We start from the raw sequence: 230,686 nt of genomic DNA on the forward strand, positions 1-230,686 counted from the left end.
CCCACAGGCCGCGCTCGTGCGGCCACAGGTGTTCGTAGACGACCAGGGACTCCTCGGTTTCGGAGTGGCGGGCGGTGCCCACATAGAGGTAGAGGCCGCCCTTGTAATGGCGGTGTGAGGCGAGAGCCAGTGCTTCGGATTCGGTCATGGACGGTAGCCGCAAATGGCGCGGCCCGGGCGGAATGGCTCCTGCCCGGGCCTGCGGGTTCAGATCAATACCGTCTTTATAGCGCATCGGGCCGGCAGCGCCGGCTCAGTAGCGCACGTATTGCCGCTCGGCCTGCGGTTGCAGCGGTCCATTGGCCGCCGGCCTAGCCCGCAGGGCTGGCGCCACGGGCCTGACCGCGGCGGTTGGCGGCGCGGTGCGCGCAGGCTCGCCGGCCCGCTGCGTGATGTCCTCGGTGACCTCGCCCAGCCGGGCGGACTGGGCCAGCGACACCTCCACCACCTCCGCCATGATTTCAGTCACGCGGCGCGACGACGCGACGATATCGTCCATGGTCGTGCCGGCCGACTGAACCTGGCGCGCCCCGCTCTCGACCTGCTGCACCGAGGACGTGATCAGGTCCTTGATTTCCTTGGCCGCTGCCGCGCTGTTCTGCGCCAGGCTGCGGACCTCCGACGCCACGACAGCGAAGCCTTTGCCGTGCGGGCCGGCGCGCGCGGCCTCGACCGCGGCGTTCAGCGCCAGGATATTGGTCTGGAACGCGATGCCGTCCATCACCCCGATGATTTCCGAGATGCGCCGCGAACTCTGGGTGATGCCGCCCATGGTCTGCACCACTTCCTGCACCGTATGGCCGCCCTGCTCGGCCACGCGACAGGCGTCCTGCGCCAGCGTATTGGCCTGGCCCGCGCGCTCGGCGTTTTCGGTCAGGCCCTGGACCGCGACGCGCAGGGTCTGGGCGGCGGTAAAGCGCCGCGTGATGTCGGTGGCGTACTTGACGACTTTCACCGGGCGGCCCTCGGCGTCGAAGATCGGGTTGTAGCTGGCTTCGATCCAGACCTGGCGTCCGCCCTTGCCGAGGCGCAGATACTGCCCGGTGTCGTGCTTGCCATTGCGCAGCCTGCGCCAGAATTCCTTGTACGCCTGACCGCGCGCCTCTTCCGGCGGGACGAACATGCTGTGGTGCCGCCCCTGGATCTCGTCCGCGCGATACCCCACGGCGTCCAGGAACAGGTCGTTGGCGCGGATGATGGTGCCGTCGAGTTCGAACTCGATGATGGCCTGCACCTTGGAGATCGCCGCCAACTGGCCTTCCACGTCCGCCTGCCGCTGCTGTTGCTCGGTGATGTCGACGGCGTACTTCACCACTTTGACCAGCCTGCCGTGGCGGTCGAGGATCGGGTTGTAGGAGGCTTGCAGCCAGACGTCGCTGCCGTCCTTGCGGATCCGGCGATAGCGCCCGGCATCGCGGCCGCCCTGCCGCAGGCGGCTCCAGAATTCCGCATAGCCGGCCGATGCGCCCTCTGCCGGATCGACGAACATGCGGTGGTGCCGCCCCTCGATCTCGTCCAGCGCGTAGCCCATGGTGTGCAGGAAGTTCGGGTTCGCCGCCAGGACGTGGCCGTCCAGGTCGAACTCGATGACGGCCTGGGCGTTGTGGATCGCAGCGATCTGCCCGAGCATGTCGGCCTTCTGCATGCCGCGGTCCATGCGCAGCAGTTGGCTGAGGGTAATCCATTTCATCGTGACGTCTCCTACCCGGAACCCGGGTGGTTTGATGCCGTTCGACCTATCTGCCGCGAGACAAATGGATATATTTATCTAACAATTTGCAAACATTTAATCTTAAAAATGAGTAGGTCTCAAGATTTTCAAGAGACTCCTCAAAAAAATCGGCATCCAGCAACACCAGGGTTTATCCCGACTCAAGCGGCGTCCAATTCGCGATATTGGCGAAAGATTCCTTCTCCGAAAGGCAAGCGCCTGCCGCTTTCGAAGTAAGGCTGCAATGCCGGCAGCGACGCCACGCGCGCATGCAGCGCCATGACGTTCGGATAGCGCACGGCCAGGGTGGCCATGCGCTTGGGGAAGGCGAAGAGCAGGCCATCGACCAGCTGGAACAAGGACAGGTCAGCATAGGTCCAGCGCCTGCCGCCCGCCAGCCATGCTTGCTCGCCGCCCAGCACGCGTTCGAAGTAACCCAGGAACTTGGGCATCCGTTCTTCCCGGAAGCTGCGTGCGCGGCGCGCGGCCTCGACCTTCTGGTCTTCGTAGTATTCGCTGGCGGATATTGGATGATGCGTATCGTGCGCTTCGGCCACCATGTCGGCGATGGTGAGCTGCAATTGGTTCACCCACAGCCGCCCTTCCAGCGAGTCCGGCGCCAAGCCGTGCTTTTCGCCCAGGAACAGCAGGATGTTGGCGGTCTGTGCCAGCGTCATCTTGCCCGCCACCAGATAGGGCGGCGCGAACGGCGGATGCTTGCGCTCCGCGCTCAGGTCCGCGACCAGCGTGCCTTCATCCGCGCCCGGCTGGCGCGCGCATTCGCGATAGGGGATGCCGCCAGCCTCCAGGGCCAAGCGCACGAACTCGCCGCGCCCGGGTATGCCGTCCCAATACCAAAGGTCATAGGTCATGTCGTCTCCTTCCGTTGATACGCCCAGGACCCGCCTGCTCCGGAACGAGCCGTGCACGGGCCCTAGGCGGGAAACACGCTGACGCCGCTGTCGCGATCCGCCGCCTGCTGATACTGGCGCGGCGACTGGCCGAAATGCGCGCGGAAGTCACGCGAGAAATGCGCGCCGTCGGCAAAGCCGCAATCCAGCGCGATCTGCGTGATGCTGCTGGGATTGTTCAAGAGCAGCCAACTGCCGTATTCCAGCCGCAACTGCCGCTGGAACGCCATGGGCGACATGCCCGTCGCCAGGCGGAAGGCGCGCTCCAGCTGCCTGCGCCCCACGCCGACGTAGCGCGCGATCGCGTCCAGCGGCGGCGGGTTGTCGATGCGCTGTTCGATGAAGTGCGCGGCCTGGCGCACGCGCAGGTCCTGGATGCCCGACAGATCCGTGCGGAAGTGCGCTTGCGGCACGCGCCCCGGGCGCACGCCTTGCAGCATCATGTGCCGCATCGCCTGCTGCGCCTTGTCGCGCCCGCAATGGCGGGCCACCAGGTACAGCGCCAGGTCGATTGCAGCCGTGGAGCCGGCGCAGGAAATCAGGTCGCCTTCGTCCACGAACAGTCGGTCCACCACCGCGCGGGCTTGCGGAAAGCGCTCGCGGAAGGTGTCCAGGACGTTCCAGTGCACGCAGACCGTGCGCGGCCCGATGACGTCCGCCTGCGCCAGCGCGAAGGTGCCAGTGCATATGCCCAGCAGCCGCACGCGCTGCGCCGCCGCCAGCCGCAGCCAGTCGCGCAAAGGTTCGGGCAGGCGGCCGTTGAAGTAGTCGTTGCCGCCGCAAACCGCCACATAGTCGAACTGGGTCGGGTCCTCGGGCAGGCCGTCGGCCACATCTATGGTCAGGCCCGCGCTGCAGCAGCGCGGCTTGCCATCCCAGCTCATGACGCGCCAGGCGGTATGGATCTGGCGGCTGCGTCCGCCGTGGTCGCCCGCCAGCCGCAACACGTCCACCAATCCGGCAAAGGCGGCCAGCGTGAACTGGTCCAGCAGCACGATGCCTACGGTCAGTGCGGGTTTCCCCTGAGGCAGGCCGCTGAACTCGTCGTCATAGGAGAAAGACGGCGCCGCGGCGGGTGTAGCGGTTTCCATGTCGCAATTATTCAAGTTTTTGTCCCAGGCCTTCAAGCTGGTTTTCCCGGGGATCGCCCAAGATGCATCTATGGCACCGTGCTGCCGCGCCCGCCGGCGCAGTCGCAACGGGCCGATAAATCGACAAGGGGAATCCGACATGGCAACACCTACCCGCAGCGCGATCCGCGCCGCCTTGCTGGGAACCGGCCTGCTGCTCGCAGGCCAGGCGCTGGCCCAGCAACAGAAGATCACGGTCGCCTGGTACGGCGGCAACTGGGGCGATGCGTTCCGCGCCTGCGTGGCCGAGCCCTACACCAAGGCGACCGGCGTGGCCGTGGTGCCGGAAGTCGGCACGTCCACCACCACGCTGGCCAAGCTGCAACAGCAGAAGGGCGCGCCCACCATAGACGTGGCCTGGATGGACGGCGGCATCAGCGAACTGGCCGCCGAAGCGGGCGTGCTGGACGCGCTGGATCCCGCCGGCATCCCCAACCTGAAGAACGTCATCGACCAGGGCGTGTACCGCAATGGCGCTGGCGCCTACGCCGTCAGCACCGGCTACTACTCGCTGGGCATCGCCTACAACACCAAGGAAGTGCCGCAACCGCCCACCAGCTGGAAGGACCTGTGGAAGCCCGAGTACGCGGGCGCCGTCGCCATTCCCTCGCCGGCGAACTCGTCGGGCGTGCCGTTCATCTTCTTCCTGGCGCGGGTGTTCTCCGTCGACCCGTCCAATCTGGCGCCGCTGTACGCCAAGCTGGCGTCGCTGGACACCGCGCTGTTCTTCGACAGTTCGGGCGCGGCCACCAACGCCTACCAGAGCGGCGAGGCCATCATCGGCGCGCACTTCAACGTGGGCGCCTGGGACTTGATCGACAAGGGCCTGCCCATCGGCTTCGCCGTGCCCAAGGAAGGCGCCTGGGCCACGGATGCGCGCCTGCATCTGGTGAAGAACGCGCCGAACAAGGCCGCCGCGCAGAAGTTCATCGACACCGCGCTCACGCCGGATGCCGCCGCCTGCCTGGCCACGCGCCTGTACCTGGGGCCCGCCGTCAAGGACGTGCAGGTGTCCAAGGACGTGGCCCGCAAGCTGCCCTGGGGCGCGGACGGCTCGGTCAAGAACCTGAGCCTGTTCGACTGGAACCTCATCAACAGCCGCCGCGCCGAGGTCACGGACGCCTGGAACCGCCAGGTTGCCCGCAAGCGCTAGGGATAGAACATGTCCGCTTTGCTCACCATCGAAGGCGTATCGATGCGCTTTGGCGCCTACCAGGCGCTGGACCGCATCGACCTGGAGATCCAGCAGGGAGAGTTCGTGGCCTTGCTCGGTCCCAGCGGCTGCGGCAAGACCACCCTGCTGCGCTCGATCGCCGGATTCCTTCGGCCCGAAGCCGGCCGCATCCTGATCGAAGGCCAGGACATCAGCCGCCTGGCCGCGCACCAGCGGCCGCTGAATACCGTGTTCCAGAACTACGCGCTGTTTCCCCACATGAGCGTGCTGGAAAACGTGGCCTATGGTCCGCGACGCCAGGGCGCGTCGAAGCAGGACGCGGCCGGGCGCGCGCGCGCCGCGCTGGACATGGTGGGGCTGGCGGACTTCGGCCCGCGCTATCCGCGCGAAATGTCCGGCGGCCAGCAGCAGCGCGTGGCGTTGGCGCGCGCCATCGTGAACCAGCCCAAGCTGCTGTTGCTGGACGAACCGCTGTCGGCGCTGGACCTGAAACTGCGCAAGCGCATGCAGCTGGAGCTCAAGCACCTGCAGGCCAAGCTGGGCATCGCCTTCATCTTCGTCACGCACGACCAGGAAGAAGCCATGACCATGGCCGACCGGGTGGTCGTCATGCATGCGGGCAAGATCGAACAGGTGGGCGGCGGGACGGAAATCTACCGGCATCCCGCCACGCGCTTCGTGGCGGAGTTCATCGGCGACGCCAACCTCATGCCGTTCACGGCCATCGACGGCGATGCACTGCAGATGGATGCCCAAGGCCTGCGCGTGCGGCTCCCGGGCAAGACCGCGCCCGCGCGTGGCGTCGCGGTTCTGCGGCCCGAGGACCTGCGCCTGGCCGATGCATCGGCGGCCACGGCCCTGAGCGGCACGGTCACCGACGTCATCAACGTGGGCAGCCATTGCATGATCCACGTGGACATCGGCGGACAGGTCCTGGTGGCGCGCCACGGCGGCATCGCGCCGTCCGGCCTGGGCCCGGGCGCAGCGGCGCGCCTGGCATTCGCGGCGGAACACCTGCACCTGATCGGTGAACAGCCATGAGCATGCGCGCCTGGCGTTCGCCCTGCGTGCTGCTGGCGGCTCCCGTGCTGTTCTTCGCGGCCTTCTTCCTGGCGCCGCTGGCGGTGGTGGCGCTGGCCAGCATCACCGGCGGGCCTGACGGCCTGAGCTTCACCCCGCAGCAATACTTGCGCGTGCTGGGCGACCAGTACCACTGGGACGTGATCCTGGTGACCTTCCGGCTGGCGCTCTTCACTACCGTCGCCTGCGTGCTCCTGGGCTATCCGCTGGCCTGGTATCTGGTGCGGGTGGTGCGCTGGCAGGCCTGGCGGCGCTTCTGCGTCATCCTGCTGGTGGTGCCGCTGTTCACCAGCAACATCGTGCGCGCCTTCGGCTGGATGGTGCTGCTGGGCCGCAACGGCCTGGTCAACCAGGCGCTGGTGGGCGTGGGCGCCGCCGATCGCCCGGTGCGCTTCATCGGCACCGAGCTGGGCATCCTGATCGGCATGGTCTACGTGCTGCTGCCCTTCGTGGTGCTGGCGGTGGGCAATGCGCTGGCGCGGGTCGATCCGGCCTGCGAGCAGGCCTCGGCCGACCTGGGCGCCAGCCCCGCGGCCACCTTCTTCCACATCACCTGGCCGCTGACCCTGCCCGGCGTGGTGTCCGGCGCCATCATGGTCTTCACCCTGGCCGTCAGCGCCTACGTCACGCCGGCCCTGCTGTCGGGCGGCCGCGTGTCGGTGCTGTCGATGCTGATCTTCCAGCAGTACAGCACGGTGTTCGACTTCCATTACGGCGGCGCGCTGAGCATGGTGCTGCTGGTGTTCACCTTGATATTGGTGGCGCTGGCCAACCGCGCCGCCGTCCTGCCGGGAGCCGCGCGATGATCGCCCGCAACCTGATCCGCCTGATCGCCCTGGGCGTGCTGGCCTACCTGGCCCTGCCGCTAGTGGTGATCCTGGGCTCCTCGTTCACGGCCACGCCTTATCTGGCGTTTCCGCCCAAGGGCTTCACGCTGGACTGGTACCGCACCCTGCTGATCGAAGCCGGCTATGTCGCCGCGTTCACGACCAGCACGGTGCTGGCCCTGGCCGCCACGGCCGCGGCCGTGCTGCTGACGGTGCCCGCCGCGCTGGCTGTGGCGCGCTACGAGTTCCCGGGCAAGGCCGCGCTGACCTCGGTGCTGATGTCGCCGCTGGTGCTGCCCCACATCGTGCTGGGCGCGGCGCTGTTGCAGTACGGCGCGTACTTCGGCCTGACGCGCAGCTTCCTGTCGCTGCTGATCGGGCACATCGTCATCATCGCGCCCTTCGTGCTGCGGTCCACGCTGACCTTGCTGACGCCGGAGCAGCGCGCCCTGGAGGAAGCTTCGGCGGACCTGGGTGCGAATCCCTGGACGACCTTCTTCCTGGTGGTGCTGCCGCAGATCCGGCCGGGCATCGTCACCGGTTCGATCTTCGCCTTCATCTCTTCGTGGATCAACGTGGAGTTGTCCATTTTCAACACCACGGCGGACCTCAACACCATCCCCGTGAAGCTCTTCAACTACGTGCAATACACGATAGATCCGACCATCGCAGCCGTATCGGGCGCCACGATCGTGGTTGCGGTGATCGCCATCGTCATCCTGGATTTGACCGTCGGGCTGGACATGCTGTCCGAACGCGGCAAATAACTTTTCCCTACCTTACTTGTCTGGAGCCACAGTCATGCGCAAGCAAGACGCGTTCGATGTCATCTATACCCATACCGAAGGCGAGCCCCTGTGCATCGTGCATAGCGGCATCCCCTACCCCGCCGGCTCCACCATCCTGGAGAAGCGCGCCTTCCTTGAACAGAACTACGACTGGCTGCGCAAGGCGCTGATGCGCGAGCCGCGCGGCCACAAGGACATGTTCGGCGTGTTCCTGACCCCGCCGTCCAGCCCGGAGTTCGACGCCGGCCTGATCTACATCGACGGCACCGAGTATTCGCACATGTGCGGCCACGGCACCATCGCGGTCAGCATGGCCATGGTGGCCCACGGCCTGGTGCCGCGCGGCAAGGACGGCATCACCAAGATCCGCTTTGAGACCACCGCCGGCCTGGTGGTGTCGGAAGTGGCGTCCGAAGGCGACAACGTGCTGTGGACCCGCTTCGAGAACGTGCCCGCCTATGTAGCCGCGCAGGACATCCCGGTGGAGCTGCCGGGCTACGGCAAGCTGTCCGCCGACATCGTCTGGGGCGGCAACTACTTCGGCATCGTCGACCTGTCCGGCTGCGACCTGCGCATTTCGCCGGACAACGGCACCGAGCTGTCGCGCATGGGCCTGATCGTGCGCGACCAGCTCAACGCCCGCCAACGCATCCAGCATCCGACCGAGGCCCACATCAACAACCTGAACTTCATCACCTTCTGGCACCAGCCGACCATCGAGGGCGCGTTCTACAAGAACGTGCACGTGTTCAGCGCCGGCCAGCTGGACCGCTCGCCCGGCGGCACCGGCACCAGCGCGATGATGGCCATGTTCGAGGCGCGCGGCAAGATGGGCCTGAACCAGCCGATCAAGTCGGAAGGCCTGCTGGGCAGCGGCGTGTTCGAGGGCTGCCTGCTGGGTGAAGTCGATCTGAACGGCACCCGCGCCGTGCGCCCAACGGTCAAGGGCACGGCCAGCATCCTGGGCACGGCGCGCTGGGTGATCGACAAGAACGACCCCGTTGGCGCCGGATTCCTCATCCGCTGAGGGGCAAAGGCGCACGGAGCCAATTGGTCCGTGCGCCTTTGTCCAAGCCAGGCGCGGCTACGCTCGCGCCGCATCCTCCAGGATCATCTCCGCGCCGCGCTCGGCCACCATCATGACGGCGGCCTGGGTGTTGCCGGAGACCATCTTCGGCATCACCGAGGCATCCACCACGCGCAGGCCCGACAAGCCGTTCACGCGCAGCCGCACGTCGGTGACGGCGGCGGGGTCCGAACCCATGCGGCAGGTGCCTATCGGGTGATAAATGGTCTGCCCATTGCGCCGCGCGAAGTCCAGCCATTCGTCGTAGCTGTCCACCGCCGCGCCTGGGCTGATCTCGGATTCCACGTAACGCCGCATGGCCGGCTGGCCGACGATGCGCCGGGCCACTTGCATGCCGCCCACCAGGCTGTCGCGGTCCACCTGGGCGGACAGAAAGTTGGGGCGGATCGCGGGCCCGGCCTGCGGGTCCGCCGACTTGATGTGGATGGATCCGACCGATTCGGGCCGCAGCTGCGCCACGCCTATCGTCATGCCCGGATGCCGGTCCAGGATGCGTTCGGCCGCGTTGGCGTAGCTGGCGTGCACGAAGAAGTACTGCACGTCGGGCGCGGGCAGGTCCGGCGCGCTTTTCACGAAGCCGTGCACCAGCCCCGTGCCCAGGGTCAGGATGCCCTTGTGGCTGGCGTAGTAGCGCGCCACCTGCTGCGCCAGGCGCCAGCCGCGCGACATCTCGTTCAACGTCACCGTGTCCTTCACCCGCCAGTTCATGCGCGTGGCAAAGTGGTCGATGTAGTTCTCCCCCACCTGCGGCTGCGCCAGCACCGGCGCAATGCCGAACGATTGCAGCAAGGCCGGGTTGCCGATGCCGGACAACTCCAGCAACTGCGGCGACTGCACCGCGCCCATGCACAGCAGCGTCTCTCGCCGCGCGCGCACGATGTGTTCCTGCCCGTTCTTGCGATAGGCCACGCCCACGCAGCGCTTGCCCTCGAACACCAGCCGGGTCACGTGCGCGCCGCATTCCACGCTGAGATTCTTGCGGCCGGCGGCCGGTTTCAGGTAGCCGTCCACCACGCTCCAGCGCCTGCCCCGGTGCTGCAGCACCTGGTAGTAGCCCACGCCTTCCTGGCTGCCACCGTTGTAATCGGGGTTCAAGGGCTGCCCGTCTTCCTGCGCCGCCCGCAAGAAGGCATCTGCGATGGGAAAGCGTTCGGCCACCTCTTCCAGGTGCATGGGGCCGTTCTTGCCGCGGCTGCCATCGCCGGGTTCATAGCATTCGATCTTGCGGAAGACGCGCTCGGCCTGGTTGTAGCCCCAGCCGGTGGCGCCGGCCGCCTCCCAGCCGTCGTAATCCTGCGGCTGGCCGCGGACGTAGATCATGCCGTTTATCAAGGTCGAACCGCCCACGCCCTTGCCGCGCGGCACGGCGATGGTGCGGCCATGGACGTTGTCTTCCGGCTCGGTGGCAAAACGCCAGTTGTATTCCGGATTCACCAGCAGCTTGGAAAAGCCCGCCGGAATGGAGATCCACATGCTGCGGGCTTCGTGGCCGGCCTCCAGCATCAGCACGCGATGCTTGCCGTCGGCGCTCAGGCGGTTGGCCAGGATGCAGCCCGCCGTGCCGCCCCCGGCGATGATGAAGTCGTAGTCGCTCATGCGGGTCAGCGTCCTGTGCCGGTCGGCAGGTCCGCTGCCACGCCCAGCATCTGCGCCATCAGCTCGATCTGGCAGGCCAGCATCGGCGCGCCGTAATGCACCTTGCAGCCGCGGGCCTGCGCCGCCAACAGCAAGGCGGTGTCCTTGGGCTGCATGATGACTTCGCAGACCAGTTGGTCCGGCGTCAGCCGGCTGGCGTCCAGCGGCAGCGCGTCCTCCGGCTTCATGCCCAGCGAGGTGCCGTTGACCACCAGGTCATGCCCCGACGGGTCGGCCGTCCCCACGTCGATCCGGGCATCGGGATGCAGCGACAGGATGCGCGCCTTCAGATCCTCGGCCTTGGCCGTGGTGCGGTTGGCGATGGTCAGCCGCGCCACGCCGGCCTGCACCAGTGCGAAGCCTATGGCATTGGCCGCGCCGCCCGCCCCCGCCAGGTAGGCGCTCTTGCCCTCGGGCGACACGCCCGCGCTCCGCAAGCCGCGCACGAAGCCTTCGCCATCCAGCATGTGCGCCACCAGCTTGCCGTCGGCCTCGCGCCGCACCACATTGGCCGCGCCGATCTTGCGCGCCACGGGAGTGGCGTCGTCCACCAGGTCCAGGATGGCGGTCTTGTGCGGAACGGTGACGATGACGCCGCCCAGGTTTTCCAGCCGCCGCAGGCCTGCCACCACCTCCGCCAGGTTGTCCGGCCGGGCGTGGAACGGCACGCACACGCCGTCGAAACCGATGGCGGCGAAATGCTCGTTCATGCGCTGCGGCGTCTTCACGTGGTGGATGGGATCGGCCAGGATGCCGAACAGGCGCGTGGTTCCGGTGATTTCCTTCATGCTTGTCTCCGTGTTTCAGGGCTGGAGCGTGGCGCGCGCGACCTCGGCGATGCCGGCGGCGTCCAGCTTGTAATGCGCATACAGGGTGGTGGGCGGCGCGATCAGGCTGTATTCATCGTAGATGCCGTGACGGCGCAGGCGCGTGCCCGTGCCCGCGTCCGCCAGGACCTCGGCCACGGCCGAACCCAGTCCGCCCAGCACGTTGTGCTCTTCCACCGTCATCAGCTGGCGGGACTTGCCCGCCGCGGCCAGCACGGCGTCGCGGTCCAGGGGCTTGATGGTGGGCATGTCGATCACGCCCACCGACAGGCCCTCGCCGCGCAGTTGTTCGGCCGCGGCCAGGGCCGCGTGCACGGTGATGCCGCAGGCGATGATGTTCAGGTCCGAGCCGTTGGAATGGACGATGGCGCGGCCGAATTCGAAAGGCGTGCCGTCTTCATAGACCTGCGGATCGCGGCCGCGGCCGATGCGGAAGTAGATCGGTTCGGGCCAATCCGCCGAAGCCTTGATGGCGGACGCCAGCTGCGGACCGTCGGCGGGCGAGACCACCGTCAGGCCGGCCAAAGCACGCATCGTCGAAATGTCTTCCGTGGCGTGGTGCGAGGTGCCGTAAAAGCCCAGGCTGATGCCGGTATGGTGGCCGATCAGGCGCACCGGCAGTTTGGTATAGGCCACGTCCATGCGGATCTGTTCGCAGCACAGGAGGCCCAGGAAGGACGCGAAGGTCGCGACGAAGGGCATCATGCCCGTGGTCGCCAGCCCAGCGGCCGCCGACACCATGTTCTGCTCGGAAATGCCGAACTGGACGTAGCGGTCGGGGTAGGCCTGCGCAAAACGATTCAGGCCGTTGGAATACTGCAGGTCGGCCGAGCCTGCCACCACGGGGTGTCCCGCCTGCGCCAATTCAATCAGCGCGTCGGAAAGATAGGACAGCCCGGGATTCACCGCGTTCAGGGCGCGGTACTGCCAGGAGTCGGGAGAGAGGACTTGTGCCTGTGCCATTCAAATCTCGCGGGAAAGGATTTCGTCGACAGCGCTTTGCGCGTCTTGCGGCGCAAGGTAGCCCAGGTGCCAGCCCGGCTCGGTTTCCATATAGGACACGCCTTTGCCCTTGATGGTCTTCGCGATCACGCAGGCCGGCTTGGCGCGCGCCTCGTCCGCGCGCAGGCGGCGCAGCAAGGCGGTCAACTCCGCCAGGTTATGGCCATCCACTTCGTGCACTTCCCAGCCGAAGGCCTGCCATTTTTCCTTCAGAGACTCCACGCCCATGACGTCGTCGACCTTGCCGTCCAGCTGGTAGCCGTTGCGGTCGATGATGGCGACCAGGCGCGACAGGCGGTTGTGCGCGGCGAACAGCGCGGCCTCCCAGACCTGGCCTTCCTGCATCTCGCCGTCCCCCAGCAGCACGAAGACGTTGAAGTCGCGTCCGCTCATGCGCCCGCCCACCGCCATGCCCACGCCATTGGACAGCGCGTGGCCGATGGAGCCCGAGCTGAAATCCACGCCCGGCACCTTGCTCATGTCGGGATGGTCGCCCAGCGGACTGCCCAGGCGGGTGTAGCCGTCCAGCAGTTCGCGGTCTATGAAGCCGTGGTCGGCCAGCACCGGAAAGAGGCCCACGGCGGCATGGCCCTTGCCCATCAGGAAGCGGTCGCGGTCGGGCCACTGCGGTTCGCCCGGCCGCAGGCGCATCACGTCGTAGTACAGCGCGGCGAAGATTTCCGCGCACGAGAACACCGAGCTGTAATGCCCGACCTTGGCGATTTCGATCAGCCTGATGGTCTCCAGCCGGATGTGGCGGGCCTTTTCCCGCAGCATCCCGACCTCCCCTTCGGTAGGGGCCTCCCTGTCACTGCTCATGGCGCTTCCTTTTCGCTGTTAGGATATATGATATATAATATACCCATCGCGCTCGAATTTGCCATGGCGGGATAGAATTCATCCCGAATCCACCCGCCCCCATCAATACAGCAAGCCTGAGCCCTGTCATGTCCAGCCTCAAACCGGTAAAGAAAGAGAACCTCTCCGTCAGGGTCTACAACGAAATCCGCAATGCCCTGATCAACGGGCAGTACGAACCCGGCGAACGCCTGATCATTGGCGAACTGGCCCAGGAAATGGGCGTCTCCATCACGCCCGTGCGCGAAGCGATCTTCCGGCTGATCAGCGAGCAGGGCCTGGAAATGCAGGCGGCCACCGCGGTCTACGTGCCTTACGTCAATTCGGAAAAACTGCGCGAAATCCAGCAGATCCGTTTCCACCTGGAAGGCATGGGCGCGGCCGAGGCCGCCCAGAACATCACGCGCAAGCAGCTGGACAACCTGATCGCGCTGCAACGGGATTTCATCTCCTGCACTTCCAGCGATCCCAAGCGCGCCAGCTATCTGAACCGCAAGTTCCACTTCGCCATCCTGGAAGCCAGCAACAAGCCCATCCTGCGCGCCACGGTGGAATCGTTCTGGGTGATCACCGGCCCCATCCTCAAGGTGTTCCACGTCAAGACCTCGGGGCTGGATTACTCGCAGAACGAGCACCGCCACGAGGCCGTGCTGGAAGCCCTGGAAGCGCGCGACTCCGAAGCGGCCAGGCAAGCCATCCAGGCCGACCTGGTCTGGGGCGGCAAGATCATGATCGACTGGCTGGTCGAGCGCGAAAAGGAACTCGACTACCGCCCTCCCGCTGCCCGCAAATAGGAACAACCCATGCTGAAGATTTTTGGCGCGCCCTACCGCTACATTCAGGGCGCCGGCGCCCTGGACACCCTGGGCGAGTACGCCGCCCTGTTCGGCCGCCGGGCCGCCCTGGTCATCGACAGCTACGTGCATGGCGTGCTGGGGCCAAGAATCGAAGCCTTGTGCGCGGCGCAAAACGTGTCGCTGATACCGCTGATCGTCGAAGGCGACCTGACGCCGGCCGTGATCACGCAGTTGCGCGCGCAGGCCGCGCCGGCCGGCATCGACATGGTGATCGCGGTGGGCGGCGGCAAGTCGCTGGACGCGGGCAAGGCGGTGGCCAAGTCCTCGCACTGCCATCTCATCACCGTGCCCACCGTTGCCTCCAACGACGCGCCTACCAGCAAGAACTACGTCCTGTACGACGCCCATCACAATCTCCTGGCGGTGGAGCACATGCTGTTCAACCCCACCATGGTGCTGGTGGACACGGCCGTCATCGCCACCGCGCCGGCGCACTTCTTCCGCGCCGGCCTGGGCGATGCGGTCTCGAAAAAGTTCGAGGCCGAGCAGTGCGCCCGCAATGGCGGCAAGAACATGTATGACGGCGCGCCGCCCCTCGCTGCCCAGTTCATCGCCGACGGCTGCCTGCGCACCCTGCTGGCCGACGGCGTGGACGCTGTTGTCGCGGCCGGTAGCGGCCAGCCCACGCCGGCCTTCGAACGCGTGGTGGAAGCGATGATCCTCATGAGCGGCCTCGGTTTCGAAAGCGGCGGCCTGTCCATCGCCCACGCGCTGACGCGCGGGCTGCCCAAGATCAGCGGCGTGGCGAGCGCGCCGCACGGCCTGCAGGTGGCCGTCGGCCTGCTGGTGCAGCTGGACCTGGAAAACCGGACGGACGGCATGCTGGCCGAACTGACCCGCTGGTATGAACAAGTGGGCTTGCCCACGACCTTGCGCGAACTGGGCGCGGCCGACATGCCGGACGACGCGGAACTGCACCTGGCCGCGGAGCTGAGCCTGAAGGCCCGCCACGCCGCCAACTTCGACCGCGCGCTCGACACCGATACCTTGGCCGCCGCGCTGCGCCGTTACGCCTGACAGGCAGGCGCCGGCCCCGCCGGCGCCCCACCGCATCAGAACGCGACGTTGTCCTTGCCCTTCAGATCCAGCTTGGCGCGCGCTTCTTCGGGCGTGGCGATTTCCAGGTTCAATGCTTCCAGGATGGTGCGGATGCGCTCCACCTGGACCTGATTGGACTGCGCCATTTCGCCCGGCCCGATCCACAACGAATCCTCCAGCCCCACCCGCACGTTCGACCCCATGGCGGCGCCGATGGTCGCCAGCGGGATCTGGCCGCGGCCAGCGCCCAGGATCGACCATTCATAGTCGTTGCCGAACAGCCGGTCGGCCGTGCGCTTCATGTGCATCAGGTCTTCGGGGTGCGGGCCGATGCCGCCCAGGATGCCGAACACCGACTGGATGAAGGGCGGCGACTTGACCAGGCCGCGGTCGACGAAATGCGCCAGGTTGTACAGATGGCTGATGTCGTAGCACTCGAACTCGAAACGGGTGCCGTTGGCGTTGCCCAGCGCCAGGATGGACTCGATGTCCTGGTAGGTATTGCGGAACACCAGCGAGCGGCTGTTCTCCAGATGCTCGCGCTCCCAGTCGTGCTTGAATTCCTTGAAGCGGCCCAGCATCGGGTACAGGCCGAAGTTCATGGACCCCATGTTCAGCGACGCCAGCTCCGGCTTGAAGGTGGTGGCCGGACGCATGCGCTCTTCCACCGTCATATGCGGGCTGCCGCCGGTGGTGATGTTGATGATGGCATCCGTTTCCCGCTTGATCCGTTCCAGGAAGGGCTTGAACAAGGCCGGATCCTGCGAAGGCTTGCCGGTCTGCGGATCGCGCGCATGCAGGTGCAGCACCGCCGCGCCGGCCTTGGCCGCGCCGATGGCCGCTTCCGCGATCTCGTCGGCCGTGACCGGCAGGTGCGGCGACATGCTGGGGGTGTGGATGGCGCCCGTCACGGCGCAAGTGATGATGACTTTCTGCTTGGGCTTAGCCATTGTTGTCTCCGTTGTCCTGTTTGTGGCGCATGAGGCGCATCAGTTTTTCGTCGCGCCAGAAGCGGCGCTTGGCAAGATCTTCCCGCGGCAGCAAACCGCGGCGCTCGTCCGACAAGGCATCGACCAGCGCGCCGTCCCAGGCGACGGGTTCGCCCTGGGTCCCGCCGATGGACTGGTACAGCCCGCCGTAGCGTGCGCAATAGTCGGCAATGCCGCCGGGCGCGTTGAGGTCTATGGTTTCGAACGGCCCCATGAACGACCAGCGCAGGCCCAGGCCGTCCTTCACCGTGGTGTCGATATCCTCGGCGCTGGCGATGCCGGCGCTGGCCAGGCGGAACGCCTCGTGCAGCAACGCGCCCTGCAGGCGGTTGAGAATGAAGCCTTCGATTTCGCGGCGCACCAGCACGGGCTTCTGGCCGATGCCCGTCATGATGGCGCGGGCAGCAGCCACGGCCTCGGGGCTGGTCCAGGGCGCGGGACACAGTTCCACCACCGGGATCAGGTAGGGCGGATTCACGGGATGCGCCACCAGGCAACGGTGCCGTCCGGGCAGGTGTCCGGTGAATTCGCTGGCGGGAATGCTGGATGTGGAACTGCCGATGATGGCGTCGGGTTCGGCCGCGGCGTCCAGTTGCGTGAACAACGCCCGCTTGATCTCGACGTTTTCCGGCGAGTTTTCCTGGATGTAGCGGGCGCCCTTCAAGGCATCCGCCAGGCTGTTTGCCACATGGACGCGGCCACCGATGGCCTCGGCGTCCTTGAGCAAACCCTGGGTTTCAAGTTCCCGCAGCTGCTGCAGGATCAGGCCTCGCGCCTCGGCCAGCATGGCGGCGTTGACGTCGTACAGGCGCACTTCCCAACCCATGCGGGCAAACACGATAGCCCAGCCCTGGCCTATCAATCCGGTGCCGACGATGGCGGCGCAGTGCGCATTGGACGCGGCGCCCATCAGTAAAGCTTCTGCGTGAAACCGTCCACCACGATGGCCTGCCCCGAGACGCTGCGGGCGGCCTCGCTGGCGTTGAACAGCACCATGTTGGCGATATCGCGAGCGGTGACCATGCGGCCCAGGGCCGCCTGGTTCTCGTACTGTGCGGCGATCTCCTCCACCGGCCGGCCCAGCGTATCCGCCTTGGCCGCGATGACGGCGCGGATGCGCGGCCCTTCGACCGCGCCCGGCAGGATCGCGTTGACGCGGATGCCATGCGGCCCCAGCTCGATGGCCAGGGACTTGGTGAAGCCTATCACCGCCCACTTCGATGCCGAATAGACCGAACGTCCGGCAAAACCCAGATGCCCGGCCGCGGACGACAGGTTGATCATGACGCCGGCCTTGGATTCCTTGAGCAAGGGGATGGCCTGGCGCGCGCACAGGAACTGTCCGGTGATGTTCACGGCCAGCGTGCGGTCCCAGTCGGCCTTGGACAGGGTTTCGACATAGCCGGTGGGACCGGCCACGCCCGCGTTGTTGACCAGGATGTCCAGGCCGCCCAACTGGGCGCGGACCTGGTTGAACAGCGCGCTGACGCTGTCTTCGTCCGAAACGTCGGCCAGGGCCGCATGCACGCCAGGCAATTCGGCCGGCAGCGCGGCCAGGCGCTCCTGGTTCACGTCGCATACGAATACGGAGGCGCCGGCATGGCGGAACACCTTCGCCATTTCCAGGCCCAGCCCGTCCGCGCCGGCGGTGATAAGCACCCTTTTCCCGGCGAAATCCACTTCCTCGAACATGCCTCTGTCTCCTAGATTCTTATGAAAAGCAGGCAATTGATGATATACGATATATGAAAAAAACAACTGTGGCCTGATGTTTTTGGCAACCGTTGCCTCAGCCAAAAAGAGTCATCCCAAAGCAGGATGAAAACCCGTATTTGCGCTGGATCAGCCCGCTAAGTCTTTATTCATGCGGCTTTAGGGAATTCCCCGATTCGGCCGGTTACGGCCCCCACTAGAATCCAAGGCGGGGTTTGCTACCCGGCCGGCAGATATATCATATATTCAAAAAAACGGACCAAACAAGAAAGTCCGCATCCCATACCGACAAAGGAGCGTAGACAGTGTTCAAGTTCAACAAAATTGCTTTGGCGCTGGGCGTGTGCGGCGCGCTGGCAAGCGGCACCGCAGCGGCCGACATGAAGGTAGGCGCCCTCTTCCCGTTCAGCGGCGCGCTCGCGCTCCTGGGACAAGAGAGCTATCGCGGCCTGGAACTGGCCGTCAATGAGATCAACGCCGCCGGCGGGGTCAACGGCGAAAAGATCGAAATCATCAAGGCCGACGCCGTCGACCCGACCCAGGCCGTGTCGGAAACCAAGCGCCTGATTTCCTCCAACGTGGTCGGCGTGTTCGGCAGCTACGCTTCGGGCATTTCCTACGCGGCCTCGCCCGTCACCGAGCTGGCCGGCGTGCCCTACTTCGAGCTGGGCGCCACCGCGCACAAGATCACCACGCGCGGCTACAAGTACCTGTTCCGCAGCAACCCCAACACCGCGCTGTATGGCGTGTCGGTGGTCAATGCGCTGCACGACACCATCGCGCCGGGCATGGGGCTGAACCCCAAGGACATCAAGATCGGCATCATCCACGAGGACGGCCCCTACGGCACCGACGTGGCCGCCACCGAGAAGAAGCGCGCGCAGGAGCTGGGCTATACGGTGGCGGAAGTGCTGCCGTATTCGGCCAAGACTGTGGACCTGTCCTCGCTCATCCTGCGCCTGAAGGGCGCCAAGGTCGACGTGGTGTTGCAGACGGCCTACCAGAACGACGCCATCCTGTTCTTCAGCCAGGCGCGCGCCGCGGGCTTCAAGCCCAAGGTCGTGATCGGCGCGGGCGGCGGCTATTCGCTGGCCGACACGGCCAAGGCCGTGGGCGCCGACATGAACGGCGTGTTCGACCTGGACTTCCCCCAGTCGTCCATCAATCCGGCGGGCGCGCCCGGCCTGGACAAGTTCCTGGAAGCCTACAAGGCCACCTACAAGAGCGATCCGCAGTCCGGCCACAGCCTGACCAACTATGTCGGCGCCAAGGCCTTCTTCGAAGCCATCGGCAACGCCAAGTCCACGGATAAGGACAAGATCCGCGCGGCGGTCCTGGCCTACAAGAAGCCGGCCGGCCAGACCGCCAACGGCTGGGCCTTCGACTTCGGCGAAGACGGCCAGAACAATGCATCCACGTTCTACGTGATGCAGTGGCAGGACGGCAAGCTCGTCACCATCGCGCCCAGCAACCTCGCACTCGGCAAGCCGGTCTTCAAGAAATAAGCGCCACGCCAGTGCTCAGGCGCTCGGGGGCGCCTGACGTATCCCGGGGTCCGCGCGCCCTGGTTCGGCCGACAGCTCGGCCGAACCAGGGCCGCTACCCGCTCTAAGAGGTTGCAACATGGAACTATTCATTCAACTGGTCATCAACGGCCTGTTGCTGGGCGGCGCGTATACCATCATCAGCCTGGGGCTGACGCTGATCTTCGGCGTGGTGCGCGTGGTGAACTTCGCGCATGGCGAATTCCTGATGATAGGCATGTACATGGTCTATCTGATCGCGGCGCAATTCGGCGTGCATCCCTATGCCGGCCTGGTGCCGGTGGCAGTCATCCTGTTCGCGCTGGGCGCGCTGACGCAGAAGGGCATCATCCAGCCGCTGCTCAACGCCGACCAGCACATCCAGATCTTCGCCACGGTGGGCGTATCCACCATTCTCCTGAACCTGGCCCTGGTGATCTTCGGCGCCAACGTCTACCGCGCGCCGGTGGAACTGGGCACCAACGCCATCGACATCGGCCCCTATTCGATGGTGACCGGACAGCTGATTACCTTCGTGATCGGCCTGAGCCTGGCGGTGCTGCTACACCTGTTCATGCACCGCACCTATCTGGGCCGCGCGCTGCGGGCGGTGGCGCAACACCGCTACGCCGCCACCCTGATGGGCGTGAACGTCAACAACGTCTACGCCATCGCCTTCGGCCTGGGCACGGCCTTCGTCGGCATCGCCGCCGGCCTGCTGGCGCCGCAGTATCCGGTGTTTCCCACCGTGGGTACGTACTTCGTGCTGACGGCGTTCGTGATCGTCGTCCTGGGCGGCCTGGGCAGCCTGTACGGCGCCGTGGCCGGCTCCATGATCATCGGCATCGTCGACACGCTGGCCGGCTTCTACATCGCCCCCGACCTGAAAGAGGTCGTGTATTTCGGGATCTTCCTCTTGATCCTGGTGCTGCGTCCGAACGGCCTGTTCGGCGTCGGCACAGAGTGATCAGAGCAACAAGGAGCGAGATGTGTTTCCCGATATTCGACACCCCAAGACCTACGTCAGCCTGATCCTGCTGATCTCGATGTTCCTGGTGCCCGTGGTCATGGGCACGCCTTTCTGGACCAATCTGTTCGTGCTGCTGTTCGTGTTCTCGGCCCTGTCGGTGGCCTGGAACATCGTCGGCGGCTACGCCGGCCAACTGTCCCTGGGCCACGCCGTGTTCTACGGCATCGGCGGCTATACCGCCACGCTGCTGACGCAGAACTTCGGCATTTCACCGTGGTTCGGCATGCTGGCGGGCGCGGTCATCTCGGGCGCGGTGGCCATCCTGATCAGCTACCCCACCCTGCGGCTGCGAGGCCCGTTCTTCGCGCTGGCCACCATCGCCATCCTGGAAGTGGTGCGCCTCCTGGTCATCCACGAAGAAAGCTGGACCGGCGGCTCCAGCGGCATCAGCCTGCCGTTGAACATAGGCTGGACCTGGATCGTGTTCCGCGAGAAGGTCAATTACGTGATCATCGCCTTCGGCCTGTTCCTGCTGGTGACCTGGGCATCCTGGTACATCCGCAAATCGCGCATCGGCCACTACCTGATCGCGATCCGCGAACGCGAGGACGCTGCGCTGGCGGTGGGCATCCATACCGTGCGCATGAAGATCATCGCCGCGGTCGTGTCCGCCATGCTGACCAGCATCATCGGCACCTTCCACATCACCTACCTGACCTTCGTCGATCCCAGTTCGGCGTTTTCGCTGGAATTGTCGATTCAGGTAGCCATGTTCGCCCTGATCGGCGGCCTGGGCACGGTGGCCGGCCCCATCGCCGGCACCTTCCTCGTGCTGCCCATCGCCGAACTGGCGCGCGGCTGGCTCAGCAGCGTGGGCAACGGCATGCACGGACTGATCTACGGCCTGATCCTGGTGGCGGTAGTGCTGACCATTCCGCGCGGCCTGGCCGGCGCCTTCGGTCCGACCATCGAGCGCTGGCTGTCGCGCCTGCCCTATCTGGGCACGCCGCGCGCCAAGCTCAAGCTGGCCGATGAACTGCGCCTGCGCAGCGCCGAACGCACCGATCAGCCGGTGCTGAAAGCCGAAAAACTGTTCAAGAGCTTCGGCGGCCTGCGCGCCACCAACGACGTGTCGCTGACGCTGAACCAGAACGAGATCCTGGGCATGATAGGCCCGAACGGCGCGGGCAAGACCACGGTGTTCAACCTGCTGTCGGGCTTCCTGTCGCCAGACAAGGGCGGCATCAGCATGCTGGACGCGCACGGCAAGTGGGTCACCTGCAAGACGCCCGACGAGTTCGCGCACCAGGGACTGGGCCGCACCTTCCAGATCGCCAAGCCCTTCACCGGCCTGACCGTACTCGAGAACATCATGCTGGGCGCCTTCATCCGGACCTCGAACCGCGATGAGGCCGAGCAGATCGCCATGAAGGTGGCCGAGCAGACCGACCTGGTGAAGTCCCTGGACATCGAGGCGCGCAACCTGACCGTGGGCGGCATGAAGCGCCTGGAGGTCGCCCGCGCGTTGGCGATCAAGCCGCGCATCCTGCTGCTGGACGAGGTGATGGCGGGCCTGAATCCGACCGACATCGAGAAGTCGATCCAGATGATCCGGCGCATCCGCGATTCGGGCGTGTCGGTACTGCTGATCGAACACATGATGCAGGCCACCATGGCGCTGTCCGACCGCATCATCGTGCTGAACGAAGGCGCGGTGCTGGTCAGCGGCGCGCCCAAGGACGTGGTCGAGAATCCGGCCGTCATCGAAGCCTATTTGGGCAAGGAGTACCAGGATGCTTAAGGTTTCGAATCTGTCCTCGGGCTACGGCAAGAGCCAGGTCCTGAACGGCCTGAACTTCGAGGTCCAAGCCGGCGAGATCGTCACGCTGATCGGCGCCAACGGCGCGGGCAAGACCACCACCTTGAAGACGCTTTGCGGCGTCATCGGCGCGATGGAAGGCAAGGTCGAATTCGAAGGCGTGGACCTGACCAACCGCAAGCCCTACGACATCGTGGACGCCGGCATCACCATGATTCCCGAAGGCCGCCAGCTGTTCCCGCACTTCACGGTGCGCGACAACCTGCTGATGGGTTCATACAAGCGCGCCGCCCGCCCCATCGTGCAGCGCAAGCTGGACGAAGTGCTGGGCATTTTTCCGCGGGTGAAGGAACGACTGAACCAATACGCCGGATCGCTCTCCGGCGGCGAACAGCAGATGGTGGCGATCGCGCGCGGCATGATGGCCGATCCCAAGCTGCTGGTGTTCGACGAGCCCTCGCTGGGCCTGTCGCCGCTGCTGGTGCAGCAGATGTTCGACATCATCCGCGGCGTCACCGCCCACGGCGTGACCGTGCTGCTGGTGGAGCAGAACGTGTTCCGCACGCTGCGGCTGGCGGACCGCGGCTACGTGCTGGAGAACGGCGCCATCGTGCGCACCGGCACCGGCGCGGAACTGCTGAGCGACCCGCATGTGAAGAAGGCCTATCTGGGCCACTGATACCAAGGATTCTCTTTTATGTCTTTACGCTGCACATACATCGACCACGGCCAGGGCGGCGCGCCCGATTGCATGCGCCTGGCCGAACGCGACATGGAAGCGCCCGCCGGTCGGCAGGTGCTGATCGAGGTCGCCTACGCCGGGGTCAATCGCCCCGACGTGCTGCAACGCTCCGGCTCCTACCCGCCGCCGCCGGGCGCCTCGCCCCATCTGGGGCTGGAGGTATCCGGCACCGTCATCGCCACCGGCCCCGAGGCCAGCCTCTGGAAGGTTGGCGACCAGGTCTGCGCGCTGACGCCGGGCGGAGGCTATGCCCAGTACTGCCTGGCTGACGAGCGCCATTGCCTGCCGGTGCCGCGCGGCCTGGACCTGCTGACGGCCGCCGCCATCCCCGAAAACTACTTCACGGTGTGGACCAATGTGTTCGACCGCGCCCGCCTGGCGGCCGGCGAGCGCTTCTTGGTGCACGGCGGATCCAGCGGCATCGGCCTGACCGCGATCCAGCTGGCCCGCGCCTTCGGCGCCGAGGTCTGGACCACCGTGGGCAACCAGGAAAAGGCCGAGGCCTGCCTGGCCGCCGGCGCGCATCACGCCGTGCTGTACCGCGAGGCCGACTTCGAGGCCGAGGTACGCCAGGGCAGCGGCGGTCCGGGGGTGGACGTGATCCTGGACATGGTGGGCGGCGCCTACATCAACAAGAACCTGCGGCTGCTGGCGGTCAACGGCCGGCTGGTGCAGATCGCCTTCCTGGAGGGCAGCAAGGCCGAGATCGATGCCATGCCCATCATGATCAAGCGGCTGCAGTTCACCGGATCCACCCTGCGCCCCCGCTCCGACGAAGACAAGGGCGCGATCGCCCAAGCGCTGGCGGATAAGGTGCTGCCGCTGATGGAGCAAGGGCAATGCCTGCCGCGCATCCACCAGGTGTTCCCGTTGGCCGAAGCGGCCCAGGCGCACGCGCTGATGGAAAGCAGCAAGCACATCGGCAAGATCATGCTGAAGGTGGGCGCATGAGCGGGCGCTTCCAGGATCAGGTCGCCATCGTCACCGGCGCCGTCGGCGGCATAGGCTCGGCCATCGTCGAGGGCTTCCTGGCCGAGGGCGGCCGCGTGGGGCTGATCGACTTCAATTCGCAGGGCGGCCAGGCCTACGAGAAGGAACTGCGCAAGCGCGGCCATGAAGTGTGCTTCGTGCACGCCGACGTGGCGCGTTTCGAGGAATGCCAGGCGGCCTATGAGCGCATCAGCCGCGAGCTGGGCGCCGCCACCATTCTGGTCAACAACGTCGGCATTTCGCCCAAGACGGACGGGCGCGCGCTGAAGGTCTGGGAGATGCCGCCGCGGGAATGGGAGAACGTGGTCGCCGTCAACCTGAACAGCGTGTTCTACATGACGCACCTGGCCACGCCGCACATGGTGCGCGAGCGCCAAGGGCGCGTGATCAACATGTCTTCGGTAGCCGGCCGGGCTTACTGCGACATCGTGGCGGCGCACTATGCGGCCACCAAGGCCGGCCTGATCGGCCTGACGCGCCACTGGGCCGCCGAACTGGGCGAACACGAGGTCACGGTCAATGCGCTGGCGCCCGGACGCATCAGCACGCCTCTGCTGAAATCCGTACCCAAGGAAATCAATGACGCCGTGGCTCAGGTGACCGCGCTGCGCCGCCTGGGCACGCCGGAGGAAGTGGCGGATGCCTGCCTGTTCTTCGCGTCGGACCAGGCCCGCTTCGTCACCGGTCAGGTGCTGGACGTAGCCGGCGGCTGGCTGATGACTTGATGTCGTGATGAAAAGCGCCCGCCTGAAAACTCAGGCGGGCGTCTCCTTCATTCCTGCGTGCCCAGGTGGTAGACCACCGTGTCCAGCCGGCTCACGCCGGCGGCCAGGAACTTGGGTTCCTTTTCCAGGATGTCGCGGCGGTCGATGATCCTGGCCGGCGACACGCCTGCAAAGATCGCCTGCACTTCGCTGTCCACCACCGAGAACGGCGGCCCCGACATTTCCTCTTGAGGATAGTCCAGCGTGATCAGCAGGCCCTGGCAGGCGGGCGACAGATTGCCGTAGACGTGGCGCACGTAGTCCGCGCGCATGGCTTCGGGCAACGCCACCAGCGCGGCGCGGTCATAGGCGCCGACGCAATGCGACAGCAGCTGCGCGTCCAGCTTGAAGATATCGCCGCAGATAATCTCGATGCTGCCCGCCACGTAATGCTTGCCATAGACGGACACGTGCGTCAGCGGCTTGAGTTCGTTCTCTTCGAAGAACTGCTCCACTGCGAGCTGCGACAGCTCGACGCCCAGCACGGAATGCCCCTGCGCCGCGATCCACACCATGTCCAGCGACTTGCCGCAAAGCGGCACCAGTACGCGGCCGTCCTTGGGCACGCCCAGCGTAGGCCAGTACTTCTGCAGCAGCGGGGTCACCCGCGATTGATGAAAATGCGTGCGCCCTTCGCGCCAGCGCTCAAGCCAGAATTCCGCGTCCATGCCTGCTCTGCCTCCTGTGTAGTCGTTGCGAGGCATTGTAGTGCTGGCTTATGCCGCGCCGGAATCGCTCAGCTGCTTGCGCCGGTACTCGCCCTGGCGCACGTGCATCCAGCCCGGATACTCCGGCGGCAAGGCGCTGACCTGATCCAGTTCGGCCAGTTCGTCGGCCGTCAGCCGGATGGCAGTCACCGCCAGATTGTCGTCCAGCTGCTCCACACGCTTGGCGCCGATGATGACGCTGGTCACGGCCTGCTGGTGCAGCAGCCAGGCCAGGGCCACTTGCGCCACGGACACGCCGCGCGCGCCGGCAATGCGACGCAGGACGTCGATGCTGTTGTAGGCGCGATCCTGGTTCACCGGCGGGAAGTCGAAGGCGGCGCGGCGGCTGCCGGCCTCAGCCTGGCCGTCGCGGCTGTACTTGCCGCTGAGCAGGCCGCCCGCCAGCGGACTCCACACCATCAGCCCGACGCCTTCGCTTTGCAGCATGGGCACGATCTCGCGCTCCAGGTCGCGGCCGGCGATCGTGTAGTAGGCCTGCAGCGACTCGAAGCGCGCCAGGCCCAGGCGTTCGGCGATGCCCAGCGCCTTCATGATCTGCCAGGCAGCCCAGTTGGACACGCCGACGTAGCGCACGTGGCCGTGCTGCACCAGATTGTCCAGCGCCCTGACCGTTTCCTCCACCGGCGTGGCGGGATCGAAGCCGTGGATCTGGTAGAGGTCGATATGGTCCAGCTGCAGGCGCGACAGGCTCTTCTTGACGCCGTCCATGATGTGCGAGCGCGAGTTGCCGCGCGCATTGACGCCGGCCCCCGTCTGGCCGAACACCTTGGTCGCGATGACGACGTCCTCGCGCGCCACTTTCAGGTCGCGTAGCGCCTGGCCGGTGATGACTTCGGAACGGCCCTCGGAATACACGTCGGCCGTGTCGATGAAGTTGACGCCGGCATCCAGCGCCCGGCCCACCAGCCGGTTGGCGTCTTCCTGCTGCAGGCTGCCGATCTTGCTCCAGAGCTCGCCTTCGCCGCCGAAGGTCATGGTGCCCAGACAGAGTTCCGACACGAACAGGCCAGTACTGCCGAATTTCTTGTACCGCATGGTTGCACTCCTTCAAGGGCTCGACGGGAGCCGGCACTCCAGGATGGAAGAGTCTCAGCCCGTCTGCCGGGATGGAGGCAGTATGCGTCCGGCGCCGGCCGCAGGCGCTGCTTGATCCTGCCCTTTTTTTGCCTGATTCTCCGGCAACGCCAGGCATCCAATCGGCGTGCGCTCATTCCTCCGGATTTCCTGCCCATTTCTCCGTGAAAGAGACGGCGCCCTGGAAGCAGCCCCGCTTGGGCATACACTGAAAGCCGCCCGATTCTCCGATTTTCCTCCGCCGCCCGCCTTCCCGGCGCGGTGCGCCACGGGAGCCCCCATGACCATGACAACCGCCATTACCGACCACCGCGCCGGCCCGACGCTGGACGCCGCCTACGAGCCGGCGCGGCGCGAGCTGCTCTGCACGCTGGAACGCATGACCGGCGATCTGGAGGGCTCGCTGGACACGCCCATCGAGGGCCTGTTCCTGCACCGCCTTTCGCAGCCCACCGGCGCCAAGCCCGGCCTGCAAAAGGCAGCGTTCGCGGTCATCGCGCAAGGGTCCAAGCGCCTGCTCATCGGCGACGAGGCCTACGAGTACGATCCCTTCCACTATCTGATTTCCTCGGTGGAACTGCCGGTCGTGGCCAAGGTCTCCGTCGCCAGCCCGACCCTGCCCTACCTGGGCTTGCGGCTGGACCTGAACGTGGAGGAAATCACCGCGCTGATCAGCGACGAAAACCTGCCCGCCCAGCCGCCTGCCGAGGCCGGACGCGCGCTTTGCGTCAATCCGCTGGGCAGCGTTTTGCTGGACGCGGTACTGCGCCTGCTGCGCCTGCTGGACACGCCGCGCGACATCCCCATCCTGGCGCCCCTGGTCAAGCGCGAACTGCTGTACCGCCTGCTGATGAACGGCCAGGGCACGGTGCTGCGCCAATCGGTGCTGCAAGACAGCCAACTCAACCGCGTAGCCAAGGCCATCCGCATCCTGCGCGACAACTATGCGCAGCCCCTGCGCGTGGAAGAGATCGCGCGCGACGTGCACATGAGCGTGTCGTCGCTGCACCATCATTTCAAGCAGGCCACCGCCATGAGCCCGCTGCAATACCAGAAGCACCTGCGCCTGCAGGAAGCGCGGCGGCTGATGCTGACCGATGACGCCGGCGTGGCGCTGGCGGCCCATGCCGTGGGCTATGAAAGCTCTTCGCAGTTCAGCCGCGAATACAGCCGCCTGTTCGGCTCGCCGCCCTTGCGCGACAAGCAGCGCTGGAAGGACGAAACCGCGCTGGCGCCGGCTTGAAACGCCGGTTTTCGCTTTCCTAGGGATTGCCCTAATCCTAATTTGACAACGTTACCATTAGACTGCCGCCATCAAATGATAACGTTGTCATATCCCTGAATCCTTCTTCGGCGGCCGCATGAATCCCTTCCTGGAAACCCTGCTCGATACTCCACTGGACGACACCTACCGGGGCATTCCTCCGGGCGAGCCAGCGGTTGCGCTGCGCGCCGTGGCGGCCCGCGGCTGGCAGCCCAGCAGCGGCAACATGGCCCTGCCCGTCCTGACGCTGGACGAGGCGGCCTTCGCCCACAACGTCGAACAGATCTTCCAGTACGCCCGCAGCCACGGCGCGGCGCTGGCGCCGCATGCCAAGACGCCGATGTCGCCGCAGATCGTGCAGCGGTTGCTGGATGCCGGCGCCTGGGGCGCCACCGTCGCCAACCTGCAGCAAGCCGCGGTGCTGCTGCGCGCCGGCGTCTCCCGCCTGATGCTGGGCAACGAGATCGGCGGCGCGGCCAGCGGCGCCCGCCTGGGCAAGCTGCTGGCGGCCTACCCCGATGCGCGCCTGCTGGCCTTCGCGGATTCCGCCGCCACGGTGCGGTCGCTGGCCGCCGCGGCGGCTGAAGCCGGCCGGCCGGTGGAGGTGCTGGTGGAAGTCGGCGGCGGCCGCGCGGGCGCACGCGACGATGCCGCGGTCGCGGCCATCCTGGACGCGATCGGCGAACAGGGCGACAAACTGGCGCTGGCGGGCGTGGCCACCTATGAAGGCGCCGTCGCCTCGTCTGACGTTGCGCTCACCGCGCAGAACATCGCCGCACTGATGGCGCGCGCCGCCCGGGTGTTCCAACACGTGCGCGCCCTGGCGCCACAAGCGCCGCTGGTATTCACGGCAGGCGGCTCGGCCTTCTTCGACCATGTCACCCAAGCGGCCAAAAGCTGGCTCGCCGAGGACGGAAATGCCCAGCTGGTGCTGCGCAGCGGCGCCATCTTCTTCCATGACCACGGCACCTATCAGCGCGCGCTGCAAGCCATGGACGCCCGCGCGGGCTTCCAGGTCGACGGCCAGGCGCGCAGCGCCGCCACCGATTTCCGGCCGGCCCTGCGCCTGTGGGGCGAAGTCCTGTCGCGCCCGGAGCCGGGCCTGGCGATCTGCGGCTTCGGCATGCGCGACGTGTCCTACGACCAGGACCTGCCTGCGCCGCTGGCGGCCTTCCGCGGCGGCGCGGCCCTGCCCGGCTGGGATGCGCAGGCCCGCGTCACGCGGCTCAACGACCAGCACGCCTTCCTGGCCATCGCGCCGGACAGCGAGCTGGCGCCGGGCGATGTGATCGAGTTCGGCATTTCCCACCCCTGCACCTGTCTGGACCGCTGGCGCGTCTTCTTCGGCCTGGACGCCGACGGCCGCGTGCAGTCGGCGTATCGCACGTTCTTCGGGTAAGCCATGCAACAGCTGAACTTCCAACAGGTCTGGCGCTACCGCGAACAGCTCTGGGACGGCATCCAGGTGACGCTGGAGCTGACCATCATCGCCGTGGTCGCCGGACTGGCCATCGGACTGGCCGGCGCCGTGTTGACGCGCCACGGCCCCAAGCCGGTCAAGCTGGCGCTGCGCGCCTATGTCGAGGTGTTCCGCAACACGCCGTCGCTGATCCAGTTGTTCGTGGTGTTCTTCGTCCTGCCGGGACTGGGCCTGCGCATGCCGCCCTTCGTGGCCGCGGCGCTGGCGCTCAGCCTGTACTTCGGCGCCTATGCCATCGAGATCCTGCGGGCCGGCCTGGACTCCATTCCGCGCAGCCAGATCGAGGCCGGTCACTGCCTGGGCCTGAGCACCTGGCAGGTGTACCGCCACATCGTGCTGGCGCCCGCCCTGCGCAACGTCTATCCGGCCCTGGGCACGCAGCTGGTCATCCTGCTGCTGGGCACCTCGCTGGCCTCGCAGGTGTCGGCCGAAGACCTGTTCCATGCCGGCAGCTTCATCGAAAGCCGCACCTACCGCAGCTTCGAGGTCTATGCCGTGATCTGCGGCATCTATTTCACGCTGGTACTGATCACCAAGGCCCTGCTGGCCCTGGCCGGCCGCCTGACGTTCACTTGGCCCGTGCGCCGCTAGGAGCTGCAAGCATGCGTACGTTTACCCTGAGCGATTTCGCGTCCCTCATCAGCGCGCTGCAATGGACCGTGGCCCTGGTGCTGATCGCGCTGGCCATCGGCGCGCCGCTGGGCCTGGGGCTGGCGCTGTTGCGCGGCCACCGTTCGGCGCCGTTGCGCTGGCTGGCCGCGGCCCTGCAGCAGCTGGTCCAGGGCGTGCCGCTATTGGGCCTGCTGATGTTCTTCTACTTCGGCATGCCGGTGTTCCTGGGCATCGAAGTGCCCGCGCTGACCGCCGTCAGCGTCGCCTTCATCATCTACACCGCGGCCTTCCTGGGCCAGATCTGGTACGGCGGCATCCAGGCCGTGAAGCACGAGCAGTGGGAAGCGGCCGCCTGCCTGGGCCTGTCCAAATGGCACCAGTTCCGCCACGTGATCGCGCCGCAGGCCTTCCGCCTGTCGCTGCCGCCCACGGTGGGTTTCCTGGTCCAGCTCATCAAGGGCACTTCGCTGGCCTCGGTGGTGGGCTTCGTCGAACTGGCGCGCGCCGGGCAGATCGCCAGCGCCGCCACCTTCCAGCCCCTGCTGGTCTATTCCTGCGTCGCGTTGCTGTACTTCGCGGCGTGCCTGCCCCTGACGATGTGGGCCCGTAACCTGGAGGGCCGCTTCCATGGCGCTCGTTGAAGTCTCCAATATCCACAAACGCTTCGGCGCCAACGCGGTGCTCAACGGCGTCTCGCTCGAGGTCAACGAAGGCGAGATCGTCACCATCATCGGCCGCTCTGGTTCGGGCAAGTCGACCCTGCTGCGCTGCCTGAACGCGCTGGAAACGGTGGACGACGGCGACATCCGCATCGGCGGCGAACAGATCCATGCCGGCATGCCCGGACTGCGCCAGTTCCGCCAACGCGTGGGCATCGTGTTCCAGCAGTTCAATCTGTTCCCGCACCTGAACGTGGAACGCAACATCACGCTGGCGCCCACGCTCAACGGCAAGATCGCCAAGTCGCAGGGCCGCGCGCTGGCGCTGGACGTGCTGCGTCGCGTCGGCCTGGCCGAAAAGATCGACGCCTATCCGGCCCTGCTGTCGGGCGGCCAGCAGCAGCGCGTGGCGATCGCCCGCTGCCTGGCCATGGCGCCGCAGTTGATGCTGTTCGACGAAGTCACCTCGGCGCTGGACCCGGAGCTGGTGGGCGAGGTGCTGAAGGTCATGGAAGACATGGCGCGCCAGGGCATGACCATGGTGCTGGTGACGCACGAAATGGCCTTCGCCCGCAATGTCGCGTCCAAGGTGGTGTTCATGCACCAGGGCCGCGTCTGGGAACAAGGCCCGCCCGCCGAACTCTTCGCCAACCCCCAAACCCCCGAGCTGCGCCAGTTCATCGGCACGGCCGCGCCTTCCACTCACTGAAGCACCCGCCCCTGGAGTCATCGCATGAAACTGTACGCCAAGCTGGCCGCCGCCGCGGCCCTCTGTCTCTCCCTGGCCGCGCCCGCCTCGGCCGCCGACAAACTGCAGGACGTGCTGGGCGCGGGCAAGCTGCGCGTGGGCGTGCTGATGGATGCCGCGCCCTGGGGTTTCAAGGACGCCAAGGGCGAGGCCGCCGGCCTGGACATCGACCTGGCCAAACTGATGGCCGCCGACATGGGCGTGAAGCTGGAGCTGGTGCAGGTCACCGGCGCCAGCCGCATCCCCAGCCTGCTGGCCGGCAAGGTCGACGTGCTGATCGCAGCCGCCGGCGCCACCCCGGAGCGCGCCCAGCAGGTCATGTTCTCGCAGCCCTACGCCGCGGTGAACCTGGGCGTCTATGGCGGCGACGCTATGCCGCAGGCCAAGAGCGTCGACGAACTCAAGGGCCACAGCATCGCGGTCGCCAAGGGCTCCACGCTGGACATCTGGCTGACCGACAACGCGCCCGGCGCCAAGCTGGTGCGCTTCGAGGACACGCCGTCGGCGGTGGCCGCCTATCTGGCCGGCCAGTCGGAGTCGTTCGCCGAGAACAGCGCCATCGCGCTCAAGGTGACCGAAGACAATCCCGCCCGCGCACCCCAGCTCAAGTTCCTGATCCGCCAGTCGCCGGCCCACGCCGCCGTGCAGCAGGGCCAGCAGAACCTGCTGAACTGGATCAACACCTTCCTCTTCACCAACCGCCTGAACGGCAAGCTGCCGGCCCTGCAGCAGAAGTGGTTCAAGGAAGCCCAGACCCTGCCGCAGATGTAATCGGCCGAATCAAAAGGACTCGCATGATCAAACGCTACAAATCCGGCTCGCGCATGAGCCAGGCCGTCTCGTACAACGGCTTCGTGTTCATCGCCGGCCAGGTCGCCGACAACCGCCAGGGTTCGCTCGAATCGCAGACCCGCGAAGTGCTGGCCAAGATCGAGGCGCTGCTGGCCGAGGCCGGCAGCGACAAATCCCGCCTGCTGGCGGTGGACGTATTCCTGCCCGCCATCGGCGACTTCGACGCCATGAACCGCGTCTACGACGCCTGGATCGACCCCGCCAACCCGCCGGCCCGCGCCTGCGTCGAAGCGCGCCTGGCCGACCCCGACCTGCGGGTCGAGATGACCGCGGTCGCCGCGCTGCGCTAAGGCGCGTTGCCTAGGCCTTCCGATCCCTTTTTCGCGCCGCCTTGCGCGGCGCCGTTGTATCTCCCCATGCATACCGGCCTGTTTCACGAGATAGATTTCGACGCCGACGGCAAGGCGCTCAGCTTCCTGGGCACCCCCTATTCGGTCGACCGTTCGCCCTACTACCAGATCAAGACTCCCATCTGCCGCATCCGCAACGGCAGCGGCCCGCGCGTGCTGCTCATGGCCGGCAACCACGGCGACGAGTACGAAGGCGAGGTCGCCCTGGGCCGCCTGATCCGCCGCCTGGAACCCGCCCGCATGCGTGGCGAGGTCACGATCCTGCCGCTGGCCAACCTGCCCGCCGTCATGGCGGCGCGGCGGCGCTCGCCGCTGGACAACGGCAATCTCAACCGCGCCTTCCCCGGCGTGCCCGGCGGCACGCCGACCGAACGCCTGGCGCACTTCCTGGAACATGAACTGTTCCCGCGCCACGACGTGGTGTTCGACATCCATTCCGGCGGCACCTCGATGGCGCACCTGCCCACCGCCCTGATCGAGCGCCAGGACTCGCCCGAGCGCATGACGCGCGCGCTGGACCTGATGGGTTCGCTGGGCATGGGCCACGCCTTCGTCGCCGCCAACGGCCGCGATGCGCCTACCTCCATGGCGGCAGCCGCGCGCGCGGGCGCCATCGGCATCAGCGGCGAATTCGGCGGCGGCGGCACGCTGACCCCGGCCACGCTGGCCGCCACCCAGCGCGCCATCGACAATCTGCTGCAGAAGCTGGGCGTGACCGACGCGCCGCTGCTCGGCCCGCACGCGCCCGGCGCGCCCGCCATGCAGCTGCTCGAACTGGACAGCCACGAGCAGAACATCTTCGCCACCCGCCGCGGCTGGTTCGAGCCGGCGGTCGACATCGGCGCCACGGTCCGCGCAGGCGATGTCGCGGGCTACTACCATGACCTCAACCAGCTGGATGCGGAAGAGGAAATCCTGCGCTTCCGCCAGTCGGGCATCGTCATTTCCCGGCGCTTGCATACCGACTGCGAATCCGGCGACAGCCTGATCCAGGTTGCGCGTCCGGTCGGCCAGACTGATATCCTGACGGCTGCCGCCTGACCCCGGAACAATCAAAAGAAATCGCATGAGCCACCGGCCCGCGCCTCCTTCCGCCCCCACCTATGACGACGTGCTGCGCGTGCGTCCCGAGGGCGCAGCCGCGCCCGCGCGCGCCGCCGTCCCCGCCAAACCGCCGCGCATCGAGGAGGTGGCCAGGCTGGCGGGGGTGTCGCCCATCACCGTATCGCGGGCCTTGCGCCAGCCCGAGAAAGTGGCGCAGGAAAAGCGCGACCGCATCCTGCAGGTAGTGGCGCAGACCGGCTATGCCTCCAACCCGCATGCGCGGGCCCTGCGCTCCGGGCAGTCCAGCGTGGTGGCGGCCTTCGTCTCCAACATCCTCAGCCAGCAGTTCGCGCTGGCCGTGCAGGGCTGCGCCGAAGTGCTGGAGCCGCAGGGCTACCAGCTCATGGTGGGACAGACCTCGTATTCCTACGCCAAGGAAACCAGCATGATTGCGTCGCTGCGCGCCCTGCGGCCCGCGGCGGTGCTGTTCACCGGCGTCATCGAACTCGAGGAAAACCGCCAGTCGCTGCGCGAGCTGGGCATCCCCATCATGGAGACCTGGGCCTATCCGCGCGATCCCATCGACATGCTGGTGGGCTTTTCCAACTATGACGGCGGGGTCATGGCCGCGCGCCATCTGGCCGCGCGCGGCTACCGGCGCGTTGCCTTCGTCGCCCGCCAGGGCGGCCGCGGCGACTTGCGCCGCCAGGGCTTCAACGCCGCCGCCACCGAGCTAGGCCTGCAAGTGGTGGCCGAACTGGCCGTGGACAACGCGCAGACCATCGCCGACGGACGCGCGGCCTTCACCCGCCTGCTCGCCATGGGCCAGGCCTTCGACGCCGTGTTCTGCGCCAATGACCTGCTGGCGGTGGGCGCCTTGTTCGAGGCGCGCGACCGTCAGCTCGCCATTCCGCGCGACGTCGCCATCCTGGGCTTCGGCGATACCGACATCGCCAGCGAAATCGAACCGGGCCTGACCACCATAGGCGTGGACAGCCGCAAGCTCGGCGCGCGCGCCGGCGAACTGCTATTGCAGCGCCTGAATGGCGGCGCGCCCGCCGCGCGCCAGGAAGTGTTTCCGCTGACGCTCAACCAGCGCGCCAGCGCCTAGGCTCGCGGGCCGGCCGGCAACGGCCGGCGCAAGATCACTCGTCGAACACGATGCGCAAGCCCGGCAGGCCAATGCCGTCCAGCGCGGTGCTCCATGTTTCGCCCGGATGCACCGGCCAAGCCTTGGTCAGCGTGCCTGTCGTGACCAGTTCGCCCGCCTGGATCGCCTCGTCGGCCGGCCGTTCCGCCACCACCGCCAGCAGATGGGCCAGCGCCGCCAGCGGGCTGCCCAACACGTTGGCGCCGGTCCCGGTTTCGCGGTGGATGCCGTTGCAGGACAGGTCTATCCGGAAGTCCGCCAGCCGTTGGACCAGCCCCGGCCCGAGCTCGGCGGCCTCCACCAGCGGCCCGATGAATAGCGCGCCATGCAAGGCGTTGTCCGCCACCGTGTCGGCGGCCTGGAACTGCCAGGCGGGATAGTGTGATTGCACCAGCTCAAAGCCGTGGGCGATCCAGTCCACGCACTCCAGTATCGCGGCCGGGTCTCGCGTCCGCGGCGGCGCGGCATGGAAATGCAGCACGATCTCCGGCTCGATACGCGGTTCGACATAGCGGCCCAGGCGGCAATGGACTTCGCCGGTGTCGTCGTAGATCGCGCTATGCTCGTAGACCCGTCCCCATACCGGAAAGTCCACGCCCAGCGCCGCCCACATCGCGGCATTGGTGAACCCGATCTTGCGGCCGACGAGCAGCGCGCCTTCCGCCAGCCGCGCCTGATGGATCCGCGCCGCCACGTCGTAGGCGGCGTCCAGGTCGAAGCGCGGCCGCCTGGCCGTGGGCGGCGCGAGGTAAGCGGCATGATCCTGCGCCGCCTTGATTTCGCGCGCGAGCGACGCGGGGTCGGAAGCTGGCATGGAGGCTCCTGAGGGTAGGCTCAAATGTAAAAGAAAAGCTGCCCGCGCAATACCGCAGCCGTTATATGCTCCCCTCTGATGTCCTATTTTCAGAACAGTTGGGGGAAGCAATGCACGACTTGAATGACCTCTATTACTTCGTCCAGGTCGTCAAGAACGGCGGCTTCGCGCCTGCGGGACGGGCGCTCGGCATACCCAAGTCCCGCCTCAGCCGGCGCATCGCGCTGCTGGAAGACCGGCTGGGCGTGCGGCTCATTCAGCGTTCCACGCGCAGCTTCGCCGTGACCGAATTGGGTCAGGAATATTACGAACAATGCCTGTCGATGCTGGCGGGTGCGGAAGCAGCCCAGGAAGTCATCGACCGCACCCGGGCCGAACCGCAAGGCACGATACGCATGAGCGCCCCGCCCGCGCTGATCTACTACTTTCTGGGCGATCTGGTGGCCCGCTTCATGGTCCGCTGCCCCAAGGTCCACGTGTTCTTGAAGAGCTTCAGCCGGCCCGTGGACGTACTGCGCGAGGGCTTCGACATCGCCGTGCGCGTGCGCTTCGGGCCCATCGAGAGCAGCGACCTCATCATGAAGCCCTTGGGCATGAGCTGCCAATGCCTGGTGGCCAGTCCAGCGCTGGCGCGCAGCATCGCGCTGCCCGCCGATCCCCACGCCCTGAGCGAATTGCCGACGCTGGCTCTGGGCACCGAACAGCGCGAATCCCATTGGCGGCTGGACGGGCCGGACGGCGCGCGCATCGTCGTGCCGTTCACGCCGCGCCTGGTGACGGACGACATGCTGGCCCTCAAACAGGCCGCCTTGCGCGGCGTGGGCGTGGTCGCCCTGCCCCTGCTGATGATCCGCGACGAACTGGACGCAGGCACCCTGGTGGACGTGGGCGCTCCCTGGCAGCCGGAGGCCGGCAGCGTGCACGCCATCTTCCCGTCGCGCCGCGGCCTGCTGCCCGGTGTGCGGGAACTGCTGGACTTCCTCAGTTCCGAATACCAGGAGGTGGCCAAGCGCGAACACGACACGCAGGTGCGCCACAAGCTGCCCACCTTGAAGTAGCTCCGGGGCTGGGCCAGCGTTCGACGAGTGGGACGCAGAAACCCATTTTCCCCGCCTACCCAGCGGCCCGCGTTGCTCCTAGCATGGTTAGCCCCACCTCACCTGGAGCACACCATGAGCGTCCCCGCCAACTTCAACGGCCAGCGCCCCGTCATCGATCCCAACGATGCCGCCATGCTGCTGATCGATCATCAGAGCGGTCTGTTCCAGACGGTTGCCGACATGCCGATGACCGAGCTGCGCTCGCTGGCCGGCGCGCTGGCCTCCATGGCCACCCTGGCAAAGCTGCCTGTCATCACCACCGCCTCCGTGCCGCAAGGCCCCAACGGCCCCCTGATTCCGGAAATCCACGAGAACGCGCCGCATGCGAAATACGTCGCACGCAAAGGTGAAATCAATGCCTGGGACAATCCTGAATTCGTCGCGGCGGTCAAGGCGACCGGCCGCAAGACCCTGATCATCGCCGGCACCATTACCAGCGTCTGCATGGCCTTCCCTGCCATCAGCGCGGTGGCCGAGGGCTACAAGGTCTTCGTGGTGGTCGACGCCTCGGGCACCTACAGCAAGATGGCCCAGGAAATCACCCTGGCGCGCGTGGTGCAGGCCGGCGTCGTGCCCATGGACACAGGCGCCGTCGCGGCCGAGCTGCAAAAGACCTGGAACCGCGAAGACGCCGCCAAGTGGGCCGAGGTCTATACCAAGATCTTCCCGCCCTACCAGTTGCTGATCGAAAGCTACAACCGGGCCCAGGAAGTCATCAAGAAGGGCGAGCAGCTCGACTCCCAGCGTTGAGCCGGCCCTGATGTTCCCCGCACGCCGCAAGGCGCGCAATTCCCTCATGGAGTATGCAATGACCAAGCCCTATGTGAAACTCGACAAGACCCAGGCCGCGGTGCTGCTGGTCGACCACCAGGTGGGCCTGCTGTCCCTGGTCCGGGACTTCCAGCCCGACCAGTTCAAGAACAACGTCCTGGCGCTGGCCGACCTGGCCGAATATTTCAAGCTGCCCACCATCCTGACCACCAGTTTCGAAGACGGCCCCAACGGCCCGCTGGTGCAGGAACTGAAAGACAAATTCCCCAAGGCGCCCTATATCGCCCGTCCGGGCAACATCAACGCCTGGGACAACGAAGACTTCGTCAAGGCCGTCAAGGCCACCGGCAAGAAGCAGTTGATCATCGCCGGCGTGGTCACCGAAGTCTGCGTGGCGTTCCCGGCGCTGTCGGCCCTGGAGGAAGGCTTTGACGTGTTCGTCGTGACCGACGCGTCCGGCACCTTCAATGAAGTGACCCGCAACGCCGCCTGGAGCCGCATGGAGCAGGCCGGCGCGCAATTGTTGAGTTGGTTCGGTGTGGCGTGCGAGCTGCACCGCGACTGGCGCAACGACATCGAAGGCCTGGGGACCTTGTTCTCCAACCACATCCCCGACTACCGCAACCTGATGGCGGCCTACTCCACCGTCAAGGGCAACAGGTAATGTCCCGGCCGGCCGCGCCCAGGCGCTGAGCCGGCTGACGGCATCTTCGGCGGCGGCGCGCATCGGGCGCGCCGCCGTTTCATTTCTTGCGGGCGAACGGGTAGGCCTGCTGTGCCAGGAAGGTGCCCGGCATGTCGTTGTCCAGGATGCCGTAGTTCTCGGGCAGGCGCTTGCTCACGCCGCGCACCGCCGTGCCGAACGCGTAATCGATGAACGAGAAGTGCGCGGCATAGTTCCGGTCGATCGCCTCGGTGTCCGAGGAGTGGTGCCAGTGGTGAGAGTCCGGCGTCACGATGATGTAACGCAGCCAGCCCCAGGGCAGCCTCACATTGGAATGGATCAGCACCGCCTGGAAGCCGACGATGATGATGTAGGCGTCCAGCACCGGCTTGGAAAAGCCCAGCGCGAACAGCACGCCCAGCACCGCGACCCGGGTGATCAGCAATTCGACGATGTGCAGGCGCGAACCGGCCAGCCAGTCCAGCGTGCGGGTACTGTGGTGCACCGCGTGGATGCGCCACAGGAACGGCACTTCGTGATACGCGCGGTGCGCCGCGTACTGCACCAGATCCGCCACCAGCACGGCCAGGAACAACTCCGCCAGATAAGGCAGCGACACGATCGCCTGCTGCAGGGGCTCGTAGGCCGCCCAGGAAAACAGCCGGTGCACGAAGAAGTTGATGCACAGCAGCACCGCCCCCACCGACAGGTGGTTGAACAGAAAGTGCTTCATGTCCACCTGCCATTCGCCGCGGAACACCGGCTGGCCCGGGTACAGCGGGAACAATTTCTCGAAAATGATGAACACGGTGCTGGAAGCCAAGAGGTCCAGGATGAACCAGTCCAGCCCCAGATAGGGATGGTTGCCGGTATTGGACGAGGTCACCACCACATTGCTGCCGCCCGCGGCCACCGCCCCGCACACCAGCACGAAGGCCGCGATGTTCAGCCAGCGCTGACGGCCCAGCACGGTATTGGCCAGCGCGATCGTGCCCGACACCAGCAGCGCCCCGAACAGCAGGCCGCGCATCACGTCCACGTTGTAGAAGCTGCGCAGCTCCGGCGTGGTCAGGTAAGCGGGAAAGTGGAACGCCAGGACCCCCAGCACCGCCAGGATGGCCAGGAACAGCGCAATCACGCCGCTCATCATGCCCGTTCCCGGGTGGATTCTCCCGTCCTGCTTGAAAAGATCAAAGACCTGGCGAAGGATGGACGCGCGCTGATTCATTTCAAATTTATGGCAGACCACGGGGAAGCGAGTGTATCGCCGGGGACGGATCTGCATGTAAGCAAAGGTGATCAGCCGCGACAGAATCAGTGCCGGCCGGGCTTGCGCGGCATCAATCCGCCGGCTGGCCGCGGCCGCCCGGGCGGTTGACAACGGCGCGGGCTTGGCGTGTCATGGAATCGAAAGCTTTATGGATCATCAGGTTCCCCGGTTTCCCGCAGTGCCCATCAACCGGTTCTTTAAAGAGGCCCCTATGTTCCCTGAATACCGCCACCTCATTACCCAACTGAAATCCGAAAACGCGCATTTCTCAGCGCTGTTCCAGCGTCACAATGACTTGGACCAGGAAATCAAGAACATGGAGGCCGGCATCCAGCCGGCGTCGGGCAACGAGGTCGAAGTGCTGAAGAAGGAGAAACTGCACCTGAAGGACAAGCTGTACGGCATCCTGCGCGCTGCCGACCAGGGCGGCAGCTGAGTTCACCGCACCGCTACGGGCGGCATCGGACTACTCCGGTCCCGTGCCGCCATCGCCGGCCCCTTCCGACCGGCGGAATGCGCCGCGAAAATTAGCAGAACTGAATAAGGATTAGGATAATTAGTTTTCCTAATCTTTTGGCAAAGGCTAGTCTGTCGCCCTTCCCTGAAGGGTATCGATGACCACCGCCTACATTCCCGGATTCCTGCTCGGCCTGAGCCTCATCATGGCGATCGGCGCGCAGAACGCGTTCGTCCTGCGCCAAGGACTGCGCCAGGAACATGTCTTTGCCGTCTGCCTGGCCTGTGCCCTGTCGGACGCCATCCTGATCAGCGCCGGCGTGGCCGGTTTCGGCCTGGCGGTCGGCGCCCTGCCCTGGCTGGAACCCGCCCTGCGCTATGGCGGCGCCCTGTTCCTGTTTGCCTATGCCGCGCGCAGCCTGAGGTCGGCGTTGCGCGCCCGCCATGACAACCTGACGCCGTCCTCCACCCAGACGGCGGGACGCGCAGCCGCGCTGGCGACCTGCCTGGCCCTGACCTGGCTCAATCCCCACGTATACCTGGACACGGTGGTCCTGCTGGGATCGGTGTCCAGCCAGTACGACGGCCACAAGACCGCCTTCGCGCTGGGCGCGATTTCGGCCTCGTTCGCTTTCTTCTTTGCCCTGGGCTATGGCGCGCGCCTGCTGCGGCCCATCTTCGCCAATCCCGACGCGTGGCGGGTCCTGGACGGCTGCGTCGCCGCGGCCATGTTCGCCATCGGGCTGAAGCTGGTGCTCTGACCGCCCGGCCAGCAGTTCCTGTCCGGTTTACCGGCTCTTGCCTGACCCGGCCGACGCGTTCACGTAGTCCTTGACCGTGCGGTCCTTGTTGAAGATCACCGTCAAGGTCTGCTGGTTGTCCATCGCGCCGTAGGCGCTGTTGTCGAAATAGAACCAGGTGGCCGTGGTCAGTCCATCCCGATTAACGCTCTGGGAGCGGGGCGGGCCGTAGTCCCGGACCATCTCGTCGTAGGTCGTGACATTGAGCTTGATGGCCGCTACTTTCGATTCGCTCAGCAGGTCGCCGGAACTGGTGCTGGCGCAGCCCGTCACGATGGCAGCCACGAAAAGCAAGGATGTTCTCATTCTGTTTTCCCCGGTCTGGCGGGCCGCAAGCTGCGGCCGGCGTGTTGGCGCTAGCTTCATAGACCGCGATTAGAACGTAAATTTTCCTCGGCGGCGCGGCTATTCCACCTGCATCTTGCCGATGTCGGGCGCAAACCCCTCCGGAGGCTTGCTGGCGATGGAACGGCACAGCAGTTCGGACATGCCTTTGGCCAGCTGTTTATTGTTCCATTCCCCCGCGTCCGAATACCACTTCGGCACCCAATTCACGGCACCAAAAATGGAAAAGATGGCCAGCTTCGGATCGCACTGGATAATGCTGCCGTCCTCCATGCCCTCGCGCACGAAGGCGCGCAGCTTGGCTTCGAAGCGGTCGCGCTGCTTGACGATCTCGGCGCGGTCGTCCGGTTCGAGCGCATGCTCTTCTGTAATGATGACGCAGCGGCTCATTTCGCTGAGCGTCACCTCCAGGTACTCGCGCAACGCGAGCTGCAGCTTTTCCAGGCCGGTGCCGCCATGGCGTTCGGCCGCCTCGATGGCCTCGAACCCCACTCGCAACGCCTCGGCGAACGCCTCATACAGCAGGGCATGCTTGTTCGGGAAATAGTGATAGAGCGCGGCCTTGGTCACGCCCAGGCTGGTCGCGATATCTCCCAGCGAAGTAGCGTGGAACCCTTTCTGATTGAAGGCGGCAATCGCCTGGCGCAGCAGCGCTTCGCGCTTCAATTGGTGCATCGCCTTGTGCGTCGGCACCGAATTATTCCATGTTGCCACTGATCAAACCCTCCCGGTGAATTGCGTGGACCGGCCGCATACTTAACTTTTTTTCCCAGAGAGGAACAACTCGGTGAGCGTCCCCTCATAGGCCTCGGCGGCAAACGCCAGCGTCTCCGACAAGGTCGGGTGCGGGTGTATGGTAAGCGCGATGTCACCGGGCTCCGCGCCCATCTCGATGGCCAGCGCCGCTTCAGAGATCAGATCGCCCGCCTGCGGCCCCACCATGCCCACCCCCAGCAAGGCGCGAGTCCGTGGCTCGACCAGGATCTTGGTCAGTCCCTCTCCGCGTCCCAGGCTCAGCGCGCGGCCGCTGGCCGCCCAGGGGAAGCTGGCCGACTCGAACGCCACGCCGTCCCGGCGCGCGGCGGTCTCGGTCAAGCCCACCCACGCCACTTCCGGATCCGTGTAGGCGACTGCCGGAATTACCTTGGCATCGTTGCCTGCCTTCTTGCCCGCCGCTATCTCGGCCGCCACCTTGCCCTCGTAGGCCGCCTTGTGCGCCAGCATCGGTTCACCGACGACATCGCCTATGGCCAGAATATGCGGGACATTGGTGCGCTGGCGTTCATCCACCGCAATGAAACCGCGTTCGTCCACGAGGACTCCGGCGCGGTCTGCTCCGATCCGGGCCCCGTTGGGCCGGCGGCCAGCCGCGACCAAGACGGCATCATACACCTGGGGTCCGACGCCATGCGGCCCGCTGAACACGACGTGCACCCCGTCCTCCCGCGCGCTGGCCGAGACCACCCGAGTGCCAGTCAGAATGGCCTCGTATCGGCTGGCCACCCGCTGCTCCAGGGGCTTCACCAGATCGCGGTCGCATCCCGGCAGGAGGCCGTCGGTCAGTTCCACCACCGTCACCCTCGTGCCAAGCGCCGCGTACACCGTGGCAAGTTCCATGCCGATGATGCCGCCACCCACCACGAGCAGGCGCTGGGGCACACTCTCAAGCGCCAGGGCATCACTGGAATCCATGATGCGAGGATCGTCCGGCAAGCCCGCCAAGCGCACGGGATGCGAGCCCACGGCAATGATGGCCTGTTTGAAGCGCACGGTTTGGCCGCCGGCGACCTCCAGGGTGTTGGACCCAGTGAACTGCCCCAGGCCATGCACCACGCGAACCTTGCGCCGTTTTGCCAGCCCCGCCAGTCCGCCGTTCAGTTTGGCGACCAACGCCTCCTTCCACCGCCGCAACTTGTCGAGGCGAATGCGCGGCTCGCCAAACTCGATGCCCAGCTCGTGCAGGCCTCGCGTCTCTTCCAGAGCACGGGCTGCGTGCAGCAGCGCCTTGGAAGGGATGCAACCCACGTTCAGGCATACGCCTCCGAGGGCCGGCCGTTCCTCGACCAGCGTCACCGCCAGCCCCAGATCGGCGGCGCGGAAGGCCGCCGTATAACCGCCCGGCCCGCCGCCCAGTACCAGCAGTTCGGTATCGATGTTTTCGCCCACGGGCGGCCTGTCCTTGTTTTCGGTCTGCATGTCTGCCTATTCCGTTCTGCCTGCGCCCAGATAGGCGCTGGACAGCGCCGCCCCCGCGCCGCCCGTCAGCACTTCGCGTGTGCCCTCGAAGACCGTCGTACCGTGCTTGAGCACGTAGCCGAAATCGGCCACTCTGAGCGCCAGGCTGGCCATCTGCTCGCTGAGCAAAACCATACGGCCGCCCTGCGCGCAATACTGTTTGATGAAGTCGAATATCTGCGCGACGACGATGGGCGCCAGCCCCAGGGACGGCTCGTCCAGCAGCACGCAGCGCGGCTCATGCAACGTGGCCATCGACAGGATCAGCATCTGCTGCTGGCCGCCGCTCAGGGTCCCCGCCTTCGCTGCCCGGCGTTGCGCCAAAACCGGAAAATTGCCGTACACCTGTTCCAGCGCTGTCTTGAAATTGCCTCTGGGTTTGCGAAAGTGCCAAGCCGTAATAAGGTTTTCCTCTACCGTGTGTTGATGGAAGATGCGCCGTCCCTCCATGGCGTGCGCCAGCCCCCGCCGCGCGCGCTCGTGCGGAGGCAGGCGAGATATGTCCTCGCCATCCAGCAGAATCTGTCCGCCCTTGATCGGCGTCACTCCTGATATCGCTCGCATCAGCGACGATTTGCCGGCGCCGTTCGCGCCTATCAGAGCCGTGATGCCGTCAGGACGCGCCGTCAGGCTGACACCACGCACGGCATCGATCGCGCCGTAACTTACTTGCAGATTGCGGACTTCAAGCATGGGCCGGCTCCTCGACGCCAAGATAGGCCTGGATCACGGCCCGGTCGGCGCGCATGCCGTCCATGTCACCCCGGTAGATTTCCTCGCCGGCTTCGAACACCACCACTTCGTCGACCAGTTCGGCCAGGAAATCCATGTGGTGATCAATGATCATGATGGCCACGCCATGATCGCGCGCCAGGCGAACCAGCCTGACCAGGTGTTCGGACTCCACTTCGGACAGGCCGGCGGCGGGTTCGTCCAGCAGCAACAGCTCCGGATCGCTCGCCAGGGCGCGGGCAACCTCGGCCAGGCGCTGTATGCCGTAGGGCAATTCGCTCATGATGGCGTCCGCGTGCCCGGCCAACCCGGCCGCCTGCATCAAGGCTTCGACCTGGCGCAGCAGGGCGCCCTCCTCGCGCCTCGCACCGGGCGTATTGAAAGCTGCGGCAAGGGCGCCGTGCCGATAGCGGCGATGGGCCCCCATCAGGATGTTCTCGCGCACTGTAAAGCTGGGCACGTTGCGCGGATCCTGGAAGGTTCGGGTGATGCCAGCCTGCGCCACCCTGTGGGAGGGCCAGCCGGCGATGTCCTGGCCTTTGTAAAGAATGCGCCCCGAAGTCGGCGCATAGATGCCGCTGATGACGTTGACCAGCGTGCTCTTGCCCGAGCCATTGGGGCCGACCAGCGCGGTGATGCTGCCGGCGCTGAGCTCGAGCGACACTCCTGCCAGCGCGCGCAGGCCGGAAAACTCCATGACCACGCCCTCGACACGCACCAACGCTTGTCCTCCACCAATGCCTGCCGCGGGCTGCCGCCGCGACATTGGCGGCTCGGCCGCGCTGCCCGCTGCGGGGCGCAATTGGTCGAACTTGCTGTAGCGTGTCTGCGTGCGCAGCAAGCCAGCCAGGCCCTTGGGCAACAAGGAGAAGATGAACACCAGAATCAAGCCATAGACGATGTACTGATAGTCATTGAAAGCCTGCAGCTTCTGCGGCAGGTAGGTGAACAGCACCGCCCCGTATACCTGTCCCGCGAGCGAACCCAGGCCGCCCACGATGGACATCACCAGGATCTCGATGGACCGCATCAGGCCGAAGCTCTCCGGCGTCAGATAGCCGATCATGTGCGCATAGAAACCCCCTGCCAGGCCCGCGAGCCCGCCGCTGATGGCATAGGCGGCACGTTTGACGGCGGCCTGGGATATGCCCAGTGAACCGGCGGCGATTTCGCTGACGTGCACGGCGTAGAACGCCCTGCCGAAATGGCTTTTGACGAAGTTGCGCAACATCAGCATGACGACCAGCAACACCACCAGCAGAATGCGGAAGTACGCAACGGTGTCGATGCTCCAACCGAAGATCTGCAAGGTTCCTATCTGCGACGACGGAATGCCGCGCATGCCCATCACCCCTCCCGTCACGCCGCGCAACTCGCGCGCCAGTTCATAGACGATCAGGCCGAAGCCCAGCGACATCATCGCCAGATAGAACTCGCGCACTCGGCCCGCAGGGCCCGCCAGTAGCAAGCCGATCGCCGCAGCGCCAAAGGTGGCCAGTACCAGCGCCACGGGGAACGGCACCCCCCAGGATTTCATCGCGATGGCGCTGGCATAGGCGCCGATGGCGAAGAATCCGGCGTGGCCCAGCGAAATCTGCCCGCTGATGCCGGTCAGCAGATTGATGCCCTGTGCGAGCAGGATATTGATGATGACGAAGCTCCACATCTGGACCGTGCCGGTGGCGACATGGCCGGCGCCCACCGCCAGCGCCACGGCCAGCGCACCAAGCGTCCAGGAGTTCGACAGGATTTTTCCTAGCTGTTTCATCGTCCTCACACCTTCACCGTTTCGCGCTTGCCAAACAGGCCCTGCGGCCGGATCGTCAACACGCCTATCAAGAGCACGAAGGCCACGACCTCGGCCGCAGCGGGCGAGACATAGCCGCCCACCAGCTTTTCCAGGATGCCCAGGATCAACCCGCCCACCAGCGAGCCGAACGCACTGCCCATGCCGCCCATGACGGCCGCAACGAACGCCAGGATCAACAGATGCAGGCCGAAGTTCGGATCCACCGTGCCCGATACCTGCGACACCAGAATGCCGGCGATGCCCGCCAGCACGCCGCTCACGAGGAAGGAGAAGACGACCACGCGGTAGACCGGTATGCCCATCAGCGACGCCAGGTCGCGGTCATGGGCGACCGCGCGCACGCCGTAGCCCCAGATGGAATGGCGCAGGAACAGTTCCATCAGGCCGACGATCATCACACTGATGACGAAAACGGCGATGTATTGCAGGGAGATATAGGCGCCCATGAACTCCACCGTATCCGTGCTGCTGAAGAGCACGTCCGGAAACGCCACGGCCTGGGTGCCGAACAGCCAGCTCGCCACTCCTTGCAGGAATATGCCTATTCCAAGCGTGGATACCACCCATCCCATGCTGCCGGCGACGCGCCGCGTAGGCCGCACGCCGACGACCTCGACCACCCACAGGATGAAGGCCGTTGCCAGCAACGACACGCCCACGGCCAGGAACACGTTGACGCCGGCGCCGACCATGACGGCCGTCAGCATCGCGCCGGCCATCAGAACCGAACCCTGTCCGAAATTGAGCACGCGCGTGGTCCAGAACGTCAGGTTCAGGCCCAGACCGATCAGCGCATAGGCAGCGCCGACGCTCAGTCCCGACACGATCATTTGGATAAAGAAATCCATATCACCCTCATCCATGCAGGCGGGCGACCGTCCGGCGTCACCGCGCCGGACGGTCGCCGCACCGATTACTGGGCGACCGGCTGCAGCCGGACCTTGTCGTCCTTCTTGACGTACTCGAACACCTTGACGCCGTCCGTCTCGATGCCGTGATGGCGTTCCTTCGAGAAGTTGTAGGTGGTGTTGACGCCCTGGAAGTCCTTGATCGATTCGATCGCCGCGATGATGGCCTTGGGGTCGGTCGAGTTGGCCATCCTGATGCCTTCGAACAGCACGTTCGCGGCGTCGTAGCCGTTGGACACCGAGATCGCCATGAACAGCTGCGGATTCTCGGAATCGTTGCCCCACCAGCGGTCGGCGCCGTACTTCGCCTTATAGGCCTTGGCGAACTCCGCCGCTGCTGGACGCATGGGATTTCCAAACGCACCGATCATCGTGCCCAAGGTGCCCAGCGTCAGTTCACCCGCGCCTTCCTGGTAGGGCTGTCCCAAGGCGCCATTGGATGCCACCAGCGGCACATTCACGTTCAGCCTGGCCATGGTCCGGCGCAGCACGGCCAGGTCCTTGCCCAGACCGATGGCGGCGATCGCGTCGACGTTGGCGCGCTTCAGGCGCGCAACCTGCGCGGTCATGTCCTGAGCGCCCTGGTTGTAGGAATCGGTCGCGACAGGCTTGGCGCCACCGTTCTTGCCTATGGCGGCGGACAGGTAGTCAACGCCCGTCACGCCGTAGGCGGTGCTTTCATGCACGATGCCGATGCGCTTGAAACGCTTGGCCAGGTATTCGCCCATCGCCACGGCCTCGATGTCGTTCTGCAGCGCGAACGAGAACACGTTGGGCCGCGGCTTCTCCCCGGTCTTCTCGCCCGCGTAGGTCACGACAGGTGTCTGCGCGATCGGATTCATGTAGGGCCGGCCGTCGGCCTGGGCCATGTCGATCACGGCTAGCGTCGGACCGCTGCCCGCCGGGCCGATGATGCCGACGATTTCCTTGTTGTCCAGGATGGCGCGCATGTTCTGCACCGCGCGGTCCGGATTCAACTGATCGTCCAGCAGCATCGCGATCTCGATTTTCTTGCCGTTGATGCCGCCCTTCGCGTTCCATTGCTCGACCGCAAGCTCGACGGCGCGGCGGTTGCCCTCGCCGAACTCGCTATAGGGGCCGGTCAGGGCCGACGTCATGCCGATCTTGACCGTATCGGCCGCCAACGCGGTTCCCGAAACCAATGCCGCCACTGCGACCGCCAGCCACGCAGGCGTGGATTTCCTGTACCAGGACATGTTGTCTCCTCCTAGGTTCTTGCACGTTGTAGTGACGCGCTCCGAGGTCGCGGAGCGCCATCCGCCGGCCTCTCAGCGGGCCGTCTGGATCTCTTTGAAAGCGGCGAGGACATCGTCCAGGTCCGCATCCGGCAGCGCAGCCGCGAATCGTTCGATATGGTCATAGGCGCGCTGCGCCACGCCGGTTTCCTCGCCTATGCCGCGGATCAGCGCCGACACCCGCGTCCGGTCATAGCTGTATTCCGTGTGATCCGTGTCCATCCGCACCGCCAGCGGTTCGCCCTCGCCCTCCAGCTCCGCCTCGATACGGCAGGCCAGCAGGCCGAGTGATTCATCGGCGTGCAGCCGGATCCGCGGGATCAGGCCCGCGACGGCCGCATCGTCGAATTCAGCCATGCGCGCGATGGTCGGGGTCCCGTGCAGCAAGGTCGTGGCGACGCAGAACTGCGTGCTCATCAGCGTCCCCGAAATGCTTCGGAACGGCCCCTCCTTGTCCATGCCCGCATAGCCCACGACGGTGGGGTTCAGATACACGCGCAGGGCCTTGAGCGCGCCTGCGCGCGCACCCAGCAGGTCGCGCAGCCGCAGGCTGGCGCGCACCGGCGTCTGGTTGAGCGCGCAGACAGGGTATGGTTTGAAAGTCACCTTAAGCAGTGACCAATCCTTGCCCAAACGGCCGGCAATGGCGTCGACGTCGCACTCCGTCCTGACAAAGGCCCGGGCGAAGCCGGACGCACCCTCGAAGGCTCCGTCCGCGGATGTGGAACCATGGACCGCCAGCGCCGCCGCGGCCAGCCCGTTGCGCCCGGCCATTCCAACCTGATAGCGCCATTCATCGGTGCCGTCGCCGAAGGACTGCAGGATGCCGCCCGTGAACGAGGCCGCGTTGGACAGGGCCGCGGCGGTCCGATCCACGGACAGCCGCCACAGCCGGGCAACCGCGGCCGCGGCGGCGATCGTGCCGTACAGCGGCGAAGCGCGCAGGCCCACTGCCGTCGTGCGGGCCGAATAGGCCGACTCCAGCGCACCGCCGACCTCGTAGCCCGCCACCAGCGCCGGCAAGAAGTCCTCCATGGCGCCCTCGCCCTGCTCCACCAATGCGGTCAGGAGCGGCAGCAGGATGGCGCCGAAATGCGCCACACCGCAGGTGTCTTCCTGGGCCCGCCCGTGGAACAGCGCGGCATTGGCCAGCGCCGCTCCGGCGACGGTGCTGCGACGGCCGCTGCCCAGCAGCGTGGCGCCGCCGGGGCGCACGCCATCCATGGCCAGGACGGCCTGTTCGGCCACGCCAAAGAACGGCGTGGGGTGCGAGCCCAATGCAATGCCGTAGCCATTGAGTACGCAGGCGCGGGCCTTTTCAACCACTGGCTCCGGCAGGTTTCCGACGACAAGGCTCGTCGAGAACGTCGCGAATTTTCTGGCCAGATTCATTTTTTTCCCCTTGTGTTCCTGTGCTGTTCCCGCCGCGGCGGCATCAGGCGTTGTAGCGGTCCCGCAGTACCCGCTTGAGAACCTTTCCCGAAGGATTGCGCGGCAGTTCCTCCACCACTTTCAGCTCCCGCGGCACCTTGAAATTGGCCACGCGCTTGCGGCAGTAGCCGGCCAGTTCTTCCAACGTCAATGTCTGGCCCGGGTTGAGCACCACCACAGCCGTGATGCGTTCGCCCCATTGCTCGTCGTGCACGCCGATGACCGCCGCTTCGGCGATCTGGGGCATTTCGTAAAGCACTGCCTCGACTTCGCTGGAAGCCACGTTCTCCGCACCGGTCAGGATCATGTCCTTGGTCCGGTCGGTGACGAACAGGAATCCTTCCTCGTCCAGGTAGCCCACATCCCCGCTACGCAGCCAGTCGCCGAAGAAAGCTTCGGCGGTTTTCTCAGGCGCGTTCCAGTAGCCCTTGGTGACCTTGGGCCCGCGCACGCAGATCTCCCCCTTCTCGCCGGCGGGTAACCAGCGACCTTCGTCATCGGCGATACGGATCTCGACGTGCGGCAGCGCGCGCCCGGTGGAGCCGATCTTCTCGATTTCGCGGCCTGGCTCCATGAGGGTGTCGCCGCTGCACGTTTCCGTCATACCGAAGCCGTCGATGAAGCGGCCGCGCGTGAACACGCGAGTGAAGTCGCGTATGCGGGATTCGGGTGTTTTCTCGCCGCCAGCAATACACCAACCAAAGGTATCCAGGGCGTACCGTCCAGGGTTCTGTACGGCCAGCACGCGACTCAGCATGACGGGCGCCATCCAGCCGCAAGTCAGCCGGTGGCGTTCAATGGATGCAAGTACCGCTTCCGGATCGAATTCGCGGTGGACGCAGAGCGTGCCACCTACCCACAACACCGCGATGCCCGGCAGATCGAAGGCCCCGACGTGGTAGAGCGGTCCCACCACCAGCAGACGTTCCTGATGCGTCAGGCCCAGCGCGATCACGTGATCGATCGACTTCCAGTGGATGTTGCCGTAGGTGTGCATCACGCCCTTCGGCCGCGAGGTCGTGCCGGACGTGTACATCAGCCGCAGCAGATCATCCTGCGTCGTGGCGGCCGGCTCCGGAACGGCCAGCCCCGGTTTGCCGAGACGGCGCGAGTCGGCCTGCGCAGCGGCGTCGAGCACCACCTTGGGCACTTCGAGCGCCGCCACCTCCGCGAACTCCTCGTCCACGAACAGCAGCTTGGCGCGGGCGTCGCCAAGGATGTAGCCGGCCTCGGGCGCCGCCAACCGGTAGTTGACCGGCAGGAATATCGCGCCCAGATAGCTGGCGGCGAACGCCAGTTCCAAGAAGGCGGCGCTGTTCTTCATGAAGAGCGCGACCACATCGCCGCGGCCGACGCCATGTGACTGGAGCAGCGCCGCCGCCAGGCGGATGCGTTCATGGAAATCGGCGTAGCTGACCGCTACGTCGCGATAGATGATGGCGGCACGATCGGGCGCGCGCCGGGCGTGGAAGGCGATGGCTGCGCTCAGATTGAACATGGTGGGTCTCCCTTGGATGGCGGCTCGGCGCGGGTGACGACCTGAGCCGGTCCCGCGTCTCGATTCTGGCGCTTCAGTATGACTTCGGCATGCCGAGGTCGTGTATGGCGATGTAGTTCAGGATCATTTCTTCCGACACCGGCGCAAACTTGAACAGTCGCGCGTCGCGCCACAGGCGCTCAACATGGAATTCGCGCGCGTAGCCCATGCCTCCCATGGTCTGCATGCTGCGCTCGATGGCATGGCTGGCGGCTTGCGATCCTATCAGCTTGGCAATGTTCGCCTCGGTGCCATAGGGCAATCCCTGATCGCACAGCGAGGCCGCGTTCAGGTTCATGAGACGGGCGCACTGCAGTTCCGCATGCGATTGCGCCAGTGGAAACTGCAGGCCTTGGTATGCGCTGATGGGCTTGCCGCCAAACACCTTGCGATCGTTCGCATACTGCACCGCCAGACGTTCCGCCAGCCGACCCGCGCCCACCAGACTGGCGGTCGTGACGATACGTTCGGTGTTAAGCACATCCAGCAGTTCGCGAAAGCCCTTGTCGAGCGTGCCCACCAGTTCATGCGGTTCGATGCGCACATTGTCAAAGAACACCGAGCAGGCGCTGAGCGTCTGGGTTCCCACCTTCTCGATGGCCGAATAGGTCAGGCCCTCGCGTTCGACGTCGATGATGAACATGGAAATGCCATCGGTGGGGCGCGCCCCTTCGACCGGTTTGGCAGTGCGCGCCACGACCAGCATTTTTTGCGCCGCGTCGACGGCGGTGATCCAGATCTTGCGTCCGTCCAACCGCCAGCTGCCATCAGGCTGCGCCGCGGCGAAACTCTTCATCGCCAGCGTGTTGGTGCCGGCGTCGGGTTCGGTGAGCGCCATGCAGAAGTTGATCTTGCCGCTGGTCAGCCCGGGCAACAGCTCCCGCTTCATCTGCTCGCTGCCAAATTTGGAGATCGGCACGCCGCCGAAGATGGGATTGATCATGAACAGCTGGCCCAGCGTCGAACCACCGCCGCCTGCGGAAAGCTCCTCCACAATGAGCGCCAGCTCCACCATGCCCAGGCCCGATCCGCCATGCTCCTCGGGCAGGGCCGCGCCCGCCAGGCCGGCTTCGCAGATGGCCTGCCAGCACGCCTGGGGGAAGGCATTCTTGCGGTCCTGCTCATACCAGTAATCCACGCCATACGTTTCACCGATGCGGCGCGCGGTCTCGACGATCAGCTTCTGCTCGTCCGAAAGCGAAAAGTCCATTTGATCTATCCTTGAATAGGGGTGCGCAGCAGCCGGTACGGGTCCTGCAGCAACTCGATGACGTAGTTGAGGAATTTCAGCGCGCCGGCGCCATCGTGCAGCCGGTGGTCCGCCGCCAGCACGAGGCCCATTTCGCGCCGCAAGGCCGGCGCGCCTTGCGCGTCGGGCCGGAACACCTCGCGGATGCTGCCCACGCCCAAGATCGCCGACTGGGGCGGATTGATGATGGGCGTCATGTATGTGACGTTGAACATGCCGGCGTTGGAAATTGAAATGGCCCCGCCGCTCATGTCGTTGCGGGTGGCATTTCCCGATCGCACGCGCTCCAGCAAGGCGTCCGACTGCCGCGCGATGCCATCCAAGGTAGCGCCTGCCAGGCCATGCAACACCGGCGCCATCAGGCCGCGTTCGGTAGTGACCGCCACGCCTATGTCGATGTCCTGGAACTGCACGATGTGGTCGTCGTTCCAGATGCGGTTCTGTTGCGGCAAGGCCGCAAGCGCCCGCGCCACGGCGGCAATGACGAAGTGGTTCAGCGTCAGCCTGGGCGCATCGGGCTGGCCATTCAAGCGGCCGCGCAAGGCCAGCAGTTCGCTGACCTCGGCCTCGGCCGATAGATAGAAGTGCGGAACCTGCTTGGCCTGCGTCATGCGCCGGGCCATGGACTGCACCAGTCCGCTGGCGACGATGCGCTGTCCGCCGTCCATGACAGGAACAGCTTGTTCAGCGGCATTCTCGACCTGTGCGGCCTGCCCCGGTTCGCCCGCCTGACGCACGTCCGCAGCCTTGATGCGCCCGCCCGGCCCGGTACCGCCAACTTTCGCCAGATCCACGTCCAGTTCGCGGGCCAGGCGCCGGGCCAGCGGCGTGGCCACGATCCGACCGCCAGCGGCCGTAGCGGGTTGTACCGGCGTCTGCGCCGCCAGCATGGGCGCAGAAGCGGAGGTTGTCCCGTCCCCGCCTGCTGCATCTGACTCCAGGTCCGACTTCTGGCCCGGTCCGGTCCAACGCGCGACCACGGCGCCCACCGGTACCGTTACACCGGCCGGCACGAGGATCTCGCCGATCAAACCATCCGCCTCGGCCGCGATTTCGCTGGCGACCTTATCCGTTTCCACCACGAACAGCGGATCGCCGGCTTTTACCTGGTCGCCGGCGGCCACGCTCCATTCGATCAGCATGCCCTCGGTCATGGTCAGGCCGAGCTTAGGCATCAGAAGGTCATTCAGCGCGCCCATGGGCTATTGCCCCGCGAAGCGCGCTTCGCGCTTTTCAAGGAACGCGCCGACGCCTTCATGGGCATCGCGCGTGTCCAGCACCAGACCTATCATGGCCTGCTCGTGCGCCAGCGCATTGGCCAGCGGCATATCGGCGCCATCGCGCAGGGTGCGCTTGAGCAGCTTGAGCACCAGCGGCGACTTTCCTGCGATCTGTTCCGCCAGCGCCAGGACCTGCGCCATAAGTTGGTCCTTCGGCACCGCGCGATTGGCCAGGCCGATGCGCACCGCTTCGTCTGCGCTGATGCGCCCGCCGGTAAACATGAGTTCCTTCGCCAGGCAAGGCGCGACTTGCCGGATGATGCGCTGCGTGCCGCCCGCGCCGGGAAACAGGCCCAGGTTGATCTCCGTCAGCGCAATCATGGCGCTGTCGGCCAGGATGCGCAGGTCCATCGCCAGCAACAGTTCGGTGCCGCCGCCGAGCGCCCAGCCATTGACCGCGGCGATCGTGGGTTTGTCGCTGATTTCGATGCGCCGGAATACGCGATGGATATCTTCGGCAAACTCCTGGTAGTGCGCCAGGCCCTGGCGCGAGTTCAGGTCCGCCAGATCGCCCCCGGCCACGAACGATTTTTCCCCCGCGCCGGTAATGACGATGACGCGGCAATCTTCGCGGGCCTCCAATGCGGCGAATGCCCGTTCCAGTTCAATCAAAGTCGGAATATCCAGCGCGTTATGCACCGTGGGGCGGTTTATCGTGATGATGCCCACGCGGTTGCGGACGTCGGTAAGAATGCTGGGTTCGTTCATGCTGTCTCCAGGGATCAGGCGCAAAGCTTGCGCGCCGCGGCGATGACATCGGCCTCTTGGGGCTGATACTGTTCTTCGAGCGCCGGCGCGAAGGGCACCGGAACAAAGGGGGCCGCGACGCGGACGATAGGCGCGTCGAGCTCGTCGAAGCCAATATCGGCCATGCGCGCGGCAATCTCTGCGCCCACGCCGAATGCCTCGACCGCTTCGTGCACGATAAGCAGCCGATGGGTGGACTTGATCGAGGCCAACACCGCCTGCTCGTCCCAGGGTTGGATACTGCGCAAGTCCAGCACCTCGGCCTCGATTCCGTCGGCTGCCAGGACCTCGGCGGCCCGCAATGCCTTGTGCACGGTCGCGCCGTAACTGACTATGGTCAGGTCGCGGCCCGGGCGCGCCACACGCGCCTGGCCTAGCGGTATTGGCCCGGCGTTGTCCGCCACTTCGCCCTTGAGGGCGTACAAGGCCTTGTTCTCCACGAACACCACCGGGTCCGGGTCGCGGATCGCCGACTTCAGCAGGCCATAGGCGTCGGCGGGGTTGCTGGGGCACACCACCTTCAATCCAGGGATATGGGCGAACCACGCTTCCAGGCATTGGGAATGCTGCGGGCCGGCGCTGATGCCGCCGCCGTGCGGTGTGCGCACCACCAAGGGCACGCTGGCCTGTCCGCCGAACATGAAGCGGGCCTTGGCAGCCTGATTGACCAGCGCGTCCATGGTCAGTGTCATGAAATCCATGAACATGATTTCAAGCACCGGCTTCAAGCCGGACAATGCCGCCCCCACGGCCGCATTGGCCATGGTGGCTTCGGAGATCGGCGTGTCGCGGATGCGGTCCGGACCGAATCGGGCATGCAGCCCGCGGGTCACGCCGAACGGACCGCCGGCTTCGGCTATGTCTTCGCCGAACAGGAATACCGTGGGATCTTCCTCCATGCACTCGGCCAACGCGCGGTTGATGGCATGGGCAAAACGTAGTTCAGCCATCTCAGTTTGCCTCGATAGGGGTGTAGACATCGTTGCAGGCCGCGTGCCAGATCGGTTGGCGGCCCAGCCGCGCGCGCTCCACCGCTCGCTCGACCTGAGCCTGGACCTCGTCGAAAACCTGTTCACGCTGCGCCTTGGTCACCCCTTTCTTGTCCAGCGCCGCTTCGAAGCGCGCCACCGGATCGTGCTCGCCCAAGCCTTCGATCTCTTCCGAAGGGCGGTACTTCTGGGGATCGCCTTCGTAATGGCCACGCCAGCGGTGGGTGATGCATTCCAGTACCCGCGGGCCTTCGCCGGCGCGTATGCTGGCCACGGCAGCGCTTGCGGCCTCGGCGACCCGCAGCACGTCGTTGCCATCGATTTTTTCGTGCGGAATGGAAAACGCGGCCGACAGCTTGTCCAGCGGTGCGACGAACTGCTTATGGGTGGGGGAGAACTCGGCCCAGCCGTTGTTTTCGCAGAGAAACAGCAGCGGCAGACGCCACAGCGCGGCCAGGTTGAGGCTTTCGTGCAGCACGCCTTCAGCCATGGCGCCGTCACCGAAAAAGGCCACCGCCAGGGAGTCCTTTTTCCTGACCTGATGAGCCAACGCGCTGCCCAGAGCTATCGGTATGCTGGCGCCAACAATGGCATTGGCGCCCAGCATGCCGATGGACAAGTTGGCCACGTGCATGGAGCCGCCGCGGCCCTTGCAGATGCCTTCCTCGCGCGCCATCAGTTCCAGGAAGAACTCTTCGATGTCGATGCCCTTGGCTAACGCGTGCCCATGCCCGCGATGGGTCGAGGCGACGGTATCGTCTGGCCGCAGCACCATGCCCATCGCGGCAGCAACGGCTTCCTGGCCGATGCTCAGGTGGATGAAGCCGGGGACTTCCCCATCCGCGAACAAGCGTCCCAGCCTCAGTTCCGCCAATCGGATGCGCAACATGCGCCGGTACGCGTCCAGCAACTGCTCTTTGTTGGCGCTAGCCACCATTGCCTCCTCGTAACAACCGTTCTCTGGTTCGACGCGGCGTGCTGGCCGCCGTTTCGTTACATATAAGTTATCAGTCGGTTAATTTACTAACCGTACGGTTAGATGAATCATAAGCAAAGGTTCTCGCGAACGTCAATCAGGTTTTTCAGGGAGTCTTGGCCGCGCCCGGACGGACGGCAGCCGCCCTGCCCCTTGCGGTCAAGGAGCAGGGACTTATCGAGGGCAGAGATTCAGAGAATCAGGCGCGGCCGCCGGACAAGGCGCGCGTGATCAGCACGGCGCGGTCGCGCAAGTCCGCCCCCAGGCGTTCCAGGGCGTCGCCCGAAACCTGCGCGCTGAAACCGACCGCGCTGATGGCCATGGCCGGTTTGCCGAACTCGTCGAGCACGGCGGCGGAAACGGTGCTCACGCCCTTCACATAGTTGCCGGCGTCCACCGCATAACCCTTGTCGCGCGCTTCCCGAACGCCTTCCAGATATTCCTGGAAAGGGGGCTTGTCATCCCACCTCAGGTTATCGAAACGCTGCCGCAATTCCTGGTCGTCCAGGCCTGAATGGGCCGCCATGCAACGGCCCAACGCCGCGATGTACATGGGCAAACGTTGGCCCACGCTCATGTGCACTCGCACGGAACTGTCGGTGTCGGCGCGGTCCACGAGCACCACGCGTTCGTTCGAAGTGCGCTGCCAGAGCGTCGCCGTGACGCCGTGGCCGCGCGCGATGTCACGCAAATGCGGGTGGACCAGTCGCACGTAGGATCCCTGCTCCAGCACGCCCTTGGCCAGCTCGACCAGTCCCAGGGCGATGGAGTACGTCTTGGTGGCTTCATCGAAGGTCACCAGGCCTTCATACACCAACGTCTTGAGGAAGTTGTAGCAAGTGCTGGAATTGAGCTGAAGATCGCGCGCCACCCGGGTGACCCCGACGCCCGAGGGCGCGGCGCTCAGGTAACGCAGGACGCGCAATCCGCCCACGAGGGCGCCCACGAGTTTTTCCGGTTGTTCGGTCGTCATTCTGAAGACAGAGAATTTCTCTGGATAGAAAAGAGCAAAAATTGTGACACAGAGCCCCTGCCCACACAAACCAGACCGGCCCCTGTCAATCGGCGCACTTGGCGCGCATGCCGGCAAGATAGGCGCGTATTTTTTCCTGCACGCCCGGCCGGCTGAAGTTCTCGTGCATGAGCGGCTCCAGCGCCTCGATACGGTCGATGCCGGGATCGGGCGGCTCCAGCAGCAGGCGCGCATTGCGGGCTATCGACAAGGCTTCCCGGCGCGCCAGGTAGAACGCCAGGCGGTCAGCGGCAAGCCGCTCGAAATCCTCGGCCGGGAGCACATCGGTTACCAGTCCTAGCTCGCGCGCGGACGCCGCCTCCAGCAGCTGGCCGCTCAGACACAGCTGCCTGGCCCGCGCGGCGCTGATCTTGGTTTCCAGCGCGGCCTGGACCATGACGGGATACATGTTGAAGGCGATTTCCGGACACGCGAGCGTCAGATCGGCCGCGGCGATGACGATATCGGTCATCGCCAGCAGAATGACGCCAGCGCCAGCGGCCTTGCCCCGGGCTAGCGCCAGGATGGGCGCCGGGCAGCGCGCCATGGCTGCCATGAGTTCGCGCAAGCCCTGGCCCTGCGCCTCCAGCAACGCCGGACTGCGGACGAACTCCTCTATATCGCCGCCGGCGCAGAACAGGTAAGGCGAGGCGCTGCGCAGAACGATCAGGCCGATGCCGTCTTGCTGCGCGCTTTCGACCGCGCGCCGCAAGACGGCGAGCATCTCCACGTTCAAGGCGTTGGCCTTGGCGGCCCGGTTCAATATGAGCGTGCGTACGCCATCGGCATCGTGAACCTGGACAAAGTGCGCGGCGTCCGTCATTCGAATCTGCTTACCACGGCATCGAGCACCCAGGCCTGGCCACCGCTCACTGCCAGCGGATTGATCTCGATCTCGGCGAGGTCTGGCCGCATCAGGAATACCTCGCACAAGCACGCGATCTGTCGCGCCAGGGCGGGCAGGTCGACCGCGCCGCGGCCGCGGAATCCTTGCAGCAACCTGGCCGAACGCAAGCTCTCGATCATCTCCTGGATTCGCGACGGATCCAGAGGCAACAGGCGGCTGGCCACGTCGGGGTCCAGTTCCACCTCGACGCCGCCACGGCCCAAGGTCAGCATGGGGCCGAATCTGGCATCGCGGCGCAGCCCCAACAGCAATTCATGATCGAAACGCTGCATGGATTCGAGCAGGATGCCCATCGCCTTGATGCCCCGGTCGCGCGCGATTCCGCGCAGGCGCAGCAGCGCCTCGCGCAACTGCTCATCGTCGGAGATTCCCAGCACCACGCCGCCTATGTCGCTCTTGTGCAGCACCTCATTGGCCTGCAGCTTGGCGACGACCGGATAGGACAAAGGCGCGGGCAGCCCATTGGGCAGGTCGCCGTCCACCAGCACGCCGTCGGGAATGCCGACAACACCGAGTTCGCGCAACAGTCTCTTGCTATCGCACTCCGCCAGGAATATGGTCTGACCGGCCGGCGCCATGGCGCATGGGCGTTCCGGCAGCGCAGGCGCCGTCAGCGCCGCGTGGCGCAGCCCGTTCAGGCGCACCGCGGCGCCCAGGGCCGCGACCGCTGGCGGGATATCGCGGAACACGGGGATTCGCGCCTGCTCCAGCACAGTCACCGACTCTTCCTTGGCGCCGATCCAGATCACGAAGATGGGCCGATGGGTACGCTGGCGAGCCTGGGCGATGGCGTCGGTGAACGCCGTCGCGATGCTGTGCATCAGGCCAACGAACAGCACGATGGCGTCGTTGCCCGGATCGCGCGCCACGGCTTCCAGCGCCCGCGAAATACTGGCCGTGTCCTGCACGACATTACCCGTCAGATCCAGCGGATTGGCCGCCTTGACGAAGGAAGGCAGCACCGGCGCCAGCGCCTCAGCTGTCTGCGGTGCCAGGGCGGGCAGTTCGAGCCCCCAGCGTTCGGCTTCATCGGCGATGAGCACGCCCGCACCACCCGACACGGACATGACAGCCAGGCGCTTGCCTTGCGGCACGCTATCGAACAGGAACAGCCGGGCCACGTCCATCATCTGGCCCAGCGAATCCACGCGCAAGGCGCCGTGCTGGCGCAGGCAGGCGTCATACAGAGTGTCATCGCCGGCCAGTGCGCCTGTATGCGAAGCGGCCGCCGCAGCGCCCGCGCGCGAGCGGCCGGCCTTGATCGCTATGACAGGCTTGCCAGCGGCCGCGGCGCGCAGCAGGGCCCGCCGGAACGCCTCGGCATCCCTGATGTCTTCGACGTAGAGACCGATGACGCGCGTCAGCGGATCGTCGGCCAGATACGCAACGGCCGCGGCCGCATCCATATCGCACTCATTGCCGGTCGTGATCCATTTGCTGAATCCCAAGCCCGACCGCAGGCAGATATCCATCCAATATGCGCCCAGCGCCCCGCTCTGGCTGACGAAGGCGAAACCGCCCTGCTTGATCGGCGTCTCCTCCAGCGCGGTGGTAAAGGAAGCGATGAGTCCGGTGGCGCTATTGGCCACGCCCAGGCAGTTGGGGCCGAGCACCGTGACGCCTTTGGCGCGCGCAAGTTCGCCCAGCCGTCGCTGCAGCGCGGCGCCCTCCTCGCTCGTTTCGGAAAAGCCCGACGAGAACACCACGAACGCCTTGACGCCCGCTGCCACACCCTCGCGGATCACATCCTCGACCAGCGCCGCCGGCGTACCGACAATGGCCAGATCCACAGGCTCGCCTATCGCGGCCAGCGAGGGATAGCTCTTGAGGCCCTGCACCTGGTCGCGCGTGGGATTGACCGGAAACAGCTTGCCCACGAAGCCGCGCGACAACATGTAGGCCAAGGGGCGGCCCGCGATCTTGCCCGGGTCGGCGGAAGCCCCCACGATGGCCACGCTGCGCGCCTCCAACACGGCTGCCGCACGCGCGGCCCCCTCCGGCGCCAGCGGCATGGCGGTCGCGGCGCCGCCGGCGATAGTCACGTCGTCCGTCATTTCAGTTCGCATCGATGCCTGCCGTCTTGATGACCTGGGCCCAGCGCTTCATCTCGCTGTCCAGGAACTCGCTGAAAGCCTGCGGCGCAGAGGCGACCGGAATGACGCCCTGCCCGAGCAGGCGCTTGCGCACCACGGGATCTTCGAACTCCGCCCGCACCGCTCCCTGCAGCTTTTCGACGATACCCTTGGGCACGCCGGCCGGGGCAACCAGACCCAGCCAGGTGTTGCCGTTGAAACCCGGCAAGCCCGACTCATTCAGCGTGGGATAGTCTGGATAGGCCGGCGACCGCTCCAGGCCGGTAATGGCGATCAGCTTCAGCTTCCCCGACTTTACATAGGGTTCGGCCGACAGCGCGTCGACGAACATCACCGACAGCGAACCGCCGAGCAGGTCCGTCAGTGCCTGGGCGCTGCCCCGGTAGGGCACATGCACCAGCTTGATGCCAGCCGCCTGCTGCAGCAATTCGCCTGACAGATGGTTGGATTGCCCGACCCCTGCGGACCCGTAGGTCAGGGTACTCGGCTTGGCCTTCGCCAGCGCGATGAATTCCTTCAGATTGGACGCTGGAATCGACGGATTGGCGACCAGGAAGTTGGTCAGCTCCACCATCTGCGTAATGTTGCTGAAGCCGCGCGCCGTGTCGTACTGCAGCTTGGCGTACATGCTGGGGTTGATTGCGTGGCTGGTCGCCACCGCTCCCAGGGTGTAGCCGTCGCCCGGCGCGCGGGCCACCGCCTGCGTGCCGATGGTGCCGCCGCCGCCCGGCAGGTTCTTGACCACCGCGGGCTGGCCCAGGCGCTCGATTCCGTGCGCGGCAGTGCGCGCGATAGTGTCCAGAATGCCGCCGGCCGAAGAGGCCACGATCACCTCGATCGGCTTGGAGGGGTAAGCAGGCTCGGAGGCCGCCGCACCTGAGCCCAGGGCCATAAAGGCAGCCACGGCGGCGCTGGCCACCCGCGATGAGAATGAGGATTGAAGCAGAGGTCTTCCGGTCTTCATATTGTCTCCTTTATTCTTTATAGCGAATATTTATCTTTATAGCGAATAAAGTCTAGGATTGACCCTTTGGCTTGTCAAGAACAAAACCGAACACCCCAATGATTGACGCATCAACGAACGCTGGCTATTATATTTTTTCACGAGAATATTTTTCTCTATAACGAATATTTAGCCGCCCGAGATTGATGATAGCGGGCGTCATCCGCAGAGACAAAAGGAGCCTATCCGTGAGCTTGAGCTTTGCCTTTTCCACCGAGCACGAAGCCGTCCGCGACACCGTGCGGCGTCTTTGCCAGGACGAACTCTCCTCCCTGGTCTTCGACGCGGAAGAACAGGAAGCCTTCCCCAAGCACGTATTCCAGCGCTGGGGCGACCTGGGCCTGCTGGGCGTGCGCTACCCGGAAGCCGATGGCGGCAGCGGCCTGGACAAGGTCAGCGATTGCATCGTGCGCGAAGAACTGAGCTATCTGTCCCAGGGGTTCGCCTCGACCTGGTCGGCGCATACCCATCTAGGCATCTGGCCCATCTGGAAGGCCGGCACGCCCGCGCAGAAGGCCCGCTTCCTGGCGCCGGCGCTGGCGGGACGAAAAGTGGCCGGATTCGGCCTGAGCGAACCCGACGGTGGCTCCAACGTGCGCGCCATGAAGACGCGGGCCGAACGCGTCGAAGGTGGCTGGCGCCTGCACGGCAGCAAGCTGTACATCACCAATGCGCCCTTCGCCGACTTCCTGCTGGTGGCCGCACGCACCAGCCCCGAGCTCCGCCCGGAATCGATCAGCCTCTTCATCGTCGAGCTGCCCAATCCGGGCTTCGATATTTCCAAGCTCAAGAAGGAAGGGATACGCGCCTCGGAAACGGCGTTGATCCACATCGACGACGCCTTCGTGCCCGACGACTGCCTGCTGGGCGAGACCGAAGGCACGTATCCGCTGATCCTGGAATCGCTCAGCGAAAACCGCGTAGGCGTGGCGGCCAATGCGCTGGGCATGGCGCGCGCCGCCTTCGACGCCGCCACCGCCTACGCCAACGACCGCCTGGTGGCTGGCAAGCGCATCGGCCAATACCAGGCCATCGGCCACAAGCTCGCCGAAATGTCAGCGCAGATCGAGGCGGCGCGCTGGCTGGTCTACTACGGCGCCTGGCGGGTCGACCAGGGAACCCTGGACGCCGCCACCGCCGCGCGCGTCAAGCTGGTCGCCAGTGAAACCGCCGTGTCGGTCAGCGAACAGGCCATCCGCATATTCGGCGGCGCCGGCATCATGCGCGAATACCCGGTGGGCCGCATCCACCGCGACGCTCTCGTCTACATCATCGGCGAGGGCACCAGCGAAATCCAGAAGAACATCATCGCCAACAGCCTGGGGTTCAAGCCATGAACGACTTCGTCCTGCGCGAGCGCCGCGGCGCGACGCTCATCATCACCCTTAACCGCCCCGAACGGCGCAATGCCTTCGACCTCGATGTGCGCCAAAGCCTGGCTGAAGCCGTCCTCGAAGCGCGCGACGACGATGCCGTGAAGGCGGTAGTCATAACAGGCGCCCAAGGCGTGTTCTGCGCGGGCGGCGACCTGAAATCGCTGTCCGAAGCCAAGCGCCCGGTCTACAAGGACCGGGACCGCATACGCCGCCTGCATACCTGGTTCCACGAACTGGTCAACCTGGAAAAGCCCGTCATCGCGGCGGTGGACGGCCCCGCCTTCGGCGCCGGCTTCAATCTGGCGCTGGCCTGCGATTTCATACTCGGCACCCCCGCAGCGCGTTTCTGCGCCGTGTTCGGACGCATCGGCCTGGTGCCCGACCTGGGCGGCTTTTTCCTGCTGCCGCGCATCGTCGGGCTGCAGCGCGCCAAGGAACTGGTGTTCTCTGCGCGCGAAGTGGATGCCGATGAAGCGCGCGCACTCGGCATTCTGTACGGTATCGTCCAAGCGCCGTCCTTGCTGGACGAAGCTTTGGCGCTTGCCGCCCGCTTCCATAGCGCCTCGACCGAGGCGCTGGGCATGTCCAAGAACATCCTCAACCGCTCCTTCAATCTCGACCAGAATACGCTGGCGGAACTGGAAGCCCATGCGCAGGCGTTGGCCTTGCACACGGCCTATCATGACGACGCCGTGGCACGCTTTCTGGACAAGCAGCCCCTCGCGTTCAACTGGCCCGCCAAGCCCGGCAAGGACGGCGCCGCATGAGCATGAACGCCTACATCACCGGCGCCTGCGATACCCGCGTCGGCGAGCTGCCCGGCTCCAGCTGCATGGGCCTGCACGCGGAAGCGGCATTCGGCGCGATACGCGATGCTGGCCTGGAGGCCGGCGATATCGACGGCGTGCTGTGCGCCTACTCGTTTACCGAACCCCACCTGATGCTGGGCTCCGTGTTCTGCGAATACGCCGGATTGAGCCCGAGTTTCTGCACCGCCATACAGGCAGGCGGAGCCAGCGCCTGCATCATGGTCATGCAGGCCGCTGCGCTGGTGGCCAGCGGCCAGTGCAACCATGTTTTGGTCGTTGCGGGCGACAACCGCCTGACGGGGCTGTCTCGCGACGGCGCGGTGGCAGCGCTAGCCGAAGTCGGCCACCCCCAGTTCGAGCGGCCCTTCGGCATCAGCGTGCCCGCCTCCTATGCGCTGGTCGCGCAGCGCTACATGCATGACTACGATGTGACGTCCGAACATCTTGCAGCCATCGCGGTGGAGCACCGCCGCCATGCCAGGCGGCACCCCAAGGCGCACAAGCGTGAACCGATTTCCATCGACGACGTATTGAACTCCCGCGAAATCAGTACGCCGCTGCGCATGCTCGACTGCTGCCTGGTTTCCGACGGCGGCGCGGCGCTGGTGATCAGCCGCCGCCCCCGCAGCGATGGCCTGCGCCCCGCCATCGAGATCCTTGGGGCGGGCCAGGGCCATACGCACGAACACATTGTGTCCGCTCCCAGCCTGGTCGACTTCGGCTGCAAGGCCTCGTCGGCCCGTGCGTTCGCGGCGGCGGGGCTGAAGCCGGCCGATATCGATGTCGCGCTCATCTATGACTCGTTCACCATCACCTTGCTGGTCGAACTGGAATCCATTGGCTTCTTCGCTCGCGGCGAAGCCGGGCCTGCCGCCCTGCAAGGCGAGCTGGGCCTGGGTGGCGCGTTGCCTTGCAATACGCACGGCGGCTTGCTGTCCTATGGTCACTCCGGCGCGGCCGGAGGCATGTTCCACGCCGTCGAAGCCGTCCACCAGCTGCGCGGCCAGGCCGACGAACGCCAGGTGGATGGCGCCAGACTGGCCTTCGTGCATGGGGACGGCGGCATCCTGTCCGCCCATTGCTCACTCGTCCTGGGAGCCGCCTGACATGGAAAAACCCTCGATACGCCCCACCGCCGAAACCCGGCCCTTCTGGGATGGCTGCCGCGACGGCAAACTGCGCTACCAGACCTGCGCCGATTGCGGCGCGGTGCAGCGCATTCCGCGCAGTGTCTGCACCCATTGCCATGGACTGCGACTGGACTGGAACGAGTCCGCCGGCTTGGGCACCGTGCTCAGCCACACCACGGTGCATCGCGCCCCGACGCCGGCTTTCAAGACCAAAACGCCCTATGTGATCGCCCTGGTCGACCTGGACGAGGGATTCCGGCTGATGGTCAACACGCGCGGCGGCGCCAACCCGCCTCTCGCCATCGGCCAGCGGGTGCGGATCGGATTCGAGCCCCGCGGCGACTACCTGCTGCCGATCGCGGAACCGGAGATGCCATGAGCACGCTGTACACCTATGACAGCTTCACTCCCGGCTCGGTGCTGGGCGATTGGGAAGAACCCCTGGACGCCAGGCTGCTGGCGCTCTGGGAACGCCTGTTCGGCTCGCACGCGCAGGACGCGCCTGCCCGGCAGGCTGGCCTGGCCGTCGCGCTGATGATGCGCGCCTACCTGAACGTGGTCACGCCGCGCCCGCCCGGCAACATTCATGCGCGGCAGGCGCTATCCGTCCTTGGTCTGCCGCAGGCCGGCGAGCGGATCCGCTCCACGGTGCGCTGCGTAAGCAAGGAAATGCGGGGCGAACGCCGCTACCTCCAGTTGGAAGTCGCCGGCGAGGGCGCGGCGCGACGCCCCCTGTATACCGGCCGCATGAACCTGATCTGGGCCGCCTAGGACATGCCATGACGCCTACCCTTGAAGCAGTCTCCATGACGGTCACGCAGGCGGACATCGATCTCTACGCCGAACTGACCAACGACTTCAATCCCCTGCACGTAGACCCGGCGTTCGCTGCCGCCACACCCATGGGCGGCACCATCGCCCATGGCACGCTTTCGGTCAACCTGATCTGGCAATCACTGGCGCGCACCTTTGGCGCCGGCGCCCTGGAACGCTTCGATCTGGACATCCGCTTTCTCAAGCCGCTGCACGCCGGCAGCCTCATCACCGCCGGCGGCGAGCGCCTCGCCGATTCGCCGGGACACTATGACGTGTGGGTCAAGGATACCGGCGGCGTCGCGCTGATCGCCGGCCAGGTAGCGCTCGCCGGCGCCGGCACGCCGACCGCCAACTGAACCAACCAGGAACCGCCATGCACTTCACCCACGAACATCGCGAACTCGAGCGGACCACCCGTCGAATCATCGCCGAACACCTCGATCCCTATCTGGACGAATGGGAGGCCGAGCAGATATTCCCCGCCCACCGCGTCATGAAGGCATTGGGTTCCGCGGGCTTGCTGGGCATAGGCAAGGCCGCGGAGTACGGCGGCATGGAGCTGGACTTCAGCTACGAAATGGTCTTCGCCGAGACCCTGGGCGAAGTCCGGTCCAGCGGGCTGACCTCGGCCATCGGCGTGCAGAGCACGATGTGCACCCCTGCCCTGGCGCACCATGGCAGCGATGCGCTCAAACGTGAATACCTGGCGCCGACCATCGCGGGCGACCTGGTCGGTTGCATCGGCGTGAGCGAGGCATCGGCGGGATCGGACGTGTCGCGGATCAAGACCTGGGCGCGGCGCGACGGCGACGACTACATCATCAACGGATCGAAGATGTGGATCACCAACGGCGTCCAGGGCGACTGGATCTGCCTGCTGTGCAACACCTCGCAAGAAGGCGGGCCGCACAAGAACAAGTCGCTCATCATCGTGCCGTTGAAATCGCCCGGCGTCAGCGTCTCGCGCAAGCTGGACAAGCTGGTCCTGCGCGCCTCGGATACCGCCGAATTGTTCTTCGACGACGTGCGGGTGCCGGCGAGCAACTGCATCGGCGAAGAGAACATGGGCTTCATCTACCAGATGGAGCAGTTCCAGGAAGAACGCATGTTCGTGGCGGCGCGCAGCATGCGCTCGATGGAGCGGGCCATCGAAGAAACCATCGAATATGCGGGCCAAAGGCAGGTATTTGGCGGCACGATCCTGTCCAATCAGGTCGTGTACCACAAGCTGGCCGAGATGCAGACCGAGATTCAGGCCCTGCGTTCGCTGCTGTACCGCGCCATCGATCTATACATGGATGGCCAGGATATCGCCCAGTTCGCCTCCATGGCCAAATACTACGCGGGCAAGCTGTCCATGAAGATCCCGAACGAATGCCTGCAATTCTGGGGGGGCCAAGGGGTCATGAACGAGAACTGGATTTCGCGCGCCTATCGCGACTTGCGGCAGACGGCCATCGGCGGCGGCGCCAACGAGATCATGCTGGAGGTCATCGCGAAGACCATGGGTATACATCCCGGCAAACGTGCATAGCGCCAGCGTGTTCTCAGCCCGCCCCGCCCCGCTGCGCCATGTACGCATGCCGGAAGTAGTCCCGCACCACCTGCATGGCGGGCGACACTTCCGCCCCCCGGCGCCAGGCCAGCCCCACGTTCATGGGCGGGATCGGGTCTTTGAGCTGGACGGTCTCGATGCGGCGGCCTTCCAGCGACCAGGGCCGGTACACCATGTCCGACAGCAGCGCCACGCCGCTGCCGTTGGCCACCATGCTGCGCACCGCTTCGACCGACGAGGTGCGCAGCCGCACGTCGGGCTTGAAGGGCGTTTCGTTCCAGTAGCGCAGGGCGGTGTAGGCCGCCTCGTCCACGGTCAGCATGATGAACGGCTCGCGCGACACGTCCTCCAGCGTCACCGCATCCGCCGCCAGCAGCGGATGCCTGGCCGGTAGCCACAGGCGCCGCGGCGAACCAAAGAAGTGCTCCACCGCCAGGTCAGGATTGGCGACGTTGGAGGTCAGCAGCACCGCCATGTCATAGCGGTTTGCGATCAGGCCCTCCTCGATGGCGCTGCGGTTCAGTTCGTGCAGCTGGATCTCCAGGCGCGGATATAGCTGCGACAGCCGCTGCAGGTGATACGGCAGGAAGTAACCGATCACCGTGTAGGACGCCGCCAGCAACAGGCGGCCCGAAACCTCTTCCGCCGCCGCCGGCATGCGCAAGGCTTCGTCGACCGAGGACAGGATGTTGTAGGCGTGGTTAAGAAAGGTGCGGCCGCTATGGGTCAGCGTCACGCCGTGCGCGCCGCGCAGGAACAGGGCTGTGCCCACCGTTTCCTCCAGTTCGCGGATGGCGCTGGTGATGGCGGACTGCGATATCGCCAACTGGATCGCCGCCTGCGAAATCTGGCCGAGTTCGGCCGCTGCGATGAAGTATTTGAGCTGGCGTAGGGTAATCGACATGGCTGACCTTATCTATTAAATCGATATCTCGGCGTCAGAATATCTGCAAATTCTTCCCCGAACCTGATCCTTCAGCTCAGGGGTATCCCTTACTTTTCATAGAAAAACTGTTCAGACACTCGTGGCAATCGGGAAGATATTTATCTGAAAAACAGATATCGATGGATCAATAAAAAGATCTTTTTATCCCCTGCCGGCTTGGCTAATGTTCACGTCACACGCCGCGTCGAATGCGGCGAGCAACGCGAAGGAGCCACCCGCAATGAGCAAGCGCAGCATCGACCTCAACTCGGACATGGGCGAAGGCTTCGGCCCGTGGACCATCGGGGACGGCGTGGACGAGGCGATCATGCCCTTGATCAGTTCGGCCAACATCGCCACGGGATTCCATGCCGGCGATCCGCGGATCATGAACCGCACGGTGCTGCAGGCCCGCGAACATGGCGTCTGCATCGGCGCCCACCCCGGCTTTCGCGACCTGGTGGGTTTCGGCCGGCGGGACATGCGCGAAAGCGCCGAAGCGCTGGTGCATGACATCGTCTATCAGCTGGGCGCCCTGCGCGAATTCGCCCGGCTGCACGGCTTGCGGCTGCAACACATCAAGCCCCATGGCGCGCTGTACATGCAGGCCGCGCGCGACGAAACCCTGTCGCGGCGCCTGATCGAAACGCTGCAGGAACTGGAGCCCACCTTGGCGCTGTACTGCATGGAAAGCTCGGTCACCTACCGGCTGGCGCGGGAGTTGAACCAGCCCGTGGTGCGCGAGTTCTACGCCGACCGCGACTACGACGCCAGCGGCTCCATCGTCTTCACCCGCTATACGCAGCCGCTGGATCCCGCCCAGGTCGCCGAAAAAGTGCTGCGCGCCTGCACCGAGGGGCGCGTGCGCACGGTCGAAGGCCAGGACATCGCCATCGATTTCGACTCCGTCTGCATACACAGCGACACGCCCGGCGCCTTGTCCCTGGTGCGCGCCACCCGCGAAAAGCTGGAGGCCCACGGCATCCGGATCGCGCCTCCCAGCGTGACCGGCCCCTGAACCGCAAGCCACCCGAACAATATTCCAAGGAGAAAACCATGCCGTTGCACGATATTCCCAGCCCCCTGCCCGGAACCTTCTATCGCCGTCCCAGCCCCGACGCAGCGCCCTTCGTGGAACCGGGCGCCACGGTGGCCGCCGGCGCCGTGATCGGCATCGTCGAGGTCATGAAGCAGTTCAACCAGATCGAAACGCCCACCGGCGGCGTGGTGGCCGAGATCCTGGTGGAAGACGGCGAACCGGTGGAAGCCGGGCAGCCCCTGCTGCGCATCGAGGGATAGGCCGCGCCATGTCCGACCTCACTATCCCATACCGCCCCCGCAACATCCATAAGGTGCTGGTGGCCAACCGCGGCGAAATCGCGCTGCGCATCATCCGCGCCGCGCGCGAGCTGGGCATGCGCACCGTGGCCGTCTACAGCGAAGCGGACCGCGACGCGCTGGCCACGCGCATGGCCGACGAAGCGGTGCTCATCGGCCCCTCGCACGCCACGCGCAGCTATCTCAATACCGAAGCGCTGCTGGACGCCGCGCGCAGCACCGGCGTCCAGGCGGTGCATCCCGGCTACGGTTTCCTGTCGGAGAACGCGGCATTCGCGCAGGCCGTGAGCGACGCCGGCCTGATCTTCGTCGGGCCGGACGCCGCCACCATCCGCACCATGGGCGACAAGGCCGCGGCGCGCGCCTGCGCGCAGGCGGCCGGCGTGCCCACCGTGCCGGGCAGCGCCGGCGTGCTGTCCTCGCTGGACGAGGCCCTGACCCATGCGGCGCTTATCGGCTACCCACTCATGATCAAGGCGGCCGCTGGCGGCGGCGGACGCGGCATCCGCGTGGTGCGCGACGAGGCCGAACTGCGCGCGCAGATGCCGCAGGCCCAGGCCGAGGCGCAGGCGGCCTTTGGCGAAGCCGGCGTCTACCTGGAACGCTATCTGCCGCGCGCCCGCCACATCGAAGTGCAGGTCCTGGGCGACGGCGACAACGCCGTGCACCTGTACGAACGCGAATGCTCGCTGCAGCGGCGCCGGCAGAAGGTGCTGGAAGAAGCACCCTCGCCAGCCCTGGACCCCGCTACCCGCCAGAAGCTGTGCGAATCCGCGGCGCAGCTGGCGCGCTCGGTCGGCTACCGGGGCGCGGGCACGCTGGAATACCTGTATGACGACAGCCGCGGCGCGGGCGAGTTCTTTTTCATCGAAATGAACACGCGCATCCAGGTCGAGCACCCCATCACCGAAGCCATTACCGGCGTGGACCTGGTGCGCGAAATGCTGCGCATCGCCGACGGCGAACCCTTGCGCTGGCGCCAGCAAGACATCGCCATCCGCGGCGCGGCGATCGAATGCCGCATCAATGCCGAAGATCCCACGCGCAACTTCGCCCCCAGCCCGGGCCGGGTGGAACACGTGCGCTGGCCCGGCGGACCGGGCGTGCGCGTGGACTCGATGCTGTATCCCGGCTGCACCGTCCCGCCCTACTATGACTCTCTGCTGGCCAAGCTGATCGTCTGGGACGAAAGCCGCGCGGCAGCCTTGGCGCGCATGACGCGCGCGCTCGACGAAGTCGAACTGGTCGGCGTGCACTCGACGCTGGCCCTGCACCGCGAGCTGCTGGAGGATGCGGACGTGCTGGCCGGCCGCTACCACACCAACTATCTTGAAGCCTGGATGCAAAGGGATCGGGAGGAAAGGCAATGAGCTTGCGCTACACCCACGGCGGCGACGAGTTCATCTTCGTCGAAATCAGCGAAGACATGTCGCTGGAGTCCTTTTTCAAGGGCATGGCGATCACGCGGGCGCTGCGCGAACGCGCGGTCGACGGCGTGACCGAGATCTGCCCGGCCAACGCGTCCTACCAGGTGCGGTACGACCCCGACCGCATCGCCCCGGACGCCCTGCTGGGCCTGCTGCGCGAACTGGAGGCCGGCATGGACCTGGCCAACCTGACGCTGGCGACCCGTATCATCGAAGTGCCGGTGTACTACAACGATCCCTGGACTCACGAGACCCTGATGCGGTTTCGCGAAAGGCATCAGGATCCTGAATCAACGGATCTGGAGTACGCGGCGCGCATCAACGGCCACGACTCGGTGCAAGGCTTCATCGACGCCCATTCCGGCTCGCCCTGGTTCGTATCCATGGTGGGCTTCGTGGCCGGCCTGCCCTTCATGTACCAAATGGTCGAGCGCGAGCGCCAGCTGCAGGTTCCGAAATACCTGCGCCCCCGCACCGACACCCCCAAGCACACGGTGGGGCATGGCGGCTGCTTCGGCTGCATCTATTCGGTGCGCGGCGCGGGCGGCTACCAGATGTTCGGCGTCACGCCCGCGCCGATCTTCGAGCCGGCCCAGCGCCAGGCGCATCTGCGTGATTCCATGGTGTTCTTCCGTCCGGGCGACATTGTGAAGTTCAAGCCCATCACCCGCGACGAGTACGACCACGCCACCGCGCAGGTCGAGGCCGGCAGCTTCGAGCTGCGCATCCGGCCCGTGTCGTTCTCGCTGGCCGAGTTCCAGCGCGCGCCCGATGCCTGCAACGCCCAACTGCTGGAGACGCTCCATGCCTAACGATTCCATCATCGAAGTCATCAAGCCCGGCCTGGCCACGTCGGTGCAGGACACAGGCCGACTAGGCCACTACCACCTGGGCATTCCGCCGTCGGGCGCGCTCGACCAGTACGCGCTGGTGGCGGCCAACCTGCTGGTGGGCAACGCCGCCGACGCCGCCGTGCTGGAATGCACCCTGCTCGGCCCCGAACTGCTGTTTCACCGCGCCGCCGTCATCGCCGTCACGGGCGCCAGCATGATCCCCAAGATCGATGGCGTGACCCAGGCCTGCAATGTGGCGCTGGCGGTGCCGGCCGGCAGCCGTCTGTCCTTCGACTTCGTGCAGGCCGGCGCCCGCGCCTGCCTGGCCGTGGCCGGCGGCATCGACGTGCCGGTGGTGCTGGGCAGCCGCTCGACCTATGCGCTGGGCGCCATCGGCGGCCACGAAGGCCGCAAGCTGCAGGCCGGCGACCGGCTGGCGGTGGGGCCGGCTTCCATCCGCACGCGCGTCGGCCGCGAACTGCCCGCTGCGCTGGCTGTGGCCCCGCCCAAGTCGCAGACGCTGCGCGTGCTGCCCGGCCTTTACGACCATCGCCTGGAATCCGAATCCGCCGCCACCTTCTATGAAGACGCCTGGACCGTGACCTCGGAGGCCGACCGCATCGGCTACCGCTACAAGCAAGGCCGCCCGCTGCGCTTTCGCGCCCGCGAGCAGCCCTTCGGCGCGGGCGCGGATCCATCGAATATCGTCGACGCCTGCTATCCCATCGGCTCGATCCAGGTGCCGGCAGGCGTGGAGCCCATCATCCTGCACCGCGACGCGGTGTCCGGCGGCGGCTACGCCATGATAGGCACCGTCATCAGCGCCGACCTGGACAAGGTCGGCCAGATGCAGCCCAACCAGAGCGCCCGGTTCGAAAGGGTGACGCTGGAACAGGCCGTCGCCGCGCGGCGCGACTATCGCGCCCGCTTCGAGCGCCTGCACCAGGCGCTTAGCGGCTGACCCCAGGGGCGCGGCCGGTCCGCGCCTAACTTCCAGGTTTTTCCAGCATCCCGGCCTTGCCCCCTGGCAAGGCCGGAGGGCGACGCGCGCCCGTTCCGCAGTCGAACCGCAGCATCCGATCCCGCCAGGAGATCCGACATGGCCAATCTGACCCCACGCAAACCGTCCGATGAGACGGACAACTCGCTGCACGCCGTCGCCGACGGCGACCGCATGCCCCGCTACGCGCTCACCATGGCCTGGTGGGCCGTGTGCAGCGCCGTGTTCTATATCGTCGTCGGCGCGACGCTGGCGCTGAAGTACGGCGCCCGCAACGCCATCATCGGCATGGTGTTGTCGGTGATCAGTTACGGGCTGATCAACGGCGTCATCAGCCGCTACGCCATCCGCACCGGCCTGTCGGTGGCGCTGTTCTCGCGCCGGCTGTTCGGCACCTCTGGCGCGGCGCTGGCCACGCTGATCTTCTTCGCCACCGCCATCTACTACGCGGTGTTCGAAGGCGCGGTGATGTCGGTCGCCGCGCATCATCTGTACCCGGCCGTGCCGTATTGGCTGGTGGCGCTGGTGGTGGTCATTTACAGCGTGCTGCTGATCTTCGGCAGCGTGCAGCGCTGGCTGGACAAGTTCAATGGCGTACTGCTTCCGTTCTATCTGCTGGGCCTGTTGCTGGCCGTCGTGATGGCAACGCAGGAATACGGCTACAGCGACGCCTGGCTGTCGTTCGGACCGCCCGAAGGCCCCGTCCCCGGCGGCTGGTGGGACGCCTTCGTCTACTACATGGGCGTGTGGGTGCTGATGATGTTCACCTTCGACTATGCCCGCTTCGGCAAGCGCGAGGACCAGACTTACCACAGCCGCTACAACTTCGGCATGCCGTTCTACCTGGTGACCTTCCTGCTCAACGGCGTCGCCGGCATCTATCTGGTCAGCACCATCCCCAGCGACGCCGCGCTGTCGGAAGTGTCGGTGGTGCTTGCGCTCCTGAAACTGATGGGGCTGGGCGGACTGCTGTTCGTCTGGATCACGCAAACCCGCATCAATACCGCCAACTACTACCTGGCCACCATCAACATGCAGGCGTTCTTCGCGCGCTGGCCGGGCATGCGCTGGCCCAAGGCGATGTGGGCCGTCATCGTGGGCGCGGTGACCTACGCGCTGATGCTGCTGGACGTGTTCTCTTATCTGCTCCAGGCGCTGGCCTACCAGGGCATCTTCGTGGTGTCGTGGGTGGCGGTGGCGCTGGTCCACATTCTTGGCAACGCGGAATCCGCGCCGCAGCATGGCGGCGCGGCATTCAACCGCGCCGGCCTGGCAGGATGGTTCGCCGGCGCCATCTGCGGCCTGGCGCTGATGCACACGGCCGGCTTCGCGGCCACCCTGGCCGCGCCCGCCAGCTTCGTGGTGTCGGCGCTGGTGTACCGGATCTGCTCCACGGCGGCGGGACGGATGCAGACGCAGGGCGGCTGACGCCACTCCAGGGCCGCGTCCCGGCGCGGCTTGGAACCGCCCTGTGTACACTTTCCGCCAGACCCGGAACTGATGGAAAGCAATGAACCTGCGCGAAGATTTGGCGGCCTTGCGGCCGCAACTCATACAGATAGCCCGAAGCGCGGATACCGGCGACGGCGCCCATGACCTGAGCCATCTGGAACGCGTCTGGAAGGCCGCCCACAGCATGCTGGCGCACCATCCCGAAGCCGACGCCATGGTCGTCATGGCCGCCAGCTACCTGCATGACCTGGTCAACCTGCCCAAGAACCATCCCGACCGGGCGCGCGCCTCGACGCTGGCAGCCGGCCAGGCCGTGCGGGAGCTGCAGGCTATCGGCTACCCCGCCGCCAGGCTCGAAGGTGTGCATCACGCCATCGAAGCCCACAGCTACTCCGCCAACATCCCGCCCCGGACCATCGAGGCCCGCATCGTGCAGGATGCCGACCGCCTGGACGCGCTCGGGCCGGTGGGACTGGCCCGCATGTTCCATGTCGGCGGGCAACTCGGACGCGCCCTGGCCCATCCCGCCGATCCTCTCGGAACGCAACGGGAACTGGACGACGGTGCCTATGCCCTGGATCACATCGAAGTGAAGCTCGCGCGCATCGCCGCCTCGATGCAGACCGAAGGCGGCCGCTTGCTGGCCCGCTCCCGCATGGACTGGATACGGCGGTTCCGCGACGATTTCTTGGCAGATTGGTCGGCCTGACCCAGCGCTCTCACCGATCGGCAAGCGCCCATGTTATATAATAAGAATTATTCTCATAAACACTGATGCCGGCCGAATCCAGGTCCGACGCGCGGTGGGGGACTTGCCGTGCCGGCCAGCAAATTCGCGTTTCCGCAGCAGAACATTGAAGGTCTGTACATTGACCACGGCGGTTGGCTGAAAGGCTGGCTGCGGCGCAAGCTCGGCGATGCCAGCAGCGCCGCCGACCTGGCGCATGACACGTTCGTGCGCCTGCTAGCCAAGGATGCCTTGCCCGAAATACGCGAGCCGCGCGCGCTGCTGACCACTATCGCGCACGGGCTGGTCCTGAATCTGCGCCGCCGCCAGCGCATAGAGCAGGCTTACCTGGAAGCCCTGGCGCTTCTGCCGGAACCGCAGACGCCATCGCCCGAAACCCAGGCCATCCTGCTCGAAACCCTGCTCGAGATCGATCGCCTGCTCGACGCCCTGCCCCGGCTGGTGAGGCAAGCTTTTCTGCTGTCCCAGATCGACGGCAAGCGCCAAAGCGAGATCGCGGTCGAACTCGGGGTGTCGGTTCCCACGGTCAAGCGCTACATCGCCAAGGCTTTGGCGCACTGCTGCTTCGCGTGACCCCGAGTTGCAAGGAACCCGGCCCATGACCCCCATCGCCGCCAGCGTCCGTCTTCAGGCAGCGCAATGGCTGGTCGAACTTCAGGCGGACAGCGTAGCCTCTGACACGCTTCGGAGCTGGCGGGAATGGCGCGCGGCGGATCCCGAACACGAACGGGCATGGCAGCATGTCGAAGGCTTTCAAGCCAGATTGCAGGGCGTGCCCGCCCCCTTGGCCCGAGCGGCCCTCAGCGCGCCCGGCTCCCTCGCGCGGCGCAGGCTCGTCAAGGCGCTGGCGCTTGCCGTCTTTGCCGGCGGCGCGGGCTCGATGCTGGACGAACAGCGTACCTGGCGGCGCTGGACGTCCGATAACCGGACCGGCACGGGCGAGCTTCTGAACCGTGTGCTTCCCGACGGCACCCAGGTCGCGCTCAACGCCGGCACCGCCATCGATATCCAGTTTTCGCAGACAGCGCGCGCGTTGCGCCTCATCAGCGGCGAACTGCTGGTCACCACCGCGCCGGATCCGGCAGCGGGCGGCCCTCGTCCCTTCATCGTGCGCACCGGCCAAGGCAGCATCCGCGCCCTGGGCACACGCTTTTCCGTACGCGACCTGGACGGACGCAGCAGTGCGGAAAGCCTGGTCGCCGTATTCGAAGGCGCCGTGGAACTGGCTCCAGCCAGCGGCGCGCCTGCCCTTTTGCAAGCCGGACAGCAAGGCAGGCTCGGACGCCATGCCGCTAGCGCGGCAGGTCCCGCCAACGAAGACACGCTGGCCTGGACGCAAGGCATCATCGTCGCCCAGGACATGCCTCTGCCGGCATTCCTGGCTGAACTTGCACGCTATCGTCCCGGCCGCCTGGCCTGGGACGAAACAGTGGCGCATCTCAAGGTCACGGGCACCTATCCCACCGCCGACACCGACCGCGTCCTGGAAATGCTCGCCGACACCCTGCCCGTCAGCCTGAGCCACCTCACCCGCTATTGGGTGACCGTGCGGTCCCGTCCGGCCGGAAAGAATCGCAGCGGTTGATCCCTTTTCAATTTTCGCGGGGCAAGAAGAGTAGGACCACACATTGCCTTCATTCTTGCTCCGGGGAACTGCATATGGGTTTGAACCGCCCGACACCAACGACTTCCATTCCGGCGGCCAGGCGCCTGCGCCTGCACGCCCTGGCCAGCATGGCCATGCGCGGCCTGCCGGCTTGCGCCGCCATCGCCCCGCTTGTCCTGGGCGTCCCCATGGCGCAAGCGCAGGCCGTGGAGGAACAACGCTACTACGACATCCCCGCCGGTCCGTTGACGGCCGCGCTCAACCGCTACGGCCGTGAGTCCGGCCTGATGCTGTCCTTCTCGACCGAGCAGACCAACGGCCTCCAAAGCAAGGGAATCCAGGGCCGCTACACGGCGCAGGGCGGTTTGCAGGCATTGCTGGCAGGCACCGGTTTCGAGGCCGCCGCGCGGCCCAGCGGAGGCTATGTGCTACGGCCCAGCGGCGCCCAGGTGCTTTCTGCCGTCGAGGTAGTCGGCGCGCATGAAACCGCCGCAGGCCCCTTCTACGGCTACGCGGCCACGCGCAGCGCCACCGGCACCAAGACCGACACGCCGCTGATGGAGACGCCGCAATCCATCACCGTCGTCGGCGCCGAGGAAATCGAAATGCTCAAGCCGCAGAACCTGCAAGACGCGCTGGGCTACGTCGCTGGGGTCAACCGCTCGGAAGGGCTGGATCGCACCTCTGACACGCTGCTCGTCCGCGGCTTCCAGCTCGACGGCAACGGCAACCAGTACCGCGACGGCACCAAGTACACCGTCAACATCTTCAACGGTCAGCAGGAACCCTATGGCCTGGAACGCATCGAGGTGCTCAAGGGCGCGTCCTCGGTGCTTTACGGCGCGGCGGCGCCCGGCGGCATCATCAACACCATCAGCAAGCGGCCGCCGGCCACGGCGTTGCGCGAGTTGAACGTCGACGCCGGCAGCTTCGACCGCAAGCAGGTCTCCGGCGATTTCGGCGGACCGCTGGACGAAGCCGGCGTCTGGTCGTACCGGCTGACCTTCCTGGGCCGCGACGCCGACACCTTCATCGACCACGTTCCCGATCGCCGGGCCTTTGTAGCGCCCGCGCTGACCTGGCGGCCCAGCGCCGCCACGACGCTGACGCTGCTCGCCGACTACCAGCACGACCGCACCGGCTACGTCTACGGCCTGCCCGAAAGCGGCACCATCCTGCCCAACCCCAACGGCAAGATTCCGCGCGACCGGTTCACCGGCGAGCCCGGCTACGACAAGTTCGACCTGGAGCGCTACTCGGTCGGCTATCTGTTCGAACATGCCTTCAACGACCAGATGAAGCTGCGCAACAGCCTGCGCTACATGCACGCCAGCAACGAGTACCGCTCGGTCTGGATCAGCGGCCTGCAGGACGACGGCCGCACTACCGCCTATCGGGGCGCGGCGCCGCGTTGGGACCGCTCTTCAGGCGTCGTCTCGGACACATCGCTGCAATACCAGTTGCGCACGGGGCCGGTGGAACACACCTTTCTTGCCGGTATCGACTACTCCGTCGCCCACCACGAATCCGAGCGGTATCAGCGCGAACTCGGCAATATCGACCTCTACGCCCCTGTCTATGGCATGCCGATAAGCGACGTCGAAACGCAAAACCCCTATGCCTGGAAAAGCGATACCAACCGCCTGGGCCTGTACTTCCAGGATCAGATGAAAATCGCGGAGCGGTGGGTGGTGCTGCTGGGCGGCCGCCAGGATTGGGTGCGGTTCGACTCGAGCAACTTCTTCACGGGCGAAAAGACCGCCGACAACGAGAAGAGCAAGGCCTTCACCGGGCGGGCCGGATTGGTCTATCTCGCCCCCAATGGTCTCGCGCCCTTCCTGAGCTACAGCGAGTCCTTCGAACCCACCGAAGGCAACGATCGCACCGGCGGCCGCTTCAAGCCGACCACCGGCCAGCAATACGAGGCCGGCCTGCGCTATCAGCCGCCCGGCTCCAGCACCCTGGTGTCGGCCGCCCTCTACCAGATCACCCGCAAGAACCAGCTGGTCGCCGATCCTTCCGATCCGACGATGACCTATTCGGTACAGGCCGGCGAAGTCCGCTCGCGCGGATTCGAGTTCGAAGTCCGCTCGGCCCTCACCCGCGACCTAAACCTCATCGCCGCCTACGCCTATACCGACGCCCGGACCACGCGCTCCAGCCCCTTGCAGCCTGAATTGGAAGGCCAGCGCACTCCCGGCGTCCCGTACAACCAGCTTTCGGTCTGGGCTGACTACAGCTTCGGCCGCTTCGGGCTGCCCGGCCTGAAGGCAGGCGCCGGCATGCGCTATGTGGGCAGCACGCGCAGCCAAACCAACGCCGAAGTGCCCGCCTTCACGCTGTTCGATGCCATGATCAGCTACAGCACCGGCCCCTGGCGCCTGGCGCTCAACGGCACCAACCTGGCGGACAAGACCTACATCGGAAACTGCACCTATGGGTGCTTTTACGGCGAACCCAGACGGGTGATCGGAACGGTGAGTTATCGGTGGTAGAAAAATTCAGAACGTCACCGAGCAGCGGATGCCCGACGGAATCGCATTGCCCTCGTTGGGCATCCGCAGCAGCACGGTAAAGGTGCCGCTGGCCGCGTCCATCACCCGGTCTATCCGCCAGACCTTGGCGTCCAGTGGCTTGTCGGCGATGGCCTGGTTGACGCTGACCTGCGCCTGGGCGTCTGCCTTGATCTGGCCGTACAGGCTTTCGGGCACGACGACCTTGACCAACAAGGGATTGATCTGCGCCAGTTTGACGATCTTGTTGTCGTTGACTCGGTCGCCGGGGCCGGCAAAGCGCTCGGCGACCACGCCGTCGAACGGGCTCTTGATGCTGCGTTCGGCCAGGATCGCCTGTTGCAGCGCCACCTGCAGCTGCGCCTGGCGGCTGCGCGAGGTCATTTCGTCGTAATCGCCCGCGGGCAGCAGCTGGCGCTTGAACAGGTCGGTGTTGCGGTCGACGACACGGCTCAGGTAGGCCGCTTCGGCGCGGCGCAGGCCCAGGGTGGCCTCGTCGACGCTGGTGTTCAGTTCGGCTACCACCTGGCCTTTCTTGACCACATCGCCACGCTGCACCAGCACGCTGCTCAGCACGCCGGCCGACGCGCTGCCCAGCTCAGACACCTGGAAGGGTTCGATCAGGCAGGCCAGGGGGGCATTCAGGTTGCCCCCCTGCGCCGACAGGGCCGGCTCGGCCAGCACCGGCAAACGGACATCGGGCGGCAGGCCCTGGGCAGCGGCGGCAGTGGCGGCGAGCAGGCAAGCCAGCAGGGCCGGGCGGAACAGTCGGTGGCATGGCGTCATGGGATCGGGCCTTTGCATATCAGTCGCCCTGCCCCGAAAAGGACAGGGAATTCTCCAGTTCTTCATCCGCGGCCACCATTTGGCGGCGCTCGCGGGCCAGTTTTCGTTCGGTGCGGGCCTGCGCGAAGCGCAGCCAGCGGGCCGCCAGCCGGCTGCTATCCCGCCTGCGTGCGCGCAGCAGCCGCAAGGGAGCCGCCCAGACGCCACTGGCGACGCTGTCCAGCACAGAGTCTTCCAGCGACAGGATCGCTTCGACATGGCCGGGGTCGCCCTGGCGTCCGCTGCGGCCTTCCAGTTGCCGGTCGATGCGGGCGGACTCGTGCCGCTCGGTCAGGATGACGTGCAGGCCGCCGGCCGCACGCGCCGCGTCCGACAAGGGGATATCCGTGCCCCGGCCTGCCATGTTGGTAGCGATCATGATGCTGCCGGGTTCGCCGGCGCGCGCAATCATGTCGGCCTCGTCGGCATCCTGCTTGGCATTGAGCACCACGGCGGGCAGGCCGGCCTGGGCCAGCACCCGGGCCACCTGCTCGGAGGCGGCGACCGAGCGCGTGCCGATCAGGATGGGCACCCCTTGCTGGTGCAGGACGCGCGTGCGGTCGCGCACCGCCGCCCACTTTTCGTCCAACGTGGGGTACACGGCGTCGGGCGCATGGCGCCGCCGCGACTTGCGGTGCGTGGGGATGCGGACCACCGGCAGATCGTAGACGCGGCCGAGTTCGGCACGGATTTCGGCGGCTGTGCCCGTCATGCCGGACAGCAGCAGATAGTGCTTGAAGAAGCGCTGATAGCTGATGCTCTTGAGGGTGGCGCGCGGCTCGCTCAGTTCCAGCCCCTCTTTGTGCTCCAGCATCTGGTGCAGGCCCTGGCCCCAGGACCGGTCCGGCATCACGCGGCCGGTGAACTCGTCGACCACCATGATCTTGCCGTCGCGGATGATGTATTGCTCGTCGAGCCGGTACAGGTGCAGCACGGTGAGGGCGCTGAGGACCAGCTCCTCGCGCCGGAACGGGATGCTCCAGGGCGCCGCCAGCGCAGCGCATGCGCCACCCAGATGCTCGCGTCCCAGTTCGGTCAGGGTCACGCGGCGTTCGCCGCGGTGTAGGCGGTAATGCCCGGGCGCCATGCCGCCGGCCAGTTCCATGGCCTGGCGCGTCACCGCGGCGGTATCGTCCTCTTGCACGCCCGAGATGATCAGCGGCGTGCGCGCCTCGTCCACCAGCACGCTATCCGCCTCGTCCACGATGGCAAAGCACAGGCCGCGCAGGTACAGCTGGCCCAGCCTGCCCTGCGCTCCGCGCAAGCGTTCCAGACGCAGCGCGTCTTCATCCTTGTCGCTGTCCAGCACGATCAGGTCCCGCAGATAGTCGAACACCAGGGTCTTGTTGGAGCAGTACACCACGTCCGCCTGATAGGCCTTGCGCCGCGTGGGTATGTCCATTTCCATGCTGACCCAGGCCACCGACAGGCCCAGCGCCTCGTAGAGGGGGCCCATGATCTGCGCATCGCGTTCGACCAGGTAGTCATTGGTGGTGATGACATGCACTGGCAGGCCGGCCATGGCGACCGTGGCGGCCGGCAGCGTAGCCGTCAGCGTCTTGCCCTCGCCGGTGTTCATCTCCGCCACCATGCCTTGCAGCATGGCCCAGCCGCCCAGCAGCTGCACGTCGAAATGCGCCTTGCCCAGCGCCAGCCGGCCCGCCTGCCGGATCAGCGCGAAAGCGCGCGCCGCGCTTTCCGCGTTGATGCCGTTGGCGCGCAGGTCGAACGCGATCTCGTCGGCGCGCCGGCGCACGCCCGCCAGATCGATGTCGCCCAGCGTCTCGGTCTCGCGCCGCACCTGCGCCAGGATGCGGCGAGTGCGCCACAGGGGCTGGCGGCGCTTGCGGCTCAGCCAGCGCAGGGCAGCCGTGCCCCAGGCCTCCAGCTTATTGGCGTGGCGCTCGCTTTCCTTTTCAGGATAGAGCGGGTCGGGGCAGAGGGCGTCGAAGGCGCGCATGTCAGAAGCGGAACTGGCGCAGCACCATCTGCCGCACCGCGTCGTAGGCTTGCAGTGCCAGCGGCCGGGGCTGGTGCGAGAACTTCACGTAGACCCGGGCTCCCAGGTAGGCGCGCGGCGCGTCCGCGGGCAGCGTCAGGTCCATCACGAACAGGTTCTCCGCGGACTTGGCGCGCCCTTCCTGCGACTTGCGCGGGTCGACACCTATGCTGCCCCCGCCCTGCAGGCTGAGCGCCAGGCTGGGCAGTTCGTCGGTGGCGGCCGGCACCTCGCGCGCGATCGTGGCCGTGAACTCCTTGCCGCTGTCCTGCACCAGCCGCACGCGCACGTCCCTGAGCGAGCGGTGGATGCGCTCCAGGCTGGATTGCGGCACCACCACGCGCACGGTTTCGGCATCGGCCAACACATAACCCAGCAGCTCGCCGCGCTGCACATAGCGGCCTGTCATGTCCTCGGGCTGCGCCGGCACATAGCGCCCGGCGTGCGGGCTGCGCACCTGCTGCGCCAGTACCTGTTCCTGGATCGTTCGCCGCTCTGTCTGCAGGCTGGTCCATTGGTGGCGCATGATGGCCGCCTGCACCTGGTTCTGCGCGTAGGCCTGCACATAGCGGGCCTGATACTCGTCGACCTGGGCGGCCAGCATGGCGTCGCGTCGTATCAGCTCGTCGTTTTCCAGCGTCAGCAGGGGCGCGCCCTGCCCCACCGGCGCATCGTCGGCCGCTTGCCACGCGCGGACGAAGCCAGCCACCGGCGCCCTGACCTGGGCGGAAGGCGGCACCCAGACCACGCCCTCCGTATCGGTGGACGAAGGCAACGGCACGGCGCCCACCAGGCCCGCCGCCCCAACCACGCACAATCCGCAGATCAGATAGGAGCGCAAGCGGTGCGCCTGGATCTGCGGATCGGCGTAGAACTGGCGGCCCAGGCGCCACAGCGGCATCACGATGGTGTTGAACAGCGCCCACATCGCCAGCAGCACGCCAAAGAAAAAGAACTGTCCGGCCATGATGAAGATGGCCAGGAACATGATGAACATGCGATAGCAGAAGGACAGCACCGCGTAGCCGGCGAACCAGGCGCGCTCGCCGGGCGTGGCGCGCGGCGCTTCCACGCCGCGCAGGCCTAGCGCATAGCGCTTGAACAGATAGCCCAGGTAGCCGTTGGCGCGCTGGCCCAGATTGGGAATCTCAATGGCGTCGGACAGCACGTAATAGCCGTCATAGCGCAACAGCGGATTGCCGTTCATGAACAGCGTGGAAACGCCGCACAGGACGATGACGGTATAAGCCAGCGAACGTCCCAGCCCGGGATCCAGCTGGGTCCAGGCTATCATCGCCACGGCCGCCAGGAACAGTTCCACCAGGATGCCGGCTCCGCCCGCCAGCATGCGCCAGCGTTTGTCCGCGAAAGCCGATGCCGCCGAGGCGTCCACGTAGGGAATGGGCACCAGCAGCAGGAACATCAGGCCGATCTCGTGCACCTCTCCCCCGCGCGCCTTCACGGCGCAGGCGTGGCCGAGTTCGTGGATGGCCTTCACCACCGGATAGACCAGCGCCATCGCCAGCACGTTGCCGGTGGAGAACACCTGGTCCCAGATATTGTGTGTCAACGTCTGCCAATGCATGGCGCCCAGCGCCGCGCCCGTGCCGACCACGCCCAGCCAGAGCAAGGCGCCCAGCCAGGTGAACAGCCAGCGGTAATACGGCAGCGCCCGGGTCAACCAGCGGTCCGGATCCAGCAGCGGCATTTTCAGCGCGCTGGGGTTGCCGACGTACTGCTTGATCTTCTGCATGCGCTGGCGCTTGCGGCGCTCGACCAGGTCGCGCACGTCCGGCGCGCGGTCGGTGGTCAGCACGTCGGCCCGGTGCAGCTGGGCCATCAGACGGATGACCTCGTCCTGTGGCATGGCATCGCCCTCCAGCTGGCCGCAGGCGATCTCCCAGATCTCCTGCACCGTGCGGCGCCCATCCAGCAGGCTGATCATCAGATTGGCCTCGGGCGTATAGCGATGGAATTCGCCATTGCTCTGGTCCTGCATCACGTACCAGACCTGCCCCCGGTAAACGTGGCGGTGGATATGGATGTGCGAACGCAACCGCGGGCGCAGCGCGCTGACCCGGTGCCAGGAATTGCTATAGAGCGCGGTACCAGACATCTTCTGCTCTTCAGCCGAACCAGGCCCACCATTTCAGGCGGAGCCAATCGAAAAATCCGTGCGTCCAGATCCAGACGTAGCGGCGCTCGTCGATATCGATGCGGCCCACGCCTTCCATGCCCGGCCGCAGCGCCTGCGCCGCCTTCTCATCCAGGCTGGCCTCCAGACGGAACACCGTTTTGCCCTCCTGCACCTGGGCCAGCGGAACGATGCGCGTGACCGTGAAAGGGATCTGCCGGTCAGGCATGGCCGCCAAGGCAACCCGGCCCGTCTGCCCTACCGCCACGTCGTCGATCAGCCGGTCTTCGACGTCCAGCCACAGCCGGTAACCATCTGGCGGCGACAGCTTGAACAGTTCTTGCCCGCGCTTGACGGCTTCGCCCAGCTGCTGGCTCAGGTCGCCGCTGACTATCGTGCCGTCGAACGGCGCGCGCAGGGTCGAACGCTGGATCTGTTCGCGGTGGAACTGCATCTGCGCCAGCGCCTGGCGCGCCTGCGCCTGCGCAATCGCCGACGCCGCGCTGTCGCCGCGCGCCGAGGCCTCTTCGGCCTGTCGGCGGTACTGCACTTCCAGGTTGCCGGCGCGCAGCAGTTCCAGCTCGGTTTCGCGCGTATCGAGCGCGGCCAGGGTATCGCCCTGCTTCACCTGGTCGCCGGCGCGGCGCGTCGCCTCGCTGATGTAGCCGTCGAAAGGCGCCGCCAGCACGCGCTGCACCACGCCCTGCACGGTGGCGGTAGCGCTGATGCGGTACGGCCCGTGCGCGAACACGCCCAGCGCCACCGCGGCCACCAATGCCATCGCGGCCAACTTGCGTCCGATATGGCGCGGCCCCAGCAGACGGCCCGCTTCGCGCACCGCCCCATCGCGCCACTTGCGCCAGAAGGGGCGCTCCTGCCTCAGCCGCTGGTACAGCACGCGGCCGGCGAGCAGCACCACGCTCTGGCACAGCTCGATGCTCTGCCGGTCAAAGGGCAGCTTGTCCGGCCGCTCGAACACGAGGGCGCCACGCGCCTCATCCTCGGGCGCGAACGGCACGGTCAGCACATTGCCGTTGCCAAACTCGCGCGCCAGCTTCTGATGCGCGCGTAGCTGGATGGTGCGGGCCTCGTCCTGCGGCAGGCACAGCGTCGTGTTCTGGTCGATGGCCTCGTCCATGGCCTCGGCGACGGCGCGCATCAGATTCATGTTCTGCACCAGCCGGCTGCTGTGCGACAACGCATATACCTTGGAGCGTCCGTCCTGGCGAAAGCCGATGCTGACGCGGTCGCATTCCAGGCGGGTGGCCAGATCCGTGACCAGCGTCAGCGCCACATCCTTGAACTGGCCTTCCTTGAGGGCGCGCGCCACGCTGTTGATCACCACCATCAGCCGCTCGACGGTCTGCGCGCTGTCGGTTTCCTGGCGCTGCAACAGCCAGAACTCCAGCACTCCCGCGCCCCAGCGCAAGGCCTGCACCACGGGCTCGGGCGCCTGCACCGCGGTTTCGAACGCGGCTACGCCATGAATGCGCCCGCCCAGCACGATGGGATAGGCGACCACCAGCCCCCGCGCGTCGGCCGCTACCGCAACCTCCCGCTCTTGCAGCGATTCGTCGACCGCGCCATAGAACGCCGCGCCGGCGCGGCTGCCCGCCGGGTATTGCGACACCACTTCGAATGGACCGGCATCCGGTTCGCCCAGGATCAAGGCCGCATGACGCACCGCCGCCAGTTGGCCGGCCTGCAAGGCCAACCAGGCGTCCAGGAAAGACTGGCGGTCGCTGGCAGCCGACAACGCCGACCACCAGGCCAGGTCCGCGCGCTTCACCTGCGCGGGCACGACTGCATCATTCATCCTCGCTTCCAATCCCCGTAAGCTCGGGTTCCCGGCGCCGCACGCTCAATCCGCGCTTGCGGGCAGCCTTGGGTTCCCATGTATTGGTCTTCGAATTGAACACGACCGTACCCTTGCCCGCCGCGCCCAACGCCCCGCTCAAGCCCAGCAAGCCCACCCCTGCCGCCATCGCCGCCCGTTCGGCCGCGGACGCGTCGGACACCGGAACCTCGGCCTGCGCCCTGGCATCCGGCTGCGCGGCTTGCGCGGCGTCCTCAACCGCCGGCGCGGCATCCTGCCGCACGGAGTCTTCCTCCGGCCGGGACTGCGGCGCCGGGGCTGGCGCAGCGTTCTGCACGCCGCCAGCGTGGCTTTGGCCGCCATCCTGCACCGTCTGATCCGTGCGCATCGACACCTGATGCGGCGCAGCCGACGAAGCATAGTCGGAAAGCCCGCCGTCGTGGCGCTCGATCACGATGTCGGGCCGCGCCGCGCCCAGGCTGACGCGCGCGGCCATGGCACGCCCGTCCACGCCCGAGTGCCCATCCGTCGCGCCCCTGCCGGCAAGCGCGCCGAATGCCGGCCGCGGCCAATCGCCGAAGTTGCCGCTCCAGGAGTACAGGTTCTCCATGGCCCGCGTGATCAGGTCGGGCGTATTGCCACCCTGGCCGAAGCGGATCAGGTTGATGATGCGGCCACTGGCCGGGTCGATGTAGATCGCCGCGAAGTCGCCCACCATCACATCCTTGGAGAAGTCGCCGCGGAACTTGTCCGCACCCAGGCCGCCCAGCATGTAGTTGCCGCCCGGCCCCGCCAACAGGATGTCGTCGCCGCCAAAGGCGATATCGGTGGTCTCGATCAGGCTGACGCGGTCGTTGACGAAGACCACGCGGCCGTTGTCGCCCAGCATGACGTTTTTGCCCGCGCCGCTCTCCAGCTGGTCCGCGCCCATCCCCCCGAGCATCACACCCTCGCCATTGTTGTAGAGGTTGTCCGAGCCGCCCGCGGACGAGTACAAGGTTTCGAACTGGGCGATGCGGCCGGCGGCGGTGTACAGCGCCCGGGCGCCGTCGCCGGCGATCAGGTTAAAGCCGCCCGCGCCCGCCGCGCGGATGAGGTCCTCACCCATTCCGCCGAACAAGGCATTGCGGCCCGCGCCCACCGTGATGGTGTTCAACCCGCCCGCCGGCAGATTGATCGTCTCCAGCATCCGTAAACCAGCGCCCGCCAGATAGCGCGCACCGGCGCCCGGCGCCGCGGTGTCGATGAAGTCGCCGCGGTCGCGCAGGTAGTTCACCGGGTCCACGGTGACGATGCGGCCGAAGTTGGCGAATACGATGTTGTTGCCGTCGCCCGCCGCAATCGTGTTGCCCCCGGCGGCCAACCCGTCGGCCATGCTGCCCACGGCCAGGCCGGCGGCCTGCTCCGGTGTCAACACCAGAGTCAGCGCCGCCAACGATTGCAGATCCGCCCGCGCCGCCGCGCCCATGTCCATCGGCGCGCCCAGGTCGATGTTCATGCCGGCGTTCCCGAACACGATGTTATTGCCCTGGCCCGCGTCGATGGTGTTGTGGCCGCCGCCGCCCGCGATCAAATCGTTGCCCAAGCCGCCGAGTATCCGGTCGTTGCCCGCGCCGCCATACAGGATGACGCCCTGCGTGGTGCTGCGCGCATCCAGCACGTTGTTGCCGGCCGCGCCGAAATGCAGAGCCTGGCCCGCCTGGCGCTGGCCGGGCCGCGCGGTGTAGTAGGCATCGTCCTGGCTGGTCGAACCGAACAGCAGCACCGGACGGTCAGCGCCGCCCACCGTGCCGCCCTCGGCCACCAGCAGGTTGTTGCCGCCGCCGCCCTGCACCAGCGTTACCGTGCCGACCGTGGCGTGGCGCACCGTGTAGGTGTCGTCGCCCTGGCCTAGCATGGTGTTGACCGACTGCACGCCATGGAAGATGACGCCGCGGTCATACACATGGGTCCCGGCCTGGCCGGTCAGCGACACCGTGCCGCCCGCGCCGCCCAGGCCTGGCGTCATGCCCAGTCCGGTGATGCGGCCGAAATCGGCCGCCTGCGCGTTGTCGTACAGCCGGCCCAGCCCGCCCAGGTTGTCCACCTGGTCCTGCATGCCCGTCTGGCCAGCGCTCGTGCCATCGTCGAAGATCCGGATACGGTCGTTGGCAGGAGCCGTCGGCGCCGCGCCGTCGTAGCGCGCGCCCAATACGCCGTCCGACTCGCCCGGCAGCCCCACGCCGGCATGCAGCGCGCCGTCGTAGCCCGGACGGTCCAGCGTGCCCCCTTCGACCAGCAGGGTTCCCTGGATGCCCGACACATCGTGCGGCTGATCGCCGAAATTGGCGTAGCCGATGCCCGTGGCAGGGTCGACCGCGATGACCGGCTGGTCGGTAGCGCGCGGGCTGCGGACCTTGCCCGGTTCGTTGGCCGGACCGGCATAGGCCGGGTCTGCCACTCGCACCAGGATGGGCGGCAGCGACACATCCTGCAGGCCCGGCAAAGTGGTGAAGAGCGAGGCGGACAGATGCAGATCGCGGCCCGCCAGACTCAGCGCCGGCAGGCCGACACCGGTTCCGTCCTCGACTTTGATCAAAACCTGCTGCGCGGCGCCCCAGGCCTGCGCCCCGTTTCCATTGGCGTCGAAAGCCAGCACCACGCTTTGATGCCAGGTCTGGCCCCCGTCCGTGGACAGCAGCACGCCCCGCCCCTGCAAGCCCTGCATCGCAGCCGCCAGCGCGTCCGAGGAAGACAGGCCCGTGCCTTGGGACAGCGATCCGTACAGGGCCGAAGCCACCATCGCGCTGCTCAAGGACACATAGGCCTGGCCGGAAGCCGGGCGCGGCAGCACGCTGGCATCCAGGCTCACCGACAGCGACAAGGTGTTGCCACCGTGGGCATTCAACTCGCCCGGCTGCGCCGCGATACTGACCGGCTGCGCGCCATCGAATACATCGCGCGAACCGCCGCGGCCCGTGACGATGGTGTTGCCCGCCACATCTCCCGACAGGTCGAAGGTATCGCTGCCGCTGCCGCCAATCAGGGTCGTGATGACGTTGCTGCGGGTGGACAGCACATAGATGTGGTCATTGCCTTCGCGCGCATCCAGATTGACGCGCTGGATGTTCTGGTAGCTGGTGTTCAGCCCCGCGCCGCGTATGCCTTCCTGCGTCAGCGCAAAGGCGTCGGCGTCCTCGGAACCCAGTATGGTGTAGGTGTTCAGGCCCGCACCGCCATCGATGGCCACCGGCCCATTGACGACATAGCCACGTTCGCCGTTGGCCTGCGCTTGCGCCTGCTTGAAGGCGTACACCATGAACTCGTCGTCGCGCTTGCCGCCATGCAAGGCCAGCGGCGCGGCATTGCTGTAGACGCGGAACACATTGCTGCTGTTCTCCGCGCCATACAGCGTCATGCCATAGCTGTTGCCGCGCGACAGATAGCCCTGCGTCGTCAGCACCGTGCCGATCGGGTCGGCGCCAGCCACTTGCGGAAGCTGGCGGTCCAGCGCGTACAACTGCCCGACCTGGTACTCGTTGCGCTTGGCCGGGTCGCTGCCCAGGCCGCCGTCTATGACCACATGGGTGCCGGTGTCGTCGATATAGAAGCGGTTGCCGCCATCCACCGCATTCAGGCGCAGGCCGCCCGTCATGCTGCGGTCGTAGTTCACGCGTTGCACCGCATCGGCGTAGCCGGTGCCTTGCGGCGTAATCCTGGCAACGTAGTTGGCGCGGATCAGGAAGCTCTCGTCCTGCGCCGTGCCGTTGATGGTCAGCTTGTTGACGTCGGCCAGGTTCTCGCGGCTGTGGTCGTCGGAATCGTGGACGTTGACGATGATGGAGGTCAGCGCCGCGTTCAGGTTCACGATGATGTGATCCACGCCGCGGCCCGCGTCCACGTCCACGCGGTCCGTCACGCCAGGACCGCCTTGCTGGCTGGTCAGGGACGGCAGCTGATCCAGCACGATGAGATCGTTGCCGTCGTTGCCGCGCAGCGAAATCCCGCCCGCCAGCGCACGCGCCGACAGGTAGATGTAGTCATCGCCCTCCCCCCCCTGTACTGCGGCGCCGCGGGCCAGCAGAATCCGGGACATCCAGACCTTGTCATCGCCCGCGCCGGCGTCCACGGCCAGATGGCCCAGGAAGTCAGACTCCGACAGGGTGACCAGGTCCGCGCCGGAACCCGTCGTGATGACGGAATTGCCGCCTACGGTCACGGTGTGCAGCAGCACGGCGTTGTCGCCATTGCCCGCTTCCACCGTCAGTGCGCCAGCCAGGCCGCTATCAAGCAAAGTGATCTGATCGGCGCCAGAGCCGGTCGTGATCAGCGTATTACCTCCGACTGTCACCGTGTTCAGCAGAACGGCGTTGTCGCCATCGCCCGCTTCCATGGTCAGCGCACCGGTCAAGCGGCTATCCAGCAGCGTGATCTGATCGACGCCAGAGCCGGTCGTGATGCCGGTGTTGCCACCCACGGTCGCGTGGTTCAGCAGAACGGTGTTGGCGCCATTGCCTGCGACCACCGTCAGCGTACCGGCCAGGCCGCTACCTTGCAGCGTGATCTGGTCGACGCCGGAACCGGTCGTGATGGCGGTGTTGCCGCCCACGGTCGTGCTGTCCAGCAGAACGATGTTGTCGCCATCGCCCGCGCCCACCGTCAGCGCTCCCGACAGACCGCTATCCCGCAGCGTGATCTGATCGACGCCGGAACCGGTAGTGATGGTGACATTGCCGTCCACGGTCGTGCTGTCCAGCAGAACGGTGTTGTCGCCATCGCCTGCGTCCACCGTCAGCGCTCCCGACAGACCGCTATCCCGCAGCGTGATCTGATCGACTCCGGAACCGGTCGTGATGGCGGTATTGCCGCCCACGGTCGCGGTGTCCAGCAGAACCACGTTGTCGCCCTCGCCGGCCTGCACGGTTAGCGCACCGGCAATCCGCGTATTCAGCACAGACACCGCGTCGTCACCCAACCCGGTCTGCACCAGGGCATTGCCGCGCAGCTCGGAGGTATCGAACACCACTGCATCGTCGCCGTCCAGGGTACGCACGACGGTATCCTGCTGATCGATCAACTGCGCCAGCAGCGTCACGCGGTCCCGGCCCGAACCGCCGGTCACGTCCAGCAAGACCCCCTGGGTCAAAGCCCCATTGCCATCCACACCGCCGCCGATCTCGGCGGTGGTGCCGAACGTGATGGCGTTGTCGCCCGTTGCACTGCCGTAGACATGGACCTGCGGCGCCAGCAGACGGCCATTGATGTCCGCCACCGCGGCCTTGCCGTAGCCGGCCTGGCCGCGATCGTCGCGGTCCACGCGCAGGTTGATGCGCTGGCCCGCCTGGACCAGCGCGCCCGGCATCAGGCCGCCGCGGCCCGCCACCGACAGATTGTTACCCGCCAGCAGACTGAGCACACCCATGACGCTGATCACGGAATCCGCCGCCAGGACGATATCGCCCGACGCCGTGGCCTGGCCGGTTTCGTGGCGCGCCACCAGCCATGCGTTATTTGCCTCGATGCGGCCGACGTTCATGGACAGCGCCTGCGACACGCCTTGCGCGTCATCCGCCGCGCCCACCTGCACCAGCGCCACATCGCCGCCCGCCAGGGCGTTGATCGTAGCCTGCGGCCCCACCGCCGCCACGATCAAGGCGTCGTTGACCTGCCCGCCGGCGGTGTCTGACTGCGCATAGCCGCCTACCGAGCCGCCCGCCGTGAAGTACAGGCTGCCGCCCGTCACGACCGCGTCCGTCCGGCTGCTGGAAACTCCCGGATGCGCCGTCTTGTCGTTGACGATGCTGGCCTGGCTGGCCAGATGCACCTCGTCGCGTGCGCGCGACTCCACCCGCGACAGCGTCAGGTCATGGACGCCCAACTGGCTGAGCGATATCGAGCCCTGGGCCGAGGCCACCAGATGGCCGGACATGTCCGTCAGCAGCGGCGAGCCCAACTCGCCTATCGTGCCGGACAGGGTTTCCAGCCACACATTGCGCGCCGTGACGGCGGCCTGGCCGGACGCCGTGCCGTTCAGGATCGAATCCAGCGCGTAGATGCGTGCATCCCCGCGGACCCCGTTGGCATCGACCACATCGATGCCGCCCAGGCGCAGACTGTGCATGCCGTACAGATTGACGCCTTGGGCCGCCGAGGCGCGCACCACCGCCTGCGAGTCGCCCTGCGAGATGCTGATCAACAGCGGCGTGCCCTGTTGCGACAGGTCCGCGCCCAACTGGCCCACGGACTTGCCCGCGATCAGGACCACCTCCCGCGTGTAGCCCAATGCGGCAAGGTCCGTCGCGCTCAGATCCGACAGCACCACGTTCGCATACTGCCGCTGCCCTGCGGCCGTGGCGTTCAGGATCGATTGCCCCGCCTGCAACGTCACACTGCCGGCCGACACCACCTGGCCGACCAGCAGATTGGCGTCCGCTTGGTAGGACGAGCCGCCTGCCGCCGTGCCCTTGGTGTGAGCCAGGACCAGGTTCAGGTCCTGCGCGCCCAGCTGCGACACGCGCGCCACGCCGCCTGCTTCCACGTACAGGGAGTGGCCGGCGCCCAGGTTCAGCTGCAGGTGCTTGCCGCCATCGTATTGATAGATGCCGTTGGCGTCGCGCGTGCTGCCCACGACGTCCTTGTCGGCCACCAGGCTGACCTGGCCGACGCTCTCCAGCGTGCCGGCGTCGGTGCCGATGATGGAGCCGCCCTGTGCGCTGACCGTGATGGTGATGCCTTCCTTGGCATGGATGTCGCCCAGGCGGATGCTGCCCTGCGGCGAGTCCAGGCCCACCGTGGTGTCGCTATACGCGGACACCACGCCGTTGACGGCCTGCACCGCGAGCGAGCGCGTCAGTTTCAGCGTCAGATAGCGCGGGTCACGCATGTCGCCCACCAGCATGCCGGCGCTCAGCGCCTGCGGGCTGGCGCCATCCTGCGCCATGTACGGCACGCTGATCTGGCTCCATACCGGATCCAGGAAACCGCTGCCGATATCCACCACCTGCACGCCGTTGGCGCGCGCGGCATCGATATTGGCCTGCAGCTGGCTGCGCTGGCCGGCCGTTGCGCCCTCCAGCATCTTGCTGTTGTAGATGAAGACGTCGCGGCTGTTCTGGTACAGGTCGAAACGGTCGGCAAACAGGAACTGGACGGCGCTGTTGGCCGTCAGCGTCCTGCCCAGCATCAGCGACGCATCGTTGGAGAACAGCGGCTCGAAGCGCTGCCACAGCGACGTGTCGGAGAAATCGACGCTGGCGCGGTCCAGCGGCATGGTGCCGGCCGGGCCGATGTAGCGGTAAAGCGTGTGATAGACGCCCGCCAGATTGACCGCGTTGGCGCGCGACAGGATGGCCTTGTCGGCCTCCGGCAGCGAGTCGAACACGTTGGCGCGGTCGGCCTCCGACAGCCCGCCCAGGCTGGGCAGTTGCAGGGTGTAGTCGCCGAGTTCGGCGCCGATCGAGCCCTGGCCCGAGGTGCGCAGCACGATGTCCGCGCCCGCCTTCACGTTCAGGAAGCGGTCGGCGGGCGGTGCGCCCTCGCCGCTGCCTTCCAGGTCGAAGACCTGCTCGTTGATGGCCGCCGACACCGGATACAGCAGGTTGTTCTCGATATTGCGCAACGTCGCCGTCGAGAAATAGAAGAAATGGCCCGCATCATAGGTCTGGCCGTACAGGGCGATCTCCTGCGCGGTCTGCGCGGGCGCGTCGGCACGCACCGAATAGACGCGCGTATACGCCTCTACCCCCGCCCCGTTCAGGCTGGACGCGTCGAACGCCAGCGTGATGGCCTGGCCCAGGTTCGGGTACAGCGCCAGCAAGCCGTCGTTCTGCCCGGCGCCGGTCTGGTAGAGCATGGCGTCGGCCAGCGATGCCGCCAACCGGATCGCGCCGTCCGCGCCGACGACGGCGTAATAGGCCGTGTCGGCCCGCACGTCGCCCACGGAATGCCGGAAATAGATCTCGTCGCCCGTGCGCAAGGCACGCAATTGCCCGGTGCCGTCATCGACGATATTCATGTTGGCCAGCTTGAAACTGCCATCCGCCACGGCGATCAGTCCGGAGACTGCCGTTCCAAGGGCGGATTCCAGCCGATCGCGCCAGTAGTTGTGGTACTCGGCCGTCTGCGCCAGTTCCTTGTCGACCACATAGTCGTAGACGACCTGATTGCGCGTCGACTTGACCAGGTCCTTGGTCGCTGCGATGTCCAGCGCGGCCGGCAGGTAGTTGGGATCGAAGCCCTGGTTGCGCAACTGTTCATGCAACGCTTGCAGCTGGGCGCTCAGGCCCTCGGTGGAACCCGCCGCCTGCGTCTGGAACAGATGCGTGGAAACGGTGAACATGCCGCGCACGTCCGCCGCCGCAAAGCCGCGCAGCAGTTCACCCGTGATGCCGGCATCCGTGAACAGCGCCTTGGCCAGCGCCTGCCCTTCGGCCGTCTGGTTCAACGCCTGGATCTGCTGATACAGCACCGCCTGTTCCTTGGAGGCGAACAGCTGGATCGTATTGTTGGCGCCCACCAGCACGTAATAGGCCACATTGGTCTGCAGGCTCGACACCTTGCCGGTCTGCAGGCGCACGTCGTTCAGGTACACCCGGTCGAAATCCTGCAAGCCGCGGTAGCCCGTCACCTGACCGTTGGCGTCAGTGACCGGCACGATATTCATGTCGGTCAGCGTGATCACGTTGTCGGCCTGCACCGAAGCGCCGCTCGCGGCCGCGTCCAACAGCCTGACAGTAACTGCTCCCGGAGCATTGCCCGCCAGGGCCAGGATCTTGCCCACCGTGACGGGGTCGCCGCCGTTGAAGGCGCCGTCCACGCTGTCGGACAAGGTCACCACGCGCCCGTTCACGCTCTGCACGTAGTAGATGACCGTCTGCGTCGAATTCGCAAAGCTCAGTTCGACGCGCTGGCCCTGCACCAGGCGGTCCGTGCCCGGCAGCGTCAGCGTGGCCACGCCGAACTGCGTCAGGGACTGTTGCGCGAAGCCCGAATCGACCAGGCGGATGCCTGCATTGACGGTCTTGCCCTGCAAGGTCGGCGTATAGGCGCCGGTTGCGGCCGGATCGTGGACGTTGGTGTTCTTGTATACGTCCAAGTCCATCAATTGCGATTTCTGCGCGTAGACCTTGCCGCTGAAGGTGATGCGGCCGGTCAGCCAGTCGCTATCGGAACTGGAGGCCGTCAGCGGATTGCCGTTGGCATCGACGATGGTCAGGATGTGCAGCGTGCCGTTGTCGTAGACGCCCAGCTCGTGGCCCTGCAAGGCGCCGTTCTGGTTGGTCATGTACAGCTCCAGACCCGCCAGCGAGATCGACTGCCCGCTCTGCAGCAGCGCCTTGATGCTGTTGGCCAGCTGCGTCCGCGCGCTGTCGCTCAAGCCCGCGCCGGTCAGATCCCAGCTGAAGCTGTTGCCCATGTCCACGTACTCGGCGTAGCCCGCGCCGGAGCCCGATTTCTCCGTATAGGTGTGGAATGGCAACAGGTTGCTGCCATACCAACCCCAGTAGGACGTCGGCGTATCGGAAGTCAGCACGCCCTGCTTGAGCGCAGAGGCGCCGAAGCCGCGCTGCACCGTGTAGGCCACGGCCAGCGACGCCGCGCCCGAACTCGTACCCTTGCCCAGGCCGGTCAGGCCGTACACCAGTTCCGCCGGCAGGCGGGTCGAAACCACCGTGCCCAGGCCGTTGCGGATGTAGTAGTTCTTCGTCTCCACCGCCGCACCGGAGAAGGTCACGGACACGTGGTTCTGCGAGTTGTACAGGCTGTTGGCGGGCGAACCGTCCGCCTGGACCAGGCTCAGGGACTCGATGCGGCGCGTATAGCTCACGCCGTCTATCGTGAAGGTGATCTCGCTGCCGATCAACCCGTTCCCGGCATTGTTCATCCACTGGTTGTAGGCCTGCACCGAGGAGACGCTTCCTGGCATGCTCCAGCCCAACTGCGTGCCCGAAAGCAGCAGCTGATTGGAGACCACGGAGCGTTCGACCACGGACCATGCGCTATTCGGCGCGGTGGCAGTCAGGTTCGCGTATAGCGATCCTGCGCCCGTGCCGATCTGGTCGTTCGGGTTCGCCAGGTTGTGCTGCAGGATCGCGTTGACGATGGCCGACGTGATGTCCTGGTCGCCCGCTTGCGGCGAGCCGATGGCGCCCACCGCCGGCACAGCGGGCCGCACCGTGTCGGTGGTTCCGGTGTAGCTGCCGGCCCCGGCCGTATCGGTGCCATTGCTCAGCACGATGTTCAGTTCGCGGTGGCCGTTGGGATCGGCCGTGGTCAGATCGCCCACATAGGGCGACTTGAGCCGGATGAGGACGGTATCGAAACTGTTCGACCCCCACCATGATCCCGTGGGCAGGATCTGGTCGATCGACAGCACCTGCCCGCCCACCAGTATGGTGGTGTAGCTGCGCATTCCCGCCAGCACGCGCTGGGCGTAATCGACGATAGACGGGTCCGCCTTGGCGGCGAATTGCGTCATCTGATCGGCGCTGAGCTGCAAGCGCAGCGTGTCCGATCCCTGCTGCGTGGTCAGGGCGCCCGTGGGCAAAGTGAAGGAGATCGGCAGATTGGAGTTGGACTGCTCGGCCGCTCCCGCCAGCGCATACGACGGTCCGTACAGCACCCCCTGGCTGCCGGCGGTATAGCCCAGCGAAGCCAGCGACACCGGCCCGGCGCCCGGGTTGGACGGATCGTACAGCGTGAAGCTGAACTGATAGACGCCATTCGCGCCGCTACCCGCCACCAGCCCCAGATACCCCAGGATCTCGGTGCGGGCGTTGCCGTTCAGGGTGTTGTTGTACGCCAGACGCACCAGGCGTTGGCCGTCGACGGCCGCCTGCAATACCGCTGCATACTCGTCGGCCGCCATGCTGACCGCCAGGTACTGGCCGCCTTCGGCCTGCGTGCTCAGGTAGGTGCCCGCGCCGCCCAGCGTCACGCTGGCGGTCTGCAGCGAACGCACGCCGGACCAGTAACTGTCGTATTGCGCCAGCTGCGCGCTCAGTTCGGCCAGGATCTTGGCCGTGACCGTGGGGTAGGCCTTTTCTGTCGCGGTGCGCGTGTCGGCCAATTCGCCGTCCAGCAGCGAGCCGCCGTTCAGGCTGATGTGCACGCCGCCCAGCTCCGCATAGACGGCCGCTTGCGGGTTGCTCCAGTTCACCGGCTTGACCAACGTGAGATCGGCGTTCAGGACGTTCTGCGCCAGATAGATGCTCTTGTCGGCGCCGGCAGGGCCGCCAGCCAGGCCCGCCTGGGCCGCGAAACCCTGGCGCGCGTGGATGACCAGCGCCTTGGATGCCGTGCCGATAGCGCCATAACCGGCGTTCAGCTCGATCCGGTTGCCCGAGACCACCGTGTCGTTGCCGGCGGACGCATGGCTGAAGATGCCGTTGAGCGCTTCGATGTAGACCGTGCCCGCGGACGACGCCACCTTTTTCAGCGAGGCCCAGGAACTGGCGCCGCCGTCCGAGAAGTAGTTCAGCCGGATGTCGTTGCGCGCTTCGGCCCGGGTGTAGCCGTTCGAACCCATGATATTCAGGTTGATCGCGCCGCCCAGCGCGATGGCGTCGACGTTGACCACGGCGGATGCGCCGGACGGCATCTGGCCGTTGACGTCGCGCGCCATGATGCCGACTTCGCCCTGCATCGTGATGGAGGTCGGCGTGGAGGCCGAGACGGCCTCGATGTGCACGGTCTTGCCATTGCCGACGATCAGGTTGCCGGCCAGCGTCACGTTGCCGTTGCTACGGATGTAGATGGCGTTGTCGCTGTTGCTGGAGCCCAGGAAGCTCAGCGTGATCTCCTGCGATGCAGGAACATAGAAGGTGAACAGCTCCTGCTGCTTCTTCTCGACCACCTGCGTGAGCGTGGTGGTCTTGGTGCGCAGCCAGCCGCCGCCGCTGGTGTGCGGGCCGTCGTTGCGCACGATCACGCCGGTATTGAACTTGCGGTAGGCCACGCTGAACGCGGACGTATCCAGCGCGGTGCCGCCCGACGATTCCAGGCGGTAATGCTTGCCGTCGGGGCCGACGATGTCGCCGTTGGCATCCTCGACCAGGCTCTGCGTGCCGCTGCCTTCAATCGTGGACGGCAGCAACGCATCGTTCAATTTGCCGCTGGCTTGCAGCTGCTGCTTGAGCGCGTCCGGCACCGAATTGATGCCGTCGTAGGCCAGGACGGTGGACACCAGCACGGGGCGCGGCGTCTCATAGACCGTCACCGGCCCGGACTTGGTGGTGTCGTTGTCCGTCAGCCAACCCAATGGGTCCCAGTCTCCGAACAGGTTGAAGCGCTTGGTGGTGTAGACCGTGGTAGTGGTCTCACCCGACGTCCAGCCCATGACCCAGACCATCATCTGGCCGGTCTGCGGCTTGTATGACAGGGTCAGCGTGCGGCCATCCTGCAGCGTGCCGGCGGAATTCTTCAATCCGCCCGCATCGCGCTGGCCCGCAGCGTTCTCGTAGACCCAGATCCAGCTGAGCGCGAGAGGATCGGCCGGGTCGGGCGTGACCTGCACGAACTTGTTCCAGACCGTGTGCACGACATTGTTCAGGCCCTGCAGTTCGTACAGGTCCTTCTGGCCGCGCGACGTGTCGATGATTTCGATGCGGCCGCGGCGATAGGTACTGACGTCGATATCGTGCGTCACCAGCGCGTAGGTGGTCTGGTTATCGATATGGACCGAGGCGTAGCCGTTGGCCACGACCAGGTTGCCGTTGCCCACCGACACGATCTGCCCGGTCAGCGAAATGCTGCCCCCCGCCAGCCTGATCGGGTCCAGGATGATGGTCTGCGTGGCGTAGTCGAAGCGGCCCGTGATGGCGCCATAGCGGTTCAAGGATCCGTCCGCGCTGAACGATACGCCGTTGATGGCGTAGCCATTGCCATCCTGCAAGGCCTTGTCCTGATCGCCGCGGAACGAGCTGTCGATCTTGATGTAGGCATCGGTGACGCCGCTCTGGATCTTGCCGTCGATATTCAGCGTCAAGGCCGAAATGCTGATGGCGCCCAGGGCGAAAATTCGCGAATCCCGCGCTGCCGGATTGTCATTCAGGTACTTCGAGAACGGATCGAGCTTGGTGTAGCCCCACTTCAGCAGCACGTTCTGCATCGTGTCATCGATGCCGGTGCTGACGCCGCTGTTCTTCAGGGCGTTGATGACGCTCTGCCACTTGTCGTTCAGGAACGTGGGATCGACGCCCGAGTTGTACCAGCCTTCGCTTTGCAGGCTGAAGTTGCCCTTGGCCACGATGTCCAGGCTGAGCGCCTGGATGGTTCCCGACACGTTGATGCTGCCCAGCGCGTTGACCACCGACACCTTGCCCAGCGGGTTGACCACCGCGCCCATCAGGCTCAGGTCGACCGGCGCGTTCGCAATCATCTTCGCCAGGCCATTGTCCGGGTCTGACGGATCGTTCAAGGCCCCGCCGAACGGGTCCGCGGCCCAGCCGTTCTTGATCTGGCTGATGCTGACCTCGGCCGTGTCGGCCCCCGACGCGCCCTTCACGGACGCGTCGTTGACGTACAGGTGTCCGGTCTTGAAGACCTTGAGCTGGCCGTCGGACCCCGGGCGGATGATGGTGCCGTCCAGCACGACCGCGTCCCTGACGTTCATCAGCATCGGCGAGTCGTTGACGATATTGATCTGGGTGTTGGCGCGGGCGTCGATGCCCGACCGGTACACGCCGCCGGTATCAGTCGCGTTCACATAGACCGAGCCGCCGGACGCATACATATCCGGCATGTCGATGAAGAACGTGCTGAACGAATCCAGGTAGCGGATCTGCCCGTTCTGCAGCTTCACGCCCATCTGGATGCTTTGCAGCTGCTGCTGCAAGGCGGCGATGTTGGCCTGATAGCGCGCGACGGCCTGCGGGTTCGAGGCATGCTCGGCCTGCATCCGCGTCAGCGTGCGGATCTGCTCGCTGATGACATTCTGCTGGCTGGCGTAGCGCAGCGTGGGCTGGGCGATGTCCACCGTCTTCAGCACGAAGTACAGCTTGCCGACGTTGCCGGCGGCTGTGCTGCCGAAGTTCGACTTCAGGGCGTCGCCCACCTGGGTGGCAGTCGGATTGCTCAAGTACATCCAATAGCTGCTATTGGCGTAGTCCTCCGCCGCCAGATCCAGATCGCGGCTGTTCGGGCTGTTGTAGCGGTAGTAGCTGCCGTTGTGCTCGATGATCATCCCGGCCGTGACGTTGACCTTGATGTCGCTGGCGCTGAACGCCGTCAGCTCATAGCGCACGTCGATATTGACCGTGCCTGGCGCTCCGTCCAGGCTGGTCTTGCCCGCGCCCAGCAGTTTCTCCAGGATCGCCTTGACCGCGGGCGAATTCGAGTCGAACCGCAGAGGAGCTCCCGCAGCGGGTAGCGTGGCGCTGGTATAGCCCAGTTGCTCCAGCAGTTCGGCCGGGATGACGAACAGGTTGGCCGCATTGTTCACGCCCGCAATGATGCGCGTGGCCGCTCCCGTGGCCACCCTGCTGGACGTGGTGTCCACCACACTGTCGGCCAGCTTGACCGTGGGATTCAGGTTCAGGCCGATCACCTGCACCGAACCGTTCACGCGCGCCTGGTCCAGCTTCGAGGGATTGGTCTCCAGCCGCACGTTGCGTTGGGCTTTGAGCAGCGAGCCGTTGGCCGCTACCCCGTCGATCAGCACAGTGTTGATCTGGCGCGCCTTGGCGCCGCTGTCCACCGCCGGCACCTGGGCGATTCCGACCAGCGTGAACGACACGTTATCGTTGGCCAGCAGATAGCCGGTCGACAGCGGGTCGGTCGCTTTGCCGTTGCCTGCCAGCGCCAGGATGTTGTCGCCTTCGATCGAGGCATTGTCGATCTGGATGGCGTTGCGCACCGTCAGATCGTTGTTGCTGTCCGACTTGCTGAAGCTGGACACGGAAACCACCAGCAGATCGCTGATGGTGGTTGTCACGCCGCGCGTGTTCGCGGCCATGACCACGTCGCCGAAGGCATTGCGCAGGAATGCGCCGTTTACCTTGACCTGGGCGAGCGTGCCGTCGGTGCTGAGGTTGTTGGTCGACAGCGTCACGGACACGCCGGACACGCCGGTGATCTTGTTACGCTGGGTGTAGATGATGTCGTTGGTCGCCACCAGGTCCAGCATGCCCGGGGTATCGAAATTGCCCCGCGCCTGCACCACGGTCATGCCCGCCGTGTCGATCGTGCTGCCGGCCTGCCGCGCGCCGCTGACGCTGATGGTCGACTCGGGCTTGAGCGTGACCGTGTGCTTGCTGACGTCGGCCCCCGCCACTCTGACCGAATAGCCGCTCAGGGTGGAGGTACCGCGCACGGTATTGTTGCTGCGGATATCCAGCTTGTTGCCGATCACTTGCGCGCCGCCGCCGATGTCGATGGCGGACTTGCCGCCCACCACGACATCGATCTTGCCTTGTCGTCCGGCCACCAGCGCAATCGTGCCGGCGTCCATCTTGACGTCCACCGACTGCACCTGGTCCGCCGTGATGCTCAGCAGGGTGCCATCGATGCGGGCGTTGTTGCCGATCTGCACGCGCGTATCCAGCGCGGTCGTCAGCGTGGCGCTGTCTATCGATACCGTCACCCCGCCCACTTCCAGCGAACGGGCCTCGGCCAGCAGGCCGGCCTCGCCGTTGCGCTCGGTGGTTCCCTTTGCCGTAACGCCGATGATGGCGCCCTGCAGCGTCGCGTTATCCACCGACGCCTTGAGCGAGCCGCCCAGTCGGGTTTCGGCGCTCATCACTCCCACACCGATCACGCCGCCGGTGATCGCCTTCGAATAGGCGCGGCCGTAGTACGTGCCCTGCGCGTTGATATTGACCATGCCCGGGTTCTCGCCCTGGCCCGGGGCGCTGACCGACAGGCCCTGCAGCACCGCGCCATTGCGCGCTTCGGCCAGGGTTGTCGTGGCGATGTCCACCAGCGCCTTGTTCACATTGACGGCCAGCCCCGTGGTGGCGGCCACGCCGGCGGTCTGGGTCTGGCCGAAGTCCACGCTCACCAACGCGTTCATGTCCACCAGCGGCGCGCTGACGGTCGCGCCGTCCACGGTTGCCGTGGTCGCGTCGCGCGCGATGTTCTCGGCAATGCCTACGCCGATCGCCGCGCCCACCATGCCCACCGCAACGCTGACCTGGGTCAGGTCGATGTCGGCGCGGACCTGGGTATCGGCCTTGATCTCGACCTTGCCCAGCGCCCCCACCTTGCCCGTGCCCGAAATCCGCGCGCTGACATTGTTGCGGGTGGTGTTGGTCACTCGCACCCCCGCGCCCGCGGCCGCGATGCCGCCACCCACCGCCACCGAGGCGGTGACCGCGTCCAGGCCCTTGAATTCGGTCTTCTCGACGGCCACGACGGAGACCGCGTCTTGCGCGCCGACGTTCCTGCCGCTGGCGGTATCGATATACGCGCTGACCTCGTTGGCCGCCACGCTATCCACCAGCGTCACAGCCAGGGCCAGGTTCAAGCCGAAATTTCCCGGCACAGGCAGCGAGGCCGCCACCGCCACGCCATAGGCGCCGGACTTCAGGATGGTGCTGCTGTCCTGGGCGCGCACATTTATGGAGCCGGCCCCGCCGGAGATGCCAGCTATGGCCTGCGACCCCGCGATATAGGCCGACGTCGCCGTGGCAAAACGGTTGCTGACCTGCACCCCGGAACCGGCGGCAGACCCGCCAAAACCCGCCACCGCCACGCTGCCGGCGAAATTGACGCTGGTCAGCGTTTCGCTGGACGTGGCCAGCACGTCCACATTGCCGCGATTGACGGAGATAGTGCTGTTCTCGATGTAGGCCAGCGCGCGGTTCGAGCGGTTCACGCCGTCGCCAGCGTGCACGCCGAAAGTATTCCGGGCGATGGAGACGCCGATGCTGGCCCCCAGGCCCGCGCCCGTGACGCTCACCGACACCGCGCCGCTGACCGCCTTGATGCTGGAGCTGTTGTCCGCCTTGACCGACACGCCCGTGCCGGCGGTGATGACGGATCCGCTGATGTAGCCGCCTACGTCGTTGGCGACCGTCTGCGTGCTTTCGGCGCCCGCCCCCGACACCGCCACGCCCGCAAAGCCCGCCGCCACCGAGGCAGCGACCGACACGCCGTCCAGCGTCACGGTTTCCTTGGCCGACACCGCCACGGCGTCCGACACCTTCAGCGTCGACGAGGTCACGGAAGACTGCACGCTCATGGCAGCGACGTTGCGCGCCACCGAGGCGCCCACCGACAGCGATCCTCCCTGCATCGCGAACGCCAGCGACGCGCCGATGGCCTTGGCCTCCAGGGTCGCAGTGTCCTCGGCGACAATGGTCGCCCGCGCCATCTGCGCCCCCGCGCCGGCGCTAAGCACCGAATTCGACAGCGCCGCCTCGACCGCGCCCAGCGCCTTGTTGCTGGCCAGCGCCACGCCGACCGACAACGCCAGGCCTTGGGAGGTGCCGGCCAGGCTTGCGCCTGCGGCGGTCGCCTTGAGAGTGGATTGGTTGGACGCCTTGATGTACAAGCTGTCCGCGGCGCGCACGTCGGGATCGATCTGCGTCAAACCGTTGACCTCGGCGCGCGTGACGGCGCGCGAGGTGTTATAGGCCGACGATCCGGCCGCGGCGAGCGCAGCCCCCTGATACGCGATCCCCACGGCGCCGGCCACCACCACCGCTTCCAGCGTCTGCACGGTATCGGCAGTGACGTTGATGGCGCCCAGATTGGACACCTGGGTGTTGGCGAGGCTGGCGCGCGCGCCTGCCGCCTGCGTGATCTCATTCTCGGCCAGCGAAGCGCCGATGGCCAACGAGCCGCCCGCGGCCGTGAAGGCCACGCTGGCGACCACCACCGTGGCCTTGATCGTGCCGCTCATGCCGGCGTCTATCGTCAGCGCGTTGGCGCCATTGCCACTGACGCGCGAATTGCTCATGATCGCCACGGCGGACGACCCGATCACGTTGTGCGCGTCGGCGCCGCCGCCCGCCAGCGAAATCCCGCCCAGGCTGACGCCGGCGGCGATCGACACCGCCACCGCAACCGTGTGGATGCTGGCTTGGCTATCCGCCTTGACCGTGATCACCGGCGCGCCGGTGAAGTTCACGCCATCCACCTTGGCCAGCGTGTCGTTGGCGACCTCGTTCTGGGCCAGCGACACGGCCACCGACAGCGACGCCGTCGCGCCCAGCGACACCGCGACCGAAATTGCCACGGCGGCAATCGTGCTGTCTATGCGTGACTGGTCCGTCGCCATGACGGACACACTGGCCGCGTTCCAGGCGTGGGCCTGATTCTGGTCGGTGATGCGGGCCGTGATGGCGGTCTTGATCTTGTTGACCGCCCGCGCCCCCGCGCCAGCTCCCGATACCGCGAGGCTGGCGCCATCGACGATAGGCGGCGCGTAGGCCACCGATACCGCCACCGCGCCCGCCACCACCACGGCGTCTATGCTCTGTTGCCAGTCGACGCTGCCATCGCCCTTGAATTTCACATTGCTGGCATCCACCGTGACGGCGCCCGCGGTCACCGTACTGCGGTCGATCGACGCCGTGATCTCGTTGACCGGCCGGCCGGCCCCCAACGCGACCACCTGGCCGGCGCTGTTGACGTCGTAGCCGATGACGTTTTCCGCCATGGCCACGCCCACGGACGCCGAAGCGGCGGCGTAGTGGCTGACCGACACCGACGCGGACATGCCCAGCACCACCGCGTTGATCCGGGACAGGCCCAGGGCCCGCACGTCCAGCCCGCCCTTCGTCCCGCCCGCGCCCTCCGTGCTGATGAATGCATCCGAGATACCAGCCTGCACGCTGGCCGAGATGACGTTGCGCGCCAACGCGCCACCGCCGCCGATGGCGGCATTGGCGCTGTCGCCCACCGACACCGCCACGGACGCGCCCAACACCACCGACAGAATGTCGGCCTGCTGGCTCGCGCTGACGGACAGTCCGGCTCCTGCCGTCTGGATATTGCCGCCCCGGATGTCGGCATGCACCGTATTGAAAACCTTGTTGACCGCAACGCTGGTGCCGACCGCGATCGCCACGCCTGCACTGCCGGCCTGCACGCTGACCGCGCCGCCAACGGCAATGGCCGTGATCGTGGCCCGGTCCGACGCCGACACCGTTACGCCCTGACCCGTGCCGTTCGTCCGGATCACGGAGTTTTCGACCAGCGCGCGCACTGTCGTGCTGATTTCACTGATCGCCACCGACACGCCCACCGACGCGCCCGCGCCCATGCCGCCCGCGGAAACCGCCACCGCCAAGGCACCTGCGACGGTCACGATGCTGCCCGTGTTTTCGGCGTTGACGCGTACGTCCCCGGCAATATATCCATTGTTCAGCGGGACCACATTTTTCAGCGTGGCCTCCACCGATCCGCCGATGGTATTGCCGCTGCCCGCGCCGGCGCCCGCCCCGGCGAATCCCTGCCCCACGGCGACTGCCGCCGCTACGCCTATCGATACCGAAACGATGCGCGATTCGTTGATCGCGTCCACCGCGATGCCATGCGCCGAACCGATGGCCGTATTCAGGTTGCCGTTGCCGGCGCCGCTGCCGTCGATATACGCCCGCGTCTGGTTGTTGACGGTATTGTGGGTCGCCGACACTCCGGCCGCGATGCCCGCGCCGCTGCCCGGCGACACCGCCACGCCCAGGCCGCCGGCCACGGCCAGCACATAGCCGTCGTCGCGCGCCTGCACGGCCACGCCCGGCGCGCCGCCTGCCGACAGCGCCTCGACCAGGCGTGCGTTGCGTATGCCCGCGTCGTTCTTGCTGTTCAGGCGGTTGACCGACACCGCGCCGCCCGCCGACACCGCCGCCGTACCCACGGCCACGCTGCCCGCCACGGTCACGTTGTGGATCTGCCCCTTGAAGAGCGAGGCCACCTCCACGTGCGCGCCGCGCACGGCGCCCTGCGTATCGCGGATCTGCGCCGAAATCGAGTGCTCGCGCGCGTTGCCCGCGGGCGCGCCGCCCAGATAGTTGTAGGACAGGCTGGCGCCCACCGCGACGCTCGCGCCCTGCGATCCCAGCCCCAGGGCCACCGCGCCCGCCAGGCTGTTGATCGTGGATTCGTCGCTGGCCCGGACCACGATATCGCCGCCAGCCGCAACATCCTGTCCGACCGCAGTCTCGCCGATCTCGGCCTTGATGCTGTTGGCGATCCAGTTCAGCACAGCCGATCCGCCAAAGCCCACATTGGCGCCGGACCCACCGGCCGCGACCGCGCCGCTGACCGCCATCGCCGAAATCTGCGCATTCAACCCGGGCGACAAGTCATCGGGCTTGGCAAAGGCGGCCTGCACCACGATATCGCCAGTCGCCGACAAGGAAGAACGCAGCGCGCCCGCGTACACCGTATCGAAGACCTGGTTGACCGCGAAAGCCATGCCGGCGGCCACGCGGCCGCCCACGGATACCGCCACATTGCCGGCCAACGCCGCGATGCTGGCGACGTCGCGCGCGACGATGCGGATATCGCCCGAGGTCGCCGTCACCGACGAGTCGCGGATCTGCGCGTGCACCGTGTTCTGGATCGTGTTGACGGCCAGCGATCCGCTTACCGCCACGCCCGCGCCGCCGGCCAGGCCGATCGACACGTTGTAGATGCTGGCGCGCTCTTCGGCGCGCACCTGCACGGCCTGGGCCTCGACGGTCGCCTGCGCGATCGCCGCGCGCACGCCATTGCGCATGTCCGCCACGCTCACGGACGCGCCGATGGCGGCCGATGCTCCCTGGGTGATGGAGATGCCCAGCGCGCCCGTGGCCGTCACGATGCGGCTGGCGTCCTGCGCCGACACCGACACCGCGCCAGCCTCGGCCCGCACCTTGTGTCCGGCTGCCGCGCCCGTGTTGTCGATGATGGCACTGACCTCGGAGCGCGAAATGTTCACGCCCACGGCGCCCGCGCCGCCCAGCGACTTGCCGCCAGCGCCGGCCACCGTGATGCTCAACATGCTGTTGCTCAGCGCATGGCCTTGCGTCAGCGAACCGATGTCCAGCGAGATCAGGCCGCCGGACGTGATGCGATCCACCGCCTTCTGCAGGCTGATGCCGCCCGTGCCCGTGGCCGCGCCCAGCTTCATGGCGATGCCGTCGCGAGCATTCTCCAGCGAGCTCGCCAGCTGATAGCGGAAGGCGCCGCCTTGCGAGGCATTGATCACGTAGTAGCGCTGGCCGTCCACCAGGCCAGCGATGTTGGCGCCCTGGCTGCGGTAGATGACCACGTCGCCCGTGGCCAAGCCCGCGTCGCTGGCGAACGAGAAGCTGTTTTCGCCTATGGCCTGACTCTGGGCCGAGGAGGCCGACAGCGTTGCGTCGGTCGGCGTGCCCTGGGTGATGCTGGTGTTCTGGGTGCCGTCGCTGCCCGTGCTGGTCGAGGTCTGCGAGGTCTGGCGCACCAGCGCAACCTGCGTGAATGCGACCATCGCGTCCGGATTGACCGAAATCGGCTTGTTCTGCGCGTCCAGCAGCTTGACGCCATTGGCATCGGTCAGGAAATACTCGTAGCGCTTGGTGGCGGCGTTGAACTCCGGCACATAGGCCAATTTGCCCAACGTCACCGCGGCGCCGTTCACGTCCTTGAAGCGCAGCGTGGTGCTGTTGACGACTTCAACCACATAGACGTGGTCGTCGGACAGACCCGTCAGCACGCCGTTTGCCGCCAGGTTGACGACGACCTTGTCCCCCGTGGCCAGGCCATGGGCCTTGGGCAAGGTCAGGCTGCCGTCCGCGTTCAGGGCCGCCCCCGCCGGATTGTTGACGCTGAAGCGCTGCAGCGCGCCGCCCACCGCCGCGCCGCTGAAATCGACCAGGTTGCCTTGACCGTCGCGCAGCTGGAACGAACGCTGGTCGGCGCTCAGGTTGACGACGTAATAGGTCACGCCGACTTTCAAGACATCCTTGCCCTGGGCCAGGATGCGGTTGGCCAGCACGTCCTCGATCTGGCCGTTGGCGCCGACCGAACCGCTGTAAACGATGGCCGCCCCTTCCTGCACGCCCGGGAACGGCAGCGCCAGGGTCAGCGTATTGGCGCCGGTATTCACCGTCGCGCCGGCATCCACGCCGTGGAAGGGTTGCAGGTTGACGCTGGTCGCTTCCTGCATGCGCACATGCGCGAAGCCGATCACGGCCAGGTTGGTCACGCTGCCGAATTGCAGCGCTTTGCCGCGCAGGGCGTCTTCCTGGGTATCCGCCAGCTGGATGATGGCCTGGCCGTCAGGAGCCTCGCGCCGGATCACGTAGTACACGCGGTCATTGCGCAGGGCCGTGCCGTCTGCCAGCGTGATGTTGCCGGCGCCCGAACTCAGGTAGACGCCGTCGCCGGTCTGCCAGCCCGAGAATTCGCCGCCCGTGCCGCCAGTTTGCGCCGGCATGCCGGCGTTGCCGCTATCGTCCTTGGCGCCGTTGATGACGGCCGCCGCATCGCCCGTGAAGGTCAGCGTGCTGCCGCCCTGGTCCACCCGGATGTCGCCGTCCCCCACCGGCAATTGGCCGCCGCCGTTGAGCTGGGCATTGCCGCCCGCGGCCATGGGGTCCACCAGGCCGGCGAATACGTTGACGTTGCCCTGCACCGCATGCACGTCGCTGCGCAGAATGGAAGCCGCGACCTTGGGATTGGCGGCGGCGCCGCCGTTGTCGGCCACGCCCACGGTGGTGACGGCTGCGCCCGAATCGGCCAGTGTCGTATTGTTGAAGGCCAGCAGATCACGGTCGAAAGCCGTATTGCCGCCCATGATGTTGACGGCCACGGCCAGTCCCACCGCCGCGCCCTGGGTCGCGATCGCGCCCGCCACCGTGATGGCGTACAGGGCCGACGCGTCCGAAGCATTGACGCGCACGGCGTCGCCCGTAAAGCCTGCCTGGCTACCTGCCTTGACGGTGCTGTCGCTGATGCGGGCCTCGGTGGCCGCGCGCATCATGTTGACGTTGACCGCTCCGGCCAGCGCGAACTTCTTGGACAGCGCGCCCGCCGCCCCCACCGATACCAGCAGCGGCGACGAATGCGCCGACACGTCTACCTTGCCGGTGACGTCCACATCCGCGTATTCGATCAGCGCGCTGGTGCGCGAGCTGAACTCGTTGACGCTGACCGACGCGCCCACGGCCACCGAGCCGCCGGCCGTGACCGCAACCCCGCCGGTCACCGCGACCAGCGTATTGTTCTCGGTCGCCTCGACCGTCAGCGACGAGGCGTCGATGCGGCTGCGCGCCGTGACTGCGCCGTTGCTGTCGCGGCTCGGCAGCACATAGGCCGCCACGGCGGACCCGACGCGGTTGACCTGCACCGAGCCCGCGCCCGCGAACTTCGCCTCGCCCATGCCCACGCCGACGCCGACCGCTCCGCCCCCCAGCGAGGACGTATCCTTGGCGGTGAGCTTCACCGCGCCATGGCCGCCGGTATCCACGGTCGAACCCTGGATGCCGGCCATGACGGCGTTGCCAATTTCGTTGTAGCTGACGGCGATGCCCACGCCCGCCTTCTTGCCTACGCCCGCAGCGCCGGTAACGGCGACCAGCGTGGTCTTGTCCTGAGCCCGCACGGTGACGTCATGGCTGCCGCTGGCGGCGCCGTCATAGACGACCTTGCTGTTGAGCAGATAGCTTTCGACGCGGTTGGACATGACATTGACGGACACCGATCCGCCCACGCCCGCGCCATCTCGCGCCGCGCCCAGCGCGCCCGCGAAGCCCACCGCAACCTGGGTGGATTCCGCCGACACATCGACACGGCCTGTGTACAACAGCTCGGTCACCTGGCGGATGCCCGCCTCGACCTTGCTGGTGCTGACGTTGACCGCGACCGCCGCGCCCACGCCGGCCTTGCCGTCCGAGCTGGCGACCGCGCCCGCCACCGTGGCCAGCACGCTCAGGTCGCGGGCCTCCAATGTCACGTCGCGCGCACTGACCTTGGCTGCGTTACCCAGCAGCGCGATGTTGGCGTAATCCGCCACGCCGACGGCGGCCGAACCGGCCACCGCCACGCCCTTCTGCCCCTTGGCGCCGGCCATGCCGGCGGCGATGGTCACGGCCACGCCGGTACGCCGCGCGGCCAGCGCCAGATCCGCCGCCACCACCAGTTCGCCCACGGCCAGCACCTGGGCGCGCGCTTCGCCGCCCAGCATGTTCATGCTATAGGCGCCCGCGACCCCCACGTTGGACTTTGCGCTATCCGACTGCGCGAGCGCAGCCGAACCCGAAAGGGCCAGCGTATGGGTGCCGTTTTGCGCCTCGACCTTGGCGTCCCCGCCTATCGTGATCTTCATGCCGGCGGCGTTGACGTAGGCCTGCGCGAAGTCGCTGACCATGTTGACCGCCACCGCACCCGAAATGGCTACGCCAGCCTTGGATTGCTGGCTGCCGGAGCCGCCTCCCGGCGCCGCGCCCGCATCCTGCGTCAGCTGAGTCACCTGACCGCTCAGCCCCTCCAGCTTGGAGCCCAGGTCGGTGGTTGACGCAGGCGCGGAACTGTCCGTGCCCGGCGCCGCATCGCCCTGACTAGTGGGCAGCTTGAGGTTGTCCAGGCTGGTACCCGTACCCCCTGCCCCGCCCGTGCCGCCCGCCCCCGTGCCGCCGCCCGCGCCCGCGCCCGCCACCGGGCTGGACACGCGCGAACCCGCCACGGCCAGATTGCCGACAAAGCCCTTGTTCTCCGCCCGGATCGTCAGCGCGGCCGCCGAGAACGATCCCACCGGCAAGGCCGTAGGCGCGCCATCCGCCGCGCGCAGCGTGTCGCCGATCAGGGCCTGCGTCCAGCGGTTGACGTCATTGATGGACACGCTCATGCCCACGCCCACTGCCTGCGATCCGGCGGCGGCGCCCGCCACCGTGCCAACCCAGGTCGCATCCGTCGCCTGGATGTCCGCCGCGCCTGCCGCCACGATGCGGGCGCCCCGGCCGACCTGGGCCAGGGTGGTCGCGCTGGTGGAGTTGACCAGCACCACGCCGTTGAGCGCCAGGGTCTTGGCCTGGCCGCCCGATGCCCCCAGCGTTACCGAAATCAGTTCATTGTCCGCATCGACCGTCAGCTTGCCCGCATTGATCTCGGCAGTGTCGCTGACCACGGCACGGGTTTCGTGCCTGGCCGCGTTCACGTACACCGACACGCCGATGGCCGAGCCTTCCTTCGAGCTGCTGCCGTACTCGAAGCCTTGGTACTTCGGCGTCAGGAATCCCTTGACCCGGTCCTTGCCATAGCTGAAGCGGCCCTCGGACGCGCCGCGGGGAGCGGCCTGCTGGAGCGACTTCGCCCCGCCCAGGGATATCGACGGCAGGATGATGTTGCCCACCAGGTTCAGGCGCTGCGAGGAGTTTTCCGCTTGCACCGTCACATCGCCGGCCGTGCCGCCGGACAGCGTCGTATTGATCTTGCCCGCGGCCTGGGCCTGGGTCTTGGTGTCCTGCACCAGCACCGTGAACGCGCCGGACAGGGCCAGCTTCTTGCTCTTGGCCGTGGCGCTGGCCCAGCTGCTGAAGCTGGACGAGATGCCGCCGGTGCTGGTCAGCGTGGCCTGCAGATTGTTGAGGAAGGACGCGGCCGCCTTGCCCGCCACCTCCGCCTTTGCCTTGGTGCCGTCGGCGTCGTTCCACTTGGTGTTGATGCCGTCGAACGGCGCGTACAGATTGACCAGCCACAGCTTTTTCGGGTCGATCTGGTTCAGGCTGCTGGCGGTGACCGCCACGTCGCCGCCCTGGGTGGTAATCGTGGCGAACTGGCTGACGGTCGCCTGGGTCTTGACATTGTCGATGCCGATGACCACGGCAGCCGCGGCGCCGAAGTCAGAACCGTCCGGACCGGCCGCGCGCTCGGGCTGGTTGGTCGTCAGGTTGTTCTTCTTTTTCAGGAAGGCCTGCTTGTCGGCGATGGGCTGGTCATCCACCCCGCTCATGACCGTGAGCTTGGTGTTGTATTGCGTCTGCGCATTGACGATGACGTCGCCGCCCGCCGTGCTGACCGTGGCCGCCGCCACGCCGTTGCCGATGCGGGCCGTGGTCGTGATGTTGTTCATCGACATGCCCAGCGCCGCGCCGACCTGGAACTCGGTGGAGGGGTTGTCGATTTCTTTCTGGATGTCGGAGTCGTACTTGGCGCGGTCCTCGAAATCCTTCTCTTGCTTGATTTCCTTGATCTTGTCGCCGAACTTGCCGCCCCGGCTATCCGACACCAGCGCGCTGAAGAAACTCTTGGTGTACTGTGCCCCGGTGCCCAGGCCGCCCAGGGCGCCGCTCACGATGGGGCTGACGGTCTTGGCGATGGCCGCGTTCTTGGCCTCGGTCTGCGCCGCCGTGAGGAAATCGCTGCCGGTGGCCGCGCGGCCGCCCAGTATGGTCTTGACGGCGATGGCGCTGCCGGCGTCCTGCGCCTTGGCCTCGACGGTCACCTTGCCCGCATTGCGCGCCACCACCGTGCCGTCCATAAAGGCCTCAGTGGTCAGCTGGTTGTACGCAAAGCCCACTGCCACGCCGACCTTGGCGTAGCCGGCCTTGTACTTGCCCGCTTCCTTGGAAGGATCGATCTTGCCGTCGGCCCCCGTCACCGGCTTGGTGTCGTCGCTTTCGGCCATCGCACCCGCGGCCGATATCGAAATCGTGCTCTTGTGGCTGGTCAGGGCCTGGATCGTCACGTCTCCGCCCACGCCGCTCAGCGCGTGGGTGATCGGATCGGTGGCATGCAGCAAGCCGGTTTCCAGTCTGGCGCCCGCGCCGATGTGCACGGTGGATTCGCTGATGATGACCGCCACGCCCACGCCGATCACCGCCGGCACGGCGCCGACCTGGCCCGGCAGCAGCGCGATCTCCATTTCGTTGGTGAGATCGGACTTGATCGTGATCGACTTGGATGCGATCACCGTGCCCTGCACATCGATGGTCGACTTGTTCTGCAGCACGCCCACCGCTATGCCGGCGATCTTCGCGACCAAGGGGCTCAGCTTGACCGTGGCCGACGTCGTGGACGTGATGCTCACGTCGCCGTTGGACACCAGCCGCGCCTGCGTGCCGACCTTGATCGACGAGTTGTATTCAATGCCGGCCCAGGCCGCCATGGCGCTGGCGCCGTCCAGGAACTTCATCAGGGCGTCGAAGGCCGAGTTGACGCCGCCCGCCAGCCCGCCCAGCACGCCGCCCTGGTTTGCGCCGTTCTTGATCAGCGGATCCAGATCGTAGTCTTTGCTATCGATCTTGCTGGTCAAGCTGACCCCGGATCCGCCGGTGTCCTTGGCCCACAGCGTCGCGTTGTTGACCGTGATGGCGGCGTCCAGCTTGTAGATCTGGGCCATCGCGCTACGCCATGGGCGGTAGCGTTGCGCCGCCAGCTCGATCGCGCCGGCCGCCAGCACGATATTTGCGCCGTTGCTGGCGCCGACGGTGATTTTCTCGCCTTCCAGACGCAGGGCATAGCCCGCATCCAGCGTAATGTTCTGCAGCACCGAGTACGACTGGCCGCGGATGATGACGTTGCGGCCGCTGACCGTCAACGCCTGATCGAGCGTGCCGCTGCCGATGTCCAGCACGTAATCCAACTTGTCCGTATTCGCGCCCAGCGTCACCCCGGCGATCGTGCCGGTCGTGGAGATCAGATTCGACAAGGCGGCGCTGCCGCCCAGCGCCATGACCTGCAGGCTGTTGCCTGTGCCGCTGTTGGACGCCAGCGTCACGGTCACGGTGCCTGCGGCGGTATCCGCCGGCTGCGTCACCACGAAGGAAACGTTGCTGGTATTGCCTTTGAGGGTGTCGTAGCCGCCGCGAGTGGCCAGCGTGACGGCCGGGGTCCAGATGCTGGCGTCCAGCGTGGTCGCGCCGCTGGTGTTGGTGGCGATGACCGTGGCGTCCGAGAATGGCGCGCCCGCGAATGTCACCAGGCTCGTATTGGAGCCGCCATCGACATAGTGCACATTGGCGTTCGACAGCACCGCGCCGACGCCGGTATTGACCACCAGGCTGTTGCGCGCGCCGGATTGCGTGGCGATGCTGTTGCCGGCGCCGGTATTCTGGCCGGGCTGGCCATAGTTCACGACGAACGTATTTTCCCCGCCGCCTGAGCGGATGGTCGAGTTGGAGCCAGCCAGTACGAACTGCGTCTGATGGCCGATGGCGAGCGCCGCGCCCGTCAGAACGCCCGTGCCGTTGGAGCTGCTTTGCACCTGTCCGGCCGCGATCAGGCCCAGCTTGTAGGCCGCGTCCGACAGGCTGACCGTCGAATTCGACACCGTGCCGTCGGCGTTCAGCGCCGTCTGCATGCCGGGCGCCAGCGAGAACACGCCGGAGTAGCCTGCCGCAATCGCGTCCTGGCTGTAGCTGATCTGCAGACGCCCCTGCACGTCCAGACTGGCCGTCAGCGCGTAGAGATAATCCCAAGGCGTGCTGCTGTCGCTGGCCGGAATCAGCTTGCCGGCATTGGGGCCGCCGACCGCGATACGCAGCGGCTCGCCCGCCGCGTTGACCATGATGCCGGCACCGATGGCGTCCAGCAGGTCCTGGATGGTGCGTACGCCTTCCAGGCCAACATCGACCCGCGCGTTAGCGTGGTTGGGAAACACGAACGCCAGCGCCGGCCCTTCCGCCGGCGTATAGCCCGAGCTCAGATCCGACAGATAGGTCCGCGTGGTCACACCCGTGTGGGCCGTGGTGTCCACGATGTTGGCGCTGCTGCCTTCCACCACGAAGCGGAAGTCGTTGACGTTGGTGAACGTGCTGTTGACCTGCGACGCGCCCGCCCCGATCTTCACCTGGCTATTGTCCAGGGACACGCTCCTGCCGCCGGTGAACAGCTCTATCGTGTTCGACCCCGCGGACCCGATCACCTGGGTGGCGTAGGCATTGCTGATAATGAAATAGTTGGACAAGCCGGCTATGCCGTCCAGCACCGCCGCCCCGGCAAAGCGCGAGGTATCGATCCAGTTGCCGTATTCGCCGCCGATGACGCGCACGCTGGAGATGCCGGCATAGGTGGAAGCGGTGGTTTGGGACTCGTTGGCCGCGCGCTGGATCCAGCCGGTGGCGCCCGTCTGCTGGAACGACACATAGCCCACGCCGCCGCTGGCCGCCATCTGCGACTGGTAGCCCGCGCCGTCCGTGCCCGTCAGGCCGTCGGCCGCCACCACCAGTTCGGTGGCCGCATTGGTGCCCGTGCCGCCGTACAGGTTGTAGCGGCCGCCCAGCAGCATGATCTGGTGCCGGGTGTTGTCGCCCGAACCCGCGCGGATCACGCCGCCCGCCATCAGGCCGCTGACCAGCACCGTATTGCCGCTGAAGGCCGACGCATCGATCAGCGTCGAGCCCAGGCCGCCGTTCAGGCGCGCCTGGCTGAAGGCGCCGTTCAGCGTATTGCTCAAGGTGGGAACCGGCACCCCGGTACCCAGGGGCGTGCCATCGGAGGCGTAGCTTGCCGACAGCTGATTGTTGGTAAGCGTGAAATTCCACTGGCCGTTCTCGTCCAGCGTGTTGCTTTGCGCGCCCGCCTGCGCCCACAGCTGGTTGGCGCCTTGATAGCCGGTAAAAGTATTGTGGCCCAGGCCGCCCAGCAGGACGTTGGCGCCCGCGCTGCCGATCAGCGTCAGGTCGCCACGGTAGTTCGTGCCGTCCAGCGTGACGCTGGTGGCGGCGTGATTCGTGCTGCCCGCCGCTGCCGCGGCGTCGATGGTGCGATAGTCCTGCAAGGTCACGGCGTTCACGCCGCGCAGGGTCACCGTGCTTGCGGTGCCCGCGCCCGGCGGCATGTTCGTCAACGTGGCCGAGGTCTTGTCGCCACTGAGCGCGGCGTCGCTTTCCACGCCCGCGATGTATTCGGTTGCGCCGCCTGCGGCCAGGTTGCCGATCACCAGATCGTTCCCGCCGCCGCCGCTGATGCGGTTCTGTCCGCGGCTGTAGGCCACGGTGATGATGTTGTCGCCCAGGCTGCCGACGATGTCGTTGCCATAGTCGCCACCCGCGCCGATGACGTTGCTGATGTTCAGCACGCCCGCCAGGCCGCTGGCGTCGTAGAGGCCGGTATTGCCGTCCTGGAAGTTCAGGTTGACGGTGACGTTGTCTTCATAGCCCGAGTAATCCAGCGTCGTCCTGCCCGCCACGCCGAAGAACATCTGTACATCGAGGTTGTTGACCAGCGCAGTCGCCAGGCCGTTGACGCTGCCGTCGGCCGCCACGCCCGCGCCCATGAAGACGCTGATGCCTCCGCCGGTCTGCACGCGGGCCGTGACATCAGTACCGAATTGGGTGAGGTCCAGTGTGTTGCCGCTCTGGCCGGCCTGCTGGGTCAGGGTGAAACCGAGGGTGCCGCCCGCGGCGATGTAGGTATTGCCGCCGCCGCTGCCCTTGACGATGTCTTGCGAGTTATTGATCGTGACCGTGGTGTCGCCCACCACCGTGATTCTGTTGCCGCCCTGCGTGGAACCCTTGACTCCGCTGATCGCGCGCACATAGCCGAATCCGGTCGGCGGCGGCGGCGGAACTTCTTCGCCATTGGAGTCCGCCGTGGGGCCGGACAGATCGACCGTCACGCCGGTCGCATAGCCGCTGTAGTCCAATATGGTCTTGCCGCTCTGCGCCGTGCCGATCAGGTTGAAGGTCTTGTCGCCGATCTTCAGGCTTTGCGTACCGTCGGCCGACTTGAACACCACGTTGACGACGCGCTGGGTCCAGTTGTTGCCGGCATCCACCGTCGAATACGTGATCTGGTAGGCGTCGTTGCTGCTGATGATGGCCGTGACATTGCCCCGGATGCCCGAGAAATCCAGCGTGTTATTGCTATTGTCGTCGTCTTCGTTGCGTATCCAGACGCCGTTCTCCAGCTTCATTCCCTGGCGCACTTCGATCGTCGTCAGCGCCGCGGTGGAATTGTTGTCGAACACGAATGTGTTATTGCTGCCGTAGCCGATCAAATGGTCATTGACCGCCACGCCCTGCAAGGTGGAACCGCCGCTCTGCAGACCGGCGGCGCTGGCCATCACGCCGTTCCAGCTGGCGACCGTCACCGTGTTGGCGTCGATCACGCCGCGGCGGTAATCCAGCGCCCAATCGCCGCCCAGCGCGGCGCTGCCCACGGTATGCGTGGCCGCCGCCACGTCGGCGCGCGTGATGGCCGCCAGGCTGTCCACGAAAGCGATGCCCGCGCGGCCCGAAGCGACATTGCAGCCATAGAGCAGGATGTCGCCATCATCCGACAGGGCGTCGCCCCAGGCGCGCAACTGATCCTTATAGGCGTCCAGCTGGCCGGCGCCCAGCGCGGCAGTGCCCAGCGTCAACGATCCAACGCTGCCGTGGCTCATGATCTGCACCGCGGCCAGGTCCCGATGCTGGCCCAGGACCTGCGTGATCTGGTCCACGCCGTCGTAGCGGCCGTCCAGCACGATGATCTCCGTGTCGTGGCTGCGCAGCACCTGCAATTGCGGGCCGTCGCCGGTGGGCCTTGCCAGCCCGTCCAGGCCTTCGGTCTTGCCGCTGATCAGGCCGTACAGGCCTTGTACGATCTGCTCGGCGTTGTCCACCGCCGGATCCACGAAGATGATCTGGCGCACCGGTGTCTGTTCGGAGTTCGTGGTGTAGCCGGGGATGTTGGCGGCCATCGCGGACGGCCGGGCCTGTCCCGCTTCCTGGCCTGGCAGCCAGGCCTTGGCATCGCCCTGGCGCGTGGCGTTGGCCTTGGCGTATTGCTCCAGCGTCAGCATCTCGCTGTGCTGGGTAGCGGTCTTGAAGGCAGCCCGCTCCACCAGGTAGGGATGCGAGCCGGGCGCGCTGGGCGTCTTGCCCTGGGCGCCGGCGGCCGGACCGCCGGCCCCGGGATGGGCAGGCGCCACCACCGGAGCCTGGTCGCTGGCGGGCGGCGGCGGCGGCACCAGCAATTCGGCCGACATGAGATAGCGGCGCTCCAGCGCCTCGAAGAGCGGCCGCCTGCGAAACAGGGATTGCTGCACCTCGCGGGAGGAACGGCCGGTCCAGAGTTTGCGCGCCAGTTTCTTCATGCTCATATCGTCGCTCGACACTTTTTGTGCGGACGCATGCAGCGCCCTGATTTAAACGATTCCGAGCCATCCGGCGCAACGCCGGACGGCCCTGTTGTAGTCTTGCCCGCGTACCGCCGGGCCTGCGCGTGGCGCCGCAAGCCCGTCTTGCCCTACAGCATCTGCTGGCTGATCGCCGCGATGTCCGCGGCGTTCAGCGTGCCGGCGGCCTGCTTGAGCTTCAGGCCGTCCAGCAGGAAGTTGTAGCCAGCCTCCGCCTGCTGGCGCTTGGCGTTGTATAGATTGCGCGTCGCGTCCAGCACGCTGACGATGTCGTTCAGCCCTGCCTGGAAGCCCTCTTCCTTGAGTTTCAGCGCCAGCTCGAACGATTCCACCGAGCTGTTCAGCGCCTTGATCCGGTCGATGCCGATCACGATGTTCTGGAACGACGAGAACACCTGGCGCTGCACCTTGCGGCGGGTCAGGCTCAGGTCGGACGAGGCCGCGCTCAGACGGCTGGCCGCCGCGTGGCTCATGCCGTAGGTGTAGCCGCCCTGGAAGATCGGCACCGACAGGTTCACCGTGAAGCGGGTGTCAGCCACGGTGCTGCCACCGCCAAACAGGCTGCCCCCCGTTTCATTGCGCCCCGTGGAGGCGCGCAGATTCACGCTGGGGTAGTAGCCGGCCTTCTGCACCGACACCTCCTTCTCCGCCACCGCCACGCCTGCCGAGGCCGCGCGGATCGACCAGTTCTGGTCCAGCGCCGTGCGCAGCCAGGCCTGGGGATCGTTGGGCAGGGGCAGCGTCATCGGCAGATCCTTGCGCACCGGACGCAACTTCAGGTTGCCGTAGCCGACGATCTCCTGCACGGCCTGCTGCTTGTCGAGGTAGTCGTTCCTCGCCAGCAGGGTGTTGGCGTCCTGGATGTCCAGGCGGGCCTGGACTTCGCTCAGGCCAACGCGGGTTTCCTGGCCGCTTTGGTAGCGCGCCTGCACCAGCTCCTGCTGCTTCCGGGTGGTGTGGCGTTCGGCCTCGGTCAGTTCGATCTGATCCTGCGCGGCCAGGACGCTGAGATAGGCGGTTGCCGTGCGCAGCATCAGGTCTTGCTGTGCATAGGCGTAGCTGGCCACCTCCTTGCGCTCGGCCTCCTGCGACTGGCGCCACTTGTGATATGCGCCCAGCTCGAAGATCGGCTGGTTCAGGGTCAGCGCCCAGCCGTTCTCGGCCCAGTTGGCGCGGCCCGTCTGGTAGACGCTATTTTCGCTGTCGACCACGTTCTGACGTACGCGGCTGCGATTGACTTCGCCGCTGATGCTGGGCAAGAGACCCGCGCGGGCGGACATGACGCCATATCCTACGGCCTGCAGCTCCTGGTAGGCCCCCTGCATCTGCGGATCATTCTGCAGCGCCATCATGTAGACCTGATCCAGCGTCATCGGATCGGCCTGGTCCGGCAACTGGGCGCCGTTGTACGCCGGCATGTTCTCCGCCAGGTACGACGCTGGCGCCGGGAACGTGGTGTTCTCGTCGAAACGCGGCGCGGGCGCGGGCGGAACCTCGTCCATCTGGGCGCTGGGCGTCGTCTTGCCAAAGCCCGAGTCCTCTTGCGGGGTGTGCTGGCCGATCTTGAGCGTGCCGCTTTCGGTTTGCGGACTGGAGGACGCCGCAGCCGAAGCAGACGCGGTCGCGGAAGCCGTTGCGGGAGTGGACGCGACCGGCGCTTTCTGGTCGCGCGTCGCGCAACCCGCCATGCCCAATGCGGCCAGCGCCGCCACCGCCAGCAGGCCCTTGCGCGCATGCGCCAGGCGGAAGAGAAGCTTGTCGTTGTCAGTCATAGTAGACAGTCAGAAACTCGTGTCCGTCCCGCGCGGCCCCGGCGGCCAGGCTATAGAGGCTGCGGGGCTCGTCGGGCAAAAGAAAACCCAGCACATCGCTTTCCGCCAGAGCCAGGCTGGCGGCAAGACGCAAGAGGTCGGGAATGAAAGCTCTCAAGGGCAGGTCTGCCCCGCGAAAGGTCAGCGTGAACGAATCGCGCCGGGTATCGGGCTCGTCCACTTCCAGGAACATGAAGCCGGCCGGGTCGGCTGCCACGCATGCTTGCGCCACGATCGCCTGCGCGACCTGCCGCAGCACCGGGTTGGCGAGCTTGGCCAAATAGGGCTCCAGATGCGCATCGAACGCCGCGCGGTCCTGCAGATAACGCATGCGATAAGTGGTCACGGCCGCCTCGCGCTGCGTGGCCGGATGCCATTTGTAGCCGCAGCCCAAAGGCAGGACGCCATGCTGGCGCAGCGCCTCGGACGTGGGCATGAACTCCAGGTAGACGCGGTACGTGCCGGCGGCGCCGTCGGGTTCGTAGGCGAAGAACATGGCGCGCGCATGCTCCATGTCCTGCACCACCCGCATCCACAGCGACTGCGGCATGGCGAGCGCGCGCGACAACGTGGCCAGGTCCAGCTGGCGCCAGTTTTCGCGCTGGATGCCCAGCATGAAGCGATTGCCGACCAGGCCCGCGGCCGAAAACTTCATCGACCACTCGACCCCGTCGATCTGCCGGTTCTTGAACACCGCGAGCAGGCGGTCCGCCCAGATCCGTTGCTCCCCCCGCAGGGTATGCAGGGGGATCTGGATCTCGGGCTCGGCGCCGGCTTGGCTGGGGGCCGGGCCGATCGCGGGAGTCAAGGTGGCGGTCAGCATGGCCCTGCGGCGCGGATCAGGCCGCGGACGCGGCGGGCGCGGCGGCGCTGGTGGGCGCAGCGTCCTGCTGCTGCGCCTTCAAGCGGCGTTGCTCGTCCAGTTGCATGGCCAGGCGCTGGACGTTGCCCAGCGACGCGCGATGCAGTTCGATCAGGCGCAGGATGCCGGCACGGTGCAGCTCGGTCACGCGGGCATCGTCGATGCCGGCGAACTTCTGCTCGTCCACGACCCAGAAGCCGCTCAGGTAGCGGTCGCCGTCGGCCTGCGAAATCGTGATGGTCTTGGCCGTGAGCAGACCCAGCTCGTTCAGGCGCTGGGCCATGCTCTTGGTCAGTTCCATCTCGCCCTGGAACACGCGCAGGAATTCCATCATCTGCGTCAGGTAGCCGGTTTCCTTGCCGTCTTCGAACAAAGCCACGCCATCGGCGGTATTGACGCCGGGATAGGACTCATCGATGCACACGGCCAGTCGGTCGGCCTCGGCCGTAGTGCCCAGCACGAAGGGATAGCGGCGGGCAAAGGCAGGCACATAGGTGTCGGCCTTCCAGGTGCCCAACTCGGTCACGAACAGGTTGGACTTGTCTTCCAGGCCCAGCAGCACGGCTACGTGGAAGTTGCCGGCGTCGTCGCCCACGAACACGATGGGATAGTGGCGGCCCGCGTCGGCGAATTCGCTGGCTGCGATGGGTAGCGCATTCGTGTCCTGCGCGAATGCGTAATGATCCGGCTGAATCTGGATCCTGGTGTCCTGGTGCGCTGCCCGATCCAGCGCCACAGCCCGTTCATAAAACACAGTCGCTGACATGCTTCCAACCCTCCTTGCCTGTTTTTGCCAGTCACTAACCAGAGCATTACGTAAAAGTTGCACACACTGTTTCTGAAATGCAGCCTTTTTCGCTCAAGTCAATGCATCATTTTGTCTATTGACTGCAAGTATTAGACGGTGATTGAAACTCTTCGTCTATACCTGAAACTAGGTATATCTCTGTATGGCGTAAGGCTTTTTTCTGAGTTACAACTAGTAATATCGTAATAAATTGATGTATTTCACATTGATGCGAGCAATGGTGCGTAAAAAAACCCGCCGCCGGGGCAACGGGTTCTTGATTGCGTTGGCTAGCTTGTCGGCCCCAGCGTTCCCGGCGCGAATTGCCTCACGCCAGTCCCGCAAACCCTGCCGCTCGCGTCACGCCCATCAGCTGGCGGCCTGACAAGCCAACAGTTCCTTGTCGGTAATCACCCACTTGTCGGCGCCGTCGATCTGGACATCTTCGAGCACGCACTGATCGCCGTCCTCGTCGACGACACGGACATCCCACTTGCCCCGGGTCACGCCGGACAGAGTGAGCGAATCGCCCTTTTGCAGCACGTCCTTGTCCAGGTGGTCTTCGCCCCAGCTTTTTTGCTTGCCGGGCGAAAAGTAGATCTCGTGGATTTCCCAGGACGACTGATTGACGAACACGACGTCCGCAGCCGAGGCGACGATGGGAAAGCATGCCAAAACCGCGGCTGCAAATTGCCGAACCTTCATTTATTCACCGTTGGTAGAGTGGGTTGAAATAGTTGATGCGCACTCTAGCCAACGAAGTCATGCGCGCCTATCACTGAAATCAGTGATATTGCGTCGTCCGAAGGTCATGCAGTCCAGCTCAAGACCAGCCCTTCACGCCAGCCGATGAGACCCATAGCCGGGCTGAGTCCCGCCGCGGTCCGCTCTGTCAAGAAGTAAACAGACAGCCCGCTGCCAACGCACGTAGATTGCTCCTGACGCGGCCTGGCCGCATGGGCCACGGCCATCGGAGACCATCTTGAGCATACGCGGCAAAGCCTACATCGTCGGCGCCTACGAACATCCTCTGCGCTACGCCCCCCAACATTCCGTGGCGCAACTGCATGCCGAATGCGCGCTAGGCGCGCTGGCCGATGCCGGCCTGAGCCTGGCCGACGTGGACGGCTACTTCTGTGCCGGCGACGCAGGCGTGAGCCCCGCCATGCTTGTCGATCATATGAATCTGCGGTTGCGCCACGTCGACGGCACCGAAATCGGTGGCGGATCGTATCTGGCGCTGATCGGCCACGCCGCGCAGGCGATTGCCAGCGGGAAATGCCGCGTGGCGCTCATCACTCTCGCGGGCAAGCCGCGCAGCGCAGGCCAGGCAACCGGCACGGAAGCGCGTCAACTAGGACCAGACCGCCCCGCGGCGGCCTGGGAAGCTCCCTACCGCTGGACCGTCGCAGGCATCTACGGAAATTTCGCGCGCCGCCACATGCATGAGTACGGCACCACTCCCGAGCAACTGGCCTGGGTCAAGGTCGCGGCTTCGCATCACGCGCAGCACAACCCGCACGCGTTGCTGCGCAAGGTGTATAGCGTCGACGACGTGCTGGCCTCCCCCATGATCGCGGATCCGCTGCGCCGGCTGGACTGCTGCGTCATCACCGATGGCGGCGGCGCGCTGGTGCTGGTCGCGCCCGAGGTGGCGCGCAGCCTTTCCCGTCCGCGCATCCGGGTGCTGGGCTGCGGCGAAACCATACGCACCAACAACGGCGGCCATCACGCCGACATGCTCCACACCGGCGCAACACGCTCCGGTCCGGCGGCCTTTTCCGAGGCTGGAATTACGCCGCGCGACGTCAAGTATGCGTCGGTGTACGACAACTTCACCATCATGGTGATCATGCAGCTCGAAGACCTGGGCTTCTGCGAGAAAGGCGCAGGCGGGCGTTTTGTCGCCGACGGCAACCTGATATCGGGTGTCGGACGGCTGCCCTGGAACACCGACGGCGGCGGACTCTGCAACAACCACCCGGCTAATCGCGGCGGCATCACCAAGGCCATCGAAGCCGTGCGCCAACTGCGCGGCGAAGCCCATCCCGCCGTACAAGTCCCCAACTGCAACCTGGCCCTGGCCGCCGGCCCCGGGCTGGTGTTCGGCATAGGCCACTCGCACGCCACCGTCATCCTGGAACGCGAATGAACATGGAAAGCCACGCCAAGAACCTCGAGCATGATCCCTATGCGCAGGCCAACCCGGAAAGCCTGCCGTTCTGGGAAGCTGCGGCGCAATGCCGCCTGGTGCTGCCGCGCTGCCGCGCCTGCGGGAAATGCCATTGGTATCCACGCGGCATCTGCCCGCTGTGCGGCTCCACCTCGCTCGACTGGGTCGACGCGCAGGGTTCCGGCACGCTGTATTCCTTCAGCGTCATGCGGGCCGCAGCTCAGCCGTACGCCATCGCCTACGTGCAACTGGCTGAAGGACCGCTGCTGCTCACCAATATCGTCGACTGCGATCTCGACCGCCTGCGCATCGGCCAGGGCGTGCGTGCCGCCTTCCGGCCCACTCCCGAGGGACGCTGCGTCCCCGTATTCACCGTCATGCCTGACTGAAGGAAACGCCGCATGAAAATCGAATCCATCGGCCGAAACGCTCCGGCCCGGCCCAACAGCACCCGCCGCGCGCTGCTGGCCGCCATCCCGGCGCTGATGCTGGGCGGCGGCGCCCTCGCCCAGAAAGCCGGTTTTCCCGCGCAACGCGTCACGCTGCTGGTGCCGTACACGGCCGGCACCGCGGCCGACGCCGTGGCGCGTTTCATCGCCGCCAAGCTGACCGGCCTGTGGGGGATCACTGTGATGGTGGAGAACAAGGCCGGCGCCGACGGCGTCGTAGGCACCCGGGCCGTGTTGCAGGTCGCCGCCGACGGCCACACCGTGCTGTTCACCGGCCCGCCGTTTCTCTACAACACCGAGATGCTGGACTCTGCGCCCTATGTGCCGCTGCGCGACTTCCAACCGGTCGCGCGCTGCTCCAGCGCCATGTGGCTGTTTGCGGCCAGCAAGCATGCGCCATTCACCAGCCTGCGCGAGCTGATCGAGTTGAACCGGCGCCAAGGCGGCAGCGTGGATATCGCCGTTTCCGGGTCCGCGGCCATGGCGGTCGCGACCGCGCTGAAATCGACCACTGGCGTGCGTTTCAACATCGTTCCCTACACCAGCACCTCCCAGGCCATAACGGATGCCGCAGCCGGTCACGTGGACGCCGTTGCCGCGGCCATCGCTGGCGTCGCGCCGATGGTGCGCGCCGGCAAGCTCAACGCGCTGGGTGTCAGCGGCCCGACGCGCTCCCTGGCCGTGCCGGAAATTCCCACGCTGGCCGAAGCCGGCGCCACGGGATTCGGCTTCGTGTCCTGGAACGCCGCATTCGTGCGTAGCGGCACGCCGCAGGCAGCCATTGCCGCGCTGGCCGATGGCATGCGCAGCGTCACGATGAGCGCCGAGTTCCGCGAGTTCGCCCGAGAACAAGGGGTGGAGCCTTCCTTCATGGGGCCCGACGCCTGGCCGGCCGAAGCAGCCGCCGAACAAGCGCGCTGGTCAGCGCTGCTGCGCCAGGCGGGATTCATCAAACCCAAACAAGGCTGAACCTGAATCATGGAGCACTCACGGTGCATCACCCCTCCCGCGTCCTCCATCGACGTCCACGCCGCGTTCGGTGACATGCGTCACTGGACCACCGGCCACATCATCGCCAGGCGCGCGGCGGCCAACGGTTCCGACATTTTTCTGCGCGACATGGCGGACGGCAGTCTCCATACCTATATGGACCTGCACCGCCGCAGCAATGGCATCGCTCAGGCGCTGCAGGCCCAGGGTATCGCCCATCGCGACCATGTCGCGGTGATGCTGGAAAACTGCGCCGCCCAGGTCTTCTGCTACGCCGCGCTAGGCAAACTGGGCGCCGTATCGGTGCCGATCAATACCGCCGCGAAAGGCCAACTGCTGCGCTACTACCTGGACCATGCCGACTGTTCGGCGATCGTCGTGTCGGACAGCCTGGCCGGGTCGCTTTGCGACATCATTGCCGACTTGCCGCGCCTGAAGCGCATTTTCATCGTCGGCCACGCTGGCGCGGCCGCGCAACGGCTGGCGGCCGCCGCCTCGATCCATGCCTTTGCGGCCGATGCGGCCTGCGATGAAGCGCCTGATTCGTCCGTGCGCTTCGACGACCTCGCCTACCTGCTCTACACGTCAGGCACCACCGGCCCGTCCAAGGCCATCATGATCACGCATGCCTGCGCCCACTTCTGGGGCGAACAGAACATACGCTATCGCCACTTCCGGCCCGACGACGTCGACTATGTTTTCCTGCCGCTGTTCCACGCCAATGCTCTGCTGCTGGGCATGACCACCGCGCTCATGGCGGGCAGCGCCATCGCGCTGGCACGGCGTTTCTCCGCCAGCCGCTTCTGGGATGAGGTGCGCGCAGCCGGCGCCACCCGCTTCAACGCCATCGGCGCGGTCGGTAACTTCCTGTATGCCCAACCGCCCGACGGGCGCGATCCAGAACACCAGGTCCGGGTCTGCTCGCTGGCGCCGCCACCGCCCTTTGTTCACGATTTCGAACGACGCTTCGGCATCAAGGTGCTCAATGGCTACGCGCTCAGCGACTACTGCGCCGCCACCTGGAGTCCCCTGGATGCGCCTGCTGAAAAGATCTTCAGCGTGGGCCTGGCACGCGACAACGTCCGGCTACGGATCGTCGACGATGACGATTTCGATGTCCCCGCCGGAGCCTCCGGCGAAATCCTGTTGCGCGTCGAACAGCCCTGGGCAACGCCGCTGGGCTATTACAAGATGCCCGAGGCCACGATCGCCGCGCACCGCAATGGCTGGTTCCATACCGGCGACCGCGGCCGCATCGATGCCGACGGCTACCTGCATTTCACCGATCGCAAGAAAGACGCGATCCGGCGCCGGGGCGAGAACATCTCTGCCTACGAAGTGGAGAGCATCCTCCAGGCCCACCCGGCCATACGCCAGGCGGCAGTCTATCCGGTGCGCTCCGAATTCACCGAAGACGAGGTCGCGGCCTCGGTCATCCTACGCGACGGCCAGGTGCTGGCAGCCGATGAACTGGTCAGGTACTGCCAGGAAAACATGAGCAAGTTCATGGTTCCGCGCTTTGTCGAGTTCGTCGCCGAGCTGCCCCTGACGCTGACCAACAAAGTCGAGAAGTACAAACTGCGCGCGCGCGCCGAATCCAACCTGCAAAACCTGTGGGACAGCCAGCGGCCGCTCCCCGCCGCAATCGAGAGGCAGGAACCATGACCAGGCACAAACTAGTGGTCTTCACCAACCCCGTCGAAGGACGGGAAGAGGAATTCGACGATTGGTATATGAACACGCACATGCCGGACGTCATGCGCGTGCCTGGCTTCGTGTCAGGCCAGCGATACGCGTGGTCGCATGCGCAGGCCAGGCAATATCCCCAGACCTGGCGTTACATGACCATCCTGGAGATCGACACCGAGGACCTGCAGAGTACGCTGGATGATCTGCTGTCGCGCGCCGGCACGCCTGCCATGCGCATGTGCGACGCGCTGGACGAGCACCGCATCGTCTATGCGTTCACGGCGGCCACGCCTGTATTCACGGCGGGGCCTGCAGGCGGCATTGTTTACGCCTGCTAGCGCCCACAGCCCCAGGCGGCTTTCAGCGCCGCGGAGGCTGCCATAGCCCGCGGCTGTAGCTGGCCAGCGCGTCCAGATCCGGAATGACGATGATGGCGCGCCGGTAATCCAGCAGGCCCAGCGCTTCCAGATGGCCGAGCTTGGTGGCCACCCAGCTGCGCGAAGCATGCACCATGGCGGCCAGGTCCTGCTGGGTCAGGCCATGGATTTCGCCGCGCGGTCCCGCGCCGTCGAGCGTGGCCAGTTCGCACAGGACCTGGGCAAGCTGCAGCGGCGTCTGCTCTTCGGCGCGATAGCGGCGCTGCACGCTGGTGGCGCCAAAGCGCGCCAAGGTCATGGCGATGTTCAGCGATAGGCGCGGCATTGTTTCCATCAGGCGCAGCAGGTTGGCGCGATCGAGCTGCGCCACCACCGTCCGGTCCAGGGTTTCCAGCGACGCAAAGGCCGGTTCGTCGAGCATGGTCGATATCACGCCCAGCATGGCGTTCCTGCCGAACACGTTGCTGGATTCCCTGCCATCGCGGGCGACCTGGACGCTGCGCATCCGCCCGCTGACGATCACACTGATGCATCCGGCCTTGGATCCCTGCCGCAGCAGGACCGTCCGGGGAGCCAGTTCACGCCGCGTCATGCATTCCCCAATATGCTGCCGCTGGGCCTCGGAAAGCCCGTCCAGCGCGGTATCCCACATCCTCGCCTCCTCCTGCTCGAGGCTCATTCTAGAGCGCGCAACACAGGTTTTTCCACGAGGGATGGATCTGCCGCATCATCGCTTTCCCGGAGAAGGCACGCGGCGGCCGGCCCTGGCCGGCCGCCCGACCCGTCAAGGCACTTCGTTGCGCGGGTCGTCCTGCAGCACAAGCTCCCAGGCTGCCCTGCCGATCGGCTGCGTCTTCTCTTCGACCAGATGCGCCAGCAAGCCAGCCGAGCGGCCCACCAGGGCCAGACCCCGCGCCACCATCGGATCCAGTTCCATGTCGGCAACGATCGAGGCGATCGCGCCCACCGCGTTCAAGGGCAGCTTCTTGCCCTTCTCCTGGATCAGGACCTCGCTGATCGCGTCCATCAGGCGCCAATGCACGCCGTAGTAATCATTGGCGCGCGACAGCTCGCGCAGCGTCGCCACCCTCGGGTCGCCATTGACGTGGATGGGATGGCCCACACCGTACAAGGGCCGCCGCTCCTGCTTGTAGCGTTGGATCAGCGCTCTCGCCGCGTCGCGCACCGCGCCGTCGCTTGCGTCCGGACCCAGCTCGCGCCCCGCCTCGATCAACATCTCGGCGGCGTTCTGCATGGTGCCCAGGAACACGCTGCCCGCGCCCAGCAACCCCGCCGCGACGGCGGCCTGCATGGCCTCGGGCGCGCCCGCGTAGGTCAGGCGCGCCGCCAGCGAACTGGGCGTGATGCCATGGTCCGCCGTGGTGACCAGTATGGCGGTCACCATGGTCTTTTCGCGCGCGCTGGGCATGCGCGCGAAGGTAGTGTGGTAGATCATGTCGATGAAATCGAACTTGCCGATGATCTCCTTGGACAGGTCGCGTCCGCGCACCACGATGGCATCCACCGTGGTGTAGCCGATATCCGTCTTCACCATGTCTTCTTCTCCGTTGCGTCAAAGCTCAGCACTGCATCCAGCGCCATCACGCCCTGCCCGCGAGGCCGCACGGCCAGGGGGTTGATTTCCAGCTCCTCGATCCTGTCGGCATGCCCGGCAACGAAATCGCTCATTTTCACCAAGGCCTCGACCAGCGCATCCACGTCATACGGTTCCTGGCCGCGATATCCATTCAGCAGCTGGCTGCAGCGGGTTTCGGCGATCATGGCCCGCGCAGCCTGGGGCGTCAGCGGCAGCAGCCGGCGGCTGACGTCCTTGAACAACTCGATGCTGACGCCGCCCAAGCCGAACGTGCAAACATGGCCGAAGACCGGATCCCGATGGATGCCGACCACGACCTCGACGAACCTCCCCGGCAACATGGCTTCGACCAGCACGCCTTGATTGGCATGCTCCGGGTGCGCCTGGGCCACCTGTTCGCATATCCGGGTATGCGCGGCGCGCGCCGCGTCCGGGGACCGCACACCCAGCTGCACGCCGCCGACGTCGGTCTTGTGCGTGATGGTCGAGCTGATCACCTTCATGACCACGCCGTCGCACCGCAAGACCTCGAACGCGCGCGCGGCCTCGTCAGGCGTGCGGGCGACTTCTCCGCGCGGCACCGGCAGGCCGGCCCGCCCCAGCAGGGCCTTGGCGTCCACCTCGCTCAGCGTGGCCGTCGCGGCCGCCGGACGGGATCGGCCCAGCGGATTCCAGGCGGCATCGAACGCTGCCCTCCAATTTCCATAGTCAATGTAGCGCCGCATAGCCTTGACGGCGTTGCGCACCGAACGCATCGGCATCAAGCCGCCTTCTATCATGTGCCTATGCCCTTCGCCGGTCCGGTCGCTCATCCAGATCGGCACGATCGGCGTCTTCACTTCCCGCTGCACCCGGGCCATGCTCTCGCCCAGCAGCGTGGTGGTCTGCCCGTACTCCACGGGAATGGGCACGACGACCAGATCGGTATTGGGATCCTCCGCCGTCGCCTTCAAGGCCGAGTAGGTGAGCGTCGGATCGACCAGCACCTCCGCGGTCACGTCTACCGGATTGTCGATGGCGGCGTAGTCCGGCAGCATGGTGCGCAGCGTCTGCAGCGTCTGCGGCGTGAATTCCGACATGACCAGGCCGCCCAGGCCTATCTGGTCCGAAGCCAGCGCCGCCGTTCCGCCCGAAAAGCAGTACACGGCAATGCGTTCGCGGCCGGTGGGCTTGCCGCGCACCAACATGGAGGCCGTATCGATCAACTGGTCGACGTCATCGACCTCGATGACGCCAACCTCCTTGAAGACGGCGCTGTTGATCTCCGCCGAGCCCGATATTGCCGCGGTGTGCGACTGCGTCGCCTTGATGCCGTAGTCAGACTTGCCGACCTTCAGCGCAACAATGGGTTTGCCGCGCCGGGCAGCGTGCAAGGCCGCAGCCATGAAGCGCGGCCCGTCCCGCACGCCCTCCAGAACACTGACGATGACCTCGATGTCGGGCGCGTCCGCCATGTAGTGGATGTAGTCGCTGACCTCCAGGTCGGCCTCGTTGCCCCCCGAAAACCACAGGCCCGTGCCCACGCCGCGGTCCATCGCCTGGATGAACGAGCGGCCCAGCCCCCCGCCCTGAGAGGCCACGCCTATCGGCCCGGGCCGTTGGTCGGTACGGAATGCAGGGGAAAAACTCATGCCCAGCCTCCCATTGACGTTAGTCAGCCCAGGGCTATTCGGTCCGTAGATGCGCATGCCCGTATCGGCAACAATTTTCCGCATCTCGGCCTCCAGCGCGCGGCCCGCGTCACCCGTCTCGCCAAAGCCCGAGCTGAAGACGATGGCATAACGCGTTCCGCACTCGCCGCACTGGCGCAGCGTGTCCAGCACCAGTTCGGCGCGCACGGCCAGAATGGCCACGTCGTGCGGCTGGTCCAGATCGCGCACCGAAGGCGCGCAAGGCCGGCCCGCGATGCTCTGGCGGGCGGGGTTAACCAAGGAAAGCCGGCCCTGCCAGCCGGAATGAACCATGAGGTTCTCCAGGGTGCGCTGGCCGATGCTGCCCGGCTTCTCGGACGCTCCCACCAGCACGATGGACTGCGGCAGCACCAGCCGCGACAAGTCCGCGAATCGGATGTCGGGCCCGCTCATGCCTGTTCCTCCGATGGCCGGCGCTTGAGCAGGCAAACGGCTTCCATTTCGCAGACCGTTTCGCCACGCTGATTGACACCCTTGCGCAGGAAGCCGATCAGGCCGCGGTCGGGGCGGCTGGTCGGCTTCTGCTCCATCACCTCGATTTCGACGTGCAGCGTGTCGCCTATCAAGGTCGGCTTGGGATACTTGAGACGGTTCTCCAGCACGCCGAGCACCGCGGCTTCGGTCAGCTGATACGGAATCGAACGCGAGGTCAGCCCCGCCATGTAGGATGCGACCAGCATGCCGTGCGCGATGCGCTGCCCGAACAAGGTCCCTTTGGCGTACTCGGCGTCGACGTGCAGACGGTTGGAATCGCCGGTCAGCGCGGCAAAGGCCACCACGTCGGCCTCGGTAATGGTGCGCGAAGACGTCCGGTAGCGAGTGCCGACCGGCAGGTCTTCCCAATAGATCGCCGTCTGCGCGATATCTTGCAGAGGGTTGGAATCGTTCATGCGCGTTCTCCAGTCTTCAATGCCGAAATGCCCAGAATCTCGCGCCCGATGATGAGCGTCTGGATTTCGGTGGTTCCTTCCGGAATCATTCCCCCGCGCGTATCGCGGAAAATCCGTTCTATCGGATAGTCGGTGGCATAGCCAATGCCGCCGTGCACCTGCAGGGCGTGATTGGCGACCTGATGCGCGGCCTCGGTCGCGTACAGCTTGGCCACCGAGCCCTCGACGCGCGCCGGCAGGCCCGCTTGCATGGCGCGCGCCGCGCGGTAGCCCAAGGCGCGCGCCGCCTGCGTCTTCATCGTCATCTCGACGATGTGGCGCTGCACCAGTTGATAGGCTGCAATGGGCTGCCCGAACTGCTTGCGGGTGCGCGCGTAGTCGATGGACAGGTCCAGCGCGCATTGCGCCGCGCCCACCGCCCCCATCGCCACGTTGAGACGCCCGAAATTGAGCCCGATGAGAATCTGCCGCAGTCCTTCTCCTTCCTGGCCGAGCAGGTTGGCCGCGGGTACCTGGGCATTGTCGAAGGTGTAGGCCGCGGTCCCGGTGCTGCGCACGAACATGGTGTCCACCGGACGCGCATCGAAGCGCGTATGGGCCTTCTCCACCAGGAACAGCGACAGGCCGCCCTGGCAGGTATCGCTGAACGTGCGCGCGACGACGATGCCGAAGTCGGCGAACATGCCATTGGTCACCCACAGCTTGCTGCCGTTCAGTACGTAATGGTCGCCCTGCTTGTCCGCGCGCGTTTTGACTTCGGCCACGTTCGATCCCACATCCGGCTCGGAAATCGAGACGTAGGTGCGCCGTTCATTGCGCAACAGCGGCTGAAGAAACCGTTCCTTCTGTTCCTCGGTGCCATAGGCGTCGAGAATGCCGCCCACGATATTCAGGCCGTTGATCAGCGCCCGCAGCGAAAGCCAGCAGTAGCCCGCCTCCTCCATCATGATGGCCCAGGTCAGGTAATCGATACCCAAGCCGCCCGAGGATTCAGGCAGATAGCCGCCGAGGTAGCCGAAGTCGCGCAGTTCTCCCAGTACTTCGAAGGGAAAGGTCTTGGCGGCTTCATGTTGGTTGATGATGGGGTTGACGCGCGTTTTCAGGAAGCGGCGGATGTTGTCGCGCAACAGGCCGTGCTCGCTCGAAAGGCCGTCCGGATCCAGTTCAACCATAGCGGCCTCCCGTCACGAAGAGCGTGGTGCCAGTGATGTAGCGGGCATGCTCCGAAGCCATGAACGCCACGGCGCCCGCGATATCCGAGGGCTGGCCCGCGAACGGGACCTGGTTCTTGGCCTGCACGTTCTCCAGGATCGTGCTGTAGTTGGGCAGGCTCTTGATGTAGTCGGTCTCGATGAAGCCCGGCGCGATGGCGTTCACCGTCACGCCCTTGCGCGCCTGCTCCAGTGACAAGGCCCGCGTCATGCCTATGATGCCAGCCTTGGCGCTCGAATAGTTGGTCTGGCCGGGGTTGCCGAACAGCGCACGCGAGGCGATGTTGATGATGCGTCCCCACCCGTTCTCGTGCATGTGCGGCAGCGCCGCGCGGCAGCAATGGAACGCGCCTTTGAGCGTGACGTCGATCACCAAATCCCAATCGGCCTCGTCCATCTTGAGCAGCGTGCGGTCTTTCACCAGGCCTGCATTGTTGACCAATACGTCGATGCGGCCGAAAGCCTCATAACCGGCCGCCACCATGGCCTGCACCTGCTCCTGCTCGCGCACGTCGCAACGCACCCCTACCGCGCTGCCGCCCTCGGCTTCGATGGCGCCGGCCATCGCTTGCGCGGCGTCCTGGTCCAGGTCGCTGATCACGACGGCCATGCCTTCCGTGGCGAGAAAACGGGCGGTCTCCGCTCCGATCCCACGCGCCGAACCCGTGACGATTGCCACGCGGCCTTTCAGTTTCAGATCCATACAGTCTCCAGCTTCAATGGAAAAAGAGGTGGCCCAAAGAGGGCCATCAACGATCGCGCTGCGTACGTCGCGCCGCGCGGATATGAGTCGGAGCGCAAGTCTTTTCCGTCCCTTGAAACTGCTATGGACAGGGCAGGAAAAAAAGCCAATACTCCGCCTGCTCGTAGTACTATACGAAATGCCGGAGTACATTCCAACCGTTTTTTTCAAGAGACTGGAGGAGACACCCATGCAAAACCACAATCCCGGCCATCAACTTCCCCAACCGATCCAGCGCATTGCGCTGGCGCTTGCGGTGGGGCTATCGATGGCATCGGCGTCCGCATCTGCCGATACGTATCCCGCCCGCGCGATGACCATTGTTTCCGCGGGTCCTGCCGGCGGCATCACCGATCAGGTAAGCCGCCTGATCGCCAGCAAGGTATCGAAAGGACTGGGCCAACCCGTGGTGGTCGAGAACCGGCCGGGCGCAGGCGGCAACCCTGCGGCCGAGCACGTCGCCCGGGCCAAGCCCGACGGCTACACCCTGCTGATGGGCACGCAGGGAACCCAGGCCACCAATCAGTACTTGTACCAATCCATCAGCTTCAATCCAGAAAAGGACTTTGTCGCCGTGCATGGCGTCATCGCGCTGCCCAACGTGCTGGTGGTCAATGCCGGCCGTCCCTATCGCACGGTCAAGGAACTGGTGGCCTATGCGAACGAACACCCCGGCACCATCACGATGGCCAATGCCGGCAATGGCACCGCCACCCACCTGGAGGCCGAACTGTTCCAGACCGTGGCCGGAATCAAATACGTCAACGTGCCCTATCGCGGCAGCCCGCCGGCCATCAATGATTTGCTGGGCGGACAGGTCGATGCCTCGTTCGACTATCCGGCCACCACGCTGGGACACATTCAGAGCGGAAAGCTGCGCGCCCTGGCAGTCACCAGCGCCACGCGGCTGAGCCTGCTGCCCGACGTCCCGACCATCGCCGAGGCCGGCTATCCGAAGGCGGAGTCGATGTCCTGGATCGGCCTGTTCTTCCCCGCTGGAACGCCCAAGGCCATGATCGACCGCTGGCAGGAGGAGGTAGCGCGCGCGCTGCAGGATCCGGCGGTCATCACCTCGCTTTCCACCATGGGCGGCACGCCGCTGAACCTGGGAGGCGAAAAGTTCGACGAACTGGTGCGCAGCGAACGAATCAAGTGGAAAGCCATCATCGAGCGCACCGGCGCCAGGGCCAGCTGACCGCGCCGTGTTGGCTTTGCATTCAAACCAAAGGAGAACATCTTGCTCGACAAGAATCTTATCGGCCAGTCGCTGGGCACGCGCAGCATCCTGGTGGAGCGCGGCCGCCTGCGCTTCTTCGCCAAGGCGATAGGCGAGACCAACCCGGTCTACCTGGATGAAGAGGCGGCGCGGGCGGCCGGACATCCGCGCCTGCCGGTTCCACCCACCTTCCTTTTCTGCCTGGAGATCGACGCCTTCGATTCGATAGGCACGGCCCGCCTCACCCGCCTGGATGAAAGCCGGATCCTGCATGGCGAACAGCAATTCAGCTACCACGCCATGGCGTACGCCGGAGATACCCTGACCTTCGACCTGACAGTCGCCGACGTCTATCAGAAGAAAGGCGGCGCGCTCGACTTCCTGGTCAAGGATACGCGCGTGACCAATCAGCACGGCTGGCATATTGCCGACCTGCGCGCCATCGTCGTCCAGCGCAACGACTGAAGGAGACACCATGGACATTCCTGCCTACGCCTCGATCACCGTGGGGGATTCGCTGCCCGCGCTGAAAATACCGCCAATCTCCCGCAAGACCCTGGCGCTTTATGCAGGCGCCTCGGCCGACCATCATCCGATGCACATCGACCTCGATTACGCGCGCAGCGCCGGCGCGACTGACGTCTTCGCGCACGGCATGCTATCGGCGGCCTACGTCGGCCGCCTGCTGACCGATTGGGTGCCGCAGCAGCGCATCCGCCGACTGGCGATGCGCTTTACCGGCATCATGCAGCTGGGTGCCGAACCGTTGTGCAGCGCGCGGGTCGCCGAGAAGATGATGGAGGACGGCGAACAGCGCGTGCGCGTCACGCTGAGCTGCGCCGATCAGCACGGCGTCAACAAGATCGTCGGCGAAGCCGTCATCAACCTGGACTGAACGGACAAGACCAACATGCAAGAAGCAAATGTCGTATCAAGCAAGGATGGAGTACTGCGCGGCGTGCGGGTGGTCGAACTCGCGGGCATCGGGCCCGGCCCATTCTGCGCCATGCACCTCGCCGACCTGGGCGCGGACGTCATCTCAGTCCAGCGGCCTGACGGACGGGCGGGCAGCATCGGCTACGAGAATTGCATCCAGCGCGGCAAGCGGGCGATCGCGCTCGACGTCAAGACGCCCGGCGGCCGCGACACCTTGTTGAGCCTGATCGAGCATGCCGATGTGTTCATCGAGGGCATGCGTCCCGGCGTCGCCGAACGCCTGGGACTGGGACCGGACATCTGCCGGGCGCGTAATCCGCGGCTGGTCTACGGCCGCATGACCGGCTGGGGCCAGCATGGCCCCATGGCGCATCTCGCCGGGCATGACGCCAATTACATCGCCCTGTCCGGCGCGTTGTGGCACGCGGGAACCGCCGCGGCTGCGCCCGCCACGCCCTTCTCCGTGGTGGGCGACATCGCCGGCGGCGCCTTGTACCTGGCCGTCGGACTGCTCGGTGGCGTGCTGCAGGCGCGCCGCACCGGCCAGGGCTGCGTGGTGGACGCCGCGGTCAGCGACGGATCGGCGCATTCGATGCAGCTCTTGCTGGCGGCGCGCAGCAAGGGCATCGTGAACGATGACCTCGACCATAGCCTGCCCAACGCCGCGCCCTTTTATGCGTCCTATGGCTGCGCCGACGGCGGCTACATCACGGTCGGCTGCATCGAACCGCAGTTCTATGACCTGCTGCTCGAACGGCTGGGGCTGGCTGACGATCCCGGGTTTACGCCGCAATGGGAAAAAGCCCGCTGGCCGGAACGCAAACAGCGCCTGCAAGCGCTGTTCGCCGGCCGCTCCCGCGCCGAATGGCAGACTGTCTTCAAGGACAGCGACGCGTGCGTGATGCCCGTCCTGAGCCCCGACGAAGCTGCCCGCGATCCGCATAACCTGGCGCGCGCCACCTATTTCGAGCGCGACGGCTGCCTGCAAGCGGCGCCTGCGCCTCGTTTCGACGGCGCATGCGCGCAGCCGGGAGCGGTCCCCCAGGCCGGCCAGCACACCCAAGCCATCCTCGATCTGCTGACCGGCCAAGGGCCTGCGGCCGTGTGGCTCGCCTCCGAGGCAGCTTGACGCGCTGCGGCGCCGACGCGAGCCTGGTAGCGTGGCAAAAAAAAAGGGAGTGACGATGCCACTCCCTTTTTATCGGACTTAGTCCACGCGCTACTGAGGCGACAGGTTCTCGCGCTTGACCAGATCCGCCCAACGGGCGAGTTCCGCTTGCACGAAGTTGCCGAACTCGGCCGGGCCCATGGGCTGCATCTGCAACCCCATATCCGCCAGACGCTTGGCCACATCGGGCTGCGCCACGACGTCCGCGAGGTCGGCCTGCACTTTCTCGATGATGGATGCAGGCGTGCCGGCAGGCGCCATGACGCCGAACCAGAACCCCACTTTCTCCACGCCGGGGTAGCCCTGCTCGGCCATGGTGGGTACATCCGGCAAAGCCGCCAGGCGCTTGGGAAAGACCACCGCCAGGGCCTTGGCGCGGTGTTGCTGTATGACGGGCAGCGCCGAGGTCACCGAGGCGAACAGCAGCTGGATATGCCCGGCCATCAGGTCGCTGACGGCCGGACCGCCGCCTTTGTACGGAACCGGCGTCATCTGGACATCGGCCGCGGTCTCCAGCATGCGCGCGGCCATGTGGATCTGGCTGCCCGAACCCAAGGTGCCATAGTTGACCGTGTTCGGCTGGGCTTTGGCCAACCGCACCACGTCCGCGACGTTGTTGGCTGCGAACCCCGGATTGGCCATCAACACCATGGGCGCCGTGCCCAGAAAGGCGATGGGAGAGAAGTCCTTCATGGTGTCGTACGGCAGTGATTTCACCAGGAAGTTGTTGCTGACGTGCGAATCCAGCGCAATCAGCAGGGTGTAGCCGTCGGGCGCCGCGCGCGCCGCGGCGGTGGTGCCGATGACACCGTTGGCGCCAGCGCGGTTTTCCACGACCACCGGCTGCCCCCACTTCTGCGCCAACGCGGCGCCGACCACCCGCGTCAGCACATCGGAAAATCCGCCGGCCGCGAAAGGCACGATCAGCCGTACCGGCTTATCGGGATAAGCCGGCGCGGCCTGCGCCGCTCCAGCGGCGAACAGCCAACCGGCAAACAGAGAGCATAGGACGGTAGACGCGGCGCGGCGCCGGCCTGGATTCATGGACATGTCATTTCCTTGGGAAAACAGCGAAAACGCTTAGCGAAGCGCGGAGATGCCGAGGGCGCTTTGCGCGATCAGCAATCCAATGATCTGGTTGGTTCCTTCGCCGATGCTCAGATGCCTGGCATCGCGGTAATGTCTCTCCACGGGGAACAGGGAGGTGTAGCCAGCCCCGCCGTGAATTTGCAGGGCGAGTTCCGCCACGCGCAGCGCCGCATCGCTGGCATGGCGCTTGGCCATCGCGCACAGGACGGCGTTATCGGGCAGGCCGCGGTCCAGCGCGTCCGCCGACCGGTAGGCCAGCAGCCGCGAGGTCTCCACCTGCGTCATCATGTCGGCGACCATTTGCTGCACCAACTGGAACCCGCCTATGGGCCGCCCGAACTGCTCTCGTTCGCGCGCAAAGCGCAGGGCTGCCTGCAGCGAAGACTCGGCGATTCCGAGCGCGGCGAACGCCACCACGGAGCGTCCGATGTTGAGATACTTCTTCGCGATCGAAAATGCCTGGCCGGGCTCTCCGATCAGGTTCTCTGCCGGGACCTCGACATCCTCGAACAGCAGTTCGCCGAGTGGGCAGCAATGCATGCCCATTTTCCCTATCGGGCTGCAGGAGAATCCCGGCATGCCGCTTTCGAAGACCAGGCACGAAACGCCGCCGGCGCCCTCGCCGCTCACGTTGCGTGCAAAGACGATGCCCAGGTCGCAGATCGGCCCGTTGGTAATGTAGATCTTGCGGCCGTTGATCCGCCAACCGCCGGACGGCATGCGCTCGACCCGCGTCTGCACGTTCGCGGCATCCGAGCCGATCCCGGGTTCGCTCAACGCAAAACAGCAGATCGCCCGTCCATCCAGAATGGCGGGCAGGTATTTCTCCCGCAAGCCCGCGCTGCCCGCGCCCGCCAGCACCGACGCCGCCAGATTGCTGACGCTGAGCATGCCGCGCAACGACGGCCAGGTGCTGGCCACTTCGGCGATCAGCGTGCCATAGGTGGTCATGGGCAGGCCGAAGCCCCCGTCCGCTTCGGGCAGCAGCCCGCCGATCAGCCCATAGTCGCGCATGGCACGCACGACGGAACGCGGCACGACTTCCTTGGCCGCTTCGTATCGTTCGACCAGCGGCGCGACCTCGGCCTCCAGATATCGTGCGAGCGAGTCCTTCAAGGCCTGCTGCGTGGAATCCAGCAAAAAGTCCATGGCATCGGCCTCCTATTTGGCGGACTCGAAATCCGGGGCCGTCACGACCTTGGTCCACTTGGCCACTTCGGCTTCCATGAAGACGGACACGGCCTCGCTGCCGCCATGCAGCGCCGTGATTTGAAGCCGGCCCAGGAACGCCAGCGTCTCCGGTTCCCGCGAAATCTCCTCGACGCTGGATGCCAGCCTGGCGATCACTTCGGGCGGCGTCTTCGCAGGCGCCATGAGGAAGAAGGTGCCCGTGGTTTCAAAGCCCTTCAGCCCCGCCTCGTCGATGGTGGGCACGTCCGGCAGGCTGGCGTTGCGCGTCGCGCTGCTGACGGCAATGGGACGGAACTTTCCCGCCTCGATAAAGGCCATGGCTCCCGCCATGTTGTCGAACAGCACGTCGACGTCACCCGCCAGCAAAGCTTGTTCCGCGGGCGGCGCAGCGCGATACGGCACATGCGTCATCCGCACCTTGGCCATCTGCTTGAACAATTCCCCCGTCATGTGCATCGACGAGGTGATGCCCGGCGAACCGAAAGTCACGTGGCGGCGCCCTGCCTCGGCGATCAGATCCTGCACGCTGTGTATGGAGGACTTTTGCGGCACCACCAGCACATTGCTGGCATATCCCAGCATCGCGACCGGCGCCAGATCGCGCTGCCAGGAGTAGCTGGCCTTGCCCAGCGCGGTGTCCACCGCGATGCCGGTGGTGCCCATCAACAGGGTGTAGCCGTCCGCAGGGGCCTTGACGGCCGCATTGATCGCCAGCGCGCCTCCCGCCCCGGTCTTGTTCTCGACCACAAAGGGTTGGCCCAGCTTGTCGGCCAGGGACTTGGCGTAGTAACGGGCCAGCAGGTCGGTCCCGCCTCCGGCGCCGAACCCGACCAGCAGGGCCACCGGCTTGGCGGGATAGGTGGATGGACTTTGCGCGTGCGTGGCCACACTGCCCAGGCACAGCAAGACGGATACGGCGGCAGCAAATCGCTTCATGGCGGGTCTCCCTCCTCATCAGTACGAATTATCGTAATTTTCCTCGATAGGCTGTAGAATTAATTACGACTGATCGTACACTACCACGAAATTACGGAGTAAATATGCATGCGTCGCATTGTGGATTTCCCGATCTATCCAGGCTGGTGCGACCGCGCAACGCGGTCGTGGTGCTCGGATCGCAGAGGCCAAACAGCGAAGGCGCCCGCCTGCTGGAGAACCTCTCCTTGCACTCGCGCATGGAGGGCGAGCTTTTCGTCGTGAACCCGCCCATGCGCGGCGACGGGCCGTTCCGCTGCTGGCCATCGATTGCCGACCTGCCGGAAGCCGACATCGACGTGGCGCTGATCATCCTGCGCGCCGCCTACGTGATGGATGCGCTGCGCGATTGCGCCGCACGCGGAATTCCCTATGCCATCGTCATGTCCTCCGGCTTCGGCGAGGCCGGCCCTGAAGGACGGGCGCTGGAGCAACAAATCGCGGCGTTGTGCGAGTCGACCGGGTTGCGCGTCTACGGACCGAATTGCCCTGGCCTGTCGAACTTCCGCGACCGCATGGGCATGACGATCTCCCCTGCCTTCAAGACCGACAAGAACGTGGGGACCATCGGCATCGTCACCCAAGGCGGCGGGGCCGGACGCAATATCGTCCAGGGGCTGTCGTATGGTCCGGGCGCCGCCTTGTGGCTGTCCGCGGGCAACGAAGTCGACCTGGGCGCGCCGGATTTCATCGCTCACCTGGCCCGCGACCCCGAGATCGGCGTCATCGCCGTACTGCTCGAGGGCATCAAGGACGGCAAGCGCCTGGCCGCCGCTCTCGATCTGGCGCGCACGCACGGCAAGCCCGTCATCATTCTCAAGATCGGCCGCTCCGAGTATGGCGTGCGCGCCGCTCAGTCCCACACCGGCTCGATCGCAGGCACGGCTGAAGTCAACAGCGCCATGTTCGCGCAGTTCGGCGCGATCGAGGCGCACGACATGGACGAGCTGGTCGCGCTGGCGCGTCTTGCCGCAAGCGGCAGCGTTCCGACTTCCGACGAACTGGCCGTGGTGACCTTCTCCGGCGGCGCGGCCGCCATGGCCGCCGACCAGATCGGACTCCAGGGATTGCGCCTGGCACAATTTGCGCCGGAAACAACCGAACATCTGCGCGCGAGCCTGCCCGGTTATGCGGCCATCGCCAATCCGGTGGACGTGACCGCCGAAGCGCTCAACAGCATCGAAGGGTTGTCGTCGTGCCTGCGCACGGTGGCTCAGGACCCCAATGTGGGCGCGGTCATCGTGCCGATTCCGGCCGACTATGGAGAGCTCACCGACGGCATCGCGCAGGCCATCATCGATGCCGCCGCCGGCGCATCCCGGCCCATCATTGCGGTCTGGATGAGCCGTCGCCTGGGCAGCGGCTTTCTGCGGCTTGAAGAACACGGTCTGGCGCCATTCCTTTCGCTAGGTTCGGCATTGGCGGCGGTACGAAAAGTGACGCCGCGCCGCATGCTGCCAGACGCGATGGCCGCAGCGCCCGCCATGTCCGCGGCCTCGGGGGATGAATCAGGCGCAGCCGTGGCGTGCACCGAGGCAGCCGCCAAAGCAATGCTGCGCGAAGCAGGCATTGCTGTGCCACAAGGCAGCCTGTGCCGCTCCGCGGAAGAAACTGCCGCCGCCGCGCAGGCGTTGGGATTTCCGGTGGCGCTGAAGATCGTCAGCGCCCAGATCCTGCACAAGACCGAAGTGGGCGGCGTATGGCTGGACGTGCGCACGCCAGGACAAGCGGCCGAGGCCCACACGCGGATGGTGAGCCAGGTCCAGGCACGACGTCCCGACGCTCGCATCGACGGCGTGCTGGTCGAGAAGATGCTGCACGACGCCGGGCGCGAAATGCTGATCGCGATCCGCACCGATCTCATGTACGGTCGAGTCCTCACCATCGGGCTGGGCGGCATATTCGTGGAGCTGCTCAAGGACGTCGCGCACCGCGTCTTGCCGATACAGCCAGCCGATGTGCATGACATGCTGGCGGACCTGCGGCATGGCGCCTACCTGGGCCAATTCCGCAATCTCCCGCCGATGGACACCGATGCATTGGTGCGCCTGGTCATCCAGCTTGCCGAATTCGTGTCGGACCGCCCCGACATCCTGGAAGCCGAATTCAACCCCGTCTGGGTCGGCCCCGCCGGCGAAGGCGCCTGGGTGCTCGACGCCCTGCTTTTGACCTCCCCTACCCCTGAACGACTCTAGCCCTACAAGGACCAACCATCATGTACGAAGGCCTGCTATATGAAATCGAGGACGGCGTGGGCACCATCACGCTGAACCGGCCGGAATCCAAGAACGCCATCGACATTGCCATGCGCACCTCGCTGCGCAAACTGGTGCACGAACTCCGTCACGACCGTGATTTGAAGGTCCTGATCCTGACCGGCGCGGGCGGCAACTTCTGCTCCGGCGGCGACCTCAAGGCCCTGCGCAGCAGCGCCGCCGACGGTGAAGCGACTGCGCAAGGCCGCCGCCAGAGGCTGGTCGATCTGCACGACCTGGTCTCGGCGCTGCTGGATTTCGACCGGCCCGTGATTTCCGCGGTGCAGGGCGTAGCCTACGGCGCGGGCCTGGGCCTGGCGCTGACCGGCGACCTGGTGCTGGCGGCCGACGACGCGCGCTTCTGCATGGCCTTCGGACGCCTCGGCGCGGTCGCCGACTTTGGCACCTTCTATACCTTGCCCCGGTTGGTCGGGGTGCAGCGCGCAAAGGAGCTGCTGTTTTCGGCGCGCGAGTTCGGCGCCACGGAAGCCAGGGAGCTGGGATTGGTGCTGGAAACGATGCCCGCCGAGGACCTGCCCGAGCGTGCGCGCGCCATAGCGCGCTGCCTTGCCCAGGCTTCACCGGTCGCCCTGAGCATCACCAAGCGCGCCTTGAACGTATCCCTGCGCAGCGACCTGCAAACCATGCTCATGCTGGAAAGCGACGGCCAAGGCGTTGCAATGAGCGCCAACTTCCACGCCATGGCCCTGCAACGATTCTTCGATAAGAAGGGCCCGCCCTTCCAGTGGCCCGTGCGGCAATGAATACGCCTTCAGCCCGACAGGGTGTCGCGTATCTCGAACAACGCCTGCAGGTAGGCCTTGCGGTGCTTGTGGACGCGGTCGGAGGGGCCTGCCAGCGACAGCCCCACCGGCAGTTCGCCCAGGACGCCCGCGACGGCCAAGGCCGTCACGCCCTCGACCCCCTCTCCCTCGGAGGCATACCAGCCCTGCTTGCGCCCCTGCGCCACCTCGGTCATCAGCTTCTTCGCGCTGGTGATCGTATGGGGCGTCACGGCCTCCAGCTTGAGCTGCTTGACCTGGGCCTGCAATTCGTCCGTGTCGAGCTGACCCAGCAGCGCCTTGCCTATGGCCGAGGCGTGCAACGCCGCGCGATCGCCGACTTCCATGATGTAGCGCAACGGCCGCCGGCAAGGCAGCACCGCCACCACCTTGACGGCGGAGCGGTCCAGCATGCCGACAAAAGCGCTTTCGTTGGTTTTCTCGACCAGTTGCTGCACGGCTTCCTTGGCCGACTTGGCCAAGGGATCGTTTTCCGCGATCTGGCGCGCGATCTCATACAGCCGCGCGGTGGGATAGAAGCGGCGCGTGCGGGGCGTGCGCATCAGGTAGCCCAGCGCATGCATCGTGCCGAGCAAATCCGAGCAACTGCTGTCGGGCAAGGAAAGCAGGCGCGCCATCTCCGAATTGGACAACTCGCGCTGTTCGCGCGCAAATATCTCGAAGGCGGCCAACGTACGGCTCGTTGCCGGAATCAGGGTAGCCATTTGAAGTTTCCTAAACCTGCCCGCAGGGAAGTCGCGGGCGCCTCATATCATAATGCGCAACCAATCAGGACCATTCCCGATGGACCAATTCTCCCAATTGCAGCTGCACATCCAGGACCACGTTGCGACGCTGTCCTTGAACAATCCTCCGGTCAACGCGCTCAGCCGCAAGCTCAATGATGAGCTGACCACGGCCATGGACCAGCTCTCCGACCTCGACGAGGTGCATGTCGTGGTGCTGACCGGCGCGGGCAAGATCTTCTGCGCGGGCGCCGACCTCAAGCAGCGCGCCGAGAACACGGCCGGCCTGGGCGGCCTGACCATGCATTCGCGGCGCACGCGCGAGTGCTTCCACTCCATACGGGAATGCGCCAAGCCGGTCATCGCCGCCATCAACGGCCCCGCACTGGGCGCCGGCCTGGCCATCGCCGCATCGTGCGACATCCTGATCGCCTCGGAAAAAGCGCTCCTGGGCCTGCCCGAGATCGACGTCGGCGCCATGGGTGGCGGACGGCACGCGATGCGACTGTTCGGGCATTCGCGCACGCGGCGCATGATGCTTACCGGCGAGCGCATTCCGGGCGCCGAGTTGTATCGCCTGGGCATCGTGGAAGCCTGTGTGGCAGCCGAGGACCTGCTGCCCGCAGCGCGCGAGCTGGCCTCCCGCATCGCGTCGAAGCGACCAGCCGCGACACGGCTGGCCAAGCACACGCTCAACACGATAGAGGACATGAGCCTGCGCGACGGCTATCGCTACGAGCAAGACATGACGGCCATCCTGGCCAAAGGCGGCGATGCCCGCACGCAGTGAACGCGAGGCCGGGCGACGCGGGGAAAGGCTCCCCGCCGCCGCGGCGCCATCGACGACCGGGACCAGGATGCGCCGGGATTCCGGCGGTTACAGCGCGCCGGTCAGTTCAGGCACGACCTGGAACAGATCGCCCACCAGGCCATAATCGGCCACACCGAAGATCGGCGCTTCCGGATCCTTGTTGATGGCCACGATGACCTTCGAATCCTTCATGCCGGCCAGATGCTGGATGGCGCCCGAGATACCAACCGCCACATACAGCTGCGGCGCGACGATCTTGCCGGTCTGACCGACTTGCCAGTCGTTAGGCGCATAGCCTGCGTCGACCGCGGCGCGCGAGGCGCCGAGTGCGGCGCCCAGCTTGTCGGCCAGCGGATCCAGGATCTTGAAGTTCTCGGCGCTGCCCAGGCCGCGGCCGCCGGAGACGACGACGCGCGCGCCGGCCAGTTCCGGACGGTCGCTCTTGGCGACTTCGCGGCCCACGAAGGTGGACAGCCCCGAATCGGCGACGGCGGCGATTTCTTCCACCGCGGCGGAACCGCCTTGCGCGGCCACGGCGTCAAAGCCGGTGGTGCGCACGGTGATGACCTTGACGGCGTCGGCCGACTGCACCGTGGCAATCGCGTTGCCGGCGTAGATCGGGCGCTGGAAGGTGTCGGCCGATTCCACGCCGATGATGTCGGAGATCTGCGCCACGTCCAGCTTGGCAGCCACGCGCGGGGCCACGTTCTTGCCCGAGGCGGTCGCCGGGAACAGGATGTGGCTGTAGCCCGAGGCCACCGCCAGCACCTGGGCGGCGACGTTCTCGGCCAGGCCGTCGGCCAGTTGCGGCGCGTCGGCCAGCAGGACCTTGGAGACGCCTGCGGCGGCAGCGGCCTGGTCGGCCACGGCGCGCGCGTTGGCGCCGGCGACCAGCACGTGCACGTCGCCTCCGATCTTGGCGGCGGCGGCGACGGCGTTCAGGGTTGCGCCCTTGAGCTGGGCGTTATCGTGTTCGGCAATAACCAGCGTCGTCATGTTCAGACCACCTTCGCTTCGTTCTTGAGTTTGTCCACCAGGGCCGCGACATCGGACACCTTGATGCCGGCCTTGCGGGCGGGCGGCTCGCTGACCTTCAGCGTCTTCAGGCGCGGCGCGGCGTCCACACCCAGTTCTTCAGGCGTGACGGTGTCCAGTTGCTTCTTCTTGGCCTTCATGATGTTGGGCAGCGTGACGTAGCGCGGCTCGTTCAGGCGCAGGTCGGTGGTGACGATGGCCGGCAGCTTCAAGGTCAGCGTTTCCAGGCCGCCGTCGACTTCGCGCGTGACCATGACCTTGCCGTCGGCCAGCTCGACCTTGCTGGCGAACGTGGCTTGCGGCCAGTCCAGCAGCGCGGCCAGCATCTGGCCGGTCTGGTTGGCGTCGTCGTCGATGGCTTGCTTGCCCAGGATCACCAGCTGCGGCTGTTCCTTGTCGACCAGCGCCTTCAACAGCTTGGCCACGGCCAGCGGCTGCAGCTCGGCATCGGTCTGGACCAGCACGCCGCGGTCGGCGCCGATGGCCATGGCCGTGCGCAGCGTTTCCTGGCATTGCGCAACGCCGCAAGAAACCGCCACGACCTCGGCCACCGCGCCCTTCTCCTTCAGGCGGGTCGCTTCCTCGACGGCAATCTCGTCAAAGGGGTTCATGGACATCTTCACATTGGCGATATCCACGCCGGTTTGATCAGACTTGACGCGCACCTTGACGTTGTAGTCAACGACGCGCTTGACAGGTACCAGTATTTTCATCGGGCAATCTCCCATGGCTTGAATCCTTCATCTCGATGCAGGCGCATCAACGAACCGCCTGCGCCGCGCGCAACCGCGCCACGGCGTCCTCGTCGTAGCCGGCTGCCTGCAGGATTTCGTCCGTATGCTCGCCCAGCAGCGGCGCGCGGCGGCGCACCGCGCCCGGCGACTCGCTCAGCTTGACCGGAACCCCTACGATGCTTACCGGGCGGCAGGCGCCAGGCTGCTCCACCTCCACCAGCATCTCCCGACGCGCATAGTGCTCATCCTGGAATATCTCCGCAGCGGTGTAGACCGGCCCGAATGGCACTTTCCCGCCCAGCGCCGCGCCGATCTCGTCCTTGGTGCGCACGGCGGTGTATGCCTCCACCGCATCGATGACCTGCTGCTGATTCCGCACGCGCGCCGCGTTGGTGGCGAACGCCGGATCCTTGGCCATGTCCGGGCGGCCGATGAGGCCGGCCAGCGTCTCCCAGAACGCATCCGTCGCGCAGGCAATCGACACATGGCCGTCCAACGACCGGAACAAGCCGAACGGACACAGCAAGGGATGCCGGTTCCCCTCCGCCTTGGGCGCCTGGCCGGTATAGGAGTATTGATAGACGATGCGTTCGCACATGGCCAGCACGGCGTCGGTCATGGCCACATCGACGAACTGCCCCCGGCCAGTCCGTTGCACATGGCGGACCGCCGCCAGCACGCCCACGCACAGCATCAGCGCCGGCACCGTGTCGCCCACGCCTGGCCCTACTTTTGTCGGCGTTTCGGCATTCGGCCCGGTGATGCCCATCATTCCGCCCATCGCTTGCGAAACCACGTCATAGGCCGGCCAATGCGCATAGGGACTCGCTCCGCTGCGCGGATCGCCAAAGCCGCGCACCGTGCCGTATATCAGTCGGGGATTGGTCTGCCGCAGCGTTTCATACGCGAGCCCCAGCCGCTCCATCACACCCGCGCGGAAGTTCTCGATGACGATGTCCGCGCCATCGATCAGCTGGCGCAGGATATCCCTGCCGGCTTCGCTCTTCAGATCGATGGCAATGGAACGCTTGTTGCGGTTGATGCTCTGAAAGTACCCGCCGTAGTCCCGGGTCGCATCCTCGGCCAGGAACGGTCCGGTCACCCGGGTTCCGTCGCCGCCCATGCCTTCCACCTTGATGACGTCGGCGCCATGGTCGGCCAATATCTGTGTGCAGAAAGGTCCTGCCAGCATCTGTGTGAGATCGATCACCCGCAATCCGGCGAGCGCGCCCGCCGCTCCCGTGGAGTCCTGGGGGAACGTCCGGCTCATGCCTGCACCTTGCCTAGCAGCGCATCGGAGATGATGCGCATCTGGATTTCAGAAGTGCCCTCGAAGATCTTTGTCAGGCGCGCATCGCGCCAATAGCGCTCCGCGGCGCAATGCGTGGTGTAGCCGGCGCCGCCGTGGACCTGCAGGCCTTCGCTGGTCACCCGTTCGCTCATTTCGCTGGCCAGCAGTTTGACCATGGACGCCTCGGTGTCCGTGCGCACGCCGCGATCGATCTTCTCGCACACGGCGTAGAGCAAGGCGCGGGAGGCCTCGATCTGCGTCGCCATATCGGCGATCTTGAAGCGGATGGCCTGGAAGTCCGCAATCGGCCTGCCGAATTGCGCCCGCTGCTTGGCGTACTGGATCGAATCCTCCAGGCTGCCCTGCGCCAGGCCGATGGAACGCGCCGCGGTGTGCGCACGCGCGGTTTCCAGGCCGGCGCAGGCCAGATAGAACGCCTTGCCCTCGTCGCCCACCATCGCCGAATGCGGCACGCGGCAGTTGTCGAATGCGAGCTCCCACGTCGTCCAGCCGTGATATCCGATCTTGGGGATGACGCTGCCCTGCACGCCCTCCGGCAGTTCGCCGCGCGGCTTTTCGATCATGAACGCGGACAGCCCTTTGTGGCGCGCCTGCGGATCGACCACGGGGTCGCTGCGGCAGATCACCAGAATGAAGTCCGCATCGTCGGCGAACGTGCACCAGTATTTGCTGCCCGTGATCAGCCAGTCGTCGCCGTCGCGCACCGCGCGGCAGGAGATGTTGGCCACATCCGAACCGGCGTTGGGCTCGGACAGGGAGAAAGCGCCTAGGAATTCGCCGCGCGCCATGCGTGGCAGGTACTCCGCCTTCTTCTGTGGCGTCAGGCCCTTGAGCGCGCCGATCAGCCCGTTGCCGCGCGCGATCAGGCTGCCCACGCTCATCCATCCGCGCGACAGTTGCTCCGCCACCAGACAGTACTCGTAGGCGCCCAACCCCAACCCGCCGTACTCCTCGGGAATCAGGATGCCGAAAAAGCCTAGCTCGGCCATTTCATCGATCAGTTCGCGAGGGATCTTCCCTTTCTCCGGGTCCAGTCGATTGGCCACGGGAAGCACGCGTTCCATCGTGAATTGGCGCGCGGCCTCCTGGATCATGCGCCGCTCTTCGCTTTGTGCCTGCATTCTCGTCCTCGCCCAAAAATTGACACTCGTAATGTACGTACATATTATTTGCGGGAAAGCTGCTGTGCAACCCTTTTTGAAAAATAAAATTCGCCTTATAGGCTTGTTCTTCTTGCTTTCCAGGATTTGACATGGAGGTTTTTGATATGCAATATGTACGAACATTAACCAGCAACGCAGCCAGACTGGCGCCGCGCACCCCGGACGGGAGAATGGGCAGATGGGACTGAGCAATGACCGCAGGGGCAATTTCTTCGAGGACTTCCGGCTGGGCATGAAGATCCGCCACGCCACGCCGCGCACCCTCACCGACGGCGACCGCAGCCTCTATATCGGACTCACCGGCAGCCGCAGCGCGCTGCACACCGCCCACAGCAATGCCGAGCTGCTGGGTTGCGGCAACTGGCCTCTCGAGGATCTGCTGGTGTTCAACACCGCCTTCGGCAAGACCGTGCCGGACATTTCATTGAACGCGGCGGCAAACCTGGGCTACGCGGAAGTGCAGTTCATCGCGCCCATGTACCCGGGCGATACCCTCGCCGTCGAGTCCGAGATCATCGGCTTGAAGGAAAACTCCAGCCGCAAGACAGGCGTCGTCTATGTGCGTTCAACCGCAAGCAACCAGCGCCACCAGCAGATCCTGCAATGGGTGCGCTGGGTCATGGTGCACAAGAGGGACCCGCAGGCCGCATGCCCCGAACCCCTGGTGCCCTCAATGCAGGCGGCCATCGGCGCCGCGCAGCTGAGGCAGCACGGATACACGCCGCAAGCCCTGCGCATTACCGAAGTGACGGCCGCCGAGGAACTCTGGGAAGACTACGACGAGGGCCAACGCATCGACCACCCTGGCGCAATGACCATCAATGACAGCGATCACAGCATCGCCACGCGCCTCTACCAGAACACCGCTCGGGCACACTTCGACGGCTACGCGATGAGCGCGCAAGGCGGCCAACGGCTGGTCTATGGCGGGCATGTCATGTCGCTATGCCGCGCCCTGTCCTACGACGGACTGGAAAACGGCCTTTCCATCCTGGCCATCAATGGCGGCAGCCACGTGAACCCCACCTACGCGGGCGACACCATCGCCTGCGCCACCACAGTGTTGCAACGCATCGACCTGGGACAGGCCCACATGGGCGCCCTGCGCCTGCGCACCATCGGCATCAAGAACGCCGGCGCCGCATCCATCGCCTTTCCCGATCCCGGCGTCGGCCGGCCCAGCCATCCGGCGCAAGTCGTGCTGGACATCGACTACACCATCGCCATGCCCAGGCGCCGAGTCTGACCGGCCCGGGCGAACCCGCCTTCAACCACATCCCTTGCGAGCACCGACATGACTACTGCCATCCATCCCCGCGATGCGCTCTTCGCCGGCGAAAGCCCCTTCCCTGTGCTGCCTGTCTGCGAACATTTCGCCGGCAGCGAAAAGCTGATCGGCAAGGCCATGGACCTGCAGGCCGAGTATGGCCCGGTCTTCGACATCACCTGCGATTGCGAGGACGGCGCCGCGGCCGGCCAGGAACGCGTTCATGCCGAGATGGTGGCAGGCATGATCAACTCGGCGCGCAACAAGTTTGACCGGGCCGGCGCGCGCATCCATGATCCGTCCCATCCCGCCTGGCGCCAGGACGTGGACATCATCGTGAGCCAGGCAGGCGGACGCGTCGCCTACATCACCATCCCCAAGGCCACCAGCTGGCAGCAGGCGGCCGAGGTCATCGGCTATATCGGCGAGACCGCGCGCAAGGCCGGCCTGGAAAGACAGATCCCCGCCCACGTCCTGGTGGAGACCCACGGCGCCCTGCGCGATGCCTTCCCGATCGCCGCCCTGCCTACCGTCGAGGTGCTGGATTTCGGCCTGATGGATTTCGTCAGCGGCCACCATGGCGCCATCGCGGCCAGCGCCATGCGCAGCCCGGGTCAGTTCGAACACGCGCTGCTGGTGCGCGCCAAGGCCGAGGTGGTGGCCGCGGCGCTGGCCCATGGCGTCGTCCCAGCCCACAACGTATGCCTGAATCTCAAGGATCCCGGCATCATCGCCGACGACGCCGGGCGCGCTCGCCGGCAGTTCGGCTTCCTGCGCATGTGGAGCATCTATCCCGCGCAGATCCAACCCATTGTGCAGGCGATGCAGCCCGAATTCTCGGAAGTCGAGGATGCCGCCAATATTCTGCTGGCCGCCCAGGACAATGACTGGGGCCCGATCCAGTATGAAGGCGAACTCCACGACCGCGCCACTTACCGCTACTTCTGGGAAGTCCTGCGCAAGGCCAGGATTACCGGCATGACGCTGCCGCCCGAGGCGCAACGCCGCTTCTTCGCCGATTGATCCGCGGGCGGTCCGAAGTCCGCAGGAAGGCGGGGCCTTACAATGCTCCCGAAGCCCACGCTCCCCCCTTCCAGGCACCTCATGACCGCCACCCGAAAGAACACCCCGACCGCATCCGCTGGCGGCCAGCCTCGTTATGTGGAACTGGCCAATACGCTGTTGCGCGACATCCAGGAAGGCCGGCACGTGGTCGGCAGTCTGCTGCCCACGGAACACGAGCTGGCGGACCAGTATGGCGTCAGCCGGCATACGGTGCGCGCATCGCTGAAGAAGCTGGAAGACCTGGGCTATATCTCGCGCAAGAAGGCAGTGGGTACCCTGGTCGAAAGCGCGAACCCGGACACGGCCTTCGTACAATCGTTCGGCACGCCCGAAGACCTGATACGCGTCGCGGCCACGGAAGTGCGTGCCATCGAAGACGTGCGCCACGTCACCCTGGACCGCAACAAGGCGCGGCGCCTGGAGGCGCCCGTGGGCAGTTCCTGGGTCCTGCTCAGCGGAACGCGCGAAGACGTGCGCCGGGCCGGCGCGCCGGTAGCGCAGGCGGACATCTATATCGACGCCACGCTGGCCGGCCTGGTCGACACGATCCGGCTCCAGCCCCAGACCCTGGTCAGTTCGCTGATCGAGCGCGAGTACGCGGTCGTCATCGACGAGATCCGGCAGATGGTCACCGCCACCCTGATCGAAGCCCCGCTGGCTGAGCGCCTGCGGGTCCAGGCCGGCAGCGCCGGCCTGCGTCTCATCCGGCACTACAAGGACGCGACCGGAAGAATCCTCGAAATCACCGACACCACCTACCCGGCCGACCGGGTAACCGTGGCGTTCCAGCTCAAGCGCAGCCTCAAGCCCAGCCTCAATCCGTAGGCTGCGGCCGCTCAAGCCGCGCGCCAGCCGGACCTCGAACCAAGCAGAAACAGCGCCATCAGCGGCAGGACGGCCAGCGCCCCATATGCCACGCCCAGGCTGGAGCGCTCCGCCATGAAGCCGAACGCCGGCGGACCTATCACGACACCGATGTACGTGAAGAACATCGTCCCGCCGGTCACCGACGCCACCTTGCCGGCCGGAGCGAGACGCGCCAGTTCGCCAAGGAATACGCCATTCCAACCGATCGCCGTCGCGCCCAGCATCGCTGCCAGCAGACACAGCACGAGCAGGCTGGATTGCACAGGCGTGAACGCCAGCCCCAGGGCGCAGCCCGCCATCAGCACTGCGATCAGCATCAGCACGCCACGCGGTGAACGCGTCCGATCGGCGATCCTCCCCCATGCCACGCGTCCCACAATGCCCGCGCCCTGGGCTACCGCGTAGACCAACACGGCGCGCGCGACATCCAGTTGCAGATCCCGCTGCAGGAACACCATCAGGTAGCCGCTGACCGAAAGCTGGCACGCGGAAAACAACAATGAAATGCCCGCCATGGTGCGCAGCTGCGGGCGCTGCAATACGTCCATCACCGGCCTGCGCCACTGCCCCGCCCCGCCAGCGCGCGGCACCGCCGGCTCGTCTAATTGCGCGCGCAGCCAGCTGGAGACGAGGGCGACCATGCAGGCCGTCCCCGCCAGGAAAAGCAAAGCCATGCGCCACGACGACAATGCCGCCAGCGCCGGCAGAATGGCCCCGGCCAGCAGGCCTCCCAGCGGCACTCCGGTCTGCTTCAGCGAAAAAACCGTGTACATCCGATCTTGCGCCGTCGTGCGCGCAAGAATGTGCGAACTGGCGGGTGTGATGATGCCGTAACCCAGGCCACACAGCAGCGCGGCGGCGTGCTGCGCAAACGGCGCCTCGACCGTCAGCAACGCCAGGCCCACGGCCTGGAGCGCCAGGGCCAATTGCGATACGCGCACTGCACCCAGCCCTCCGACCAGCACACTACTCAATGCACTGCTCATCATCGCCCCGCCATAGACCACGGCGAGGAACAGGCCCACCTCCGCGGTGCGCGCACCGGGAATCAACGGAGCCAGTACGGCGAACGCCAGCGCGCCGGCGGTGCTGACGGCCTGAATCGCCAGCGTGCAAGCCAGTATCGCCACCTGCCGCCGCCCGTCCCGCTGGACGCCAGCGTCATTCCGCCTTGGCATTGGCCGCCTTCACCGCCTCGCCCCAGCGCTCGACCTCGGCGCCGATAAAAGTGCTGAATTGCGCCGGCCCCATCACCTGCGGAATGGCGCCCAGTTCGGCCATGCGCTTGGTCCATTGCGGCGCCTGGGCAATGCGGGTGATTTCGCCGGCCAGCCTGTCGACGACGGACTGCGGCATGTCCTTCGGTCCCACCACGCCTATCCAGGGATCGCCGCGGAACCCGGCATATCCCGATTCGGCGATGGTCGGCACCGATGCCAGCGTGGCGACACGCTGCTCGCTCGCCACGGCCAGCGCCTTCAACTTCCCGCTGCGCACCAGCGGTTCGGCAATCGACGCGACCTCGAACATGACATCCACCTGCCCACCCACCACATCGGTCATGGCCGCCACGCCACCCTTGTAGGGAATGTGGTTCAGCTTCACCCCGGCGCGCTGCTGGAACATTTCCATCACCAGATGATTGGTCACGCCATTGCCGCCCGATGCGTAGTTGATCGCGCCGGGATGCTTCCTGGCGTATTCGACCAGATCGGCAAGGCTCTTGAAACGGGACTCGGGATGGACGACCAGCACCAGCGGGAAGATGCCTATCATCGCCAGGGGCTGGAAATCCGTCTTGCTGTCATAGCGCAGGTTCTTGTAGATCCAGCCATTGACCGCCAGCGGGCCGCTGGACGTGGCAAGCAGCGTGTAGCCGTCCGGCCGCGATCGCGCCACTTCCTCTGCGGCCAGCCCCGCCCCCACCCCAGGCTTGTTCTCGACGAAGAACGCCTGTCCCAGGTCGCCCGTCAACTGCTGCGCCAGCATGCGCGCAATCACGTCGGTAGTCTGCCCGGCGGGAAACCCCACCAACATCCGCACCGCTTTCTCGGGATACTCCGCGCACGCGGCGCCCGTCCATAGCGCGCACGCCGATAACAAAGCGCGCGATGCAAGTCTTGACCAGCCCATGTTGTCACCTCCGTGCCGACGCTGTAGCGCGTCTGGTCTTTTCGTACATGCCCTGACGGATACGCATCCGTCTGCACCCAGGTCTTTTCTTAGAACTAGGTACGTACATATTACGTTAAAACAAGAATTCAGCCGCTAGGGATTACGATAGTGACTAAATTACTAGCAAATTTTGCTGGAGAGTTTTATGCCTGAGAATTTTCCAACATCTATTTGTACGAACATATAAGAAGGCTGAATCTGCCCAACACGGGTCTACAGCTGGCGTTCCCCCACATCCGCCATCCCGTGCCGGCGGGATGGCGGATGTCCGTGGCTAGGGCATTGCCCCCGCCTGGAGCCAACTCGCCCATCAGAGGACAAAACAATCCGCCGAAGCGCGTACCGTCATGTCGCTGACCGAGACTCCCCAGGGCTGATCGATGGCCAGAAGTACCGCATCGGCGATGGATCCGGGCTCCAGAGGCACATGCGATATGTTCTCCGGATCGCGCAGATCGGAGGGCAGGGAACCTTCCTGCAAGCCCTTGACCATGGTCACGAACTGTTCCATGTTGGCCCCGACTATGCCGACGGCGGCGGCCTGATTGACAACGGACCCGCCGAGCCCGGTGCTAGGCACGCCTGTCGGTTTGATGGTCGTCACCTTGATCTTCCCGCGCGCTTCCATACGCACGGCTTCCGACATGAAATTGACTGCCGCCTTGGTGGCGCCGTAGATTGCCGCGCCCACCACCGGAAAATTCCCGTATATGGACGAGATGTTGACCAGGTGGCCGCGCCCCTGGGAAATCATCTGATCATGGGCCGCAATCATGCCGTTGAGGACGCCCTTCATATTGATGTCGATGCAGCGCATCCAGGCGTCGTAGGCGAGGGCATGGTCGGCGATAAAAGCCAGCGGCATGATGCCTGCGTTGTTGAGCATCACTTCGATCGAGCCATATTTCTGCACACTGGCGTCGACGAGGCGTTTCAGGTCATCCAGGATGCGGACATCCGCGGCCAGGGCCTGCGCCCGGCCGCCAGCCGCGACGATGCCCGCCACGGTTTCTTCCGCCGCCGCGACGTTGACGTCGCCGCACGTCACCAGCGCTCCGCGCGCAGCGGCCTTCTGCGCGACAAGACGCCCGAAGCCCCCGCCCGCGCCGGTGATGACTATGGTCTTGCCTGAGATGTAATCACTCATCGTTCTCTTCCTGGATTGCCGTCATGTATGGAAGCCGCGCCATCCGGCATGACCTGGATGCGACGCGACTTGCCGTGGTTTGCGCCAACCGGCGCACTGAAAGGCCACATGCCGCCACGCGTTCAGTGCGGCCGCTTCGATGACACCGTCCGCAGCACCGTGTACTCCAGCAAACCTTCGGCGCCGTTCTCGATGCCTACGCCCGATTGCTTGTGCCCGGCCATGGGCTTGCCGGGTTTGAGCGTGTGGATCTGATTGACCCAGACCGTGCCGGTGTTCAATCGAAGCGCAACTCTCGTGGCCGCCGCCTGGTCTGCGCCCCACACCGACCCGCCCAAGCCATATTCGCTATCGTTGGCCCGCGCAATGACTTCTTCCTCATTGCGGAACTTGAGCAGCGGCAGGATCGGACCAAAGGGCTCCTCGCGCACCACGCGCGCGGTATCGGGAGGGTTGTCCACCAACGTGACCGGAAAAAAGTAGCCCTTCCCTTCGGGCAGGGCGCCGCCCGCCAGCATGCGATATCCCTGGCTGCGCGTGTCCTCAAGCAGGTTTTTGAGCCGCTCGAACTGGCGGCGGTTCTGCACGGGGCCGAGTTCGACCCCCTCTGCATTGCCGGGTCCGACCTTGGTTTCGCGAGCCAGTCTGGCCAGCGCCTGGGCCATCCGGTCGTAGACATCTTCGTGGATGTACAAGCGTTTGATGGCGAGGCAGTACTGGGCGCTATTGGTGAAGGCTCCCCAAAAGATGATGGGCGCAATCGCGTCGATGTCGGCGTCTGGCATGACGATGGCCGCGTCGTTTCCGCCCAGCTCGAGCGTCAGCCGCTTCAGATTGCCGGCGGCGGAGGCCATCACCGCACGGCCAGTCTGGGTCGACCCGGTAAAACTGATCTTGTCGATGCCCGGATGCCCGGACATCAGCGGACCCAACGCGTCGGACCCGCTGATGACGTTGAGCACCCCCGGAGGCAGTACGTCGCGCAGCAATTCGCCCAGCTTCAATGTCGTCAGCGGCGTGTATGGCGAGGGCTTCAGCACCATGGTGTTGCCCGTGACCAGGGCAGGCGCCACCTTCCAGATTGCCAGTACCAGCGGGAAGTTCCAAGGTACGATGCCGCCCACCACCCCTACCGGCACGCGCAACACCCTGACCAGTTCCTCCGGCGTCTCGCTGCTCACATCGGCGGGAAGATCCAGCCCGGCGGTCTCCGTGCACCAGTATGCGGCCGCCATCAGTTCCTGGCGCGCCGCGGCAAGCGGCTTGCCCTGCTCTTGGGTCAACAACTGCGCCAACGCTTCCTGGTTGGACATGATGACCTCGCCCACACGGGCGACCAGCTTTCGCCGCGCCTCCAAAGGCAACCCGGCCCAGGCCGGTGCCGCACGCCGTGCACTGGCCACGGCCTCATCCAGCTGCTGCGGCGTGGCATCGGGCACGCGGGCCACGATGTTCTCGGTGGCCGGATCCAGCACGTCGAGGCGCGTGGCCCCAAAAACGGCCTTTCCATCTATGGTCATGCTGAACTCAATGGGATTGCCCATGATGATTCGGACCTCAAGGTTGCGGGCCAGGCGAACTTCCAGCGGCCGCGCGTTGGCTGACGGACCTCGGTGCCGAGGGCCGCGACGAAAAATCAGAGATCAAGCACAAGCAGCGGCGATTTCGCGCGCGAGCAGCACGGGGTGAACTGGTTGCCGCTGGCATGCTCTTCGTCGGTAAGGAATACGTCGCGATGATCGGCTTCCCCTTCCACCAGACGCATGACGCAGGAGCCGCAGGACCCCTCCCCGCAGGAGGTATAGATATCCACGCCCGCTGCCAGCAGCACGTCGGCCACGGATTGATCCGCGGGGATATGAAAGAGCTGGCCGGAACTCGCGATCCTTACGTCGAAGGCGCCGTCCTGAGAGGTATCCACGGGCTTGGCGCTGAAGTGCTCGTAGCGCACGCGATGCTTCGGAACGCCTGCCTGATCCGCCGCCTGGCAGACCCAATCGATGAAGCCGGCGGGGCCGCAGACGTAGATCTCTTCTTCCGGTCCCACTTGGGAAAACAGCTCATCCGGATGCAGCTTCTGCTCGTCGGCCTTGTCGTCGTAATGAAAGACGACGTTTTCGCTGAAGGGAGACTGGGCGATGCGGTCCAGGAAAGCCGCCCTCCCCTGATCGCGGGCGCAGTAGTGCAAGGAAAACGCGGTACCCGCCGCATGCAGCGTTTCTGCCATGCACAGCATGGGCGTAATGCCGATTCCGCCCGCAATCAATACGCTTTTAGCCTGCGGCTTCAGCGGGAAGTGATTGCGCGGCGCACTGACCTCGACCACGGATCCGGGTTGCAAGCGTTCGTGGATCGCCACCGAACCGCCGCGCGACTGGGGATCCCTCAAGATGCCGATCACATAGCAATGACGTTCCGACGAGGCGTTGCACAGCGAATACTGCCGGACTATGCCGGGAGCGACATGTACATCGATATGCGCTCCCGCTTCGAAAGGCGGCAAGGCGCCGCCGTCCAACGCTTCCAGCTCCAGACTGATGATGTCGTCGGTTTCCTGACGCCGGTGCGCGACGCGCACCGTGCTCGTTACTTGGGATTGCATCGAGAATGCTCTACGGAAGGAGATGAAGAACCGCTAGTTCATGAAGCATCGGACCGGCAAATGCTTGGGGCCGCCGACGAAGCACGAGGCGCTCATGGCCATATCACCTGCGAGTTCAACTCGCTGCAGCCTTGGAATCATCTCTTCAAACAGGATGCGCATCTCCATCTTTGCCAGGTGTTGCCCCAGACAGATATGCGCCCCCAAGCCGAATGACAGATGACGATTCGGCTTGCGGTCGATGTTGAATTCAAAGGGGTTCTCGAAGACGTCTTCGTCTCGATTGGCGGAGCCGTAGCAGAGCATCAGCCAGTCGCCCTTGTGAATCCGACGACCGCGGATTTCAGTGTCCGCAGCGGCTGTGCGCATGAAGTGCCGCACCGGGGACGCCAGGCGCACCGCTTCGTCGATGAACTGCGGGATCAGGCCCGGGTTGGCTTGAAGCCGCGGCAACAACTCGGGATATTGGCTGAGCGCCCACATGGCGACGGCTGTCGACGACGAGGTCGTGTCGTGCCCCGCCGTGGCGATGATGACGTAGTATCCCAAGCGGCTGTCCTCGCTGAGGGGCACGCCGTCTATGACCGCGTTCGCGAGCAGCGTCGCCACATCATTGCGTGGATTTACGCGCCGATCGGCGGTGACCTTTTCGAAGTAGGCGCGAAAATCGGCCACGATCGCCAGAACATTCTGCGCCAGCGCATCATCGTTGCCGCCCGCGTCCTTCCCTTCGCGTTTGAATTCGGGGTCTTCGGTGCCAAACAATTCCTGCGTCAGCAGCAGCATCCTGGCCTCGTCCTCGGCCGGCACCCCCAGAATGTCCATGATGACGTGCAGCGGATAGTGCAGTGCGATCTGCGTGGCGAAGTCGATGACCTCGCCCTCTGCCGCCGCCAGCTTGTCTACCGTGCGGCACGCCAGGTCGCGGATCCGCTCGTCCAGTTTGAGTATGCTGTTCGGCATGAACCATGCCTGCGTCAACGTCCGCAGCCCCTTGTGTTCGTCTCCGTCCACATGGACCAGCGTCTTGATGCCGCCGTTATAGCTGCCGGTCACGGCCTTGAGGTGGTCGATCATGGCCTTGGGGGCGCTGATGGTGGCATAGTCGCCATTGCGGAAAATCTGGCTATCACGCGAGATGGCAGCCACGTCCGCGTGCTTGGTCACCACCCAGAAAGGATCGAAGCCTTCGTTGACGGCGCGCCCCAACGGGTTGTTGGCGCGTGCCCATGAATAGGTGGAATGCAGTTCGTCAATGTTGGCATAGACCTGAGCATTCACCAGGGCTTTCGCGACATCGCTGGGCAGATCGAAATCGGTATGGTTCATGGTATCGGGCGAGAAGGTTGCGGAGGGGGACGATTCGAGGCGCGCTAACACCTGCGTGGACGACTCGGCATCCTGCGGGCATAATTCACCTTAAATAAGAATCTAAATTCTGATTCTATTATTGAGATGTGCCTCTGCCCCTTCAATGCGGGGTTTCCCTAGGCTCGACACTAACGTGTCGTCCCACCCCGCGCAGGCAAGCGGCAGCCAGGATCAGATCGCTGAAGAGACACGCCGCCGCCCCCGGCGGAATGTTGCGCTCTGCTTCAGATCTGGGTTGTTGTTGCCATGGCCTGCCCGCCCGCTACGGCATAATGTTCCACATTGCTTCAAACCAGGATAGTTGTTGCCATGGCTCCTCCATCGCCAGAAGAAAAAACCAAGACGACACAGGCCCCCGGTGCTCGGAAGACGGTTGCCGCAGCCGCAAGATCATTGCCCGCTCCTCGCCCTCCCAGGCAACTGCGCAGCGAGGAGTCCTTGGCCAAGATGATCCAGGCCGGACGGGAATTGATAGAACGGCACGCAAACCTGGACCTGGTGCTGATCGGTGATGTCATACGCCTGGCAGGCACATCCATCGGCGCGTTCTACGGACGTTTCCAGGACAAGGAAACTTTCCTGGCTGCAGTCCTGGAGGCTGCGGTTACGGAGGCGCAAGCGCGAGCCGACAATCTTGTCTGGCAAGACGCCGTCTGGACCGAAGGCACCGCGTCGGATATCGCCGCCGCCATTGTCGTTTTTTACGTCGATGCCTGTCGCCAAAACCAAGGGATGTACAGGGCGGTGCTGCGGGATTTTGCGGTGGATGCCCCGGAATCGCACCCCTTGCGCGTCTTGAATAGCCACATCCATACCGTGTTCGTCCCTGCCCTGGCGCGCAAGATGCCCGCCAAGGCAGGCGAAGACGTCGAATCGGAGATCCGCAACGCCATGCAGATGCTGATAGGGACGGTCTCGCTGATGATGCTGGCGGACCCGGGTCCGCTGCGCCTCGAAGAGGACGCAGTCAAGCCGAAGCTGACTGAAATGATGCAGCGGCTGTTGCGGCTGGCCTGAGGCCGGTGGCTTTCGGCAGCCAATAGCTGCGCGCAAAAGCAAAAGGCCGTCAGCGATATGTCGCTGACGGCCTTTTTTCATTGGTCGGGGCGGTGGGATTCGAACTCACGACCCTCTGCTCCCAAAGCAGATGCGCTACCAGGCTGCGCTACGCCCCGAAGGGTGGCAACTATACCAGATACCGGACGGCTAGCCTATTCGCGCCCGCAGCGCGGACCAAGCAGGCCCTGCTGCAACAGTAAAAAAACGGCGCGCTTTTCGAAGCGCGCCGTTTTTTCGTAGGGTCGAATCCCGGCGATCAGCCGAAGCGGCCCGTGATGTAGTCTTCCGTTTCCTTGCGCGTAGGCTTGACGAAGATCTGGTCGGTCTGGCCGAATTCCATCAGCTCGCCCAGGTACATATAGGCGGTGTAGTCCGAGCAGCGCGCGGCCTGCTGCATGTTGTGGGTCACGATGACGACGGTGTAGTCGTTCTTCAGTTCGGCGATCAGCTCTTCGATCTTGGCGGTCGAAATCGGGTCCAGCGCCGAACACGGCTCATCGAGCAGCAGCACTTCGGGCTTGATGGCCACGCCGCGCGCGATGCACAGGCGCTGTTGCTGGCCGCCCGACAGGCTGTTGCCGCTCTGGTGCAGCTTGTCCTTCACTTCGTTCCACAGCGCGGCCTTGCTCAGGGCCCATTCCACGCGCTCGTCCATTTCACCCTTGGACAGGCGCTCGAACAGGCGCACGCCGAAGGCGATGTTGTCGTAGATGCTCATGGGGAACGGCGTGGGCTTCTGGAACACCATGCCGACCTTGGCGCGGATCAGCGAGATATCGGTCTTGGCCGTCAGCAGGTTTTCGCCGTCCAGGATGATCTCGCCCTCGGCGCGCTGGCCGGGGTACAGCTCGAACATGCGGTTGAAGGTGCGCAGCAGCGTGGACTTGCCGCAGCCCGACGGGCCGATGAAGGCGGTGACCTTCTTCTCCTGGATCGACATGTTCACATTGCGGATCGCATGGAACTTGCCGTAGTAGAAGTTCAGGTTCTTGACCTCGATCTTGTTCTTGACGGCGGTAGCGGTGTTTTCCATTTGGTTTCCCTTGGCTCCGGCGCGCCCAGCGCGCCGGCAAAGCGATCTTTACTTGCGGAACATGTTGCGGGCAATGATGTTGATGCCCAGCACCAGCAGCGTAATCAGCGTGGCGCCGGCCCATGCCAGGTTGTTCCAGTCCTTGAAGGGGCTGGCGGCGTATTGGTAGATCACGACCGGCAGGTTGGCCATCGGGCCATTCATGTTCAGGGACATGAACTGGTTCGACAGCGCGGTGAACAGCAGCGGCGCGGTTTCGCCGGAGATCCGGGCGATGGCCAGCAGCACGCCGGTGATGATGCCGGTCTTGGCGGCGCGATAGCACACCAGGGTAATCATGCGCCACTTGGGGCAGCCCAGCGCGGCCGCAGCTTCGCGCAGGCTGTTGGGCACCAGCAGCAGCATGTTGTCGGTGGTGCGCACCACGACCGGGATCACCAGGATGGATAGCGCGATGGCGCCGGCCCAGCCCGAGTAGTGTCCGACCTGGGCCACATACACGGCGTAGATGAACAGACCGATGATGATGGACGGGGCTGACAGCAGCACGTCGTTGAGGAAGCGCGTGGCGGGCGCCAGCCAGCCGCGCTGGCCGTACTCGGCCAGGTAGGTGCCGGCCAGAATGCCCACGGGCGTGCCGATGAGCGTGCCCACGCCAGCCATCATCACGCTGCCGAAGATGGCGTTGATCAGGCCGCCAGTCTGCCCCGGCGGCGGCGTGATCTCGGTGAAGAGCGTGTACGACAGCGCGGGAGCGCCTTTCATCAACAGCGTCAGAATGATCCAGAACAGCCAGAACAGCCCGAACATCAGCGTCCCCAGCGACACGGTCAGCATGATGCGGTTGATCACGCGACGCCGGCGATAGGTGCCGTTCTGCATATTGAGTACGGATACAGCCATGATCTTTTCCTTGTGCTCGCGGCGCGTCAGGTTTTCTTGCCTTCGCCGGCGGACAGGCGAACCAGCAGCATCTTGGCCAGGGCCAGCACGATGGTCGTGATCAGGAACAGGATCAGGCCCAGTTCCAGCAGCGCCGACTTCTGTATGCCGCCCGCTTCATTGAATTCGTTGGCCAGCGCCGAGGCGATCGAGTTGCCCGGCGAGAACAGCGATCCGGACCACTTGAAGGCGTTGCCGATGACGAAGGTCACGGCCATGGTCTCGCCGAGGGCGCGACCCAGGCCCAGCATGATGCCGCCGATGACGCCCGACTTGGTATAGGGCAGCACCACGCGCCACATCACTTCCCAGGTTGTGCTGCCCAGGCCGTAGGCGGATTCCTTCAACATCGCCGGCACCAGTTCGAACACGTCGCGCATGACGGCGGCGATGAACGGGATGATCATGATCGAGAGGATCAGGCCGGCGGTGAAGATGCCGATGCCGAAGGGCGGGCCTGCGAAGATGCCGCCGATCACGGGCAGGCTGCCCAGCGTGGCGATCATGAAGGGCTGCACATACTGCTGGAATACGGGGACGAAGACGAACAGGCCCCACATGCCGTAAATGATGGACGGAATGGCGGCCAGCATTTCGACCGCGGTGCCCAGCGGGCGGCGCAGCCAGGTGGGCGACAGTTCGGTCAGGAAGATGGCGATGCCGAAAGACACGGGCACGGCGATGATCAGGGCGATGGCCGAGGTCAGCAAGGTGCCGATGATGGGCACCACGGCGCCGTAGTTCGAATTGACCGGATCCCAGTCATTGAGCCAGAGGAACGACAGGCCGTATTTGGCCAGCGACTCGCGGCTGCCGTAGATCAGGGAAACAAGAATCGCCGCCAGCAGGATGAACACCAGGAAGGCGAACAGGCGGGTCAGATTCTTGAATAGCGCATCCATCAGCGCGTTTTTGTTTTGCTTCATAGGCGAAGGCGTGCCGGTAGTCACGGAGTCCGCCACGCTGGGCGGAAGCGGCACACTATTATCCATTACCGCGCTCATGGATGGACTTTCCTTAGGAAACCTTGGGGGAGAACTTCGAAGGTCTTGCTGCGGACCGCCCCTGCCGCTGCGCTATTGCAGAACGCCGGGGACGGCCGCTGAGGGGTTGCGCGGCAGAGGCTTGGCATCGCTGCCGGCCCGCGCCGCGCTCCATCCATTACTTCCAGACGGCCTTGCCGTCGGCGGCCTTGACTTCGCCCCAGGCGGCGCGGATTTCCTTGGTCACGGCTTCCGGCAGCGGCACGTAGTCCATGGCTTCAGCCGACTTGGCGCCGTTCTTGAAGGCCCAGTCGAAGAATTCCAGGACAGCCTTGCCCTGAGCCGGCTTGTCTTGCGACTTGTGGATCAGGATGAAGGTGGCGGCGGTGACGGGCCAGGAATCGGCGCCCGGCTCGTCGGTCAGGACCACGCCCATGCCCGGCGCGCTCTTCCAGTCGGCGTTGGCGGCCGCGGCGGCGAAAGCCTTCTGCTCCGGCTGGACGAACTTGCCGTCCTTGTTCTGCAACTGCGTCCAGGCCAGCTTGTTCTGCTTGGCGTAGGCGTATTCGACGTAGCCGATCGAGTTCTTCAGCTGGCCGACGTAGGCAGCAACGCCTTCGTTGCCCTTGCCGCCCTGGCCCACGGGCCACTTCACGGCCTTGCCTTCGCCCACGGTCGACTTCCAGTCCGGCGACACCTTGGACAGGTAGTTGGTCCAGCCGAAGGTGGTGCCCGAGCCGTCCGAACGGTGCACGACGATGATGTCGGCCGAGGGCAGCTTGAGGTCGGGGTTCATTGCCTTAATGGCGGCGTCATCCCACTTCTTGATCTTGCCCAGGAAGATGTCGGCCAGGACCTTGCCCGACAGCTTCAGCTTGCCGGGTTCGATACCGTCGACGTTCACCACGGCAACCGTGCCGCCGATGACGGCCGGGAATTGCAGCAGGCCGTTCTTTTCCAGGTCAGCTGCCTTCATGGGATCGTCCGAGGCGCCGAAATCGACGGTCTTGGCGATGATCTGCTGCTGGCCGCCGCCCGAACCGATGGACTGGTAGTTAACGGCGCTGTTGGTGGCAGCCTTGTAGTCGGACGCCCACTTGGCGTAGATCGGGTACGGGAACGATGCGCCGGCGCCGGTCACGTCGGCGGCCTGGACGGCAAACACGGCGGCGCTCAGCGCGACGCCCAGGGAAACTTGTTTGAAGACACGTTTGAACATCAGGGTTCCTTCTGTGCTCGTTGGAGGAGTCTGGCAGGCTTTGGAAACTGCCTGTCTTTCAGCGACCATCGAATATTAGAAGCCCAAGATGACAGGATAGTGACAGTCATGTTGTCCCCCCCGAGGCGCTGCGCGCCTCCCCCAAGGGGCGCCGGTGGCGGACCGGCGGAGCCGGATCCGCGCGGCCTGGATTGGGGGACGCACTGCCTCGAACGGCACCGAGGGCGCGCGGGCAAGCCCGAGAGACGAGGGAGAGCGCGGGAATGAGAGAGCGGACGGGGGAACGGCGGTCTGCTTTGGAACACCGCCCCGCGCCCCTGCCCCCCCGGACGGCGGCGGGGCTGTGGGACGGCGGGACGTTACACGCCCAGCTTCTGCATCAGGTACTGGTGCACGTTGAAGGGCTCGCGGCGGCTCTTGACGCGGGCGTAGTCGCCGTCGGCCTGCTGCTGCCAAGCCAGTTGGTTGTCGCGCAGCGCATAGGTGAAGGCTTCGTCGATGACGCGCTTCTTCAGGGTCTTGTCGTAGATCGGGAACGCGATCTCGACCCGGCGGAAGAAGTTGCGGTCCATCCAGTCGGCCGACGACAGGTAGACGGTCTCTTCGCCCTCGGCGTAGAAATAGAAGACCCGTGAATGCTCCAGGAAGCGGCCGACGATGGAACGCACCCGGATGTTCTCGGACAGCCCCGGCACGCCGGCGCGCAGCGCGCACACGCCGCGCACGATCAGGTCGATCTTCACGCCGGCCTGGCCGGCCTTGTAGAGTTCTTCGATGATCTGCTCTTCCAGCAGCGAGTTCATCTTGGCCATGATGCGCGAACGCTTGCCGGCCTTGGCCGCCCGGGCCTCGGCGCGGATCAGCGCCACCATGCCGTCGTGCATGGTGAAAGGCGACTGCATCAGCGCCTTGAGCGAACGGCGCGCGCCCAGCCCGGTCAACTGCGCGAACACCTTGTCCATGTCCTCGCACAGCTTCGGATCGGCGGTGAGCAGGCCGAAGTCGGTGTACAGCCGCGCCGTGCGCGGATGGTAGTTGCCCGTGCCCAGGTGGGCATAGCGGCGCAGGCGCCCTTTCTCGCGGCGCAACACCACGGCCATCTTGGCGTGCGTCTTGTGCGCCACCACGCCGTACACCACGTGCGCTCCCACCTCTTCCAGCTTGGAGGCCCAGTTGATATTGGTCTGTTCGTCGAAGCGGGCCATCAGCTCCACCACCACCGTCACTTCCTTGCCGGCGCGCGCGGCGGCCAGCAGGATCTTCATCAGCTCGGAATCCTCGCCGGTGCGGTAGATGGTCTGCTTGATCGCCATGACGTCCGGATCCAGCGCAGCGGCGGTCAGGAAGTCGATGACCGGCTGGAAGGACTGGTAGGGATGGTGCAGCAGTCGGTCCTGCTCGGCCACGGCCTCGAACAATTCGGCCGGCTTGTCGCCGACGCGGTCGAACGGCGCCGGCACGGGCGCCCGGTAATCCGGGAACAGCAGGTCCGGACGCGAATCCGAATTGCACAGCTGCATCAGGCGCGACAGGTTCACCGGCCCGGGCACGCGGTAGGTGTCCTCCGCCTTGAGCGAGAACTCGCGCTGCAGGAAGTGCTCCAGTTCGACCGGCGTCAGCTTGTCGATTTCCAGACGCACCGCGGCGCCGAAGTTGCGCTGCGACAATTCGCCCTGCAAGGCGTGCCGCAGGTTGGTGACTTCTTCCTCGTCCACGAACAGGTCGCTGTTGCGCGTGACCCGCCACTGGTAACAGCCCAGCATCTCCAGCCCCGGGAACAGCTCGCCCACGAAGGCGCGCAGCAGCGAGGTCAGCAGGATGTAGCCCTCGGGCTGGCCGGAGAGCTCCTGCGGCATCTTGATCAGGCGCGGCAAGGCGCGCGGCGCCTGCACCACGGCGATCGAGGCCTGGCGGCCGAAGGCGTCGGCGCCGGACAGCGACACAATGAAATTCAGGCTCTTGTTGTAGACGCGCGGAAACGGATGCGCCGGATCCAGCCCGATAGGCGTCAGGAGCGGCATCACGTCGCGGTTGAATACATCCCGCGCCCATTCCTGCTGTTGCTGATTCCACTCGGACGCGTGGTGCAGCGAGATGCCCTCGGCATGCATGGCCGGCAGGATCTCGTCATTGAGCAGGTTGTACTGGCGGTTGACCAGTTCGTGCACCGCCTGCTGCACGTTCTCGAACGCCTGGTCCGGCGTCATGCCATCCGGCCCCACCAGATTCGGCGACTGGCGCTGCTGCTCCTTCAGGCTGGAAATCCGGATCTCGAAGAACTCGTCCAGGTTGGAACTGACGATGCACACGTAGCGCAGGCGTTCCAGCAAGGGAGTCTTGGGGCTCTCCGCCATCGCCAGCACGCGTTCGTTGAATTTCAGCAGCGACAGCTCGCGGTTCAGAAGCAAGGGCTCGGCAGGAGGGCGTGAGGGCATACCGGATTCCATACGTAGGGAGAGCGTGGAGTTTTACTGCAAAAAAGTGACGGTTCCATGACACTACGCCAAAAACGTAGCGTACGCTAAAAGCGGGACATATAGCGGGGCGGCCATGCACCGCAAGCCCCTGTTCCGTAAGAAAAAAAGCGTAACCGGGAGCGCTGTCACATGGGGTCTCTATAATCGGCCCACCTCTCAGCCAATATTACGAGCCGCATGGATCAACTTCTGGCCGCGGTGGACCTCGGGTCCAACAGCTTCCGCCTCTCCATCGGACGCATCGTTCAACAGGACGGTACGCCCCAGATCTATCAGATCGACCGCCTCAAGGAAACCGTCCGGCTCGCGGCCGGCCTGGACTCCGAAAAACGGCTGGGCGACAACGCCATCGACAGGGCCATCGCGGTGCTGGAACGCTTCGGCGACCGCCTGCGCAGCTTCCACCCCAACCGGGTCCGCGCCGTTGCCACCAACACCTTCCGCGTCGCCCGCAACACCCGCGACTTCCTGCCGCGCGCCGAAGCCGCGCTGGGCTTTCCCATCGAAGTCATCGCCGGCCGCGAAGAGGCCCGCCTGATCTTCTCGGGCGTGGTCCACACCCTGCCCCCCTCGCCCAACAAGCGCCTGGTCATCGACATCGGCGGCGGCTCCACCGAAGTCATCATCGGCAAGGGCCATGAGCCCGGGCTGATGTCCTCGCTCTACATGGGCTGCGTCAGCTACAGCCGCCAGTTCTTCTCGGACGGCGTGGTCGACGCACATCAGATGAAGCAGGCCGAACTGGCCGCGCGCCGCGAGATCGAAGTCATCGCCAAGCAGTACCGCAAGATGGGCTGGAAGGAGGCCTACGGCTCTTCCGGCACGGCCAAGGCGCTGTTCGCCATCCTGACCGAATGCCGCTTCTCGGACCGCGGCATCACGCGCGCCGGCCTGAACAAGCTGAAGGAGCGCATCATCCGCTCCGGCCGCGTGGTTCCGTCCGAACTGCCCGGCATCAAGATCGAACGCTCGGACGTGCTGCCGGGCGGCCTGGCCATCATGAGCGCCCTGTTCGACGAACTGGGCATCGACGTCATGCACACCGGCGACGGCGCCTTGCGCCTGGGCGTGCTGTACGACCTGCTGGGCCGCGACGATGAGCACGACAAGCGCGACGAATCGGTGCGCCAGTTCATGAAGCGCTACCACGTCGACGTCAACCAGGCGCGCCGCGTGCACCACGCCGCGCTCACCCTGTTCGACGCGCTGTTCCCGGACGGCCCGGAACGCGCCGAGCTGCGCCCCGCGCTGGGCTGGGCGGCCGATCTGCATGAAGTGGGCCTGTCCATCGCCCACAATGCGTACCACAAGCACACCGCCTACGTGCTGGAAAACGCCGACATGCCGGGCTTCTCGCGCGCCGACCAGCAACTGCTGGCGCTGCTGGCGCTCGGCCATCAGGGCAAGCTGACCAAGCTGGAACCGCTGGTGCGGTCGCGCGCGCAATGGAAGGCCATCCTCAGCCTGCGTCTGGCGGTGCTGCTGTTCCGCCGCCGCAACGAAATCGAGCCGCTGCCGCTGACGGCATCGGTGCGCGACAACTCCATCGTGGTGCGGGTCAACCGCGAATGGCTGGCGCAACATCCCCTGAGCGACTTCACGCTGCGCGCGGAAGAAGCCGAGTGGAACAAGGTCGGATTTTCGTTCGAACTGCTGGAGTTCTGAGGATCGGGCCTGGCGCCCGCAATGTTTGCATCCGGCCCCGCACTGCGGGGCCGGCGTCATCTAGAACGGCGAAAGATCGGTTTCGCGATCCAGCCGCTTGAGCTCCATGCGCAAGGGCCGGGTGGCTCGCCGTATCAGTCTGATCTTCATGCGGCGGAGCAGGCGGCGCATGATGGTCAGCGCTGGGCAGTGGCGGGCTGGTCCAGCCCGAAGTGGCGGCGATAACGCTCGTCCATGCGGTCCATCTTGAGCAGCACCGGAAAGTCCGCGGCATTGAAGTCCGGGTCCCAGGCGGGCTCGCCACAGACCTTGGCGCCAAGCTTCAGATAGCCCTTGATCAGCGGCGGCACGCGCGCCGGCAAGGTGCTGTTGAGCTTCTCCACCGGATAGCGGTGCAGCGGCGTCACGCGCGGCTCATCGCCTTGCGGCAGTTGCTTGGAAATGGTGCGCCACACTTCGGCGGCGGTCACGCCGTCGTCGCGCAGGCTGACGCTGGCGCAGCCCAGCACATACTGATAGCCGCCCCGGCGCAGGTATTCGGCCAGACCCGACCACAGCAGCATGATGACGCCGCCACTACGGTAGTCGGGGTGCGTGCAGGAGCGGCCGACTTCGACCAGCTCGTCCTGGATGGAACCCAGCCCGGACAGGTCGAACTCGGACTGCGAGTAATAACCGCCAGCCTCCCGCGCCTTTTCCGGCGTCAGGATCCGGTAGGTGCCGACAACGCGGCCCGTATCCAGCTCGCGGACCATCAGATGTTCGCAGAACGGATCGAAGCGATCATGCTCGATGCCGTCCTGGGCGTCGGGGAACACCGCGCCCATGTCCTCGGTGAAGACGTCGTAGCGCAGGCGTTGAATCTGCTCGATTTCTTCAGCGGTGCGCGCCAAGCCCACCACCAGCACCTTGGCGGCGGCGCCGGTCCAAGGTTCTGCGGCATTACGGCTCGGATTGATGCGTGCTAATTCCAGCATTGCGCGAAGCTCCTAGAGAGTCCAGCCAGTGTGGACGCCCTGTATGTCAAAGACTTGACCAATATGTTACGTGACTATGAAGTTTAGTCTGGAGCGAATAAATCAATCCTCCGCCCAAATCGACAAAACTTTACAAATCTATACAGCCCTTGAACAAACAAGGCCACCCGTCACGCGCCGGGTGGCCTTGCTTGGAATCGGGGGCCGGCGTTTATCCCAGGCTGGCCGCAAGCTTCTCGGCGCAGGAGACGGCCAGGGCTTCGTCCTCGGCCTCGACCATCAGGCGCAGCTTCGGCTCGGTGCCCGAGGCGCGGATCAGGATGCGGCCGCGGCCGTCCAGCTCCGCTTCGACCGCCTTGCGCGCGGCGCTCAGGCCGGCGTGCGTCTTCCAGTCCTGGCCCGGAGTCAACGGCACGTTGATCATCTTCTGCGGATACATGCGCAGATCGCTCACCCACTCTGCCAGCCCGACCGAATTGCGGCGCAGCGCGGTCAGGACCTGCAGCGCGGCGACGATGCCGTCGCCCGTCGAATGGCAGTCCAGGCACAGCAGGTGGCCGGAGCTTTCGCCGCCATACAGCCAGCCACGCGCCTGCATTTGCTCCAGCACGTAGCGGTCGCCGACGTTGGCGCGTTCGAAGCCCACGCCCAGGCGCTGCATTTCGCGCTCAAAGCCGAAGTTGGTCATCAGCGTGCCGACCACGCCGTCCACCTTGCCGCGCTGCATGCGTTCGCGGACGATGGCATACATGAGTTCGTCGCCGTTATAGATGCGGCCTTCGCCGTCCACCATCTGCAGGCGGTCGGCGTCGCCGTCCAGCGCGATGCCCAGTTGGGCGCCGCGAGCCTGCACTTCCTTGGCCAGCAACTCAGGGTGCATCGCGCCTACGCCCTTATTGATGTTGAAGCCGTCCGGATTGACGCCGATGGCGTGCACCTCGGCGCCCAGCTCACGGAACACATGGGGCGCGATGTTGTAGGCGGCGCCGTGGGCGGCGTCCACCACGATCGTCATGCCGTTCAGGTCCAGATCGTTGGGGAAAGTGCTTTTGCAGAACTCGATGTAGCGGCCCTGCGCGTCGCCCATGCGGCGGGCGCGGCCCAGGGCTTCAGAGGCCACGCAGCCCAGCGGCTCGTCCAGCGCGGCTTCGATGCTGGCCTCGATCTCGTCGGGCAGCTTCATGCCTTGCGCCGAGAAGAACTTGATGCCGTTGTCCTGGTACGGATTGTGCGAAGCGCTGATGACGATGCCCGCCACCAGACGCAGCGCCCGGGTCAGATAGGCCACCGCGGGCGTCGGCACTGGGCCGGCCAGCAGCACGTCGATGCCCGCGGCCGACAGCCCGGCTTCCAGCGCCGACTCCAGCATGTAGCCGGAAATCCGCGTGTCCTTGCCGATCACGACCTGCGGACGGCTGCCGCCGCGCACGGCGTGCTCGCGCGCCAGCACGCGGCCGGCCGCGTAGCCCAGGCGCAGGGCGAATTCGGCGTTGATCACCGGACCGCCGACTTCACCGCGGACACCGTCGGTACCGAAATATTTGCGTCGAATCATGAACTGATTGCTCCTTGTTCTGCCGCGTGCCATACCTTGAGCGCGTCAACCGTGGCCGCCACATCGTGCACACGCACGATGGAAGCGCCACGCGCCACGCAGGCAAGCGCCGCGGCGATGCTGCCGGGCAACCTGTCGCCCACGGGCCGGCCGGTAGCCTGGCCGATCATGGATTTGCGCGACAGGCCGATCAGCAATGGATAGCCGGCGCTGCGCAAGCTGGACAGCCGGCGCAGCAGTTGGAAATTCTGGTCGCCCGTCTTGCCGAAGCCGAAGCCCGGGTCCAGCACGATGCGGCGAGGATCGATCCAGGCCGCGCGCAGCTTGTGCGCGCGGGCCCCCAGGAAGAGCCCGATTTCACCGATCAGGTCGGAGTATTCGGGTGGGGCGGCCTGCATGGTGCGGGGCTCGCCCTTCATGTGCATCACGCATAGCCCGCAGCGCGAATGCGCCACCGCCTCGACGGCGCCGGGCTGCCTGAAGCCATAAATGTCGTTGATCATGTCAGCGCCGGCGTCCAGCACGGCGCGCATGACTTCCGGCTTGAAGGTGTCGATGGACAGGGGCACGCCGCAATCGCGCAGCGCCTCCATCACCGGCAGCAGCCGGGCCAGTTCGTCGGCCACCGAGACCGGATCCGCCCCGGGGCGCGTGGACTCGCCGCCCAGATCCAGGATCTGGGCGCCTTCGGCGATCAATTGGCGCGCATGCGCCACTGCGGAATCGGTATCGTCGTGCTGGCCTCCGTCGGAAAACGAATCCGGCGTGACGTTGACGATACCCATGACAAGCGGGCGCTCGAGATCAAACTCGAAGCGCCCGCAAAGGAAGTTATTTGCCATAACTCAGGATGAGCAGCCTCAGACAGCGGCAGCCGTATTGCCACCTGCCGCCAGGCCCGTGGGCGGCGTGTCGGACGTATCCGACGGGCCCTGAGGCGTCTTCGGGGGACGCGGGGGGCGGCCCTCGATGATGTCGTTGATCTGGTCCGCGTCGATGGTTTCCCATTCGAGCAGCGCCGAGGTCATCACTTCGACCTTGTCGCGGTTGTCTTCCAGGATCTTGCGCGCAACGCTGTACTGCTCGTCGATGATGCGGCGGATCTCGGTGTCCACCTTCTGCATGGTGGCTTCCGACATGTGCGTGGTCTTGGTGACGCTGCGGCCCAGGAACACTTCGCCTTCGTTCTCGGCGTAGACCATGGGACCCAGTTCGTCGGTCATGCCGTAGCGCGTGACGATGTCGCGGGCGATGGCGGTGGCGCGTTCGAAGTCGTTCGAGGCGCCCGTCGTCATCTGGTCCATGAAGATTTCTTCGGCGATGCGGCCACCGAACAGCACGGCGATGGTGGACAGCAGGCGGCCCTTGTCCATGCTGTAGCGGTCGGTCTCAGGCAGCTGCATGGTCACGCCCAGCGCACGGCCGCGCGGGATGATGGTGACCTTGTGGACCGGGTCGGTCTTGGGCAGCAGGCGGGCGACGATCGCGTGGCCGGACTCGTGGTACGCGGTGTTCTTGCGCTCTTCTTCGGGCATCACGATGGAGCGGCGTTCCGCACCCATGATGATCTTGTCCTTGGCCTTTTCGAAATCGGACATGTCGACCGTGCGGCCATTGCGGCGGGCGGCGAACAGCGCGGCTTCGTTGACCAGGTTGGCCAGATCGGCGCCGGAGAAGCCCGGGGTGCCGCGCGCCAGGACGGTCGCGTCGACGTTGGGCGACAGCGGGACCTTGCGCATGTGGACCTTCAGGATCTGCTCGCGGCCGCGGATATCGGGCAGCGGCACCACGACCTGACGGTCGAAGCGGCCCGGACGCAGCAGCGCGGGATCCAGCACGTCGGGACGGTTGGTCGCGGCGATGACGATGACGCCCTGGCCGGACTCGAAGCCGTCCATTTCCACCAGCATCTGGTTCAGCGTCTGTTCGCGTTCATCGTTGCCGCCGCCCAGGCCGGCGCCACGCTGGCGGCCAACCGCATCGATTTCGTCGATGAAGATGATGCAGGGAGCATGCTTCTTGGCGTTTTCGAACATGTCGCGCACGCGGGCAGCGCCCACGCCGACGAACATTTCAACGAAGTCGGAACCCGAGATGCTGAAGAACGGCACCTTGGCTTCGCCCGCGATGGCCTTGGCCAGCAGCGTCTTGCCGGTACCCGGCGAGCCGACCATCAGCACGCCGCGCGGAATGCGGCCGCCCAGCTTCTGGAACTTGCTGGGGTCGCGCAGGAAATCGACCAGCTCCTGGACGTCTTCCTTGGCTTCGTCGCAGCCGGCGACGTCGGCAAAGGTGATCTGGTTGGTGTTCTCGTCGAGCATGCGGGCGCGCGATTTACCGAAGCTGAATGCTCCGCCCTTGCCGCCGCCCTGCATCTGGCGCATGAAGAAGACCCAGACGCCGATCAGCAACAGCATGGGGAACCACGACACGAAGATGCTCATCAGCAGCGATTGCTCTTCGCGCGGCTTGCCCGAAACCTGGACGCCGTACTTCAGCAGATCGGAGACCATCCAGAGGTCGCCCGGCGAAGTCAGCGTGTAGGCACGGCCTGCGTCAGGGGTGACGTACAGCACGTCGCCCTGGACGTCGACCTTGCGGATACGTCCCGCCTTGGCGTCGTCCATGAACTGCGTGTAAGTCACGCCGTCCTGGGTCTGAGCGCGTCCGTCGAACTGTTTGAAGACGGTGAACAGCACGAGGGCTATCACCATCCAGACAGCGACTTTCGAAAATGAATTATTCAAGGTCGATCTCCTGCTTTCGATTCCGACCGGCGACCGCGCACCCGCATATGGCACAGTCACAAGTATGTCAATAGCTCATTCTACCCTGTCAGACCAGATTGCGTCCCGGGATGGCTGAGCCCCTTTAAGTTTTGTCTGATTCGCGAATTTTCTGGTCGTTGTCCCGGCAGGCTGTGAGTTTTTCGGACTTGGGGCGATGCGCCCCGAATCCGGGCTACTTCAGATCGCGCGCAACCAGAAAGGTTTCGGAGGATTTGTCCCGCGATGCCTTCGGCTTGCGTTCGACCACCCGCTTGAAGCGCTGCTTGAAGGACTCCACGATCTGCGAAAAGCCGCTGCCGTGGAAAGCCTTGACGATCAGCACTCCGTTGGGCTTCAGGTGGGCGCAGGAGAATTCCATCGCCAACTCGCACACATGCTGGATGCGCGCGGAATCGGCAATACCCACCCCTGACAAGTTGGGGGCCATGTCGGAAATAACAAGATCCACCGCGCGCGATCCGACCATGTCTTCCAATTGTTTCAGAACTTCATCATCGCGGAAGTCGCCCTGGATGAATTCCACGCCCGCCACGGGCTCCATGGGCAGCAGGTCGAGCGCAATGATGCGGCCGTCCACGACCCCACCCGGCCCCGCCAGGCGCTCGCGCGCCACTTGGGACCAGCTGCCGGGCGCCGAGCCCAGATCGACCACCAGGTCGCCCCGGCGCATCAGCTTTTCGGTATCCAGGATCTCGATCAGCTTGAAGGCGGCGCGGGCCCTGTAGCCCTTCTGTTGCGCCAGCTTCACATAGGGATCGTTGATGTGCTGGTGAATCCAGTCTTTGGAGAATTTATTCTTGGCCATTACCGTACAATTCCACGCATGCCTATATTAGAACTTACCTCTCGTGAGCGCAGCGACCTTCGGTCCGCCGCTCACCCTCTGCGCCCCGTCGTCCTGATTGGCGACAATGGCCTGACCGAAGCCGTGCTCAAGGAAATCGACCTGGCACTGACTTCGCATGGCCTCATCAAGGTGCGCGCCGGCGGTGATGACCGCGAGGCCCGCGACGCAATGCTGTCGACCATCTGCGACACGCTTTCCTGCGCTCCCGTGCACCACCTGGGCAAGACGCTGATCCTGTTCCGCCCGCTGGCCGGCAATATCAAGCCCGCCGCGCTGGCCGCCATGGAACCCGAGCGCCCCGCCAAGCGCCGCGCCTCCGAGCCGCATACGCCCAAGAAGCTGGCCGCCGAAGGCAAGACCCTGGCCAAGCGCCCTCGCCGCAGCGAATCCGAAGAGCCCAAGCCGAAGACGCGCTTCGTGCCCCAGGACCAGCTCAACAAGAACGGCAAGCCCATGCGTCCCGGCACCAAAAAGACCACTGCCAGCGGTCACGGCATTCCCCGCCGCGGCGGCAGCGCGCTCAGCCTGCGGGCCGGGGCACGCAGCGGCACCAGCCGCAAGTCGTCGAAAAGGTAAGCGCCGGGCACAAAAACGGGCGCTTTACGCGCCCGGTCCACCATAGCGATCCGCATTAAACCGCGGAATTCAGTCGAACGCACGGTTCGAACCATGGTGTTTTGACAACATCCAGCTTACTACATTGGCGTCAGATGTAACGGACGCCCAGGACTTCATACTCGCGAACGCCAGCCGGGGCCACGACCTCGACCACGTCGCCTTCGCTCTTGCCGATCAACGCGCGCGCCACCGGGCTCGACACGGAAATCAGGTTCGACTTGATGTCGGCTTCAACGTCGCCGACGATCTGGTACGTCACGCGATCGCCCGAATCCAGGTCCTCGATGTCGACGGTGGCGCCAAACACGGCGCGGCCTTCGGCCTCAAGGGCGGTCGGGTCGATCAGATGGGCATTGGAAAGCGTGCCTTCAAGCTCGGCAATCCGGCCCTCGATAAAGCCTTGGCGCTCGCGAGCTGCGTCATATTCGGCATTTTCCGACAGATCACCCTGCGCACGCGCTTCAGCGATCGCGTTGATAACGGCAGGACGTTCCACGGTTTTCAGCCGCTGGAGCTCTTCTTGCAAGCGCTCGGCCCCGCGCACGGTCAAAGGAATGGCAGACATGTCGTTTCCCAAACAAAAGTAGAAAACGCCCCGGACGGAGCGTTCTCGGTGAAGGTCGTAATCCTGGCGCGCGCCGTCGATCGGGGTATCGACATTGACGAGCGGCGCGGACGACCAAAACAAAACCCCGGCTCGGGTCGGAACCGGGGCAATCAAGGTCATATTGTGGTCAAAGTCCACGGGAATTGCAAGCCGCCGGAGAAAACGCCGTTTTCGCCGCATTTCGCCGCTGTAACCCGCTAAAACCCGTCATTTCTTTCAGGTTCTCCCAATTTCTCCGAAAACCGGGCAGCACGTACTGACAGCCGTGCATCCGTGGCGCATATGTTGCGTAAAAACTACTTTTCAATAGTTTTTTTACAACGCAGTCGAAATACAACTCCCAAAAACGCCAGGAAAACGGGTCTAAGGCAGTATAAAACAACAATTTGTGTCATTAATAACAATTAAATACATATTGCATTAAGAGAACTATTGTCTGCCCAGGCCCTGGCAGACCCCGAGCACAAGCCAGGCGCAAGAGTCTTATTTTTGCGGGTGTTTGCAGTGGTGGCGGACGCATCGCAGCCATCCGGCGCGACGTTCGCCGTTCCGCCAGGCGGCGGGCGGCCGGGGCCGTTCCCGCACGCGGCGGATCGCGTTCAAGAACGAGGAGCTCTCATGCTGGAAAAACTGAAAGTCCGTACTGGAATGCTGCTGGTTCTGGGCTGCTTTGTGGTCGCCCTGACGCTGGCTTGCGGCTTGAGCTGGATGAATGCCGAGAAAAGCGTGACCGAGATCAAGGACCTGAACAATGTCGCGGTCCATCAGGTCGACCCGCTCTACGAAGCCAACGCCGCCCTGCTGCGCGCGCGGCTGGCGCTCGGTGCAGGCATGGCTGCCATGCAGGCCGGCGGCATGGACCAGGCCGGGCTGGCTGGCGAGGAAGCCGCCAACCATCTGAAGCAGGCGCGCGAGCGTTTCGCCCGCTACATGGCCGTACCCAAGAGCCCGCGCGGTGAGCAACTGGCCCAGACGCTGCAGGGGCGATTCACCGAATACGCCGCCATCCTGGACACGCTGGAGTCCAACATCAAGGCACGCTCGCCAGCCAAGTACCGTCAGGACGAGGGGCGGCTGCCCCAGGCCGACGCCTACTTCATGAAAGACATGCAAGCCTTCCTGGGCCGGGTCCAGGAGCGTAGCGACGGCGTGCTGGCGAGCTCCGAGCAGACCTACGCCACCGCACGGATCTCAGCGGTCGCGCTGATATCGGTTGCCCTGCTCCTGACCGCGCTGTGCTGGACCTTCATCCGGCGCGCCGTGCTCCGTCCGCTGCAGGAGGCCGGCCGGCACTTCGATCGCATCGCGGCCGGCGACCTGACGAACCGCGTGGAGACCCGCTCCAACAATGAGATCGGCGTCCTGTTCGCCTCGCTCAAACGCATGCAGGAAGGCTTGACCCGCACCGTAACGTCGGTCCGACAGGGAGTAGACGAGATCAACGTGGGCGCGGCTGAAATCGCGGCCGGCAACGCCAACCTGTCAGTGCGCACCGAAGAGCAAGCCGCGGCGCTAGAGGAAACGGCTTCGACCATGGAAGAGCTGGCGGTCACCGTCAAGCAGAACGCGGAGAACGCCGCCCAGGCCAATCAGTTGGCCGCGGTCAGCATGGACGTGGCGCAACGCGGCGGCCAGAACGTGGAGCAGGTAGTGGCCACCATGCACGGCATCTCGGACAGCTCGCGGCGGATCTCGGACATCGTATCGGTGATCGACGGCATCGCTTTCCAGACCAATATCCTCGCGCTGAACGCCGCAGTCGAGGCCGCGCGCGCCGGCGAACAGGGCAAGGGCTTTGCCGTGGTAGCGGGCGAAGTCCGTACGCTGGCCCAACGCGCCGCACAAGCCGCCAAGGAGATCAAGACGCTGATCGAGGCCTCGGTGGACACCGTCGCCGCCGGATCGGCCCAGGTCGCTGCCACCGGGCAAACCATGCAGGAAATCGTGGATTCGGTGCAAAGGGTGGCCGCGATCATGGCTGAAATTTCAGCAGCGTCGGCCCAGCAGGCCGGCGGCATCGACCAGGTCAGCCTGGCGATCACGCAGATGGACGAGGTCACGCAGCAGAATGCCGCGCTGGTCGAGGAAGCCTCCGCCGCAGCGGCCGCGATGGAGGAACAGGCGCGGCGCCTGGCGGAGGCAACCTCCGTATTCAAGACGCAATCGGGACAGGTGATCGAGGCGGCGCCGGTGGCGCTAACCGGCACGGGCGCCGCCTCGCGGCTGTCGCGCACCTAGGCGCGCCAGCCGGCCATGCGCGTGACGCCAGGTCCGCGCATGGCCGCGCCGCTTACTTCCTGCGGCGCAGCAGGGCGTACAGGATGATGGCGCCGAAGGTGGCGGTGCCGATGCCGCCCAGCGTGAAATTGCCCAGCTTGACCGTGAAGTCGCCCGCGCCCAGCACCAGCGTGACCGCGGCCACAATCAGGTTGCGGTTGTCGCTGAAGTCCACCTGGTTGACCACCCAGATGCGGGCGCCGGCGATGGCGATCAGACCGAACACCACCACCGACATGCCGCCCAGCACGGGCGCGGGGATCATCTGGATCAGCGCGCCGAACTTGGGCGAGAAGCCCAGCACGATGGCGATCAGGGCCGCCACCACGAACACCAGCGTCGAGTAGATACGTGTGACTGCCATCACGCCGATGTTCTCGGCATAGGTGGTGACGCCCGTGCCGCCCACCGCGCCGGACACCATGGTGGCGACCCCGTCGCCGACGAAGGCGCGGCCCAGGTAGCGGTCCAGGTCCTGGCCGGTCATGGCGCTGACCGCCTTCACGTGGCCCAGGTTCTCGGCCACCAGGATGATGGCGACGGGCACGATCAGGCCCATGGCCTCGGCCTTGAACACCGGCGCGGCGAAGTGCGGCAGGCCGAACCAGGCCGCGGCGGCCACGCCGGAGAAATCGATGGGCTTGCCCAGGCCCATGCCGTTGGCGAGGATGCCGTACAACACGCAGGCCAGGATCATGCCGACCAGGATCAGCAGGCGCTGCACCATGCCCTTGGTGAACACGGCGATGCCGCCCACGCAAAGGATGGTCACCATGGACATCACGCTGTCAAAGCCCGACGCGCCCATCGCGCCCTTGGCGGCGATAGGGGCCAGGTTCAGGCCGATGACCGCGACCACCGCGCCCGTGACCACGGGCGGCATCAGGGTGTCGATCCAGTTCGCGCCGCCCCCGGCCCTCGCGTTGACGAACCAGACGATCAGGCCGATCAGCGTGTAGGCCAGGCCGCAGGCGATGATGGCGCCCAGGGCCACGCCGATATTGGCGTTGGCGCCGCCGCCGGCATAGCCGGTCACCGCGATCACGCCGCCGATGAAGGCGAAGCTGGAGCCCAGGTAGCTGGGAACGCGGCCGCCGACGAACAGGAAGAAGATCAGGGTGCCGATCCCTGACATCAGGATGGCGACGTTCGGGTCAAAACCCATCAGCAGCGGCGCCAGCACGGTGGAGCCGAACATGGCGACCACGTGCTGCGCGCCCATGGCCACGTTCTTGGGCCAGGACAGTCTTTCATCGGGCGCGATGATGACGCCGGGTTCGGAGTCGTCCGCCAGGCGCCAGCGTGGAAAGTAGGAATTGGACATGGATATCCCAAAGTAGGTGTTGGGTGTGAGCGGGCGCCAGTGTAAAGGGGGCCGCAAACGGGCGGCAATGCTTAAGTTCACCGTCAGAATGCCGTACTAGTGAAAACCCCGAAATCCTCATAGGCGGCAGGAGCAATCATGGCGATCGATCCCATCAGCGGCAGTTCCCGAATCAACAGCCTGGCCGACCTCTGGGCCCAGAAGATCCAGGCCAACAAGGAAGCCAAGAGCGCCTCGGACGCGGAAGCGAGTACGGTGTCCGCGGACGGCAAGATCCGCGTCAACGCCCCCGGCGGCCTGAAAATGGGCAACGTGCAGGAAACCAAGGAAACCGAAGACTCCAGCAACGACGACGCCTACACGCGCCAGATCAAGGAACTGCAGAAACAGCTCAAGCGCGTGATGGACCAGATCGCCAAGGTCAAGGCCAGCGGCATGCCGGCCGAAATGAAGGCCCAGCAACTGATGGCGCTCAATGCCCAGGCGATGCAGATCCAGCAGCAGATCACAGCAGTGATGGACAAGCAGGCCCGGGCCATGCAAGGCGGCGTATCCGCCACCGCCTAGCGGGCAAGGCACGGCGCCCCGCGCGGCCGGGGCGCCCGCATTGATGGCGCGCATCAAAATTTCTGATTGGACGCTGTCCAGGCCGGCCAGTACTGTCTCCGGACAAATCTAAAACCACGGAGACAAACCATGCATGCAATGCGCACAGCCCTTGCAGGTGCGGTGCTGGCCGTTTGCGCGGCCCCTGCCCTGGCAGGCACCGTCACGGTGATCACGTCGTTCCCCAAAGACCTGACCCAGGCCTACAAGACAGCCTTCGAAAAGGCCAACCCCGGCATCACGCTGGAAATCCTGAACAAGAACACCGTGTCGGGCATCGCCTATGTGCGCGAAACGCCCGCCGGCCAGCGTCCCGAGGTGTTCTGGGCCAGCGCGCCCGACGCCTTCGAAGTGCTGGGCCGCGACAAGCTGCTGGCGAACTCCGCCGACGTGGCCAACAAGCAGGTGCCGGACAAGATCGGCAACTACCCCATCAACGATCCGGGCGGCATGTACCTGGGCCAGGCCCTGGCCGGCTACGGCATCATCTACAACACGCGCTACATCGCCGCGCACAAGATCCCCGCGCCGGTCGAATGGAAGGACCTCCTGTCGCCGCAATGGTTCGGCCACGTCGGCATCACCTCGCCGTCGCGCTCGGGCACCATGCACCTGACCGTGGAAACCATCCTCCAGGGCGAGGGCTGGGATGAGGGCTGGAGCACGCTGCTGCGCATGTCGGGCAACAGCAGCGCGGTCACCGAGCGCTCGTTCGGCGTGCCCGATGGCGTGAACAACGGCCAGTTCGGCGCCGGGCCGGTGATCGACTTCTTCGGCCTGTCCAGCAAGTATTCCAAGTTCCCGGTGGAATTCGTCTACCCCTCCGAAACCGCCATCGTGCCCGCCAACATCGCGCTGATCCAGGGCGCGAAGAACACCGAGGAAGGCAAGAAGTTCATCGCCTTCACGCTCAGCCAGGCCGGGCAGGAACTGCTGCTGGAGCCCAAGATCTCGCGCCTGCCGGTGCTGCCCTACTCGGCGCTGGCCGGCAAGATTCCCCAGGGCTATCCCGACCCCGCCGAAATCGCCAAGCGCAGCAAGGTGCAATTCAACGCCGACCTGTCGCAGTCGCGCTACTACGTGGTGCAGTCGCTGTATGACCAGACGGTGACGTTCCGCCTGAAGGAACTGCAGGCCGCCACCAAGGCCATCTACGACGCCGAAGCCAAGCTGGGCGACAAGGCCAAGAGTGGCAAGGCTGCCGAGCTGCTGGCACAGGCCCGCAAGCTGACCTGGGCGCCGCTGGTCGACGGCAAGAAGGCCGCGGATCCGGCGTTCCTGGCGATCTTCGCGGGCAACAAGAAGGACGCCGCCGTGAACCAGCAGATCACCCAGCTGGAAGGCGAGTGGAACGGCCGTTCCAAGGCGAACTATGAAGAAGCCGTGAAGCTCGCCAAGCAGGCCGCCGCGCTCTAGACCGCCACACCCGCAGGACGCGCGCGGGCCGGACGGGACCAGTCCCGTCCGCCGCCGCGGTTTTCCCCTGGCAACGATTTCGGGAATCTCGATGAATTCTTCGGGCCACTCGCGCCTGCCCGTCGGCCCCTTGCTGACGGCGCTACTGGTGTTCGGTTTTCTGCTGCTGTTTTTGGCCGTGCCGGTGGGTACGGTGTTCTACAGCGCCTTCGTGAACGCCGACGGCAGCTTCACCATGGGCCATTTCGGCGCCTTCTTCAACCAGCCGCTGATGAAGGAAGCCTTCTTCAACAGCCTCTACGTAGCGGGCTGGTCGGCGCTGCTGGCATCGCTCATCGCCGTGCCGCTGGCGTACTTCACGGTGCGCTTCGATTTCCGCGGCGCGCTGCTGATCCAGACGCTGGGCGTGCTGCCGCTGATCATGCCGCCCTTCGTGGGCGCGGTCGCGATGCAACTGATCTTCGGCCGCTCGGGCAGCGTGAACCTGCTGCTCAACGACTGGTTCGGCTTCACCATTCCCTTCATGGAAGGCTTGAACGGCGTCATCTTCGTGGAGTCGCTGCACTACTTCCCATTCATCCTGATGAACCTGGTGGTGGCGCTGCGCAATATCGACGGCGCCATGGAGGAAGCGGCCTTCAACCTGGGCTCGCGGGGTTTCCGCCTGTTCCGCCGCGTGATCTTTCCGCTGGCCCTGCCCGGTTACGTGGCCGGCGCGTCCCTGGTGTTCGTCAAGGTGTTCGACGACCTGGGCACGCCGCTGGTGCTGGGCACCACCAACATGCTGGCGCCGCAAGCCTATCTGCGCATCACGCAGGTCGGTCTGGAAGACCCGCTGGGGTATGTGATCAGCGTCATCATGGTCGGGTTCTCGATCCTGGCCCTGTGGTTGTCGGCGCGCGTGCTCAAGGGCCGCGACTATTCCACCCTGCAGAAGGGCGGCAGCTCCATCCAGAAGCGCAAGCTGCGGCCGATGGAAAGCGTGCTGGCCTATGGCTGGATCATCCTGGTGCTGCTGCTGGTGCTGTCGCCGCACATGGGCGTGCTGCTGCTGTCGCTGGCCAGCGTCTGGAGCTTCGCGCCGCTGCCGGACGGCTATACGCTGGCGCATTACTCGGCGGTGTTCTCCGAATCGCAGGGCATGATTGCCAACACCCTGCTCTATTGCGGCCTGGCCGCAGGTGTGGACGTGATCCTGGGCACCGCCATCGCCTATCTGATGCTGCGTACCCGCCTGCCGGCGCGCCAGTGGCTGGACTTCCTGGCCTCCGCCGCGCTGGCGATCCCGGGCATCGTGCTGGCTATCGGTTTTCTGCGCACCTTCCGCGGCATCGAGCTGCCCGGCACCGGCACCCTGCTGACCTCGTCGTGGATCATCATCATGATCGCGTACTCGGTGCGGCGGCTGCCTTATGCGTTGCGCTCCTGCGTGGCGTCCTTACAGCAGATCAATATCTCGCTTGAAGAAGCCGCGCAATCTCTGGGGGCGACCCGCATGAGCACGATACGCCGCGTGGTCGTGCCGCTGATGGCCGGCGGCATGCTGGCAGGCTTCGTTACCAGCTTCGTGACAGCGGCGGTCGAGCTGTCGGCCACCATCATGCTGGTGACCAAGGACAGCCAGGCGCCCATGAGCTACGGCATCTATCTGTACATGCAGAGCGCGGCGGGCCGGGGCCCGGGCGCTGCGCTCGGCGTCCTGGCGGTGGCCGCAGTGGCCATCGGCACGTATGTATCGCACCTGCTGGTGGAGCGCGCCCAGTCGCGCCAGCGGCCGGCTCGCAATGAAGGGGAATCCGCATGAAGAAAGTCAGCGTCGAATGCCGCAACATCCGGCTGTCCTACGGCAAGACGGAAGTGCTGAAGGACGTCAACATCAGCATCGAGCCCGGCGAGTTCTTCGCCTTGCTGGGACCGTCAGGCTCGGGCAAGTCCACGCTGCTGCGCCTGATCGCCGGCTTCAACCGGCACAGCGCCGGACAGCTGCTGGTGGACGGCAAGGACATCAGCGGCACGCCGCCCTGGAACCGCAATATCGGCATGGTGTTCCAGAACTACGCCCTGTGGCCGCACATGACGGTGTGGGACAACGTGGCCTTCGGCCTGGTCGAACGCAAGCTGCCGCGCGCCGAGATCCGCGCCAAGGTGGAAGCCGCGCTGGACCTGGTCGGCCTGTCCCAGTACGGCAAGCGCCGGCCCAACCAGCTTTCCGGCGGGCAGCAGCAGCGCGTGGCCCTGGCCCGCACCATCGTCATCGAGCCCCAGGTGCTGCTGCTGGACGAGCCGCTGTCCAACCTGGACAAGAAGCTGCGCGTGCAGATGCGCCAGGACTTGCTCAGCCTGCAGCGCCGGCTCGGCATCACCACCATCTTCGTCACCCACGACCAGGAAGAAGCCATGACCACCGCCGACCGCATGGCGGTGCTGGACCATGGCGTGGTCCAGCAGATCGGGGCGCCCAGCACCTTGTTCGACTATCCGGTGAACCGCTTCGTCGCCAACTTCGTGGGCACGATGAACGTGCTGGAAGGCGATGTGCGCGAACGCACCAGCGGCAGCGTGGTGCTGGCGGTGGAAGGCGTAGGCGACCTGCACCTGCCGCTCGCTGGCGAAGCGCCGGCCGCATCTCGGCTGGCGGCCAGCTTCCGTCCGCATACCGTGCAGATCGAAATGGCGGACGGGCTGGGCGACGCGCGCTACGTCTGGCTGCCGGGCATCGTGGAAAGCAGCGAGTTCCTGGGCGAATTTACCCGCTATCAGGTGCAGATCGGCGAACAGCGGCTGACGGCGGACCAGTCGCATCTGGCGGGGCTGTCGCCTTTCCCGATCGGCGCCCCGGTCTCCATCGGGCTGGAACCCACCCAAGTGCGGCTGCTGGCGGCCTAAACTCTGGCCCATGGAAATCTATCAGATCCGCGCCTTCGTCACGGTCGCCCGGCTGGGCAACCTGACGAAGGCGGCCGAGGCGCTGTCGCTGACCCAGCCTGCCGTGACCGCCCAGATCAAGGCGCTGGAGCAGAGCCTGGGCGTGGCGCTGTTCGACCGCAGCGGCGGCCGCCTGGCCCTGGCCAAGGCCGGCGAGGTGTTGCTGCCCACCGCCGAATCGCTGCTGGTGCTGGGCGCGCAGTTCAAATCCGAGGCCCAGCAGCTGCAGGGCAGCCTGCATGGCGCGGTCGAACTGGGCGTGCCCAGCGAGAAGCCGGACTTCCTGCGCCTGGGTGAGCTGGCCTCGGCCGTCACCCAGCGCCTGCCGCTGGTCGAACTCAAGACCCAGACCCTGCCCGCCGCCGCGCTGGCCGAGCAAGTCAGCACCGGCCGCCTGCCGGCGGCGCTGATCATCGCCGCCAATCCGCCGCGCGGCGTGCTCTGGCAGCCGCTGCGCAGCGTGCGCTACCGCATCGCCATGCCCCGCGAGCACGCCGCGGTGCTCAAGCGCGGCGGCTGGCGCGAGGTAGCGCAATTGCCCTGGCTGGACGGCCCCGCCGGCAGCCACACGCACCTGCTGCTACGGGATATGTTCGAACGCCATGGCCTGTCGCCGCGCATCGTGATGCAGAACGACGACCAGGCCAACCTGGACGCGCTGGTGCGCGCGGGCGCCGGTTGCGCCCTGCTGCGCGAGGAAGCGGCGCTGGCGGGCGCGGCCTCGAACGACTTCATCGTCTGGGGCCAGGCGCGCGTCGACGCCATGCTCGGATTCATCCTGCCCTACGAGCGCGCTAGCGAGCCCGCGCTGGTCGCGTTAAGCTCGATCATTCAAACCATCTGGAAACCGCGCACGCCCATCGCGCCGGCCCAGCTTTAATCCTGCATCAAGATCGTAATGACTGAAATCTGGTTCATCCGCCACGGCGAAACCGACTGGAACCGCCAGCGGCGCCTGCAAGGCTGGCAAGACATCCCCCTGAACGAATTCGGCGTCAACCAGGCCAGCCTGCTGGCCGCGCGCATGCGCGAGGAAGCCCGCCACACGCCCATCCACGCCATCTACAGCAGCGATCTGCAGCGCGCCCACGCCACCGCCGTGCCCGTGTCCGAACAGCTGGGTCTGCGCGTGCGCGTGGAGCCGGGCATCCGCGAGCGCGGCTTCGGCGTACTGGAGGGCCTGGACCACGAACGCATCGACGTGCTGGCCCCCGAAGCTGCGGCCGCCTGGAAAAGCCGCGATCCGCTGCGCCCGCTGGACGGCGGCGAAACGCTGGGCCAGTTCCAGTCCCGCGTCATCTCCACCGTGGACGACATTGCCAGCCGCCACGACGACGAGCGCATCCTGATGTTCACGCACGGCGGCGTGCTGGACATCATCTGGCGCCATGCCTCGGGCGTGCCACTGAACGGGCCGCGCGACGCCTCGCTGCTGAATGTCAGCATCAACCGCGTCGGCGTACAGGGCCGCAAGTGGCAGGTGCTGGACTGGGGCGACGTGGGCCACGTGACCGACGAGGTCGGCAACGACGTGGTGCCCTGAGACTTCAGCGCGCGCGGCGCGGCTTGCGCGGCGCGTTGCGCGCCAGCCTGTCGTAGACGGCGTTGGGCAGAAGCCGCATCAGCTTGGCCACGATGCCCATCTGCCACGGAATCACCACATAGGACGCGCCCCGCCCGATCGCGCTGCGCGCGCGGCGGGCGAAGGCATCCGCCTCCATCAGGAACGGCATGGAATACGGATTGTGCGCCGTCATCGCCGTCTTGATGTAACCGGGCGCTATGGTCACCACGTCCACGCCTTCGGCGGCCAGTTCCAGCCGCAGGCTTTCGCAGTAGGTCACCACCGCCGATTTGGACGCGCTGTAGGCGCCCGCTCCCGGCAGCCCCCGCACCCCCGCCACGCTGGCGATGCCCACCAGGCGGCCTGATCTGGCCGCGCGCATGGACGCGATGAAGGGTTCGAAAGTCGCCACGGTGGCCAGCAGATTGGTATCGACGATAGCCTTGAAGACGTCGTAGTCCTCGCCATGCTCGGTCAGCGTGCCTGCGCTGATGCCGGCGCTGGCGATGACCACGTCCACCCGCCCCTGGCAGAAAGCAATGAAATCCTGGGCCGCGGCATGCAGGGCCTGGCGATCGCGCACGTCCACCGCATAGCAGCGGTGCTCGCCCGGCAGGCTGTCGGCCAATTCCCGCAAGGCGTCCTCGCGCCGGCCCAGCAGGCCCAGGGTGGCGCCGGTAGAGGCGTACTGCTGCGCCAGGGCGCGTCCCAGGCCGCTGCTGGCGCCGGTGATGAAGACTCTTTCCATGTGTGCCTGATGCCTGTAGTGGCGTTGCGGAATCGCGTTGCAAAAAAATAGGGCACGCTCTCGCGTGCCCTATTGTGTCGCTTGCCGGCTTAGCCTTGCAAGGAAGCGTGCAGCTCCTGCAGCGGATACACCTGCAGGCCCAGGCCTTGGCGCAGATACTGCATGCCTTCGACCGCGGCGCGGGCGCCGGCGATGGTCGTGAAGAAGGTCACGCGGGCGGCCAGCGCCTGGGTGCGGATGGTGCGCGAATCAGCGATGGCGTTGCGGCGCTCTTCGACGGTGTTGATGACCAGCGCGATCTCGCCGTTCTTCACCATGTCGACGATGTGCGGACGGCCTTCGTTGACCTTGTTCACCAACTGCACCGGGATGCCGGCAGATTCAATCTCGGCAGCCGTGCCGCGCGTGGCGACCAGCTTGAAACCAAGCGCGTGCAGGCCGCGCGCCACTTCCACCGCCAGGGGCTTGTCCTGGTTCTTGACGCTGATGAACACCGTGCCGGATTCCGGCAGGCGCACGCCCGCGGCCAATTGCGACTTGACGAAGGCTTCGCCGAAGCTCGTGCCCACGCCCATCACTTCGCCGGTCGACTTCATTTCCGGACCCAGGATGGTGTCCACGCCCGGGAACTTCACGAACGGGAACACGGCTTCCTTGACCGAGAAGTAAGGCGGCACGACTTCCTTGGTGATGCCCTGGGCGGCCAGGGTCTGGCCTGCCATGGCGCGCGCGGCGATCTTGGCCAGCTGCAGGCCGGTGGCCTTGGAAACGTAAGGCACCGTGCGCGAAGCGCGCGGGTTCACTTCCAGCACGTAGACGTCGCCGCCCTGGATCGCGAACTGCACGTTCATCAGGCCGCTGACGTTCAGCGCCTTGGCCATCATCGTGGTCTGGCGCTTGATCTCGGCGATGACTTCCGCCGACAGCGAGTACGGCGGCAGGCTGCAAGCCGAGTCGCCCGAGTGCACGCCTGCCTGCTCGATGTGTTCCATGACGCCGCCGATGAAGACGGTTTCGCCGTCGGCCAGGCAGTCCACGTCCACTTCGGTGGCGTTGTTCAGGAAGCGGTCCAGCAGCACGGGCGAGTCATTGCTGACCTTCACGGCCTCGCGCATGTAGCGCTCGAGGTCTTGCTGCTCGTGCACGATTTCCATGGCACGGCCGCCCAGCACGTAGCTGGGGCGGACCACCAGCGGATAGCCGATTTCGGCGGCGTGGGCCAGGGCCTCGCCTTCCGTGCGCGCGGTGCGGTTGGGCGGCTGGCGCAGGCCAAGCTTGTTGAGCAGCTTCTGGAAGCGCTCGCGGTCTTCGGCCACGTCGATGGATTCGGGGCTGGTGCCGATGATGGGCACGCCGTTCGCTTCCAGGGCGCGCGCCAGCTTCAGCGGGGTCTGGCCGCCGTACTGGACGATCATGCCGACCGGGTTTTCCTTGTGGACGATTTCCAGCACGTCTTCGAGCGTCAGCGGCTCGAAGTACAGGCGGTCGGAAGTGTCGTAGTCGGTGGACACGGTTTCCGGGTTGCAGTTGACCATGATGGTCTCGTACCCATCGTCGCGCAGCGCCAGCGCGGCATGCACGCAGCAGTAGTCGAACTCAATGCCCTGGCCGATGCGGTTCGGACCGCCACCCAGCACCACGATCTTCTTGCGGTCGGTGGGCGCGGCTTCGCACTCTTCCTCGTAGGTCGAGTACATGTAGGCCGTGCGGGTGGCGAATTCAGCGGCGCAGGTATCGACGCGCTTGTAGACCGGACGCACATTCAACTGGTGGCGCAGCTTGCGCACTTCGGATTCCGAGGAATCCAGCAGGAAAGCCAGGCGGCGGTCGGAGAAACCGCGGCGCTTGAGTTCCCACAGCGTGGCGTAGTCCAGGTCGGCCAGCGTCTTCTGTTCCAGCGCCAGTTCGATGTCGACGATTTCCTTGATCTGCGACAGGAACCACGGGTCGATGTGCGTGATGTTGTGCACTTCGTCCAGCGTGAAGCCCTGCGCGAAGGCGTCGCCCACGTACCAGATGCGTTCCGGACCGGGTTCGCCCAGTTCGACCTGCAGCTTCTCGCGGTCGGTGGTCTTCTGGTTCAGGCCGTCGACGCCGACTTCCAGACCGCGCAGCGCCTTCTGGAATGATTCCTGGAAGGTGCGGCCGATGGCCATGACTTCACCCACGGACTTCATCTGGGTGGTCAGGCGCGCGTCGGCGGTGGGGAATTTCTCGAAGGCGAAACGCGGCACCTTGGTGACGACGTAGTCGATCGAGGGTTCGAACGAAGCGGGCGTGGCACCGCCGGTGATTTCGTTCTTGAGTTCGTCCAGCGTGTAGCCCACGGCCAGGCGCGCGGCGACCTTGGCGATGGGGAAGCCGGTGGCCTTGGAGGCCAGCGCCGACGAACGCGACACGCGCGGGTTCATCTCGATGACGATCATGCGGCCGTCGCGGGGGTTGACCGCGAACTGCACGTTCGAGCCGCCCGTATCCACGCCGATCTCGCGCAATACCGCGATCGATGCGTTACGCATGATCTGGTATTCCTTGTCGGTCAGCGTCTGAGCCGGCGCCACGGTAATGGAGTCGCCCGTGTGCACGCCCATCGGGTCCAGGTTTTCGATGGAGCAGACGATGATGCAGTTGTCCGCCTTGTCGCGGACCACTTCCATCTCGAATTCCTTCCAGCCCAGCAGCGACTCTTCGATCAGCAGTTCGCTGGTGGGCGAAGCTTCCAGGCCGCGGCGGCAGATGGTTTCGAATTCTTCGGCGTTGTAGGCGATGCCGCCGCCCGAACCGCCCATGGTGAAGCTGGGGCGGATCACGGCGGGGAAACCGGAAGTGCCGACTTCGGCCGCGATGCGGCGCTGCACTTCCCAGGCTTCGTCCATGCTGTGGGCCACGCCCGACTTGGCCGATTCCAGGCCGATGTCGGTCATGGCCTGCTTGAACTTCTGGCGGTCCTCGGCCTTTTCGATGGCGTGCTCGTTGGCGCCGATCAGTTCCACGTTGTGCTTCTTCAGCACGCCGTGGTGGGCCAGGTCCAACGCGCAGTTCAGCGCGGTCTGGCCGCCCATCGTGGGCAGCAGCGCATCGGGCTTTTCACGCTCGATGATCTTTTCGACGGCTTGCCAGGTGATGGGCTCGATGTAGGTGACGTCGGCCGTTTCCGGATCCGTCATGATCGTGGCCGGGTTGCTGTTCACCAGGATGGTGCGATAGCCCTCGGCCTTGAGCGCCTTGCACGCCTGTGCGCCGGAATAGTCGAATTCGCAGGCCTGCCCGATGATGATGGGGCCGGCGCCGATGATGAGTATGCTTTTTAGGTCTGTACGCTTGGGCATGATGCAATCTTTACTTTTGGCCGGACATCAGGTCGATGAACTTGTCGAACAGTTCAAGGATGTCGTGCGGACCCGGGCTGGCTTCGGGGTGACCCTGGAAGCAGAAGGCCGGGCGGTCGGTGAGCTCGAAGCCCTGCAGCGTGCCGTCGAACAGCGAAACATGCGTCACGCGCGCGGTGGCCGGCAGGCTGGCCGCGTCGACCGCGAAGCCATGGTTCTGGCTGGTGATGAACACGCGCTTGGACTGAAGGTCCTGCACGGGGTGGTTGGCGCCGTGGTGGCCGGTCTTCATCTTGAGCGTCTTGCCGCCCAGCGCCAGGCCCATGATCTGGTGGCCCAGGCAGATGCCGAACACCGGCAGCTTCTTGTCCAGGAAGGCGCGCGTGGCCTCGATGGCGTAGTCGCAGGGCTCGGGGTCGCCGGGGCCGTTGGACAGGAACACGCCGTCGGGGTTGAGCTTGAAGACTTCCTCGGCGCTGGTCTGGGCCGGCACCACCGTCAGGCGGCAGCCGCGATCAGCCAGCAGGCGCAGGATGTTGGTCTTGATGCCGAAGTCGTAGGCCACGACGTGGAACTTGGACTGGTCGGGCTTGGAGAAGCCCTTGCCCAATTGCCAGGTGCCTTCGGTCCATTCGGCGCTGTCCTTGAGCGACACCACCTTGGCCAGGTCCTGGCCGGCCATGCCGGCAAAGCCGCGGGCCAGTTCGACGGCGCGCTCAGCGTCGGCGCCAACGAAGATGCAGGCGCCCTGGGCGCCCTTTTCGCGAAGGATACGGGTGAGCTTGCGGGTGTCGATGCCGGAAATGGCGACGACGCCTTGCTCGGCGAGGTACTCAGGCAACGATTGCGTGGAACGGAAGTTCGACACGCGGGCGGGACAGTCACGGACCACCAGGCCGGCGGCGAAGACGCGCTTGGCTTCCACGTCTTCGGCGTTGACGCCAGTATTGCCAATATGCGGATAGGTCAGCGTAACGATCTGGCCGCTATAGCTGGGATCGGTGAGAATTTCCTGGTACCCGGTCATCGCGGTGTTGAACACCACTTCGGCAACGGTATGCCCAGGCGCACCGATCGACACGCCTCGAAAAATGGTACCGTCCGCCAGAGCCAGAATTGCAGGAGGGAAGCGGTTGATCCCCTCGGGAAAGAGTTGCGGCAGCACAGTAAACCCCGGTTTTAGAATCGATAATCAAACCTTCGGATTATACCCTGAGCGGGCGTTTTCCCTGGCGAACCGCGCCAAATAAGGCCGGAAACGGCGTTTTGGCCTGTTTTTCCGCGTCCCGCCGTCCCCCTCCCTCATCCAGCCGACAGCGCCCTGGCGGCCTCAGTGATACGCTAGGACACCTTCAACCCTAGCCTGCTGCGAGCCGTATCGTCCATGTCCAGCCAACTTGACGCCCTGCGCAACCACACCACCGTCGTCGCCGACACGGGGGATTTCGAAGCCATGAAGGCGCTGCGTCCCACCGACGCCACGACGAACCCGTCCCTTATTCTCAAGGCCGTCCAGCAGGACGCCTACCGCCCCCTGCTGGAAAAGACCGCGCGCGAGCACCGCGGCGCGCCCACCGCCGAACTCATGGACCGCCTGCTGGTCGCCTTCGGCCGCGCCATCCTGGACATCGTGCCCGGCCGCGTCTCGACCGAGGTCGATGCCCGCCTGTCCTTCGACACCCGCGCCACCATCGAGCGCGCCCGCAGCCTGATCGCCCTGTACGAAGCCGCCGGCGTGCCGCGCGAGCGCGTGCTGATCAAGATCGCCTCGACCTGGGAAGGCATCCAGGCCGCCCGCGCCCTGCAATCGGAAGGCGTGCGCTGCAACCTGACCCTGCTGTTCTCGCTGCCGCAGGCCGTGGCCTGCGCCGACGCCCACGTGCAGCTGATCTCGCCCTTCGTCGGCCGCATCTACGACTGGCACAAGAAATCCGCCGGCGCCAATTGGGTCGAAGCCGATAACGCCGGCGCGCGCGATCCGGGCGTGCTGTCCGTGACCCGGATCTACCAGTACTACAAGCACTTCGACATCCCCACGGAAATCATGGGCGCGAGCTTCCGCAACGTCGGCCAGATCCTGGCGCTGTCGGGCTGCGACCTGCTGACCATCAGCCCGGAGCTGCTGACCAAGCTGGCCGGTACCCAGGGCGACGCGCCGGCACAATTGCGCGCGGACGACGTCCCCGCCAACATCGCCCGCATCGGCGCGGACGAAGTCACGTTCCGTACCCTGCTCAATGAAGACGCGATGGGCAGCGAGAAGTTGTCGGAAGGCATCCGCCTGTTCGTGGCGGACGCGGTCAAGCTGGATGCGCTGATCGAGGCGCAGCGGACCTGAACCGGGCGGGCGCCGCGGCGCCCGTCGCTACGCAGGCGAAAGGATGCGCGGCCGGCGGCCGCGCGCCTGCGTCAGCGGTGATCGTGCGAATGCACCTGCAACGCTTCCAGGAAGCGCGACACCATGTTGTAGGCCGCTACCGTCGCAGTCAGTTCCACGATGAGTTTTTCCGAACCCATCGCCGCCCGGGCGGCCTGGAATACGGCCTCGGGCACCTGTACCTGCCGCGTCATGGCGTCGGTGTAAGCCAGCACGGCCTTTTCGCGTTGGTCGAACAGGTCCGAGCTTTCCCAAGCATCCAGTGCGTCCAGTTGCGCCTGCGACACGCCTTCCTTCAGCGCGATCGGCGCATGCTGGTCGGCCTCGTAAGGCGCGCCGTTGATGACCGCCACGCGCATGATCACCAGTTCCCGCAGGTCGCCCGGCAAGGTGCTGAGCTGGCGGATCGAAGTCAGATAGTTGAGCCAGCCGCCCGCCACGGCGGGGCTGTGCAGCAGCATCTGGTACAGGTGCAGCACGCTGCCGCGCTCGGCGACGATGCGGTCGACCAGCGGCTTGGCTTCGGGATGGGTCAGGTCGGCATAGGGCAGACGGGCCATGGGAACTCCTTCAGATTTTTTCGGTTTCGCCGGACCGGGGCTGCCATTTCATCAGGCGTTTCTCACCTATGCCGACGACGGCGTCCAGCACCAGCGCGAACGCCGTCAGCACGATGATGCCCGCGAACACGGTGTTCACATCGAAGGTGCCTTCGGCCTGCAGAATCAAGTAGCCCACGCCGCTGGCCGAGCCCAGGTACTCGCCCACCACCGCGCCCACGAAAGCCAGGCCCACCGAAGTATGCAGGCTGGAGAACACCCAACTGGTGGCCGACGGCAAGTACACGTGCCGCAGCAGCTGGCGCCGGCGCGCGCCCAGCATGCGAGCATTGTCGAGCAAGGTGGGGCTGACTTCGCGCACGCCCTGGTAGACGTTGAAGAACACGATGAAGAACACCAGCGTCACAGCCAGCGCCACCTTGGACCAGATGCCCAGGCCGAACCACATGCCGAAGATGGGCGCCAGGATGACGCGCGGCATCGAGTTGGCGGCCTTGATGTAGGGATCGAGGATTGCGCTGGCGCCCGGCGACAGGCCCAGCCACAGGCCAAAGGCCAGCCCGGCAATGGTGCCGATGAAGAAGGCCAGCACGGTCTCGGTCAGCGTCACGCCCAGGTGGGTATAGATGTCCGCATTGGTGACGAACCAGGCCCAGATGCGGCCCCACACCTTCAGCGGTTCGCCGAAGAAGAAGGCCACCTTGGGATCGCGCGAGGCGAAATGCCAGACCAGCAAAATGATGACGAGCAGCAGCAACTGCCAGAAGCGCAGGCTGGCCGAACCGGGTTTGATCAGCTTGGGCATGGCCTAGGCTCGCTTCTGTTGGGCGTAGCCCTTTAGGACTTCTTCGCGCAGCACGCCCCAGATGGCGGCATGCAATTCGACGAAGCGTGGATGCGTGCGCACTTCGGCCACGTCGCGCGGACGCGGCAGGTCGATGACGAATTCGCCGATGGGGTGCGTGCCCGGCCCCGCCGACAGCACCACCACGCGGTCGCTCATGGCGATGGCCTCGTCCAGGTCGTGCGTGATGAAGAGCACGGCCTTGCGCTTGGCCATCCAGAGGTCCAGGACCTCGTTCTCCATGAGCTGGCGGGTCTGGATGTCCAGCGCCGAAAACGGTTCGTCCATCAGGATGATGTCGGGGTCGCGGATCAGCGTCTGCGCCAGCATCGCGCGCTTGCGCATGCCGCCCGACATCTGGTGCGGATAACGGCTTTCAAAGCCGCCCAGGCCGACGCGGCGCATCCATTCGCGGCCGCGTTCCAGCGCCTGCGAACGCGGCACGCCGGCGAAGTCCAGGCCGGCCACCACGTTGTCCAGCGCGCTGCGCCAGGGCAGCAGGGCCTCGCCCTGGAACATGTAGCCGGCGCGCTCATTGATGCCGGACAAAGGCTGCCCGAACACCTTCACGCTGCCCGACGACGGCGCCAGCAGCCCGGCGCCGACGTTGAGCAGGGTGGACTTGCCGCAGCCGGTCGGGCCCACCACCGACACGAACTCGCCCGGCTCGATGGCCAGGGTGGTGTCGCTGACGGCGGTGTAGCGCTGCGACCGGTCGTCGCGGGAGACAAAGGTGCAGCTGATGTTTTCCAGCGACAGCGCGGCTTCAGCCATTGGGGTACTTCTCGTTGGCGCGGCGGGCGTAGTCGTTGGTCCAGACCTTGGACGGATCGATCTTGGAACCGTCGAAGTCCGCCTGGTAGGCCGCCAGCGCCTTGAGCGCGGTGGCGGCGCCGTCCTCGGGGATCAGGCCGTCCGGCGACAGGCCTTCCAGGCTCTTGGCGATGGCAGCCTTGTAGACGGCCGGATCGCCCAGCAGATAGGTTTCCGGCACGACCTTGGCGATTTCGTCGGCGCCGGCCTTCTGGATCCACTTGTCGGCGCGCACCAGGGCATTGGCCAGGGCCTGGGTGGTGTTGGGATTGGCGTCGATGAAGGCTTGCGGCGCGTACAGGCAGCCCGCCGGCATATTGCCGCCGAAAATGTCCTTGGTGTCCTTGAGCGTGCGCGTGTCGACGATGATCTGGATGTCGCCCGGCATTTCCAGCATCGACACCACGGGGTCGGTGTTGGAGATGGCGTCGATCTGGCCGCTGCGCAGCGCGGTCACCGCGCCGGCGCCAGCGCCCACGCCGATGATGGACACGTCCGAGGCCTTCAGGCCGTGCTTGGCCAGGAAGAAGCTGACCACCATGTTGGTGGACGAGCCCGGCGCGGTCACGCCGATCTTCTTGCCCTTCAGGTCGGCGGGGCCCTTGTAGTTGGGCAGGTTCTTCTTGGACACGCCCACGCCTATCATGGGCGCGCGGCCCTGCAGCACGAAGGCGCGATAGGCCTGGCCCTTGGACTGCATGGACAAGGTGTGTTCGAACGCGCCCGACACGATGTCGGCGCTGCCGCCCACCACGGCCTGCAAGGCCTTGGAGCCACCCGCGAAGTCGGCGATGCTGACATCCAGCCCTTCGTCCTTGAAGTAGCCGCGGGCTTCCGCGATGGACAGGGGGAGATAGTAGATCAGCGGCTTGCCGCCGACTGCGATCTGGACCTTGGTCTTCTCCAGCTTCTGCGCGCGCACGATGGCGGGCGCCATGCCCATGACGCCGGCGGCGCCGGCCATCTTGAGCAGATCACGGCGAGTGACTGACATGTGGTTGTCTCCTAGTTGTCGGGCAGACCGATAGCGCCGGTCTTTGCCAGCTCTTCTATAGCCGCTGAATCATACCCCAGCGATTTCAGGACTTCCTCGGTATGTTCCCCTAATACCGGGCCCACCCAACGCGTCTCGCCCGGCGTCTCCGACAGCTTGGGCACCACCGCGGGCAGCTTGACCGGCGTGCCGTCGGGGAAGCGATGCTGCTCTATCATGCGGCGCGCCAGGAATTGCGGATCGCCGAACATGTCGGCCACGCTGTAGATCTTGCCCACGGGCACGTCGGCGCCCTTCAGGACGCCCAGCGCCTCTTCGATGCCGCGCGCGCCGCACCACTGCTGGATCGCGCCGTCGATCTCTTCCACGCGTTTGGCGCGGCCGTCGTTGCGCACCAGGCCAGGGTCCGTGGCCAGATCATCGCGGCCGATGGCGCGCATTAGCCGGTGGAATATCGCGTCGCCGTTGCCGGCGATGACGATGTTCTGGCCGTCGCGGGTGGTGTAGGTATTCGATGGCACGATGCCGGGCAGCGCGCCGCCCGTGCGCTCGCGCACCACGCCGGCCACGTCATATTCCGGCACCAGGCTCTCCATCATGTTGAACACGGCCTCGTACAGCGCCACGTCCACCATCTGCCCCTGCCCCGCCTGGCAATCCACGCCCTGCTTGCCGTTCCAGCGTCCGCCGGTGGCATCGCGGTGGCGCAGCGCCATCATCGCGCCGATCACGCCGTGCAGCGCGGCGATGGAATCGCCGATGGAGATGCCGACGCGCAGGGGCGGCCGGTCCGGATGGCCCGACACATAGCGCAGCCCACCCATGGATTCGCCGATGGCGCCGAAGCCCGGCTGGTCCTTCATGGGACCGGTCTGCCCATAACCGGACAGGCGCACCATGATGAGCGCGGGATTGATCGCGCGTAGCTGCTCGTAGCCCAGGCCCCACTTCTCCAGCACGCCTGGCCGGTAATTCTCGACCACCACGTCGGCGTCCAGCGCCAGCTTGCGGGCGATTTCCCGCGCGCGCGCATCTTTCAGATTGAGTGCGATGGATTGCTTGTTGCGGGCCTGCACCGTCCACCAAAGGGAGTTGCCCTCGTGCAGATGGCGCCAGCTGCGGATGGGATCGCCGCCGCCCGTGCCGTCAGGCCCGTGGGGCGTTTCCACCTTGATGACGTCGGCGCCGAATTCGCCGAAGATGCGCGCGGCGAACGGGCCGGCAATGAGCGTGCCGAGTTCCAGGACCTTCAGTCCGGTCAGCGCTGACATGGTTTGTCTACCTCACTGTTTTGCCGTTGCCGATACATTGCCGGCAAGGCGTTCTGGTACTGCGGAATCAGGTGGTCTTGCGCTCCATCAGCGCCCACGCGATGGTGCCGGCGTCTACGTATTCCAGCTCGCTGCCGGCAGGCACGCCGCGCGCCAGCCGCGTGACGCGCAGCCCGCGTTCGCCCAATGCTTCGCCCAGGAAATGGGCGGTGGTTTCGCCTTCGGCGGTGAAGTTGGTGGCCAGGATGACTTCCTGCACCACGCCGTCGGTCGCGCGCTTGATCACCCGCTCGAAATCCAGTTCGCGCGGACCGATCCCTTCGAGCGGCGCGACGCGGCCCATCAGCACGTAGTACAGGCCACGGTAGCCGTGGCTGGACTCGATCATGTTCTGGTCGGCCGGCGTCTCGACGATGCACAGCAACGAGGGATCGCGCTTGGGGTTGACGCAGGTGCCGCAGACCTCATCTTCCGAGAAGCTGTTGCAGCGGGCGCAATGCTTCAGGTCCTGGACCGCGCCCGCCAGCGCCCGCCCCAGCATGTCCGCGCCTTGCGGATCATGCTGCAGCAGGTGATAGGCCATGCGCCGGGCAGAACGCACGCCCACGCCGGGCAGGCGCCGCAGCGCCTCGATCAGCGAGACGAGCGGCTCGGGTTCGGGCAGTAACGGATCCATTGCGGCCTTGGGACTGCGCTCAGAACGGCAGCTTCATGCCCGGGGGCAACGGCATGCCGGCGGTGACCGATGCCATCTTTTCCTGCGAGGTGGCTTCGGCCTTGCGCAGCGCGTCGTTGAACGCGGCGGCAACCAGGTCTTCCAGCATGTCCTTGTCGTCGCCCAGCAGCGACGGATCGATGGCCACGCGCTTGACGTCGTGGCGGCAGGTCATGGTGACCTTGACCAAGCCGCCGCCGGAAGCGCCTTCGACCTGGATGTCGGCCAGCGCGTCCTGCGCCTTCTTCATGTTTTCCTGCATTTGCTGCGCCTGGCGCATCAGGCCGGCCAGTTGTCCTTTCATCATGATCGATGCTTCCTTGAATGAGGGGAATGAGAGATGGCCGCCGCTTCAGGCAGCGGCGGCGGGGGAATCGACGTGGCGGATCGAGCCGGGCACGACCTGGCCGCCGAAATCGGCGACCAGCGCCTGTACAAAAGGATCGACAGCGACCGCGTCTTCAGCAGCCTGCTGGCGGGCGGCGCGTTCGGCCTGGGCCACGGCATGCGCCGTCGCCTCGCCCGTTACGCCGACCTCGACGTCCAGCCGTATGCCCTGGCCGAAATGTTCGCACAGCACGGTCTGCAGACGGACGCGGCTTTCGCTTTCGGCCAGTGTCTTGACGGCCACGCGCAGAATGATGGCGTCGCCTTGCACGCCGGCCCATGCGCTCTGGCGCGCCAACTCCGCCGCCAGGCCGGTGACCGGCAGGCGCGCGGCCAGTTCGGGCCAGGTTTCGGAAGTCATATCCGCCATGCGGGCGCGCGACGATTGCCGCTTGCGCGCGGGCGCAGGGCCTTCGCGCCGGACGGGCGCGGCGGCGGGCGGCGCAGCCGAAGGCGCGCTGGCCAGGGTTTCGAAATCATCGTCGTCGGGATCCGACGTAAAGCCGTTGTCCGGCGCGAAACCGCCTTCGGCTTCGAACGGGATTTCTTCGTCGACCCAGGAAGGCGGGCCATCGCCATGGTCGGCTTGCGACGCGGGCACGGGCGCAATGGCCGCGGCGGTAGCCGGCGTGACCGCCAGCGCCGCCGAACCGGCGGTCTTGCCGGCCTCGGTCTCGGGCGCCGCCGGCGCTCCGGCCGGCAGGTCCTCCCAAGGCGGCACGCTGCCGGCCTGGGTAGATTGCGGGGCTTGCGCCGCGGCGACGGGTTCGGGTTCTACGGCGACGGGTTCGGGTTCTGCGGCAACCGGTGCCGGCTCGGGAGCCTGTTCGGCGCGAGCGGAGGACTCGGCGGGCGCGGACGCCTGCGGAGCCGCAACCGGCGCCTGGACCGCGGGTTCCGGGGCTATTGCAGCAGCCACCGGCGCGGCAACGGCCGAGACCGGTGCAGGCACAGGTGCAGGTGCGGGCTGGGCTTGCGCAGGCGCGGCGACCGGCGCGGGAGCTGCGGCCGCATCGGCCGTCTGGCGGGCCGGCGCGGCAGGCGCTTCGAGCGCGGTCTGCGGGCCAGCGTCGCCATTGAGCGCCAGCATGCGCAGGCAGGCCATGATGAAGCCTGCGTACTCATCGGGCGCCAGGGTCAGTTCGCTGCGGCTATGCACCGCAACCGAATAGAACAGCTGCACCGCATCGGGATGCAACACCTGCGCCAGCCGGGCGATATCGCCGGCCAGGGGATCTTCGGCCGGCGTCACGCCGCGCACACGCTGCTCGATGGCCACCCGCGACAAGAGCACGGCCAGGTCGGCCAGGGCGCCGGCATAGGACAGGCCGCGGATCGCCAATTCATCCGCCACCGCCAGCACGCTCTTGGCGTCACCGGCGGACAGCGCGTCCAGCAGGCGCACCAGGTGCCGCTGGTCGATGGTGCCGAGCATGCCGCGCACGGCATCCTCGGTCAGGTTGCCGGCGCTGTAGGCGATGGCCTGGTCGGTCAGCGACAGGGCATCGCGCATGGAACCCGAAGCCGCTTGCCCGATCAACCGCAGGGCGGGGACCTCGAAGCCCACGTCTTCCTGGCCGAGCACGGCCTGCAGGTGGCCGACGATGGAATCGGCCGGCATCTGCTTCAGGTTGAACTGCAGGCAGCGCGACAGCACCGTCACCGGAATCTTCTGCGGGTCGGTGGTGGCGAGTATGAATTTGACGTGGGGCGGTGGCTCTTCCAGCGTCTTGAGCATGGCGTTGAACGCGTGCCCGGTCAGCATGTGGACTTCGTCGATCATGTAGACCTTGAAGCGCCCCGCGCCCGGCGCGTACACCGCCTGCTCCAGCAGCTGCGTCATTTCCTCGACGCCGCGGTTCGAGGCCGCGTCCAGTTCGAGGTAGTCGACGAAACGCCCGGAATCGATTTCCGTACACGCGCGGCACACGCCGCAAGGCTTGGAAGTGATGCCTGTTTCGCAGTTGAGCGACTTGGCCAGGATGCGCGAAAGCGTGGTCTTGCCCACCCCCCGAGTTCCTGTGAACAGCCAGGCGTGGTGCAGGCGTTGGGTGTCGAGCGCATGCGTCAGCGCGCGCACCACGTGATCCTGTCCCACGAGGGTATCGAACGATCGCGGCCGCCACTTGCGGGCCAGTACCAGATAAGTCATGGGTGGATTGTAGAGCCTGTTTCGGAAGCTGGCCTGAAACGCAAAGGGGACGGGTTTATTCCCGTGGAAGATATCCTTGGAAAATAACCCCGTCCCCCTTGAAAACAAACGCGTCATGGGTTTGGCATGACGCGTTGCTTTGAAGAATCCGGTTGGCGAGCCTTACTCCGGCACTGACCCTAAACGACTATGGCTGCTTCGTTCCCGACCTGACCAGGTTCACCGCCGAACCATGCGGAGGGGCCCGCCAGCCGAGATTCTAGCAGAGCTGCGCTTCGCTTGCTTGCTAGAACCTCGGCCGGCGGGCCCCAGGGGGCAGTATGTGGGCCCCCTCCCCAGCCCTCCCCCCGAGGGGGAGGGAGTTTGGGACTTCGCTTCGCTGGTCCCTTCGGCTCGCTTCGCTTTGCCTTGCGGGGCATTGTTCACTGGACGCTTGGTTCTCCGTCTAACTGGCGGGGGCCAGGACGTAGAGCTTTCGGACGGGGGTGCGGATATCCCAGACGCCTTGGGTATTGGGGGGCATGGCCAGGGTGTCGCCTGCGCGGAATTGCAGCGGGGGCTGGCCGTCGGGGGTGAAGGAGCCTTCGCCGGCCAGGATGTGCATGATTTCGCCTTCCTGGACCTGGCGGCGGAATTGGCCGGGGGAGCATTCCCAGATGCCGGCGCTGGTGGCTTCGGCGCCGGGGACCACTATTTTCCTGGCGCGCAATGCGCAGGCGGGTTCGCTGAGCGGGATGCCGACCGGGCCGAGGTCGTCCAGCTGGGCTGTGTCGCGGGTCTGGGGGATGTGTTGGATGGTCATGGTGTACTCAGGAGGATGGAGGCGCGCTTCTACGAGAGCTTGTCGCACAGGCCGTAGTAGGCGACGCCGAGCGCGATGTAGAAACGCTTGAGGCCGTGGAACGGCAGTGGCCTGATGGGGGTGACGGGGTATGGCATGGGCTCGCCCGCGGCGATGGTCCGGGCGAGGTAGCGGCCCATCTGCGTGGCGAGGGCGACTCCGCGGCCGTTGTAGCCCAGCAGGATATGCAGGTTGGGCGATGGCTGATGGACATGCGGCACGAAATCGCGTGTCAAAGCGATCCGGCCGGCCCAGCGATAAGTGAAGGGAATCCGGGCCAGTTCCGGAAACAGCATGCGCGCGCCGCGCACCAGGTGGTCCCAATCCTGTTCCGATGCGGGGTCGGCGAAATGGCCCCGGCCTCCCAGCACGAAACGGCCCTCGTGATCGCGGCGGAAGTACAGCAGCAGGCGGCGGGAGTCCGAGGCCACCACGCCGCCGGGCATGATGTGGCCGCAGGCCTTCGGATCCAGCGGTCCGGTGGCGACGATGAAGCTGTTGGCGGCGATGACGCTGCGCTGCAGACCGGGCCAGAGCCCGTTGGTGTAGCCATTGGTCGCGATCAGCGCGTGCTCGGCGCGGACAGTGACACCCTGCTCCGTGCGCGCCAGCCATTGCTGGCCTGATCGTTCCAGCGCCGTGACGCGGGTGTGTCCATGCACCGACGCGCCAGCCGCTTGCGCCGCCGCCACCAGCCCGCGCGTGTAGGACAGGGGCTGGATGCTGCCGGCGCGCCGGTCGATCCAGCCGCCCAGGAACCGGTCCGTGCCCAGCCTCGCGCTGACGGCGTCCTTGTTCAGCATTTCCACGGCTGCGCCACGATCCAGCCACTGCTGGGCGCGGTCCGACACGGTTTCCAATGCGCGAGGAGAATGGGCCGGCTGTATCCAGCCGGCCCGCATGGCATGGCAGGCGATGGCATGCCTTTCGATAAGCTCGAATACCGCGTCGGAGGCAGACGCCACCATCTGCAATAGCGGTTCTCCCAGCGCTTTGCCGTAGCGCGCCAGGATCGCCTTCGGATCGTGCTTGATGCCCGGAATGACCTGCCCACCGTTGCGGCCGGAGGCGCCCCAGCCCGGTTCCTGGGCATCCAACACGCAAACGCGCAGTCCGAGTTCGCTCAGGTGCAAGGCGGTCGACAAGCCGGTAATGCCGGCGCCGACGATGACGACGTCGCATTGGAGGGAAGCCGCCAAGGCGGGTGCGGCGGGCGCCTGCCCCGCGGTCTGCTGCCACAAGGATTGCGGGGCATCGGCCGAATCTGGTGCGCGCATGGTGTATCTCAGCGTCCGCTTGCCTGAGGGAACACGAAGGGGGTGGCCTCCGCGAACCGGGTCAGTACGTTCGCCGTGATGCGCGACACGTTGTTGTCGTAGCCATTCCAGGCCAGCGACGCCCCCCACGTGATCGAGCCCGTGGAAAAAACCGCGCCGCCGTTCAGGCACTCGTAGAACACCAGGTCCGCATAGCAGTGCTTGGCTTCCTCACCGTTGATGGTGGGGTGGTGGTAGGTCGTCTCCTCGGGTACCACGTTGTAGTAGCGCGTGTGCTTTTCCGAGCGGGCGACGATCAGCGTATGCGGCGGCGTGCCCAGCCGGTAGTCGACGCGATCGATCTCGTCGCCAGCCGCGCCGCCTCCGCTGCTGCCGAAATCGCCAATGATTTCATCCGCCACGCCTTCGAACATGAAGGCCACACGCGGGTCGTGGCTTTCGGGCCGCCGACGGTAATAAGACGAGGCATCGAACCCGGTCGCGGTGGTGCCGATGCCCGTCAGCGTCTGTGGCGCCAGCCCGATGCGGCGCCAGGTGCCGCCATATTCGCCGGTATAGCTGTGGTAGCTCTCCCCGGCCGGCGTCTCGCTGTAGCGGGCGCCGGTCTCGGTGCGGCGCAGTTCCATCAACCAGGGCTTTTCGGGATGGTAGGCGCAGCGCCAGTAGAAGCCGTTGCCGCCCATGTACATGAGGCGGCCGCCCTGCCCCTGGTACGCCACCATTGCCTGCCACATGCGCGTGGTCCAGTACTCGGGATGCGCCCCGGTCATGACCACGCTGTAGCCCTCCAGGGCCTGCAAGCCTTCGGCGTGCAGCATGTCGTCCGTGATGACGTCGTAGTCGAAGCCCTTTTCGTCCAGCCAGTCCAGGAAGTGGGTATCGCCGTTCAACGACCAGGTACGGCATTGCAGATGCATGCTGAAGACCGGCCGCAAGCGCGAGGCGTAGTAGACGCCATAGCCGTCCGAATGCGTGTCGTACATGGAAAGGCTCAACTCGCGGTGTTCGCCCAGGTAAGTCTCCCAGGGATACAGGACCATGAAGTTGCCCGACTTCATTTCCATGCCTTCTTCATCCAGGCGGTAGTGCGAGTTCGAATACGCCATATAGGTGGCCGTCGACGCGAGGAATGCGATCCGCTTGCGCGGTCCGCCCGCCTTCGGCCGCACGATGAAGGTGATGCGTTCCTGCTCTCCCGCTGTGCCGGTCAGGCGCGCCGCATACAGGCCGCTGGGCAGGTCGTCAGGCACGGTCAGGCTGAAATCGGTCTCCCAGCGCGCGTCCTCCAGGGTGTCGTCATGGAAGTGCAGCGCGGCGAAATGGTCGGGACATTCGCGCCAGAACATGACGCTGGAATCCCAACGCAGGCCGGGCACGCCGCGCGCGGGCAGGTTCTCGATGCGCCCCTCCGACCAGGGCCTGGCCGTGTCGACGAGCACATCGCTGTCGATGCGCTGCGAGAAATCCCAGGCCTGCAGCGGCGGCGCGGCATGGCGGCGGCCTTGGGCCTCGACGCGCAATTGCGCCAGGTCTGCATCCCCGGCGCCATACGGCAGCAGCGTGGGCGAATCCAGGCGGCCGTTGAAATGCTTGGCATATTGCGGGAACGGCAGGCCAGTGGCGGCCGCGCCCATCGTCAGCGGAAGCTGCGCCAACGCGACCGGATCGACCGCCGGCAGCCGGCCGCTCGCCTGCGCATGCGAATTCACGGCCAGCAAGGGGTTGGCGGGCATCTGCCGCAGCTCGACCGCCCCCGAGTCCAGGTCCAGCGTTACCGCCACCAGATACCACTGGCGCACGGTCATGGGCAATCCTAGCGTGACGCGCTCGCTCTTGCCGCCGCTGCCCTGTTCCCAGAACAGACAGCCATCCCGATCCAGGCCCAACAGATATCCGACGCGCGCGGCGTCGTCCCAGCGCGACAGGATCGCCTGATCGCCACCGTTGCAAGGCAAAGTCGGCATCACCGCCAGGATCCAGCTCTTGCAGCCCGTGGCAGGCTCGCCGAAAGCGGGCGCCACCGCGCGCGAACCGGTTTCGGTGGCTTGGGGACGCCCGGCGATGGCGGTGGCGATGCCCTGCATCACCACGGCCTCTTTCAAGCCGGGAGCGCCGGGCGTAACGTCGCCGCTGCGGATACGCACCAGGTCGGCGTCATAGCGCAGCGCATGCGCGCAACTCACTTTGAATTCTATGGTCTCTCCCGGCGCGATCGTCCAGGTGCTGGGGTACCCCAGGATCTCGTACATACAAGCTCCGTCAGTTTGATTCGGGCGACTCGGTGTGGCGGCCTGCGTTCAGTCCAGGTCGGACGGCCAGGGATAAGGCGAGTGGATGGCCCAGCGGATCTTCAGCAGCGCCCACTGGGCGTCGGCCAGCTTGGCGTAGCGTTGCGGCGCCAGTTCGACCGGATCGCCCCGCCCCGCGCCGAGCGTGCCGATGGCGTACTCCGAGTAAGGCTGGGTGCAGACGATGACCTGCTTGCCGGCCATGGGCTCCATCCGCAATCGGTTGAGCAGGCGGTTCAGCTTCAACGGCCGGTTCTTGGTGGTCGTCGTCCTGAAGTGTTTGAGAAGTTCCGCGTCTTCGGGCTGGATCTCGTACATATCGCGCTCCGGGCATGAAAAATCGATTCAGTGGTCGCGCTCTGGCGCGGCGAACATCTCCAGGCCGACCGTGCGTTCCAGCAGCAGCACCAGCGCAAGCGTGAAGACAATCAGGAACGTGGCGATGGCGGCAATCACGGGACTGGCGCTTTCCTGTATCTGCGTGAGGATGCGCACAGGCAAGGTGTTGACGTCCGGCGCGACCAGGAAGACGGTGATCGTCGCCTCGTCGAACGACACGATGAAGCAGAACAGGAAGGCGGTGATCAGCCCTGGTTTGAGCATGGGCAGGGTCACTGTGCGCAAGACCTGCGCCGGCCGCGCGCCCAGGCTCATGCTGGCCTCTCCCAGCGCGGGGTCCAACTTGCGCAGGGAATTCAGGATGGGGCGGTACGCGAACGGCAGCGTGATGATGCAATGCGCCAATACGATGCCCAAATACGAGCCGCTGACGCCGAGCAGGCCGAGCAGCCCCAGGAACGCTACGCCCAGCGCGGCATTGGGGAATACCAATGGCAACATGATCAGCGCTTCAATAATGCCGCCCCCCCTGATCCGGCTGCGGTCCAGCACGAGCGCGGCCAGCAGGGCCACCGATGTGCTGATGAATGCCACCAGCAAGGCGATGCCGGCGCTGACCGCCAACAGACCCAACCATTGCGGATCGGTGAAGAACTCCAGATACCAACGCCAGGAGAGCGACGCCAGCGGCAAGGTGAAGTACCCGGTGGACGTGAACGACGACACCGCCACCACCAGAATGGGCAAGGGCAGGAAGCCAAACAGCAGAACCAGCAGCAAGCGGTATAGCCAGCGCATATCAGGCTCCCGTTCCGGACACGCGCGCCGCGACGCGGCGTTCGAGCAGTTGCAAGGGAATGACCAGCGAGAACGCCGCGAGCAGCAGCACGATCGCCATGCTGGCTGCCTTCGGATAGTCGAAAACCTGCAGCACGTCCTGGTAGATCTGCGTGGCCAGCATGCCGTCACGCACGCCCCCCAGCAACAGCGGCGTAACAATGGCCCCGGTCGACAGCAGATAGACCAGCATGGCGCCAGTGATGACACCCGGCAGGCTCAGCGGCAGGGTGACATGCAAAAAGGTCTTGAGCGGGCCGGCCGCCAGCGTCTGCGAGGCCTCGTCCAGGGCGCGATCCAGATGCAGCAGCACCGCCAGCACCGAGACGATGAAAAACGGACTGAAGACATGCACCAGGCCAATCACCACCCCGGTCATGTTGAAAATCAGGCGCATCGGCGTATCGATGACACCCAGCGACAGCAGCAGCGAATTCAGCGTGCCCTTGGGCCCCAGGATCACCACCCAGCCGTAGGTGCGCACCACCACGCTGACCAGCCACGGCGTGATGACCAGCATCATCAGGAAATTGCGGTTGCCGCGATAGCGCGAAATCGCATAGGCGATGGGATAACCGACCAGTACGGAAAAGAACGTGACGACCAGCGCGATCCCTATCGTGCGCAGCAGTACCGCGACGTAGTCGGCCCGCTCGAAGAAGCGCACGAAATTGTCCAGGCCAAAGCCATCCGCGGTGCGCAGCGATTCCACGGCGAGATAGGCGATCCCCGTCAGGAACATCAGGATCAGGATCGCCGGGGGAAGCAGCAGGATCAGCGGCGGCCGGGTCGATTTCATTGCGGCTTCTCCGGGCTTACCGGCCGGCGCCTGCCATCGCGCGCTCGACCAGCTCGATGCGCGACTTGCGGGATTCGGCGATGTAGTTCCAATCCGGCTGATAGAGCTGGTCGCGCAGGGCGGTCAGCGGCTGACCCAGTTCCTTTTCTGTCGCGGGAGACAGTTTGGCCGTGCTGTTCAGCGGCAGGTAGCCGGCAATATCGGCAATGCGCGACTGGCCCTCCGGTTGGGCCACATAGTTCAGCCACTTCAGGTAGCTGGCGCGGCCCTGCGCCTTCTTGGGCACAACCACGATGTATGGAAGGATCAGCGCGCCCTCCTTCGGAATCACCATCTCGATGCTGGTCTGCCCGTCGCGCTTCATCTGCCAGACGCGGGTCGAGTAGTAGGGCGCAGCCGTCACTTCTCCGCGCTGCAGCAGCTGGTTCATCTGCGCCATCGAGCTATACATTGCCAACGAGTTCTTGCCCAAAGCGGTCAGCAACGCCAGGCCCTTGGCGGTGTCGCGCTCGTTGCCGCCTTCGGCTACGGACATGATGGTCAGGTCGTAGGCCGAGCTGTAGACCGGACGGGTGACCGACAGCTTTCCCGCCCACTTGGAATCCCCCAGCGCTTTCCAGGAAGAGAAGTCGGAAGGTTTCGCAAGATCCTTGTTGACCGCGATACCGTAGTACGCGAAGTAGGTACTGACGCCTATGAGGCGTCCGGAAGGCGCCTTGAGCAGGTACTTCTCCGGCACGTTCTTCAGCGCGGGAACCTCACTCATGTCGAAGTCTTCGAGCAGGCCGTCGCTGTACATCTGCGAGGCCTCGAAGAACGACGAAAGCGCCGCATTGAACTTGGGCGCATCCTTCTGCGCGCGCACCTGGGCCTCGGGAGTGGGGACTTCGACGATCTTCACGCCGATTCCCGTTTCCTTCGTAAAGGGTTCCGCGTAAGCCTCGCGCCACGCCGCCCCCACGCCGCCGCCCCAGGTGGCCATGGTGATTTCCTGCGCGCTGGCGGTGCCGCAAACGGCCATGACCGCCGCAACGGTCCAGTGGGCAAATCGATAGGTGCTCATTGTGCGACTCCAGTGAGAGTGAACAGCGCTAGAGGGATACGACCGAAATGCGGCTGTCGTCCCAGGTCAGTCCGACGGCTTCGCCCTGCGCCGGCAACGGTTGCCCGTCCTGCGCCGGCCAATCGGCAATCAGGGTCCGGGCGCCGGCCCGCAGCCAGAGACGCGTGTTCTGTCCCGCGTAGACGCGGCGCTCCACGCGGGCCTGCAAGCGGGCGCTGCCGGCAGGCGCCAGCTTCAGGTGTTGCGGCCGCAGCGATATGCCCACAGCGCTGCCTGCCGCGAAGCGCGAGTCCGGCAGATCGAATTCGCAGCCGAGTTCCGCGCAGTCGAGACGTGCCGCGCCGGCTTGCACCACGCCTTCGAAGAAATTCGTGTCGCCCACGAATTCAGCGACAAAGCGGGTCTGCGGCTTTTCGTAGATGGCGGCGGGGTCGCTGACTTGGTCGATCAGGCCGTTGCGGAACACGGCGACGCGATCGGACATGGTCAACGCCTCTTCCTGGTCGTGCGTCACGAAGATGAAAGTGGTGCCGAGTTTTTCCTGGATCAGCTTCAACTCGGTCTGCATCTGGCGGCGGATCTTCATGTCCAGGGCGCCGAGCGGCTCGTCCAGCAGCAGCACCCGGGGCTCCATGACGATGGCGCGCGCCAACGCTACGCGCTGCTTCTGTCCGCCCGAGATCTGGCCGATGTAGCGCGCGCCGTAGCCTTCCAGGCCGACCATCGCCAGCGACTGCTCCACCTTGCCGCGGATGGCGGCGGGCGGCTCGCGCCGCATCCTCAGGCCGTAGCCGATGTTCTCGGCGACGGTGAGATGCGGAAACAGGGCAAGGTTCTGGAACACCATCCCGAGCGGACGGCGATACGGCGGCGATGACAGGATCGACTGTCCATCTATCTTCACCTCGCCCGCGGTGGGCGTTTCAAAGCCGGCGATGATCCGGATCAGCGTGGTCTTGCCACAACCGCTGGGGCCCAACAGCGTCAGAAACTCGCCTTCGCGCACGTCCAGGCTCACGCCCTTCAACGCCGCCGACGCGCCGAACGTCTTGGTGACGTTCTGGATCTGGAGGATCGGCGTCCCCGCTGTTTTCTGACCCTGCCCCATGCTCACACACTCCGGCAAAACCGATGAATGAGCGCAGGATATTGGAGCAGATACGCTTTGGGCAATAGTAAAATCCCGCACCAAGGTTTATTATTATCGCTAGGCGGTAATTAATACCCAAAATACGGGAAAACGAGGAGCCGAAAATGCTGGAACAGGCCGAACTGGAAGTCGACGAAGGCATGTTCAACCACTCGTTCGCGAGGGGACTGAAAGTTCTGTTCGCGTTCCGTGGTGCGCAGAGCGCAATGTCTCTGTCCGAAGTGGCGCAAGCCGTGGGCACGAGCGTCAGCACAGCCCAGCGCACCGTGTACACGCTGGAAAAGCTGGGGCTCATCAGCAAGTCGCCCAAGACGCGCAAGTTCAGCCCCACTCTGCGGGTCCTGGAGCTGGGCTACAACTACATCGCGGCCGACCCGTTGGTCGAAGCCGCGAATCCCTTTCTGGCCGAGTTGTCCAATATCACGGGGGAAACGGTCAACCTGACCGAACCCCTGGACCACGAGATGGTGTATGTGTCGCGGGTCGTGGCGGCGAAGTTCATTCCCATCCACATGCCCATCGGCAGCCGCATCCCCATGTACTGCACGGCCAGCGGCCGCGCCTACCTCGGCGCGCTGCCGGAGGAACAGGCGCAGGCCATCCTGGACGCCTCTGCGCTGCAGCGCCATACGCAATGGACCGAGACCGATCCGGCGAAGCTGATGGAGATCGTCCGGCAGGCGCGGCGCGAAGGCATCGCGCACAACAAGGAAGAACTGTTCCTGGGCGACATGACGATCGCCGCGCCCATCATGGGCCAGCGCGGCACGCCCGTTGCGTCCGTGCATATCGTGGCGCCGACCAGCCGCTGGACCCTCGAAGAGGCTTTGGCGCGCCTGGGGCCGCTGGTGTTCGATTGCGCCCGCGGCATCAATAACTCGGTGCGCTCGTTCACCTGAGGGCCGCCGGGCAGGCGGCCCGCGCTACAGATCGATCCAGGCGCGAGCCCGCGGGAAGTAAAGCGCGGCGCGCGCCGTGCGGCCGTCCAGCGCCGTGACTTGCGCGCAATAGCGCAGCAACTGGTCGCCGTGCCGCTGCCGCATGCGCGTGGCGAAGGCAGTTGGCGCCTCGCCCGGATGCGGCCGGCCGGTTTTGTAGTCGACGATGAGCCAGCCGTCTTCGGTGCTGAGGGCCAGGTCGATGACGGACACTTTGCCGGCGGCGTCGATCAGGGGCCATTCGCGGCGCGCGCCGGATTGCGACAGCAGCCACAGGCCGCGTTCGTCGGCCAGGGTGGCTTGCAGGGTTTCCAGCACGGCTTCGGATGCGGCGTCCGCCTGGCTGGCGGGGATGCCTGCGCGCGTCAGTTGGCGGCGCATGGCGGGCAGGCGCTGAGCCAGCGCGTCGGCGGACCAGGCTTGCACGCCGTCCTGGCCGATGCGCGCCAGCCAGGCGTGCGACAAGGTGCCGATGGCGGCGTCGTAGCCGGCTTCGAGTTGCCACGCCGGATGCTCGCCGCCATCGCCCCAGGCGCCGCGCGCCGCGGCGCCAAAGCCGGGGCTGACGACCAGGTCCGCCATGCGCGCCAGTTGCGCCAGGCCGGCGCGGTCCACGCGCCGCAGGGGCTCGCCCTGCCACTCGGGGCCGTCGGCCTGCGGCGCCATCGTTTCGCCATCGAGCGACGGCGGCGTCGGCACGGCCAGGCAAGGCCACAAGCGTCCCAGCAGGCTGGCGGACGATGGTGTCTTGACTTGGCCGCTGGCCTCGTCCACCGATACGTGGCCCACCAGGTGCAGGCGCTTGCGCGCGCGCGTCGCCGCCACGTACAGCAGGCGGTCGATTTCGTAGGACGCGCGGCGCGCCTCGCGTGCGCCCAGGTAGCGCGACAAGGGATCGGCCTCGGTTTCGGCGCGCGGCTTGACCGGGCCGAACAGCACGCGGCCGCCGCTCTGCTCGAAGCGCACCAGCGGCGCCTGGTCGCCACGCGGCGCGCGGTGCAGGCCGTACAGGATGACAGTTTCGAACTGCAGGCCCTTGGACTTGTGCATGGTCATGATTTCGACCGCGCCGGAGTCCTCGTCCGCCGCGTCCGGCGCGGCGAACAGCCGCGCGATGCCGGTATCCAGCGCGGCAACATCGATGGCGCCATGCGGCGCCAGGCGCTCGATCAGCTGGAACAGGCTTTCCGCGTCGTTGGCCACGGACAGGCCGGCATACAACGCCGGGCCGCCCAGACGGCGCCACAACGACTCCACCCAGGCCGCGAAGGGCATGGCGCCGGCGGCGTTGCGCTTGTCGAGCAGGATGGCCGCCACCTGGCGCAAGCGCTCGAACTCGTCGGCGCCAAGCACGTTCTGCGCCGCCGGCGTTTCCGGCGTGTCGGGCGCCGCGTCGAACAGGGAGCCCTGCGGCGCGCTCGCGGCCGCCGCGGGCGCGGTTTGCGGCGCGATGCGCAGCGCGCGTTCCAGCAGCACCGGCACCGGCGTGATGTGATCGTCGCCGAACAGGCGTTGCAAGGAGGTCAGCGTCAGGCCGCAGTACGGCGCGCGCAACACCGACAGCCAGGCCAGGCGGTCGCCGGGGTGCGACAAGGCCCGCACCAGTTGCACCAGATCCGCCACCACCGGCCGCAAGGCCAGCGGCACCAGATCCACCGCCCGGCAGCGTATGCCTTCCTGCGCCAGGCGGCGGGTCAGATTACCCAGGTGGCTGCGCGCCCGCACCAGCACGGCGACGGGATGCTTGGCGCCCTTGTGGTCAATCAGCGCCTGACGCACCAGGTCCACCGCGATGTCCTCGGCTTGCGCTTCCGCAGGGGCCGCGCCCTCGCGCGACCAGGCCGGATGGAAACGTACCGCCGGCTCGGGCAATGCTTCGTGGAAGGCGGTGGACGGACTGTAGGAAATGGCTCCTGCCGCCGCATCGCTGCGCCGGGGCAGCAGTTGCGCGAACGACTGGTTGACCCATTCGACGATGCCCGCCTGCGAGCGGAAATTGTCGGTGAGATTGAGGAAATCCGGCTGCAGTTCGCCCACGCCGATGTCGGCGACCTCCAGGAACAGACCCACTTCCGCCTTGCGGAAGCGGTAGATGGACTGCATCGGGTCGCCCACCAGGAACAGGCTGCGGCCATCGCCCTGCTGCCAGCCGGAGGTCAAGGTGCGCAGCAGGTCCAGCTGGGTCTGGCTGGTGTCCTGGAATTCGTCGATGAGCAGATGGCGGATCGAGGCGTCCAGCTTCAGCAGCAGCTCGCCCGGATCGTCGGCGCTGCCCAGCGCGGCCGCGGCGCGCTGCGCGATCTCGATGAAATCCACCTCGCCGGTATCGGCAAAGCGCAGCCGCAACTGCGCCACCGCCAGCGCCAGGGTCATCAGCTGCGCACCCAGCACTTCCCATTGCGCATCGGTGAAATGCGGCGCGGGCACGTCACGCACCGCATGCAGGCGGCGCACCCAGGCCGCGTCCGCGTCGGCGGCTTCCAGCCACGCCACGAACGGCTCCTTGTGCGCGCACTTGGCGGGAAAGCCCAAGTTCTTGTTGACTGTCTTGCGCAAGGTGCCGGTGCCGGTCAGCAACAGGTGCGCCACGGCTTGCCATAGTTCCAGCGCCTCGGCGTCGGGCGGAGGTTCTTCCGTCCAGTCCAGCAAGGCCAGCAGTTTGTTCTCCGCTTCCCCATCCTGCAGATTGGCGGCAGCCAGCCGCGCCGGGCCGCATAGCGCTTCGGCCCAACCATAGGGCATGGCCTCGCTGAGCGCGTCCAGGTCTTCGCCTATGGCCTCGGCCAGCATGGCCTCCATGCCCTCGCGGTCGGAGCCGTGGCGCAGCAGCGGCAGCCATTGGTCGCGCTGCCCCAGCATGTCGGCGATGGCCTCTTTGGCCGCCTGCACGTCCACGTCCAGGTGCTTGAGCAGGATGCGTACGGCCTCGTAGTCGTCGGCCAGGTCCAGGGTGGCGCGCGCGGCGGCCTCGTAGTGGGCGCGCGCGTCGTCGGTGATCTCCGGCATGCCGCCCAGTTCCGACAGCCAGGGCATGCTGCGCACCAGGCCCGCGCAGAACGAGTCGATGGTGCGGATGGCCAGCCGCGCGGGATGGTCCAGCAGATGCCAGCCCTGCGCCTCGTTGCGCGCCAGCGCGGCGCGGGCCAGCTCCCAGCTGCGGCGCTCGTGCATGGCCTCGGGCGGCGCGTCCAGCCCGCGGCGCAGCTTGCTGAGCACGCGCGCATGCATTTCGGACGCGGCCTTGCGCGTGAAGGTGATGGCGACGATTTCTTCCGGGCGATTCACGGTCGCCAGCAGCGCCAGGATGCGGTCCGTCAGCAGCTCGGTCTTGCCGGAGCCGGCCGGCGCCTGCACCAGGAACGAGCGGGTCGGGTCCAGCGCGTCGGCGCGCGCGGCGTGGTCGTGCGGCAAGCGTTCTTGTTCAGCCATGATTCATGCGTCCTCATCGTCCAGATGCAAACGCAGGAACGGCAGTGCATCGCAGTATTTCAGATCGTCGCGGCGATAGGCCACGTTGGCCGCGTAGCCCTCGGCGTACTCGTCGGCCAACGCTTCGATGGCCGTGCGCCAGCGCTGGCGGATCTCAGGCCAGGACAAGCCGTCGAAGTATTTGCTGTCGCTGGCAAGCGTGACGCCAGGCACGCCCAGATCTTCGTCGGCCAGGCCCTGCGCGGCGACCTGCCGCGCATGGATCTGCGCCAGCACCAGGCCCGCCACTTCGCCGCCCGCGGCGTCCGCCAGCACCGATGCGTAGAACGGCAGCTGCACGTTCACAGGCCGGCTGCGCGACCAGTCCGGTTCGGGCTTGGCCGCCGCCACGCCGGTCTTGTAGTCGACGATGACGTTGCGGCCGTCGCCCAGCGTATCGATGCGGTCCAGCCGCAGTTTCAGGTTGAGCGCGCCGCGCTGCCACTGGTGGTTCTTTTCCACCTGGGCCACCGCGAAGGGCAGGCGCTGCGCCTCCATGTCCAGCCAGGACGTCAGCACCGCCTGGGCGCGCTGGCACTCCAGTGTCTTCAAAGCCGGCGCATAGTCTTTCAATTCCTCGTCCGCGGCCTGCGCCACCGCCTGTTCCAGCAAGGCGGGCAGGCGGCCCGTGGCCATGACCTCGTGCAGCGCGTCCTGGTCGGGCATCATGCCCCACACCAGCTCCAGCGCCTTGTGCAGGAATTGGCCGCGCACGTTGACGGTGGCCGCGTCGGCATAAGGCGCCATCTCGCGTCCGCCCAGGCGATGCCGCACGAAGGCCCACAGCGGATTGCGGGCCTGCGTATCCAGCACGTCCAGGCCGCCGCCACCGCGGTTGCCGGCCGCCAGGGGCGGACCTTGCGCATCGTCCAGCGATTCCTGCGGCAAGGCCGACAGCGCTTGCGTTGCGGCCGGCGCCCAGTCGGTCAGTTCCGCTGCCGCGATCAGCGGCGACGGGCGCAGCTCGCGCTCGCCGTCCATGTGCGCATGACTGACGATGATCTCGGGCGCGCAGCGGCACAGTGCGGCGTACATGCCTTCGGCCCACTCGCGTTCGCGTTCGGGCGTGGCGCGCGGCGCCTTTGCCTGGCGCAGCACGGCCAGCGGCAACAGCGGATTGGGCTTGGGCGACGCGGGCAGCACGTCGTCAGTCAGGCCCAGCATCCAGACGCCGTCCCAATAGCCACCCTCGGCCTCCAGCAAACCCAGCACGTCCAGGCGCGCCAAGGGGTCGCGCTGCGGTTGGAACGACGCGGAGCGCGCCACACTTTCCAGCAGGTTCACGGCGGCCACGCCGCCCAGGCGGCCGGCGGCAGGCGCCAGCGCCGAAAAGCTGCCGAGCGCATCGCCCAGCGCGCCCATCACCTGATAGCCGACGCTGTCCAGCACGCCTTCGCCGGGAAAGCCCAGCGCCATCAAAGCGGCCTTCATGCGCAGCATCCACACGTCGCAGGTGGCCTGGCGGCCACCCTGCGTCCAGATCTCCATGGCCTGGTTCCAGGCCTGCGCCAGCAGCGGCAGGTCCGCCAGCAGCTTGCGCCAATCCTGCGGGCTGACGTGCAGCTGCGCCTGGCGCCGCCAGCGCGCATCGATCGAGGCCAGCCGCGCGCGGTCGCGCACATCGCCCGCGCAATGTCCGCCCAGCAGGGCCGCGCCCAGCACCTCGACGCTGCATCCCTTGCCCGGCGCGCACTCGGCCAGCGCGCGCAGCCATGCGAGCGCGGCGCGCGCCATGGGCCATTCGTTCAGCGGCCGCCCCACTGCCACGTTGAAGGCGTATGCGGCTTCACCTCCGCGCCCGGCCAGGGCCTGGCTGAGCACCCGCCGTGCGAAAGGCGATTCCGCCTCCAGCTGGGGCGAGACGATGGCATAGCGGCCATGCGGATGCGCCTTCAGATGCTCGGCCGCCCAGGCCGCGGCGGCGCGCCATTCCGCGCCTTGATCCGCTGCCTCGTACCGGCGGGCCGCGGTTTCGACCCGTTGCGCATCGCGCCACTGCGCAACGGCGGCGCCCTGTTCCTCGAAGGCGCTAAGCAGCCGGCGAAAGCGCGGCGATATGTCCGTGAATCCCGCCAACACCAGTTGCTGCGGGATGGGCAGGCGTCCGTCCTCCAGCGCCCGCAGCACGCGCGCATAACCCTGGTTGGCATCCTCTGCATCGATACCGGCCAGCGCCTGGCGATAGCGCGCGCGCCATTTCGCGAAGCCGCGGTACTCGTCGGTGTCCGCGCCCGACGGCACCTGCAATTGCCATTCGTCCATCAGCAGGTCCGCGTCCATCGACAGGCGCGCGGCCTGGCTGGCGTCCAGCAGCACGCGCTCGGCCTCTTCCGCGCGGATCGCCTCGGTCCACACCAATTGTGTCGCGAAGCTGTCTAGCCGGTAGGCGGGCACATCATCGTCGGTCTCGAACGCGAGCTCATTGGCGGCATCGGCCAGCCATGCGGACAGCGGCAGGATGCGCGGCAATTCGCTGACCTGGCGCTCCTGGCGCAGCAGCCCAGCCAGCTCCAGCGTGAGGCGACGCGACAGGCGGTTGTTCACCGTGAGCACCAGCGTGTCGGCGGCGGGCATGCCGCCGATGTCCGGCAGCGATAGATCGGGATAGGAAGGCGAAGAGTCCTGCATGGGTATCCGGAGCGCCCGCCGGAAGCGGCGCGCGATGAGGGAAGAAATACCGCCGTAGGATACCGCGAGGCCGAGCGGAAAACGCGCCTAGAAGCCGCAGAGCGCGGCCAGGTTTTCCCAGTGGATCTGCATTTCCGGCGTGGTGTAGCCCCAGAACGCCAGGCCCATGACCGCAACCAGGGCCAGCGCGCCCGCAATGCGCCAGCCGCGATGGCGGCGGGCGGTGGGTGCGGAGTGCGTCGAAGGCGTCATCAGCGTTCCTGGCAAGCCCGGCCTCAGGCCGGGGCCGGCTGGGCCACCGGCTGTTCGCGCACCGGCAGGCACAGCAATGCGGCGAGGATGGCCAGCGCCACGCCGAGCCACCAGACGGCATCGTAGTTGCCGGTCTTGGCGTAGGCGTATCCGCCCAGCCATACGCCGATGAAACTGCCTAGTTGATGGCCCAGGAAGACGATGCCGGACAAGGTGGCCGCGTAGCGCAGGCCGTAGATCTGGCCGATCAGCCCCTGCGTGAGCGGCACGGTCCCCAGCCAGAACAGCCCCATCCACGCGGCAAAGGCGTACAGCACCCATGGCGACAAGGGCATCCACAACAGCAGCAGGATGCCAAAGGCGCGCATGCCGTACACCACGGCCAAAAGGCGCTTCTTGCTGTACTTGCCGCCCAGCTTGCCGGCATAGAACGAGCCCAGCACATTGAACAAGCCGATCAGCGCGATGGCGGTCGCGCCCTGCCCCGCGCTCAGGCCGCCATCGCTGACGTAGGCCGGCAGGTGCAGCGTGATGAAGGCGGTATGGAAGCCGCAGACGAAGTAGCTCCAGAACAGGAAGTGGAACGAGGGGTGGCGCACCGCCTGCTTGACCGCCGAGGCCAGCGATTGCTGCGGCCCGGTGTGGGCCTGCGGACGGCCTCGCAGGAAGTAGGCCAGCGGCGCGCCGCAGGCGACGAACAGCGACAACACCCACAATGCGCCCGGCCAATCCAGGCCGCTGATCAGCACCTGGCCCGTGGGCACCACGGCGAACTGGCCCAGGGAGCCGCCGGCGCTGGCGATACCCATGGCCGTGCTGCGATAAGCGGGCGGCACCGCGCGCGCCACCACCGGCAGGATCACCGGAAAGGTCGTGCCGGCCTGGCCCAGCCCGACCAGCACGCCGGCCGTCAGGTAGAGCGTGGCTTCATCGGTGGCGAAGCGCGTGCCTATCATGCCCAGCATGTACAGCAGCGCGCCCAGGGCGATGGTGCGGCCCGAACCGTAGCGGTCGGCCATGATGCCCATGAAGATACAGGCCACGCCCCACACCAGGTTCTGCAGCGCGAAGGCCATGGAGAACACCTCGCGCCCCCAGCCCTGCGCCAGCCCCATCGGCTGCATGAAGAGGCCAAAGGTGGCGCGCACCCCCATGGCGAGCAGCACGACCAGCGTGCCCACGATCAGGGTGCGGGTGAATTTCGTATCGGTTTGGCTAGACATGAAACCTGTTCTTCGTTGTTTTGGTTCGCCGCCCCCTCCTCGGGACGGTCCGGCGCGCCGCGCGGGACTCGGACATCATATACAAATAGCTTCCGGGCCCAGGCAATAGCCACGTCGAGCGCCGGGTCCGCAGCGCGAGGCTGCGGGCCGCGGATTTGGGGCTTGCGCCTCCTGCTGATAGACTTGCGTCCTGCGCCGAAGCCCGTGTCCCCGGTGATAAACTCAGGAGCGGAAGAATCGTAGCGATATCAAGGCCTTAGTGAGCAAGCACGGTCCCTTCGACCGACCCTGCCGCCTGATCGGAAATAGTCTCGCCGTAGTTAAATGGATATAACCGGCCCCTCCTAAGGGTCAATTGGTGGTTCGATTCCACCCGGCGAGGCCAACTTTGGCGTCGGTTCCGACGCCTTCCTTCCCCAGCATGTTCCATGTCCGCCTGATGCGACAGCTCTCTTCTGAGCACGTATTGCGCTGCGCCGGCCAGAGACAAAAACCGCACATTCAGCCAGATGAGGGTTAATCCGGGCTACGCTCACGCGCCGCCTGCCGTTAGCTTCTCGGACTTGTCTTGTGACGAATTGAAGCGAGCGTCAATACGTCACTATTATTTTTTTCGACGATGATAGCGAATCGTCTTGCGCGCAACTTGAAATTGCTGTTTAAATTCGACGCGTAAGCCTCTAATTCATCTGGACTTTTTCTGACCCGACGAAACGCCGGCTTAAGAAATATTTACTCACAGACTGACAAGCCAGCTCAAACCATGGCATTTTCCTGGAAACGTGCGATTGCGAACGCGATAGCGCCTGTGGCGCTGGCGGTGTGCGCGCTCCTGCCCCCCGCCGCGCAAGCCGCGAAGAATACGGACCCTTGCAAGACCAACGCCAAGTCGTCGGCCTGCAAGGCGCAACAAGCGAAGAAGGCCCCGGCCCCCAAGGCCAGCTCCGGCAAGAGCGCCTCGGGCAAACAGGCCGCCTCCTCCGCCAAGAAAGCTCCTCCCAAATCCTCCGCCGGCAAGAAAGCCGCCGCCCCCAAGGGCGGCAAACAGGTCGCCGCCAAGGGCACGCCGCCCAAGAAGGGCGCGGCCGCCGGCAAGAACGGCAAGCCCAACAAACCTTCCCGCGCGCAACGCGCCGCCGCTGCCGCAGCGCTGGGTTCGGCCGCCATGCCGCCGCCCGCCTCCTCGGTGCGCGCCGAAGCCGCCGCCCTGCGCTCGACCACCGCTTACGTGCAGGACCTGGAAACCTCCACGGTCATCTTCGCCAAGAACGAAAACGTGGTGCGCCCCATCGCCTCCATCTCGAAGCTGATGACCGCCGTCGTCGTGGTCGACGCCAACCTGCCCATGGATGAAATGCTGGAGATCACCGACGAAGACGTCGACGGCCTCAAGCACACTACCTCGCGCCTGCGCGTGGGCACCAAGCTGACGCGCGGCGACATGCTGCACCTGGCGCTGATGTCGTCCGAGAACCGCGCCGCCAACGCGCTGGGCCGCCACTATCCGGGCGGCCTGCCCGCGTTCGTGGCCGCCATGAACGCCAAGGCGCAGGCGCTGGGCATGACCAGCACCCGCTTCATCGAACCCACCGGCCTGTCCAGCGACAACGTCTCGTCGCCGCACGACCTGGCCCGCCTGCTGCGCGCCGCCTCCCAGCGCCCGCTGATCCATCGCTACTCCACCGATACCGAGTACGACGTCGAGGTCAACAACCGCACGCAGACCTTCCGCAATACCAACCTGCTGGTGCGCAAGCCCGACTGGGACATCAAGGTATCGAAGACGGGCTACATCAACGAAGCCGGCGAATGCCTGGTCATGCTGGCCCGCATCAACGGCCGCGACCTGGCCATCGTGCTGCTGGATTCGCAAGGCAAGCTCTCGCGCATCGGCGATGCGGTCCGCATCCGCCGCATCGTGCAGAACGAAGTGGCGATGGCGTCGATCCAATCCGGCGGCTGAACGCCAGCCGCGTTACGCGGCAATAAGAACAAAGGGCCCGATAGTTCGGGCCCTTGTTTTTTGGCGCTGCGGCAGCGCCACCGCGGATGCGTTACGCGGCCTTGCGTTTGGGACGCAGGGGCTGGGCGTCGTACAGCGTGGGCGGCAGGCCTTCCAATACGGCTTGGGGGTTGAGCGAGCCGATCGGCACGGCCGCGTCCAACGGAATGCGGCCCTCGGCCTGCAGCAGTTGGTAGCGCAGGCAACACACCCGCAGGAATGAGGTGAAGTTGGCGGCCTCGCCCCGGTACTCGATCAGTTCGTCGTACAAACGTTCGATCAGCTGCGTCACGCGCATGCCGTCGCGGCCGGCGATTTCTTCCAATACCCGCCAGAACAGTTGTTCCAGCCGCAGGCTGGTGGCCACGCCATGCAACCGCAGCGAACGGGTTTCGGGCGCGTAGGACTGCTCGCTGGCGCGGATGAAGATTTCACACATGGGAACTCCTGGAACTCGGGTCTGGGCCTTGGGCCTGGGCCGGGATGCCTACGGCTGACTGTACGCCGTTTGCCGCGGCGGCGGCAAGACGCGGCCGCGGGTCGGATTCGTCCCCAGACACCGGCCTCTTTCTGCAACCACACGTTTCCTGCATCAGCGGGCAACCGCCTCGGTTGATATAAATCATGGTCGGGAAAGCGTCCACGTTCGAGCATAAGGAATCTTGATCAGACTTCGGAGGCAGTGATGGATAAAACCATGAAAGCAGCGGTTGCACGAGCATTCGGCAAGCCCCTGGCAATCGAAGAAGTCGCGGTGCCGCGCCCGGGTCCGGGCGAATTGCTGGTGAAGATCGAGGCCTGCGGGGTATGCCATACCGACCTGCACGCGGTCGAAGGCGACTGGCCCGTCAAGCCCAATCCGCCCTTCATTCCCGGCCACGAAGGCGTCGGCCATGTGGTGGCGGTGGGCGCCGGCGTGACCCATGTGAAGGAAGGCGACCGCGTCGGCATTCCCTGGCTGTACTCTGCCTGCGGGCATTGCGAGCATTGCCTGGGCGGCTGGGAAACCCTGTGCGAACAACAGCAGAACGCCGGCTACTCGGTGAACGGCGGCTTCGCCGAATATGCGCTGGCCGCGGCCGACTATGTGGGCCTGCTGCCCAAGAACGTCAGTTTCGTGGACATCGCGCCCGTGCTGTGCGCCGGCGTCACGGTCTACAAGGGCCTGAAGATGACGGATACCCGTCCGGGCAACTGGGTGGTCATTTCCGGCATCGGCGGGCTGGGCCACATGGCGGTGCAATACGCCAAGGCCATGGGGCTGAACGTGGCTGCGGTGGACATCGACGACGCCAAGCTCGACTTCGCCCGCCGCCTGGGCGCCGAAGTCACGGTCAACGCCAAGACCACCGATCCCGCCGCCTACCTGAAGCGCGAGATCGGCGGCGCGCATGGCGCATTGATCACGGCGGTGTCGCCCAAGGCCTTCGAACAGGCGTTGGGCATGGTGCGCCGCGGCGGCACCGTGGCGCTCAACGGACTGCCGCCGGGCGACTTCCCGCTGTCGATCTTCGATATGGTGCTCAATGGCGTCACCGTGCGCGGCTCCATCGTGGGTTCGCGCCTGGACCTGCAGGAATCGCTGCAGTTCGCCGAAGAGGGCAAGGTGCATGCGACCGTGGCCACTGAAAGCCTGGAGAACATCAACGACGTGTTCGACCGCATGCGCCGCGGCCAGATCGAAGGCCGCATCGTGCTCGATTTCGCCTGACCGGCGCGCAGTAACGTAAAAGCGCCAGGGGCGGCAAGATTGCCGCCCCTGGCGCTTTTTTGCTGCCGGAGGTCAGGGCGTGATCTTCGTGCCCAGCACCGCCAGGAATTGCGACATCCAGGCCGGATGCGCGGGCCAGGCCGGCGCCGTCACCAGGTTGCCGTCGGTGTAGGCCTGGTCGATGCCGATCTCGGCGTAGGTGCCGCCCGCCAGGCGCACTTCCGGCGCGCACGCAGGATAGGCGGAGCAGGTGCGGCCCTTCAGGATGCCCGCGGCCGCCAGCAGTTGCGCGCCATGGCAGACTGCCGCGATGGGCTTGCCGGCCTTGTCGAAGGCGCGCACGATGTCCAGCACCTTTTCGTTCAGGCGCAGGTATTCCGGCGCGCGTCCACCCGGAATCACCAAGCCGTCGTAGGACGAGGGCTCGACGCGGTCAAAATCGAAGTTCAGCGCGAAATTGTGGCCGCGCTTTTCGGTGTAGGTCTGCGCGCCCTCGAAATCATGGATGGCGGTGGCAATGGTGTCGCCGGCCTTCTTGTCCGGGCATACCGCATGCACGGTGTGCCCCACCGTCAGCAGGGTCTGGTACGGCACCATGGTTTCATAGTCCTCGGCGTAGTCGCCGACCAGCATCAACAGTCGCTTGCTCATGTGTGTCTCCTAGGGATGGCGTAAAGCCGGTTCAGCGCCCGTGGCCGGGCTCCGGTTCTTGATCTACGCCCCTATTGTGGCGCGGCCGCCGACCCAGGAGGTGGTATGGGAATACCACGCCCACGCAAACGCGCCCTACTCCAGCGCCACGGACACGCCCTTGGCTCCCAGCAGCGCAACCAGCACCTTGGGGTCGATGCCTATCAGGTACCCGCGCCGCCCGCCGTTGATGTAGACCACGGGGTAATCCAGCACCTCGGCCTCAACCCAAACCGGCATCTTCTTGCGCGTGCCGAAGGGCGAGGTGCCGCCCACCTGGTAGCCCGAATGGCGCTGCGCCACCTCGGGCTTGCAGGGCTCGACCCGCTTGAGACCGGCCTGGCGCGCCAGATTCTTGGTGGAAACCTCGCGGTCGCCGTGCATGACGACGATCAGGGGCTTGGCGGACTCGTCCTCCATCACCAGGGTCTTGACCACCGCATGCGGATCCAGGCCCAACTGGCGCGCGGCTTCGCCCGCGCCGCCATGATCGACGTAGTCGTAGGTGTGTTCCGTGTAGGCGACCTTGTTCTGTTTGAGGAACTGGGTGGCGGGCGTTTCCGAAACGTGGCGGGCTTTGCTCATGGGAATGCGTGAAGGAAGAAGTAGGTAAACCGCGTCAGGCTAGCCGCGCGGATGGTGCGCCGCGTGCAGCGCCTTCAGGCGTTCGCGCGCGACGTGCGTGTAGATCTGCGTGGTGGAGATGTCGGCGTGCCCCAGCAGCATCTGCACCACGCGCAGGTCGGCGCCGTGGTTCAGCAGGTGCGTGGCGAAGGCGTGCCGCAGCACGTGCGGCGACAGCGGCGCGCGCACGTCGGCCAGCAGGGCGTACTTCTTCACCAACTGCCAGAACGCCTGGCGCGACATCGCTTCGGCCCGGCCGGTGATGAAGAGCGCATCGCTCACGCGTCCGGCCGCCAGCTCCGGGCGTCCGGACTTCAGATAGAGGTCGATCCAATGCGCGGCCTCGGCGCCCAGCGGCACCAGCCGGTCCTTGCCGCCCTTGCCCAGCACCACCCGCACCACGCCTTCGTTCAGGCTCACGTCGAGCGCGCGCACGCCCACCAGCTCGGACACGCGCAACCCCGTGGCGTACAGCGTTTCCAGCATGGCGCGGTCGCGCAGGCCGCGGGCCTGCCCCAGGTCGGGCGCGCGCAGCAAGGCGTCCACCTGCTGCTCGGACAAGGTCTTGGGCATGCGCGGCGGCTGCTTGGCAGCGATCAGCGTCAGGCAGGGGTCGCGTTCGGCGCGGTGTTCGCGCAAAGCCCAGGCATAGAAGCGGCGCAGCGCGGCCAGCCTGCGGTTGGCCGTGGTGGCGCGGGTTTCCTCGTGGCGGAAGGCGAACCAGGCTTCGATGTCAGCCTTGCCGGCATCGCGCAGGGGCTTGGCGGGGCCCGCAGGCAGCGCGTGGGCCTGCGCGGCATCGCCATGGCGGTCGGCCATTTCGCGGGCATAGGCCTCGGGGTCTTCGAGCCAGCGGGCGAAGCCCGTCAGGTCGCGCCGGTAGGCGGCCAGAGTATTGGCGGACAGGCCGTCCTCGAGCCATACGGCGTCGATGAAAGCGTCGATATCGGCCTGGGATTCAAGCGGCGGACGGGATGCGGACATGCCTGGATTCTACGGCTCAGCGTCCGCCCACGCCGGCGGCGGCTGTCTTCAGCCAGCTCTCGAAGAGTTGGAGCGCCTCGGAGCGCTCGCTGCGTTGCGGATAACCGAAGTAATAGCCCTGGCTGACCGCCAGCGATTGCGGCACCGGCATCGCAAGCGTGCCCTGGTCCAGCGCGGGCTGGGCCAGGAAACGCGGCATCAGCCCCACTCCCAGTCCGGCCTGCACCGCCGCCATCACCATGGTGAAGAGCTCGTAGCGCGGCCCGCCAGCGGCGTGGGGACCATAGAGATGGCTGTTGGCCGCATACCATTGGCGCCAGGCGTCAGGGCGCGACGCCAGATGCAGATGGGTCATGCCGGACAGGGCGCTGGCGCCCGGTTCCGGCGCACGCGCCGCCAGTTCCGGCGCACACACCGGCACCAGTTCGCGTTCGGGGAACAGCAGTACGCCCTGGGTGCCCGGCCACAATCCGTCCCCGTGGTACAGCGCGCCGTCGAAGGGCTGATCCTTGAACTGGAACGGCAGCGTGCGCACGGACAGGCTGACCGTGATGTCGCCATGTTCGCGCTGGAAGTCGGCCAGGCGCGGTATCAGCCAGGTCGTCGCCAGGGTGGGTACCACGGCGATATGGATGCTGCGGCCCATGCCGGTGCGGCTGACCAGGCCGAAGGTGTCTTTTTCAATCTGGTCCAGGTGGTGCCGGATGCGGCCGGCATACTCCGCCCCGTGATCGGTCAGCACGATGCGCCGCCGCACCCGCGTGAACAGCTGCACGCCCAGGCGCGACTCCAGGCTGGCCACCTGCCGGTAGACCGCGCTGTGTGTCAGGGACAGTTCCTCGGCGGCGCGGGAAAAGCTGCCCAGGCGGGCCGAAGCTTCGAACGCCTGCAAGGCGCTCAGATTGGGAATGCCGTTTCTCATGTCGCGGGAACCGCCTGGTGCCGGTGGACGCCGCCGCGCCGGGCCGCGCGCATCTTGTCGCGGCGCAGCATGGCCGGTCGTGCCGGTGGATCAATAGATTGTGCAATTTTATCAATTGCCTTGTGCGATCAAGGAACATTATGCTCGGATGTCCTAACCTCGGCTCATCATGACTACCACCCCCATGTCCCAGCAAGAATCCCGCCTTGGCGGTCACATCCTGGTCGACCAGCTGGTTGCACAGGGCGTCAAACATGTTTTCTGTGTTCCCGGCGAAAGCTATCTGGCGGTGCTGGACGGCCTGCACGATGCGGACATCAAGGTCACGGTGTGCCGCCAGGAAGGCGGCGCGGCCATGATGGCCGATGCCCACGGCAAGCTGACCGGCGAACCCGGCATCTGCATGGTGACCCGCGGCCCGGGCGCGTCCAACGCGCTGGCCGGCGTGCACATCGCCAAGCAGGACTCCACCCCCCTGATCCTCTTCGTCGGCCAGATCGAGCGCGGCATGCGCGAACGCGAGGCCTTCCAGGAAATGGACTATCGCGCCGTGTTCGGCACGCAGGCCAAGTGGGTCACCGAAATCGACCAGGTCGAGCGCATCCCCGAACTGGTGTCGCGCGCCTTCCATATCGCCACCTCGGGCCGTCCCGGCCCGGTCGTGATCGCGCTGCCGGAAGACATGCTGGTCGAAGCCGCCAAGGTCGCCGACGCGCCGCGCTACGAAGTCATCGACTCCGCGCCCACGGCCGGCCAACTGGCCGACCTGGAAAAGCTGCTGGCCGAAGCCAGGAATCCGGTCGCCATCCTGGGCGGCACGCGCTGGGACGCCCGCGCGGTGCAACAGTTCGCCGACTTCGCGCAGCGCCACGCCCTGCCCACGGCGGTGTCCTTCCGCCGCCAGATGCTGTTCCCGGCCGACCACCCCTGCTTCATCGGCGACGTGGGCCTGGGCATCAACCCGGCGCTGCTCAAGCGCGTCGCCGACGCGGACCTGATCCTGCTGGTGGGCGGCCGCATGTCGGAAAACCCCAGCCAGGCCTACACCCTGCTGGACATCCCCGTGCCCAAGCAGAAGCTGGTGCACGTGCATCCCGATACCGCCGAGCTGGGACGCGTCTACCGCGCCACCCTGGCCATCAATACCTCGCCCGCCGCCTTCGCGCAGGCGCTGGCCGGCCTGAAGGCCCCGGCCCAGCCCGCCTGGGCCGCCGGCACGCAAGCCATGCGCGAGTCGTACCTGAAATGGAGCGATCCCGGCGCCATCACCACACCCGGCGCGTTGCAGATGGGCCAGGTCATGGCCTACCTGGAAAAGACGCTGCCGGCCGACGCCATCATGACCAACGGCGCAGGCAACTACGCCACCTGGCTGCACCGCTTCCACCGATTCACGCGCTACGGCACGCAGCTGGCGCCCACCTCGGGCTCCATGGGCTACGGCCTGCCTGCGGCCGTCGGCGCCAAGCGGGTGTCGCCCGACAAGACCGTGGTCTGCTTCGCGGGCGACGGCTGCTTCCTGATGCACGGCCAGGAGTTCGCGACGGCGGTGCAGTACGACCTGCCCATCGTCGTGGTGCTGGTGGACAACGGCATGTACGGCACGATCCGCATGCACCAGGAAAAGCACTACCCCGGCCGCATTTCCGCGACCGAGCTGAAGAATCCGGACTTCGCCGACTACGCGCGCGCCTTCGGCGGGCACGGCGAACGCGTCGAAACCACCGAGCAGTTCGGCCCGGCCTTCGAACGCGCCCTGGCCAGCGGCAAGCCGGCCATCCTGCACTGCTTCATCGATCCGGAAACCATCACCCCGGGCACGACCCTGGAAAAGATCCGCGACGCGGCGCTCAAGGCGCAGCACTAAAGGCGGGACGGAACGGCGGCGCCGCGCGCCCGCCGTTCCAATCGCTGCTTGCCGCCCGAATTATTTTAGGTTTAAACTTTCTAGCATTCCGAAATCCATAGCGGAGACCCAGCATGTCCTCGAATCCTTCCTTTCACTGGCAAGACCCCCTGTTGCTGGACCAGCAACTGACCGACGAAGAACGCATGGTGCGCGACGCCGCCCTGGCCTATTCGCAGGACAAGCTCGCCCCGCGCGTGCTGAACGCATTCCGCAATGAACAGACCGACCCGGCCATCTTCTCCGAAATGGGCGAACTGGGCTTGCTGGGCGCCACCATCCCCGTCGAATACGGCGGCGCCGGCCTGAACTACGTCAGCTACGGCCTGATCGCCCGCGAAGTCGAACGCATCGACTCCGGCTACCGCTCCATGATGAGCGTGCAGTCGTCGCTGGTGATGGTGCCCATCAATGAATTCGGCAGCGAAGCGCAAAAGCAGAAGTACCTGCCCAAGCTGGCCCGCGGCGAATGGATCGGCTGCTTCGGCCTGACCGAACCCAACCACGGCTCCGACCCCGGCGGCATGGAAACCCGCGCCGTCAAGACGGCCGACGGCTACAAGGTTTCCGGCAACAAGATGTGGATCACCAACTCCCCCATCGCCGATGTCTTCGTGGTGTGGGCCAAGTGCGTCGGCGGCGACTTCGACGGCAAGATCCGCGGCTTCATTCTGGAAAAGGGCATGAAGGGCCTGTCGGCTCCGGCCATCCACGGCAAGGTCGGCCTGCGCGCCTCGATCACCGGCGAAATCGTCATGGACGAAGTGGAGATTTCCGCTGACCAGATGATGCCCGGCGTGTCCGGCTTGAAGGGTCCGTTCACCTGCCTGAACTCCGCTCGCTACGGCATCGCCTGGGGCGCCATCGGCGCCGCCGAAGCCTGCTGGCACACCGCCCGCCAGTACACGCTGGACCGCAAGCAATTCGGCCGCCCGCTGGCCGCCAACCAGCTGATCCAGAAGAAGCTGGCCGACATGCAGACCGACATCACGCTGGCCCTGCAAGGCTGCCTGCGCCTGGGCCGCATGAAGGACGAAGGCACCGCCGCCGTCGAAATCACCTCCATCATGAAGCGCAACTCTTGCGGCAAGGCGCTGGACATCGCCCGCCTGGCGCGCGACATGCTCGGCGGCAACGGCATCTCCGATGAATTCGGCGTGGCCCGCCACTTGGTGAACCTGGAAGTGGTCAACACCTACGAAGGCACCCACGACGTGCACGCCCTGATCCTGGGCCGCGCGCAGACCGGCATCCAGGCGTTCTATTGATCGGTTGATTGGTTCTGACGACACCGCCCTTCGGGGCGGTTTTTTTTGCCGCGACTCAAGGACAGCGCCTGCTGCCCGTGGACAGCGAGCGCTGTGCCCGCATCCCGGATACCGGTGCTGTTGGAAGGTTGCAGGTCAGGCGGGGTGATTCAGCAACTGCTCTGCAGCACGCGCAAAGACTGCATAGCAGGTTTCGAAATCCGGCTTTTGCACAGCGTAGAGCAGCGGCTTCAGACGATGTCTTCGGACATCCGCTCAACCAGCCCGTGCGCTTTCGAAAGGCAGGTCCCGCCGGCGAAGACCAGGCGTGTAGCCACGGCGGCAAGGATCCCAGCAGGCCTGCTGTAGCGGCGTCTTCAATATCAGACTTCAGTTCGTCTGAGATCCTTTTCATACATCAGCGTGCTGCTCCCTACAATCACTTTTCGCGTGATGCGCCGGCGTCCCGTATTGACAGTCGCCCCCATGGGAATCTGAGTCGACTTGCCGTTGTTGTATTCGGCTACGAGCGCGCTCGGTTCCACGGAGATCTTGAGCTTGCGAAAAAGCTCCGCTGCAATCGCCTCCAGCGTTCCCGCGGGGCTTGGTCTGCCTGTGAACTTGTTGATGCGGGTCTTGGCGAAAGCCCCTTTGCTGACGCGCACAAGCATCCCGTCATCCACGAAGCGGGCCAAGACTCTTCCGATCTGGGAGTCGCTCGCCATGTCGGCAAAGTCTGAGCGCAAGACGACGACGCCTGCGCGCTGCTTGATCGAGCGACTCATGCGATCTTCCAGCTTCATACTTTACCTCCAAGAGAGCACATAATTCTACTAGGTAACCTTAATAATAAACTGGCATTTTTTCCAGTAATTACAGTACATTACATCACAAAATCCACGCATCTATGCGCAATTTTTGATATCTTGTGACGGCTCTGGCTGAGCCGCCCAAAATTCGTTTACAACATAGGTCCGCCCCTCCCCAAAAGGAACCACACATGACTCCGCGGCAACTGATCGAAGAATGGGTCTTACGGTTCAATGCCGCCGATGCCGCCGGGCTGGCCGAGCTCTACGATGAAGTAGCCGTGAACCACCAAGTCACCCAGGAACCCATCGTCGGACGCGAGGCCATACGCGCCATGTTCGAAAGGGAGTTCTCCCAGGCCGACATGACCTGCATCGTGGAGACGATCCATGAGGCCGGGGAGGTCGCGGCCCTGGAGTGGCGCGATCCTCTGGGCCTGCGCGGCTGCGGCTTCTTCACCGTGCGCGGCGGCAGGATCGTGTTCCAACGGGGTTACTGGGACAAGCTTTCCTTCTTGAAGATGCACGGCCTGCCTATCGAGTAATCGGCGCTCGGCCGCTGCTCCGCAACAACCCTCGCCTTGCCGAAAGCCCGTATAGGCGAGCCCTTGCGCAAGCCGTACGCTTTGCGGCATCGGCCAGGCACGCGCGCCCCGGCGCTCCCGCGCCCCCCGTGTCCGGACCAGGTTTCCCACCCGACCAGGAGCCGCGCATGCAAGGCTGTCCTACTTTCCGCCTGATGACGGGCATCGCCATGGCGTTTCTCGCCCATGGCGCCTATGCCGCCACCACCCTCACCATGACCACCGAATACCCGGCCACCTCCATGCCCGGGCAAGGCGTCTCCACCTTTGCCGAGTTGGTCCGCGCCAAGACGGCGGGCAATGTGGTCATCGACGCCAGCTTTGACGCGTCCAAGGGGATCAAGTCGGCCGACATGATCGATGCGGTGCAAGCGCGCAAGGTGGATGCGGGCGATGCCTTCGCCGGCGCGCTGGCCACCAAATACCCCTTGTTCGGCGTGTCGTCCCTGCCCTTTCTGGCGGACTCTCTGTCCAAGGCCCGCAATCTGAACAAGGCCGCCAGGCCCGCTTATGAAAAACTGCTGGCGGCGCACGGGCAGAAGTTGCTCTACACCACGCCGTGGCCGGCGTCGGGCATCTGGTCCAAGCAGAAGCTGGACAGCGTGGCGGCGCTGAAAAAGCTGAGCATCCGCACCTACGACGCCACCTCGCAGGACGTCATGCAGAAGGCCGGCGCCCAGGCGCGCAATGTCTCCTTTGCGGATGCGATGCCGCTGATCGCCTCGGGCGAAGTGAACGCGGTGCTGTCGTCGGGCGACGGCGGCGCGGGCCGCAAGCTGTGGGAACACCTGCCCAACTTCGCCGAGATCAACTACGCCATGCCGATCTCGGTGGCGACGATGAACCTGCAAGCCTACCAGGCCCTGGACGCGCGCACGCGCCGCGCCATCGACCAGGCCGCGGCGCAGACCGAAACCGAGCAATGGAAGCGCATCGACGGGCGACTGCAGCAGAACTACGCCAACATGCGCAAGAATGGCGTGGCGATCAATACGTCCGTGCCCTTGCCCGTGCGCAAGGCGCTGAAGGATGCGGCTGCGGACTCGGTAACTGCATGGAAGGCCGCAGCCGGTCCGGACGCGGCCGCCATTCTCAAGCAGGCAGCCAAGCGCTAGCGCGGCGGGTTCGAGGACGCGACCGCGGGCATGAGTCCGGCCCCGGACCTCGGACCCTGAAGCCCCGAGGTCTCAGGGCGCAATGCTCAGTTCTCGCCGGAAAGGTCGAACAGGCTGGTCGCGTCCAGTTCCAGCACGCCTTCGTCGTGCTGGTTCAGGACCGTCCAGGCCCAGGTGATGATGCCCAGGTCCGGGCGCGACGACGAGGTCCGCACGCCCTGCACGCGCGCTTCCAGGCGCAGCGTGTCGCCGGGACGCACCGGCGTGCGCCAGCGCACCTCGCCCAGGCCGGGCGAGCCGAAGGATTCGGAATCGTGCAGCGCCGCGTCCACCGCCATGCGCATGGCCAGCGCGCAGGTGTGCCAGCCGCTGGCGATCAGCCCGCCCCAGCGGCCTTCCGAGGCGCGCTTGGGATCGGTGTGGAACCACTGGGGATCGAACTTGCGTGCAAACTCCAGGATCTCGGGCTCCGTCACGTTGACCGGACCGCCCTTGATGATCATGCCGTCCTTGAACTCGGCGAACTTCATTTTGTGGTTTCCCCCCGCAAATGAAATCGGCGCGCCATGGCGCGCCGATTGCCACGCATGTTTGTGGATTCAGTACGTTTCGAAATGCAGGCGCCCTTCGCGGCGCAACGCATCATGCAGGATAGACCAATCCTGGCCCGCTTGCATCGTCACTTCGCGCAGGGCGTCCAGCACGCCCAGTTCCATGCCCTTCAGCCCGCACACGTAGATGCAGGTGTTGCGGTCCGCCAGCAGTTCGCGCACCGCGCCTGCGCGGTCGCGGATCAGGTCCTGCACGTAGCGCTTGGGCTGTCCGGCCTCGCGCGACAGCGCCAGATTGATATCGATGAAGTCGCGCGGCAACTTCATCAGCGGCCCGAAGTACGGCAGTTCGCGCTCGGTACGCGCGCCGAAAAACAGCAATAGCCTGCCGTTTTCGCCGGTCTCGATGCGGCGGCGGTAGCGCTCCGTCATGGCTCGCATGGGCGCCGAACCCGTGCCGGTGCAGATCATGATCAGATTGGCGCGGGGATGGTTGGGCATCAGGAAGGTATTCCCGAACGGCCCGATCACCTGCACCTTGTCGTTCTTGGCCAGGTCGCACAGGTAGTTCGAGCACACGCCGTGGGCGGCCGCGCCCGCATGGTCCTCGGTGACGCGCTTCACCGTCAGCGAAAGATTGTTGTAGCCCGCCCGCTCGCCGTCGCGCGGGCTGGCCAGCGAATACTGGCGTGCGTGATGCGCCCGCCCCTGCGCGTCCACGCCCGGCGGCAGGATGCCGATGGACTGCCCTTCAAGCACCGGAAACGGCAGTTCGCCGAAGTCGAGCACGATATGGTGGATGTCGCTTTCCGTGTCGGCGCCGGTCACCCGGTAGTTGCCGACCACGGTCGCCGTCATCGGCGCCTTGTGCGTGTACAGGTTGACGTAGGGATGGGCCGCGGACCAGGGCGGAACGGTGGCGCCGGGCGCGACGGACGGCGGCGACGCAATGGCTGCCTCGGCCGCATCCGGCTCGTCGCTTGCGGGGGCTGCGGCCATGGCTTCAGGCAGCGCCTTCTCGCCCGGCAGTTCTTCCCAGCCCAGTTGTTCCTGCAGGCCATAGGCTTCGGTGCGCACCATCAGCCGCCAATTGTCGATGGCCCCCGTGGGGCAAGGCGGCACGCAGGCCATGCAGCCGTTGCAGATCTCGGGATC

General features: G+C 65.9%; 184 protein-coding genes, 2 tRNA genes and 1 other RNA gene (2 of these 187 running past the window's edge). 78 read left to right on the plus strand and 109 right to left on the minus strand.

Annotation, left to right across the window (positions count from 1 at the left end):
- From AXYL_RS23980 to AXYL_RS23995, 4 genes are all read right to left on the minus strand, one after another.
- Positions 1-148: the 5' portion of a DUF1653 domain-containing protein gene (locus AXYL_RS23980; RefSeq protein WP_013395459.1), read on the minus strand. Its footprint begins 77 nt before the window's first position; only the first 148 of its 225 coding nucleotides appear in the window; the start codon lies at positions 146-148; the stop codon falls past the left edge of the window.
- A gap of 105 nt (positions 149-253) precedes the next feature.
- Positions 254-1,690 carry a methyl-accepting chemotaxis protein gene (locus AXYL_RS23985; RefSeq protein WP_013395460.1) on the minus strand — a complete coding sequence of 479 codons (1,437 nt, stop codon included), beginning with the start codon at positions 1,688-1,690 and terminating at the stop codon, positions 254-256.
- 182 nt (positions 1,691-1,872) lie between these two features.
- A complete protein-coding gene (locus tag AXYL_RS23990) occupies positions 1,873-2,583 on the minus strand; it encodes a glutathione S-transferase (protein ID WP_013395461.1) in 711 nt (236 codons plus the stop codon).
- 62 nt (positions 2,584-2,645) lie between these two features.
- On the minus strand, positions 2,646-3,713 hold the full coding sequence (locus tag AXYL_RS23995; protein WP_013395462.1) for a GlxA family transcriptional regulator: 1,068 nt from the start codon (positions 3,711-3,713) through the stop codon (positions 2,646-2,648).
- A 139-nt stretch (positions 3,714-3,852) separates the two neighbouring features.
- On the opposite strand from AXYL_RS23995, the gene AXYL_RS24000 reads away from it, so the two are divergent.
- The 5 genes from AXYL_RS24000 to AXYL_RS24020 are packed head-to-tail and all read left to right on the plus strand — an operon-like array spanning position 3,853 to position 8,648.
- The gene (locus AXYL_RS24000) at positions 3,853-4,905 is read left to right on the plus strand and encodes an ABC transporter substrate-binding protein (RefSeq protein ID WP_013395463.1); all 1,053 of its coding nucleotides are present in this window, start codon (positions 3,853-3,855) and stop codon (positions 4,903-4,905) included.
- Between the two features lie 9 nt (positions 4,906-4,914).
- Positions 4,915-5,967 carry an ABC transporter ATP-binding protein gene (locus AXYL_RS24005; protein ID WP_013395464.1) on the plus strand — a complete coding sequence of 351 codons (1,053 nt, stop codon included), beginning with the start codon at positions 4,915-4,917 and terminating at the stop codon, positions 5,965-5,967.
- Positions 5,964-6,812 carry an ABC transporter permease gene (locus AXYL_RS24010; RefSeq protein WP_013395465.1) on the plus strand — a complete coding sequence of 283 codons (849 nt, stop codon included), beginning with the start codon at positions 5,964-5,966 and terminating at the stop codon, positions 6,810-6,812. The genes AXYL_RS24005 and AXYL_RS24010 overlap by 4 nt, the downstream gene beginning before the upstream one ends.
- Positions 6,809-7,600, plus strand: coding sequence for an ABC transporter permease (locus tag AXYL_RS24015; RefSeq protein WP_013395466.1), 792 nt, complete (start codon positions 6,809-6,811; stop codon positions 7,598-7,600). The genes AXYL_RS24010 and AXYL_RS24015 overlap by 4 nt, the downstream gene beginning before the upstream one ends.
- A gap of 34 nt (positions 7,601-7,634) precedes the next feature.
- The gene (locus tag AXYL_RS24020; RefSeq protein ID WP_013395467.1) at positions 7,635-8,648 is read left to right on the plus strand and encodes a proline racemase family protein; all 1,014 of its coding nucleotides are present in this window, start codon (positions 7,635-7,637) and stop codon (positions 8,646-8,648) included.
- 57 nt (positions 8,649-8,705) lie between these two features.
- On the opposite strand, the gene AXYL_RS24025 is transcribed toward AXYL_RS24020, so the two are convergent.
- The 4 genes from AXYL_RS24025 to AXYL_RS24040 are packed head-to-tail and all read right to left on the minus strand — an operon-like array spanning position 8,706 to position 12,991.
- Entirely contained in the window at positions 8,706-10,304 is a 1,599-nt protein-coding gene (locus AXYL_RS24025; RefSeq protein ID WP_013395468.1) for a GMC family oxidoreductase, read from the minus strand.
- Positions 10,305-10,309: 5 nt separating this feature from the next.
- Complete coding sequence (locus AXYL_RS24030; RefSeq protein WP_013395469.1) at positions 10,310-11,131, minus strand: shikimate dehydrogenase family protein; 822 nt, start codon at positions 11,129-11,131, stop codon at positions 10,310-10,312.
- A 15-nt stretch (positions 11,132-11,146) separates the two neighbouring features.
- The gene (locus AXYL_RS24035) at positions 11,147-12,133 is read right to left on the minus strand and encodes a transketolase family protein (RefSeq protein WP_013395470.1); all 987 of its coding nucleotides are present in this window, start codon (positions 12,131-12,133) and stop codon (positions 11,147-11,149) included.
- Complete coding sequence (locus tag AXYL_RS24040; RefSeq protein ID WP_041654217.1) at positions 12,134-12,991, minus strand: transketolase; 858 nt, start codon at positions 12,989-12,991, stop codon at positions 12,134-12,136. It lies immediately after the preceding gene.
- Positions 12,992-13,119: 128 nt separating this feature from the next.
- Between AXYL_RS24040 and AXYL_RS24045 the strand changes: the two genes are divergently transcribed.
- Complete coding sequence (locus AXYL_RS24045) at positions 13,120-13,824, plus strand: GntR family transcriptional regulator (protein ID WP_013395472.1); 705 nt, start codon at positions 13,120-13,122, stop codon at positions 13,822-13,824.
- A 9-nt stretch (positions 13,825-13,833) separates the two neighbouring features.
- Complete coding sequence (locus AXYL_RS24050) at positions 13,834-14,904, plus strand: glycerol dehydrogenase (protein ID WP_013395473.1); 1,071 nt, start codon at positions 13,834-13,836, stop codon at positions 14,902-14,904.
- A gap of 35 nt (positions 14,905-14,939) precedes the next feature.
- On the opposite strand, the gene AXYL_RS24055 is transcribed toward AXYL_RS24050, so the two are convergent.
- From AXYL_RS24055 to AXYL_RS24065, 3 genes are read right to left on the minus strand one after another with little or no spacing between them, the layout of a single operon-like run.
- A complete protein-coding gene (locus tag AXYL_RS24055; RefSeq protein WP_013395474.1) occupies positions 14,940-15,875 on the minus strand; it encodes a 3-keto-5-aminohexanoate cleavage protein in 936 nt (311 codons plus the stop codon).
- Complete coding sequence (locus AXYL_RS24060) at positions 15,868-16,824, minus strand: 3-hydroxyacyl-CoA dehydrogenase (RefSeq protein ID WP_013395475.1); 957 nt, start codon at positions 16,822-16,824, stop codon at positions 15,868-15,870. The genes AXYL_RS24055 and AXYL_RS24060 overlap by 8 nt, the downstream gene beginning before the upstream one ends.
- The gene (locus tag AXYL_RS24065; protein ID WP_013395476.1) at positions 16,824-17,606 is read right to left on the minus strand and encodes an SDR family oxidoreductase; all 783 of its coding nucleotides are present in this window, start codon (positions 17,604-17,606) and stop codon (positions 16,824-16,826) included. Before AXYL_RS24065 ends, AXYL_RS24060 begins: the two co-directional genes overlap by 1 nt.
- A 326-nt stretch (positions 17,607-17,932) precedes the next feature.
- Here AXYL_RS24065 and AXYL_RS24070 point away from each other — a divergent pair, with 326 nt between their 5' ends.
- The 6 genes from AXYL_RS24070 (at position 17,933) to AXYL_RS24095 (ending at position 24,396) form a co-directional block, all read left to right on the plus strand.
- The gene (locus tag AXYL_RS24070; protein WP_013395477.1) at positions 17,933-19,132 is read left to right on the plus strand and encodes an ABC transporter substrate-binding protein; all 1,200 of its coding nucleotides are present in this window, start codon (positions 17,933-17,935) and stop codon (positions 19,130-19,132) included.
- Between the two features lie 118 nt (positions 19,133-19,250).
- Positions 19,251-20,117, plus strand: coding sequence for a branched-chain amino acid ABC transporter permease (locus tag AXYL_RS24075; RefSeq protein WP_013395478.1), 867 nt, complete (start codon positions 19,251-19,253; stop codon positions 20,115-20,117).
- Positions 20,118-20,139: 22 nt separating this feature from the next.
- On the plus strand, positions 20,140-21,921 hold the full coding sequence (locus AXYL_RS24080) for an ABC transporter permease subunit (RefSeq protein ID WP_013395479.1): 1,782 nt from the start codon (positions 20,140-20,142) through the stop codon (positions 21,919-21,921).
- The gene (locus AXYL_RS24085; protein WP_013395480.1) at positions 21,914-22,618 is read left to right on the plus strand and encodes an ABC transporter ATP-binding protein; all 705 of its coding nucleotides are present in this window, start codon (positions 21,914-21,916) and stop codon (positions 22,616-22,618) included. The genes AXYL_RS24080 and AXYL_RS24085 overlap by 8 nt, the downstream gene beginning before the upstream one ends.
- Before the next feature lie 18 nt (positions 22,619-22,636).
- Complete coding sequence (locus AXYL_RS24090; RefSeq protein WP_013395481.1) at positions 22,637-23,632, plus strand: NAD(P)H-quinone oxidoreductase; 996 nt, start codon at positions 22,637-22,639, stop codon at positions 23,630-23,632.
- On the plus strand, positions 23,629-24,396 hold the full coding sequence (locus AXYL_RS24095) for an SDR family oxidoreductase (protein WP_013395482.1): 768 nt from the start codon (positions 23,629-23,631) through the stop codon (positions 24,394-24,396). The genes AXYL_RS24090 and AXYL_RS24095 overlap by 4 nt, the downstream gene beginning before the upstream one ends.
- 47 nt (positions 24,397-24,443) lie before the next feature.
- Here AXYL_RS24095 and AXYL_RS24100 read toward each other — a convergent pair whose 3' ends face one another.
- On the minus strand, positions 24,444-25,103 hold the full coding sequence (locus tag AXYL_RS24100; protein WP_013395483.1) for a thiopurine S-methyltransferase: 660 nt from the start codon (positions 25,101-25,103) through the stop codon (positions 24,444-24,446).
- A 48-nt stretch (positions 25,104-25,151) separates the two neighbouring features.
- Positions 25,152-26,198: an aldo/keto reductase gene (locus AXYL_RS24105; RefSeq protein ID WP_013395484.1), complete on the minus strand. Its 1,047-nt coding sequence runs from the start codon at positions 26,196-26,198 to the stop codon at positions 25,152-25,154.
- 319 nt (positions 26,199-26,517) lie between these two features.
- On the opposite strand from AXYL_RS24105, the gene AXYL_RS24110 reads away from it, so the two are divergent.
- The 9 genes from AXYL_RS24110 (at position 26,518) to AXYL_RS24150 (ending at position 34,357) form a co-directional block, all read left to right on the plus strand.
- Complete coding sequence (locus AXYL_RS24110) at positions 26,518-27,480, plus strand: AraC family transcriptional regulator (RefSeq protein ID WP_013395485.1); 963 nt, start codon at positions 26,518-26,520, stop codon at positions 27,478-27,480.
- A 118-nt stretch (positions 27,481-27,598) separates the two neighbouring features.
- Positions 27,599-28,900, plus strand: a complete 1,302-nt coding sequence (locus AXYL_RS24115) for an alanine racemase (RefSeq protein WP_013395486.1) — start codon at positions 27,599-27,601, stop codon at positions 28,898-28,900.
- 3 nt (positions 28,901-28,903) lie between these two features.
- Complete coding sequence (locus AXYL_RS24120; RefSeq protein ID WP_013395487.1) at positions 28,904-29,572, plus strand: amino acid ABC transporter permease; 669 nt, start codon at positions 28,904-28,906, stop codon at positions 29,570-29,572.
- A gap of 11 nt (positions 29,573-29,583) precedes the next feature.
- A complete protein-coding gene (locus AXYL_RS24125; RefSeq protein ID WP_013395488.1) occupies positions 29,584-30,234 on the plus strand; it encodes an amino acid ABC transporter permease in 651 nt (216 codons plus the stop codon).
- Positions 30,221-30,961, plus strand: a complete 741-nt coding sequence (locus AXYL_RS24130) for an amino acid ABC transporter ATP-binding protein (protein ID WP_013395489.1) — start codon at positions 30,221-30,223, stop codon at positions 30,959-30,961. The genes AXYL_RS24125 and AXYL_RS24130 overlap by 14 nt, the downstream gene beginning before the upstream one ends.
- Positions 30,962-30,985: 24 nt before the next feature.
- The gene (locus AXYL_RS24135; RefSeq protein ID WP_013395490.1) at positions 30,986-31,771 is read left to right on the plus strand and encodes a transporter substrate-binding domain-containing protein; all 786 of its coding nucleotides are present in this window, start codon (positions 30,986-30,988) and stop codon (positions 31,769-31,771) included.
- A 23-nt stretch (positions 31,772-31,794) separates the two neighbouring features.
- Positions 31,795-32,142 (plus strand): RidA family protein, encoded by a 348-nt coding sequence (locus tag AXYL_RS24140; protein WP_013395491.1) that lies wholly within the window; start codon positions 31,795-31,797, stop codon positions 32,140-32,142.
- Between the two features lie 66 nt (positions 32,143-32,208).
- Complete coding sequence (locus AXYL_RS24145) at positions 32,209-33,243, plus strand: succinylglutamate desuccinylase/aspartoacylase family protein (RefSeq protein WP_013395492.1); 1,035 nt, start codon at positions 32,209-32,211, stop codon at positions 33,241-33,243.
- Between the two features lie 25 nt (positions 33,244-33,268).
- Positions 33,269-34,357, plus strand: coding sequence for a LacI family DNA-binding transcriptional regulator (locus AXYL_RS24150; RefSeq protein WP_013395493.1), 1,089 nt, complete (start codon positions 33,269-33,271; stop codon positions 34,355-34,357).
- Between the two features lie 34 nt (positions 34,358-34,391).
- On the opposite strand, the gene AXYL_RS24155 is transcribed toward AXYL_RS24150, so the two are convergent.
- Positions 34,392-35,210: a 2-keto-4-pentenoate hydratase gene (locus AXYL_RS24155; RefSeq protein ID WP_013395494.1), complete on the minus strand. Its 819-nt coding sequence runs from the start codon at positions 35,208-35,210 to the stop codon at positions 34,392-34,394.
- Between the two features lie 110 nt (positions 35,211-35,320).
- Here AXYL_RS24155 and AXYL_RS24160 point away from each other — a divergent pair, with 110 nt between their 5' ends.
- The 3 genes from AXYL_RS24160 (at position 35,321) to ycaC (ending at position 37,745) form a co-directional block, all read left to right on the plus strand.
- The gene (locus tag AXYL_RS24160) at positions 35,321-36,268 is read left to right on the plus strand and encodes a LysR substrate-binding domain-containing protein (protein WP_013395495.1); all 948 of its coding nucleotides are present in this window, start codon (positions 35,321-35,323) and stop codon (positions 36,266-36,268) included.
- Positions 36,269-36,382: 114 nt separating this feature from the next.
- Entirely contained in the window at positions 36,383-37,060 is a 678-nt protein-coding gene (locus AXYL_RS24165; RefSeq protein ID WP_013395496.1) for a hydrolase, read from the plus strand.
- A 58-nt stretch (positions 37,061-37,118) separates the two neighbouring features.
- Positions 37,119-37,745 (plus strand): isochorismate family cysteine hydrolase YcaC, encoded by a 627-nt coding sequence (gene ycaC / locus AXYL_RS24170; RefSeq protein ID WP_013395497.1) that lies wholly within the window; start codon positions 37,119-37,121, stop codon positions 37,743-37,745.
- A gap of 79 nt (positions 37,746-37,824) precedes the next feature.
- Here the strand turns inward: ycaC and AXYL_RS24175 are convergent, their stop codons facing one another.
- On the minus strand, positions 37,825-38,973 hold the full coding sequence (locus tag AXYL_RS24175) for a sterol desaturase family protein (protein ID WP_013395498.1): 1,149 nt from the start codon (positions 38,971-38,973) through the stop codon (positions 37,825-37,827).
- A 253-nt stretch (positions 38,974-39,226) separates the two neighbouring features.
- On the opposite strand from AXYL_RS24175, the gene AXYL_RS24180 reads away from it, so the two are divergent.
- Together AXYL_RS24180 and AXYL_RS24185 are read left to right on the plus strand one after the other, a co-directional pair.
- Entirely contained in the window at positions 39,227-39,451 is a 225-nt protein-coding gene (locus AXYL_RS24180; RefSeq protein ID WP_013395499.1) for a YdcH family protein, read from the plus strand.
- Positions 39,452-39,629: 178 nt separating this feature from the next.
- Positions 39,630-40,232 (plus strand): LysE/ArgO family amino acid transporter, encoded by a 603-nt coding sequence (locus tag AXYL_RS24185; protein WP_013395500.1) that lies wholly within the window; start codon positions 39,630-39,632, stop codon positions 40,230-40,232.
- A 27-nt stretch (positions 40,233-40,259) separates the two neighbouring features.
- Here AXYL_RS24185 and AXYL_RS24190 read toward each other — a convergent pair whose 3' ends face one another.
- From AXYL_RS24190 to AXYL_RS24275, 18 genes are all read right to left on the minus strand, one after another.
- Positions 40,260-40,577 (minus strand): hypothetical protein, encoded by a 318-nt coding sequence (locus AXYL_RS24190; RefSeq protein WP_013395501.1) that lies wholly within the window; start codon positions 40,575-40,577, stop codon positions 40,260-40,262.
- A 99-nt stretch (positions 40,578-40,676) separates the two neighbouring features.
- On the minus strand, positions 40,677-41,330 hold the full coding sequence (locus tag AXYL_RS24195) for a TetR/AcrR family transcriptional regulator (protein ID WP_013395502.1): 654 nt from the start codon (positions 41,328-41,330) through the stop codon (positions 40,677-40,679).
- 42 nt (positions 41,331-41,372) lie between these two features.
- The gene (gene lpdA / locus AXYL_RS24200) at positions 41,373-42,812 is read right to left on the minus strand and encodes a dihydrolipoyl dehydrogenase (protein ID WP_013395503.1); all 1,440 of its coding nucleotides are present in this window, start codon (positions 42,810-42,812) and stop codon (positions 41,373-41,375) included.
- Positions 42,813-42,818: 6 nt separating this feature from the next.
- A complete protein-coding gene (locus AXYL_RS24205) occupies positions 42,819-43,544 on the minus strand; it encodes an ABC transporter ATP-binding protein (protein WP_013395504.1) in 726 nt (241 codons plus the stop codon).
- On the minus strand, positions 43,537-45,351 hold the full coding sequence (locus tag AXYL_RS24210) for an ABC transporter permease subunit (protein WP_013395505.1): 1,815 nt from the start codon (positions 45,349-45,351) through the stop codon (positions 43,537-43,539). Before AXYL_RS24210 ends, AXYL_RS24205 begins: the two co-directional genes overlap by 8 nt.
- Positions 45,352-45,356: 5 nt before the next feature.
- Positions 45,357-46,241 carry a branched-chain amino acid ABC transporter permease gene (locus AXYL_RS24215; protein WP_013395506.1) on the minus strand — a complete coding sequence of 295 codons (885 nt, stop codon included), beginning with the start codon at positions 46,239-46,241 and terminating at the stop codon, positions 45,357-45,359.
- Between the two features lie 65 nt (positions 46,242-46,306).
- Complete coding sequence (locus tag AXYL_RS24220; protein ID WP_013395507.1) at positions 46,307-47,518, minus strand: ABC transporter substrate-binding protein; 1,212 nt, start codon at positions 47,516-47,518, stop codon at positions 46,307-46,309.
- A gap of 72 nt (positions 47,519-47,590) precedes the next feature.
- Positions 47,591-48,949, minus strand: coding sequence for an MmgE/PrpD family protein (locus tag AXYL_RS24225; protein WP_013395508.1), 1,359 nt, complete (start codon positions 48,947-48,949; stop codon positions 47,591-47,593).
- Positions 48,950-48,992: 43 nt separating this feature from the next.
- Positions 48,993-50,486 carry an AMP-binding protein gene (locus AXYL_RS24230; RefSeq protein ID WP_013395509.1) on the minus strand — a complete coding sequence of 498 codons (1,494 nt, stop codon included), beginning with the start codon at positions 50,484-50,486 and terminating at the stop codon, positions 48,993-48,995.
- Positions 50,487-50,559: 73 nt separating this feature from the next.
- Positions 50,560-51,735 (minus strand): acyl-CoA dehydrogenase family protein, encoded by a 1,176-nt coding sequence (locus AXYL_RS24235; RefSeq protein WP_013395510.1) that lies wholly within the window; start codon positions 51,733-51,735, stop codon positions 50,560-50,562.
- Between the two features lie 5 nt (positions 51,736-51,740).
- Complete coding sequence (locus tag AXYL_RS24240) at positions 51,741-52,973, minus strand: dihydrolipoamide acetyltransferase family protein (RefSeq protein WP_013395511.1); 1,233 nt, start codon at positions 52,971-52,973, stop codon at positions 51,741-51,743.
- A gap of 3 nt (positions 52,974-52,976) precedes the next feature.
- Positions 52,977-53,762 (minus strand): enoyl-CoA hydratase/isomerase family protein, encoded by a 786-nt coding sequence (locus tag AXYL_RS24245; protein ID WP_013395512.1) that lies wholly within the window; start codon positions 53,760-53,762, stop codon positions 52,977-52,979.
- A gap of 14 nt (positions 53,763-53,776) precedes the next feature.
- Complete coding sequence (locus AXYL_RS24250) at positions 53,777-54,751, minus strand: alpha-ketoacid dehydrogenase subunit beta (RefSeq protein ID WP_013395513.1); 975 nt, start codon at positions 54,749-54,751, stop codon at positions 53,777-53,779.
- A gap of 1 nt (position 54,752) precedes the next feature.
- Positions 54,753-55,724 carry a thiamine pyrophosphate-dependent dehydrogenase E1 component subunit alpha gene (locus AXYL_RS24255; RefSeq protein ID WP_041656034.1) on the minus strand — a complete coding sequence of 324 codons (972 nt, stop codon included), beginning with the start codon at positions 55,722-55,724 and terminating at the stop codon, positions 54,753-54,755.
- A 241-nt stretch (positions 55,725-55,965) separates the two neighbouring features.
- Positions 55,966-56,739, minus strand: a complete 774-nt coding sequence (locus AXYL_RS24260; protein ID WP_013395515.1) for an IclR family transcriptional regulator — start codon at positions 56,737-56,739, stop codon at positions 55,966-55,968.
- Between the two features lie 85 nt (positions 56,740-56,824).
- Complete coding sequence (locus tag AXYL_RS24265; protein WP_013395516.1) at positions 56,825-57,601, minus strand: enoyl-CoA hydratase/isomerase family protein; 777 nt, start codon at positions 57,599-57,601, stop codon at positions 56,825-56,827.
- Positions 57,598-59,739: an acetate--CoA ligase family protein gene (locus tag AXYL_RS24270; protein WP_013395517.1), complete on the minus strand. Its 2,142-nt coding sequence runs from the start codon at positions 59,737-59,739 to the stop codon at positions 57,598-57,600. Before AXYL_RS24270 ends, AXYL_RS24265 begins: the two co-directional genes overlap by 4 nt.
- A 1-nt stretch (position 59,740) precedes the next feature.
- Positions 59,741-60,742 carry a tripartite tricarboxylate transporter substrate binding protein gene (locus tag AXYL_RS24275; RefSeq protein WP_013395518.1) on the minus strand — a complete coding sequence of 334 codons (1,002 nt, stop codon included), beginning with the start codon at positions 60,740-60,742 and terminating at the stop codon, positions 59,741-59,743.
- A gap of 227 nt (positions 60,743-60,969) precedes the next feature.
- Here AXYL_RS24275 and AXYL_RS24280 point away from each other — a divergent pair, with 227 nt between their 5' ends.
- The 7 genes from AXYL_RS24280 to AXYL_RS24310 are packed head-to-tail and all read left to right on the plus strand — an operon-like array spanning position 60,970 to position 66,446.
- Positions 60,970-62,118 (plus strand): acyl-CoA dehydrogenase family protein, encoded by a 1,149-nt coding sequence (locus AXYL_RS24280; RefSeq protein ID WP_013395519.1) that lies wholly within the window; start codon positions 60,970-60,972, stop codon positions 62,116-62,118.
- Complete coding sequence (locus tag AXYL_RS24285) at positions 62,115-62,924, plus strand: enoyl-CoA hydratase/isomerase family protein (protein WP_013395520.1); 810 nt, start codon at positions 62,115-62,117, stop codon at positions 62,922-62,924. Before AXYL_RS24280 ends, AXYL_RS24285 begins: the two co-directional genes overlap by 4 nt.
- Positions 62,921-64,072 (plus strand): thiolase family protein, encoded by a 1,152-nt coding sequence (locus AXYL_RS24290; RefSeq protein ID WP_013395521.1) that lies wholly within the window; start codon positions 62,921-62,923, stop codon positions 64,070-64,072. Before AXYL_RS24285 ends, AXYL_RS24290 begins: the two co-directional genes overlap by 4 nt.
- Before the next feature lies 1 nt (position 64,073).
- A complete protein-coding gene (locus tag AXYL_RS24295; RefSeq protein ID WP_013395522.1) occupies positions 64,074-64,475 on the plus strand; it encodes a Zn-ribbon domain-containing OB-fold protein in 402 nt (133 codons plus the stop codon).
- Complete coding sequence (locus tag AXYL_RS24300; RefSeq protein ID WP_013395523.1) at positions 64,472-64,867, plus strand: hypothetical protein; 396 nt, start codon at positions 64,472-64,474, stop codon at positions 64,865-64,867. The genes AXYL_RS24295 and AXYL_RS24300 overlap by 4 nt, the downstream gene beginning before the upstream one ends.
- 8 nt (positions 64,868-64,875) lie before the next feature.
- On the plus strand, positions 64,876-65,268 hold the full coding sequence (locus AXYL_RS24305) for a MaoC family dehydratase (protein WP_041654223.1): 393 nt from the start codon (positions 64,876-64,878) through the stop codon (positions 65,266-65,268).
- A gap of 17 nt (positions 65,269-65,285) precedes the next feature.
- Positions 65,286-66,446 carry an acyl-CoA dehydrogenase family protein gene (locus tag AXYL_RS24310; protein ID WP_013395525.1) on the plus strand — a complete coding sequence of 387 codons (1,161 nt, stop codon included), beginning with the start codon at positions 65,286-65,288 and terminating at the stop codon, positions 66,444-66,446.
- 13 nt (positions 66,447-66,459) lie between these two features.
- Here AXYL_RS24310 and AXYL_RS24315 read toward each other — a convergent pair whose 3' ends face one another.
- Positions 66,460-67,371: a LysR family transcriptional regulator gene (locus tag AXYL_RS24315; protein ID WP_013395526.1), complete on the minus strand. Its 912-nt coding sequence runs from the start codon at positions 67,369-67,371 to the stop codon at positions 66,460-66,462.
- A 262-nt stretch (positions 67,372-67,633) separates the two neighbouring features.
- Here AXYL_RS24315 and AXYL_RS24320 point away from each other — a divergent pair, with 262 nt between their 5' ends.
- The 10 genes from AXYL_RS24320 (at position 67,634) to AXYL_RS24365 (ending at position 78,291) form a co-directional block, all read left to right on the plus strand.
- Positions 67,634-68,410 carry a 5-oxoprolinase subunit PxpA gene (locus AXYL_RS24320; protein WP_013395527.1) on the plus strand — a complete coding sequence of 259 codons (777 nt, stop codon included), beginning with the start codon at positions 67,634-67,636 and terminating at the stop codon, positions 68,408-68,410.
- A gap of 38 nt (positions 68,411-68,448) precedes the next feature.
- Positions 68,449-68,691, plus strand: coding sequence for an acetyl-CoA carboxylase (locus tag AXYL_RS24325; protein WP_013395528.1), 243 nt, complete (start codon positions 68,449-68,451; stop codon positions 68,689-68,691).
- Positions 68,692-68,699: 8 nt separating this feature from the next.
- Entirely contained in the window at positions 68,700-70,100 is a 1,401-nt protein-coding gene (locus tag AXYL_RS24330; RefSeq protein ID WP_013395529.1) for an acetyl-CoA carboxylase biotin carboxylase subunit, read from the plus strand.
- On the plus strand, positions 70,097-70,969 hold the full coding sequence (locus AXYL_RS24335) for a 5-oxoprolinase subunit B family protein (protein WP_013395530.1): 873 nt from the start codon (positions 70,097-70,099) through the stop codon (positions 70,967-70,969). Before AXYL_RS24330 ends, AXYL_RS24335 begins: the two co-directional genes overlap by 4 nt.
- On the plus strand, positions 70,962-71,951 hold the full coding sequence (locus tag AXYL_RS24340; RefSeq protein WP_013395531.1) for a biotin-dependent carboxyltransferase family protein: 990 nt from the start codon (positions 70,962-70,964) through the stop codon (positions 71,949-71,951). The genes AXYL_RS24335 and AXYL_RS24340 overlap by 8 nt, the downstream gene beginning before the upstream one ends.
- A 138-nt stretch (positions 71,952-72,089) precedes the next feature.
- A complete protein-coding gene (locus tag AXYL_RS24345; protein ID WP_013395532.1) occupies positions 72,090-73,418 on the plus strand; it encodes a purine-cytosine permease family protein in 1,329 nt (442 codons plus the stop codon).
- An 82-nt stretch (positions 73,419-73,500) separates the two neighbouring features.
- Positions 73,501-74,151 carry an HD domain-containing protein gene (locus AXYL_RS24350; protein ID WP_013395533.1) on the plus strand — a complete coding sequence of 217 codons (651 nt, stop codon included), beginning with the start codon at positions 73,501-73,503 and terminating at the stop codon, positions 74,149-74,151.
- A gap of 108 nt (positions 74,152-74,259) precedes the next feature.
- Positions 74,260-74,763 carry a sigma-70 family RNA polymerase sigma factor gene (locus tag AXYL_RS24355; protein ID WP_013395534.1) on the plus strand — a complete coding sequence of 168 codons (504 nt, stop codon included), beginning with the start codon at positions 74,260-74,262 and terminating at the stop codon, positions 74,761-74,763.
- Between the two features lie 25 nt (positions 74,764-74,788).
- Positions 74,789-75,775, plus strand: a complete 987-nt coding sequence (locus tag AXYL_RS24360) for a FecR domain-containing protein (RefSeq protein WP_013395535.1) — start codon at positions 74,789-74,791, stop codon at positions 75,773-75,775.
- 74 nt (positions 75,776-75,849) lie between these two features.
- The gene (locus tag AXYL_RS24365; protein WP_013395536.1) at positions 75,850-78,291 is read left to right on the plus strand and encodes a TonB-dependent siderophore receptor; all 2,442 of its coding nucleotides are present in this window, start codon (positions 75,850-75,852) and stop codon (positions 78,289-78,291) included.
- Positions 78,292-78,297: 6 nt separating this feature from the next.
- Here AXYL_RS24365 and AXYL_RS24370 read toward each other — a convergent pair whose 3' ends face one another.
- From AXYL_RS24370 to AXYL_RS24410, 9 genes are all read right to left on the minus strand, one after another.
- The gene (locus AXYL_RS24370) at positions 78,298-79,095 is read right to left on the minus strand and encodes an efflux RND transporter periplasmic adaptor subunit (RefSeq protein WP_041656062.1); all 798 of its coding nucleotides are present in this window, start codon (positions 79,093-79,095) and stop codon (positions 78,298-78,300) included.
- 19 nt (positions 79,096-79,114) lie between these two features.
- Positions 79,115-81,094 carry a preprotein translocase subunit SecA gene (locus tag AXYL_RS24375; protein WP_013395538.1) on the minus strand — a complete coding sequence of 660 codons (1,980 nt, stop codon included), beginning with the start codon at positions 81,092-81,094 and terminating at the stop codon, positions 79,115-79,117.
- A 1-nt stretch (position 81,095) separates the two neighbouring features.
- A complete protein-coding gene (locus AXYL_RS24380; RefSeq protein WP_013395539.1) occupies positions 81,096-83,249 on the minus strand; it encodes an efflux RND transporter periplasmic adaptor subunit in 2,154 nt (717 codons plus the stop codon).
- 10 nt (positions 83,250-83,259) lie between these two features.
- A complete protein-coding gene (locus AXYL_RS24385) occupies positions 83,260-85,083 on the minus strand; it encodes an efflux RND transporter periplasmic adaptor subunit (protein ID WP_013395540.1) in 1,824 nt (607 codons plus the stop codon).
- On the minus strand, positions 85,076-116,998 hold the full coding sequence (locus AXYL_RS24390) for a DUF4347 domain-containing protein (RefSeq protein ID WP_041654226.1): 31,923 nt from the start codon (positions 116,996-116,998) through the stop codon (positions 85,076-85,078). Before AXYL_RS24390 ends, AXYL_RS24385 begins: the two co-directional genes overlap by 8 nt.
- Positions 116,999-117,144: 146 nt before the next feature.
- On the minus strand, positions 117,145-118,806 hold the full coding sequence (locus AXYL_RS24395; RefSeq protein ID WP_013395542.1) for a TolC family outer membrane protein: 1,662 nt from the start codon (positions 118,804-118,806) through the stop codon (positions 117,145-117,147).
- Entirely contained in the window at positions 118,799-119,668 is an 870-nt protein-coding gene (locus AXYL_RS24400) for a hypothetical protein (RefSeq protein ID WP_013395543.1), read from the minus strand. The genes AXYL_RS24395 and AXYL_RS24400 overlap by 8 nt, the downstream gene beginning before the upstream one ends.
- 16 nt (positions 119,669-119,684) lie before the next feature.
- The gene (locus AXYL_RS24405) at positions 119,685-120,473 is read right to left on the minus strand and encodes a SapC family protein (protein ID WP_013395544.1); all 789 of its coding nucleotides are present in this window, start codon (positions 120,471-120,473) and stop codon (positions 119,685-119,687) included.
- A gap of 390 nt (positions 120,474-120,863) precedes the next feature.
- The gene (locus AXYL_RS24410) at positions 120,864-121,199 is read right to left on the minus strand and encodes a hypothetical protein (protein WP_013395545.1); all 336 of its coding nucleotides are present in this window, start codon (positions 121,197-121,199) and stop codon (positions 120,864-120,866) included.
- 277 nt (positions 121,200-121,476) lie between these two features.
- Here AXYL_RS24410 and AXYL_RS24415 point away from each other — a divergent pair, with 277 nt between their 5' ends.
- From AXYL_RS24415 to AXYL_RS24435, 5 genes are read left to right on the plus strand one after another with little or no spacing between them, the layout of a single operon-like run.
- Entirely contained in the window at positions 121,477-122,646 is a 1,170-nt protein-coding gene (locus tag AXYL_RS24415; protein WP_013395546.1) for a thiolase domain-containing protein, read from the plus strand.
- Positions 122,643-123,056: a Zn-ribbon domain-containing OB-fold protein gene (locus AXYL_RS24420; RefSeq protein WP_013395547.1), complete on the plus strand. Its 414-nt coding sequence runs from the start codon at positions 122,643-122,645 to the stop codon at positions 123,054-123,056. Before AXYL_RS24415 ends, AXYL_RS24420 begins: the two co-directional genes overlap by 4 nt.
- Positions 123,057-123,068: 12 nt before the next feature.
- A complete protein-coding gene (locus AXYL_RS24425; protein ID WP_013395548.1) occupies positions 123,069-124,085 on the plus strand; it encodes a tripartite tricarboxylate transporter substrate binding protein in 1,017 nt (338 codons plus the stop codon).
- 9 nt (positions 124,086-124,094) lie between these two features.
- Positions 124,095-125,771, plus strand: coding sequence for an ATP-dependent acyl-CoA ligase (locus AXYL_RS24430; RefSeq protein WP_049797857.1), 1,677 nt, complete (start codon positions 124,095-124,097; stop codon positions 125,769-125,771).
- Entirely contained in the window at positions 125,768-126,133 is a 366-nt protein-coding gene (locus AXYL_RS24435) for a DUF4286 family protein (RefSeq protein WP_013395550.1), read from the plus strand. The genes AXYL_RS24430 and AXYL_RS24435 overlap by 4 nt, the downstream gene beginning before the upstream one ends.
- Positions 126,134-126,155: 22 nt before the next feature.
- Here the strand turns inward: AXYL_RS24435 and AXYL_RS24440 are convergent, their stop codons facing one another.
- The 6 genes from AXYL_RS24440 to AXYL_RS24465 all read right to left on the minus strand — a co-directional run bounded on the left by AXYL_RS24440 (position 126,156) and on the right by AXYL_RS24465 (position 132,264).
- A complete protein-coding gene (locus AXYL_RS24440) occupies positions 126,156-126,824 on the minus strand; it encodes a Crp/Fnr family transcriptional regulator (RefSeq protein WP_013395551.1) in 669 nt (222 codons plus the stop codon).
- Between the two features lie 132 nt (positions 126,825-126,956).
- Positions 126,957-127,727 carry a citryl-CoA lyase gene (locus tag AXYL_RS24445; RefSeq protein ID WP_013395552.1) on the minus strand — a complete coding sequence of 257 codons (771 nt, stop codon included), beginning with the start codon at positions 127,725-127,727 and terminating at the stop codon, positions 126,957-126,959.
- Positions 127,721-129,853, minus strand: coding sequence for an acetate--CoA ligase family protein (locus AXYL_RS24450; RefSeq protein WP_013395553.1), 2,133 nt, complete (start codon positions 129,851-129,853; stop codon positions 127,721-127,723). The genes AXYL_RS24445 and AXYL_RS24450 overlap by 7 nt, the downstream gene beginning before the upstream one ends.
- Positions 129,850-130,350: a MaoC family dehydratase gene (locus AXYL_RS24455; protein ID WP_013395554.1), complete on the minus strand. Its 501-nt coding sequence runs from the start codon at positions 130,348-130,350 to the stop codon at positions 129,850-129,852. The genes AXYL_RS24450 and AXYL_RS24455 overlap by 4 nt, the downstream gene beginning before the upstream one ends.
- Complete coding sequence (locus tag AXYL_RS24460; RefSeq protein ID WP_013395555.1) at positions 130,347-131,522, minus strand: acyl-CoA dehydrogenase family protein; 1,176 nt, start codon at positions 131,520-131,522, stop codon at positions 130,347-130,349. The genes AXYL_RS24455 and AXYL_RS24460 overlap by 4 nt, the downstream gene beginning before the upstream one ends.
- Positions 131,515-132,264, minus strand: coding sequence for an SDR family NAD(P)-dependent oxidoreductase (locus AXYL_RS24465; protein ID WP_013395556.1), 750 nt, complete (start codon positions 132,262-132,264; stop codon positions 131,515-131,517). Before AXYL_RS24465 ends, AXYL_RS24460 begins: the two co-directional genes overlap by 8 nt.
- Positions 132,265-132,493: 229 nt before the next feature.
- Here AXYL_RS24465 and AXYL_RS24470 point away from each other — a divergent pair, with 229 nt between their 5' ends.
- From AXYL_RS24470 to AXYL_RS24485, 4 genes are read left to right on the plus strand one after another with little or no spacing between them, the layout of a single operon-like run.
- The gene (locus AXYL_RS24470) at positions 132,494-133,498 is read left to right on the plus strand and encodes a Bug family tripartite tricarboxylate transporter substrate binding protein (RefSeq protein ID WP_013395557.1); all 1,005 of its coding nucleotides are present in this window, start codon (positions 132,494-132,496) and stop codon (positions 133,496-133,498) included.
- Positions 133,499-133,540: 42 nt separating this feature from the next.
- Positions 133,541-133,984, plus strand: coding sequence for a MaoC family dehydratase N-terminal domain-containing protein (locus AXYL_RS24475; protein ID WP_013395558.1), 444 nt, complete (start codon positions 133,541-133,543; stop codon positions 133,982-133,984).
- 10 nt (positions 133,985-133,994) lie between these two features.
- Entirely contained in the window at positions 133,995-134,414 is a 420-nt protein-coding gene (locus AXYL_RS24480; RefSeq protein ID WP_013395559.1) for a MaoC/PaaZ C-terminal domain-containing protein, read from the plus strand.
- A 15-nt stretch (positions 134,415-134,429) separates the two neighbouring features.
- A complete protein-coding gene (locus AXYL_RS24485) occupies positions 134,430-135,584 on the plus strand; it encodes a CaiB/BaiF CoA transferase family protein (protein WP_013395560.1) in 1,155 nt (384 codons plus the stop codon).
- A gap of 90 nt (positions 135,585-135,674) precedes the next feature.
- Here the strand turns inward: AXYL_RS24485 and AXYL_RS24490 are convergent, their stop codons facing one another.
- The 3 genes from AXYL_RS24490 to AXYL_RS24500 are packed head-to-tail and all read right to left on the minus strand — an operon-like array spanning position 135,675 to position 138,839.
- Positions 135,675-136,673, minus strand: coding sequence for a tripartite tricarboxylate transporter substrate binding protein (locus tag AXYL_RS24490; protein ID WP_013395561.1), 999 nt, complete (start codon positions 136,671-136,673; stop codon positions 135,675-135,677).
- Between the two features lie 30 nt (positions 136,674-136,703).
- A complete protein-coding gene (locus AXYL_RS24495; protein ID WP_013395562.1) occupies positions 136,704-137,861 on the minus strand; it encodes an acyl-CoA dehydrogenase family protein in 1,158 nt (385 codons plus the stop codon).
- A gap of 12 nt (positions 137,862-137,873) precedes the next feature.
- A complete protein-coding gene (locus AXYL_RS24500; protein ID WP_013395563.1) occupies positions 137,874-138,839 on the minus strand; it encodes a Bug family tripartite tricarboxylate transporter substrate binding protein in 966 nt (321 codons plus the stop codon).
- Positions 138,840-138,943: 104 nt separating this feature from the next.
- Between AXYL_RS24500 and AXYL_RS24505 the strand changes: the two genes are divergently transcribed.
- Together AXYL_RS24505 and AXYL_RS24510 are read left to right on the plus strand one after the other, a co-directional pair.
- Positions 138,944-141,073, plus strand: coding sequence for an acetate--CoA ligase family protein (locus AXYL_RS24505; protein ID WP_013395564.1), 2,130 nt, complete (start codon positions 138,944-138,946; stop codon positions 141,071-141,073).
- Between the two features lie 20 nt (positions 141,074-141,093).
- The gene (locus AXYL_RS24510) at positions 141,094-141,897 is read left to right on the plus strand and encodes an enoyl-CoA hydratase/isomerase family protein (RefSeq protein ID WP_013395565.1); all 804 of its coding nucleotides are present in this window, start codon (positions 141,094-141,096) and stop codon (positions 141,895-141,897) included.
- 8 nt (positions 141,898-141,905) lie between these two features.
- Here AXYL_RS24510 and AXYL_RS24515 read toward each other — a convergent pair whose 3' ends face one another.
- Positions 141,906-142,640: an IclR family transcriptional regulator gene (locus AXYL_RS24515; protein ID WP_013395566.1), complete on the minus strand. Its 735-nt coding sequence runs from the start codon at positions 142,638-142,640 to the stop codon at positions 141,906-141,908.
- A 79-nt stretch (positions 142,641-142,719) separates the two neighbouring features.
- Here AXYL_RS24515 and AXYL_RS24520 point away from each other — a divergent pair, with 79 nt between their 5' ends.
- Positions 142,720-143,451: an enoyl-CoA hydratase/isomerase family protein gene (locus AXYL_RS24520; protein ID WP_013395567.1), complete on the plus strand. Its 732-nt coding sequence runs from the start codon at positions 142,720-142,722 to the stop codon at positions 143,449-143,451.
- Positions 143,452-143,538: 87 nt separating this feature from the next.
- Here AXYL_RS24520 and AXYL_RS24525 read toward each other — a convergent pair whose 3' ends face one another.
- The 4 genes from AXYL_RS24525 to AXYL_RS24540 are packed head-to-tail and all read right to left on the minus strand — an operon-like array spanning position 143,539 to position 147,674.
- Positions 143,539-144,468: an electron transfer flavoprotein subunit alpha/FixB family protein gene (locus tag AXYL_RS24525; protein ID WP_013392407.1), complete on the minus strand. Its 930-nt coding sequence runs from the start codon at positions 144,466-144,468 to the stop codon at positions 143,539-143,541.
- A gap of 2 nt (positions 144,469-144,470) precedes the next feature.
- Positions 144,471-145,220: an electron transfer flavoprotein subunit beta/FixA family protein gene (locus tag AXYL_RS24530; RefSeq protein ID WP_041654229.1), complete on the minus strand. Its 750-nt coding sequence runs from the start codon at positions 145,218-145,220 to the stop codon at positions 144,471-144,473.
- A gap of 46 nt (positions 145,221-145,266) precedes the next feature.
- On the minus strand, positions 145,267-146,511 hold the full coding sequence (locus AXYL_RS24535; RefSeq protein WP_013395569.1) for a CaiB/BaiF CoA transferase family protein: 1,245 nt from the start codon (positions 146,509-146,511) through the stop codon (positions 145,267-145,269).
- Positions 146,508-147,674, minus strand: coding sequence for an acyl-CoA dehydrogenase family protein (locus AXYL_RS24540; RefSeq protein ID WP_013395570.1), 1,167 nt, complete (start codon positions 147,672-147,674; stop codon positions 146,508-146,510). The genes AXYL_RS24535 and AXYL_RS24540 overlap by 4 nt, the downstream gene beginning before the upstream one ends.
- A 220-nt stretch (positions 147,675-147,894) precedes the next feature.
- Here AXYL_RS24540 and AXYL_RS24545 point away from each other — a divergent pair, with 220 nt between their 5' ends.
- From AXYL_RS24545 to AXYL_RS24555, 3 genes are all read left to right on the plus strand, one after another.
- Positions 147,895-148,962: a MaoC family dehydratase gene (locus AXYL_RS24545; protein ID WP_013395571.1), complete on the plus strand. Its 1,068-nt coding sequence runs from the start codon at positions 147,895-147,897 to the stop codon at positions 148,960-148,962.
- Positions 148,963-149,010: 48 nt separating this feature from the next.
- Positions 149,011-150,006 carry an HpcH/HpaI aldolase/citrate lyase family protein gene (locus AXYL_RS24550; protein ID WP_013395572.1) on the plus strand — a complete coding sequence of 332 codons (996 nt, stop codon included), beginning with the start codon at positions 149,011-149,013 and terminating at the stop codon, positions 150,004-150,006.
- 81 nt (positions 150,007-150,087) lie between these two features.
- Positions 150,088-150,873, plus strand: coding sequence for a GntR family transcriptional regulator (locus AXYL_RS24555; RefSeq protein ID WP_013395573.1), 786 nt, complete (start codon positions 150,088-150,090; stop codon positions 150,871-150,873).
- A gap of 11 nt (positions 150,874-150,884) precedes the next feature.
- Here AXYL_RS24555 and AXYL_RS24560 read toward each other — a convergent pair whose 3' ends face one another.
- The 6 genes from AXYL_RS24560 to AXYL_RS24585 all read right to left on the minus strand — a co-directional run bounded on the left by AXYL_RS24560 (position 150,885) and on the right by AXYL_RS24585 (position 158,168).
- Positions 150,885-152,045 (minus strand): MFS transporter, encoded by a 1,161-nt coding sequence (locus tag AXYL_RS24560; protein ID WP_013395574.1) that lies wholly within the window; start codon positions 152,043-152,045, stop codon positions 150,885-150,887.
- A 31-nt stretch (positions 152,046-152,076) separates the two neighbouring features.
- A complete protein-coding gene (locus tag AXYL_RS24565) occupies positions 152,077-152,952 on the minus strand; it encodes a Bug family tripartite tricarboxylate transporter substrate binding protein (protein WP_237710052.1) in 876 nt (291 codons plus the stop codon).
- Positions 152,953-153,400: 448 nt separating this feature from the next.
- Positions 153,401-154,237 carry an SDR family oxidoreductase gene (locus AXYL_RS24570; protein ID WP_013395576.1) on the minus strand — a complete coding sequence of 279 codons (837 nt, stop codon included), beginning with the start codon at positions 154,235-154,237 and terminating at the stop codon, positions 153,401-153,403.
- Between the two features lie 122 nt (positions 154,238-154,359).
- Positions 154,360-155,757, minus strand: coding sequence for an aldehyde dehydrogenase family protein (locus AXYL_RS24575; protein ID WP_237709935.1), 1,398 nt, complete (start codon positions 155,755-155,757; stop codon positions 154,360-154,362).
- A 116-nt stretch (positions 155,758-155,873) separates the two neighbouring features.
- Complete coding sequence (locus AXYL_RS24580) at positions 155,874-156,839, minus strand: PDR/VanB family oxidoreductase (protein WP_013395578.1); 966 nt, start codon at positions 156,837-156,839, stop codon at positions 155,874-155,876.
- 33 nt (positions 156,840-156,872) lie between these two features.
- Positions 156,873-158,168, minus strand: coding sequence for a cytochrome P450 (locus tag AXYL_RS24585; RefSeq protein WP_013395579.1), 1,296 nt, complete (start codon positions 158,166-158,168; stop codon positions 156,873-156,875).
- Between the two features lie 351 nt (positions 158,169-158,519).
- Between AXYL_RS24585 and AXYL_RS24590 the strand changes: the two genes are divergently transcribed.
- Positions 158,520-159,227 carry a TetR/AcrR family transcriptional regulator gene (locus tag AXYL_RS24590; protein WP_080551095.1) on the plus strand — a complete coding sequence of 236 codons (708 nt, stop codon included), beginning with the start codon at positions 158,520-158,522 and terminating at the stop codon, positions 159,225-159,227.
- Positions 159,228-159,308: 81 nt separating this feature from the next.
- Here the strand turns inward: AXYL_RS24590 and AXYL_RS24595 are convergent.
- From AXYL_RS24595 to ppk1, 6 genes are all read right to left on the minus strand, one after another.
- A tRNA-Pro gene (locus tag AXYL_RS24595) sits at positions 159,309-159,385 on the minus strand.
- Between the two features lie 140 nt (positions 159,386-159,525).
- Positions 159,526-160,302: a phosphate ABC transporter ATP-binding protein PstB gene (pstB, locus tag AXYL_RS24600; RefSeq protein WP_013395581.1), complete on the minus strand. Its 777-nt coding sequence runs from the start codon at positions 160,300-160,302 to the stop codon at positions 159,526-159,528.
- 48 nt (positions 160,303-160,350) lie between these two features.
- Positions 160,351-161,205 carry a phosphate ABC transporter permease PstA gene (pstA, locus tag AXYL_RS24605; RefSeq protein WP_013395582.1) on the minus strand — a complete coding sequence of 285 codons (855 nt, stop codon included), beginning with the start codon at positions 161,203-161,205 and terminating at the stop codon, positions 160,351-160,353.
- A 26-nt stretch (positions 161,206-161,231) separates the two neighbouring features.
- Positions 161,232-162,248 carry a phosphate ABC transporter permease subunit PstC gene (pstC, locus tag AXYL_RS24610; protein ID WP_013395583.1) on the minus strand — a complete coding sequence of 339 codons (1,017 nt, stop codon included), beginning with the start codon at positions 162,246-162,248 and terminating at the stop codon, positions 161,232-161,234.
- A gap of 157 nt (positions 162,249-162,405) precedes the next feature.
- Entirely contained in the window at positions 162,406-163,446 is a 1,041-nt protein-coding gene (gene pstS, locus AXYL_RS24615) for a phosphate ABC transporter substrate-binding protein PstS (RefSeq protein ID WP_013395584.1), read from the minus strand.
- Positions 163,447-163,805: 359 nt separating this feature from the next.
- The gene (gene ppk1, locus AXYL_RS24620) at positions 163,806-165,881 is read right to left on the minus strand and encodes a polyphosphate kinase 1 (protein ID WP_013395585.1); all 2,076 of its coding nucleotides are present in this window, start codon (positions 165,879-165,881) and stop codon (positions 163,806-163,808) included.
- Positions 165,882-166,100: 219 nt separating this feature from the next.
- On the opposite strand from ppk1, the gene ppx reads away from it, so the two are divergent.
- The gene (ppx, locus tag AXYL_RS24625) at positions 166,101-167,588 is read left to right on the plus strand and encodes an exopolyphosphatase (protein WP_013395586.1); all 1,488 of its coding nucleotides are present in this window, start codon (positions 166,101-166,103) and stop codon (positions 167,586-167,588) included.
- Positions 167,589-167,764: 176 nt separating this feature from the next.
- Here the strand turns inward: ppx and AXYL_RS24630 are convergent, their stop codons facing one another.
- The 5 genes from AXYL_RS24630 to AXYL_RS24650 form a co-directional block, all read right to left on the minus strand.
- On the minus strand, positions 167,765-168,565 hold the full coding sequence (locus AXYL_RS24630) for a GNAT family N-acetyltransferase (protein ID WP_013395587.1): 801 nt from the start codon (positions 168,563-168,565) through the stop codon (positions 167,765-167,767).
- Positions 168,566-168,776: 211 nt separating this feature from the next.
- Positions 168,777-170,120, minus strand: a complete 1,344-nt coding sequence (glmM, locus tag AXYL_RS24635; RefSeq protein WP_013395588.1) for a phosphoglucosamine mutase — start codon at positions 170,118-170,120, stop codon at positions 168,777-168,779.
- Positions 170,117-170,962, minus strand: coding sequence for a dihydropteroate synthase (gene folP / locus AXYL_RS24640; RefSeq protein WP_041654233.1), 846 nt, complete (start codon positions 170,960-170,962; stop codon positions 170,117-170,119). The genes glmM and folP overlap by 4 nt, the downstream gene beginning before the upstream one ends.
- A gap of 18 nt (positions 170,963-170,980) precedes the next feature.
- Complete coding sequence (ftsH, locus tag AXYL_RS24645; RefSeq protein ID WP_013395590.1) at positions 170,981-172,867, minus strand: ATP-dependent zinc metalloprotease FtsH; 1,887 nt, start codon at positions 172,865-172,867, stop codon at positions 170,981-170,983.
- A 214-nt stretch (positions 172,868-173,081) separates the two neighbouring features.
- A complete protein-coding gene (locus tag AXYL_RS24650; RefSeq protein ID WP_013395591.1) occupies positions 173,082-173,714 on the minus strand; it encodes an RlmE family RNA methyltransferase in 633 nt (210 codons plus the stop codon).
- Positions 173,715-173,732: 18 nt separating this feature from the next.
- Between AXYL_RS24650 and AXYL_RS24655 the strand changes: the two genes are divergently transcribed.
- Positions 173,733-174,332: a YhbY family RNA-binding protein gene (locus tag AXYL_RS24655; RefSeq protein WP_013395592.1), complete on the plus strand. Its 600-nt coding sequence runs from the start codon at positions 173,733-173,735 to the stop codon at positions 174,330-174,332.
- A 130-nt stretch (positions 174,333-174,462) separates the two neighbouring features.
- On the opposite strand, the gene greA is transcribed toward AXYL_RS24655, so the two are convergent.
- Complete coding sequence (gene greA / locus AXYL_RS24660) at positions 174,463-174,939, minus strand: transcription elongation factor GreA (protein ID WP_041654241.1); 477 nt, start codon at positions 174,937-174,939, stop codon at positions 174,463-174,465.
- A gap of 660 nt (positions 174,940-175,599) precedes the next feature.
- On the opposite strand from greA, the gene AXYL_RS24665 reads away from it, so the two are divergent.
- A complete protein-coding gene (locus tag AXYL_RS24665; RefSeq protein WP_013395594.1) occupies positions 175,600-177,219 on the plus strand; it encodes a methyl-accepting chemotaxis protein in 1,620 nt (539 codons plus the stop codon).
- 52 nt (positions 177,220-177,271) lie between these two features.
- Here the strand turns inward: AXYL_RS24665 and AXYL_RS24670 are convergent, their stop codons facing one another.
- Complete coding sequence (locus tag AXYL_RS24670) at positions 177,272-178,582, minus strand: solute carrier family 23 protein (protein ID WP_013395595.1); 1,311 nt, start codon at positions 178,580-178,582, stop codon at positions 177,272-177,274.
- 138 nt (positions 178,583-178,720) lie between these two features.
- On the opposite strand from AXYL_RS24670, the gene AXYL_RS24675 reads away from it, so the two are divergent.
- From AXYL_RS24675 to AXYL_RS24700, 6 genes are all read left to right on the plus strand, one after another.
- On the plus strand, positions 178,721-179,149 hold the full coding sequence (locus AXYL_RS24675) for a FlxA-like family protein (protein ID WP_013395596.1): 429 nt from the start codon (positions 178,721-178,723) through the stop codon (positions 179,147-179,149).
- Positions 179,150-179,278: 129 nt separating this feature from the next.
- Complete coding sequence (locus AXYL_RS24680; protein ID WP_013395597.1) at positions 179,279-180,604, plus strand: ABC transporter substrate-binding protein; 1,326 nt, start codon at positions 179,279-179,281, stop codon at positions 180,602-180,604.
- 91 nt (positions 180,605-180,695) lie between these two features.
- A complete protein-coding gene (locus tag AXYL_RS24685; RefSeq protein ID WP_013395598.1) occupies positions 180,696-182,408 on the plus strand; it encodes an ABC transporter permease in 1,713 nt (570 codons plus the stop codon).
- Positions 182,405-183,490 (plus strand): ABC transporter ATP-binding protein, encoded by a 1,086-nt coding sequence (locus AXYL_RS24690; RefSeq protein ID WP_013395599.1) that lies wholly within the window; start codon positions 182,405-182,407, stop codon positions 183,488-183,490. The genes AXYL_RS24685 and AXYL_RS24690 overlap by 4 nt, the downstream gene beginning before the upstream one ends.
- Positions 183,491-183,500: 10 nt before the next feature.
- Positions 183,501-184,409, plus strand: coding sequence for a LysR family transcriptional regulator (locus AXYL_RS24695; RefSeq protein WP_013395600.1), 909 nt, complete (start codon positions 183,501-183,503; stop codon positions 184,407-184,409).
- 18 nt (positions 184,410-184,427) lie between these two features.
- Positions 184,428-185,072 (plus strand): histidine phosphatase family protein, encoded by a 645-nt coding sequence (locus AXYL_RS24700; protein ID WP_013395601.1) that lies wholly within the window; start codon positions 184,428-184,430, stop codon positions 185,070-185,072.
- 4 nt (positions 185,073-185,076) lie between these two features.
- On the opposite strand, the gene AXYL_RS24705 is transcribed toward AXYL_RS24700, so the two are convergent.
- The 3 genes from AXYL_RS24705 to carA form a co-directional block, all read right to left on the minus strand.
- Complete coding sequence (locus AXYL_RS24705) at positions 185,077-185,841, minus strand: SDR family oxidoreductase (protein WP_013395602.1); 765 nt, start codon at positions 185,839-185,841, stop codon at positions 185,077-185,079.
- A gap of 89 nt (positions 185,842-185,930) precedes the next feature.
- Positions 185,931-189,170, minus strand: coding sequence for a carbamoyl-phosphate synthase large subunit (gene carB / locus AXYL_RS24710; RefSeq protein WP_013395603.1), 3,240 nt, complete (start codon positions 189,168-189,170; stop codon positions 185,931-185,933).
- A 10-nt stretch (positions 189,171-189,180) separates the two neighbouring features.
- Positions 189,181-190,335: a glutamine-hydrolyzing carbamoyl-phosphate synthase small subunit gene (gene carA / locus AXYL_RS24715; protein WP_013395604.1), complete on the minus strand. Its 1,155-nt coding sequence runs from the start codon at positions 190,333-190,335 to the stop codon at positions 189,181-189,183.
- A gap of 219 nt (positions 190,336-190,554) precedes the next feature.
- Between carA and tal the strand changes: the two genes are divergently transcribed.
- Positions 190,555-191,508 carry a transaldolase gene (tal, locus tag AXYL_RS24720; RefSeq protein ID WP_013395605.1) on the plus strand — a complete coding sequence of 318 codons (954 nt, stop codon included), beginning with the start codon at positions 190,555-190,557 and terminating at the stop codon, positions 191,506-191,508.
- Positions 191,509-191,579: 71 nt separating this feature from the next.
- On the opposite strand, the gene AXYL_RS24725 is transcribed toward tal, so the two are convergent.
- The 17 genes from AXYL_RS24725 to AXYL_RS24800 form a co-directional block, all read right to left on the minus strand.
- Entirely contained in the window at positions 191,580-192,107 is a 528-nt protein-coding gene (locus AXYL_RS24725) for a carboxymuconolactone decarboxylase family protein (protein ID WP_013395606.1), read from the minus strand.
- A 10-nt stretch (positions 192,108-192,117) separates the two neighbouring features.
- On the minus strand, positions 192,118-192,912 hold the full coding sequence (locus AXYL_RS24730) for an ABC transporter permease (RefSeq protein WP_013395607.1): 795 nt from the start codon (positions 192,910-192,912) through the stop codon (positions 192,118-192,120).
- 3 nt (positions 192,913-192,915) lie between these two features.
- Positions 192,916-193,725 carry an ABC transporter ATP-binding protein gene (locus AXYL_RS24735; protein ID WP_013395608.1) on the minus strand — a complete coding sequence of 270 codons (810 nt, stop codon included), beginning with the start codon at positions 193,723-193,725 and terminating at the stop codon, positions 192,916-192,918.
- Positions 193,718-194,758 (minus strand): ABC transporter substrate-binding protein, encoded by a 1,041-nt coding sequence (locus tag AXYL_RS24740; RefSeq protein WP_013395609.1) that lies wholly within the window; start codon positions 194,756-194,758, stop codon positions 193,718-193,720. The genes AXYL_RS24735 and AXYL_RS24740 overlap by 8 nt, the downstream gene beginning before the upstream one ends.
- A gap of 11 nt (positions 194,759-194,769) precedes the next feature.
- Entirely contained in the window at positions 194,770-196,029 is a 1,260-nt protein-coding gene (locus AXYL_RS24745) for a CaiB/BaiF CoA transferase family protein (RefSeq protein ID WP_013395610.1), read from the minus strand.
- Between the two features lie 67 nt (positions 196,030-196,096).
- On the minus strand, positions 196,097-196,705 hold the full coding sequence (gene recR, locus AXYL_RS24750) for a recombination mediator RecR (protein WP_013395611.1): 609 nt from the start codon (positions 196,703-196,705) through the stop codon (positions 196,097-196,099).
- 19 nt (positions 196,706-196,724) lie between these two features.
- Positions 196,725-197,051, minus strand: a complete 327-nt coding sequence (locus AXYL_RS24755) for a YbaB/EbfC family nucleoid-associated protein (RefSeq protein WP_013395612.1) — start codon at positions 197,049-197,051, stop codon at positions 196,725-196,727.
- Positions 197,052-197,096: 45 nt separating this feature from the next.
- Positions 197,097-199,283 (minus strand): DNA polymerase III subunit gamma/tau, encoded by a 2,187-nt coding sequence (locus tag AXYL_RS24760; protein WP_013395613.1) that lies wholly within the window; start codon positions 199,281-199,283, stop codon positions 197,097-197,099.
- A gap of 151 nt (positions 199,284-199,434) precedes the next feature.
- An RNA gene (gene ffs / locus AXYL_RS34230) (signal recognition particle sRNA small type) lies at positions 199,435-199,532 on the minus strand.
- A gap of 196 nt (positions 199,533-199,728) precedes the next feature.
- On the minus strand, positions 199,729-200,085 hold the full coding sequence (locus AXYL_RS24765; protein ID WP_013395614.1) for a cupin domain-containing protein: 357 nt from the start codon (positions 200,083-200,085) through the stop codon (positions 199,729-199,731).
- 29 nt (positions 200,086-200,114) lie between these two features.
- Positions 200,115-201,401 carry an NAD(P)/FAD-dependent oxidoreductase gene (locus tag AXYL_RS24770; protein ID WP_013395615.1) on the minus strand — a complete coding sequence of 429 codons (1,287 nt, stop codon included), beginning with the start codon at positions 201,399-201,401 and terminating at the stop codon, positions 200,115-200,117.
- Positions 201,402-201,409: 8 nt separating this feature from the next.
- Positions 201,410-203,650 carry a N,N-dimethylformamidase beta subunit family domain-containing protein gene (locus AXYL_RS24775; protein ID WP_013395616.1) on the minus strand — a complete coding sequence of 747 codons (2,241 nt, stop codon included), beginning with the start codon at positions 203,648-203,650 and terminating at the stop codon, positions 201,410-201,412.
- A 48-nt stretch (positions 203,651-203,698) separates the two neighbouring features.
- The gene (locus tag AXYL_RS24780) at positions 203,699-204,007 is read right to left on the minus strand and encodes a hypothetical protein (protein WP_013395617.1); all 309 of its coding nucleotides are present in this window, start codon (positions 204,005-204,007) and stop codon (positions 203,699-203,701) included.
- Between the two features lie 27 nt (positions 204,008-204,034).
- Positions 204,035-204,826 (minus strand): ABC transporter permease, encoded by a 792-nt coding sequence (locus AXYL_RS24785; RefSeq protein WP_013395618.1) that lies wholly within the window; start codon positions 204,824-204,826, stop codon positions 204,035-204,037.
- 1 nt (position 204,827) lies between these two features.
- Positions 204,828-205,664, minus strand: coding sequence for an ABC transporter permease (locus AXYL_RS24790; RefSeq protein ID WP_013395619.1), 837 nt, complete (start codon positions 205,662-205,664; stop codon positions 204,828-204,830).
- A gap of 16 nt (positions 205,665-205,680) precedes the next feature.
- Complete coding sequence (locus tag AXYL_RS24795; RefSeq protein WP_013395620.1) at positions 205,681-206,727, minus strand: extracellular solute-binding protein; 1,047 nt, start codon at positions 206,725-206,727, stop codon at positions 205,681-205,683.
- A gap of 28 nt (positions 206,728-206,755) precedes the next feature.
- Positions 206,756-207,835 carry an ABC transporter ATP-binding protein gene (locus AXYL_RS24800; RefSeq protein WP_013395621.1) on the minus strand — a complete coding sequence of 360 codons (1,080 nt, stop codon included), beginning with the start codon at positions 207,833-207,835 and terminating at the stop codon, positions 206,756-206,758.
- Between the two features lie 146 nt (positions 207,836-207,981).
- On the opposite strand from AXYL_RS24800, the gene AXYL_RS24805 reads away from it, so the two are divergent.
- A complete protein-coding gene (locus AXYL_RS24805) occupies positions 207,982-208,776 on the plus strand; it encodes an IclR family transcriptional regulator (RefSeq protein ID WP_013395622.1) in 795 nt (264 codons plus the stop codon).
- A gap of 24 nt (positions 208,777-208,800) precedes the next feature.
- Here the strand turns inward: AXYL_RS24805 and AXYL_RS24810 are convergent, their stop codons facing one another.
- From AXYL_RS24810 to AXYL_RS24820, 4 genes are all read right to left on the minus strand, one after another.
- Positions 208,801-212,244 carry a UvrD-helicase domain-containing protein gene (locus AXYL_RS24810; RefSeq protein WP_013395623.1) on the minus strand — a complete coding sequence of 1,148 codons (3,444 nt, stop codon included), beginning with the start codon at positions 212,242-212,244 and terminating at the stop codon, positions 208,801-208,803.
- A 3-nt stretch (positions 212,245-212,247) separates the two neighbouring features.
- Positions 212,248-214,911 (minus strand): PD-(D/E)XK nuclease family protein, encoded by a 2,664-nt coding sequence (locus AXYL_RS24815; protein WP_013395624.1) that lies wholly within the window; start codon positions 214,909-214,911, stop codon positions 212,248-212,250.
- Positions 214,912-214,998: 87 nt separating this feature from the next.
- On the minus strand, positions 214,999-215,163 hold the full coding sequence (locus AXYL_RS35205) for a hypothetical protein (protein WP_013395625.1): 165 nt from the start codon (positions 215,161-215,163) through the stop codon (positions 214,999-215,001).
- Between the two features lie 23 nt (positions 215,164-215,186).
- Positions 215,187-216,386, minus strand: a complete 1,200-nt coding sequence (locus tag AXYL_RS24820; protein WP_013395626.1) for an MFS transporter — start codon at positions 216,384-216,386, stop codon at positions 215,187-215,189.
- A gap of 310 nt (positions 216,387-216,696) precedes the next feature.
- Between AXYL_RS24820 and AXYL_RS24825 the strand changes: the two genes are divergently transcribed.
- Positions 216,697-216,771: transfer RNA gene (locus AXYL_RS24825), tRNA-Arg, on the plus strand.
- 378 nt (positions 216,772-217,149) lie between these two features.
- Positions 217,150-218,349 (plus strand): D-alanyl-D-alanine endopeptidase, encoded by a 1,200-nt coding sequence (gene pbpG, locus AXYL_RS24830; RefSeq protein ID WP_013395627.1) that lies wholly within the window; start codon positions 217,150-217,152, stop codon positions 218,347-218,349.
- Positions 218,350-218,440: 91 nt separating this feature from the next.
- Here pbpG and AXYL_RS24835 read toward each other — a convergent pair whose 3' ends face one another.
- The gene (locus AXYL_RS24835; protein ID WP_013395628.1) at positions 218,441-218,827 is read right to left on the minus strand and encodes a ribbon-helix-helix domain-containing protein; all 387 of its coding nucleotides are present in this window, start codon (positions 218,825-218,827) and stop codon (positions 218,441-218,443) included.
- A gap of 246 nt (positions 218,828-219,073) precedes the next feature.
- On the opposite strand from AXYL_RS24835, the gene adhP reads away from it, so the two are divergent.
- Complete coding sequence (adhP, locus tag AXYL_RS24840; RefSeq protein ID WP_013395629.1) at positions 219,074-220,099, plus strand: alcohol dehydrogenase AdhP; 1,026 nt, start codon at positions 219,074-219,076, stop codon at positions 220,097-220,099.
- A 72-nt stretch (positions 220,100-220,171) separates the two neighbouring features.
- Here the strand turns inward: adhP and AXYL_RS24845 are convergent, their stop codons facing one another.
- From AXYL_RS24845 to AXYL_RS24860, 4 genes are all read right to left on the minus strand, one after another.
- Positions 220,172-220,750: a DJ-1/PfpI family protein gene (locus AXYL_RS24845; protein WP_013395630.1), complete on the minus strand. Its 579-nt coding sequence runs from the start codon at positions 220,748-220,750 to the stop codon at positions 220,172-220,174.
- 135 nt (positions 220,751-220,885) lie between these two features.
- The gene (gene ybaK / locus AXYL_RS24850; protein WP_013395631.1) at positions 220,886-221,374 is read right to left on the minus strand and encodes a Cys-tRNA(Pro) deacylase; all 489 of its coding nucleotides are present in this window, start codon (positions 221,372-221,374) and stop codon (positions 220,886-220,888) included.
- 39 nt (positions 221,375-221,413) lie between these two features.
- The gene (gene xerD, locus AXYL_RS24855) at positions 221,414-222,397 is read right to left on the minus strand and encodes a site-specific tyrosine recombinase XerD (protein WP_013395632.1); all 984 of its coding nucleotides are present in this window, start codon (positions 222,395-222,397) and stop codon (positions 221,414-221,416) included.
- A 16-nt stretch (positions 222,398-222,413) separates the two neighbouring features.
- On the minus strand, positions 222,414-223,319 hold the full coding sequence (locus AXYL_RS24860; protein WP_013395633.1) for a LysR substrate-binding domain-containing protein: 906 nt from the start codon (positions 223,317-223,319) through the stop codon (positions 222,414-222,416).
- A 184-nt stretch (positions 223,320-223,503) separates the two neighbouring features.
- Between AXYL_RS24860 and AXYL_RS24865 the strand changes: the two genes are divergently transcribed.
- Together AXYL_RS24865 and AXYL_RS24870 are read left to right on the plus strand one after the other, a co-directional pair.
- Positions 223,504-225,186, plus strand: a complete 1,683-nt coding sequence (locus AXYL_RS24865; protein ID WP_013395634.1) for a thiamine pyrophosphate-binding protein — start codon at positions 223,504-223,506, stop codon at positions 225,184-225,186.
- 113 nt (positions 225,187-225,299) lie between these two features.
- Positions 225,300-226,493, plus strand: a complete 1,194-nt coding sequence (locus AXYL_RS24870; protein WP_013395635.1) for an acyl-CoA dehydrogenase — start codon at positions 225,300-225,302, stop codon at positions 226,491-226,493.
- A 230-nt stretch (positions 226,494-226,723) separates the two neighbouring features.
- Here AXYL_RS24870 and AXYL_RS35480 read toward each other — a convergent pair whose 3' ends face one another.
- Both AXYL_RS35480 and AXYL_RS24875 read right to left on the minus strand, forming a co-directional pair.
- Complete coding sequence (locus tag AXYL_RS35480) at positions 226,724-226,810, minus strand: nucleotidyl transferase AbiEii/AbiGii toxin family protein (protein WP_413772876.1); 87 nt, start codon at positions 226,808-226,810, stop codon at positions 226,724-226,726.
- Positions 226,811-226,855: 45 nt separating this feature from the next.
- Positions 226,856-227,275, minus strand: coding sequence for a DUF6088 family protein (locus AXYL_RS24875; RefSeq protein ID WP_013395636.1), 420 nt, complete (start codon positions 227,273-227,275; stop codon positions 226,856-226,858).
- A 197-nt stretch (positions 227,276-227,472) separates the two neighbouring features.
- Here AXYL_RS24875 and AXYL_RS24880 point away from each other — a divergent pair, with 197 nt between their 5' ends.
- Both AXYL_RS24880 and AXYL_RS24885 read left to right on the plus strand, forming a co-directional pair.
- The gene (locus tag AXYL_RS24880) at positions 227,473-227,826 is read left to right on the plus strand and encodes a nuclear transport factor 2 family protein (protein WP_013395637.1); all 354 of its coding nucleotides are present in this window, start codon (positions 227,473-227,475) and stop codon (positions 227,824-227,826) included.
- Between the two features lie 167 nt (positions 227,827-227,993).
- Complete coding sequence (locus tag AXYL_RS24885) at positions 227,994-228,980, plus strand: TRAP transporter substrate-binding protein (protein ID WP_013395638.1); 987 nt, start codon at positions 227,994-227,996, stop codon at positions 228,978-228,980.
- A gap of 86 nt (positions 228,981-229,066) precedes the next feature.
- On the opposite strand, the gene AXYL_RS24890 is transcribed toward AXYL_RS24885, so the two are convergent.
- Both AXYL_RS24890 and boxA read right to left on the minus strand, forming a co-directional pair.
- Complete coding sequence (locus AXYL_RS24890) at positions 229,067-229,510, minus strand: MaoC family dehydratase (protein ID WP_013395639.1); 444 nt, start codon at positions 229,508-229,510, stop codon at positions 229,067-229,069.
- A 69-nt stretch (positions 229,511-229,579) separates the two neighbouring features.
- Positions 229,580-230,686, minus strand: the 3' portion of a protein-coding gene (gene boxA / locus AXYL_RS24895) for a benzoyl-CoA 2,3-epoxidase subunit BoxA (protein WP_013395640.1). It continues 132 nt past the right edge of the window; only the last 1,107 of its 1,239 coding nucleotides appear in the window; its start codon lies beyond the right edge, outside the window; its stop codon occupies positions 229,580-229,582.

This window comes from Achromobacter xylosoxidans A8 (genome assembly GCF_000165835.1).
Taxonomy (GTDB): Bacteria; Pseudomonadota; Gammaproteobacteria; order Burkholderiales; family Burkholderiaceae_B; genus Achromobacter; species Achromobacter xylosoxidans_B.

Excerpts from the sequence above, each read along its gene's own strand:
- AXYL_RS24250 (WP_013395513.1), bottom strand. The coding sequence starts at position 54,751 with ATGGCTGAACTACGTTTTGCCCATGCCATCAACCGCGCGTTGGCCGAG.
- AXYL_RS24520 (WP_013395567.1), top strand. The coding sequence starts at position 142,720 with ATGGACCAATTCTCCCAATTGCAGCTGCACATCCAGGACCACGTTGCG.
- AXYL_RS24815 (WP_013395624.1), bottom strand. The coding sequence starts at position 214,911 with ATGCAGGACTCTTCGCCTTCCTATCCCGATCTATCGCTGCCGGACATC.
- AXYL_RS24525 (WP_013392407.1), bottom strand. The coding sequence starts at position 144,468 with ATGACGACGCTGGTTATTGCCGAACACGATAACGCCCAGCTCAAGGGC.
- AXYL_RS24505 (WP_013395564.1), top strand. The coding sequence starts at position 138,944 with ATGCATGCGTCGCATTGTGGATTTCCCGATCTATCCAGGCTGGTGCGA.
- pstB (WP_013395581.1), bottom strand. The coding sequence starts at position 160,302 with ATGGAAAACACCGCTACCGCCGTCAAGAACAAGATCGAGGTCAAGAAC.
- AXYL_RS24400 (WP_013395543.1), bottom strand. The coding sequence starts at position 119,668 with ATGCTGACCGCCACCTTGACTCCCGCGATCGGCCCGGCCCCCAGCCAA.
- AXYL_RS24805 (WP_013395622.1), top strand. The coding sequence starts at position 207,982 with ATGCTGGAACAGGCCGAACTGGAAGTCGACGAAGGCATGTTCAACCAC.
- AXYL_RS24270 (WP_013395517.1), bottom strand. The coding sequence starts at position 59,739 with ATGACGGACGACGTGACTATCGCCGGCGGCGCCGCGACCGCCATGCCG.
- AXYL_RS24465 (WP_013395556.1), bottom strand. The coding sequence starts at position 132,264 with ATGGATCTGAAACTGAAAGGCCGCGTGGCAATCGTCACGGGTTCGGCG.
- AXYL_RS24010 (WP_013395465.1), top strand. The coding sequence starts at position 5,964 with ATGAGCATGCGCGCCTGGCGTTCGCCCTGCGTGCTGCTGGCGGCTCCC.
- AXYL_RS24135 (WP_013395490.1), top strand. The coding sequence starts at position 30,986 with ATGAAACTGTACGCCAAGCTGGCCGCCGCCGCGGCCCTCTGTCTCTCC.
- AXYL_RS24700 (WP_013395601.1), top strand. The coding sequence starts at position 184,428 with ATGACTGAAATCTGGTTCATCCGCCACGGCGAAACCGACTGGAACCGC.
- AXYL_RS24545 (WP_013395571.1), top strand. The coding sequence starts at position 147,895 with ATGGGACTGAGCAATGACCGCAGGGGCAATTTCTTCGAGGACTTCCGG.
- AXYL_RS24655 (WP_013395592.1), top strand. The coding sequence starts at position 173,733 with ATGCCTATATTAGAACTTACCTCTCGTGAGCGCAGCGACCTTCGGTCC.
- AXYL_RS24285 (WP_013395520.1), top strand. The coding sequence starts at position 62,115 with ATGAACGACTTCGTCCTGCGCGAGCGCCGCGGCGCGACGCTCATCATC.
- AXYL_RS24240 (WP_013395511.1), bottom strand. The coding sequence starts at position 52,973 with ATGGGCGCGCTGAATGACCTTCTGATGCCTAAGCTCGGCCTGACCATG.
- AXYL_RS24760 (WP_013395613.1), bottom strand. The coding sequence starts at position 199,283 with ATGACTTATCTGGTACTGGCCCGCAAGTGGCGGCCGCGATCGTTCGAT.
- AXYL_RS24530 (WP_041654229.1), bottom strand. The coding sequence starts at position 145,220 with ATGAAAATACTGGTACCTGTCAAGCGCGTCGTTGACTACAACGTCAAG.
- carB (WP_013395603.1), bottom strand. The coding sequence starts at position 189,170 with ATGCCCAAGCGTACAGACCTAAAAAGCATACTCATCATCGGCGCCGGC.
- AXYL_RS24245 (WP_013395512.1), bottom strand. The coding sequence starts at position 53,762 with ATGAACGAACCCAGCATTCTTACCGACGTCCGCAACCGCGTGGGCATC.
- AXYL_RS24730 (WP_013395607.1), bottom strand. The coding sequence starts at position 192,912 with ATGCCCAAGCTGATCAAACCCGGTTCGGCCAGCCTGCGCTTCTGGCAG.
- AXYL_RS24810 (WP_013395623.1), bottom strand. The coding sequence starts at position 212,244 with ATGGCTGAACAAGAACGCTTGCCGCACGACCACGCCGCGCGCGCCGAC.
- AXYL_RS24150 (WP_013395493.1), top strand. The coding sequence starts at position 33,269 with ATGAGCCACCGGCCCGCGCCTCCTTCCGCCCCCACCTATGACGACGTG.
- AXYL_RS24190 (WP_013395501.1), bottom strand. The coding sequence starts at position 40,577 with ATGAGAACATCCTTGCTTTTCGTGGCTGCCATCGTGACGGGCTGCGCC.
- AXYL_RS24360 (WP_013395535.1), top strand. The coding sequence starts at position 74,789 with ATGACCCCCATCGCCGCCAGCGTCCGTCTTCAGGCAGCGCAATGGCTG.
- AXYL_RS24445 (WP_013395552.1), bottom strand. The coding sequence starts at position 127,727 with ATGGTGAAGACGGATATCGGCTACACCACGGTGGATGCCATCGTGGTG.
- AXYL_RS24460 (WP_013395555.1), bottom strand. The coding sequence starts at position 131,522 with ATGGTTGAACTGGATCCGGACGGCCTTTCGAGCGAGCACGGCCTGTTG.
- AXYL_RS24820 (WP_013395626.1), bottom strand. The coding sequence starts at position 216,386 with ATGTCTAGCCAAACCGATACGAAATTCACCCGCACCCTGATCGTGGGC.
- AXYL_RS24575 (WP_237709935.1), bottom strand. The coding sequence starts at position 155,757 with ATGACCATAGATGGAAAGGCCGTTTTTGGGGCCACGCGCCTCGACGTG.
- AXYL_RS24580 (WP_013395578.1), bottom strand. The coding sequence starts at position 156,839 with ATGCAATCCCAAGTAACGAGCACGGTGCGCGTCGCGCACCGGCGTCAG.
- AXYL_RS24180 (WP_013395499.1), top strand. The coding sequence starts at position 39,227 with ATGTTCCCTGAATACCGCCACCTCATTACCCAACTGAAATCCGAAAAC.
- AXYL_RS24325 (WP_013395528.1), top strand. The coding sequence starts at position 68,449 with ATGCCGTTGCACGATATTCCCAGCCCCCTGCCCGGAACCTTCTATCGC.
- AXYL_RS24395 (WP_013395542.1), bottom strand. The coding sequence starts at position 118,806 with ATGACTGACAACGACAAGCTTCTCTTCCGCCTGGCGCATGCGCGCAAG.
- AXYL_RS24320 (WP_013395527.1), top strand. The coding sequence starts at position 67,634 with ATGAGCAAGCGCAGCATCGACCTCAACTCGGACATGGGCGAAGGCTTC.
- AXYL_RS24000 (WP_013395463.1), top strand. The coding sequence starts at position 3,853 with ATGGCAACACCTACCCGCAGCGCGATCCGCGCCGCCTTGCTGGGAACC.
- AXYL_RS23990 (WP_013395461.1), bottom strand. The coding sequence starts at position 2,583 with ATGACCTATGACCTTTGGTATTGGGACGGCATACCCGGGCGCGGCGAG.
- AXYL_RS24345 (WP_013395532.1), top strand. The coding sequence starts at position 72,090 with ATGGCCAATCTGACCCCACGCAAACCGTCCGATGAGACGGACAACTCG.
- lpdA (WP_013395503.1), bottom strand. The coding sequence starts at position 42,812 with ATGCAGACCGAAAACAAGGACAGGCCGCCCGTGGGCGAAAACATCGAT.
- AXYL_RS24115 (WP_013395486.1), top strand. The coding sequence starts at position 27,599 with ATGAATCCCTTCCTGGAAACCCTGCTCGATACTCCACTGGACGACACC.
- recR (WP_013395611.1), bottom strand. The coding sequence starts at position 196,705 with ATGGATCCGTTACTGCCCGAACCCGAGCCGCTCGTCTCGCTGATCGAG.
- AXYL_RS24155 (WP_013395494.1), bottom strand. The coding sequence starts at position 35,210 with ATGCCAGCTTCCGACCCCGCGTCGCTCGCGCGCGAAATCAAGGCGGCG.
- AXYL_RS24305 (WP_041654223.1), top strand. The coding sequence starts at position 64,876 with ATGACGCCTACCCTTGAAGCAGTCTCCATGACGGTCACGCAGGCGGAC.
- AXYL_RS24205 (WP_013395504.1), bottom strand. The coding sequence starts at position 43,544 with ATGCTTGAAGTCCGCAATCTGCAAGTAAGTTACGGCGCGATCGATGCC.
- AXYL_RS24695 (WP_013395600.1), top strand. The coding sequence starts at position 183,501 with ATGGAAATCTATCAGATCCGCGCCTTCGTCACGGTCGCCCGGCTGGGC.
- AXYL_RS24740 (WP_013395609.1), bottom strand. The coding sequence starts at position 194,758 with ATGTCAGTCACTCGCCGTGATCTGCTCAAGATGGCCGGCGCCGCCGGC.
- AXYL_RS24500 (WP_013395563.1), bottom strand. The coding sequence starts at position 138,839 with ATGAAGCGATTTGCTGCCGCCGTATCCGTCTTGCTGTGCCTGGGCAGT.
- AXYL_RS24130 (WP_013395489.1), top strand. The coding sequence starts at position 30,221 with ATGGCGCTCGTTGAAGTCTCCAATATCCACAAACGCTTCGGCGCCAAC.
- AXYL_RS24405 (WP_013395544.1), bottom strand. The coding sequence starts at position 120,473 with ATGTCAGCGACTGTGTTTTATGAACGGGCTGTGGCGCTGGATCGGGCA.
- AXYL_RS24705 (WP_013395602.1), bottom strand. The coding sequence starts at position 185,841 with ATGGAAAGAGTCTTCATCACCGGCGCCAGCAGCGGCCTGGGACGCGCC.
- AXYL_RS24420 (WP_013395547.1), top strand. The coding sequence starts at position 122,643 with ATGAACATGGAAAGCCACGCCAAGAACCTCGAGCATGATCCCTATGCG.
- AXYL_RS35205 (WP_013395625.1), bottom strand. The coding sequence starts at position 215,163 with ATGACGCCTTCGACGCACTCCGCACCCACCGCCCGCCGCCATCGCGGC.
- AXYL_RS24230 (WP_013395509.1), bottom strand. The coding sequence starts at position 50,486 with ATGTTCAATCTGAGCGCAGCCATCGCCTTCCACGCCCGGCGCGCGCCC.
- pbpG (WP_013395627.1), top strand. The coding sequence starts at position 217,150 with ATGGCATTTTCCTGGAAACGTGCGATTGCGAACGCGATAGCGCCTGTG.
- AXYL_RS24860 (WP_013395633.1), bottom strand. The coding sequence starts at position 223,319 with ATGAGAAACGGCATTCCCAATCTGAGCGCCTTGCAGGCGTTCGAAGCT.
- AXYL_RS24265 (WP_013395516.1), bottom strand. The coding sequence starts at position 57,601 with ATGACGGACGCCGCGCACTTTGTCCAGGTTCACGATGCCGATGGCGTA.
- AXYL_RS24470 (WP_013395557.1), top strand. The coding sequence starts at position 132,494 with ATGCAAAACCACAATCCCGGCCATCAACTTCCCCAACCGATCCAGCGC.
- AXYL_RS24680 (WP_013395597.1), top strand. The coding sequence starts at position 179,279 with ATGCATGCAATGCGCACAGCCCTTGCAGGTGCGGTGCTGGCCGTTTGC.
- AXYL_RS24330 (WP_013395529.1), top strand. The coding sequence starts at position 68,700 with ATGTCCGACCTCACTATCCCATACCGCCCCCGCAACATCCATAAGGTG.
- AXYL_RS24835 (WP_013395628.1), bottom strand. The coding sequence starts at position 218,827 with ATGTGTGAAATCTTCATCCGCGCCAGCGAGCAGTCCTACGCGCCCGAA.
- AXYL_RS24535 (WP_013395569.1), bottom strand. The coding sequence starts at position 146,511 with ATGAGCCGGACGTTCCCCCAGGACTCCACGGGAGCGGCGGGCGCGCTC.
- AXYL_RS24875 (WP_013395636.1), bottom strand. The coding sequence starts at position 227,275 with ATGAAGCTGGAAGATCGCATGAGTCGCTCGATCAAGCAGCGCGCAGGC.
- AXYL_RS24845 (WP_013395630.1), bottom strand. The coding sequence starts at position 220,750 with ATGAGCAAGCGACTGTTGATGCTGGTCGGCGACTACGCCGAGGACTAT.
- AXYL_RS24140 (WP_013395491.1), top strand. The coding sequence starts at position 31,795 with ATGATCAAACGCTACAAATCCGGCTCGCGCATGAGCCAGGCCGTCTCG.
- AXYL_RS24275 (WP_013395518.1), bottom strand. The coding sequence starts at position 60,742 with ATGAAGACCGGAAGACCTCTGCTTCAATCCTCATTCTCATCGCGGGTG.
- AXYL_RS24185 (WP_013395500.1), top strand. The coding sequence starts at position 39,630 with ATGACCACCGCCTACATTCCCGGATTCCTGCTCGGCCTGAGCCTCATC.
- AXYL_RS24410 (WP_013395545.1), bottom strand. The coding sequence starts at position 121,199 with ATGAAGGTTCGGCAATTTGCAGCCGCGGTTTTGGCATGCTTTCCCATC.
- AXYL_RS24745 (WP_013395610.1), bottom strand. The coding sequence starts at position 196,029 with ATGTCAGCGCTGACCGGACTGAAGGTCCTGGAACTCGGCACGCTCATT.
- AXYL_RS24160 (WP_013395495.1), top strand. The coding sequence starts at position 35,321 with ATGCACGACTTGAATGACCTCTATTACTTCGTCCAGGTCGTCAAGAAC.
- AXYL_RS24480 (WP_013395559.1), top strand. The coding sequence starts at position 133,995 with ATGGACATTCCTGCCTACGCCTCGATCACCGTGGGGGATTCGCTGCCC.
- AXYL_RS24090 (WP_013395481.1), top strand. The coding sequence starts at position 22,637 with ATGTCTTTACGCTGCACATACATCGACCACGGCCAGGGCGGCGCGCCC.
- AXYL_RS24005 (WP_013395464.1), top strand. The coding sequence starts at position 4,915 with ATGTCCGCTTTGCTCACCATCGAAGGCGTATCGATGCGCTTTGGCGCC.
- AXYL_RS24085 (WP_013395480.1), top strand. The coding sequence starts at position 21,914 with ATGCTTAAGGTTTCGAATCTGTCCTCGGGCTACGGCAAGAGCCAGGTC.
- AXYL_RS24765 (WP_013395614.1), bottom strand. The coding sequence starts at position 200,085 with ATGACCATCCAACACATCCCCCAGACCCGCGACACAGCCCAGCTGGAC.
- AXYL_RS24690 (WP_013395599.1), top strand. The coding sequence starts at position 182,405 with ATGAAGAAAGTCAGCGTCGAATGCCGCAACATCCGGCTGTCCTACGGC.
- AXYL_RS24380 (WP_013395539.1), bottom strand. The coding sequence starts at position 83,249 with ATGTCTGGTACCGCGCTCTATAGCAATTCCTGGCACCGGGTCAGCGCG.
- AXYL_RS24290 (WP_013395521.1), top strand. The coding sequence starts at position 62,921 with ATGAGCATGAACGCCTACATCACCGGCGCCTGCGATACCCGCGTCGGC.
- AXYL_RS24025 (WP_013395468.1), bottom strand. The coding sequence starts at position 10,304 with ATGAGCGACTACGACTTCATCATCGCCGGGGGCGGCACGGCGGGCTGC.
- AXYL_RS24035 (WP_013395470.1), bottom strand. The coding sequence starts at position 12,133 with ATGGCACAGGCACAAGTCCTCTCTCCCGACTCCTGGCAGTACCGCGCC.
- AXYL_RS24555 (WP_013395573.1), top strand. The coding sequence starts at position 150,088 with ATGACCGCCACCCGAAAGAACACCCCGACCGCATCCGCTGGCGGCCAG.
- AXYL_RS24310 (WP_013395525.1), top strand. The coding sequence starts at position 65,286 with ATGCACTTCACCCACGAACATCGCGAACTCGAGCGGACCACCCGTCGA.
- greA (WP_041654241.1), bottom strand. The coding sequence starts at position 174,939 with ATGTCTGCCATTCCTTTGACCGTGCGCGGGGCCGAGCGCTTGCAAGAA.
- ybaK (WP_013395631.1), bottom strand. The coding sequence starts at position 221,374 with ATGAGCAAAGCCCGCCACGTTTCGGAAACGCCCGCCACCCAGTTCCTC.
- AXYL_RS24565 (WP_237710052.1), bottom strand. The coding sequence starts at position 152,952 with ATGTTGGTGGGGTTTCCCGCCGGGCAGACTACCGACGTGATTGCGCGC.
- AXYL_RS24260 (WP_013395515.1), bottom strand. The coding sequence starts at position 56,739 with ATGACGACCGAACAACCGGAAAAACTCGTGGGCGCCCTCGTGGGCGGA.
- AXYL_RS24220 (WP_013395507.1), bottom strand. The coding sequence starts at position 47,518 with ATGTCCTGGTACAGGAAATCCACGCCTGCGTGGCTGGCGGTCGCAGTG.
- AXYL_RS24495 (WP_013395562.1), bottom strand. The coding sequence starts at position 137,861 with ATGGACTTTTTGCTGGATTCCACGCAGCAGGCCTTGAAGGACTCGCTC.
- AXYL_RS24105 (WP_013395484.1), bottom strand. The coding sequence starts at position 26,198 with ATGCGGTACAAGAAATTCGGCAGTACTGGCCTGTTCGTGTCGGAACTC.
- AXYL_RS24295 (WP_013395522.1), top strand. The coding sequence starts at position 64,074 with ATGGAAAAACCCTCGATACGCCCCACCGCCGAAACCCGGCCCTTCTGG.
- AXYL_RS24425 (WP_013395548.1), top strand. The coding sequence starts at position 123,069 with ATGAAAATCGAATCCATCGGCCGAAACGCTCCGGCCCGGCCCAACAGC.
- AXYL_RS24315 (WP_013395526.1), bottom strand. The coding sequence starts at position 67,371 with ATGTCGATTACCCTACGCCAGCTCAAATACTTCATCGCAGCGGCCGAA.
- AXYL_RS24485 (WP_013395560.1), top strand. The coding sequence starts at position 134,430 with ATGCAAGAAGCAAATGTCGTATCAAGCAAGGATGGAGTACTGCGCGGC.
- AXYL_RS24110 (WP_013395485.1), top strand. The coding sequence starts at position 26,518 with ATGACCATGACAACCGCCATTACCGACCACCGCGCCGGCCCGACGCTG.
- AXYL_RS24780 (WP_013395617.1), bottom strand. The coding sequence starts at position 204,007 with ATGTACGAGATCCAGCCCGAAGACGCGGAACTTCTCAAACACTTCAGG.
- AXYL_RS24865 (WP_013395634.1), top strand. The coding sequence starts at position 223,504 with ATGTCCCAGCAAGAATCCCGCCTTGGCGGTCACATCCTGGTCGACCAG.
- pstC (WP_013395583.1), bottom strand. The coding sequence starts at position 162,248 with ATGAGCGCGGTAATGGATAATAGTGTGCCGCTTCCGCCCAGCGTGGCG.
- AXYL_RS24450 (WP_013395553.1), bottom strand. The coding sequence starts at position 129,853 with ATGAGCGGGCCCGACATCCGATTCGCGGACTTGTCGCGGCTGGTGCTG.
- AXYL_RS24775 (WP_013395616.1), bottom strand. The coding sequence starts at position 203,650 with ATGTACGAGATCCTGGGGTACCCCAGCACCTGGACGATCGCGCCGGGA.
- AXYL_RS24550 (WP_013395572.1), top strand. The coding sequence starts at position 149,011 with ATGACTACTGCCATCCATCCCCGCGATGCGCTCTTCGCCGGCGAAAGC.
- AXYL_RS24725 (WP_013395606.1), bottom strand. The coding sequence starts at position 192,107 with ATGGCCCGTCTGCCCTATGCCGACCTGACCCATCCCGAAGCCAAGCCG.
- AXYL_RS24800 (WP_013395621.1), bottom strand. The coding sequence starts at position 207,835 with ATGGGGCAGGGTCAGAAAACAGCGGGGACGCCGATCCTCCAGATCCAG.
- AXYL_RS24020 (WP_013395467.1), top strand. The coding sequence starts at position 7,635 with ATGCGCAAGCAAGACGCGTTCGATGTCATCTATACCCATACCGAAGGC.
- AXYL_RS24440 (WP_013395551.1), bottom strand. The coding sequence starts at position 126,824 with ATGTGGGATACCGCGCTGGACGGGCTTTCCGAGGCCCAGCGGCAGCAT.
- AXYL_RS24335 (WP_013395530.1), top strand. The coding sequence starts at position 70,097 with ATGAGCTTGCGCTACACCCACGGCGGCGACGAGTTCATCTTCGTCGAA.
- AXYL_RS24570 (WP_013395576.1), bottom strand. The coding sequence starts at position 154,237 with ATGAGTGATTACATCTCAGGCAAGACCATAGTCATCACCGGCGCGGGC.
- AXYL_RS24365 (WP_013395536.1), top strand. The coding sequence starts at position 75,850 with ATGGGTTTGAACCGCCCGACACCAACGACTTCCATTCCGGCGGCCAGG.
- AXYL_RS24735 (WP_013395608.1), bottom strand. The coding sequence starts at position 193,725 with ATGGCTGAAGCCGCGCTGTCGCTGGAAAACATCAGCTGCACCTTTGTC.
- AXYL_RS24225 (WP_013395508.1), bottom strand. The coding sequence starts at position 48,949 with ATGAATCTGGCCAGAAAATTCGCGACGTTCTCGACGAGCCTTGTCGTC.
- AXYL_RS24165 (WP_013395496.1), top strand. The coding sequence starts at position 36,383 with ATGAGCGTCCCCGCCAACTTCAACGGCCAGCGCCCCGTCATCGATCCC.
- tal (WP_013395605.1), top strand. The coding sequence starts at position 190,555 with ATGTCCAGCCAACTTGACGCCCTGCGCAACCACACCACCGTCGTCGCC.
- AXYL_RS24795 (WP_013395620.1), bottom strand. The coding sequence starts at position 206,727 with ATGAGCACCTATCGATTTGCCCACTGGACCGTTGCGGCGGTCATGGCC.
- pstA (WP_013395582.1), bottom strand. The coding sequence starts at position 161,205 with ATGGCTGTATCCGTACTCAATATGCAGAACGGCACCTATCGCCGGCGT.
- ppx (WP_013395586.1), top strand. The coding sequence starts at position 166,101 with ATGGATCAACTTCTGGCCGCGGTGGACCTCGGGTCCAACAGCTTCCGC.
- adhP (WP_013395629.1), top strand. The coding sequence starts at position 219,074 with ATGGATAAAACCATGAAAGCAGCGGTTGCACGAGCATTCGGCAAGCCC.
- AXYL_RS24510 (WP_013395565.1), top strand. The coding sequence starts at position 141,094 with ATGTACGAAGGCCTGCTATATGAAATCGAGGACGGCGTGGGCACCATC.
- AXYL_RS24630 (WP_013395587.1), bottom strand. The coding sequence starts at position 168,565 with ATGCTGGAATTAGCACGCATCAATCCGAGCCGTAATGCCGCAGAACCT.
- AXYL_RS24755 (WP_013395612.1), bottom strand. The coding sequence starts at position 197,051 with ATGATGAAAGGACAACTGGCCGGCCTGATGCGCCAGGCGCAGCAAATG.
- AXYL_RS24040 (WP_041654217.1), bottom strand. The coding sequence starts at position 12,991 with ATGAGCAGTGACAGGGAGGCCCCTACCGAAGGGGAGGTCGGGATGCTG.
- AXYL_RS24300 (WP_013395523.1), top strand. The coding sequence starts at position 64,472 with ATGAGCACGCTGTACACCTATGACAGCTTCACTCCCGGCTCGGTGCTG.
- AXYL_RS24075 (WP_013395478.1), top strand. The coding sequence starts at position 19,251 with ATGGAACTATTCATTCAACTGGTCATCAACGGCCTGTTGCTGGGCGGC.
- AXYL_RS24585 (WP_013395579.1), bottom strand. The coding sequence starts at position 158,168 with ATGAACCATACCGATTTCGATCTGCCCAGCGATGTCGCGAAAGCCCTG.
- AXYL_RS24375 (WP_013395538.1), bottom strand. The coding sequence starts at position 81,094 with ATGCGCGCCTTCGACGCCCTCTGCCCCGACCCGCTCTATCCTGAAAAG.
- AXYL_RS24650 (WP_013395591.1), bottom strand. The coding sequence starts at position 173,714 with ATGGCCAAGAATAAATTCTCCAAAGACTGGATTCACCAGCACATCAAC.
- AXYL_RS24045 (WP_013395472.1), top strand. The coding sequence starts at position 13,120 with ATGTCCAGCCTCAAACCGGTAAAGAAAGAGAACCTCTCCGTCAGGGTC.
- AXYL_RS23995 (WP_013395462.1), bottom strand. The coding sequence starts at position 3,713 with ATGGAAACCGCTACACCCGCCGCGGCGCCGTCTTTCTCCTATGACGAC.
- AXYL_RS24055 (WP_013395474.1), bottom strand. The coding sequence starts at position 15,875 with ATGGCTAAGCCCAAGCAGAAAGTCATCATCACTTGCGCCGTGACGGGC.
- AXYL_RS24350 (WP_013395533.1), top strand. The coding sequence starts at position 73,501 with ATGAACCTGCGCGAAGATTTGGCGGCCTTGCGGCCGCAACTCATACAG.
- AXYL_RS24385 (WP_013395540.1), bottom strand. The coding sequence starts at position 85,083 with ATGAATGATGCAGTCGTGCCCGCGCAGGTGAAGCGCGCGGACCTGGCC.
- AXYL_RS24015 (WP_013395466.1), top strand. The coding sequence starts at position 6,809 with ATGATCGCCCGCAACCTGATCCGCCTGATCGCCCTGGGCGTGCTGGCC.
- AXYL_RS24665 (WP_013395594.1), top strand. The coding sequence starts at position 175,600 with ATGCTGGAAAAACTGAAAGTCCGTACTGGAATGCTGCTGGTTCTGGGC.
- AXYL_RS24685 (WP_013395598.1), top strand. The coding sequence starts at position 180,696 with ATGAATTCTTCGGGCCACTCGCGCCTGCCCGTCGGCCCCTTGCTGACG.
- AXYL_RS24390 (WP_041654226.1), bottom strand. The coding sequence starts at position 116,998 with ATGAGCATGAAGAAACTGGCGCGCAAACTCTGGACCGGCCGTTCCTCC.
- AXYL_RS23985 (WP_013395460.1), bottom strand. The coding sequence starts at position 1,690 with ATGAAATGGATTACCCTCAGCCAACTGCTGCGCATGGACCGCGGCATG.
- AXYL_RS24175 (WP_013395498.1), bottom strand. The coding sequence starts at position 38,973 with ATGAATCAGCGCGCGTCCATCCTTCGCCAGGTCTTTGATCTTTTCAAG.
- AXYL_RS24030 (WP_013395469.1), bottom strand. The coding sequence starts at position 11,131 with ATGAAGGAAATCACCGGAACCACGCGCCTGTTCGGCATCCTGGCCGAT.
- ycaC (WP_013395497.1), top strand. The coding sequence starts at position 37,119 with ATGACCAAGCCCTATGTGAAACTCGACAAGACCCAGGCCGCGGTGCTG.
- AXYL_RS24590 (WP_080551095.1), top strand. The coding sequence starts at position 158,520 with ATGGCTCCTCCATCGCCAGAAGAAAAAACCAAGACGACACAGGCCCCC.
- AXYL_RS24770 (WP_013395615.1), bottom strand. The coding sequence starts at position 201,401 with ATGCGCGCACCAGATTCGGCCGATGCCCCGCAATCCTTGTGGCAGCAG.
- AXYL_RS24340 (WP_013395531.1), top strand. The coding sequence starts at position 70,962 with ATGCCTAACGATTCCATCATCGAAGTCATCAAGCCCGGCCTGGCCACG.
- AXYL_RS24095 (WP_013395482.1), top strand. The coding sequence starts at position 23,629 with ATGAGCGGGCGCTTCCAGGATCAGGTCGCCATCGTCACCGGCGCCGTC.
- AXYL_RS24060 (WP_013395475.1), bottom strand. The coding sequence starts at position 16,824 with ATGGGCGCCGCGTCCAATGCGCACTGCGCCGCCATCGTCGGCACCGGA.
- AXYL_RS24540 (WP_013395570.1), bottom strand. The coding sequence starts at position 147,674 with ATGCAGGCACAAAGCGAAGAGCGGCGCATGATCCAGGAGGCCGCGCGC.
- AXYL_RS24145 (WP_013395492.1), top strand. The coding sequence starts at position 32,209 with ATGCATACCGGCCTGTTTCACGAGATAGATTTCGACGCCGACGGCAAG.
- AXYL_RS24370 (WP_041656062.1), bottom strand. The coding sequence starts at position 79,095 with ATGACGCCATGCCACCGACTGTTCCGCCCGGCCCTGCTGGCTTGCCTG.
- AXYL_RS24515 (WP_013395566.1), bottom strand. The coding sequence starts at position 142,640 with ATGGCTACCCTGATTCCGGCAACGAGCCGTACGTTGGCCGCCTTCGAG.
- AXYL_RS24435 (WP_013395550.1), top strand. The coding sequence starts at position 125,768 with ATGACCAGGCACAAACTAGTGGTCTTCACCAACCCCGTCGAAGGACGG.
- AXYL_RS24790 (WP_013395619.1), bottom strand. The coding sequence starts at position 205,664 with ATGAAATCGACCCGGCCGCCGCTGATCCTGCTGCTTCCCCCGGCGATC.
- glmM (WP_013395588.1), bottom strand. The coding sequence starts at position 170,120 with ATGATTCGACGCAAATATTTCGGTACCGACGGTGTCCGCGGTGAAGTC.
- AXYL_RS24870 (WP_013395635.1), top strand. The coding sequence starts at position 225,300 with ATGTCCTCGAATCCTTCCTTTCACTGGCAAGACCCCCTGTTGCTGGAC.
- folP (WP_041654233.1), bottom strand. The coding sequence starts at position 170,962 with ATGGCAAATAACTTCCTTTGCGGGCGCTTCGAGTTTGATCTCGAGCGC.
- AXYL_RS24675 (WP_013395596.1), top strand. The coding sequence starts at position 178,721 with ATGGCGATCGATCCCATCAGCGGCAGTTCCCGAATCAACAGCCTGGCC.
- AXYL_RS24050 (WP_013395473.1), top strand. The coding sequence starts at position 13,834 with ATGCTGAAGATTTTTGGCGCGCCCTACCGCTACATTCAGGGCGCCGGC.
- AXYL_RS24100 (WP_013395483.1), bottom strand. The coding sequence starts at position 25,103 with ATGGACGCGGAATTCTGGCTTGAGCGCTGGCGCGAAGGGCGCACGCAT.
- AXYL_RS24430 (WP_049797857.1), top strand. The coding sequence starts at position 124,095 with ATGGAGCACTCACGGTGCATCACCCCTCCCGCGTCCTCCATCGACGTC.
- AXYL_RS24455 (WP_013395554.1), bottom strand. The coding sequence starts at position 130,350 with ATGAACGATTCCAACCCTCTGCAAGATATCGCGCAGACGGCGATCTAT.
- AXYL_RS24490 (WP_013395561.1), bottom strand. The coding sequence starts at position 136,673 with ATGTCCATGAATCCAGGCCGGCGCCGCGCCGCGTCTACCGTCCTATGC.
- ppk1 (WP_013395585.1), bottom strand. The coding sequence starts at position 165,881 with ATGCCCTCACGCCCTCCTGCCGAGCCCTTGCTTCTGAACCGCGAGCTG.
- AXYL_RS24785 (WP_013395618.1), bottom strand. The coding sequence starts at position 204,826 with ATGCGCTGGCTATACCGCTTGCTGCTGGTTCTGCTGTTTGGCTTCCTG.
- AXYL_RS24890 (WP_013395639.1), bottom strand. The coding sequence starts at position 229,510 with ATGAAGTTCGCCGAGTTCAAGGACGGCATGATCATCAAGGGCGGTCCG.
- AXYL_RS24125 (WP_013395488.1), top strand. The coding sequence starts at position 29,584 with ATGCGTACGTTTACCCTGAGCGATTTCGCGTCCCTCATCAGCGCGCTG.
- AXYL_RS24215 (WP_013395506.1), bottom strand. The coding sequence starts at position 46,241 with ATGGATTTCTTTATCCAAATGATCGTGTCGGGACTGAGCGTCGGCGCT.
- pstS (WP_013395584.1), bottom strand. The coding sequence starts at position 163,446 with ATGTTCAAACGTGTCTTCAAACAAGTTTCCCTGGGCGTCGCGCTGAGC.
- AXYL_RS24120 (WP_013395487.1), top strand. The coding sequence starts at position 28,904 with ATGCAACAGCTGAACTTCCAACAGGTCTGGCGCTACCGCGAACAGCTC.
- AXYL_RS24235 (WP_013395510.1), bottom strand. The coding sequence starts at position 51,735 with ATGGACTTTTCGCTTTCGGACGAGCAGAAGCTGATCGTCGAGACCGCG.
- AXYL_RS24670 (WP_013395595.1), bottom strand. The coding sequence starts at position 178,582 with ATGTCCAATTCCTACTTTCCACGCTGGCGCCTGGCGGACGACTCCGAA.
- AXYL_RS24065 (WP_013395476.1), bottom strand. The coding sequence starts at position 17,606 with ATGTTCGAGGAAGTGGATTTCGCCGGGAAAAGGGTGCTTATCACCGCC.
- xerD (WP_013395632.1), bottom strand. The coding sequence starts at position 222,397 with ATGTCCGCATCCCGTCCGCCGCTTGAATCCCAGGCCGATATCGACGCT.
- AXYL_RS24880 (WP_013395637.1), top strand. The coding sequence starts at position 227,473 with ATGACTCCGCGGCAACTGATCGAAGAATGGGTCTTACGGTTCAATGCC.
- AXYL_RS24885 (WP_013395638.1), top strand. The coding sequence starts at position 227,994 with ATGCAAGGCTGTCCTACTTTCCGCCTGATGACGGGCATCGCCATGGCG.
- AXYL_RS24210 (WP_013395505.1), bottom strand. The coding sequence starts at position 45,351 with ATGAAACAGCTAGGAAAAATCCTGTCGAACTCCTGGACGCTTGGTGCG.